188 protein-coding genes, 2 tRNA genes and 3 pseudogenes (1 of these 193 cut by a window edge) are annotated in these 222993 nt (G+C 56.8%); 92 read left to right on the top strand and 101 right to left on the bottom strand.

All coding sequences use genetic code 11. The features are described from left to right. Nucleotides 1-13: 13 nt before the first annotated feature. The 4 genes from JK199_RS02235 to JK199_RS02220 are packed head-to-tail and all read left to right on the top strand — an operon-like array spanning nucleotide 14 to nucleotide 3152. Nucleotides 14-388 carry a thiamine pyrophosphate-dependent enzyme gene (locus JK199_RS02235; RefSeq protein WP_244984814.1) on the top strand — a complete coding sequence of 125 codons (375 nt, stop codon included), beginning with the start codon at nucleotides 14-16 and terminating at the stop codon, nucleotides 386-388. A 27-nt stretch (nucleotides 389-415) separates the two neighbouring features. Beyond that, nucleotides 416-1159, top strand: a complete 744-nt coding sequence (locus tag JK199_RS02230; RefSeq protein ID WP_025828180.1) for a (Fe-S)-binding protein — start codon at nucleotides 416-418, stop codon at nucleotides 1157-1159. Then, entirely contained in the window at nucleotides 1156-2565 is a 1410-nt protein-coding gene (locus JK199_RS02225) for a lactate utilization protein B (protein WP_077930460.1), read from the top strand. Before JK199_RS02230 ends, JK199_RS02225 begins: the two co-directional genes overlap by 4 nt. Continuing rightward, nucleotides 2565-3152, top strand: coding sequence for a LutC/YkgG family protein (locus JK199_RS02220; RefSeq protein ID WP_086655909.1), 588 nt, complete (start codon nucleotides 2565-2567; stop codon nucleotides 3150-3152). The genes JK199_RS02225 and JK199_RS02220 overlap by 1 nt, the downstream gene beginning before the upstream one ends. A gap of 92 nt (nucleotides 3153-3244) precedes the next feature. On the opposite strand, the gene JK199_RS02215 is transcribed toward JK199_RS02220, so the two are convergent. From JK199_RS02215 to dxs, 10 genes are all read right to left on the bottom strand, one after another. Next, nucleotides 3245-4315, bottom strand: a complete 1071-nt coding sequence (locus tag JK199_RS02215) for a hypothetical protein (protein ID WP_077930458.1) — start codon at nucleotides 4313-4315, stop codon at nucleotides 3245-3247. Nucleotides 4316-4411: 96 nt separating this feature from the next. Further along, nucleotides 4412-5674 carry a UDP-N-acetylglucosamine 1-carboxyvinyltransferase gene (gene murA, locus JK199_RS02210; RefSeq protein WP_086655908.1) on the bottom strand — a complete coding sequence of 421 codons (1263 nt, stop codon included), beginning with the start codon at nucleotides 5672-5674 and terminating at the stop codon, nucleotides 4412-4414. 9 nt (nucleotides 5675-5683) lie between these two features. Then, nucleotides 5684-6238, bottom strand: a complete 555-nt coding sequence (dcd, locus tag JK199_RS02205; RefSeq protein WP_025828186.1) for a dCTP deaminase — start codon at nucleotides 6236-6238, stop codon at nucleotides 5684-5686. Beyond that, the gene (locus tag JK199_RS02200; protein ID WP_244984813.1) at nucleotides 6229-6507 is read right to left on the bottom strand and encodes a hypothetical protein; all 279 of its coding nucleotides are present in this window, start codon (nucleotides 6505-6507) and stop codon (nucleotides 6229-6231) included. The genes dcd and JK199_RS02200 overlap by 10 nt, the downstream gene beginning before the upstream one ends. A 163-nt stretch (nucleotides 6508-6670) precedes the next feature. Then, nucleotides 6671-8395, bottom strand: a complete 1725-nt coding sequence (locus JK199_RS02195) for a carbohydrate porin (RefSeq protein ID WP_212373529.1) — start codon at nucleotides 8393-8395, stop codon at nucleotides 6671-6673. Between the two features lie 465 nt (nucleotides 8396-8860). Beyond that, nucleotides 8861-9712: a hopanoid biosynthesis-associated protein HpnK gene (hpnK, locus tag JK199_RS02190; RefSeq protein ID WP_212373520.1), complete on the bottom strand. Its 852-nt coding sequence runs from the start codon at nucleotides 9710-9712 to the stop codon at nucleotides 8861-8863. 57 nt (nucleotides 9713-9769) lie between these two features. Further along, complete coding sequence (gene hpnJ, locus JK199_RS02185) at nucleotides 9770-11194, bottom strand: hopanoid biosynthesis associated radical SAM protein HpnJ (protein WP_025828193.1); 1425 nt, start codon at nucleotides 11192-11194, stop codon at nucleotides 9770-9772. 91 nt (nucleotides 11195-11285) lie between these two features. Beyond that, complete coding sequence (gene hpnI, locus JK199_RS02180) at nucleotides 11286-12455, bottom strand: bacteriohopanetetrol glucosamine biosynthesis glycosyltransferase HpnI (protein ID WP_086655904.1); 1170 nt, start codon at nucleotides 12453-12455, stop codon at nucleotides 11286-11288. 73 nt (nucleotides 12456-12528) lie between these two features. Further along, nucleotides 12529-13182 carry an ABC transporter substrate-binding protein gene (locus JK199_RS02175; RefSeq protein ID WP_212373610.1) on the bottom strand — a complete coding sequence of 218 codons (654 nt, stop codon included), beginning with the start codon at nucleotides 13180-13182 and terminating at the stop codon, nucleotides 12529-12531. Between the two features lie 2 nt (nucleotides 13183-13184). Continuing rightward, nucleotides 13185-15212, bottom strand: a complete 2028-nt coding sequence (gene dxs, locus JK199_RS02170; RefSeq protein WP_212373512.1) for a 1-deoxy-D-xylulose-5-phosphate synthase — start codon at nucleotides 15210-15212, stop codon at nucleotides 13185-13187. Nucleotides 15213-15622: 410 nt separating this feature from the next. Here dxs and hpnH point away from each other — a divergent pair, with 410 nt between their 5' ends. After that, the gene (gene hpnH / locus JK199_RS02165) at nucleotides 15623-16840 is read left to right on the top strand and encodes an adenosyl-hopene transferase HpnH (protein ID WP_077930451.1); all 1218 of its coding nucleotides are present in this window, start codon (nucleotides 15623-15625) and stop codon (nucleotides 16838-16840) included. 266 nt (nucleotides 16841-17106) lie between these two features. Beyond that, the gene (locus JK199_RS02160; protein ID WP_025829153.1) at nucleotides 17107-18405 is read left to right on the top strand and encodes a hemolysin family protein; all 1299 of its coding nucleotides are present in this window, start codon (nucleotides 17107-17109) and stop codon (nucleotides 18403-18405) included. 97 nt (nucleotides 18406-18502) lie between these two features. On the opposite strand, the gene JK199_RS02155 is transcribed toward JK199_RS02160, so the two are convergent. Both JK199_RS02155 and JK199_RS02150 read right to left on the bottom strand, forming a co-directional pair. Continuing rightward, nucleotides 18503-19549, bottom strand: coding sequence for an alpha-E domain-containing protein (locus JK199_RS02155; RefSeq protein WP_370684620.1), 1047 nt, complete (start codon nucleotides 19547-19549; stop codon nucleotides 18503-18505). Continuing rightward, a complete protein-coding gene (locus JK199_RS02150) occupies nucleotides 19531-21003 on the bottom strand; it encodes a circularly permuted type 2 ATP-grasp protein (RefSeq protein WP_212373510.1) in 1473 nt (490 codons plus the stop codon). Before JK199_RS02150 ends, JK199_RS02155 begins: the two co-directional genes overlap by 19 nt. 295 nt (nucleotides 21004-21298) lie before the next feature. Here JK199_RS02150 and JK199_RS02145 point away from each other — a divergent pair, with 295 nt between their 5' ends. Further along, a complete protein-coding gene (locus JK199_RS02145; protein WP_212373508.1) occupies nucleotides 21299-22288 on the top strand; it encodes a transglutaminase family protein in 990 nt (329 codons plus the stop codon). Nucleotides 22289-22338: 50 nt separating this feature from the next. Then, entirely contained in the window at nucleotides 22339-23424 is a 1086-nt protein-coding gene (locus JK199_RS02140; protein WP_086656544.1) for a zinc-binding metallopeptidase family protein, read from the top strand. Nucleotides 23425-23442: 18 nt separating this feature from the next. Here the strand turns inward: JK199_RS02140 and JK199_RS02135 are convergent, their stop codons facing one another. Both JK199_RS02135 and JK199_RS02130 read right to left on the bottom strand, forming a co-directional pair. Beyond that, the gene (locus tag JK199_RS02135) at nucleotides 23443-25377 is read right to left on the bottom strand and encodes a lytic transglycosylase domain-containing protein (protein ID WP_077930447.1); all 1935 of its coding nucleotides are present in this window, start codon (nucleotides 25375-25377) and stop codon (nucleotides 23443-23445) included. A 210-nt stretch (nucleotides 25378-25587) separates the two neighbouring features. Beyond that, the gene (locus JK199_RS02130) at nucleotides 25588-26469 is read right to left on the bottom strand and encodes a uracil-DNA glycosylase (protein WP_244984811.1); all 882 of its coding nucleotides are present in this window, start codon (nucleotides 26467-26469) and stop codon (nucleotides 25588-25590) included. A gap of 158 nt (nucleotides 26470-26627) precedes the next feature. On the opposite strand from JK199_RS02130, the gene JK199_RS02125 reads away from it, so the two are divergent. From JK199_RS02125 to JK199_RS02115, 3 genes are all read left to right on the top strand, one after another. Continuing rightward, nucleotides 26628-28493 carry a tetratricopeptide repeat protein gene (locus JK199_RS02125; protein ID WP_212373506.1) on the top strand — a complete coding sequence of 622 codons (1866 nt, stop codon included), beginning with the start codon at nucleotides 26628-26630 and terminating at the stop codon, nucleotides 28491-28493. An 11-nt stretch (nucleotides 28494-28504) separates the two neighbouring features. After that, nucleotides 28505-29392, top strand: a complete 888-nt coding sequence (locus JK199_RS02120) for a 4-(cytidine 5'-diphospho)-2-C-methyl-D-erythritol kinase (RefSeq protein ID WP_212355673.1) — start codon at nucleotides 28505-28507, stop codon at nucleotides 29390-29392. Nucleotides 29393-29474: 82 nt separating this feature from the next. Further along, nucleotides 29475-29870: a hypothetical protein gene (locus JK199_RS02115; RefSeq protein ID WP_212373504.1), complete on the top strand. Its 396-nt coding sequence runs from the start codon at nucleotides 29475-29477 to the stop codon at nucleotides 29868-29870. 42 nt (nucleotides 29871-29912) lie between these two features. Here JK199_RS02115 and JK199_RS02110 read toward each other — a convergent pair whose 3' ends face one another. From JK199_RS02110 to JK199_RS02080, 7 genes are all read right to left on the bottom strand, one after another. Then, nucleotides 29913-30713, bottom strand: coding sequence for an META domain-containing protein (locus JK199_RS02110; protein WP_212373502.1), 801 nt, complete (start codon nucleotides 30711-30713; stop codon nucleotides 29913-29915). A gap of 72 nt (nucleotides 30714-30785) precedes the next feature. Continuing rightward, nucleotides 30786-31790, bottom strand: coding sequence for an SDR family oxidoreductase (locus tag JK199_RS02105; protein ID WP_077931684.1), 1005 nt, complete (start codon nucleotides 31788-31790; stop codon nucleotides 30786-30788). Between the two features lie 114 nt (nucleotides 31791-31904). Then, nucleotides 31905-32483, bottom strand: coding sequence for a YqaA family protein (locus tag JK199_RS02100; protein WP_025828100.1), 579 nt, complete (start codon nucleotides 32481-32483; stop codon nucleotides 31905-31907). A 98-nt stretch (nucleotides 32484-32581) separates the two neighbouring features. Continuing rightward, complete coding sequence (locus tag JK199_RS02095; protein ID WP_077930441.1) at nucleotides 32582-32791, bottom strand: hypothetical protein; 210 nt, start codon at nucleotides 32789-32791, stop codon at nucleotides 32582-32584. Beyond that, nucleotides 32772-34268 carry an MATE family efflux transporter gene (locus tag JK199_RS02090; protein WP_237388796.1) on the bottom strand — a complete coding sequence of 499 codons (1497 nt, stop codon included), beginning with the start codon at nucleotides 34266-34268 and terminating at the stop codon, nucleotides 32772-32774. Before JK199_RS02090 ends, JK199_RS02095 begins: the two co-directional genes overlap by 20 nt. A gap of 145 nt (nucleotides 34269-34413) precedes the next feature. Beyond that, entirely contained in the window at nucleotides 34414-35250 is an 837-nt protein-coding gene (locus JK199_RS02085; RefSeq protein ID WP_086656552.1) for an ABC transporter ATP-binding protein, read from the bottom strand. Between the two features lie 3 nt (nucleotides 35251-35253). Continuing rightward, a complete protein-coding gene (locus JK199_RS02080; RefSeq protein WP_212373500.1) occupies nucleotides 35254-36129 on the bottom strand; it encodes an ABC transporter permease in 876 nt (291 codons plus the stop codon). 207 nt (nucleotides 36130-36336) lie between these two features. Between JK199_RS02080 and JK199_RS02075 the strand changes: the two genes are divergently transcribed. Together JK199_RS02075 and JK199_RS02070 are read left to right on the top strand one after the other, a co-directional pair. After that, on the top strand, nucleotides 36337-37269 hold the full coding sequence (locus tag JK199_RS02075; protein WP_025828094.1) for a ribose-phosphate pyrophosphokinase: 933 nt from the start codon (nucleotides 36337-36339) through the stop codon (nucleotides 37267-37269). A gap of 5 nt (nucleotides 37270-37274) precedes the next feature. Beyond that, nucleotides 37275-37877, top strand: coding sequence for a histidine phosphatase family protein (locus tag JK199_RS02070; RefSeq protein ID WP_212373498.1), 603 nt, complete (start codon nucleotides 37275-37277; stop codon nucleotides 37875-37877). A 500-nt stretch (nucleotides 37878-38377) separates the two neighbouring features. On the opposite strand, the gene JK199_RS02065 is transcribed toward JK199_RS02070, so the two are convergent. The 10 genes from JK199_RS02065 to JK199_RS02025 form a co-directional block, all read right to left on the bottom strand. After that, a complete protein-coding gene (locus JK199_RS02065) occupies nucleotides 38378-41398 on the bottom strand; it encodes a glycosyltransferase (protein ID WP_212373496.1) in 3021 nt (1006 codons plus the stop codon). Between the two features lie 195 nt (nucleotides 41399-41593). After that, nucleotides 41594-43012, bottom strand: coding sequence for an FAD-binding oxidoreductase (locus JK199_RS02060; RefSeq protein ID WP_212373494.1), 1419 nt, complete (start codon nucleotides 43010-43012; stop codon nucleotides 41594-41596). Nucleotides 43013-43123: 111 nt separating this feature from the next. Continuing rightward, nucleotides 43124-43891, bottom strand: coding sequence for a lysophospholipid acyltransferase family protein (locus JK199_RS02055; protein ID WP_212373486.1), 768 nt, complete (start codon nucleotides 43889-43891; stop codon nucleotides 43124-43126). Nucleotides 43892-43959: 68 nt separating this feature from the next. After that, nucleotides 43960-45021, bottom strand: coding sequence for an ABC transporter ATP-binding protein (locus JK199_RS02050; protein WP_212373484.1), 1062 nt, complete (start codon nucleotides 45019-45021; stop codon nucleotides 43960-43962). Further along, on the bottom strand, nucleotides 45018-46169 hold the full coding sequence (locus JK199_RS02045) for an ABC transporter ATP-binding protein (RefSeq protein ID WP_212373599.1): 1152 nt from the start codon (nucleotides 46167-46169) through the stop codon (nucleotides 45018-45020). The genes JK199_RS02050 and JK199_RS02045 overlap by 4 nt, the downstream gene beginning before the upstream one ends. Continuing rightward, the gene (locus JK199_RS02040) at nucleotides 46159-47133 is read right to left on the bottom strand and encodes an ABC transporter permease (protein ID WP_212373477.1); all 975 of its coding nucleotides are present in this window, start codon (nucleotides 47131-47133) and stop codon (nucleotides 46159-46161) included. The genes JK199_RS02045 and JK199_RS02040 overlap by 11 nt, the downstream gene beginning before the upstream one ends. A gap of 13 nt (nucleotides 47134-47146) precedes the next feature. Next, entirely contained in the window at nucleotides 47147-48148 is a 1002-nt protein-coding gene (locus JK199_RS02035; RefSeq protein WP_212373475.1) for an ABC transporter permease, read from the bottom strand. Continuing rightward, nucleotides 48145-49302: an ABC transporter substrate-binding protein gene (locus JK199_RS02030; RefSeq protein ID WP_280528573.1), complete on the bottom strand. Its 1158-nt coding sequence runs from the start codon at nucleotides 49300-49302 to the stop codon at nucleotides 48145-48147. Before JK199_RS02030 ends, JK199_RS02035 begins: the two co-directional genes overlap by 4 nt. A 35-nt stretch (nucleotides 49303-49337) precedes the next feature. After that, complete coding sequence (locus JK199_RS16120; RefSeq protein ID WP_342356273.1) at nucleotides 49338-49859, bottom strand: ABC transporter substrate-binding protein; 522 nt, start codon at nucleotides 49857-49859, stop codon at nucleotides 49338-49340. 108 nt (nucleotides 49860-49967) lie between these two features. Then, the gene (locus tag JK199_RS02025; RefSeq protein ID WP_212373473.1) at nucleotides 49968-51080 is read right to left on the bottom strand and encodes a pyridoxal phosphate-dependent aminotransferase; all 1113 of its coding nucleotides are present in this window, start codon (nucleotides 51078-51080) and stop codon (nucleotides 49968-49970) included. Between the two features lie 206 nt (nucleotides 51081-51286). On the opposite strand from JK199_RS02025, the gene JK199_RS02020 reads away from it, so the two are divergent. Further along, a complete protein-coding gene (locus JK199_RS02020; protein ID WP_212373471.1) occupies nucleotides 51287-53905 on the top strand; it encodes a TonB-dependent receptor plug domain-containing protein in 2619 nt (872 codons plus the stop codon). 209 nt (nucleotides 53906-54114) lie between these two features. On the opposite strand, the gene JK199_RS02015 is transcribed toward JK199_RS02020, so the two are convergent. Together JK199_RS02015 and polA are read right to left on the bottom strand one after the other, a co-directional pair. Beyond that, nucleotides 54115-54729: an SCO family protein gene (locus JK199_RS02015; protein WP_212357096.1), complete on the bottom strand. Its 615-nt coding sequence runs from the start codon at nucleotides 54727-54729 to the stop codon at nucleotides 54115-54117. A 2-nt stretch (nucleotides 54730-54731) separates the two neighbouring features. After that, nucleotides 54732-57560 carry a DNA polymerase I gene (polA, locus tag JK199_RS02010; protein ID WP_212373469.1) on the bottom strand — a complete coding sequence of 943 codons (2829 nt, stop codon included), beginning with the start codon at nucleotides 57558-57560 and terminating at the stop codon, nucleotides 54732-54734. A 591-nt stretch (nucleotides 57561-58151) separates the two neighbouring features. Here polA and JK199_RS02005 point away from each other — a divergent pair. Next, nucleotides 58152-59222, top strand: coding sequence for a DUF3034 family protein (locus JK199_RS02005; RefSeq protein WP_308164915.1), 1071 nt, complete (start codon nucleotides 58152-58154; stop codon nucleotides 59220-59222). Between the two features lie 71 nt (nucleotides 59223-59293). Here the strand turns inward: JK199_RS02005 and JK199_RS02000 are convergent, their stop codons facing one another. Next, complete coding sequence (locus JK199_RS02000; RefSeq protein WP_212373467.1) at nucleotides 59294-61432, bottom strand: protein-disulfide reductase DsbD family protein; 2139 nt, start codon at nucleotides 61430-61432, stop codon at nucleotides 59294-59296. A gap of 253 nt (nucleotides 61433-61685) precedes the next feature. On the opposite strand from JK199_RS02000, the gene JK199_RS01995 reads away from it, so the two are divergent. Beyond that, complete coding sequence (locus tag JK199_RS01995) at nucleotides 61686-62786, top strand: glycosyltransferase family 61 protein (protein WP_212373465.1); 1101 nt, start codon at nucleotides 61686-61688, stop codon at nucleotides 62784-62786. Nucleotides 62787-62841: 55 nt separating this feature from the next. Here the strand turns inward: JK199_RS01995 and JK199_RS01990 are convergent, their stop codons facing one another. Continuing rightward, a complete protein-coding gene (locus JK199_RS01990) occupies nucleotides 62842-63393 on the bottom strand; it encodes a thioredoxin family protein (protein WP_212373463.1) in 552 nt (183 codons plus the stop codon). A gap of 175 nt (nucleotides 63394-63568) precedes the next feature. Further along, nucleotides 63569-63784 (bottom strand): zinc-finger domain-containing protein, encoded by a 216-nt coding sequence (locus JK199_RS01985; RefSeq protein WP_077930427.1) that lies wholly within the window; start codon nucleotides 63782-63784, stop codon nucleotides 63569-63571. Between the two features lie 275 nt (nucleotides 63785-64059). On the opposite strand from JK199_RS01985, the gene JK199_RS01980 reads away from it, so the two are divergent. Together JK199_RS01980 and JK199_RS01975 are read left to right on the top strand one after the other, a co-directional pair. Beyond that, the gene (locus JK199_RS01980; RefSeq protein WP_408742318.1) at nucleotides 64060-65076 is read left to right on the top strand and encodes an alpha/beta fold hydrolase; all 1017 of its coding nucleotides are present in this window, start codon (nucleotides 64060-64062) and stop codon (nucleotides 65074-65076) included. Nucleotides 65077-65258: 182 nt separating this feature from the next. Beyond that, entirely contained in the window at nucleotides 65259-66779 is a 1521-nt protein-coding gene (locus JK199_RS01975) for an adenosine deaminase family protein (RefSeq protein ID WP_212373458.1), read from the top strand. A gap of 161 nt (nucleotides 66780-66940) precedes the next feature. Here JK199_RS01975 and JK199_RS01970 read toward each other — a convergent pair whose 3' ends face one another. The 7 genes from JK199_RS01970 to JK199_RS01940 form a co-directional block, all read right to left on the bottom strand. Then, complete coding sequence (locus JK199_RS01970; RefSeq protein WP_212373456.1) at nucleotides 66941-67912, bottom strand: ABC transporter substrate-binding protein; 972 nt, start codon at nucleotides 67910-67912, stop codon at nucleotides 66941-66943. Then, nucleotides 67909-68490, bottom strand: a complete 582-nt coding sequence (locus JK199_RS01965) for an ANTAR domain-containing response regulator (RefSeq protein ID WP_025825361.1) — start codon at nucleotides 68488-68490, stop codon at nucleotides 67909-67911. The genes JK199_RS01970 and JK199_RS01965 overlap by 4 nt, the downstream gene beginning before the upstream one ends. A gap of 18 nt (nucleotides 68491-68508) precedes the next feature. Continuing rightward, a complete protein-coding gene (locus JK199_RS01960) occupies nucleotides 68509-72471 on the bottom strand; it encodes a bifunctional nitrate reductase/sulfite reductase flavoprotein subunit alpha (protein ID WP_212373454.1) in 3963 nt (1320 codons plus the stop codon). 5 nt (nucleotides 72472-72476) lie between these two features. Then, nucleotides 72477-75374 (bottom strand): nitrite reductase large subunit NirB, encoded by a 2898-nt coding sequence (gene nirB / locus JK199_RS01955; protein ID WP_212373452.1) that lies wholly within the window; start codon nucleotides 75372-75374, stop codon nucleotides 72477-72479. 17 nt (nucleotides 75375-75391) lie between these two features. Further along, nucleotides 75392-77059, bottom strand: coding sequence for an alginate export family protein (locus tag JK199_RS01950; protein ID WP_212373450.1), 1668 nt, complete (start codon nucleotides 77057-77059; stop codon nucleotides 75392-75394). Continuing rightward, on the bottom strand, nucleotides 77056-78240 hold the full coding sequence (locus JK199_RS01945; protein WP_077930421.1) for a nitrate/nitrite transporter: 1185 nt from the start codon (nucleotides 78238-78240) through the stop codon (nucleotides 77056-77058). The genes JK199_RS01950 and JK199_RS01945 overlap by 4 nt, the downstream gene beginning before the upstream one ends. Before the next feature lie 457 nt (nucleotides 78241-78697). Continuing rightward, a complete protein-coding gene (locus JK199_RS01940; protein WP_212373440.1) occupies nucleotides 78698-80110 on the bottom strand; it encodes a helix-turn-helix domain-containing protein in 1413 nt (470 codons plus the stop codon). 130 nt (nucleotides 80111-80240) lie between these two features. On the opposite strand from JK199_RS01940, the gene JK199_RS01935 reads away from it, so the two are divergent. From JK199_RS01935 to acs, 4 genes are read left to right on the top strand one after another with little or no spacing between them, the layout of a single operon-like run. Further along, entirely contained in the window at nucleotides 80241-81803 is a 1563-nt protein-coding gene (locus JK199_RS01935; RefSeq protein ID WP_212373437.1) for an MmgE/PrpD family protein, read from the top strand. Between the two features lie 42 nt (nucleotides 81804-81845). After that, a complete protein-coding gene (gene prpC / locus JK199_RS01930; protein WP_212373435.1) occupies nucleotides 81846-83012 on the top strand; it encodes a bifunctional 2-methylcitrate synthase/citrate synthase in 1167 nt (388 codons plus the stop codon). Further along, nucleotides 83009-83947: a methylisocitrate lyase gene (prpB, locus tag JK199_RS01925; protein ID WP_212373433.1), complete on the top strand. Its 939-nt coding sequence runs from the start codon at nucleotides 83009-83011 to the stop codon at nucleotides 83945-83947. The genes prpC and prpB overlap by 4 nt, the downstream gene beginning before the upstream one ends. Nucleotides 83948-83992: 45 nt before the next feature. Then, complete coding sequence (gene acs, locus JK199_RS01920) at nucleotides 83993-85972, top strand: acetate--CoA ligase (protein ID WP_212373432.1); 1980 nt, start codon at nucleotides 83993-83995, stop codon at nucleotides 85970-85972. A gap of 154 nt (nucleotides 85973-86126) precedes the next feature. Here the strand turns inward: acs and JK199_RS01915 are convergent, their stop codons facing one another. Beyond that, nucleotides 86127-86873, bottom strand: a complete 747-nt coding sequence (locus JK199_RS01915) for a class I SAM-dependent methyltransferase (RefSeq protein ID WP_212373430.1) — start codon at nucleotides 86871-86873, stop codon at nucleotides 86127-86129. Nucleotides 86874-86971: 98 nt separating this feature from the next. Here JK199_RS01915 and JK199_RS01910 point away from each other — a divergent pair, with 98 nt between their 5' ends. Continuing rightward, entirely contained in the window at nucleotides 86972-87760 is a 789-nt protein-coding gene (locus JK199_RS01910; protein ID WP_212373428.1) for a glycosyltransferase family 2 protein, read from the top strand. On the opposite strand, the gene JK199_RS01905 is transcribed toward JK199_RS01910, so the two are convergent. Further along, nucleotides 87666-88280, bottom strand: a complete 615-nt coding sequence (locus tag JK199_RS01905; RefSeq protein WP_212373426.1) for a COG4648 family protein — start codon at nucleotides 88278-88280, stop codon at nucleotides 87666-87668. The genes JK199_RS01910 and JK199_RS01905 overlap by 95 nt on opposite strands. A gap of 91 nt (nucleotides 88281-88371) precedes the next feature. Between JK199_RS01905 and JK199_RS01900 the strand changes: the two genes are divergently transcribed. Genes JK199_RS01900 through JK199_RS01855 form a run of 10 tightly spaced genes read left to right on the top strand, consistent with a single transcriptional unit; the run spans nucleotide 88372 to nucleotide 98520 of the window. After that, nucleotides 88372-88662, top strand: coding sequence for a phosphopantetheine-binding protein (locus JK199_RS01900; protein WP_077930414.1), 291 nt, complete (start codon nucleotides 88372-88374; stop codon nucleotides 88660-88662). A gap of 6 nt (nucleotides 88663-88668) precedes the next feature. Then, the gene (locus JK199_RS01895; RefSeq protein ID WP_212373424.1) at nucleotides 88669-90324 is read left to right on the top strand and encodes an AMP-binding protein; all 1656 of its coding nucleotides are present in this window, start codon (nucleotides 88669-88671) and stop codon (nucleotides 90322-90324) included. After that, on the top strand, nucleotides 90314-91216 hold the full coding sequence (locus tag JK199_RS01890; protein WP_212373422.1) for an LpxL/LpxP family acyltransferase: 903 nt from the start codon (nucleotides 90314-90316) through the stop codon (nucleotides 91214-91216). Before JK199_RS01895 ends, JK199_RS01890 begins: the two co-directional genes overlap by 11 nt. Beyond that, nucleotides 91213-91788, top strand: a complete 576-nt coding sequence (locus JK199_RS01885) for a LolA-related protein (RefSeq protein WP_212373421.1) — start codon at nucleotides 91213-91215, stop codon at nucleotides 91786-91788. The genes JK199_RS01890 and JK199_RS01885 overlap by 4 nt, the downstream gene beginning before the upstream one ends. Continuing rightward, nucleotides 91785-94106 (top strand): MMPL family transporter, encoded by a 2322-nt coding sequence (locus JK199_RS01880; RefSeq protein WP_244984809.1) that lies wholly within the window; start codon nucleotides 91785-91787, stop codon nucleotides 94104-94106. The genes JK199_RS01885 and JK199_RS01880 overlap by 4 nt, the downstream gene beginning before the upstream one ends. Further along, a complete protein-coding gene (locus JK199_RS01875; RefSeq protein WP_244984808.1) occupies nucleotides 94103-95308 on the top strand; it encodes a beta-ketoacyl-[acyl-carrier-protein] synthase family protein in 1206 nt (401 codons plus the stop codon). Before JK199_RS01880 ends, JK199_RS01875 begins: the two co-directional genes overlap by 4 nt. Continuing rightward, nucleotides 95308-96099 (top strand): beta-ketoacyl synthase chain length factor, encoded by a 792-nt coding sequence (locus JK199_RS01870; RefSeq protein WP_212373420.1) that lies wholly within the window; start codon nucleotides 95308-95310, stop codon nucleotides 96097-96099. Before JK199_RS01875 ends, JK199_RS01870 begins: the two co-directional genes overlap by 1 nt. Beyond that, on the top strand, nucleotides 96093-96548 hold the full coding sequence (locus tag JK199_RS01865) for a phosphotransferase (RefSeq protein ID WP_212373419.1): 456 nt from the start codon (nucleotides 96093-96095) through the stop codon (nucleotides 96546-96548). The genes JK199_RS01870 and JK199_RS01865 overlap by 7 nt, the downstream gene beginning before the upstream one ends. Next, the gene (gene fabG, locus JK199_RS01860; RefSeq protein WP_212373418.1) at nucleotides 96545-97264 is read left to right on the top strand and encodes a 3-oxoacyl-ACP reductase FabG; all 720 of its coding nucleotides are present in this window, start codon (nucleotides 96545-96547) and stop codon (nucleotides 97262-97264) included. The genes JK199_RS01865 and fabG overlap by 4 nt, the downstream gene beginning before the upstream one ends. Continuing rightward, the gene (locus tag JK199_RS01855; RefSeq protein ID WP_212373416.1) at nucleotides 97261-98520 is read left to right on the top strand and encodes a tryptophan 7-halogenase; all 1260 of its coding nucleotides are present in this window, start codon (nucleotides 97261-97263) and stop codon (nucleotides 98518-98520) included. Before fabG ends, JK199_RS01855 begins: the two co-directional genes overlap by 4 nt. Here the strand turns inward: JK199_RS01855 and JK199_RS01850 are convergent. From JK199_RS01850 to JK199_RS01840, 3 genes are all read right to left on the bottom strand, one after another. Further along, nucleotides 98423-99529, bottom strand: a complete 1107-nt coding sequence (locus JK199_RS01850) for a hypothetical protein (RefSeq protein ID WP_212373415.1) — start codon at nucleotides 99527-99529, stop codon at nucleotides 98423-98425. The two genes, JK199_RS01855 and JK199_RS01850, sit on opposite strands and share 98 nt — an antisense overlap. Before the next feature lie 370 nt (nucleotides 99530-99899). Then, nucleotides 99900-101495: a cisplatin damage response ATP-dependent DNA ligase gene (locus JK199_RS01845; RefSeq protein WP_212373413.1), complete on the bottom strand. Its 1596-nt coding sequence runs from the start codon at nucleotides 101493-101495 to the stop codon at nucleotides 99900-99902. Continuing rightward, the gene (locus tag JK199_RS01840) at nucleotides 101492-102535 is read right to left on the bottom strand and encodes a ligase-associated DNA damage response exonuclease (protein WP_212373412.1); all 1044 of its coding nucleotides are present in this window, start codon (nucleotides 102533-102535) and stop codon (nucleotides 101492-101494) included. The genes JK199_RS01845 and JK199_RS01840 overlap by 4 nt, the downstream gene beginning before the upstream one ends. 48 nt (nucleotides 102536-102583) lie before the next feature. On the opposite strand from JK199_RS01840, the gene JK199_RS01835 reads away from it, so the two are divergent. Together JK199_RS01835 and pdeM are read left to right on the top strand one after the other, a co-directional pair. Beyond that, nucleotides 102584-105001 carry a ligase-associated DNA damage response DEXH box helicase gene (locus JK199_RS01835; RefSeq protein WP_212373410.1) on the top strand — a complete coding sequence of 806 codons (2418 nt, stop codon included), beginning with the start codon at nucleotides 102584-102586 and terminating at the stop codon, nucleotides 104999-105001. After that, the gene (gene pdeM / locus JK199_RS01830; protein WP_212373408.1) at nucleotides 104998-105663 is read left to right on the top strand and encodes a ligase-associated DNA damage response endonuclease PdeM; all 666 of its coding nucleotides are present in this window, start codon (nucleotides 104998-105000) and stop codon (nucleotides 105661-105663) included. Before JK199_RS01835 ends, pdeM begins: the two co-directional genes overlap by 4 nt. 220 nt (nucleotides 105664-105883) lie before the next feature. On the opposite strand, the gene JK199_RS01825 is transcribed toward pdeM, so the two are convergent. From JK199_RS01825 to JK199_RS01810, 4 genes are all read right to left on the bottom strand, one after another. Continuing rightward, entirely contained in the window at nucleotides 105884-106696 is an 813-nt protein-coding gene (locus JK199_RS01825) for a hypothetical protein (RefSeq protein ID WP_212373402.1), read from the bottom strand. A 3-nt stretch (nucleotides 106697-106699) separates the two neighbouring features. Next, complete coding sequence (locus JK199_RS01820) at nucleotides 106700-109540, bottom strand: TonB-dependent receptor (protein ID WP_408742316.1); 2841 nt, start codon at nucleotides 109538-109540, stop codon at nucleotides 106700-106702. Between the two features lie 254 nt (nucleotides 109541-109794). Beyond that, on the bottom strand, nucleotides 109795-110745 hold the full coding sequence (locus tag JK199_RS01815; RefSeq protein WP_342356272.1) for a FecR family protein: 951 nt from the start codon (nucleotides 110743-110745) through the stop codon (nucleotides 109795-109797). Beyond that, nucleotides 110738-111229, bottom strand: coding sequence for an RNA polymerase sigma factor (locus JK199_RS01810; protein ID WP_212373397.1), 492 nt, complete (start codon nucleotides 111227-111229; stop codon nucleotides 110738-110740). Before JK199_RS01810 ends, JK199_RS01815 begins: the two co-directional genes overlap by 8 nt. 388 nt (nucleotides 111230-111617) lie before the next feature. Between JK199_RS01810 and JK199_RS01805 the strand changes: the two genes are divergently transcribed. Next, a protein-coding gene (locus JK199_RS01805) for an IS5 family transposase (RefSeq protein WP_212373395.1) occupies nucleotides 111618-112381 on the top strand; the annotation gives its coding sequence in 2 pieces (ribosomal slippage) (nucleotides 111618-111951 and nucleotides 111951-112381; 765 coding nt in all). A 137-nt stretch (nucleotides 112382-112518) separates the two neighbouring features. On the opposite strand, the gene nac is transcribed toward JK199_RS01805, so the two are convergent. After that, nucleotides 112519-113460 (bottom strand): nitrogen assimilation transcriptional regulator NAC, encoded by a 942-nt coding sequence (gene nac / locus JK199_RS01800; protein ID WP_212363331.1) that lies wholly within the window; start codon nucleotides 113458-113460, stop codon nucleotides 112519-112521. 370 nt (nucleotides 113461-113830) lie between these two features. On the opposite strand from nac, the gene JK199_RS01795 reads away from it, so the two are divergent. After that, nucleotides 113831-115033 carry a pyridoxal phosphate-dependent aminotransferase gene (locus JK199_RS01795; protein WP_212373594.1) on the top strand — a complete coding sequence of 401 codons (1203 nt, stop codon included), beginning with the start codon at nucleotides 113831-113833 and terminating at the stop codon, nucleotides 115031-115033. Between the two features lie 110 nt (nucleotides 115034-115143). On the opposite strand, the gene JK199_RS01790 is transcribed toward JK199_RS01795, so the two are convergent. The 4 genes from JK199_RS01790 to JK199_RS01775 are packed head-to-tail and all read right to left on the bottom strand — an operon-like array spanning nucleotide 115144 to nucleotide 118185. Next, nucleotides 115144-115614, bottom strand: a complete 471-nt coding sequence (locus JK199_RS01790) for an acetyl-CoA carboxylase biotin carboxyl carrier protein (RefSeq protein ID WP_212363329.1) — start codon at nucleotides 115612-115614, stop codon at nucleotides 115144-115146. Beyond that, entirely contained in the window at nucleotides 115614-116981 is a 1368-nt protein-coding gene (accC, locus tag JK199_RS01785) for an acetyl-CoA carboxylase biotin carboxylase subunit (RefSeq protein ID WP_212373393.1), read from the bottom strand. Before accC ends, JK199_RS01790 begins: the two co-directional genes overlap by 1 nt. Then, nucleotides 116978-117427, bottom strand: coding sequence for an acetyl-CoA carboxylase biotin carboxyl carrier protein (accB, locus tag JK199_RS01780; RefSeq protein WP_212373391.1), 450 nt, complete (start codon nucleotides 117425-117427; stop codon nucleotides 116978-116980). The genes accC and accB overlap by 4 nt, the downstream gene beginning before the upstream one ends. A 5-nt stretch (nucleotides 117428-117432) precedes the next feature. Then, nucleotides 117433-118185, bottom strand: a complete 753-nt coding sequence (locus JK199_RS01775) for an SDR family oxidoreductase (RefSeq protein WP_212373388.1) — start codon at nucleotides 118183-118185, stop codon at nucleotides 117433-117435. A gap of 298 nt (nucleotides 118186-118483) precedes the next feature. Between JK199_RS01775 and pxpB the strand changes: the two genes are divergently transcribed. The 13 genes and pseudogenes from pxpB to JK199_RS01710 form a co-directional block, all read left to right on the top strand. Next, nucleotides 118484-119185, top strand: coding sequence for a 5-oxoprolinase subunit PxpB (gene pxpB / locus JK199_RS01770; RefSeq protein ID WP_212373386.1), 702 nt, complete (start codon nucleotides 118484-118486; stop codon nucleotides 119183-119185). After that, nucleotides 119182-120189, top strand: coding sequence for a 5-oxoprolinase subunit C family protein (locus JK199_RS01765; RefSeq protein WP_212373378.1), 1008 nt, complete (start codon nucleotides 119182-119184; stop codon nucleotides 120187-120189). Before pxpB ends, JK199_RS01765 begins: the two co-directional genes overlap by 4 nt. Next, complete coding sequence (locus tag JK199_RS01760; RefSeq protein WP_212373370.1) at nucleotides 120186-120944, top strand: LamB/YcsF family protein; 759 nt, start codon at nucleotides 120186-120188, stop codon at nucleotides 120942-120944. Before JK199_RS01765 ends, JK199_RS01760 begins: the two co-directional genes overlap by 4 nt. A gap of 43 nt (nucleotides 120945-120987) precedes the next feature. Beyond that, nucleotides 120988-121902: a DMT family transporter gene (locus JK199_RS01755; protein ID WP_212373362.1), complete on the top strand. Its 915-nt coding sequence runs from the start codon at nucleotides 120988-120990 to the stop codon at nucleotides 121900-121902. A gap of 127 nt (nucleotides 121903-122029) precedes the next feature. Then, nucleotides 122030-123250 (top strand): MFS transporter, encoded by a 1221-nt coding sequence (locus tag JK199_RS01750; protein ID WP_212373360.1) that lies wholly within the window; start codon nucleotides 122030-122032, stop codon nucleotides 123248-123250. Between the two features lie 236 nt (nucleotides 123251-123486). Then, a complete protein-coding gene (locus tag JK199_RS01745) occupies nucleotides 123487-125970 on the top strand; it encodes a TonB-dependent receptor plug domain-containing protein (protein WP_212373358.1) in 2484 nt (827 codons plus the stop codon). A gap of 136 nt (nucleotides 125971-126106) precedes the next feature. Continuing rightward, the gene (locus JK199_RS01740; RefSeq protein WP_212373356.1) at nucleotides 126107-127603 is read left to right on the top strand and encodes an aspartate ammonia-lyase; all 1497 of its coding nucleotides are present in this window, start codon (nucleotides 126107-126109) and stop codon (nucleotides 127601-127603) included. 223 nt (nucleotides 127604-127826) lie between these two features. Beyond that, nucleotides 127827-128021: pseudogene (locus tag JK199_RS01735) on the top strand (IS5/IS1182 family transposase); the annotation flags it as partial. Nucleotides 128022-129610: 1589 nt separating this feature from the next. Next, nucleotides 129611-130692: pseudogene (locus JK199_RS01730) on the top strand (IS5 family transposase). A gap of 257 nt (nucleotides 130693-130949) precedes the next feature. Continuing rightward, nucleotides 130950-131996 (top strand): LacI family DNA-binding transcriptional regulator, encoded by a 1047-nt coding sequence (locus JK199_RS01725; RefSeq protein WP_212363289.1) that lies wholly within the window; start codon nucleotides 130950-130952, stop codon nucleotides 131994-131996. Between the two features lie 91 nt (nucleotides 131997-132087). Then, nucleotides 132088-132948 (top strand): shikimate dehydrogenase, encoded by an 861-nt coding sequence (gene aroE, locus JK199_RS01720; protein ID WP_212373354.1) that lies wholly within the window; start codon nucleotides 132088-132090, stop codon nucleotides 132946-132948. Nucleotides 132949-132991: 43 nt separating this feature from the next. Continuing rightward, nucleotides 132992-134461 carry a sugar porter family MFS transporter gene (locus JK199_RS01715; RefSeq protein WP_212363285.1) on the top strand — a complete coding sequence of 490 codons (1470 nt, stop codon included), beginning with the start codon at nucleotides 132992-132994 and terminating at the stop codon, nucleotides 134459-134461. 235 nt (nucleotides 134462-134696) lie between these two features. Beyond that, nucleotides 134697-135686: pseudogene (locus tag JK199_RS01710) on the top strand (DDE-type integrase/transposase/recombinase); the annotation flags it as partial. A gap of 387 nt (nucleotides 135687-136073) precedes the next feature. On the opposite strand, the gene JK199_RS01705 reads toward JK199_RS01710, so the two are convergent. Beyond that, on the bottom strand, nucleotides 136074-136967 hold the full coding sequence (locus tag JK199_RS01705; protein WP_212373353.1) for a LysR family transcriptional regulator: 894 nt from the start codon (nucleotides 136965-136967) through the stop codon (nucleotides 136074-136076). Nucleotides 136968-137082: 115 nt separating this feature from the next. On the opposite strand from JK199_RS01705, the gene JK199_RS01700 reads away from it, so the two are divergent. Continuing rightward, nucleotides 137083-137412, top strand: coding sequence for a YciI family protein (locus JK199_RS01700; RefSeq protein ID WP_212373351.1), 330 nt, complete (start codon nucleotides 137083-137085; stop codon nucleotides 137410-137412). Nucleotides 137413-137461: 49 nt separating this feature from the next. Continuing rightward, nucleotides 137462-138247 (top strand): MBL fold metallo-hydrolase, encoded by a 786-nt coding sequence (locus JK199_RS01695; RefSeq protein WP_244984806.1) that lies wholly within the window; start codon nucleotides 137462-137464, stop codon nucleotides 138245-138247. A gap of 284 nt (nucleotides 138248-138531) precedes the next feature. Here JK199_RS01695 and JK199_RS01690 read toward each other — a convergent pair whose 3' ends face one another. Continuing rightward, nucleotides 138532-139383, bottom strand: a complete 852-nt coding sequence (locus tag JK199_RS01690) for an SDR family NAD(P)-dependent oxidoreductase (RefSeq protein ID WP_212373349.1) — start codon at nucleotides 139381-139383, stop codon at nucleotides 138532-138534. A 121-nt stretch (nucleotides 139384-139504) separates the two neighbouring features. Between JK199_RS01690 and JK199_RS15725 the strand changes: the two genes are divergently transcribed. From JK199_RS15725 to JK199_RS01655, 8 genes are all read left to right on the top strand, one after another. Further along, nucleotides 139505-139768 (top strand): helix-turn-helix domain-containing protein, encoded by a 264-nt coding sequence (locus tag JK199_RS15725; protein ID WP_244984805.1) that lies wholly within the window; start codon nucleotides 139505-139507, stop codon nucleotides 139766-139768. Further along, the gene (locus JK199_RS01685) at nucleotides 139674-140453 is read left to right on the top strand and encodes a LysR family transcriptional regulator (protein ID WP_342356271.1); all 780 of its coding nucleotides are present in this window, start codon (nucleotides 139674-139676) and stop codon (nucleotides 140451-140453) included. Before JK199_RS15725 ends, JK199_RS01685 begins: the two co-directional genes overlap by 95 nt. Nucleotides 140454-140597: 144 nt before the next feature. Then, nucleotides 140598-141380 carry an SDR family NAD(P)-dependent oxidoreductase gene (locus tag JK199_RS01680; RefSeq protein ID WP_212373347.1) on the top strand — a complete coding sequence of 261 codons (783 nt, stop codon included), beginning with the start codon at nucleotides 140598-140600 and terminating at the stop codon, nucleotides 141378-141380. 92 nt (nucleotides 141381-141472) lie between these two features. Then, complete coding sequence (locus JK199_RS01675) at nucleotides 141473-141868, top strand: MBL fold metallo-hydrolase (protein WP_244984803.1); 396 nt, start codon at nucleotides 141473-141475, stop codon at nucleotides 141866-141868. 48 nt (nucleotides 141869-141916) lie between these two features. Beyond that, nucleotides 141917-142423, top strand: coding sequence for a C-terminal helicase domain-containing protein (locus tag JK199_RS01670; protein WP_212373341.1), 507 nt, complete (start codon nucleotides 141917-141919; stop codon nucleotides 142421-142423). A gap of 305 nt (nucleotides 142424-142728) precedes the next feature. Next, nucleotides 142729-142902, top strand: a complete 174-nt coding sequence (locus tag JK199_RS01665) for a hypothetical protein (RefSeq protein ID WP_244984802.1) — start codon at nucleotides 142729-142731, stop codon at nucleotides 142900-142902. Between the two features lie 105 nt (nucleotides 142903-143007). Continuing rightward, nucleotides 143008-143643, top strand: coding sequence for a hypothetical protein (locus JK199_RS01660; protein WP_212361462.1), 636 nt, complete (start codon nucleotides 143008-143010; stop codon nucleotides 143641-143643). Between the two features lie 340 nt (nucleotides 143644-143983). After that, nucleotides 143984-144325 carry a hypothetical protein gene (locus JK199_RS01655; protein WP_212373337.1) on the top strand — a complete coding sequence of 114 codons (342 nt, stop codon included), beginning with the start codon at nucleotides 143984-143986 and terminating at the stop codon, nucleotides 144323-144325. An 8-nt stretch (nucleotides 144326-144333) separates the two neighbouring features. Here the strand turns inward: JK199_RS01655 and JK199_RS15720 are convergent, their stop codons facing one another. The 3 genes from JK199_RS15720 to JK199_RS01645 form a co-directional block, all read right to left on the bottom strand. Continuing rightward, nucleotides 144334-144831: a tyrosine-type recombinase/integrase gene (locus JK199_RS15720; protein ID WP_244984801.1), complete on the bottom strand. Its 498-nt coding sequence runs from the start codon at nucleotides 144829-144831 to the stop codon at nucleotides 144334-144336. A 50-nt stretch (nucleotides 144832-144881) separates the two neighbouring features. After that, nucleotides 144882-145445: a hypothetical protein gene (locus JK199_RS15715; protein WP_244984800.1), complete on the bottom strand. Its 564-nt coding sequence runs from the start codon at nucleotides 145443-145445 to the stop codon at nucleotides 144882-144884. Between the two features lie 143 nt (nucleotides 145446-145588). Beyond that, nucleotides 145589-145664, bottom strand: a tRNA-Glu gene (locus JK199_RS01645). A 206-nt stretch (nucleotides 145665-145870) separates the two neighbouring features. On the opposite strand from JK199_RS01645, the gene JK199_RS01640 reads away from it, so the two are divergent. The 3 genes from JK199_RS01640 to JK199_RS01630 all read left to right on the top strand — a co-directional run bounded on the left by JK199_RS01640 (nucleotide 145871) and on the right by JK199_RS01630 (nucleotide 149818). After that, nucleotides 145871-148228, top strand: a complete 2358-nt coding sequence (locus tag JK199_RS01640; protein WP_244984799.1) for a TonB-dependent receptor — start codon at nucleotides 145871-145873, stop codon at nucleotides 148226-148228. Between the two features lie 429 nt (nucleotides 148229-148657). Next, nucleotides 148658-149020: a helix-turn-helix domain-containing protein gene (locus JK199_RS01635; RefSeq protein ID WP_025826060.1), complete on the top strand. Its 363-nt coding sequence runs from the start codon at nucleotides 148658-148660 to the stop codon at nucleotides 149018-149020. 150 nt (nucleotides 149021-149170) lie between these two features. After that, a complete protein-coding gene (locus tag JK199_RS01630; RefSeq protein WP_212373335.1) occupies nucleotides 149171-149818 on the top strand; it encodes a YceI family protein in 648 nt (215 codons plus the stop codon). Nucleotides 149819-149847: 29 nt separating this feature from the next. On the opposite strand, the gene JK199_RS01625 is transcribed toward JK199_RS01630, so the two are convergent. From JK199_RS01625 to JK199_RS01570, 12 genes are all read right to left on the bottom strand, one after another. Continuing rightward, nucleotides 149848-151023 carry a serine hydrolase domain-containing protein gene (locus tag JK199_RS01625; RefSeq protein WP_212373333.1) on the bottom strand — a complete coding sequence of 392 codons (1176 nt, stop codon included), beginning with the start codon at nucleotides 151021-151023 and terminating at the stop codon, nucleotides 149848-149850. Nucleotides 151024-151140: 117 nt separating this feature from the next. Continuing rightward, entirely contained in the window at nucleotides 151141-151839 is a 699-nt protein-coding gene (alkB, locus tag JK199_RS01620) for a DNA oxidative demethylase AlkB (protein ID WP_408742315.1), read from the bottom strand. 180 nt (nucleotides 151840-152019) lie between these two features. Next, nucleotides 152020-153495, bottom strand: coding sequence for a sodium:solute symporter family protein (locus JK199_RS01615; RefSeq protein WP_212373325.1), 1476 nt, complete (start codon nucleotides 153493-153495; stop codon nucleotides 152020-152022). Beyond that, nucleotides 153492-153671, bottom strand: coding sequence for a DUF3311 domain-containing protein (locus JK199_RS01610; RefSeq protein ID WP_025826067.1), 180 nt, complete (start codon nucleotides 153669-153671; stop codon nucleotides 153492-153494). Before JK199_RS01610 ends, JK199_RS01615 begins: the two co-directional genes overlap by 4 nt. A 239-nt stretch (nucleotides 153672-153910) precedes the next feature. Further along, a complete protein-coding gene (locus tag JK199_RS01605) occupies nucleotides 153911-154390 on the bottom strand; it encodes a hypothetical protein (protein WP_025826070.1) in 480 nt (159 codons plus the stop codon). 89 nt (nucleotides 154391-154479) lie between these two features. After that, nucleotides 154480-155619 (bottom strand): anhydro-N-acetylmuramic acid kinase, encoded by a 1140-nt coding sequence (locus tag JK199_RS01600; protein ID WP_212373588.1) that lies wholly within the window; start codon nucleotides 155617-155619, stop codon nucleotides 154480-154482. Between the two features lie 29 nt (nucleotides 155620-155648). Continuing rightward, nucleotides 155649-156005, bottom strand: a complete 357-nt coding sequence (locus JK199_RS01595; protein WP_212373323.1) for a hypothetical protein — start codon at nucleotides 156003-156005, stop codon at nucleotides 155649-155651. 39 nt (nucleotides 156006-156044) lie between these two features. Next, a complete protein-coding gene (locus tag JK199_RS01590) occupies nucleotides 156045-156779 on the bottom strand; it encodes a pyridoxine 5'-phosphate synthase (RefSeq protein ID WP_212373321.1) in 735 nt (244 codons plus the stop codon). Next, complete coding sequence (gene pdxA / locus JK199_RS01585; protein ID WP_212373586.1) at nucleotides 156776-157747, bottom strand: 4-hydroxythreonine-4-phosphate dehydrogenase PdxA; 972 nt, start codon at nucleotides 157745-157747, stop codon at nucleotides 156776-156778. Before pdxA ends, JK199_RS01590 begins: the two co-directional genes overlap by 4 nt. Nucleotides 157748-157773: 26 nt before the next feature. Then, nucleotides 157774-159171 carry a dipeptidase gene (locus tag JK199_RS01580; RefSeq protein ID WP_212373320.1) on the bottom strand — a complete coding sequence of 466 codons (1398 nt, stop codon included), beginning with the start codon at nucleotides 159169-159171 and terminating at the stop codon, nucleotides 157774-157776. Between the two features lie 93 nt (nucleotides 159172-159264). After that, entirely contained in the window at nucleotides 159265-159927 is a 663-nt protein-coding gene (locus JK199_RS01575; protein ID WP_086655788.1) for a glycosyl transferase, read from the bottom strand. A gap of 47 nt (nucleotides 159928-159974) precedes the next feature. Further along, nucleotides 159975-160478 carry a protein-export chaperone SecB gene (locus JK199_RS01570; protein WP_025826081.1) on the bottom strand — a complete coding sequence of 168 codons (504 nt, stop codon included), beginning with the start codon at nucleotides 160476-160478 and terminating at the stop codon, nucleotides 159975-159977. Between the two features lie 249 nt (nucleotides 160479-160727). Here JK199_RS01570 and JK199_RS01565 point away from each other — a divergent pair, with 249 nt between their 5' ends. The 6 genes from JK199_RS01565 to JK199_RS15705 all read left to right on the top strand — a co-directional run bounded on the left by JK199_RS01565 (nucleotide 160728) and on the right by JK199_RS15705 (nucleotide 164317). Continuing rightward, entirely contained in the window at nucleotides 160728-161075 is a 348-nt protein-coding gene (locus JK199_RS01565) for a lipopolysaccharide assembly protein LapA domain-containing protein (protein ID WP_212373318.1), read from the top strand. Between the two features lies 1 nt (nucleotide 161076). Next, on the top strand, nucleotides 161077-161781 hold the full coding sequence (pyrF, locus tag JK199_RS01560; RefSeq protein ID WP_212373316.1) for an orotidine-5'-phosphate decarboxylase: 705 nt from the start codon (nucleotides 161077-161079) through the stop codon (nucleotides 161779-161781). Between the two features lies 1 nt (nucleotide 161782). Continuing rightward, the gene (locus JK199_RS01555; protein WP_212373313.1) at nucleotides 161783-162448 is read left to right on the top strand and encodes a phosphoribosylanthranilate isomerase; all 666 of its coding nucleotides are present in this window, start codon (nucleotides 161783-161785) and stop codon (nucleotides 162446-162448) included. 65 nt (nucleotides 162449-162513) lie between these two features. After that, nucleotides 162514-162604, top strand: a tRNA-Ser gene (locus JK199_RS01550). Nucleotides 162605-162710: 106 nt separating this feature from the next. Next, nucleotides 162711-163499 (top strand): DUF6538 domain-containing protein, encoded by a 789-nt coding sequence (locus JK199_RS15710; RefSeq protein ID WP_244984798.1) that lies wholly within the window; start codon nucleotides 162711-162713, stop codon nucleotides 163497-163499. Continuing rightward, a complete protein-coding gene (locus JK199_RS15705; protein ID WP_342356270.1) occupies nucleotides 163382-164317 on the top strand; it encodes a tyrosine-type recombinase/integrase in 936 nt (311 codons plus the stop codon). The genes JK199_RS15710 and JK199_RS15705 overlap by 118 nt, the downstream gene beginning before the upstream one ends. Before the next feature lie 125 nt (nucleotides 164318-164442). On the opposite strand, the gene JK199_RS01540 is transcribed toward JK199_RS15705, so the two are convergent. Continuing rightward, the gene (locus JK199_RS01540) at nucleotides 164443-164772 is read right to left on the bottom strand and encodes a hypothetical protein (RefSeq protein ID WP_212373311.1); all 330 of its coding nucleotides are present in this window, start codon (nucleotides 164770-164772) and stop codon (nucleotides 164443-164445) included. 1196 nt (nucleotides 164773-165968) lie between these two features. Here JK199_RS01540 and JK199_RS01535 point away from each other — a divergent pair. From JK199_RS01535 to JK199_RS01525, 3 genes are all read left to right on the top strand, one after another. Beyond that, nucleotides 165969-166514: a recombinase family protein gene (locus JK199_RS01535; protein ID WP_212373309.1), complete on the top strand. Its 546-nt coding sequence runs from the start codon at nucleotides 165969-165971 to the stop codon at nucleotides 166512-166514. 506 nt (nucleotides 166515-167020) lie between these two features. Next, the gene (locus tag JK199_RS01530) at nucleotides 167021-167581 is read left to right on the top strand and encodes an RNA polymerase sigma factor (protein WP_077931180.1); all 561 of its coding nucleotides are present in this window, start codon (nucleotides 167021-167023) and stop codon (nucleotides 167579-167581) included. Continuing rightward, nucleotides 167559-168461 (top strand): DUF4880 domain-containing protein, encoded by a 903-nt coding sequence (locus JK199_RS01525; RefSeq protein WP_212373307.1) that lies wholly within the window; start codon nucleotides 167559-167561, stop codon nucleotides 168459-168461. The genes JK199_RS01530 and JK199_RS01525 overlap by 23 nt, the downstream gene beginning before the upstream one ends. 218 nt (nucleotides 168462-168679) lie before the next feature. Here JK199_RS01525 and JK199_RS15700 read toward each other — a convergent pair whose 3' ends face one another. After that, on the bottom strand, nucleotides 168680-168943 hold the full coding sequence (locus tag JK199_RS15700) for a hypothetical protein (protein WP_244984840.1): 264 nt from the start codon (nucleotides 168941-168943) through the stop codon (nucleotides 168680-168682). Between JK199_RS15700 and JK199_RS01520 the strand changes: the two genes are divergently transcribed. Both JK199_RS01520 and JK199_RS01515 read left to right on the top strand, forming a co-directional pair. Continuing rightward, complete coding sequence (locus JK199_RS01520; protein ID WP_244984828.1) at nucleotides 168857-171442, top strand: outer membrane beta-barrel protein; 2586 nt, start codon at nucleotides 168857-168859, stop codon at nucleotides 171440-171442. The two genes, JK199_RS15700 and JK199_RS01520, sit on opposite strands and share 87 nt — an antisense overlap. Before the next feature lie 159 nt (nucleotides 171443-171601). Continuing rightward, the gene (locus tag JK199_RS01515; protein ID WP_212373303.1) at nucleotides 171602-174100 is read left to right on the top strand and encodes a phosphocholine-specific phospholipase C; all 2499 of its coding nucleotides are present in this window, start codon (nucleotides 171602-171604) and stop codon (nucleotides 174098-174100) included. Nucleotides 174101-174244: 144 nt separating this feature from the next. On the opposite strand, the gene JK199_RS01510 is transcribed toward JK199_RS01515, so the two are convergent. After that, a complete protein-coding gene (locus JK199_RS01510) occupies nucleotides 174245-175144 on the bottom strand; it encodes a LysR family transcriptional regulator (protein WP_212373294.1) in 900 nt (299 codons plus the stop codon). A 163-nt stretch (nucleotides 175145-175307) separates the two neighbouring features. On the opposite strand from JK199_RS01510, the gene JK199_RS01505 reads away from it, so the two are divergent. From JK199_RS01505 to JK199_RS01495, 3 genes are all read left to right on the top strand, one after another. Further along, complete coding sequence (locus JK199_RS01505) at nucleotides 175308-176465, top strand: iron-containing alcohol dehydrogenase (protein ID WP_212373292.1); 1158 nt, start codon at nucleotides 175308-175310, stop codon at nucleotides 176463-176465. A 64-nt stretch (nucleotides 176466-176529) separates the two neighbouring features. Beyond that, nucleotides 176530-177891, top strand: coding sequence for an MFS transporter (locus JK199_RS01500; protein WP_202205697.1), 1362 nt, complete (start codon nucleotides 176530-176532; stop codon nucleotides 177889-177891). Nucleotides 177892-177919: 28 nt separating this feature from the next. Further along, entirely contained in the window at nucleotides 177920-179413 is a 1494-nt protein-coding gene (locus JK199_RS01495) for a CoA-acylating methylmalonate-semialdehyde dehydrogenase (protein WP_212373291.1), read from the top strand. Between the two features lie 74 nt (nucleotides 179414-179487). Here the strand turns inward: JK199_RS01495 and JK199_RS01490 are convergent, their stop codons facing one another. From JK199_RS01490 to JK199_RS01475, 4 genes are read right to left on the bottom strand one after another with little or no spacing between them, the layout of a single operon-like run. Then, entirely contained in the window at nucleotides 179488-180102 is a 615-nt protein-coding gene (locus tag JK199_RS01490) for an energy transducer TonB (protein ID WP_212373289.1), read from the bottom strand. A gap of 1 nt (nucleotide 180103) precedes the next feature. Further along, entirely contained in the window at nucleotides 180104-181474 is a 1371-nt protein-coding gene (locus JK199_RS01485; RefSeq protein ID WP_212373279.1) for an amidase, read from the bottom strand. A gap of 54 nt (nucleotides 181475-181528) precedes the next feature. Beyond that, nucleotides 181529-182311 carry an exodeoxyribonuclease III gene (locus JK199_RS01480; protein WP_212373277.1) on the bottom strand — a complete coding sequence of 261 codons (783 nt, stop codon included), beginning with the start codon at nucleotides 182309-182311 and terminating at the stop codon, nucleotides 181529-181531. Then, on the bottom strand, nucleotides 182308-182679 hold the full coding sequence (locus tag JK199_RS01475; RefSeq protein WP_077931188.1) for a HesB/IscA family protein: 372 nt from the start codon (nucleotides 182677-182679) through the stop codon (nucleotides 182308-182310). The genes JK199_RS01480 and JK199_RS01475 overlap by 4 nt, the downstream gene beginning before the upstream one ends. Before the next feature lie 159 nt (nucleotides 182680-182838). Between JK199_RS01475 and JK199_RS01470 the strand changes: the two genes are divergently transcribed. From JK199_RS01470 to serS, 8 genes are read left to right on the top strand one after another with little or no spacing between them, the layout of a single operon-like run. After that, entirely contained in the window at nucleotides 182839-184032 is a 1194-nt protein-coding gene (locus JK199_RS01470; protein WP_212373275.1) for a deoxyguanosinetriphosphate triphosphohydrolase, read from the top strand. A 39-nt stretch (nucleotides 184033-184071) separates the two neighbouring features. Continuing rightward, nucleotides 184072-185859, top strand: a complete 1788-nt coding sequence (gene argS / locus JK199_RS01465; protein ID WP_212373273.1) for an arginine--tRNA ligase — start codon at nucleotides 184072-184074, stop codon at nucleotides 185857-185859. Beyond that, nucleotides 185859-186929, top strand: a complete 1071-nt coding sequence (locus JK199_RS01460; protein WP_212373266.1) for an SPOR domain-containing protein — start codon at nucleotides 185859-185861, stop codon at nucleotides 186927-186929. The genes argS and JK199_RS01460 overlap by 1 nt, the downstream gene beginning before the upstream one ends. Before the next feature lie 11 nt (nucleotides 186930-186940). Then, complete coding sequence (locus JK199_RS01455) at nucleotides 186941-187843, top strand: segregation and condensation protein A (protein WP_212373264.1); 903 nt, start codon at nucleotides 186941-186943, stop codon at nucleotides 187841-187843. A gap of 45 nt (nucleotides 187844-187888) precedes the next feature. After that, nucleotides 187889-188806, top strand: coding sequence for an SMC-Scp complex subunit ScpB (gene scpB, locus JK199_RS01450; RefSeq protein WP_212373262.1), 918 nt, complete (start codon nucleotides 187889-187891; stop codon nucleotides 188804-188806). A 35-nt stretch (nucleotides 188807-188841) separates the two neighbouring features. Beyond that, nucleotides 188842-189549, top strand: coding sequence for a Sec-independent protein translocase protein TatB (tatB, locus tag JK199_RS01445; protein ID WP_212373256.1), 708 nt, complete (start codon nucleotides 188842-188844; stop codon nucleotides 189547-189549). Continuing rightward, on the top strand, nucleotides 189546-190373 hold the full coding sequence (gene tatC, locus JK199_RS01440) for a twin-arginine translocase subunit TatC (protein ID WP_212373254.1): 828 nt from the start codon (nucleotides 189546-189548) through the stop codon (nucleotides 190371-190373). The genes tatB and tatC overlap by 4 nt, the downstream gene beginning before the upstream one ends. A gap of 3 nt (nucleotides 190374-190376) precedes the next feature. Beyond that, on the top strand, nucleotides 190377-191645 hold the full coding sequence (serS, locus tag JK199_RS01435) for a serine--tRNA ligase (RefSeq protein WP_077931194.1): 1269 nt from the start codon (nucleotides 190377-190379) through the stop codon (nucleotides 191643-191645). Nucleotides 191646-191745: 100 nt separating this feature from the next. Here serS and JK199_RS01430 read toward each other — a convergent pair whose 3' ends face one another. From JK199_RS01430 to JK199_RS01410, 5 genes are read right to left on the bottom strand one after another with little or no spacing between them, the layout of a single operon-like run. Next, entirely contained in the window at nucleotides 191746-193350 is a 1605-nt protein-coding gene (locus JK199_RS01430) for a sensor histidine kinase (RefSeq protein WP_244984797.1), read from the bottom strand. Further along, nucleotides 193347-194015: a response regulator gene (locus JK199_RS01425; RefSeq protein WP_212373247.1), complete on the bottom strand. Its 669-nt coding sequence runs from the start codon at nucleotides 194013-194015 to the stop codon at nucleotides 193347-193349. The genes JK199_RS01430 and JK199_RS01425 overlap by 4 nt, the downstream gene beginning before the upstream one ends. Further along, nucleotides 193990-197091 (bottom strand): efflux RND transporter permease subunit, encoded by a 3102-nt coding sequence (locus JK199_RS01420; RefSeq protein ID WP_342356269.1) that lies wholly within the window; start codon nucleotides 197089-197091, stop codon nucleotides 193990-193992. The genes JK199_RS01425 and JK199_RS01420 overlap by 26 nt, the downstream gene beginning before the upstream one ends. A 4-nt stretch (nucleotides 197092-197095) precedes the next feature. Beyond that, the gene (locus tag JK199_RS01415) at nucleotides 197096-198301 is read right to left on the bottom strand and encodes an efflux RND transporter periplasmic adaptor subunit (protein ID WP_212373244.1); all 1206 of its coding nucleotides are present in this window, start codon (nucleotides 198299-198301) and stop codon (nucleotides 197096-197098) included. Nucleotides 198302-198351: 50 nt separating this feature from the next. Further along, nucleotides 198352-199800 (bottom strand): TolC family protein, encoded by a 1449-nt coding sequence (locus JK199_RS01410; RefSeq protein ID WP_212373242.1) that lies wholly within the window; start codon nucleotides 199798-199800, stop codon nucleotides 198352-198354. Between the two features lie 236 nt (nucleotides 199801-200036). Between JK199_RS01410 and JK199_RS01405 the strand changes: the two genes are divergently transcribed. Further along, nucleotides 200037-200369, top strand: coding sequence for a DMT family transporter (locus tag JK199_RS01405; protein WP_086654950.1), 333 nt, complete (start codon nucleotides 200037-200039; stop codon nucleotides 200367-200369). A gap of 77 nt (nucleotides 200370-200446) precedes the next feature. On the opposite strand, the gene JK199_RS01400 is transcribed toward JK199_RS01405, so the two are convergent. The 3 genes from JK199_RS01400 to JK199_RS01390 are packed head-to-tail and all read right to left on the bottom strand — an operon-like array spanning nucleotide 200447 to nucleotide 202235. Further along, on the bottom strand, nucleotides 200447-201232 hold the full coding sequence (locus JK199_RS01400; protein WP_212373238.1) for a GIN domain-containing protein: 786 nt from the start codon (nucleotides 201230-201232) through the stop codon (nucleotides 200447-200449). Nucleotides 201233-201258: 26 nt separating this feature from the next. Then, the gene (locus JK199_RS01395) at nucleotides 201259-201831 is read right to left on the bottom strand and encodes a DUF1700 domain-containing protein (RefSeq protein WP_212373230.1); all 573 of its coding nucleotides are present in this window, start codon (nucleotides 201829-201831) and stop codon (nucleotides 201259-201261) included. Further along, nucleotides 201828-202235 (bottom strand): PadR family transcriptional regulator, encoded by a 408-nt coding sequence (locus JK199_RS01390; protein WP_212373228.1) that lies wholly within the window; start codon nucleotides 202233-202235, stop codon nucleotides 201828-201830. The genes JK199_RS01395 and JK199_RS01390 overlap by 4 nt, the downstream gene beginning before the upstream one ends. Nucleotides 202236-202481: 246 nt before the next feature. Between JK199_RS01390 and JK199_RS01385 the strand changes: the two genes are divergently transcribed. Continuing rightward, the gene (locus JK199_RS01385; RefSeq protein WP_342356268.1) at nucleotides 202482-206525 is read left to right on the top strand and encodes an amino acid adenylation domain-containing protein; all 4044 of its coding nucleotides are present in this window, start codon (nucleotides 202482-202484) and stop codon (nucleotides 206523-206525) included. Here JK199_RS01385 and JK199_RS01380 read toward each other — a convergent pair. Both JK199_RS01380 and JK199_RS01375 read right to left on the bottom strand, forming a co-directional pair. Next, nucleotides 206494-207744: a glycosyltransferase gene (locus JK199_RS01380; RefSeq protein ID WP_212373226.1), complete on the bottom strand. Its 1251-nt coding sequence runs from the start codon at nucleotides 207742-207744 to the stop codon at nucleotides 206494-206496. The genes JK199_RS01385 and JK199_RS01380 overlap by 32 nt on opposite strands. A gap of 231 nt (nucleotides 207745-207975) precedes the next feature. Beyond that, nucleotides 207976-208617 carry a LysE/ArgO family amino acid transporter gene (locus tag JK199_RS01375; RefSeq protein WP_212373224.1) on the bottom strand — a complete coding sequence of 214 codons (642 nt, stop codon included), beginning with the start codon at nucleotides 208615-208617 and terminating at the stop codon, nucleotides 207976-207978. A 72-nt stretch (nucleotides 208618-208689) separates the two neighbouring features. On the opposite strand from JK199_RS01375, the gene JK199_RS01370 reads away from it, so the two are divergent. Next, the gene (locus tag JK199_RS01370; RefSeq protein ID WP_212373222.1) at nucleotides 208690-209595 is read left to right on the top strand and encodes a LysR family transcriptional regulator ArgP; all 906 of its coding nucleotides are present in this window, start codon (nucleotides 208690-208692) and stop codon (nucleotides 209593-209595) included. A 12-nt stretch (nucleotides 209596-209607) separates the two neighbouring features. Here the strand turns inward: JK199_RS01370 and JK199_RS01365 are convergent, their stop codons facing one another. The 5 genes from JK199_RS01365 to JK199_RS01345 form a co-directional block, all read right to left on the bottom strand. After that, nucleotides 209608-210573 (bottom strand): GlxA family transcriptional regulator, encoded by a 966-nt coding sequence (locus JK199_RS01365; protein WP_212373220.1) that lies wholly within the window; start codon nucleotides 210571-210573, stop codon nucleotides 209608-209610. Between the two features lie 21 nt (nucleotides 210574-210594). Next, nucleotides 210595-212106 (bottom strand): acetyl-CoA hydrolase/transferase family protein, encoded by a 1512-nt coding sequence (locus tag JK199_RS01360; RefSeq protein ID WP_212373218.1) that lies wholly within the window; start codon nucleotides 212104-212106, stop codon nucleotides 210595-210597. A gap of 248 nt (nucleotides 212107-212354) precedes the next feature. Then, complete coding sequence (locus tag JK199_RS01355; RefSeq protein WP_025827500.1) at nucleotides 212355-212543, bottom strand: helix-turn-helix transcriptional regulator; 189 nt, start codon at nucleotides 212541-212543, stop codon at nucleotides 212355-212357. Next, nucleotides 212540-212911 (bottom strand): hypothetical protein, encoded by a 372-nt coding sequence (locus JK199_RS01350; protein WP_212373216.1) that lies wholly within the window; start codon nucleotides 212909-212911, stop codon nucleotides 212540-212542. The genes JK199_RS01355 and JK199_RS01350 overlap by 4 nt, the downstream gene beginning before the upstream one ends. 286 nt (nucleotides 212912-213197) lie before the next feature. Continuing rightward, nucleotides 213198-214295 (bottom strand): branched-chain amino acid aminotransferase, encoded by a 1098-nt coding sequence (locus JK199_RS01345; protein WP_212373214.1) that lies wholly within the window; start codon nucleotides 214293-214295, stop codon nucleotides 213198-213200. Nucleotides 214296-214508: 213 nt separating this feature from the next. Here JK199_RS01345 and JK199_RS01340 point away from each other — a divergent pair, with 213 nt between their 5' ends. Further along, entirely contained in the window at nucleotides 214509-215972 is a 1464-nt protein-coding gene (locus JK199_RS01340; protein WP_212373212.1) for a protein adenylyltransferase SelO, read from the top strand. Nucleotides 215973-215991: 19 nt separating this feature from the next. On the opposite strand, the gene JK199_RS01335 is transcribed toward JK199_RS01340, so the two are convergent. The 5 genes from JK199_RS01335 to JK199_RS01315 all read right to left on the bottom strand — a co-directional run bounded on the left by JK199_RS01335 (nucleotide 215992) and on the right by JK199_RS01315 (nucleotide 220094). Continuing rightward, nucleotides 215992-216807, bottom strand: a complete 816-nt coding sequence (locus tag JK199_RS01335) for an ABC transporter ATP-binding protein (RefSeq protein ID WP_212373210.1) — start codon at nucleotides 216805-216807, stop codon at nucleotides 215992-215994. After that, a complete protein-coding gene (locus JK199_RS01330; RefSeq protein ID WP_212373208.1) occupies nucleotides 216804-217892 on the bottom strand; it encodes a FecCD family ABC transporter permease in 1089 nt (362 codons plus the stop codon). Before JK199_RS01330 ends, JK199_RS01335 begins: the two co-directional genes overlap by 4 nt. 163 nt (nucleotides 217893-218055) lie before the next feature. Then, a complete protein-coding gene (locus tag JK199_RS01325; protein WP_212373206.1) occupies nucleotides 218056-218592 on the bottom strand; it encodes a hypothetical protein in 537 nt (178 codons plus the stop codon). Between the two features lie 106 nt (nucleotides 218593-218698). Beyond that, a complete protein-coding gene (locus tag JK199_RS01320) occupies nucleotides 218699-219538 on the bottom strand; it encodes an aminoglycoside phosphotransferase family protein (RefSeq protein WP_212373204.1) in 840 nt (279 codons plus the stop codon). Nucleotides 219539-219683: 145 nt separating this feature from the next. Continuing rightward, nucleotides 219684-220094, bottom strand: coding sequence for a VOC family protein (locus tag JK199_RS01315; protein WP_244984796.1), 411 nt, complete (start codon nucleotides 220092-220094; stop codon nucleotides 219684-219686). A gap of 378 nt (nucleotides 220095-220472) precedes the next feature. Here JK199_RS01315 and JK199_RS01310 point away from each other — a divergent pair, with 378 nt between their 5' ends. The 3 genes from JK199_RS01310 to JK199_RS01300 all read left to right on the top strand — a co-directional run. Further along, nucleotides 220473-221477 (top strand): RluA family pseudouridine synthase, encoded by a 1005-nt coding sequence (locus tag JK199_RS01310; RefSeq protein ID WP_212373578.1) that lies wholly within the window; start codon nucleotides 220473-220475, stop codon nucleotides 221475-221477. Nucleotides 221478-221847: 370 nt separating this feature from the next. Beyond that, complete coding sequence (gene rpoH, locus JK199_RS01305) at nucleotides 221848-222735, top strand: RNA polymerase sigma factor RpoH (protein WP_077931217.1); 888 nt, start codon at nucleotides 221848-221850, stop codon at nucleotides 222733-222735. A gap of 24 nt (nucleotides 222736-222759) precedes the next feature. After that, nucleotides 222760-222993, top strand: partial view of a GNAT family N-acetyltransferase gene (locus JK199_RS01300; RefSeq protein ID WP_212373202.1) — the start only. 384 nt of this gene lie beyond the right edge of the window; 234 of the gene's 618 nt are visible here — the first part of the coding sequence; the start codon lies at nucleotides 222760-222762; its stop codon lies beyond the right edge, outside the window.

Here is a 222993-nt window from a genome sequence, read left to right as displayed (position 1 = left end):
AGCGGCGTGTTAAATGTACGGCCCAGATCCCGCACATCAGAGGACATCTGATAGACCGCACAGCCCGGGGGCAGCGCTCTATTCTCCGCAGGCCATCTGGACCGCCGCGCATGAAAAACTTCCTGTCACGTTCATCGTCATGAACAATCAGGAATATAACGTTCTCAAAAACTTTATGAGACAACAGAAAGATTACCTTTCCGCACGTGAGGGAACGTATCCTGCGATGGATATTGTTAATCCGAGTATTGATTATCAGGCCATGGCGAAATCCATGGGTGTGCCATCCTGCCGGGTGACACGCGCGTCTGATATCGCACCCGCCATTGAGGCTTCTCTGGCTTCCGATGGTCCCTCTCTTGTTGAGATCATGATCACAACAGGCTGAAAACCTGTTTTACCGCCGGAGGTTTGCATGAAAATAGGTCTTTTTATACCGTGTTATATTGATGCGTTTTACCCAAACGCAGGGATTGCCACACTGGAACTGCTGGAAAAGCTGGGTCAGGATGTGGACTACCCGCTGGACCAGACCTGCTGTGGCCAGCCTATGGCAAACTCCGGCTGCAATTCAGATGCCGCAGCGGCAGAAGCTCTTTTTGTGCGTAATTTTGCCAAATATGATGCCATCGTCATGCCGTCCGGCAGTTGCACGCATCATGTGCGGGACAATTTTGATGCCATCCCGCAGACGGAAGAGGTTCAGCATGTTCGGAAAAACACGTTTGAACTGGTCGAATTTCTGCACGATATCCTGAAGGTAGAGGACTTCCCGTGGGCGGAATTCCCGCACAAGGTCGGGCTGCATAATAGCTGCGGCACCCTGCGCTCCCTGCGGACCGCCAGCATGTCTGAGCTTGGCGAGCCGTTTTTCTCCAAACCGATGGACCTGCTCAACAAGGTAAAAGGCATCTCCTTCGCAACGCCCAAGCGCCCTGATGAATGTTGCGGGTTTGGCGGCACGTTCTCTGTGACGGAAGAGGCTGTTTCTGCCCGTATGGGGCTGGATAAGGTCAAGGATCACCATCAGGCTGGTGCAGAATATATCGTCTCCGCAGATACGTCCTGCATGATGCACCAGCAGGGCTGTGCGGAACGTGGCGGTGTGCCCATCCGCTTTATTCATATCGCTGAAATTCTGAATGGAGCGCGGTCATGAAGGTCAAACCCGTCAATCACGCCAAGGCGGCGGAAGAATTTCTGGAAGATGCCCCGCATCTGACCTTCCATGATGAACGCCTGTGGGACATGCGCCAGAAGCGTGACCAGCAGATGCACCTCCTGCCCGAATGGCAGGAACTGCGCAGCCGGGCGTCCGCGATTAAAGAGCATACGCTTGCCAATCTGCCCGAATATCTGGAGCAGTTTGAAGCCAATGCCAAAAAGAACGGCATCCATGTGCACTGGGCGGCGGATGGTGCGGAACATAACCGCATTGTTGGCGAGATTCTGGAAAAGCATGGCGCGAAATCGCTGATCAAAAGCAAGTCCATGGTCACGGAAGAATGTGACATGCGCCCTTATCTGGAACCGCGCGGCGTGACCGTGACGGAAACAGATCTGGGTGAGCGGATTCAGCAGCTTGATGGCCAGATGCCCAGCCATATTGTGGTGCCGGCTGTGCATAAGCTGGTGCCGGATGTGGCAAAGATTTTCGCCAAGAATTACAATACCGACCCCAACGATAACAGCCCGCAGTCTCTGGCGGAATCCCAGCGCATGGCGGCGCGTCCGGTGATCCTGACGGCGGATGCCGGGATGACGGGTGGCAACTTTCTTGTGGCGGAAACCGGCACCTTTGTGGTCTGCACCAATGAAGGCAATGCCGACCTGAGTGCGACTGTGCCAAACCTGCATATCGCCACACTGGGGATTGAACGCATTGTGCCCCGCATGGCGGATATGGGGGTGTTTATCCGCCTGCTGTCCCGCAGTGCGCTGGGGTCACCCATCACGCAGTACACCACGCATTTCCGTGGCCCGCAGAAGGGGGGGGAGATGCATATTGTGCTGGTGGATAATGGCCGTTCTGCCCGTCTGGGCATGGAAGAGTTCTGGACGTCTCTCAAATGTATCCGTTGCGGCGCGTGCATGAACACCTGCCCGGTTTACCGGCGGTCTGGCGGTCTGTCCTACGGGGCAGTCTATTCCGGCCCGATTGGCGCGATTATTGACCCGACCTTTAACGAGCGGAAATACAGCACGCTGCCGTTTGCCTCCACCATGAACGGAAGCTGCACAAACGTCTGCCCGGTCAAAATCAACATTCATGAACAGCTTTATAAATGGCGCCGTGTTCTGGCTGAACATCATGAACTGCCATTTGTAAAACGTGAAATTATGCACATGGCCGGAAAGCTGATGGGCCAGCCCACCCTGTACCGCACGGCCATTAACGGCACGGAAGTCGCGCTGAGCTCTCTGCCGCGCTTTGTGCTGTATAACTGGCTCAACCCGTGGGGCAAACACCGCGAACTGCCGCACCCGGTGAAGCAGACCTTCCATAGCTGGTATAAGAAAAACCGCCTTAAAGACAAAAAAGAGTCAAAAGGAGGGAAAGCCTGATGAGTTCCCGCGATAGCATTCTGGCAACACTCCGCGCGAACCGCCCGGACCCTGCCGCGCATGAACTGCCCCCCGTTGCTGTTCTGGGGGATATGGATGCCGGCAAGGCCCGCTTTGAAGATGCTCTGCAACTTCTGGGCGGTCAGATCCTGCTTCCGCAGGAAGGGGACACACTGGCAACGGCTATTGCACGCCGTTTTCCGGATGCCAAAATTATCTGTTCCGCTGTGCCGGATTTTGAAGGCACCATCCGTCTGGAAGATGTGGCCTCCCCGCAGCAGGCCGCGGCGACAGATGTTCTGGTGGTGCGCAGCCCGTTTGGTATTTCAGAAATGGGCTCTATCTTTCTGAGCGAAGCGCAACTGAACAGCCTGAATTCCGCAGCGCATCTGACGCAGCATATTGTGGTGATTTTGTCAGAGAAGAACCTGACAGCCAATATGCACACAGCCTATGTCGAACGGCCGGAATTCCACACCGCAAAATATGGTGTGCTGATGACTGGCCCGTCCGCGACCGCGGATATTCAGGGCGTGCTGATCCGGGGTGCGCAGGGTGTGCGCTCCCTGTCGGTCTGGTGGGAATAAGATCAGTCTGAACCTTCGAAAAAGCCGGATCGGGAGAAATCCTGATCCGGCTTTTTCTATGTCATTCTGACAGGGGTGATGCGTTTTCCTGTTTACCCATTGACAGGAATGGTCACGATAGTCCCAGGATTTTTCGTGGTTTTTGAAAGCTCAAGCAGAATTTGCAGCATGGTAAACGCAAGTTTGCTGTCAAAATCATTTTCAGAAATATAATAATAGCGCTTGTTGTAGCGAACGGAAGAGAATGTGTTTTCTGGCAACGTATTGCCAACATGCACAACGACAATGGGTTTTGTCTCACGCCCGATCAGCAGAATACGGGGCTGGGTGCGCCCGGACGTAATATCGTCCTGTGGCACGTCAATCTGATACGCAATCTGCCCCAGCGCCCCCAGCATGGTGCGGGTCAGAATACGGATTTGCCCCGGCCGGGGCTGGCCCGCGCCGTAGACGGCCTCAACCCGTTCATCATGCGGCTTCATCTGAAAAAAGCGGCGGGTTTCATAAACGGTTTCGGCAAGAACCGGATTGTCCGTGGAGGAAACTGTCAGAAAAACACGGTCAAAAGACGGGGTTTTACCGGGGACTTCCGCGCTATGCTCAAGCTGGATACCCAGCAGGCCCGCAACCTGCAACACACGCAGATCATGAATCAGTTCAAAAAACTCGGGTGACCCCCGCCCGACGCCGCTGCCAATGGCCCCGGCATTGTTAATGAGGTTAATGGACTGCACAGCCAGACGGAACAGCACATCAATGGGCAAACCGCCCATGGCCAGAGGCAGCAGGCTGCCAATGGGCATGGGGCGCAGGAAGCTTTGCGCGTAGGCATCACCCGTAACGGGCTGAAAGGTAAAAGTCGGACTTTCCTGAAACTGCACACCCGCGCCGCCGCTTGGCCGGATGGGGGTGTCCGTTCCCACACCAATGGAGAGGCTGCGCTGGAGCTGATATCCGGAAATTAACTGTGTGGTGTCCAGAAAGCCCGGCGTGTCCGCATAGCGCAGGCGGACAATGTTCAGCAGAGTCTGGCGTTTCCCGGCGGCAATGAGAGACAGGGAATAATCGCTCTGGTCCTGATCCAGCCGTTGTGACCCGAGATTGTAGCAGCCGGTTAAAAGCAGCAGGGCACCAAGCAGGAGTCTGGGAGCGGCTTTATACATAGAGCAGAGGTCCGGATGGAGGAATTCGGGTCTTTGTTCCGCAGGATGCGAGGCTGGCCCGGAGGGTAGCCTCCGGAGGATAGCCTCGCGCCGGATTTAACCTTTTACGCGCTCAATCTGGGCACCACAGGCCGCCAGCTTACGTTCCACGGCCTCATAGCCCCGGTCCAGATGATAGACGCGGCTGAGGATGGTCTCACCGTGGGCGGCAAGGCCCGCCAGAATGAGTGAGAAGGATGCACGAAGGTCCGTTGCCATCACAGGGGCACCAGACAGGCTGTGCACACCCCGGATAATGGCGGAAGAGCCGTGGACGTTAATGCGGGCCCCCATCCGGTTGAGTTCCGGCACATGCATGAACCGGTTTTCAAAAATCGTTTCCGTGATCATGGAAGCGCCTTCCGCGACGGAAAGCAGCGCCATGAACTGCGCCTGCATATCGGTGGGGAAGCCCGGATAGGGTTCCGTCATGATATCAATACCGCGCAGCGCACCGGTGCGGCGGACGCGCATGGCGTCCCCTTCCTGCGTGACTTCCACTCCGGCTTCTTCAAAAGCGCGGACCACAGCGCCCAGATGGTCCACATTCCCGCCGACAAGGCGCAGATCCCCGCCGGTGATGGCGGCTGCGCAGGCATAGGTGCCGCACTCAATCCGGTCCGGCATGATACGGTGTTCCGCGCCGTGCAGCGCCTCCACACCGTCAATAATGATATGGCCGGTGCCTGCGCCGGTAATGCGCGCGCCCATGGCGTTCAGGCAGTCGGCCAGATCCACCATTTCCGGCTCACGCGCCGCATTGACAATTTCCGTGCGGCCATGCGCCAGCGTGGCGGCCATCATCAGGTTTTCGGTCGCCCCGACGGAGGCAAACGGCAGTACAATCCGGTCACCCGTCAGGCCGTTCGGCGCACGGGCGTTGATGTAGCCGTTTTCCAGCGTGATTTTGGCCCCGAGCGTTTCCAGCCCTTTCAGGTGCAGGTCCACCGGACGGGTGCCGATGGCGCAGCCGCCGGGCAGGGAGACCCGTGCTTCCCGGCAACGGGCCAGCAGCGGCCCGAGCACAAGAATGGAGGCGCGCATTTTGGAAACGATATCGTACGGCGCTTCCGTGCTGGTAATTTCACCCCCAACGGACAGCTTTGTTTTATCATTGCCTACCGTTTCCACGCTGATGCCGTGCTGCCGCAGCAGCGCCTGCATGGTGGCAATATCGGCAATGTGCGGCACGTTGGTCAGCACCAGCCGTTCGGAGGTCAGCAGGCCGGCCACCAGCAGTTTCAGGCCAGCGTTCTTTGCGCCACCAATGGTAATATCGCCATACAGGGGGCGACCGCCCCGGATAATAAACCGATCCATGTGCGTGCCTTACATCCGCGGCGTGGCAACGCCACGCTGGCCCATATATTTTCCGGCGCGGTCTGCGTAGCTGGTCTCACACGGGGTTTCCCCTTTGAAGAACAGGAACTGGCAGATGCCCTCATTAGCATAAATGCGGGCAGGCAGTGGGGTGGTGTTGCTGATCTCGATGGTCACCTGACCTTCCCACTCCGGCTCCAGCGGGGTCACGTTCACAATAATACCGCAGCGCGCATAGGTGGATTTGCCAAGGCAGACTACCAGCACATCCCGCGGGATGCGGAAATATTCAATGGTGTGGGCCAGCACAAAGCTGTTGGGCGGAATAATGCATTCATCCGCCTTGCGGGACACAAAGCCATCCGGGCTGAAGTTCTTCGGGTCCACAATGGCGTTATTCACGTCCGTAAAAATACGGAAATCATCCGCAACACGGGCGTCATAGCCGTATGAGGACAGACCGTAGGAAATCACGCCTTCGCGCTTCTGGGATTCCACAAACGGTTCAATCATGCCGTGATCCTGCGCCATGCGGCGGATCCATGTATCGGGCATCACTGGCATGGCGGCGTCTCTCCATTATCCGGTTCGTGCTGAGCGGATGAGGTCTGTGGGGCCGTACGTTCATCCGGCCCGGAAGGTGAAGGAAAAGCGTCCGGCTGGCTGAGGGGTGCCCCGGCTTCCATGTCTTCCCGGCTGCGTGCCTGCTGCTTGCGTTTGCGCAGGTTGGCGCGCAGGGCGGCAGCCTGACGGGCCGCGCGCTCCGCACGCGCCGTCTCCGTTCTGGAAGACAGTCTTGTGCCGGGCGGGGAGGAAGGAGGCGTATCAGTCATGCCAGGATCGCAGAAATGAACGTTCGTCCTGCTGAGTAGCAGAGCGATGCTGCCATGCCTAGGGTCCTGCCGGGCCATTCCCGGCGTAAACCGGATTTCCCGCCGGATTGGCGGCAGGATGCAGACAGCGTTGCTGCATCCTGCCGCGAGGTTCCGGATGACCTCAGAGGTTAGCGATCAGCTTCAGGCCCGCCATAACCGCGTTCGGGATGCGGTGTGTCTCGCCGGGGTGGATCATGTACTGGAATTCCGGCTGGATCAGGATTCCGGGGAAGGCATCAATCCCGTAATAGGCTTCGATAATGTGCGAGTTGTTCTGGATCCCATGAATGCTTGACCCCAGAGGCAGACCGGCCTCCTGCGCCAGTTCCTGACTAAGCCGCCGCCGCTGGCTGACGTGATACCAGGAATACAGGACACCAAAGCGATCTGTTATCCGGCCGGGGATCATGCCGACCATGGAAAACCCGCCATAGGCCTGATCGGAAATATTGGCGACGTGGGGCGTGGTGTGCACGTAACCTGCCATCAGATAGCCACCGGCCATCATGTTTCGGCCACCCAGACGGTACATCATCTGGTCAGCCTCCACCCACATCATGTCCGCCGGGGCGGAGCGGGTGCCCGGAAGGTGATCCGCCAGCTTCTTGGGGTAGACGGAGCTGATCTTGTCGGCATAGCGCGTGGTGTCATGCGCGTAGCCAATTACGTAATGCCCGGGCAGGCGGTTGCGGGTTAAAAACGGCTGCCATGTGAATTCGATGGGCAGAGACAGCCCAGTCGTGTTTTCCGCACCCCATGACCAGCCGCTCGGGTTGTCCGTCAGCGCGCTGACGGAATAGGCTCCTACCTGCACGGCCGTATCACGCGTGGGGCGGAAGCGCAGGCGGCCACCCCATGTCGCTTTTGGGTACACGCTCATGGCCGGGTTTTGCTTGAGGCCTACAGGGGCCGAACAGGTGACCATGAAGGAGCAGAGCAGCGGAGACGTTGCGAAGACATGGGTGAGGGACATACGGCCGAAGATCAGGTCCAGCCGGTTCTGCCTCATTTTCTTCTCGGCATAGAAATCGACAAGATGCGCGGCTACGTTGCCGGACAGGCTGTAGACTTCCTGCAACGCAACATAATACTCGCCGACGCGCCCGTTCTGGATGGCCTTCCCGGCGCGTTCCATCACCAGTGTATGCACGGACCAGCCATTCAGCCCGGCCATTTTCTGAAGGTCGAAAATAGCCTGCAATGTGAGTTCATGCACATAGCTCATGCCTTTTTCCAGACCGCCGCTCATCAGTCCCATGGCTTCCCCTTTGTAAGAGAAGGAGAAGGTGAAGCCGCGTTTGCGCAGCCATTCCCGCATGGGGTCAATGGCTCTCAGCAGATGCCCGGCCCCCGCCGTCGGGACGTAGTACGGGTCATTCAGATCCGTATCACGCAGGGCATCAAGCCGGGGCGGGAGCAGGCCGGAGGGGCCTTCCGAGGGTAACAGCGCATCCAGCTCGATCTGATGAGGAGACTTTTTGTCTTCCGATGGCATCAGCGGCGTAAAGTCCATGGTCGCAAAGCCGGATGAGGGGAGTTCCGGCACACCGCTGGGCGGAATGGGCGTGTTGGGTGGCCGCCGGATGGCGGACGGTTCCGGCCCCATGGCTTCCGCATCCACAGGGCGGGTGGACATGGGGGGATTGGCCCGTGCCTTGCTGTTCGGGCTGATAATCGTGTCCGAAACAGGGGCGACAGGCGTTTGCGCCGTGATCGGTGCCGCGTGCGCGACACCGGCCACGCCGGTCTTCAGGGCCAGAACCCCCATCAGGGCTGAGGCAAAACAGAGATGGGCACGCAGCGATGCACGGCGCGCCGCAGGGCAGCGTTGTCTTGGTGAGATCATATCCGCGTTCTGTCTTTTTTGTTTTTATGAGGGATATGGCCCGGATGGCTGAGGCCATTCAGGCAGGAGCCGGGGGCGCCTTACAGAGCGTGTGTCACCACACGTCCGTCTGGCGCCACATAAACATAACGGCGTTAAACCGTAGTTTACGGCTGGCACGTGCTGCGGCTGGCCCGACTTGCGTGCGGGCAAACAGAGGAAGCAGTCCTTTAATCCGTTCTTCCCTGAGCGCAGATAAAGTGGCTGTCAGGCAGAACGAATGCGGGAAGAGGCATTCTGACATGATATGGAGACCGTTTCTTATTGTTATTTAACTGGTCAGTCAGAATTACAATCAGAAACGCAGGGGCCGGTCAACGAGATCTGGAAGGTATGACAAGATCTTGAGTTTAAATGGACGCTAAATTGCTAAAATTGTGATAAATATATCATATTATAACAAGTTGCTATAACAGGAACGCCGGTTCAGGCAGTCTGAATATCCTGCCAGCCGCAAGGCGTTGCGTGGGCATGCGCCAGCCCGGTGCGGAAACCGCTGGAACACAACGCCTCAAATTCGGCCTCATGCTCATAGGTTGGCATCAGTTTTTCCAGCAGCGCGTTTTTGCGAGTGGCGGGATGGAAATAGATTTCCGAAACACCTTCGGGCAGATGGGCGGCCAGAGCCGCAACCCGGTCCGGCGTCATATGCCCGCTCCATGCCAGACCAAAACACCAGTCATTGGTCGCCATACCCGCCGAGCGGGCCTGATGCCGTAAAAGGCGGGTCCAGCGGCGGAGGGCAGCGTCCCCCAGCGTATCGGTATAGGTGCCAGCCGCATAAAGCGGTTCCGGCGGTTCCAGCGGAACGCGCACGGCCCGCAGCCCGTAGCGGCGGCCGATATCAATCATCATGCGGCCCACAGTCGGGTGCAGATGCATATGTTTGTGGGCGTTGGCGTGGTCCAGCCGCAGGCCAGTGCGGGCAAACGCCTCAAACTGGGCGGTAATTTCCGCCGCCAGTTCCTTCCGGCCTTCCGGGCGAAAGAAATAATCCACCCCCAGCCCAAGCTGCGAGGAGGAAAACCAGCCATCCTGCCCTGTCACAAGCGGCAGACGCTGGTGCGGCAGAACAGACGCCCCTTCAATCACCACCAGATGCAGGCCGACCCCCAGTGTGGGCAGGCGTCTGGCGCGCTCAATGGCGTCTTCCGCCGCAGGACCTGCGACCATCAGGCTGGCGGTAGAAAGCAGGCCATCACGATGCGCGATTTCAATCGCCTCGTTAACTTCAACTGACAGGCCGAAATCATCAGCCGAAATAATGGCGCGCTTCATGGGCAGAAAAACTCTGCCCCCACGCGGCAGAGCCGGGCGGGGGCAAACTGTGTGAAATCAGGCAGCGTTACGGTCGCGCAGGAAGTGGAAGAATTCCACACCTTCACGCAGGCGGCGCTTCATCATCTGCGGAGACCGCACCATTTCGCTCACGATGGACGCGATCTTCGGCGCACGGAAATAGAATTTCTTGTAGAATTCTTCCACGCTGTTGAAGATTTCCGTGTGGGACAGGTGCGGATAGTGCAGCGGTGCCATCTGCACGCCGTTTTCGTCAATCAGCTCCGCATTGCTTTCATCCAGCCAGCCGTTTTCGGTCGCCTGCTTGTGCAGAGCCGTGCCGGGGTAAGGCGCTGCCAGAGAGACCTGGAGCGTATGCGGGTTGATTTCCTTGGCGAATTTGATGGTTTCCTGAATGGTTTCCTTCGTTTCGCCCGGCAGACCCAGAATAAAGGTGCCGTGGATCTTGATGCCAAGATCATGGCAGTTCTTGGTGAACTCACGCGCGACTTCAACGCGCATGCCTTTTTTGATGTTGTGCAGGATCTGCTGGTTGCCGCTTTCATATCCAACCAGCAGCAGACGCAGGCCGTTTTCACGCAGGACTTTCAGGGTTTCCAGCGGCACGTTGGCTTTTGCGTTGCAGGACCATGTGACACCCAGCTTGCCCAGTTCACGCGCAATGGCTTCTGCGCGCGGCAGATCATCCGTGAACGTGTCATCATCAAAGAAGAATTCTTTAACCTGCGGGAAATACTGCTTGGCGAGGCGGATTTCCGCCGCCACGTGCTGCGGGCTGCGGGTGCGGTAACGGTGGCCGCCCACGGTCTGCGGCCACAGGCAGAAGGTGCAGCGGGATTTACAGCCGCGGCCCGTATAGATGGAGATATACGGGTGCATCAGGTAACCGATGAAGTAATCTTCAATCTTCAGGTCACGCTTGTACACTTCGGTCACGAAGGGCAGGCTGTCCATGTCTTCAATCATGGCGCGGTCACGGTTGGTGATGATCTCACCCGCCTCATTCCGCCATGTAATGCCATCGACGTCTTTCCAGTCGCGGCCTTCAGCAATTTCCTTGATGGTGAAGTCGAATTCGTTGCGGGCCACGAAGTCAACCGGAGCGCCCTTCAGCAGGCTTTCTTCCGGCTGCACGGCCACTTTCGCGCCGACCATGCCGATCTTCAGCTTCGGGTTGGCGTCTTTGAGCATCTGGGCCACCTGCACATCCTTCGCGAAGGACGGGGTAGAGGTGTGAATGATCACCAGATCGCGGTTCTTCACATCTTCCAGAATCGGTTCCATGCCCATACGGGCCGGAGGCGCGTCAATCAGGCGGCTGCCTTCCACCATGGCGGCAGGCTGGGCCAGCCATGTCGGGTACCAGAACGATTTGATTTCACGCTTTGCCTGATAGCGTGAACCAGCTCCACCGTCGAAGCCATCAAAGGACGGAGGCTGGAGAAAGAGGGTTCTCATCATTGTTCTGTGTCCTGACAAGGCATGTGATCTGAAGTCATCAGAGGAATATGGGGAGGGATTTACTCTTGCGGAAGGGGCGAGACAACCCGTCTCAGCCTTCCGGTGATAATTGACTGCTCGGCGGGGGGCCTACGGGGTGGGGTGCCACATGCATGGTCTGGCCTCGCCAGTCCACGCGTGTCCCGCTTGCGCTGCCCACCATAATGGCGGCGGAAAGCCAGTCCCGCACCGGCAGAAGCAGAAGCGGCCAGACGGGGCGGGAGCCAACGGCGCGGTTGATCACCAGCCCCGTAACAACCCGGATAGCCCATACGGCAGCAAACAGCACCAGCGGCCAGAGCGCATGTGGCTGAAACAGAATGGCCAGTGTGGCCCAGAACAGCGGAAGCTGGATGGAGGAGGCACCATACCCGGCTGGCGCCAGTGTGCACACCGTCCGGCCCCAGCGGAGTTCGTGAGAGAGCAGCTCGGCAAAGCTGGCTTCACCAATCGTGGTCCAGGTCAGGCAGTCGGCAATTGTAATGTCTTTGCCTAGCTGGCGGACCAGTTGCCCGAGAAGGGCATCGTCCGCCACATGCGGCAGCAGGGCTTCCAGCCCGCCCACGGCCTCCAGCACATCCCGCCGGAGCGCCATGGTGGCCCCCAGACAGTCCTGCCGCCCCAGATAGCGGGAGAGCAGAACGCCGGGCAGAAAGTTATGGTTGATCTGGCAGGCCGCCAGCATCTGCACAATGCTGGAATGGGCTGGCAGGCCGGCATAAAGCGTGGTGACCAGCCCGGTATTGGGTTTGTGCAGGGCACTGACGATGTGCCGCATGTAATCCGGGCTGACATGAATATCGGAATCGGAAATGACGAGCAGATCATGCCGGGCATACGGCAGGATGTTCATCAGATTGCTGATCTTGCGGTTCAGGCCGTGCACGGCCGGGTTGACCACAAGCTGCATGTCCAGATGCGGATGGCGGGCCTGAAGGCGCTCCACAATGGCAATGGCGGGGTCATCACTGTCCCGCACGCCAAACAGAATCTGGAGTCCCGGATAATCCTGCGTGCAGAAGCTTTCCAGCGCTTCTTCCAGTAACGGTTCATCCCCGTACAGGGGTTTGAGCACGGTGACCGGGGGCAGGGGTGTGAGCGTGACGGGGCGGCTTTCTGTGCGCCGGAAGCGGGTGAGCAGGGCAGCTCCGGCAGCGGACTGAAGGCAGCCCGCTGCGGCCAGACCACTGCTGGCCAGCGCCAGAATGGAAAAAACGGACATTACAAACCAGCCGCCATGTGGCCCATGACCGGGTCGTTTGTCTGTCCGTTACGCATCACGCTCGTTATCCTGCTCAGTCGTTGGAGAAAGTTTTAACTTTGCGTTCCAAGACACTGATCAGGCCCGAAACACCGCCAGAGGCGAGTGTGGAGCTGAAGTCCGAACGCTGTGCGGCTGCCTGACTGATGCGGGAATCCCCCAGCAGCACATCCACAATTTTCCAGCCTGACGGCGTGCTGTGCATGATGTAGGCCAGCGGGGTGCCGGGCATGCTGTCATCGGCGCCGATATAGGTGTTCACGATTTTGTTACCACCAACCGGAGAGTTTTCAAGGCCCGGCTTCATGGTGAATCGGGCGTCTGTCCCCGGTTTGAAGCTGGAAACATACCGCGCAATGGTAAAGTCCCGGAAGGCCGTCAGCAGCTTTGCCTTGTCCGCCGGAGCCAGCGTCAGGTAGCGCGGGCCAACGGAGGCATGCAGCACGGCGTCCAGATCAAACGCCTGATCAACCCCGGCGCCAACAATCTGGCTGCGCTCTGCAAAGCTGCTGTGCAAATGCTGTGCTTTATCAAGGGCTGCATACAGGGCCTGCACAGGCGCGCTTTCGGCAGTGGCCGCAGCGGACTGCGCCTGTGCAACGGGAGCAAACGGGACAAGGCCCGCGGCGGGAAGCAGTGTCATGCCCAGACCGAGCACAAGCCCTGCGCGAAGAGAGATCGTTTTCATGCTCATGATTTTGTTCCCGTAGCACAGTTTGGCAAGTTCATTGAAAGCATGTCTCCGATGCCCAGCGCGCTGAGAGCGGTTTTGACGATGAAGGGTGCTGTGAGTCCGGCCTGCTCGTACTGAGCCTCCTGCGTGTTATGGTCGATGAAGATATCGGGCAGGGTCATGGGGCGGAAGCGCACATGGTCCAGCAGGCCGGTATTGGCCAGATGCTGGCCCACCTGCGCGCCAAAGCCGCCAATGGAGCCCTCTTCCAGCGTGATCAGCACCGCATGGTTGCGGGCCAGATTTTCCACCAGGGCCGTATCAATCGGCTTGGCAAAGCGGGCGTCCGCCACAGTCGGGGCCAGCCCCTGTGCGGCCAGCATGTCTGCTGCCTTCAAGGCTTCCGCCAGACGCGGGCCAAGCGAGAGGATGGCAATGCCGCCTTTCTCCGCCCCGGCCTGACGGCCCATCTCGCGGATAATCCGGCCCTTGCCGATTTCCAGAACCTGACCTTCCGCCGGAAGCTCCAGCCCCAGACCACTGCCACGCGGGTAGCGCAGGGCAATCGGGCCTTCATCAAACTCGGCGGCGGTAGCCGTCATGTGCAGCAGTTCGACCTCGTCAGACGGCGCCATGATGCTGATGCCGGGCAGGCAGCCCAGATAGGCGATATCAAAGGAGCCCGCATGCGTCGCGCCATCGGCGCCCACCAGACCAGCGCGGTCAATGGCGAAGCGGACCGGCAGCTTCTGCAGCACCACGTCATGCATCACCTGATCATAGGCGCGCTGGAGGAAGGAGGAGTAAATGGCGCAGAACGGCCGCAGCCCTTCCGTGGCCATGCCAGCAGCAAACGTCACGGCATGCTGTTCGGCAATGCCCACATCAAAAAAGCGGTCGGGGTAGTTTTTGGCAAAAGCATCCAGCCCCGTGCCGGAGGGCATGGCGGCGGTAATGGCCGTAATTTTGTCGTCCGTCGCGGCCCGGCGCACCAGTTCCCTGGCGAACACGGACGTATAGGACGGCGGCCCGGCGGGGCCTTTTTTCTGTTCGCCGGTGACGACGTTGAACTTGGCGACGGCGTGATACTTGTCTCCGGCTTTTTCCGCCGGGTTGTAGCCATGGCCCTTCTTGGTCATCACATGCAGCAGGATGGGGCCGTTATCCGTATCGCGCAGGTTGCGCAGGATCGCGACAAGCTGCGGCAGGTCATGCCCGTCCACGGGGCCGACATAGTAAAAGCCCAGCTCTTCAAACAGCGTGCCGCCGGTAATCATGCCACGGGCATATTCATCCGCCTTGCGGGCGGTGCGTTCCACCGGAGCCGGGAGCTTCTTGACGACTTTCCCGGCCAGTTCGCGCAGGCCCATGAACTTGCGGGAGGACATCAGGCGGGAGAGATAGTTGGACATCGCGCCCACAGGCGGGGCGATGGACATCTCGTTATCGTTGAGAATGACGATCAGACGTTCCGCACCGGGTCCAGCCACGGCGGCGTTGTTCATGGCCTCATACGCCATCCCGGCGGAAATGGAGCCATCGCCGATCACGGCGATCACGCTGCGTTCGTGGTAGGACGGATCTTCCTCCGCGCGGAGGCGGTGCGCCACGGCCATGCCCAGACCGGCGGAAATGGAGGTGGAGGAGTGCGCCGCGCCGAACGGGTCATACTCACTCTCGGACCGGCGGGTGAAGCCGGACAGCCCACCCGGCTGGCGCAGGGTGCGGATGCGGTCACGGCGGCCGGTGAGGATCTTGTGCGGGTAGGCCTGATGACCCACATCCCAGATCACCTTGTCCGCCGGGGTGTCGAACACCGCATGGAGGGCGACGGTCAGTTCCACAACGCCCAGAGAGGCGCCCAGATGGCCGCCGGTGGTGGACACGGCGTCAATGGTTTCGGCCCGCAGTTCATCCGCAACCTGTTTGAGCTGCTCAACCGAAAGGTTCCGCATGTCAGACGGGTAACTCACCCGGTCCAGCGCAGGAAAACGGCCAAGGGTGGGAATCCGTGGCGGTGCATTTTTGTCGTGAGAACTGTCCATGCGATCGTTTCCATCTTCTTGCTTTTAGGAAGCGCAATGCCGTCCTGAATAAGGCGGGGCGGGATTTCGTTGCCTTGAGTGTGTCTTAACGTCGCGCGAAATATTTTCACACATCGCGTATAGTAAGGCGTTTTGGTTTAATGTTTCCGGGCTGAACGCAAGCCTGTAATCAAAACTAACTCCATATTGTGTCTTTTTTGCAACAGGTTTTGAAAAAGGCTTGAGCTTGACAAACGAGCCAACCTATATGCAGGCGAACAGTTCCATACGTGATTATGCGCACAGCGTCTGCACTGGCTGTGACACGGTGTGCAGGGGCTGATTGCCCGGCATGGTCACGTTCTGACAGATTATGAAGTGTCTCACTCAGTTATGATGCAGGCGTCTCAGATGCGCCGGAGCGGGGGTTTATGGCCGTACCTATAATGCAGGCCGTCAGGGTCGGCAGTTATGTCGTCAAACAGCACATCACCGGGCGCAAGCGCTATCCGCTGGTTCTGATGCTTGAACCACTTTTCCGCTGCAATCTGGCCTGTGCCGGGTGTGGCAAGATTGATTATCCCGCAGCCATCCTCAACCAGCGCATGACCGTGCAGGAATGTCTGGATGCGGACGCGGAAGCAGGCGCTCCCGTTATTGCTGTGGCCGGGGGTGAGCCTCTGCTGCACAAGGAAATGCCCGAGATTATCCGTGGCCTGATTGCCCGGAAAAAATACGTCTATCTCTGCACGAACGCCCTTCTGCTTGAGAAGAAGATGGATGAGTATGAACCCTCTCCGTTCTTCTCATGGGACGTGCATCTGGATGGCGATAAATCCATGCACGATTCTTCCGTCTGTCAGGACGGCGTGTATGAACGCGCTGTTGCGGCCATCAAAAAGGCCAAGGCACGCGGGTTCCGTCTGTCCATCAACTGCACCCTGTTTGATGGTGCAGACCCCAAGCGCGTCGCCTCCTTCTTTGATGAAGTGATGGCCATGGGCGTTGACGGGATCATGACGGCCCCGGGTTACGCCTATGAGCGTGCGCCGGATCAGGAACACTTCCTGAACCGCCAGAAGACCAAGCAGCTCTTCCGTGACATCTTCCGTCTGGGCAAGGGCAAGAAATGGCGGTTTACGCAGTCTCCGCTGTTCCTGAACTTCCTTGCCGGGAATGAGCAGTATCACTGCACACCGTGGGGCAAGCCGCTGCGGAACGTCTTTGGCTGGCAGCGCCCGTGCTACCTGCTGGGTGAAGGCTATGCCAAGTCTTTCAACGAGCTGATGGAAGACACCAAGTGGGACGATTACGGCACCGGCAACTATGAAAAATGCGCCGACTGCATGGTGCATTCCGGGTACGAGTCCACGGCTGTGATGGATGCGGTGCGTCGCCCCTGGCACATTGCAAAAGTCGCTCTGTTCGGACCGGAGACGGAAAAGCCGATGGCGCCGGAAATCTCCCTCGCCAACCAGCGCCCTGCTCAGTACGTCTTCTCCAAGCAGGTGGAAGAGCAGATGGAAGAAATTGCCGCACGCAAGCCCGCCAAGGCGCCGCGCGTGAAGGTGATCCGCACCGAGGCCGCCAATGCGGACGCAGCGCCGGCCAAAGCGGCCGCTCCTGTGGAAGCCACAGCGGCAGACTGAGCCTTTCTCTCAGTTCGCGACTCCATAAAGGGAGCGGTCTCTGCACAGAGGCCGCTCTTTTTTTGTCTGGGATTCCGGGCTGTTAAGGGTGTTTTTCCCCTGATTTTCTGCTCTGGCTGGCATACGCTGCCCGCATAAGAGTGGGGTCAAAAAGCTGTTTTCCGCATAAGGATGCGCTCTGGCAGGCATGGCCAGCGCATACTGGTCTCCAGCGCCATCATCCCGTATCGTGCTGTTTCCGTCGTCACGCAGGGCCACCGCATTCCATGACTGTTTCCATTCTTATTATTTTTCTGCTGGTTATTCTGAACGCCGTTTTTGCCATGGGAGAACTGGCGCTGATTTCGGTCAGAATGCCGCGTCTGGCCATTTTGCGGGAGCAGGGCATGCGGGGTGCTGACCGTGCCATGCGTCTGGCGGAAGATCCGCAGATCTTTCTGCCCACGGTGCAGGTTGGCATGACGCTCGTCTCCATTCTGGAGGGGACATTCGGCGGTGTGCAGGTTGAAGCGCACCTGACCCCCATGCTGGAAAAAATTGATTTTCTCCGGCCCGTGGCGGCGCAGGTGTCCATGGTGCTGGTGGTCCTGGCCATTACAGCCCTGATGCTGGTGCTGGGTGAACTGGTGCCCAAACAGCTTGCGCTGCGTGAGCCGGAAAAAATGGCGGCCCGTCTGGCTCTGCCGCTGGAAATTCTGGCAAACGCCACCCGGCCGGTGGTGTGGGTGCTGCGTCAGTCTTCCAACATTGTGCTGAAGCTGATGGGCGCGGGTGATGCCGTCAGCCAGACGCTGACGGAAGAAGAGCTGAAAGCCTACATTGCCGAAGGTGCCCGCTCCGGGGTGCTGGAGCATGAAGAACGCACCATGATTGAGCGGCTGCTCCGTCTGGCGGACCGTCCGGTGCGTGCCATCATGACCCCGCGTAATGAACTTTACTGGATTGACCGCCACGCCGGGCGCGATGCGCTGATCAAGGCGCTCAAACAGACAACCTATGCACGGCTGGTTGTGTGTGAAGGGGGGGTCGATAACCCCGTCGGGGTCGTTCTGGCCAAGGACATGCTGGATCGTATGCTGGATGGCATGCCTGTCTCAATCGAGGCTGGCCTGCGGCAGATGGTCGTGGTGCCGGACAGCATTTCCGCACTGGATATGCTGGAGCGGATGCGCAGCATTTCTCTGGGGATGGCATTTGTTTTTGATGAATACGGCTCTTTTGAAGGCGTTGTAACGGCGTCTGACCTGTTTGACGCCATTGTGGGGGAAGGCCGCCACGAATCCTCTCAGGCGACGGACGCTCACCATGCGCCCACGCAGGAAGATGTTCTGCTGATGGATGGTACGGATTCCGCGGATGAAGTGAAGGACCGTCTCGGCCTGCGTGCCCTGCCGGATGAAGGCAGTTATCACACGCTGGGCGGCCTGATTCTGGCGCTGCTCCGCCGTGTGCCCGCTCTGGGGGATAAGGTGGTGTATTCCGGCTGGCTGTTTGAGGTGGTGGAAATGGAAGGTCGCCGTGTCTCGCGTGTGCGGGCCAGCCGTCAGGTTCTGGCGGAAAACTGAAAGCCTGAGAAAAAGCATACAAAAATGGCCTGAGCAGCATGTCTGTCAGGCCATTTTTTTATGTGGTCAGCTCTGCCGTTAGACAGCGCTGCTAGGGTTACTGCTGCGTCTGGATCTGCACGGTGCCTGCATGCGGGGTAACGGGCCAGAAAGCGTGAGCGGTCTCCTGCTGGGCTTTTGAAATCTGGGTTTGAATCCACTGCATATATTCGTGCAGCCCACGGATGATGATGTCGTCCACTGTCTGGTCTGCAAGGGTTACGCGCAATTCCGCCACCCGTTCCTGAATGGGGGCGCAGAGGCGGCGCAGGCTGCCATGTCCGGCGAGCGTGCTGAGCGTGCTGTCCACAAGGCGCAGGCTGGTTGTCAGAGAGCGTGGGAAGGCATCATTTTTCAGCAAAAAGCCAACAACATTGGCGGGTGTTGTCGTCACGGGCTGTAAGCGGCGGAAGGCATGATAGGCCGCTGCCGAGCGCAGGATGGAGGCCCACTGCGTAATATCAATGTCAGACCCCACCGGCTCATGCCCCGGCAGGAGGGTATGGTAGCGGATATCAATCAGGCGGGTAATCTGGTCACTACGTTCCAGATACTTGCCCAGCAGATAGAACAGCCACGCCTGATCCCGGTAGAGTGTGCCTTCAGTAATGCCAAAATGGCTCTGGCAGTCCTGCTTCAGGCGGTTGCACAGGCCGGACAGGCTGTTCATCCGGATATCGGATGGCTGAAGGTCCAGCACCCAGCGTGTAAAGACGTTAAGCTGCATCCACATTTCCGTTGAAATCAACGGGCGGACAGCACGCGCATTTTCCCGCACAGCATGCGCCATGGCTTTGATGGAGTTCGGGTTTTCCTTTTCCGTGACGTAAAAGGCGATAACATCCTCTTCCGTGACGCTCTGATGGCGGGTGTAAAAACAGTCCTCGTCAGAGTTGATTTGCAGGATGGTATCCCATCCCGGCTGGCCATCCGGCCCGCGTACAAAGCTTTCGGTTACTTCCAGAAGCCGGGCCAGATTTTCTATGCGTTCCATATAGCGCGCCAGCCACATCATGCATTCGCCATAGCGGGAAAGCAGATTGTTCAGCCCCGGTTGCATCTCAAAAAGGCCTGCGGAAAGTTCAGTCATGATGCCAGCACCCACGTATCCTTGGAGCCACCCCCCTGTGACGAATTAACGACGAGCGACCCTTTGCGCAGCGCCACGCGGGAGAGGCCTCCGGGCAGAACCCATGTGGAGCGGCCTGTCAGCGCAAAAGGCCGCAGGTCCACATGCCGTGCTTCCACGCCATTCGGGCAGAGGGTGGGGCAGACGGAAAGGTTAACAACCGGCTGGCTGATATAATTGCCGGGATTGTCTTTCAGCCTGTGGCGGAACTCCTCCAGTTCTTCCTGCGTGGCGTGCGGGCCGATCAGCAAGCCATAACCGCCGGATTCACCAACGGGCTTGATCACCAGCTTATCGATATTGGCCAGTGTGTAGGCCAGTCCGTCCGGCTCTGCGCAGATATGCGTTTCCACACTGTCCAGAATGGGGTCCTGATCCAGATAATAGCGGATAATGCGGGGCATATAGGCATAAACGGCTTTATCATCCGCAACGCCGGTGCCCAGCGCATTGGCAATGGTCACGTTGCCCCGGCGGTAAGCCTCCACCAGCCCCGGCACACCGAGCATGCTCTCCGGATTGAAAGCCAGAGGGTCCAGAAATTCATCATTCAGGCGGCGGTAAATAGCATGGACAGGCCGCAGGCCCGCCACCGTGCGCATGTAGACACGGTGGTTTTCCACTACCAGATCCTTGCCTTCCACCAGCGGCACACCCATCTCGCGCGCCAGAAAAACATGCTCAAAATAAGCAGAATTATAAATGCCCGGAGAAAGCAGCACGACCTGCGGGTTCAGCACACCCTCTGGTGAGACCTCGCACAGGCTCTGGTGCAGTTTCAGCCCGTATTCTTCCACCGAGCGAAGCGGCAGGCCCGCGGCCAGATCCGGCATGAGCCGTAGCATCATATGCCGGTTTTCTATGACGTAAGAGACACCGGACGGCGTGCGGGCATTATCTTCCAGAATTAGAAAACGCCCGTTCTGATCACGGATCAGGTCTGTGCCGTTAATATGCACATACACGCCGCCCGGCACATCCAGCCCGACCATCGCTTCACAGTAGTTCGGGTTTTTCAGAACAAGATCGGCGGGGATAATGCCATCCCGCAGGATGGCGCGCTCATGATAAATATCATGCAGGAACAGGTTGATGGCCCGCACACGCTGCTGGACCCCGCGCTCAATATGGTCCCATTCCGCAGCGGTGATCACGCGGGGGATAACATCAAACGGCAGCACACGGTCTATCGCCTCGCGGTCGGAATAGACGGTAAAGGTAATGCCCAGACGGTAAAGCTGGGCTTCCGCAGCGTTGGTGCGGTGGCGCAGGTCCGCCAGACTGAAATGTGCCAGACGGTTCTGCACCTCCCGTAAAGCGGGAGGAACAGTGTCCTTGCGGTTCATGAGTTCACAGAAGAAATCCGGAACATCATACGCAGCAAAAATACCGGCTGCCTGAGCGGGTGCATGGAGTGGCGCGTCATTCATACCCTGACTCCCGATATGAGGTCCGGCACTCCGGCTGGTCAGGAAACCTGCGCCTCTGCATGCCGTGTTCGTTACGGTTAATGATTTAACACGAGCAGGATTTGGGGGCTTTGCCAAGCCGCAAAACAGAAATTTGTTCTTTTATCGGAATATCATGCGCAGGGGGCTGGTCTGCGATGGATTAATGCTGATACCGTATGCGCGTTCAGACGCCATAAGCGGTTTTTTCCGGTTTTGTGGCAGGAGAGGAGCAGGGCGTTTCCAGCATGCGCAGGGTGTTCAGGGCCATACCAGCATGAGTTCACACGTGCTGCTGACTCATCAGACCCGCTACCGGTATGACCGGCCTGTTTTTCTTGGCCCGCAGACCATCCGGCTCCGGCCGTCCCGTTCCGCAAGAACGCCTGTCCGGGCTTACGCGCTGCGGGTTGACCCGGCGGAATGCCAGCAAAGCTGGCAGCAGGATGAGTTTGGTAATCAGGTTGCGGAAGTCGTCTTTGCTGAGCGTGTCACGCATTTTGATATCACAGTGCGGCTTGAGGCTGATCTGAGCCCCAGAAATGCATTTGATTTCACGCTCGCGCCCGAGGCCCGCTACTGGGCACCGCCTGTTGCGCTGGACGCTGTTTCTCCTGCCGGATACGCCCCCCTGCAACGCCAGCAGCAGGCTGCGCAGCAACAGCAGGCGGGAGCTGCCATGTTTGCTCCCCGGAGCGGGCTTTACTCGCCGGATGAGCAGGCCGCCCTTTCGGCCTATCGTGCAACGCCTGCCGCGGGACCATATCTGCACGCCTTTCTGGCTGACTGGGTTAAAAAAGCATCGTGCGATACGCTGGACATGCTGGTTGCGCTCAATCGTGCACTGGCAGGGCATATTGGCTATCAGGTGCGGCTGGAACCGGGGATCTGGAGCCCGGAAGAGACACTGGCGCGTGAGACAGGCTCCTGCCGCGATAGTGCCTGGCTGATGATTGCCATACTGCGGCATCTGGGTTTTGCCGCCCGGTTTGTCTCCGGCTATCTGCTGCAATCCACCAGAACTGCGGAGGGGGAAGAAACCCTGACGTGTGATCTGCACGCCTGGGCCGAGGCCTTTCTGCCCGGCGCCGGATGGGTGGGGTTTGATACAACCTCCGGTCTGCTGACAGCACAGGGCCATCTGCCGCTGGCCGCGACACCGGCCCCGGAACAGGCTGCTCCCGTGAGCGGATTGCTGGACCAGTGCAAGGCGACGTTTGATGTCTCCATGCAGACTGCCCGGCTGGTGATCCCCGAAAGCGTCTGACCTGCGGGTTTTTCTTGCGTTGGGGCACTGGACGCAAGAGAGTGACGGTTATGAGGCTTTTTACCTGTCAGTCCTGTGAACAGATTCTGTTTTTTGAAAATACAGTCTGTGAGCATTGCAAACATAAACTTGGCTATCTGCCGGGGCTTTCCGTGCTTTCTGCGCTGGAACCGGCGGGGGGCGATCTGTGGCGGCCATTAGAGCCGCGCATCCGGCAGGCGGAACTGGCCTATTGTGCCAACCATGCGCATGATGTGTGCAACTGGATGACCATGCCCAATGAATCCGGGCATCCCTCCTTTTGCTTTGCCTGCCGTTTTAACCGGACTATCCCTAATCTGGAAAAACCTGAAAACCTAGAACGCTGGCGCAAGCTGGAAGCCGCGAAACATCGTTTGTTCTACACGCTCTTGCGGCTGAACCTGCCGATCAAAACCCGGCAGGAAGACCCGCATGGCGGCCTGATGTTCGATTTTCTGGAAGACCCGGAAGATGGCTCAGCCCCGGTCATGACCGGCCATGATAACGGCATTATCACCATTGCCCTGCGTGAGGCGGATGATGCCAGCCGTGAGCAGATGCGGGTGGAAATGGGGGAGCATTACCGCACCCTTCTGGGGCACTTCCGGCATGAGGTCGGGCATTATTACTGGAATGTTCTGGTGCGTGATGCCGGGCGGCTTGATGCCTGCCGCGCGGTGTTCGGGGATGACCGCGCTGATTACCAGCAGGCCCTGCAAACCTATTATGACAACCCGCCTCCGGCTGGCTGGCAGACTCATCATGTCAGTGTCTATGCCACGTCTCACCCGTGGGAAGACTTTGCGGAAACCTGGGCGCATTATCTGCATATTGTCTCAACACTGGAGACAGCATGGGCCTATGGCGTTTCCATCAATCCGGCTCTGGCAGGGGCAACGCCGTCCTGGTCCCCGCGCCATGGGGACCCGTATACAGAGGCCTCTTTTGATGAAATCATGCAGGCCTGGCTCCCGCTGACCTATGCGGTCAACAGTCTGAACCGTTCCATGGGCCTGCCTGATTTTTACCCGTTTGTGCTGACGCAGGGTGTGGTGGATAAACTCTCTTTTATCCACACCCTTATTCGGGAAACGCAGGCTCTGCGGTCCTGCTGAAATCCCTCCCGGTCTGCCCTAGTGCAGAACGCGGGTATTGATGCTGTGCGCCAGAGCCTGTTCATCTGCAAAGTCCGGCCATTCGTTGCGGGCCAGTGTGGCGAGCGATGGGGTCGGTAACTTCAGTTTGGCAGCATAAATCCACAGATAGGACAGGGCCCGGTGGACGTAATCCCGCGTTTCCGTGTTGGGGATCAGCTCCATAAACAGCAGCGGATCATCTGAGGAAGACGCGGCTTTTTCCCACCGTGCCAGTGCTGTGGGGCCAGCATTATAGCTTGCCAGCAGGCGGATCATGTCCCCGCCGCGCAGCGGGGTATGGGGGTTATGGCGTGTCAGATCTGCCAGATACTGCACATAACGCTGCCCGATTTCCAGATTCAGGCTCGGGTCATGCAGGGCGTTGGTCTCGTTTTCAAACCGGTGGTTCAGGGTGTTGGGCGGGCTCGTGACAAAATCAGCCGTCAGGGGGCGGATCTGCATCAGGCCATGCGCCCCGGCTCCGGAGACAGCCTGCGGGTCAAAATTCGATTCCAGCCGCGTCAGCGCATAGACCAGCGCGGGGTCCATAATAAAGCCGTGGCGGGGCTTTAGCAGAGGGAGGGGCAGGTTTTTCTGTTCCGCGCCTTGTGTGGAGGCCCGGGTCTGAAGGGCGTCGGCCATTTCGGCTGACAGATCATGCAGGCCTGCGGCATCCGCAACAAGCTGGAAGGAGCGGGCAAGGGTGACGTCATGCAGGTCCGGCCATGCCCGGCGGATGGTGTTTTCCGCCCGTTCCTGCTCACCTACCTGAAGCAGGGCAAAGACGCGCCGCCCGATATCGGTCGCCCCCACGGCTTCAATATCAATTTCTGTCAGAACCTGTGCGGAGGGCGTGTTGCCTGAGGGTTCCAGCGGCGAGAAGCTGACCTTGCGCACGCGCTCATGCACACCCGTTGCAGGGTGCAGGATGCGGGCTGCCAGCAATCCGTAAAACGTGGTGGGGAAGGCTGCGGCATGCTGGAGCCAGGTATGGCGGGCATGGTCCTGCCCCTGTTTTTCATGCGCGCGGGCGGCCCAGAATGCACAGGCCGCGCGGATTTCCGGCGTGGCTGTGGCGGCATGGGACGCTTTTTCAAAGTAAGGTGCAGCCTGCTCATAATGCCCCTGCTGCCACAGGGCCAGTCCGGCGACGTAGCCTGCCAGAGCATTTTTAGTGCGGGAGCCTTCTACTGCCGCCTGACTGATTTCCAGCGCGACATCTGTCTCCCCGGCGTTCAGCATGGCCTGAGCGGTTTCTGCCTGAAGCTGGGCGGCGTAGGCAGGCGTCATGCCCGGTGTGGCGGTAATCAGATGCAGGGCGCTGTGGACGCCTTTCAGGCCCCAGCCCGTGCGTTCCCGCAGGGTGCGGTCCAGCAGGGGGTTGCGGGTAAAATCCTGCGTCAGCGGGTCAGCGGGGATGCTGGCGTGGTCTGGTGCCAGATGCGTGGAAACCGGCACCGGTGGCAGGGGCCCGCCGCGCTGCGGCAGGGCGGACAGACGCGCCCAGATGGCTGCTGCATCCGCGTAGGAGACATATTTTTTCAGCCAGGCCCGCAGTTCCGTGGCGCCCGGATGGTAGGCGGGGTTCAGATAGCGATCGGCCTCAATATCCCCCAGCAGCGTGGCATCTGTCAGCCGCGTTGTGCTGGTGATGGCCTCCGCAAAGGCGCCCTGCCGCTGGAGCCGGAAGATGGATTTGATCTGCGTGCTGATTTCCGGGGAGAGTGGCTTTGGAAGAGGAATGTCATCCCCTTCCGGAAACGCCTGTCGTGGCATGACCATCGCAAGCTCTTCGCTTTGCGTGTCCTGCCCCGTCCCGGGGAGCTTGGCATAGGCTTTCGTCGCTACGACGGAAGCACCGGCCAAAAGGGCGGCTCCGGCCATAAAGGCCTTTGCCGCGATTTGATGAGGGATCTGTCCTATCGCTCGCATGGCTGGCGGGGTCTATGAGGTTCTGCGCCAAAAAGCAAGTTTACTCTGTGTAAGCACTCAGCAGGTGTGCTTGAGAAAACGGGAAAACGCCGTTGTGAATAGCCAGCCAATAGCGTGGGAACTACTTGTGTTACATAAGGAAATCAGAGTCTGAATAGAGGCGGTTTTATTATTGAGCCGCCCCGCTGTTCCTCCTGCTCCGGAGTGGATTCAGGGGTTGCCCCGTAGCGTTTGTGCAACAAGCATCAGGTCCTGCCAGATTTCCTTGCGGGCCGTCGCACTGGCCCGCAACTGGAGGGGGTGCCGCATGACAAGCGTGGGGAGGGGGGAGGCCACACCGGAGAGGCTGGCAGGCCCCCAGCTCCGGCGTGGCATGGGGGTACTGGCATCCAGCAGCATCCGGGCCGGAAGCCGCCCGCACAGCAGCAGACGCTGCGGGGCAAACAGGGCAATGGCGCGTTCCAGAAAGGGGCGGCACAGCTTGAGTTCGGCCTCGGTCGGGGCGCGTCCACCCGGTGGCCGCCAGGGCAGCGCCGTGGCCAGCAACAGGGTCTGGCGGTCCAGCCCCAGTGGGGCCAGCATCTGGGCCAGCAGCTCACCGCACAGGCCGGAAAACACCGTACCTCTGCGGTCTTCATCCGCATCGGGCGCTTCCCCGATAATCATAAGCGGGGCCTGAAGCGGCCCGGTGGGGAACAGGGTGTGCATGGCTGTTGTGCGCAAGGCACATGCGGAGAAGCCGTCCATAGCCAGCCGGAGAGCCTCGGGCGTCATGGCCGCGGCTGCCAGAGACTGGGCCTGCGCGACCGTTTCCGCCAGCAAAGCAGGGCCGCTGGTCGCCCCGGATGCCGGGCGGCGGCCCGCGACTTTGGCCGGAGGGGCCGTCTGCCCGGAAACAGGCGGGGCAGCGGGGGCCGCACGGCTCTGAACCCCCGCCAGATGCCCATCTGGCATACGCCGCAGGGCCGGTTCTTCCCCCGGGAAGCGCATTTTTGCAGAGAGGGCGAGCCGCTGGTCCACCGGGGAGTCGCCCACCACGGTATCCACGCCCCATTCCCCATACAGGCGCAGAAGAGACAGAGCCGCGTCCATCAGATAAACTGCCAGAAAACTGAGGTGCCGGTTTGGCGGTTGGCCGCGGGCAGGGTAGAGAAGTATCCGCCGTTCATGTCATGTCTCCCCAGTCTTTGACGGAACGGGGCGTATCCAATGGCCTGTTAGGGCCTCTGCCGCTCCTGGATAGGGTCATTATGCTGTTTTGTCGCCTTCTGCCTACGGTTTTCCTGCTGCTCTCGGCTTCGGTTCTGACCCCCTGCGCTTCTGCCGCCGTGCCCAAAGGGGCCGAAACCAGCCAGACCCCCGTGCCGGAAAAAGCACCGGACCATCCGCTTCAGACAAAAAATGAGGCCGGGGAGAGCCTCGGTCACGTCGATTCGGGTGCCTTTCTGACGGCTGTGGTGGCGACCCATAAAGGGGATGATCTGGATGCAGCCCGTGCCTTTCGGGCCGCGGCCGCAGCGGACCCGACCAATAAAGATCTTCTGAAGCAGGCTTTTATCCGCAGCGTACTGGCCGGAGACCCGGAGGCCGTGCCTCTGGCGCGTCTGACAGCCCGGCAGCCGGAAGGGCAGAGCATCATTTCCTCCCTCGTGCTGGGGAACGATGCCGTGACCCGCGCCAACTGGGCTGAGGCCTCCCGTTTTTACCAGCAGGCCGGGGCGGACCCCATGGCGCATCTGATTCTGCCGCTGCTTCAGGCATGGTGCCAGCAGGGGCAGGGGCACGCGGATGAGGCCATTGCGTCTCTGACGCATATTCAGGGGTCCGTGCTGGTGCCGTTTTATACGCTGCACGCCGCCATGATCGCCCAGACGGCCGGGCAAGCCGCCAAAGCAGGGGAACTGTTTGCGCAGGCGGCCAAAATCATGCCGGGGTATGATCTGCTGCTCACACGCTCACAGGCGGCATGGCTGTGGTCTCAGGGCCAGCAGGATAAGGCGCGCTCCCTCATACGCGGTATGATACAGGCGGACCCGGTGCTGGCGCTTGCCGGAGCGCAGTTACAGGCCACCATCGGCCACGCCCCGGTGACCTCGGCGCAGGCCGGGATTGCCCGCGCTTATGTGCTGACGGCTTTCCTGCTGCGGCAGCAGGGCCGCCAGCAGGGGCAGGCTGACCGCCCCGGCCCGACGGACCATCAGTTTGATGAAGCCTCCCGCCTGATGCTGGGCTTTGCACTGGGGCTGGACCCGCATCTGGCGGAAGCCCGGCTGATGCTGTCAGAAATTCAGGATGCGGAAGGGCATCAGACCGCCGCGCGGGAAACGCTGCTGCGTATCCCGCAGACAGACCCGCTTTATCCCGTGGCTGCTTTTCGGCTCGCGCTGGTGGATGGCTCCACCGGGCATCTGGATGAAGCGCAGATTATCCTGACCCATCTGGTGCAGGATACAGGCGGGCAGGGCCTCGCCGTGCGGGCGCTTGGCAATACGCTCTCCGCCCGAAAGGACTGGAAAGGTGCGATTGCGGCCTACAATCAGGCCGTGACGCAGGCAACCGCCAGCAAGACGCTGGACTGGTCCCTCCTGTTCCTGCGGGCCGTGGCGTATCACGAATCCGGGGACTGGCCGCGCGCCAAGGCGGACCTGCAACAGGCGCTTAAGCTGGCGCCGGATGAACCGCTGCTGCTGAACTTCCTCGGCTATTCCATGGTTGAGCGGAAAGAGAATCTGACCGAGGCGGCGGCTCTGCTGCGCAGGGCGGCAGATCTGGACCCGAAGGACGCGGCCATCCGCGATAGTCTGGGCTGGGTGCAGGTTGAACTGGGTGATCTGGCAGGTGGCACGGCCCTGCTGGAACATGCGGCCGAGCAGACGCCGGAAGATCCGGAGGTCAATTACCATCTGGGTGAGGCTTACTGGCGCGCCGGACGCAGGACGGAGGCCGTGGACCAGTGGAATGTTGCCCTTGGCCTGCATCCGGAACCTGCGGATGAAGCCCTGATCCGGGCCGCTCTGGCCCGCGCTGTGGCTGCCGGAGTGATAAAAGCGACACCGCAGAGCGCCCCTCCGGCTGAGAGCGGCCCTGCACCCACCGGAGGAAAGCATACGCCGTGACATCAGCCACGATGGACCCCATGACCCAGACCCTGACCGAAGCCGCTCCGGCCAAAATCAACCTCTACCTGCACGTAACCGGCAAGCGGCCCGATGGGTATCATCTGCTGGACAGTCTGGTGGTGTTTGCCGGAGCCGGGGATACGCTGCGGTATGAGCCGGGGCCGGAAGCCCTGCATCTGGTGCTGGCCGGGCGTTTTGGCGCGGCCCTGAGTGATGCGGCGGGTCCGGATAATCTGGTGATGAAAGCCGCTACTGCACTGGAAGCCGCCTGCGGGCCGGAGGCCCGGATACAAGGCGGGCGTCTGGTGCTGGAAAAGGATTTGCCGGTGGCGTCCGGCATTGGGGGCGGTTCGGCAGATGCGGCGGCGGCGCTGCGTCTGCTTAACCGGGCATGGTCTGCACAGGTGGGTCACGCCACACTTTTGAACATTGCGGAAAAGCTGGGTGCCGATGTCCCGGTCTGTCTGGCCAGCCAGAGTGCGCGGATGGAAGGGATTGGCGAGGTTCTGAGTGCAGCGCCCGCTCTACCGGACTGCGGGATGGTTCTGGTCAATTGCGGGCAGGCTGTCTCCACGCCGGATGTGTTCCGCAAGCGGGATGGCGCGTTTCTGCCGCGTGCGGCTCTTCCCGCCCGCTGGCCGGATGCGGCAACAATGGTGGCGGATCTGGCGGAGCTGGATAATAGTCTGGAAGCCCCGGCCTGTGTGGTCTGCCCGCCGGTTCAAACCGTTGTGTCCGCCATTGCAGCGTTGCCGGAGTGCCTGCTGTCCCGCATGAGCGGGTCCGGGGCAACCTGCTTCGGGCTTTTCCCATCTGTGCGGAGTGCGCAGGCCGCTGCTGCCCGGCTTGCGCAGTCGGAACCCGGCTGGTGGGTCTGGGGTGGCGGGCTGGTCTGACCAGCCCCTGCCGTAGTCAGGAACGGTTGGCCACTCTGGTCAGATTTCTGATAAAGTGACGCAAAGACCTGAAGGGGGCCTTATGTCTTCTAAAATCGACCTGACTTTATCTGATGATCACACCACTGTTCAGATGACTCTTCCGGGGCAGGGAGAGGAACCGACTGTTGAGGTGCCGCTTTCACTGGATGAAGTGACCAGCCTGATTACAGTGCTTGGCCGGTTGCGTCAGACCATGATGACGAATCATGAAATTCCCCCAATTGAGGGGGCGACCTTTACCCCGGTCACGCGCACCCGCTGGGCCTTGCAGCCCGAAGCACGGACGGATGGTTCTCTGCTAGCGTTCCAGCATCCGGCTTACGGCCCGGTTGGGCTGGTGCTGGCCCCGCCGGATGCGGACCGCCTTAAAAAAGCGCTCCAGTTGCATGAGCAACTGCGGCTGGAACAGAAAGCCGCCCGGGGCAAACTGAACTAACAGACACTCCCGGCGTCAGGCGGTCAGAGCCTGATGCCGGTGCTATGGCTGTACGCCGGGGGCCGCATGATCCGCGTCAGCAGGCTGGCGGCGGAAAACAACAGTCGGCTTGTCCTGCGCATCGACCAGTGCGAGGACATCGCCTGTCGGGGCAAGATGCCAGCCACGGGTCGCTTCCATATTTTTCAGGAAAAGCTGTTCCGTCATCATCGCCTGAGGCAGGCACGCCATGCGGGTGGTCAGCATCGGGCCGAAAGTAATGCGTGTACCATCGACCGTTGCTTTGCTGCGGACCCGGTTGCAGCCGCTAAAACCGCTGAGGGTGCCATCCTCTGCAATAGTCAGCACGGGCGGGTTGCTGCCCGCTGCCACGGGCGCATCCCCCAGCCGTTCAGCCTTCCATGTTCCTGCGGGGCTTCTGGCGGTCTGTGCAGAGGCGCGGTTAAGCACCAGCAGCAGGCCAGTCTTTTTGCCAGCCGGAACTGGTGTGGGCATGCTGCTGGTAAACCATGGGCGGCCTTCCACAAAAATGGTGGCGTCCAGCGCGTAGCTCTGGCCCGGTTTGAGGAGGGCGCGGTCAAACTTCAGGGTGAAAGGGACCGGCACCTGTCGCGTTGTGCGCAGGGATGTTCTGGCCAGAACGGGGGCGTTTTCTCCCGTCTGAGAGGCATCCCGCAGGCGGATTTCCACCACCGCAGGCGGCAGCGCCATCCGTTCCCGATACGTCACGCTGCCCCGCAGGGTCGTGGTGGCAGCCTGAGCAGAGAGAGGCGAAAAGACAGCAGCGCTCACGACGCAGACAGCCGCTACCAGCAGGGAACGACGCAGAAAAGAAGGGGTCACGCCCATATGTCTCCTGTTTCAAAACCACAGGATGCTGAGGGTAAAGCTAACCTGTGGCGCCAGTAAGGCTGCTTAGCGGCGGCCGTTGCGGATATGGGTCAGCAGTCCCGTCAGTCCGGCGGCCAGTGCCGCGCCAAACAGGCCGGCCCTTACGCTGGAAGTCACAAAAAAGGAGAGGGGGCTGTCCACACGCCGGGCTTTTTCATCAAAAGCGCCGTGGGCGGCAAAGGCTCCCGGGGCGGAATGAAACAGGTCATCCGCAGCGGTTTTGTCGGCAGAGGTTTTTTCAAGCTGGGCCTTATAGCCATGCTCCGCCAGCCGGGCTTCCCGGCAGCCCGGCCCCAGAATACGCCAGATGGCGGATAACGTGGTGCTGGGGCCAATGGAGATGGAGCGGCTGGTGGTAAAGGCAGCCCGGCAGATTGCTTCTGCGGCCACTTCCGGTTCATAAACCGGGCCCACCGGTTTTAAGCGTTTGCCCGTCAGATTCCGGGTCCAGCCGTAGCGCGGGGTGTTGATGGCGGGCAGATCCACCATCACAACCCGAATCCGGTCCGCATCATGCAGCAGTTCCGGGCGCAGGCTTTCACAAAAACCGCGCAGGGCGGCGCGTGCCCCGTTTTCTGCCGCCTGTAAAGGCAGGCCGCGCAGGGACGGTGCGAGGTCCAGATTGATAATGGCGCCATGCCCGCGGCGGCGCATATGCTTCAGCGCGGCCAGCGTGCCGTTCACGCTGCCCAGATAGGTGACTTCCGTCGCGCGCTGAATATCTTTGGCAGAGAGCACCGCAACTTGCCCGACTACGGTCGCCCCGGCGCAGTTGGCCCAGACAGTAATGGGGCCAAGCTCAGCCTCAATCTGGATGGCGGCCTGTTCCACGGCATCGGCCTGAGAGACATCCACCGGAATGACCAGCGTGCGGATGGAATGTGCGGCCAGTTCCTGTGCGGCATCCTTCAGCCGGTCTTCATTCCGGCCCAGCAGGGCGATGTCAAAGCCTGCGCGGCCCAGCGCACGGGCGGCAGCCCGGCCAATGCCTGCTCCGGCACCGGTAATGACAGCGATCTGCGTTGGCATGCTCATCGTCTCCCTGCATTCAGTCTGTAGAGTATGGTCTTTATGCTGTCTTGCGCCGGAACCGTCTGCCGGGCAAGCCAGGGCACAGCGCGGCAGCCGTGCAGCAGTCTGGCGTCACAGATACCGCAGTGCCAGAACGCCGCCTACCAGCAGAACGGCAAACACCCCCATCACCAGCGGCAGGCGGCGCTCCAGAAAAGTCTCAATGGGTGCGCCAAATTTCCATAACAGACCGGCCACCAGAAAAAACCGTACGCCACGGGTCACAAGACTGGCCGCAACAAAAGGCAGCAGCGCGAAATGCGCCATGCCGCTGGCAATGGTGACGAATTTGTAAGGAATGGGGGTCAGTCCCTTAAACAGGATAATCCACACACCCCACTGGCGGAATTTTTCCTGCAAGGCTGCCAGCGTATGTTCCGCATGGTAAAAATGCACAATGGGCAGCGCCAGATGCTCAAGCAGAAAAGCACCGATAATCCATCCCAGAATCCCGCCTGTCACACTCCCGACTGTGCAGAGGGCGGCGTAAACCCATGCCTTATCCCGGCGGGAGAGCACCATAGGCACCAGCAGCGTTTCCGGCGGAAGCGGGAAAAAGCTGGCTTCCGCAAAAGCCAGCGCCACCAGCCACCAGGGGGCATTCGGGCTGGCTGCGTGCCGTAACACGCGGGCGTAAAGGCGATTAAGCATAAAAAAACAGGCCGGATGCTGAAATGACGTTCATCCGGCCTTGATGCCACGCTCGGGGCTCTCAGGCCAGAGGGTATCTCCGGCCCGTAGCAGGCAGGTTACATACGCTCGCGGCGCAGAACCTCTTCGGCCTTTGTGTGAATGGTCTCGTATTCTTCCTGCGTCAGGGTGCCGCGGTGCAGCATTTCACTGGCGCGGGCCAGCGCATCGCGCGCATGCGTTGCGTCAGGAATCGGGTAGCGGCGGCCGGGCAGGGCAAAAGCATCATCCGGCAGAGCGTTGCGTTCTTCAGTGGTCAGTTTTGACATCGTCTTCACTCCTCTCCGTTTCCTGAAAGGCGGGGCCTTCCAGTTCATCCAGTTCCGCCATGGCGGCTTCCGCGCTGATGGTCGGAACATCCGAAACAGGCACTTCTCCCGGCCCCGCCGTGCTGCCAGCCGGGCACGGGACGCTGAGTGTCCGTGTGACTCTGAACGCGGTGATCACGGCCAGAGATCCAAAAACAATCCCCCCCGCGGCATGCCCCAGTTGCACCCCGGCAGGCCCAAACCGGCTGCCAAACCAGACAAAGGGAATAGTCCCCAGCGTGGCGCGCCCCCAGTTGAAGGCAGTGGAATAAAGCGGGAAGCCCAGATTGTTAAAGGCCGCGTTCGCCACAAACAGCATGCCCACAAACAGGAAAGCCCCAATGGTCCAGGAACAGAACAGATGAATAAGCAGAGCTGCATCGCCCTGCGCGTGGAACCCGGCCACCACGTAATCCTGCAAGGCCGCCAGCACGACCCATGTTGACCCTACACTCAGCATGACCAGCTTGAGGGCTGCGGCCAGCGTCTCACGCACCCGGTCACATCGCCCGGCTCCCAGATTTTGCGCCATGATGGGGCCGACAGAGCCGGTCAGGGCAAAAACCAGTGAGAACAGCACTGGCACCATGCGCTCGATGGAGGCCTGTCCGCCAACGGCTTCCAGCCCGAAAGCCGCCATGGCACCGGTCACATATGCCCCGGCAACAGGTGTGGCGAGGTTGGTCAGAATGGCGGGCATGGCGACATCGGCCACGCGCTTCGCATCGGTCAGAATCCGGGCGGCCACCGGCCGGGCAATCATGTCATGCCGTAACGCCCCGCGCAGGCCAGCAGCCGCCACCACACAGCGGGAAAGCACGGTGCTGATGGCAGCCCCGGTCAGCCCTTCATGCAGGCCGAAAATCATCAGCGGGTCCAGCACTGCGGCGACAACGGCCCCCAGCAGCGTAATGTTCATGGAGCCTCTGGCATCGCCCACAGCGCGCATCAGGGAGGCCGCACCCATCCCGATGCAGATCAGCGGTAAAAACGGGCTGACAACGTGCAGATAGGTCGTGGCATGGTCCAGCGCAGGCCCGCGTGCTCCAAACAGATGCAGCACAGGATGCGCGGCCAGAGACGTTATAAGCCCCAGCAGCAGCGCGACGACGACGGTCACAACAAGAGAAGAAGAAGCAATATGGCGTGCTTCCTCGTGTCGTCCCGCCCCAATTTCACGCGCTGTGGCGGCACTCAGGCCAATGGTCATGCCGATGGAGACGGCAATCTGGAGGCCAAGCACGGCACCCGCAAACCCGATGGCGGCTGTCAGAGCCGGGTCATTCAGGTGCCCGATATAGACCATATTGAGCATGTCGACCGCAAAAACGGCCATCAGGCCGATGGCCCCCGTGCCTGCCATGACAACCACATGCCGCATGATACTGCCGGTTGTAAAACAGGCTTTTTGTCTGCGGGGCGGAGGTTGTCGGGTCATAAATGCTCCGTTCTGCGTGCGGGGGCCGTATCGTCTCAATCCGGCGCGATGCCGGGCAGTATGTCACGCCCGATACGCGGTGCGAATGGGGAAAGCTGAATGCCTGCCTGCCGGGAGCGCACGGCAGAGTGTGGGCGGGAGACCGTCAGGGGAGAATTACCGGTTCGGCAGCATCCGGCGCGGGCTGAATAAGGTCCGGCAGGGTGTCCGGGCTGGCTGCGTCTTTCTCCGGCTCTTCCAGCGGGCGGCCCAGATAGGCTTCCAGAACCTCACGGGTGGAGCCATCCATCCGGATCTGCCCGTTTTCCAGCCAGATCAGCCGGTTGCACCAGTCCGCCATAATATCGGCCATGTGGCTGGACAGCACCAGAATATCCGCCTTGGAGACCAGTGTTTCCAGCCGCTTGCGGGCGCGCTGGCGGAAGGAGGCATCCCCCGCCATAAACCATTCATCCATCAGCAGCACATCGGGCATGATTGCCGTTGCCAGACCAAAAGAGAGCCGGACGGTCATGCCGGAACTGTATGTCTGCACCGGCAGGTCCAGAAAAGAGCCAAGCCCGGCAAAGGCTTCCACATCGTCTTCCACCGCCCGGATGGCGGCCGGGGAAAGGCCGGCAAACATGCCGCGCAGGCGGATATTCTCGCGGCCTGTCAGCTCCATGTTCATCCCCAGCGAGGGGTCAAGCAGCGTGCCAATATGTCCGGTAACAGTCACGCTGCCGCCCACCGGTTCATAAATCCCGGCCAGCGCGCGTAACAGCGTGGTCTTCCCCGCGCCATTCCCACCGACCAGCCCCAGCCTGTCTCCGGGGTTGAGCGTAAAACTGACATCCCGGAGCGCCTGCACCACCACACGGTCCCGTTCATCATGCGTAAACCGGCCACTCAGCGAGTTGCGGAGGGTCTTTTTCAGGCTGCGGGCGTTGCCGTGATAAAGCGGGAAAGAAATTTCCAGATCGCGGACCGTAATTCCAACCATGCGTTACACCCAATAGGCCAGACGGGCCCGCATGCGGGCAAACAGCGCGAAGGTCAGCACGGTCAACCCGGCAGACCAGGCAAGGGCTGCCGGCCAGATGGCAGCCTTAACAATGTCACCCGTAAACGGGGTCCGCAGGATTTCCAGCAGCGGGAAAAACGGGTCCAGCAGCAGCCAGTCCTGGCCGGTTTTCATCAGTTCCGGCGCCCAGAGAATGGGAGTGACAAAAAACAGGATTTGCAGCGTACTGGCGACAATGGGTGGCACATCCCGGAAGCGGGCGCCCAGAATCCCAAGCAGGAGCGTGGCCATAAAGCTGTCAAAAATCCACAGCGCACAGGCCGCGGGTATGGTCCAGGACCATGTTGGAACAACACGGAACAGCAGAAAAACAACCAGCACCACCGGAATATTGTGCGCCAGAGTCAGTAAATTGCGCACCGTGGCGCGCAGCACATGCAGACTGTAAGGCATCCGGGCGGAATGGATCAGGCTGGCGGCGGATGTAAAGGTTGTGCAGCCATCCTGAAGCGTACTGCCCACAAACCCCCACAGAACGAGAGAGAGCGTCAGGAAGGGCAGATATTTATGCACATCCATATTCATCAGATAGGCATAAAGCACGCCCATCGCGGCAACCATGACGGCGGTTGAGGCCGTCAGCCAGAATGGGCCAAGGATGGAGCCGCGGTAGCGCAGCTTGATATCCAGCCAGCCCAGTGTGGTGCCCAGCCGGGCCAGCTTCATCCCGGCGCGGAAGTCTGCCCATGCATGCCGGATGTAGGACGCACCTTTTTCCGGCAGCAGAGTGAGCACCGGCGCAGGTGTGCTGGCGGAAGGGGAATGGCCGGTTACCGGGGTGGTCTGCATGCTGTCCATGATACTTTATGGCGATAGAGAACAGAGGCCCTGTGTGCAAGAGGCCGGGTGGGAAGGGGATGCTCAGAGCGTGCTTTTTTGCCACGCTGAGCATTTGTCTGACCTGTGTCGCATCTCTCATGGATGACAACAGGCGTTGTGGTTGCTAAACCCGGCCCCGCTGTCGCTACTCATCCTAACGTAGAAAAGCCGGGAAGCCTCCTTATTATGAAGATTGTCGCCTGTAACAGCAATCTGCCGCTGGCCAGAGCCGTTGCCGCGGAACTGTCTCTGCCGCTGTGTGATGTGACTGTCCGCCGCTTTGCGGATATGGAAGTCTTTGTCGAAATTCATGAAAATGTGCGTGGTGAGGATGTATTCGTCATCCAGAGCACCTGCACGCCGACAAATGACAACCTGATGGAACTGCTGGTGATGCTGGACGCGCTGCGGCGCGGGTCCGCCCGGCGAATCACGGCGGTCATCCCGTATTTTGGCTATGCGCGGCAGGACCGTAAGTCCGGTCCCCGCACGCCAATCAGCGCCAAGCTGGTTGCCAACCTGCTGGTAGAGGCCGGGGCCAACCGCGTGCTGACGCTGGACCTGCACGCCATGCAGATTCAGGGCTTCTTTGATATCCCGGTGGATAACCTCTACGCCGCTCCGCTGTTTACGCGTGATATCCGCACCCGCTACGGGGATCGGGATCTGATGATCGTCTCCCCGGATGTGGGCGGTGTGGTGCGTGCCCGTCAGCTTGCCCAGCGTCTGAATACCGATCTGGCAATCATCGACAAACGGCGTGAACGCGCCGGTGTGTCTGAAGTCATGAACGTGATCGGCGATGTCCGTGGCCGCCACTGTCTGCTGGTGGATGATATTGTTGATAGCGGTGGCTCCCTGTGCAATGCCGCGCAGGCAATTGCGGATAATGGTGCGGCGTCCGTCGGGGCTTACGTGACGCACGGCGTGCTGACCGGCAAGGCCGTGGAGCGTGTCGGCAACTCCCCGATTGAAATGCTGACCTTGACGGATAGCATCATGGCCACTGAAAGTGTTGAGGCAGCGCACAACATCCGGCAGGTGACCATTTCCAAGCTGCTGGCGCAGGCCATGCGGGCTGTCGCTGATGAAAGTTCCGTCTCCTCCCTGTTTGATTGAGATCCATGGCACAGCTTTCCCACCGCTCTTACTGGTATCTTCGCCACGGCCAGACCGACTGGAATCGGGACGGCCTGTCTCAGGGACGCACCAACGTGCCCCTGAATGCCACAGGCATTGCTCAGGCGGATGCGGCGGCAAAGCTGTTTCAGGACGCCATTCAGACACATGCGCCGATCACGCATATTGTCAGCTCCCCTCTGGACCGTGCTTTAAAAACAGCAACAATTGTCCAGCAGGGGCTGGTTGCGCAGGGGCATGCTCTTCTGCCGCTCACCACGGATACCGGGCTGGAAGAAGTCTGCTTTGGTGAGCAGGAAGGCCAGCCTATGGGAGACTGGTACGATAGCTGGATTGCCGGAGACTACACGCCGGACGGTGCGGAACCGTTTGCGGACCTGCGCGCGCGGGCTGTCGCGGCTGTTAACCGGGCGACGGACGCCGGGGGAACTCCTCTGATTGTTGCTCACGGGGCGTTGTTCCGCGCGCTGCGGGCCGCCATGAGCCTGCCTGCAAATGTCCGGCTGCCCAACGCAACACCTTTGTGGATTCAGCCGCCAGAAGACAAAGTCAGACCGGACTGGCATCTGACTGTCATGGAAGGATAAGACGCGACACTGAGTGTCGCAGCCTTTCTCACTCTGTTTTTCAGATGCGCTGATAGAATTCAGTGTAAAAGATGAGAGACGTTGAAAAGATCAGAGACGTTGCGCAAGGGTTCTTCATATAGAACTTCCCGCTCTGCATGGGCGCTCGTCTGCTCAAGACGAAAAAGGGCGCTGTTTGGGGAAATTTACAGCCAGCACGTTATGGGATAACCGCTGAGAACATACTTTCTCCAAATTGCTCAAAGACAAACATCATCACAGCATAAGAAAATAGACCCCACAAATAAAGAAGGGCAATAAACACTAATCCGGCCTTTTTTATTCGGGTATTACAATAGAAAAGAATTTCCCTAATTGTCAGGGTCAGGCCGAGAATTAGAAGCACGGGGATTGTAATGAAAGCCCCTGCTAAAGAAATAAGCAATATAATTTCTTCCAGAGGATTTATCATATTTTTCCACACCAAGAATCTGATGATTTTAAAGGGCAGCTTTATTTATTCAAAGTAACACCGGGGCTGACAGAGTAGCAAGTACTTCTCCATGTGTGGTAAAAGCTCCTGCATAGTCGTAGGGAGCCATAAGAACAGCAATAAGAGACGGCAACGGGGTGTGGAGCGGAATCACCAGACCGCCACCGGCCTGCTTTATTCTTTCTGCGGGTGCGCCAATATCATACACAATAGCGGCCCGGTTGCTCGTCCATATCTGGGTTAAGACATAGGACCATGTCTCAGGCCAGAGAGAGGGCAGAAAAAACCAGTCAATAGCATACTTGTCTGTCAGTGCCTGAATTTGAAAAGCTTTGTAGCGCCCGGTAACGGTCACCATGCCTGTTTCCAGAAGAGGCGCATCATCACAGCTATACCCGATCAGAACGAGATGAAGCGGGAGATGGTGCGTCTTAATAAAATTCGCTACTTCCAGAAGGATATCATAACCTTTTTCAATACTGATTGCGCCCAGTATCCCGATGATACGCTTTTCATGGTGCTGTTTTTGAGGGAAGAGAAGCGTTTCAGTATTAAGCACTGTTTCCCATGGCCTGATGTCTGGTCTGATAGCCGGAAACTGTCGGGTTACACGGTTTGCTGTATCTCGGGATGGACAGATAACGTGCTGTGCGTTGTCCAGAAGAGTGCCGCTCCAGTTTCGAAGTTTCTGGAGCGGGGCGGGATCTCCCGTTTTGCTGCCGAATGTCCGCACACACGTCAGGCAGGTCTGAAGGTCAGGTTCGCCACAATAATGGTTATGGCTGGCAACAAGGGTGATGCGTGGGCAAAACCATGAATAATCATGAATATAGACGTCATACGGTAAGCCTGACCGTATAAGACGATAAATATTTTCGATACCGCTCCCAATGTAACTGTGAATTTCAAATTGAATGCAGTTAAGATCTTTGTAGAGTGTTTTGAAAGCAAACATATTCCTTGGAATGGTCAGATTAGGATAGTCTTTGTCACGGAGCGATTTCAGTCGCCACAGAAGCCGACCAGATCTATGGGTATCCGGATACAGAACAAATGCAAAAATTCCCGCCTGCTCATAGAGGGAAACCCGATGCCAGACATGCTGCAAAATGCCGCCCTCCCGGTCATGCATGATCAGAATGACGGATTTTAAATTCGGAGTGTTGCGGCGTAACCGGGCGAGATCCAGTTGTTTTCTGTAAAAGGCAAGAGGATCATGGTTCTGCCATCGGATGATAAGCTGATCATAGCCGGGATGGTGCCCGTTCAGAATTGTCAGGTTACGCGCAATCAGATCGGATTTAACAGGGCTGAAAGACTGGCTTTCAGCATGCCCGACAAACGTTCCCAGACAGGCAACATGCCGCCAGCCTAATGCGGCGGCACGACGGCAAAAATCATTCTCTTCCCCATAACCCTGCGCAAAAAGGTCGTCCCGCAGCAGGCCGGTCTGATCCAGACAGGCGGATTTGATATACATACAAAATCCATGTGCTGTCGGAACATCCACTGTCTGGCCCTGCCAGATTTTTTCCATAACGGCACTGATCACCTGACAGGTTCTCGCATCAGGCACAGGATTGACTTCCGTCACCGAAGGATAGCTAAAAATTGTGGCGTTATTTGAAAGAGGTGTCGCTGTACCAATGTCAGTCTGCGCATAAGCAGCTTTTTGCAGTTGACCCAGCCAGTTGCGGCAGACCAGCGTATCGCTGTTTAGCAATACAACATCTTCATGCACCATTCGGTGCCGTATTCCTTTATTGACTGATTTTGGAAAACCAAGATTTTCCTCATTATGGACAATAAAAACATCCGGGTTTTTCTGAAACGTAGAAATATATTCGAAAATTTTAATATTAGGAGACGCATCATTGATTATGATGATCCGGGCATGAATCGGTTTGTGCTGCATGCAAAGGTCAATGCAGGTCTTTGTTGCCTCGAACCCGTCGTAAACAGGAATAACAATCAAAACAGGAACCAATTTTCTTATTTTATCTGTTCTTTTGTAAAATGCTCTTGAGTGGAATGTCTGAGGTGTCATGCATTTGGCAGGAAAACGCAGCGTGACATTCTCAGCATACGCCCGTGCAATATCCGCAAAGGGATTCAGAGAAAGAGGACTGCCATATAAAGGGGTCCCGTGTTCAGAGCAGACCCTAAATTGCGTTCCCTTATGCTCAAGTTTTTCTTGTTTTATAAAGAAGGTATGTCTGATGGTTTCTCCGGAGATATTTTCAGGAGAAAAGAATTTTAGTGTGCTGGTAAAAAGAATAACAGGTTTCTGGGTATGATCCTGAGGGAACATGATAAGTTTGACGCCTCGTTCCGGGTTGGACGGGTAACGGGCCCATCCAGACAATCCATCTGAATCAGAAGTGACAAACCCCTCAGTTTTCAGAAAATACGTTATTTCAAAGCATCCTCCTAGTATTGTCTCTTTTTGAATTTTCACCTCAATATTTTTAAAGAGTGTCCAGTTCTTTGGAAGTTGAACGGTCAGTTTCTGGGCGTCAAATAGAGTTTCAAAGGAATCGGCAGGATAGAGGGTGCCATCTATAACAAGATGAATGTTTTGTAGTAAAACAGGGCGTCGAAAAACAAAATGTAACTTCCCTGAACCTGAAAATGTGCACCATCCTGCTCTGTTCGTGACAAAACACATTGTCTGTGCCAGAGCATGAAAAGCGGGTAGATCAATTTCTGTATAATTGGCAAGCAGAGACTGAAATTCTTCTAAAGCGAGCGTGTAGTGAGAAAATCTGAGTCTGGTTGCGACCAGTAAAATACGGCAAAGCCTTGACCCCGACCGGGATCTGATCAGTTCAAACGGTTCAGACGCGGACGGAATGCCAAGAAGAAGGCGCGCCACCCCAATTCCTGTTGTAATCAGTCCATTATCGGGTTCAATTTTCTGCTGATATTCTAAATTCTCCAGATATGTTTCTAAGGGTGGAAATTCATTTTTTGTTGATTGCAGAGCATTATTTATAACCAGAAGAATCTTATTCAAAAATTTTCTGAAAATAACATTCTCTGTAATCATTTAAAATCTTTCTTGTGTTATTCTCATACTAAAAGAAATATGCAAGAAATTCATTTAAAAAGAAGTCCAGTGAAGTTCGGGTTTTTCCGAAGAAAGAAGGGAATGTTTCAACGTTGAGTTCTTGAGGCTAGCAAGAAACAGAAGCTTCTATAAGAGCCACTTCTGTTTCTGCTGCACTCAGAAGGTATGGGCGTTTTAACCTGTATAGGCCGGACCAGCAGGAAGAAGCTTCCCCGGATTGAGAATATGATGAGGGTCCAGGGTGTTTTTCAGGGCGCGCATTACGCTCAGGGCTCCTGCTCCATGTTCTGTTTCCAGAAAATCCAGCTTCCCCATCCCAACACCATGTTCTCCACTGCATGAGCCCTCCAGAGCCAGTGCACGGGCAACAATTTTCTTATCCAGTTCCCACGCCTGCGCGTGCCCTTCCGGAGTGTCTTCTGTAATAATCAGAGTATGAAAATTGCCATCTCCAACATGGCCAAGCAGAGGAGCACGCAGGCCAGAGGCTTTGATATCCTGATACACCCCGTCAATCAGGGTGCCGAGGCGGGAGATTGGTACAATGCAATCCGTTGAAATAACGCGTGCCTGTGGCGCCAGCGCTTTTGCGGCCCAGAACGCATCATGCCGCGCTTTCCAGAGGCGGGAGCGGTCTTCAGCACTTTCGGCCCACGCAAAGCCTAATCCATTATTGGCCTCTGCCAGTGCTTCCGTGGCATTCACCTGTTCCTGCACGGCGGCAGGGGCTCCGGCAAACTCAAAAAATAATGTAGTAAGCGCACGATACCCTTCCAGTTTGGAAAACTGAATAGAGGCCTGCATCTGCACAGGGTCCATTAGTTCCACACGGTTAACAGGAATCCCGCACTGAATAATTTCCATAACAGTCTGTACTGCGTCATGCAGGTTTTCAAACTGGCAAACGGCTGCGGATAATGTTTCAGGCCGCCCATGCAATCTGAGCTGGACTTCCGTGATAACCCCAAGCGTGCCTTCAGACCCGATAAACAGAGATGTCAGATCATACCCGGTGGAGGATTTCCGAACACGTCCTCCGGTACGGATAACCTCACCCGTTGCAAGAACAACAGTCAGACCAAGAACATTTTCCTTCATGGTGCCATAGCGGACTGCCGCAGTGCCAGAGGCGCGCGTGGCACACATGCCGCCCAGTGTCGCTTCCCCACCCGGATCAACCGGAAAAAACAGGCCCGTATCGCGGATCTGCGCGTTCAGACTCTGCCGGGTCAGTCCCGCCTGCACGCGGCAGTCCAGATCTTCCGCATTAACGGCAAGAATGTCCGTCATGCGGGAGAGATCAAGACTAATCGCGTGTTCGGGCGGAACGACGTGCCCTTCAATAGACGTCCCGGCACCAAAAGCGACAACCGGCACACGATGCGCGTGACAGGCGCTCAGAACAACAGAAACATCCTGCGTGCTTTCCGCAAAAATAACGGCTTCCGGAAGGCGCGCTGCTGTCATTGCCTCGCCGTGGCTATGTTCTTCCCGCACGGATGGGGCTGTGCTGATCTGGTCAGCCATGCTGGCCCGCAGCGTGGTCAGAACAGCATGCAGGCGGTCGGCGGCAGAGGCGGAGTTTTCAGGCATCACGAAATATCCAGAAAGAACCAGAGGCAGTCATAGTCTAATTTTATAAAACAAAATGGGTGTCCGGTAAAATTTTATGATTTTCGGACTAATTGCCTTAACGATTATCTCTTATGCATTTTGTGTGGGTGTTTTTGTGACACCCTGCTTCAACACCCTAGCCGTCGTTTCCACCAAGGCACGGCCACTGGCTTCGTCACGGGCTGGAGCGGGGAAGCGGGGTGCGAGGCGGAACTGGTAGCGCATGGGGAGCGGCGGGCGGCGCAGGAAAGGCCATCCCTGAGAAAGATAAGGGGAACTTGTTTCAATCAGAATGGGCTGCACGGCAGAGCGAGTGCGTTGGGCAATGGCCGCAAAGCCCGGCTGGAGTGGTCCGGTCTCTTCATCCGCTCTGGAGCGTGTTCCTTCGGGAAACAGAAGGACCTGACAGCCTTCTTTTAATCTGTCTGTCGCAGGGCCAATCAGTTTGAGTAAGCTGTCATGCCGGATATAGCCTGCGGTGCGGAGTGTGGTGCCCAGTGTCGGGCGCTCCCAGATGGAGGCTTTTGTCACGCAGACCATGCGCGGGAGAGCCGCGGCCAGAATCAGACTATCCAGACGGGAGGGATGGTTGGCGACCAGCACCAGTCCGGTTTCATCCCGCAGAGAGGTAAGGTCACGCAGGTCACAGTCCAGAATGCCCATCCTGTGGAGAAAGCGCACTGAAAAACCGGCCACGCAATGGAGCCAGTGGCGGGCCAGACGCCGTCGTTTCTCTCCCTCAGGGAAAAGGCCTCGCAGCAGACAGCTTCCTGCGTCCAGCGCCAGAAAAATGACGGCAATCCCCAGCAGGGCGGCGTAAAAACGCACACAGGCGCTTAAAGCGGAAAGGCGGAACATGCGGGCTCGGGCTTTATTCGTCAGAGGGATCGCCCTCAGGATAAGGGCTTTTCTGCATACTAACCCGCTTACCCTTCTGCCAGCGGAAAATAACAGGCGACAAAATGGCCCGGCCCGATTGCGCGCAGGGCAGGCTCTTCCATCCGGCAGCGCTCCTGCATAGCCGGGCAGCGTGTATGGAAGCGGCACCCTGAGGGCCGCGCCACGGGGCTTGGAATATCGCCCCCCAGCGGTGCGGCACGCGCAGCGCCGACCACAGGGCGCGGCACCGCAGCAGTCAGCGCGGCGGAATACGGATGCGCCGGGTGGTGCAGCACGGCATCTGTTTCGCCCAGTTCAACCACCGCCCCCAGATACATGACGGCCACGCGCGTGGAAATTTGCCGCACTACGGCCAGATCATGCGCAACAAATACATAAGTCAGCCCCAGCCGGGCCTGAAGATCGGCAAACAGATTGACAATCTGGGCCTGCACGGAAACATCCAGCGCCGAGACAGGTTCATCCGCCACAACCAGCCGGGGGGAGAGGGCCAGCGCACGGGCTATGTTGATCCGCTGCCGCTGCCCGCCGGAAAATTCGTGCGCGTAGCGGTCCAGTGCGCCTACCGGCAGGCTGACCAGTTCCATCAGCTCATGCAGGCGCGCCGTAATGGTTGCGCAGGAGCGTTTGCGTCCGCCGGGGCCGGGATGCACCCGGAGCGGTTCGGCCAGCAGATCCCCGATACGGCGGCGTGGGTTGAGGGAGGCGTAAGAATCCTGAAACACCATCTGCATTTGCTGCCGTAACGGGCGCAGGGCGCGCTCCTTCAGGGCCGTAATATCCTGCCCGTCAAACAGAATCTGGCCGGAGGACACATCTGTCAGGCGCAGCAGGCACCGCCCAAGGGTGGATTTGCCGCAGCCGGATTCTCCAACCAGTCCCAGCACTTCTCCGGGCATGACGGAGAGTGAGATACCATCAACAGCTTTCAGGGTTTGTCCGCGCGGCAGATGGTAGATCTTGCGGACGTCCCGTACCTCCAGCAGCGGTCTGGCACTTGCACTTGCACTGGCACTGGCACTGGCACTGGCACTGGCACGCGGCAACGTCGCAGCGGGTGAGGTGGCGGCATGCGGAAGGCGGGTCATGGCAGCCCCTCTCCGGTTGAGAAAGGTGCTGGAAGCGTCATTGTCCGGGCTGAGGGGGGAGCGGCGGGGTTTACAGAAAATGCGTTCCCCTCGCGCGGGGGGAGAGGTGTGCCCTCTGCCGGTAACACACAGGCGGCGAACTGCCCGGGCTGGTCGCTTGCCCCATGCATCTGATGGGGGCTGCCTGCTGTTCCTGTTGGCACCAGCGGCGGCGGGGTGTCTAGACAGGTGGCATGCACAAAAGCGCAGCGTGGCCCAAAGGCGCAGCCAGCAGGGCGTTCCAGCGGAGCCGGAGGCGCTCCGGCAATGGCGGGCAGGCGATGCGGGCGCGGGCCGTCCAGTGGTGGGATGGAGGCCAGCAGAGCTGCCGTATAAGGGTGGCCGGGGTGGGCAAACAGGGCTTCCGTCGGACCACTCTCCGCCACGCGGCCGGAATAAAGCACCAGCGTCTTGTCACAGGTTTCCGCCACTACGCCCATATCATGCGTAATCAGCAGCACGGAGGACCCATAGGTGCTGCGCAGGGAGCGGATCAGGTCCAGAATCTGCGCCTGCACCGTGACGTCCAGCGCGGTGGTGGGTTCATCCGCAATCAGAAGAGACGGATTGCAGGACAGCGCCATAGCAATCATGGCGCGCTGCCGCAGGCCGCCGGAAAGCTGGTGCGGGTAGCGGTCTGCCGTGCGGGCGGGGTCGGGCACGCCCATATCTGCCAGGAGTTCCACCGTGCGGGCGCGGGCCTGCCTGCGGGAGAGACGCTCATGCGCGCGGATCTGTTCATCAATCTGCCAGCCGATTGTATAAACCGGCGTAAACGCCGTCATCGGGTCCTGAAAGATCATCGCAATCTCGCGCCCGCGCAGGCGGCGGAGTGCCTTTTGCGGCAACCCTACCAGATCCTGCCCCCGGAACAGGGCAGAGCCGGTAATCTGCACGCCGGGGCTGTCAATCAGTCCCATCAGCGCCATGGCGGTGACAGATTTGCCAGAACCGGACTCTCCAACCAGCCCGAGAATATCCCGCTCACCCAGCGTAAAAGAGACGTTTTCCACAATCGGGATCATGCGCCCCCGGGAGGGAAAGCTGACGCACAGGTTGCGCACTTCCAGCAGGGGAGTGGGGATTGGAAGGGGTGCTTCAACGGGCATCACGCACCCTCGGGTCCAGAAACAGATAGAGGATATCCACCACCGCATTCGCCAGCACAACAAACACGGCGGAATACATCACTGTGGCCATAATCAGCGGCAGATCCAGATTGGTGAGCGCCTGATACGTCAGCCGCCCGACGCCGGGCAGGCCGAACACCACCTCTGTCAGCAAAGCGCCGCCGCCCACAAGCTGTGCGAAATCCAGCCCGAAGAGTGAGACAAAGGTAATCATGGAAGTGCGCAGCCCGTGCCGCAGCAGGACACGGGTGGGGGATAGTCCCTTGGCCCGCGCCGTGCGCATGAAGTCTTCGCCGGACAGGGCGACCAGATCGGCCCGCAGCACCCGGCTGTAAATGCCGATAAACATGACGGCCAGAACGAGCCATGGAATAACCAGCGCCTTGAACCAGCCCCACGGATGTTCCGTCAGGGGCACATAGCCCAGCCCCGGCACCCATGAGAACAGCCATGTGTCATGATACCGGCTTTGCGTGATCAGATTAGCCACCTGCCCAAGCCAGAAGACCGGCATGGAAATTCCAATCAGCCCGAGCATCATCAGCCCCCGGTCTGTCCAGGTGCCTTTCAGCGCGGCGGCGAGGGTGCCCATGGCGATGGACACCACGACCCAGATGATCGCCGCACCACAGACCAGAGAGACCGTAACCGGAGCCGCACGGGCAATTTCCGGCACCACCAGTTCGCCCCGGTCCACGTAGGAGGCGAGGTCCTGCGTGATGAACAGCTTTTTCATCATGGTGGCGTACTGCACGGGCAGCGGTCGGTCGAACCCGTATTCTTTCCGCACTTTTTCCATGGTCTGGGGGGAGGCATTGCGTCCGGCAATGCGGGCCGTAGGGTCTGCGCCCGGTGTTGCGAAAAAGACCAGAAAGACCAGTGCGGAAATGCCAAACAGGACGAAGACTGTCTGTCCAAGCCGACGGAGGAGCGCCTTTATCATGCGTCAGTCCTCCTCATGAGGACCGCCGCGCGGCATCCCGCACATCCAGCGCGTCCCGCAGGCCATCGCCCAGAATATTCAGGGCCAGCACCACCAGCACAATGGCAAGGCCGGGGGCGATAGCCACCATGGGGCGTGTGTAGATCAGCCCCTCGCCATCCTGAATAATCGTCCCCCATGACGCCGCCGGAGCCTGCACCCCGAGGGACAGGAAGGAGAGCGCACTCTCCGCCAGCAGGGAAAGCGCCATCAGCAGCGGCCCGAGGACAACAAGCGTTGTGCTCACATTTGGCAGAATATCAAACAGCACAATGCGCCAGCGTGGCACGCCAAGGCAGCGTGCCGCGGTGACAAACTCTGCCTGCCGCAACGCCAGAACCCGGCCCCGGATCGGCCGCGCTGCGTAAGGCACATACACCAGCGCAATAATCACAATGGGGATCAGCAGACTATCGGCTTCCACCACAAACGGCCCCAGCTTCAACCCCTGACTGACCGTGACGATGGAGAGTGAGATGGCGAACAGATAAACCGGCACAGCCCACATGATATCCATCAGGCGTGAAAGCACGGTATCCACCAGCCCGCCAAAAAAACCGGCGGCAATGCCCGCAACTGCGGCCAGAAGCAGGCACAGAACCGCTGCACAGGCAGAAATCAGCAGAGAATTGCGCCCCCCATACAGGAGCCGGGCCGCAACATCCCGCCCCTGACTATCCGCCCCTAGCAGATAGGCCGCATGGCCGGTCGGCCCAATGGGGCTCAGGCCAAGGTGCAGCGGGTTATCGTTCGGCTGCATGATATCCACCTCATGCCCGTCCAGCGTGATGCTGCCAGCCACATTGGAAGTGAATGGGTCTGTCCGGGCAATGTCCCGCGCATAAAGCGGGGCCAGCAGGCAGCTCAGGGTGATAAGCACCAGAACCGCGAGGGAGACCATAGCGGCCCGGTTGCGGACAAGGCCACGCAGCGCCTGTTGCCATGGGCCGGGAGGGGGTGACGCTTCAGATGTCATTGGACCTGAAGCTGCGAGAGCAGGATTTCATCATTAAGTGTTACGATGGCGTTACGCGTGCGTTTTGACAACAGGCGGACCCGTTTGATCTGCACCAGCGGCACAGCCGGAGCCTTCGCCATCAGGGCGCGGTCAACCTCCGCCCAGTCCTCTGCGCTTTCTTCCGGGCTCGTCAGGGCCGCGGTTGCCGCTCTGGTCATCAGGCCATCGATGTCCGGATTGCAGAAGGCCGACATATTGGGCGAATTATCAGAATGGGGGCGGAAGCTGGCGCACGCAAAAAGAGTTTGCAGAAAGCTGGAGGCGGAGGGGTAATCCGCATTCCATCCAGTCAGCGCAAGCTGCACATGGTTGTCACTGTTTTGCACGTAAGAAAACTGCACCGTCTGCGTCATGCTGCGCACCGTTGCATCATATCCCAGACTGGCCAGCGTGCTGCGGAGTTCCATGGCCATGGCGGCGTAACGCCCTTCCAGTGGGGCGACAATGGTCACTTTCTGCCCTGCGGTGCCGCTTTCCCGCACCAGCCTGCGGGCTTCTGCCAGATCAGGGGCCTGCCATTGGTGCAGCGGATGCGTGGGGGAGGCCCCTTTGGTATAAGCACAGGCGGGTTCATACCCCGGCGCGCCCTGTGGCAGAAGCTGGCAGAGCGGGGCCGCAACGGCCTCACCTCCATGATAAATCACCATGGCATGCCGGTTGAGGGCGTAATTCAGAGCCTGCCGGGCCTTGAGGGACTGAAATGGCGGGATCTGGACATTCAGAGCGGCATAGTAATAGAGCAGCAGGGTATAAATCTGCACCTGCTGTGCGTAGCGGCTGCCAACTTCCCCCAGTCGGTCCAGCGGTACATCTTCATACATCACGTCATACTGGCCGTTTTCAATGGCCGTTACTTCGCCTTCCGGGTCCAGCCCGAAAGTGACGTCAATACGGTCCGGATATCCGGCAGGCTGGGCATCATGCGCCCATTCCTGAAAATACGGGTTGCGGTCCAGCACCATGCCCGTCGCAGGGTCATAATGGGTCACGCGGTAGGGGCCGGTGCCCGGAGGGGCCGTGTTCCCGGTATCATGCGGTGGAGTGCTGGCAGGCAGGATGGCGGCATGGAACCATGCGAGACGTTCCGGAAACTCAGCGTCCGGTTCTGTCAGATGAAAGGTAAGGGTGCGGGTGGCGGTATCCGTTTCTATACCCCCGCCAGCGTGCAGTGTGCCGGGTCATGCAGGCAGGCATCCGCCCCGATAATATGACTATAGTACGGGCCAGCAGTGGGGCTGCCGACTTTGAACAACCGCCGGAAAGATGCAGCAGCATCCTCCACAGTCAGAGGCTGTCCATCTGAAAACCGCAGGTTGGGCCGAAGGATAAAGCGATAGGTCCGTCCGCCGTCTTCTGGCTGTGGAACGGTTTCTGCCAGATTGGCAATGACGTGCTGCGCTGCAGGGCCGGAAAATTTGGGGAAGGCGAGCAATCCATCATAAACTGGCGTTTCAAGCTGTTTGATCAGGGAAATGTAAGAGACCTGAGGGTCCAGTGTGCCGCCGGAATTCTGTGCGGCCAGCCGTAGGGTTCCGCCCGTATGAGCCTCAGAGGCTGTGGCAAAATGTGCTGCTGGACTGGTGGATTCAGCATGGGAATAGGAGAGGGGGCAGGCAGCAGCCAGCAGGCTGGCCAGCGTATATCCCACATAAAAAGAGCGTTTCTGCACTATGCCTCTCACCCCAAAAACCGGAGGAGACCTTAAAAGGCTGTGACCCACCACACAATGCAGAAACCGAAACGATTTGTAAAAGCCAGTTTACATCTGGCACATCCCTCAGGCTTTGGGCACGGCCTGCAACGCTGCGGGAAGCACGCGGCCAAACAGCTCCAGTTCCGCAGGGGTGGCCGTGCCGACCCGGATCCAGGTCTGATAGTCGGGTGAGTCAAACACGCGAATATCCACACCACGCTGCGCCAGAGCCGCTTTCATTTTTTCGGCCGGGCGCAGAGTATTGACATATACAAAAGTGCCATGACTTTTCAGGAAAGTCAGTTCATTTGTCTTGCAGATATCATAAATCATGGCACGGCATGACGTCAGATAACGGATAGCCCCGTTCAGGTACTCTTTATCCCCAAGGGATGCCAGCGCCGCAGCATAGCCTGCCTGATTACGGGATGTCGTCGTCAGGCTGTAAAGCTGTTTAACGCGGTCAGGCTGGGCCAGAATATAGCCAATTCTCAACCCGGCGAGACCATACACTTTGGAAAAGGTGCGTGCGACAATCACATCATGTCCGGAATGGACGAGTGATGAGACAGTCATTTGCTCCGCCATGGGCAGCAGCTCAAAATAGGCTTCATCCACAATCACCGGGCATGTTCTGGAAACATTCTCACAAAAGGAAAGAAGTTTTGCATGATCCAGCATATCGCCGGTCGGGTTGTTGGGGTTGCAAAGGTACACCATTGCTGTCTGCGGTGTTATGGCGCGTCGCAGCGCGTCGAGATCAATGGCATGCTGTGTCAGAGGCACGTAACGCACCTCTACACCCCGGCGCTGGGCGTAATTCAGATGCGTGGCGTAAGTCGGTTGGGGGGCCAGAATATGGCCCTTCCGCCCAATATCACTTGAAAGAAGAGAGAGCGCATCCAGAGAGCCATTTGATAAAGCAATTTTATCACGCTCAAGATTTTCCTGCTCTCCTATTTTATCGCGCAAAGTGTGGTCATTTTCCACATAATAAGGAGCGTCTGGCACGCAGGCGATAATAGCCCTGCGCGCCGCGGGCGAGGGCCCAAACGGATTTTCCGTCACATTCAGCCGCGCGTAGGATGCAGGCGCTTTTTCCTGTGCGGCCATGACAGGTTTGCTCCGGCCAGCCCACATCGCGGGGGCCAGTAGACTGCCAGCCTGTATCAGAAAGCGTCTGTTAAACTCAGGCATGGATATCCTCTAAATATAAATTATTATTCAGGTTTAATAGTGATGGTTAATTGATCTTTCTTAGAATGATTTTCCTTATTTGTGAAATTAAAATGAGTATATAAAAGTATAAATATTAAATGTCATAATAGTTTCACTTTTTATAGAGGACGCTGTTTGATAGCCAGCGCGTGATTTTTAATCCTTCTTTCATTCTGGATACACGCATGACACTCAGGAAAGCGTTTCTGGTTTCAACCGTTCTGACATTTGGCTTTGCTGTACAGAACCCGGTTGCCAGCGCCGCAACGGCGGAAAAGGAGCAGAAAGCGGTAAACGCAGGTCCGGTAAAAAAAGCAGCGGCAAAGAAAGCAAAAGCCGCAGCGCCTCATGCGTCAGAAAAACCGGCTGCTGCCAACGCAGGGGAAACCCTGATTGTTACCGGCACCCACGCCGTCAACCGCAAGGCCCGACAGAGTACATCGCCTGTCAGTGTGCTGTCTGCCGCCACGCTGCGGCGGTCCGGGCAGATGAATCTGGCCGATGCGCTCACGCGGACATATGCATCCATCAATGTCAGCGCCATGGGGAATGATGCAGGGTCCTTAACCTCGGCCATCCGTATGCGCGGGCTTAATCCTAATCAGGTTCTGGTTCTGGTGGATGGTAAACGCCGCCACACAACAGCAAATATTTATGCCGATGCCGGGCCAGCATTTGGTGCCACGCCGGTTGATCTGAACATGATCCCCGCAGCCTCTATTGATCATATTGAAGTGCTGGAAGACGGGGCTGCCGCGCTCTACGGGTCTGATGCCATTGCCGGGGTGGTGAATATCATTACCCGGAAAACAAACCACGGTCTGAATATGAGCGCCCAGACAGGCGCCAATGCGTATAACGGGGATGGCTGGCAATATCAGACCAGCGTGGATGGGGGTCTGTCGCTTGGTGGAGATGGCTATCTGCATCTCAGCGGGCAGGTTTATCATACCGACCACATGGTCCCCTATACAGAGGACCACCGTCTGATGGGGTCTGCTCCGGCAGGTGCGGGCACAGCCTTGTACAAAGGCCCAGTTTCTGTCCCGAAAAATTCAAATAAAGTCATGAGCACGCCGGAAGAAACGCGTGAAAATCTGAGTATTGCCTTTGGAAAAACCCTGACAGAGGGTGTGCAGGGATACGGGCTGATTACATATGCGCACCGGCATGCGGAATCGTATCAGAATTATCGCACTCCGAATACGTTGCCCGACCTTTACCCCTCCGGCTTTTCTCCCCTTGAGACAATTGAAGAAAATGACTACGCCGCCACACTTGGTCTGAAAGGCGATAATTTCTTCGGGTTCGCGTGGGATCTCAGCACGACATATGGCGCGGATGAAGATGCAATCGGGGATAAAAACAGCGCCAATGCGGGCATGCTGAGCAGCAAATGTATTCCGCGCAGCAGTAATCCCACCAGCACAAGCGCCTATGTTTCGACGGATGGATGCGGCTGGTCCCCCACCAGCACCCGTGCGGAAACTTATCGTATGGCGCAGTGGACAAATACGCTGGATTTCAGAAGAAATTTCAAAACCGGATTTTCCACGCCGACCACTATCGCCTTTGGGGCGGAACACCGGCTGGAAACATATCAGATCAAAGCCGGGACCCCACCTTCTTATGAGGCCGGGGGCATGGCGGGTTATGTGGGCCTGAGCCCGCAGAACGCCGGGAACTGGAGCCGTGATATCTGGGCCGGATATCTGGATGGTGATTTCCATCCTCTGAAAAACTGGGACGTCGATTTCGCCGGACGCTTTGAACATTATACAGACGTCGGGAATACGGAAAACGGCAAGGTCTCAACGCGGTATGATATCACACCGCGGATTTCAATCCGTGGGACCATCAGCAACGGCTTCCGTGCCCCGACACTTGCCGAGCAGCATTTCAGCTCCATTAACGTCGGCGCGACAACTGTTGCGGGTCTGCTGCCTGTCAGTTCCTCCGCCGCGCGTCTGCTGGGGGCTGCGCCCCTCAAGCCGGAACGCTCCACGAACGCCAGCGGTGGTCTGGTGGTTGAACCTCTGAAAGGCCTGCATGTTGAAGCTGATGTGTATCAGATCAACATTCGTGACCGCATTATTGCCGGTGGGTCCAATAACGGCCCCACGGCGATTGCAGCCTTGCAGCAGCTTGGGTTTGTGCTTCCCTCCGGTCTGGACCCTAATGCTGTCAGCACCTACTACTTTGCAAACGGCGCCAGCACCCGCACGCAGGGGTTTGATCTGAAGGCGGATTATCTGCTGAGAATGAACCGCTACGGTAATCTCAACCTCTCTGCTACGCTGGACCTCAACCGCACGCGTCTGAGCCACGTGGCTTCAGCCATGGTCAACGGCGTTCCTACCTCTCTGCTCACCGCGGCAACAGCCAGCTATATCACCACGGCCTACCCGCGCAGCAAGCTGATCCTGAATGCGTTCTGGACAGTCGGGAAATGGGACGTCAATCTGCGTCAGACGCGCTATGGTGAGACAACAACCATGCTGGGTTATCAGGACTGGACGCCGTCCAGCGCGATCTGTGACAATAACGGTAAGGCGCTGCGCTATTCAAACAGTTGCTTTGCCCAGTTCAAGAACACACCGCGTTGGCTGACAGATCTGGAAGTGGGGTATAGCGCCACGCCCCACTGGCATTTTGCCATCGGAGCAAACAATATTTTCAATGTGCGCCCCCGCCGCGTTAATCCGCTGAACAACAATTACGGCGGCCGGATGTATGACGCCAACTCTGCTCAGGTGCCTATTACCGGCGGCTATTACTATGGCCGGATTGACGCACATTTCTAAAGGGCTAGTTGTTTAAAATGACCGGAAAACCTGCCAGAACATATTATGGTCTGGCAGGTTTTTTATTGTCTGAAACCAGACGCTCTTTTCGATTTTTCCGCAGGTCTGAAGGCGTGCTTCAAAATGGATCAGGTGCGTTTTCAAGTCTGGTCAGGGCGTTGTTTCAGACATGTTCACCTCTCCGGTTCTCGAAAATACATAATGGTGGCTTAGTCTTTAGGGGCCATGATCTTTTTGAGCGCCTCAGTCATGGCGTCTGCGCTCAGAGTAGCGTCCACGGTTCCGGCATAGCGGGTCTCCGGGTCCATCACCACAAAGCGGGGTGACATCTGCATGGCATAAGTCCATTCCGGGTCAGGACGTTTTTCAACAGTTGTATGATATTCCTTTGCCAGATCCGCCAGCGGGCCGGGGGCGGCTGTGCCTGCCACAACACGCGGGCTGATGCTTTGGCCATACAGACGCAGGCGTTCTGCATCATCGCGGTCCGGGTCAAGGCTGACAAAAATAATCACGGCCTTCCGTTTGCCGGGGTCCACCTTGTCCAGTGCGGCGGACATGCTGGTCAGCGCCGGAGTGCAGGCATCTTCTGCGCAGTGGGTTGCGCCGAACAGCACCAGCATCCAGCGGCCCCGAAAGGTCTGGTCTGTCATGGTGCCTGTTGTGGAATCCATCAGGCGGAAAGACCCGCCCACTTCATTGCCATAGCTGTCCAGTGTGGGGCCATGATGCAGGGCAATGCGCGTGCCCACATAGCCCGTCACACTGGCCACAACCAGAATACCCGCCGCAATCAGTGCAAATCGTTTTTCGTTCGGTGTCATGCTTAATGTGCCTCTGCCCAGTTTGCGCCTGTTCCTGTTTCAACCACCAGCGGCACGGACAGGCTTGCCGCGGCTTCCATGACTGTGCGTACCAGTGCGGCCACGGCGTCAGCGTCCTTTGCATCGGCTTCAAACAGCAGTTCGTCATGCACCTGTAGCAGCATCCGGGCGGAAAGCCCGGCGTCGTTCAGGGCTGCAGGCAGCCTGACCATTGCGCGTTTGATAATGTCCGCAGCCCCACCCTGCAGGGGCGCGTTAATAGCCTGCCGTTCTGCATATTGCCGGCGCGCGGCACTTTTTTCATGAATGCCCGGCACATAGCACCGCCGCCCGAATGGGGTCAGCACATAGCCCGTGGAGCGCGCCTGTTCCCGCATGCGCTCCATATAGTCACGGATACCCGGATACCGGGCAAAATAGGCATCGATATAGGCCCGGGCTTCCCCCGCCGGAATGCCGAGCTGGCGGGCCAGACCAAAAGCGGAAATACCGTAAATAATCCCGAAATTGATGGCCTTGGCGCGGCGCCGGGTCAGGCTGTCCATGCCTTCCAGCGGAATATTGAAGACTTCCGAGGCCGTGCGGGCATGAATATCCTGCCCCAGTTCAAATGCTTCCCGCAGGGCTGGAATATTCGCCACATCCGCCAGCAGGCGCAGTTCAATCTGGGAATAGTCAGCAGAAATCAGCGTCTTGCCGGGAGGCGCAATAAAAGCCCGCCGGATGCGGCCGCCTTCTTCCGTACGGATGGGGATGTTCTGCAAATTCGGGTCATTGGAAGACAGGCGGCCCGTGGTGGTGATGGCCATCTGGAAGGAGGTATGCACCCGGTCATCCGTCGTGGCCTGTCGTAGCAGCGCATCCGTGTAGGTGCTTTTCAGTTTGGCCAGTTGCCGCCATGCCAGCACGCGGGCAGGGAGGTCATGCCCCTGATCAGCCAGATCCTGCAACACGGAGGAGTCCGTGCTCCATGCGCCTGCCTTGCCGCGTTTGCCGCCCTTCAAACCCATCTCATCAAACAGAATTTCACCAAGCTGGCGTGGGGAACCGACATTAAAGTCACGCCCTGCGGCCTCATGAATTTCTTTTTCCATGACGGCCATGCGGCTGGCAAAATCTTCAGACAGACGGCCCAGTTCGGCGCGATCAACCGCGATCCCGGCTTTTTCCATGCTGGCGAGCACGGGTGAGAGCGGCCGCTCAAGCTGTTCATACAGGGCCAGCGCCTGATTGGTGCGCAGGGTGGGGTGCAGCAGATACCACAGCCGTAGCGTGACATCGGCGTCTTCCGCAGCATAGGGCGTTGCGCGGGCCACCGGCACCTGCGTGAACGGAATCCGGTTGCGTCCGGTGCCTGTCACACTGTCATAGCTGATGGGGGTATGGCCCAGATGCAGGGTGGAGAGTTCATCCATCCCCTGTCCATGCTGCCCGGCGGACTGCGCGTAGGAGATCAGCATGGTGTCATCCACCGGGCTGATGGTCGTAAAGTCCAGCCCGGCATGGTCAAAGACCAGCAGGTCAAACTTGGCGTTCTGGAAAATTTTCAGAACAGTGGGGTCTGTGAGCAAAGGGCGCAGGAGGTCAAGTGCCGCGGTGGGCTGAAGCTGCTCTCCCGCCGGTTCTTCCAGCGTTCCCTCATGCCGCAGGGGGATATAGCAGGCCTTGCCCGGCGCAGTGGCCAGAGAAATACCCACCATGTTGGCGCTGAGCGGGTCAAGCCCGTCGGTTTCTGTATCCACAGCACACACACCGGCTTCCTGCGCGGCGGTGACCCATGTCTGAAGCTCTTCTGCGGTGCGCACCGTTTCATACGGGCCATAGGCCGTGGCAAGAGAGGCGGCGGCCTGTGCGGACTGACCGTTATCAGGCGCTGTTGCTTCTGCGCCTGTGGGGGCAGCCGCGCCGTTGACGGAGGCATGGGCCGTGGCGCGGGCGGTACGGTGCGCATGCGCGCCCGAAGGATGGCCCACACCCAGACGCGTGAGCACGGACCGGAAGCCCATACTTTCCAGCCAGTCGGCCACCATCAACTTGTCGAGCTCCCGCACGCCAAGGTCTTCCACAGGTACGGGCAGCGGCACATCCCGCGCCAGTTCCACCAGCTTGCGGGAGATGCGCGCGGCCTCGGCATGCTCAATCAGCATATCGCGCCGTTTGGATTTTTTCATATCCGGCGCGGCGGCCAGCACAGCTTCCAGCGTGCCGAATTCATTCACAAGTGCAGAGGCTGTTTTCGGGCCAATGCCGGGGACGCCGGGCACGTTGTCGGTCGGGTCTCCCATCAGGGCCTGTACGTCCACCACCTTATCCGGGGTGACGCCAAATTTGGCTTCCACTTCCGGCGTGCTGATGGCGGTCTGCTTCATGGGTTCCAGCATGCACACGCCAGGGCCAATCAGTTGCATCAGGTCCTTATCGGAGGAGACAATGGTGCAGGTTCCGCCCATCTCCCGCACGGAGGTGGCATAAGAGGCAATCAGATCATCCGCTTCCCACCCGGCCAGTTCAATGGCGGGCACATTGAAGGCCCGGGTCGCGTCACGGATCAGCGAAAACTGCGGGCGCAGGTCTTCCGGCGGTTCGGGCCGGTGGGCTTTATACTGCGGATAAATTTCCGTGCGGAATGTCTGCCGTCCGGCATCAAAAACAACGGCCAGATGCGTCCCCACATGTTCGCGCAGCAGGCGGGCCAGCATGTTTGTAAAGCCATACACCGCGTTGACCGGCACCCCGTCCGGACTGGTCATGGGCGGCAGGGCATGAAAGGCGCGGAAGATAAAGCCGCTTCCATCTACCAGTACCAGGTGGGGTGTGTCTGTGTTGGTCATGAAACTCTTGCAGGGCTTGGCCGGAAAAGGTGAGACGGATGAATGAGCCGGGGATATGCGCCCCGGCCCGGTCTGTCCAGCATACAAGGGTGCGGAAGGAGCCTGCAAGGCAGGCACCGTGTTGGGGCAGGTTTTTGCGCGAATTTCCATAAATGCCCGGCGGCCGATACTGAGCCGGATCAAATATACAGAGTGTGAATAACTTATAATCTGAAATTGGCACTAAAAGAGCGGTCGCAATCTGTTTATACATCTATATCCATATGGATATAGATGGAGGTAACAGTCTGTAAAGGCTGCATGAATTTCGGGGTGGCCGAACATCAGACCGTCAGCCTGTCCGTTTGATCACGGGATGATGAAGCAGGTTTTAACGCATCAGGAGATGCGTTTTTAAAAATCATCGCAAAAATTTGAAACTTTTAGAACGCATTTCGGACCAGTGTGGGCGGATGCAAGGCGCGGAGCTGCCAGAGCGGCAGCCTTCCGGCGCGATCACGGACATGAGGCGAGGATGAGGATATGATTTTTCAGGGCAGACAGGGGCGCATGGCTCTTCCGCCAGTTTCACAGAAGGGCAGGGCCGTCAGGGTGCGTCTGTTACAGGTCTGGAAGACCCTGTCCGGCCCGGCGCTGACGGGTGTTGCGCTGCTGATGTTCCCTCACCCTCTGCGCGCGCAAACCTCCGCTACGGTCGCACCGTCCTCCAGAGCGCCCGCTGGCGGCACGCCGCGCGTTACACTCGCGCCGGTTACGGCTCAGCCCGCCGCTGGCGCGACCACAGAGGCGCAGACGGCGGCGGAAAAGCCGGAAGCAGACCCCGGTACAGACCCGCAGACAGGGCTCACCTTTGATAAAATTTTTGACGGGCAGCGCACGCTTGGCACCAGTGGCCTGAGTTCTCTGGAAGGCTCCAGCGGCGGAGGGATTGCCAGTTGGGCGACCATCGGTGGTTACGGCAGCAAAAAAAGTATGGGGATGGCGTTTCACTACAGCTATGTGAGCCTGACCAACTATACGGACCAGAATGTCGGCGCAGTCATGGGATTTTATGACCGCGTGGAAATTTCATACTCCCATAACTTCTTCCGGACCGGCTCAACCGGACGCAAACTCGGCATCGGGCATGGCTATCAGTTTGATCTGGATACAGGCGGCATCAAGGTCCGGCTGTTCGGGCATGTGCTGGATAAAACCCTGCTGCCGCAGGTGGCGGTCGGGGCAATGTACAAGCATGATGGAGATTCACGGGTGATCCATGCCGTCGGGTCAAAACATGCCGATGGCGCGGACGTGTATATCGCTGCCACCAAACTGTTCCCCAAAATTGGCCTGCTGGTGGATACCACCATGCGTCTGACCAAAGGCAATCAGTGGGGTATCCTCGGGTTTGGGGGGGACAGGAACGATAATTACTATCCCCAGTTTGAAGGATCACTCGGTTATCTGCCGTCCTTCATCCCCGGACTGGTTGTGGGGGTAGAATACCGGACCAAGCCGCGCAACCAGAACTTTACGCCAGAAAGTAACTGGTTTGATGTTTACGCCAGCTATTTTGTCAACAAACACCTGAACATCACGGCGGCTTATGTCTCTCTGGGGACGATTGCCACCTACCGCAACCAGACCGGGGCTTACGTCTCCCTTCAGACAGGGTTTTAACCTCTGCCCCAATACCCCCGGCTGAACTGGATAGTCTGATCAGCCGGGGGACGGATAAAGCGGACTGCGATTTACTGAGTGATGGTGCTGGTCACCAGCCCCGGTGTCAGGATTTGCGGCAGCACGACTTCTGGCCCGTTAGCGGGAACATACAGGTAGAACGGCACGCCATCCCGCCCATGCGCCTTCAGAAATGCGCTTATAGCCGGGTCATGATTCGTCCAGTCACCGCGCAGTACGGTCACGCCACGGGCAGCCAGTGCAGCCTGTGTGCCGGGGATATCCAGCGCCACTTTTTCATTGACCAGACAGGTGATGCACCAGGCGGCTGTCATATCCACAAAGACCGGTTTGCCCGCAGCATGCAGCTCTTTGAGCCGCGCTTCAGAAAACGGTTCTGTGCCTTTGGGCAGGCCGGAGGTGAGGCTGCCTGAGGTGGCCGGGGCCGCGCTCTGGTGGCGCAGGGCAGGAACCAGAGCCAGTGCGCCCAGAAGCCCCAGCAGCGCCAGACCATGCAGTGCAGTGCTGGCGCGGGTATGGCCCTGCTGGATCAGTTTGACCTGCGCCACACCGTACATCCACGCCGCAAAGCCCAGCAGCACCAGCCCCGTGGCCAGCAGAAGCACAATGGAGGCCCCGCCTTCCAGCGCTGCAACCCACAGAAGCCACACGCAGGACCCAAGCAGCGGGAAGGCCAGAAACTGGCGGAGATACTGCATCCACGCGCCGGGTTTGGGCAGGCGGGCGGCCAGTCCCGGTACAGTGGTCAGCAGCAGGTAAGGGGCGGCCAGCCCCAGCCCCATGGCGGCAAAAACAATCAGCCCCATGGCAGGCGGCCCGGAGAGCGCCCCGGCAATCGCCACGCCCATAAACGGCGCGGTGCAGGGGGTAGCCACCACCACAGCCAGAATACCGGTCACAACATCATGCCAGTGGCCATGTGTGTGCGTGCTCAGAGAGCTGCCAGCGGTGACGGGCATAAACTCAAACACGCCCAGCAGATTGAGCGCCATGGCAAACAGCAGCCACGTGACCAGCGTGACAAACAGCGGGGACTGGAACTGAAAGCCCCAGTCCGCCGCCGCTCCAGCCACGCGCAGGCCCATCATAACGCCACCCAGCGCCAGAAACGTGACCATAACCCCCAGACTGTAACAGGCAGCACTTGTGACCTGCGTGCGGCGTTCCGCCTTGCCCAGCCGGGCGAGGGAGAGCGCCTTCATGGCTAGAATGGGGAAAACGCACGGCATCAGGTTGAGAATCAGGCCCCCCAGAAACGCGAAGGCCACCTGCTGTAAAAAGCCTGCCTGCGCCAGTTTCCCTGTAAAAGAGGAAGAGGTGGCCTCGCTTGCTCCCTGTGCGGCCGCAGCAACCGGGCTGGCCGAGAGGGCGAGGGCGCGTTCACTCCCCGCAGCGTCTTTCAGCACCAGCACGCCACTCAGGGGCTGGTTTGCGGCAAAGTCCGGCAGGCGTTTGAGGTGCAGGGTCAGGCCGCCATCCTGCGCCGCGAAGTTTTGAGCCGCAGCCTGATCAATCAGTCCCTGCTGGTCAGGCATAAACCACGCATCCTGCACCGAGCGGGCTGAAAGACCATGTCCTGTGACGCTGAGAACCCCGTCTGCCGCAACAGTTGCCGCATAAGGGGACGGCACCGGGGTGGCGTCTGCTGCTGCCGCAAACAGCGGGGCCTCGGCGGAGGGATGCGCCGGGCCCGGTTGCAGCGTGACGCTCAGATCCGCTTCCTCCGGCACACAGACATTTTCACACACCAGCCAGCTTGCGTGCGCCTTGAGGGTGGTTGGCCCACTGGGCTGCGCTGCGGCGGGCTGGAGCGCCAGCGCCATTGGCAGCACGACGTCCCCCGTATAGGCGTAAGACATCAGGGAGGCATCGGGGATGCGGTGCGGTGTTGGCCAGATAATGGTTGAGGCTTTTCCGGTCGCTCCGCCGTCCGCCGTTACGGTCACAGCGGGTGCTTCTCCGGCATCCCCGGGGTTGCGCCAGTATGTGTGCCAGCCCTGCTGAAGCTTCAGGCGGAGGGCTACATGCAGCGGGGCGCGTCCGTCCGTGGTGTCTGTATCCGTAATCAGGGTGGCAACGCTGTGCCCTGTGGTGGAAACCGGGGCGCTTTCCGCAGCACATGCCTGTTGCCATGCCCCGGTCAGTCCCGCGCCACCGACGGTTGCACAGACGGCAAACAGCAGAGCCATGCCCCACAGGCAGCGTGCCAGCCGGTGAGTCAGCGTCCGTGGAGACGTAGTGAGAGGTGAGGCAGAGCAAACAGGGGCAGGAGAGCAAAAACGAGGCATGAACGATCTCAGAGAAAAGAGCGACGGGAAAAAGCGGAGAGGTAACGCACCATAGCACGGTCCGTTGAGGGCGTAGAATGAAACCCCCGAATGCGATAGAGCGTGGAGAACAGGCGGCCACGCATCAGGTCAGGCTCAGATAAAGCAGGGAACGATGGGGTTTTTCAGCAGGCTTTTCAGGCGGACGGCACAGACGGGCAGCGTGCGGCTGAAGGACGTCGCCAGACGGGTAACGGTTCTGGAAACGGTTCCGGCGGCCCCGGCAGCGCTGGTTGCAGATGGTGTTTTGCCAACGGGAGCCACCTCCCTGTTCCGAGGGTGGGAGTCCGACCCGGCGACTTTGTGTTTGTATGATCTGCGGGATGTCGTGCTGGACCGTTCCCTGATGGTGTTCCTCAAGGACGGCAAACCTTTGCTGGAAACGGCCTATCTGCAAGATCCTGCCGCTGTTGCCGCGCTGCGTATTCGTCCGGCGGATGTTGTGCAGGTGCCGGACCAGCCCGGCCCCGTCGCGGCCTGTTTTGACCACTGGGACAGCAATTATTACCATTGGCTGTCCCATACAGTGCCAACCTTGCAGGCGTTGCGTGCCACCGGGCATGGTGCCGCCCGGCTTATTCTGCCCGCAGGCCTGCGTCCGTGGCAGGCCGAAACACTGGCTCTGTCGGGCTTTGACGCGCACAGAAGCGTTCTGACCGAGCACGGTAAGCAATATGCCTTCCGCCGGGTGCTGTATGCGGATTATGTGCGGGGCGGTGCGGATTTTTCTGTCTCCCCTTTATCACAGGCAGCGTATCGGTCTCTGGGAGCCGGGCAACCTGCCACCGGGCCTCGGGATCTGCGTATTTTCATAGAAAGAGGGAACGCCACGAACCGTAAAATCCCGAATGAAGCCGAGTTGACGGCGGCCTTGCAGGTCCGGGGTTTTGTGTGCGTCCGCCCTGAAACACTCCCGGTTGCTGAACAGATCCGCCTTTTCAACAGGGCCAGACTGGTGGTGGGGCAGCTTGGGGCAGGGATTTCCAACTGTGTGTGGTGCCAGCCCGGCACGGTCGTGTTTGAACTGGTGGCCGAACACCATCAGAACCCGTGTGACCTCCTGCTGGCAATGCAGGCCGGGCTACAGTACTGGGGTAAACTGATGCCAACAGGCCAGCAGGAAGATAATCACACGGCTCAGTCAGAACAGCCTCTTGATATTGCCGCTGTTCTGCAGGAACTGGAGCAGATCGAGGCATATCTTCCGCCAGTGTGACGTCTGTTTCCGCCTGACCTGCCGTCCAGTCTGACGACTGACCAGAAGCGTCTGGTCAGGAGCGCTTGGCCCACTCGGCCAGTTTGTCCACCACAGCCTGCCCGGACATGCGGCGGGCGTCGCCCAGCGCCAGAGTTTCATCCCCGTTCAGCACCTTGCCGTCAGGTGTCACGATCAGGGCAACCGGGATCGCCTTGATGGTGATGCCGAATTTTTTGGCAAGATCCATGTTCTGGTTGAAGTGATCAACATTGACGGACACAACCTCAAAGGTCTGTTCCACCCACGGGCTGACCGCCGGGTGCGTCAGCACACCTGCCAGCACGCGGCAGTCCGGGCACCAGTTGGCCCCGAAATCAATCAGCACCTTCCGGCCTGTCTTGCGGGCCTGCGCAAAAGCAGCGTCGACTGCGGCATGGGCACTTTCCGGCTCCGCGTAGGGGTGTGCAACGGCTGTAATCGGCGCAGAGCCAATCTGGGGCACGGGCAGCGCCGCGGCGGCGGGAGCCGTGCTGGTCTGTGCGGCGGCGGTCTGCGCTACGCCCGCCACGGAGACTGTCAGAGCCGTTGCCAGCAGCAGAGTGCGGAAAAGGGCGGTGAAACGCATACAGAAAGATCCTTGCTCAACGATAAAACGCTTTTCCGGCCGGAGGGCATGCAAGACACAGCGTGTCACGCAGCGGAACTGCTGAGAGGAATATGTAGGGAGCGCACGGAATAAATGTCAATTCAATACGTGCAAAAATAAAACCACAAAAAAATATGTAAATAAGGGGTGGGTCTTAATGCTGCCCTGCGTCGGACACACCCGGCTGCAACACAAAAAGACGGGAACAGTAAGGGCAAACCGTCTGGTGCCCGCCAATAGCCAGCCACACGCGCGGGTGGCCTAACGCACCCAGTCCGCCATCACACGCAACTTTGCGGCTATCAACCACAATGGTTTCAACATAACCCAGACGGGGGCGCGGAACCGGGTTGGTGGCTTGAAGGCGCATGGAGGCACATCCCTGTTGGTTTGCTCTGAGGTCGTTTCCCGCAGAATGCGGTGTGCAGACTCTTCGCCCCGGTCCTGACTGGCGCGGAACTGTGAGGAATGATAGCGGGTTGACATGAGCTTTTCCATGCATTCTCCCTTCCCATCCGCGTGAGCAGAATGCAGCACTTCTTGCGGAAACACGTTGTCTGGCCCGCGCTCCGGCGCTGTCTCAGGGGGGCGGCGCCGTTTCTCGCCCCCGGTGCTTTTGGCCTGCTCAGCGCATGCAGCACGGTAATGCCGCCCGTGCCCCGCCCACCGGCCCGTTTTGCACAGCTTGGGCAACTGGTGCCGCCGCAGACATTTTTTGCGCTCTCCGATGGGGCAAAACTGCCTGCCCGTGTCTGGCCTGCCGCCAGCAGACCACACGCCATCCTTCTGGCCCTGCACGGGTTTAATGATAGCCGGGATGCGTGGGAGTCGGTGGCGCCGTTTTTCACCGCGCACGCAATAACGGTCATTGCCCCGGATCAGCGGGGCTTCGGGCAGGCACCCCGGCGTGGCGGCTGGGCAGGCACCGCGCGGATGGTGGCGGATGTCAGGGAGGAAGCTGCGCAGCTTCAGCAGGCTTATCCGCAGATACCCCTTTATCTTGTGGGGGAGAGTATGGGCGGTGCCGTGCTGATGCAGCTCATGGCGCAGCCCGATGCGCCGGTTGTTGCCGGGACAATCCTGCTTGCGCCCGCGGTGTGGAATTTTGGCTGGGCGGAAGATTTACCCCTGCGGGTTCTGTCACAGATGTTTCCGGACGCTCTTGTAACAGGGCGGGAACTGCCTGTGCATGTTGTCGCGAGTGATAACAGGATGGCACTGGCGCGCCTGTATTATGACCCTCTGACCCTGCGTGCGACGCGCCTTAAAGCCCTTCAGGGGCTTGTTACGCTCATGAAGCAGGCTGCACAGGCAGCCCCACATCTGCGCGGACCTGTGCTGAGCATTTATGGGGATAAGGACCAGCTTGTGCCGTCGGGTGCCATGGTGCCTGTCTGGGAGGCTATGCCCGGAGCCACCCGGCGTGATCTGATCCCCGGTGGTCACCACCTGCTCCTGCGGGACAGGCAGGGCGGCCGCGTCATGCAGGATATTCTGAGCTGGATCACCACGCCGGAAACCTGGCTGCCTTCTGGCGGAGACAGCGCCGCCTCGGCCTGGCTGGCAACAGGCGTGGGGGAGGCTGGCGCAGAAAAGCAAAACGTTCCCTTGCCGGTTCTGCCAGCCACGCTGGACAGGCTTATGCTGGAACAGTCTCCATAAAATACTGAAATCCGGGAGGGCTGAAGGCGGCTCCGGAAGACGCAGGACCAGATAAAACCTACCGCCTGTGTGTGGTATGATTACGATAGCAGCATAGTGTGCCATTATGCTGTATGTACGACCTGTCAGCCTTTCAACGGGCCTCGTTCCAGACCAGCTCTTTTTACCATCAAGGGTGCTTCATGCTTTTTCACTCTTTGCTTCTGGCCTGCGCAGTTCTGCCTCTTTCTGTTTCCGTATGCTGTGCACAGACGGCGGATGAGCAGAAAACAGCACAGATTTTTACAGCGCTTCAGTCAGACCCTGCGCGGCTTGGCCTCTTCCTGCGGCAGTTTCCCAAAGGGGCAGACCTGCATAACCATATGGTCGGGGCTATTTATGCGGAAAGCTATCTGAAATGGGCCGCGCAGGACGGTGCGTGTCTTGCGCTGGATCGTGGCCAGATATTGCCTCACGGCTGTTCCGGGCATGAGAAGGGGGAGCTTCCAGCAGAGGCTCTGGCCGCTAATCCGGATGCGGAAAACAGCATGATTGATGCGCTGTCCATGCGTGACTTTGTGCCTACGGCCAGTGACCGCTCCGGGCATGACCATTTCTTCGCCACGTTCAACAAGTTTTTCGCCATCACCCAGAAACATGCGGGGGAAAGTCTGGCAGAAGTGCGGGACCGCGCAGCACTGGACCATGTGCAGTATGTGGAACTGATGATTTCCCCGGGGCTGGGTGGGATGATTGCGGCAGGCATGACGCACCCCCTCAAAGGGGAGGACTACGCACAGGCGCAACAGGCGCTTAAGCCTGTGCTGTCAAAGCTGGTTGCCGATGTGCGGCATGAAACGGATGAGATGGAGCAGCAGGCCCAGCACGTTCTGCAATGCGGCACGCCGCAGGCCCATCCCGGATGCGGCGTTAAGGTGCGGTATTTATACCAGACCGTACGCACCTTTCAGCCGTCCGTGGTCTTTGCACAGCTTTATGCCGGATATGATGTTGTGCGGACGGATGCCCGGTTTGTCGGCGTCAATATTGTCGCCCCGGAAGATAACGTTATCGCCATGCGGGATTATGACCAGCATATGCGGATGTTTCAGGCGCTCAACAGGCAGTATCCGGATGTAAAACTCAGCCTGCATGCGGGGGAGCTGACGCCCGGCCTCGTGCCGCCTGAAGGGCTTGAACACCATATTCGCTCAGCCGTGGAAGTCGCAGGGGCCCGCCGTATCGGGCACGGGATCGATATTGCGTGGGAGCAGGATGCAACCGGCCTTCTGGCAGAAATGGCGCAGAAGAAAGTCATGGTTGAAATCAACCTGACCAGCAATGATGTTATTCTGAATGTTAAAGGAAAGTCTCACCCCTTCGCGCTTTACAGACGCGCCGGTGTGCCGGTCGCTCTCTCCACGGATGATGAAGGCGTCTCACGCGGGGATCTGACACAGGAATATCTGCGTGCGGTCACAACATGGCCGCTGAGCTATCAGGAAATGAAAGATCTCTCACGCAATGGTCTGATCTATTCTTTCATTCCGGGGGAGAGCCTGTGGGCGGGTGGCCAGAGAGTGCAGGCCTGTCAGGACATGGCAAGCAAAACCTGTCAGGACTTTGTCGCGCAGAGTGAAAAAGCCCGGACCCAGCTTGAACTGGAACAGAATTTCACACGCTTTGAAAAAGCTGTTGTGCAGAATGGATTTCTGAACAACTAACGGCAGCAAGCACTCTTTGCTCTGATTATTCCGAGGATATTCAGGTTGAAGCGTTCATAAAGCTCTTTCTGCACCCGGAAAGGCTGCGGTTTTCCATCTGGCCGCAGCCTGATACGGAGTGCGCTTAAAATTGCGGCAAAACAGACAGGCCGAACACCGTATCAGTCGTTGTACCAGCCAAGCTGGCTTAAAGTGTCCAGTTGTGCGGGCGTGAGCCAGCCTTCGCGCTGCATATCCTCAATCATCCATCCGCAGGAAGAACGGGTGCTCCGGGGGTGTGTGTCAAAGAGCATGGCGTCTGGCGCATCAGGCGTTCCCGGCATGATACGCTTCACAGCCTCATAAGGCAGATCCAGCCCCTCGGCATTTAACGGGGCGCTGAGGAGTCTGGTAATTTCGGCTGCATGCGCAGGCTGGTTACAGAGCGCGGCAGCTTCCCGGACTGCGGCATACAGGCGGGCCGCGCCATCCGGATTTTCGCTGGTCCACTGGTCCCGTAAGGTCAGTATTTTTTCAAGATGCCCCGGCATAACCTGTGCTGACCCGGCGACGACAAAGGCCAGATTTTTCAGGCAGGCATCCGCCCCCCACGGCGGTCCTGCACAAAACCCGTCAATTTCACCGGCTGCAAGCGCCTGAATCATGCTGCTGGGTGGCATAATGACAATTTCTGTCTCTGTATCCCGGCAAATGGCATGAGCCTGAAGGAACCGTGTCAGAATCAGATAATGTGTTGAATAGAGATGCACCACACCCAGACGGGGCTTGCGGGCGAGCGACTGCGCCCAGTTTGTAAAAGCCGTGTGCTTGTCACGCCCGGACTGCCACTGTGCCTGCGCTTCGGCCTGTCCGCGCAGAACAATCATATTCCCACCCCGGCTGACAGGCAGGCCGGGGCGCAGCGCAACCGGGCGTCCACGCTGGCCAAGCGCTGTCATGATCGCCAGAGGCGGAAACATCACTGCGCCATCAAGACCATTCCAGACAAGCCCATCTGCAATATTGGCCCAGGACGGCACAATAACAGGTTCAACATCCAGTCCATGCCTGTCAAAAAAACCCATGCTGCGGGCTACCAGAACCGGGGCGCTGTCTGCCAGTCGCAGGAGTCCGATACGGCAGGAGATAGTCATGGTGAAGGAGTCCTGTTCTGGTGAGCAAGATAATCTCTGGCAACATCAATAATTTTTCGGGCCTGCTGCATGGCCTGTTTGCGGAACCACCGATAGGCGTCTTCCTCCTTGCAGCGCTCCTGCTTCATAAACAGGATCTTGGCGCGGTCTATTGTCTCACGCTCGGAAAGCGTTTTTCTGGCCGCAAGCAGTTCCGCATTTGTCTCCCGAAAACGGCGGTACAAGGCAATGGCGGAGCGTAAGAGCGGTTTGACGTCTTTGACCGGGGTATCCAGCACGTTGTAGGAGCAGACACCTGCGGCAAAGGCATCTTCCATCAGGCTTTCATCATCTTCATCAACAAACAGCGCAACCGGGCGTTCCTGCCCGGAGGCGGAAAGAGCCCGCACACTATCCAGAGCATCACGGTCTGCCCGGCTGATATCCACCAGCACAATATCGGGCATATGGTGGCGCACGGCATCAATCAGGCTTGTGGCGTCGTCCAGCAGAATAACATCCAGTGTTGCTTCCGCCTCCAGCAGGCGCGCCAGCGCCCCGGCGCGGTGTGAGTTTTCATCTGCCAGAAGAACTTTCATGCACAGTGTCGTCCTGCTTTAGTACACATCCCGCAGATAGCGGCCATTGCGGGCAAAGTCTGACAAATAGGCGTCTGCGTTTTCAGCACTCATGTCTCCGTGTCGTGCGATAATCCTTTTCAGGGCGCTGTCAACATCGCGTGCCATCCGCGCGGCATCTCCACAGATATACAGGCACGCCCCCCGGTTAAGCCAGTCCCATAGCAGCGCGCCATGCTCTTCCATGCGGTCCTGCACGTAAATACGCTCTGGCTGATCACGGGAGAACGCCGTATCCAGCCGCGTCAGACAGCCCTGCGCCATGAAGGCTTCCAGTTCCTCACGGTAGTAAAAGCCGGTGCTTTCATGCCGCTCTCCAAAAAACAGCCAGTTCTCGCCTGTGGCCTGCCGGGCGGTGCGTTCCTGTAAAAAAGCCCGGAAGGGGGCAATGCCGGTGCCGGGTCCAACCATGATAACGGGTGTGCTGTCATCCGCAGGCACATGGAAATGCGCCGTGGGCTGTACAAAAACCGGCACCTCTTCCCCCTCCGCGAGCCCGGTCAGCCATGTGGAGGAAACACCGGGGTAGGGCGTACGATTCACACCCACTGTCAGATGAATATGGTCCGGGTCTGTCAGCGGAGATGAGGAAATGGAGTAAAGGCGCGGCTGCATCTGCCGGAACAGGGCAGGCACTGTCTGCGGGTCGGTCATGCCGGAAAGCGTGGTGATCAGATCCGGCAGATACCCGCCTTCCGGGCGGCCAAGACGCTCCAGAAGAGCAGGGGCAGGGCGGGAGAGATCAAACCAGCGCCGCAGAGCATCCCCAAGCGGTGTCGGTCCCTGACGCCGCAGGGTCAGCATGGTCTGCTCGGGTAGCTGAAGCGCATTCAGCACCTGCTGGACAGTAGCCTCATTATTACAGGGCCAGACCCCCAGCGCATCGCCTGTTTTATAGGTCAGGTTTGTCCCGGAAATATCCAGAGCAATATGGAAAGTTTCCTTTTCCGTGTCCTCTCCGGTCAGGCAGGTTGCACGGCTCAGGCGGGCCAGTGCCGGTGTGGTGCGGGTAATACCTGTGGTCAGGGCCGGGGCAGGCTGTGCGGGAGCAGGCCGTGCAGGAGCAGGCGGGGGCGAGGCTGACGCTGACGGTCCGAGTGCTGCAAGCAGATGGCCTTTCCACGCCTCGACGGCGTCTTCATAATCCGGTTCACAATCCACGCGGGGGAGGAGAGGGGAGGCTCCAAGGTTAGCCAGTTTTTCATCCAGAGCACGGCCAAATCCGCAGAAGCTGGCATAGGAGGAGTCTCCAAGCGCCAGCACGGCGTAGCGCAAGTCTGCCAGAGGTGTTTTATGCTGCCGCAGCGCATCCCAGAACGGTGCGGCCGTGTCCGGGGCATCCCCGTCTCCAAACGTGGAGACCAGAAAAAGGCCTGTGCCTGAGAGCGCGGACGGATCACACTCCGTCAGTTCTGCCAGACGCACAGACAGGCCGTTGTCTTGCAGCCATGCGGCAATCTCTGCGGCCAGAGCTTCTGTTCGCCCGGTCTGGGAGGCCCACCAGACGGTCAGAGCGGGCGCGCTGGCTGATGGTGATGCCAATGCTGACGCTGTGGCCGGATATGCGGCCTCCACAGTCCTTGTGCGGGAATAAAGTCCGGCCAGCAGACCATTCAGATGGGTGGCCTGTTGCGCGGAGAGCGGTGCTGTCGCCGGGATAACCGGCAAAGTGCCCTCTGGCGGATTGAGGCGGAGACCATCCAGAAACCCGCTGATCCAGACACGGCTTTCTTCTGAAAATGTGATCGTGTTCTGCTCAGCAAGGCCGAGATGGCGGGCGAGGCGGTCTGGAGGCATGGTCCTCTCCTGTGCAGAAGGTGGTGCGGTCTGAACGCGGGTGAGGGAGACGGCGCAATGTTTGATGCCGGGTTGCAGGGAAACCGGGTCAATCGCATCGGACGTCACAGCATTAATGCAGAGTTCTTTGCCAAACCGGTCATTCCAGTGGAATGGCGCGAAACAGGTCCCCGGAGAAACACGGCTGGAAACAAGAGCGGGGAGTGTCGCTGTACCCCGGCGCGACCGGATTTCTACGGCGTCCTGCTCACTTAGTCCGAGCTTTTCTGCGTCTTCCGGCGCAATTTCTAAAAACGGACCAGTATTCAGCTTGTTAAGCTGTGCTACCCGGCCTGTTTTGGTCAGGGTATGCCATTGATGTTGCAGGCGGCCTGTGTTGAGTAGGAAGGGAAAGGCGTCATCCGGTTCTTCCTCCCGCGGCATCCATGGGCGTGCAAAAAACACAGCTTTGCCCGATGGGGTCGCAAAGACGGGATAGGCGTCCGGGTCCGGCCGATAGCGGATGGGGTGGCGCGTCGCCTCATCTCCTGCCGCAGCAGGCCATTGCACAGGCCCGCTCAGGAGGCGTTCATGGCTTACGCCGGAAATATCATATCCTGTCACAGGATTTGCAAATCGGCTTGCTTCCGAAAAAACTTCAGCCGCAGAGGCAAAGGAGAACCCGTCCTCAAACCCCATGGCGCAGGCCACGCGGGCAATAATCTGCCAGTCCGGCAGGGCCTCGCCGGGTGGGCGGACGGCCTGCCGGGCGAGCGTCATTGTCCTGTCGGAATTCACCTGGACTCCGTCACCCTCTGCCCAGAGTGCGCCGGGCAGAAGGATATCGGCATACTGGCCTGTTTCCGTATCTGCGTAAGCATCCTGCACAATAACCAGTTCTGCTTTTTCAAGAGCAGAGAGAACAGTGCCGCGCCGGGGGACGGTTGCCACCGGGTTAGTGCAGATAATCCAGCAGGCTTTAATTTCCCCGGCGGCCATGGCGCCAAACATGGCAATCGCTCCTTGACTGCCCTCAGCCCGGATGGTGCCGGGCGGCAGACCCCACTGGGTTTCACAAAAAGCTCTGTCTTTTTCAGAAAGGGCTGTGCGCTGGCCCGGCAGACCTGGGCCCATATAGCCCATTTCCCGCCCCCCCATGGCGTTTGGCTGGCCAGTGAGGGAGAAAGGGCCAGAACCCGGCCTGCACAGGCTACCCGTTGCCAGATGCAGGTTGCACAAGGCATTGGTGTGCCATGCACCGGAAACGCTCTGGTTCAGTCCCATGGTCCAGAGGGACATCCACGCCCCGGCTTCGGCAATCCAGTGTGCTGCGGTGCGGATATCTGTTTCCGCAAGCCCTGTTATGTCCGCAACACGGTGTGGTGTGTACTCTGCCAGAAAAGCGGGCAGGGCGTCCCAGCCTGTGGTGCAGGCGTTGATAAAGGTCCTATCAAGCGCATCGGCTTCCATAAGCAGAAATAGCAGACCGTTGAGTAAAGCGAGATCTGTGCCCGGCCTTATTTGTAAAAACAGGTCCGCTTTCTCGGCTGTGGCGGTGCGCCGGGGGTCCACAACAATCAGCTTTGCCCCGGCACGTTTCCGGTCCATCAGGCGCAGAAACAGGATGGGGTGACAATCCGCCATATTCGCCCCGATGACGAAGAACAGATCGCTACAGTCAAAATCTTCGTACGAGCCGGGAGGAGCGTCTGCCCCCAGAGATAATTTATAGCCAGTGCCCGCGGCCGCCATGCACAGCCGGGAATTGGATTCAATATGTGGCGTGCGCAGATACCCTTTGACCAGTTTGTTGGCGAGGTACTGGGCCTCCATGGACATCTGTCCGGAAACATAGAGTGCAATGGCATCGGGGCCATCTGTGTCCAGAATAGTCTGAAGGCGTCTTGCAGTTTCCTGAATGGCAATATCCATTGGCGCAGGGTCTGGCGTGCTGGCGCGGTCTTTCCGCAGCAGCGCGGTCTCTAAGCGCGCGGGGGAGGTTATGGGTTTGTCGCAGGAACTCCCCTTTGTGCACAGCCGTCCTTTATTGGCCGGATGCTCAGTATCGCCGCGCACCCGGACAATTTTCTGGTCTTCCACCTCCATCACAATGCCACATCCCACACCGCAGTAGGGGCAGACAGAACGGATGTCCTGACACGTCATAAGCTTTACGCCATGAGGGTTTCCAGAGGGCGGGTTGTTGTGCGGGCACGGATTTCCACTCGTCCCTGATGCAGCCGCGCCTCCCATGCCTGAACAGAGCGGGAGGCATCCTCCAGACAGGTCCCGGTCTCAAGATTGAAATGTTGCTTGTAGAGCGGAGAGGCCACAACAGGCTGCCCCTTCAGGTCTCCTATCATTCCGCGCCCTAGCACATTGGCGTGTGAGAACGGGTCATGGTTATCAATGGCAAAAACCCGACCCTCTCCGCCTGCATCCGGAAGGTAGAACAGAGCGATCTGTGTAGTTCCAAGCAGGGCCACAACACCAGAGCGTGCAACAAGATCCCGCTGCGCGCACAAATCCGTCCAGTCTGCCGGGCCTGCTGCAACAGCCTGCTCAGGCTGGTTCTCCGCAGGTTTAACCTGATCCCGTTCCGGAACGGTGCGGATATTTGGGTCGGGGCGGCTGTCATTCACAAATGTGCGGAAGCGCTTCAGCTTTTCTTCATCCGTCAGCGCGTCTTTCCATTCGCAGTGGTAGGTCTCCACCACATGCTGCATCTGCTGTTCCAGCTCAGCACAGATACCAAGGCTATCATTGATGATAACATCTTTCAGATAATCCAGCCCACCCTCCAGCGTTTCACGCCAGACAGAAGTTCTCTGAAGTTTATCCGCAGTGCGGATATAAAACATCAGGAAGCGGTCAATATATTTGACCAGAGTTTCAGAATCGAGGTCTGTTGCAAAAAGCTCCGCATGGCGGGGCCGCATGCCGCCATTCCCGCAGACATACAGGTTCCAGCCATTTTCAGTAGCAATAACGCCCACATCCTTGCTCTGGGCCTCTGCACATTCCCGCGTGCACCCGGAGACAGCAAATTTGAGCTTATGGGGCGACCGCAGGCCCTTATAGCGGTTTTCCAGATCAAGCGCCTTGCCAACACTATCCTGCACCCCATAGCGGCACCATGTGCTGCCTACACAGGATTTTACAGTGCGGGTGGATTTTCCATACGCATGACCGGTCTCAAACCCGGCATCCAGCAATTCACGCCAGATCTCAGGTAACTGGTGGAGTTGCGCGCCAAACAAATCCACGCGCTGCCCACCAGTAATTTTGGTATAGAGGTTATATTTCTTGGCAACCTGCCCCAGCACAATCAGCTTGTCGGGGGTGATTTCCCCTCCGGCAATACGCGGCACAACGGAATAGGTCCCGTTTTTCTGCATATTGCCCATAAAGGTGTCGTTTGTATCTTGCAGAGGGATATAGAGCGGGTCCGTAATGGGTTTGTTCCATGCGGAAGCAAGGATCGAGCCGACCGCAGGTTTACAGATTTCGCAGCCCAGCCCCCCATTGCCATACTGCTCCATCAGGTCTTCAAAACTCCGGAGATTATGGACACGGACAAGAGAATACAATTCCTGCCGGGTGTAGGAGAAATGTTCGCACAGGCTTTTATCAACCGTAATGCCACGGGCGGTTAGCTCTGCTTCAAAAACACTTTTTAGCAGGCCGCTGCACCCCCCGCAGCCGGTACTGGCTTTGGTGTCGGCTTTCAGAGTTGCCAGATCCGTACAGCCCTGTTCAATAGCCGTGCTGATCGCGCCTTTGGTCACATTGTGGCAGGAACAGATGGTTGCTGTATCAGGCAGGGCATCCGCGCCCAGAAGTTCAGCCCCTTCACCGCGCGGCAGGATCAGAACGGCCGGGTCTGCCGGGGGGGCAATACCATTCTGCACATACTGAAAAATTGTGTCGTAGTAAGAGTTATCCCCAACAAGCACAGCACCGGTTACGCGCGTGCCATCGGCGGAGAGAACCAGCCTGCGGTAAGAGCCTTCGGCTTCCCCAATAAAGCGATAGCTGGTGGAGCCGGGTTCCTGCCCGTGCGCATCCCCGATGGAGCCGACATCGACCCCCTGAAGTTTAAGCTTTGTGGACATATCCGCGCCGGTAAAAGCGGCATCTGCCTCTCCCGCCAGCAGGGCGGCCACCGTGCGGGCCATGGTATAGCCGGGGGCGACAAGACCAAAAATCTGCCCTTCCCACAACGCACATTCCCCAATGGCAAAAATATCCGGGTCTGATGTGCGGCACTGATTATCCACAACAATGCCGCCACGCGGCCCGATCTCCAGCCCGCAGCCACGGCCCGGCATATCCTGAGGCTGAATCCCGGCCGAAAAGACAACCATATCTGTTTCCAGCGTGGTGCCATCAGCAAAAACCAGTTTGTGCCGGTGCGCCGTGCCCGCAACAATTTCTTTTGTAACGTGCAGAACACGCACATCAATGCCGAGGGCTTCAATCCGATGTTTGAGGGCGCGGCCGCCCTCTTCATCAAGCTGGGCTGGCATCAGGTGGCTGCCAAGCTGAATAACGCTGACATCCAGACCCAGAACTTTCAGGGCGTTGGCGGCTTCCAGCCCCAGAAGCCCACCCCCAATTACGGTACCATGCCGCGCACCTTCTGCCGCCGCGCGGATCAGGTCCAGATCTTCCAGCGTCCGGTAGACCAGACCGGCGGTGCCGGTATTGCCCGGTACAGGCGGCACAAATGGGCGGGAGCCGGTTGCAAGAATCAGTGTGCTGTAAGGCAGGTATCCATCTTCGGCGGTAATGGTTTTCTGTGCCCGGTCAATGTCCGTCACCCGGCTGTTCAGGTGGAGTGTGATGCCGTGGCTTGTGTGGAAGTCGTCCTGATGCAGCCGCAGGGCCAGCGCATCCTGTCCGCTCATATAATCCGTCAGATGCACGCGGTCATACGCATGGTGGCGTTCTTCGCCAAAAACATGGATCTGATGCGTTTCGTGCAGGCCATGCATAATGAGCTGCTCTGCGCAGTAATGGCCAACCATGCCGTTGCCGACAATGATGATGTTGTCTTTGATGGTCATTGGTTTGCCCTCTGCTTTTAAAATTTGAATTCGAGCGTTTGCATGTAGAGCGCGCCCTCTTTGGCGCCGACAGTCCGCATCCCGCGTGAGAGCAGAATACCTTCAATATCGTGCGTCCAGGCCCAGTGCGGCGCAAAGTTCCAGGAAAGCTGGGTGTAGGGCATGACGCCGGTAAACCCGCCATGCAGGTTGGCACGCCAGTTATAAATTTTACTGTTGCCGCCATAAACAGCGTCCTGCGTGCTGGCCCGCCAGAAGAACGGCACATGCAGCTTCAGGTGCAGGGTCGGGTGCATGGTAAAATTGGCAATCGGCCCCACACCAATCAGGTTTTGTGACGTCAGGGAAAGAGAGAGATCGTTATAATAAGGCAGCGGGACAAAAGGCGTTGCAAACGTGCCGACTGCGCCGCCCTGACTACGGTCAGACCCACCGGAGAACAGGTCAGCCTGCACGCCAAAGCCCGGCTTGCCCGCCCAGTCCGCGCGCGTGTACGTTATGCTGCCATTTACCGCATAAGCGCGCACGGAGCGTGTGCTCTGGCTTGTTTTGGCCGGACGAAACTCCCCACCCTGAAAAATACCTGTCAGATTTGTAGAGAACGGGCCGACATTCCCCCACAGGCGCAGCCCGACATTATCCCGGCGGGAAGAGCCTTTCTGCACACTTCCCTGTGTTGCGGCAGGGATGGAAGCCGCAGCGCCGCCATACAGGTATCCAAGGAAAAACAGATCCGCAAACATCTGGCTTTTCTGGCCCATGAATTGGAAAGCGGGGAGTGCTGTGGACGTATAGGCACCATAAAGGCGCGCATTATAATTTGTGCCGTCTGCAAAAACCTTTTGCGGCAGCTTGTTTGTTTGCATGAAGTCGAACAGGTCGATCCTGAAGCGGTTCCACACGGCATATCCGCGGAAGCCGTCCCATGTCTGCTGCACGTTTGTCAGGTCACGCGGGGACTGTAGGGAAACGGGTGCATCCAGAAAAATCTGTCTGCCGCCGATAACACCCATCTGCGCCCCAAGAAGGTGGCCTTTAACTTCCAGAATCCCTTGCTGGAGGTCCAGACTTTCGCGCTGGGCACCCGTCTGGTAGCCGTATGTGTTGGAACCACCTGCCACGCCATACAGGAATTCCGCATAAGCCCGCACATGCTCTCCCAGATGCAGGTCCGCGCCATACTGGTTGCGGAGCAGAACACGGCTGGCATTTGTTTTGCCTGCCTGACCGAGCAGGGGCTGATTTTCAAAAATATACCGTAGCCGTTCTTCCCCGCTGAAGCTCATCCAGATACTGCCGCTATCATTAAGGCGGACGTATTTCAGGCGGTTGAACCAGTCGTTTTTCCGAATGTTCTGTGGGGTCCGGGCCAGAGGACTCCAGTCTTCCGTCCAGCGGGCCTGACCGTAGCCATTCACAACCCCAAACCCGGAAGCAGCACCGTTTCCGGCGTTAAAGATCTTCCAGTCGGGGTGATAGACCGCCCCTTTTAGAACGGCCTTCTTGTCTGGCAGAGGCAGCACCGGAACTGCGACAACGGGCGTCAGAGGCGTCACTGCGGCAGGAAGAGGCGTTTTCTGGGTTGCGGATTTTTGCTCTGCCGCCCATGCGGTGCCGCTCAGCGCGACACTCAGGACAAGGCTTCCACTTTTCCAACTCTGGAAACAGCGTAAAATACGTTTCATTGCGCACGCTCCGTCCAGCGGGCGTGGCAGCCCGTGACGCACCCGCACGCGATGAAACAGACAAGTGCAAAAATGAAAAAGCCGGGGCCGTAGGAACCCGTCGTCTGACGTGCGGCGCCAAGGGAGGAGGCGAGATAAAAGCCGCCCACTCCGCCAGCCATACCAACAAGACCCGTCAGAATACCGACCTGCTGCGGGAACCGGATCGGTACAAGCTGAAAGACCGCGCCGTTCCCCAGCCCCAACGTCACCATGCCCAGAAAGAAAGCGCCAAACGCCAGAAAGACAGAAGGAAGCCCCGTTGAGATCAGCAGGAAAATAAGCCCTGCTACCCCATAAATCAGCATCAGCGCCTTTGTGCCGCCAATACGGTCCGCAAGAGCCCCGCCAACCGGACGGATAAAAGAACCGGCAAAAACCACAAAGGCGGTGCACGCCCCTGCGGTGGCCGGGGCCAGATGGTACTGATCATTGAAGTAGATGGTCAGAAAGGCGGCCAGACCGACAAATCCGCCGAACGTGACGCTATAGAAGAACATCAAAGCCCAGCAGCCGCCCGATTTCAGGATCGGCCCCCATGAAGACAGGGACGGCATGGACGGACGGCTCGCCGGTTCCCGAGCCAGACACAAAAAGGCAATCAGCACTGCAATCAGCGGCAGCGTTGCCAGCCCCAGAACATTCAGCCAGCCCACCATGGCAGCCAGACCGGGCGCGAACAGGGATGCCAGAGCCGTGCCGGAATTCCCGGCCCCTGCAATACCCAGAGCCGTGCCCTGATAACGGGGCGGATACCAGACGGACGCAAGGGGCAGCGCAACAGCAAAGGAGGCCCCCGCAATGCCCAGAACCAGAGCGACCCAGAACATGCTGAGATAGCTGTGTGGCGCCAGAAGCCATGTCAGCCACAGTCCAAGAATAACACTCACCTGCGCCGCAATGGCGACGCGGCGCGGGCCAAACACATCCACCAGTGCTCCGGCAATCACCCGCAGGCCAGCACCAGCCAGAACAGGGGTTGCCACCAGCAGCCCCTTCTGTCCGGCGTTCAGATGCAGGTCATGCGCAATGGAAATCCCAAGGGGGCCGAGGAGCACCCAGACCATGAACGAGACATCAAAATAGAGAAATGCGGCAAGCAGAGTCGGTGCGTGACCGGCTTTAAGGAACCCTTTGTCCACAGAACGTCTTCCAGATGGTCCGCATTTTCTGCACGGAAAACCATCGCTCTCTGAGCCAGCGAACCGCCATTGATCCGCCCTGTGTGCCGCGTCTGCCTTAACAAGAAGGCGCCTGTTCTTTCCGCCGCCGTTGACGGAAAGAAGAATGTTCTGAAACAGTAAGGCCGGAATAATCCGATGTCAAAATGATTTTCAAGAATAAATGGATTTTTAGCCTCACTATTTACAGCGGACTATAGACGATCAGGCTTTCTCGCTTCTCGCTTCTCGCTTCTCGCTTCTCGCTTCTCGCTTCTCGCTTCTCGCTTCTCGCTTCTCGCTTCTCGCTCTGCGCGAATGGCGCACTTGTTTGTTTTGGCGGAACGCACGCTGTCTGCGGGGAACGTATTGTCAGCACAGAGGGGGGACGACGCTTTCATAACGGGGTTCGCTCCACCACGCGCAATTATGACAAATGCTATTCTGGATAAGCGCGATACGGCACAACACCACGGGCATCGCTGCCGGTATCAAGCAAACGGCCTGACAGTGGGAGAGATCGGTGGCTGCAATTATCCCGGCTACAGGCCCGGCACCCCGGACCAATGGGAATAACCAGACTATGGTCGCTCAGATCCAATCCGTCCGCATATACTGTTTGCGTGGCATCCTGAATATGACACCCAAGGACAATGGCGCTCTGCCGGGGCCTGTCTGTGTAATTACGCCCCTCGTGGGAGACGGTTCTGGCGATATTCAGGTAAATTGTATTATCCGTCGTTTCTGAAAGTTGTACCTGCACCTGTCCGGGCGTGGCGAAAGCACGAAAAATATTCCACAACGGGCACGGTCCGCCAAAGCGCGCTTGTGAAAAACGATTGGCAGAAAAGCTTTTTAAAATATTTCCTGCGATATCAAGTTTGAGGAAATAAAAAGGAATACCTTCCATGCCGGGGCGTTGCAGGGTACTCAGGCGATGGCTGACCTGCTCAAAACTGACGCCAAAGTGCCTGCGGATACGTTCTACATCATACCGCATGGTCTTTGCAGTTTTTAGAAAGTTCTCGTAAGGAAGCAGAAGCGCACCAGCAAAATAATTGCCCAGATAAACCCGCGCGAGCTGGAAGGAGTTTTTATTTTTCGGTGCCGAGCGTTTTAAAATTCTGGTTATCAGTTTGTCATAGTTTAATTGCCCGATAATCTGCGCAAGATAAAAGATACGACTTTCCTGCGTCTGGTTATAAGGCAGCATGATTGTGCTGCGCTGTCTGTTGATACGCCAGACCAGACCTTCCTGCTCCATTTCCATGTCCTGCACGATTTGTAAGCCATGCTGTTCCTGCAGAAAAGCGGCGAGAACGGGTTCAAGGTTGTCTTTATTTTCAGGAAGATTTTGATAAAAATTTTCGGCAGCGCAATCAAGTTCGTGAAAATAGTTTTGCTTTTCCTGCACCCAGTTTCCAACCTCTTCATAAGGTTCGAGCGGTGCCGTATCCGGTAAGGAGGACGCTGCCCGCTGTTGCTCAAACATATAGGCTCGATAGAGCGTTAAAAAAGCGTCGCAGAGTGCTGGTGTCTGTCTGGCTGCTTCAGCCATGTGCGTCATAGTCAGAGAAGCGTCTTTAAAAACAGGATCTCCCATTGTTTCGCGCAGGGCCTGAAGCCTGTGAGCTTCGCGTGTGTCATTAAACCATACGGGTGTAAGGTTATAGTGCTCACAAATAAGATGAAGCAGGCGGTCAGGCAGGGGGCGATGGTTACGCTCCAGCTGGTTGAGGTAGCTGAGCGATATGCCAAGTAGTGAGGCAAGCGTCTGCTGGGTCAGATTGTCGCGCTTGCGCAGTTCACGCAAACGCTGGCCAGCAAAAAGTTTTGTGCGGGTTACCGGCATGACGAAACTTCGCAAACTTCGCAAGTTCCGCAAATTCCTTCGCTTCTTTCCACTCTTATCTCTCTCCTGATTTTTGTTTTTGTTTGTCAGATTGCGTGTGTGTTCAGAGGCAAGATCAGGAATTTAAAACATGCAGTACCATGATGTTCGAGTGCACCCGGAAACTGAACGTCTGCCCCGTTCCGGGCAGCTCGCATGGAAGATAGCACAGGTCGCGGCTGACCCTGTTCCTGTTGACATTGAAGTTACGGAAATGGTTGTCAACCGGTTGATTGATAACGCTTCCGTGGCTGTTGCCTCCCTTAACCGTCATTCTGTTGTGAGCGCACGGGCCGAGGCTCTGGCGCACCAGCGCCCCAACGGGGCGACGCTGTTTGGCATGGGGCCGGATATCCGGGTGCATGCCGAATGGGCTGCCTGGGCAAACGGCACGGCGGTGCGTGAGCTTGACTATCATGACACATTTCTGGCTGCTGAATACTCGCATCCGGGCGATAACCTGCCCGGTATTCTGGCGGTGGCCCAGCAGTGCCACCGCAGCGGCGCAGACTTTATCCGTGGCGCGGCCACGGGGTATGAAATTCAGATAGATCTGGCGCGCGCCATCTGCCTGCACAAGCACAAGATTGATCATGTTGCCCATCTCGGGCCATCCGTTGCCGCGGGTATCGGCACCCTGCTGCGTCTGCCGCCAGCAGTCATTTATCAGGCTATCGGGCAGGCCCTGCATGTGACGACGGCCACCCGGCAAAGCCGTAAGGGCGAGATTTCCTCATGGAAAGCCTATGCCCCGGCCCATGCTGGCAAAATGGCGGTTGAAGCTGTTGACCGTGCCATGATGGGGGAAACGGCTCCTGCTCCGATTTATGAAGGAGAAGATGGGGTTATCGCGTGGATGCTGGATGGGAAAAACGCGCAGTATCATGTGCCGCTTCCGGCACAGGGTGAAGCCAAGCGCGCCATTCTGTCGTCTTTCACCAAAGAGCATTCCGCGGAATATCAGAGTCAGGCGCTGATCGACCTCGCCTTTAAAATGGGGCGGAAAATTTCTGACTGGGATGCGGTAGAGGATATCCTCATTGAGACCAGCCACCATACGCATTACGTTATTGGCACGGGCGCGAATGATCCGCAAAAGTTTGACCCGCATGCCTCGCGTGAAACACTGGATCATTCGATCATGTATATCGTTGCCGTCGCCTTGCAGGATGGGGCCTGGCACCATGAACGTTCTTACGCCCCCGAGCGGGCGCGGCGTGAGGATACTGTTCGGCTCTGGCGTAAAATTCATACGGTAGAAAAGCCTGAATGGACTGAACGCTATCACGATGCCAACCCCGACCGTAAGGCCTTTGGCGGCCGGATTATCATCCGTATGAAAGATGGCTCCGTTCTGGAAGACGAACTGGCTGTTGCCAATGCCCATACGCTCGGCGCAACGCCCTGGCAGCGCACGGATTATATCCGGAAATTCCGCACACTGTCTGAAGGCATTGTTCCTCAGGAAGAAGTCAGGCGGTTTCTGGATGTTGTTCAGAAGTTGCCTCAGTTGCAGGCGGGAGAATTGCACCTGCTGGAACTTCAGTTACCGGCAGCCTCACTCCAGCAGAGCAGAGCTGAAGGCATCTTCAATTTTGGTCAGTCCAGAACCGAGGCAGACGTCACCCGACCCTCTGCCGTTCTGGCGTCCTAGAGCGTCACCTTATCCATATGCCTTGCAGACAGGATAAAAATCATGACAACACATCTGCACAGAAAGCCCAAAAAATCAGTTGCCCTGTCCGGCACGGTTGCGGGCAATACGGCTCTCAGCACTGTAGGCCACAGCGGGAATGATCTTCATTATCGTGGATACGATATTAAAGATCTTGCCAAGAATTGTATGTTTGAGGAAGTGGCGCATCTGCTGATTTATGGCTATCTGCCAAATTCGCATGAACTGGCGTCCTACCAGCAGCATTTGATGCGGCTGCGCGAGATTCCGGCACTTGTCAAAAATGGTCTGGAATGTCTGCCTGCCGCCTCTCATCCGATGGATGTGATGCGTACCGCAGTGTCTTTGCTGGGGTGTGCCCTGCCGGAGCGGAGCGATTGCCCGGTGGCAGGCACGCGCGAGATTGCGGACAGGCTGGTCGCCTCCCTCGGGTCCATGCTGCTCTACTGGTATCACTTTTCCACGCATGGCCGCAGAATAGAGACCTTTACGCAGGATGAGACTGTTGGCGGGCATTTCCTGCATCTGTTGCATGGAGAAAAGGTGCCGGATGCGTGGGTGCAGGCGATGCATACCTCCCTTATTCTCTATGCCGAGCATGAATTTAATGCCTCCACCTTTACGGCGCGTGTGGTCGCAGGGACAGGGTCGGACGTTTATTCTGCGGTCGGCGCTGCCATAGGTGCGCTGCGCGGTCCGAAACATGGCGGTGCGAATGAGGTGGCGCTGGATATCCAGCAGCGGTACCATACAGCGGACGATGCTGAGGCTGACATCTGCCGCCGTCTGGAAAACCGCGAAGTCATTATTGGCTTTGGGCACCCTGTTTATACAGTTGCTGACCCGCGCAACGAAATTATTAAAGACACAGCGCACGCTCTGGCACGCCGTAATGGCACCATGCGGCTTTATAACGTAGCCGAGCGCATTGAGCGCGTTATGGAGGAAAAGAAAAACATGTTCCCCAATCTGGATTGGTTCAGCGCGGTTTCTTATCAGGCTATGGGTGTTCCAACATCCATGTTCACACCTCTGTTTGTCATCTCCCGTGTGACAGGATGGTGCGCGCATATCATTGAACAGCGGGAAGATGGCAAGATTATTCGCCCTTCTGCCAATTACACCGGGCCAGACAACCGTCCTTTTGTCTCGATCCGTGAACGCGATGGACTGGAGAATGCAGCATGACATACCTTTCAGGAAATGATGCACCGGCATCGCCCGCAGGAACGCGCTTTCGTACCCTGCTGGATGGAAAAGACATTATGCGCATTCCGGGGGCACATAACGGGCAGGCCGCCTTGCAGGCGAAAGACGCAGGGTTTGAAGCCCTCTATCTGTCTGGTGCGGCAATGTCGGCCAGTATGGGGTTGCCAGATCTTGGTATCATCACGATAGAAGATGTCTGCTTCTTTATTCGTCAGATTACGCGTGCATCTGGTCTGCCGCTTCTGGTGGATGGGGATACCGGCTATGGTGAAACCCTGAATGTCATGAACATGGTACGCGCATTTGAGGATGCCGGTGCCGCCGCCGTACATATTGAAGACCAGATTCTGCCTAAAAAATGCGGCCATCTGAACGATAAGAAGCTGGCGACACCTTATGAGATGGCTCAGAAAGTCGCCGCGGCCGTCAAGGCACGGCGCAAAATGGTGATTGTCGCCAGAACAGACGCCGCAGGGTCTGAAGGGCTGGAGGGGGCTGTGGCCCGGGCCAGACTCTACAGAGAAGCCGGGGCAGACGCTATTTTTCCGGAAGCACTGACGTCTGAAGAGATGTTCCGTGAATTTGCGCGGCGTCTGCCTGATGTGCCTCTGCTGGCGAATATGACCGAGTTCGGTCGTTCTCCGTTTTTCACGGCTGAGCAGTTTCAGGCCATGGGCTATCGCATGGTGATATGGCCAGTCAGTTCCTTACGTGTTGCGAATAAAGCGCAGGCTGATCTGTACCGTACACTGGCGCAAAAAGGCAGTACGCAGGAGTTGCTGCCAAAAATGCAAACGCGTGAAGAGCTCTACAAAACAATTCGGTATTATGATTACGAGGCACTGGACCAGAGTATTGTTGCGACAGTGCTGCCCAGCGTCATTCCCGAAAAACAGAGCTGTCACGCTGCCTGATCTTCCGTCTGCCGGACAAAATAAAACAACAACAGAGCGAAAGCCATGTCCACTTTGTCCCTTATCCCCACGCACTCTCACCCGCATTACACCGCAAGCATGAGCCCGGCAGAGTTGCAGGCCATGCGCGCGCATGCGCAGCAAAACCCGGAAGGCTTCTGGCTGGAGCAGGCCCGGCGTATCCACTGGCACCGTAAGCCAACACAGGGGTTCCGGGGGTCATTTGAGGGAGATGTCTCCATCAAATGGTATGATGATGGCCATCTGAATGCCTCTGTCTGCTGTATTGACCGCCATCTTACCGCACGGGGTGATCAGGTCGCCCTGATCAGCCACAGGGAAGGGCGCCCCGGTGCAGAGCAGATAACCTATGCCATGCTGCATGAGCGCGTCTGTCGCCTTGCCAATGCGCTGACGGATCTCGGGGTGGAAAAAGGGGAACGTGTCGCTATCTCCCTGCCCATGATTTCCGAGGCTGTCGTGGCCATGCTGGCGTGTGCCCGGATCGGGGCCGTGCATGTTGTGCTGTTTGGTGGATTTTCAGCCGAAGGCATTGCGGAACGCCTGATGGATAGCGGGGCCGTGCTGGTTATGACCGCCAGTGAGGCCAGACGTGGCAACAAAACCATCCCGTTCAAACAGACGATGGATGATGCCTTACTGAAATGTGGCCAGAACTGCACCGTAAAATCCGTGCTGGTTGTCAGAACGTCTGACGCTGCCGTTCCCATGCTCCCCGGCCGTGACTATGATTATCATGATTTTGTAGACGGGTTTGAACCTGATTTCGTCCCCGTTGTCATGTCTGCGGAAGCACCGTTGTTCATGCTCTACACATCCGGCAGCACAGGAAAGCCGAAGGCTGTTGTGCATGCAACCGGGGGATATATGGTGTGGGCTGCCTACACAATGGGCATGGTTTACGCGCAAAAACCTGGCGATGTTTTGTGGTGCACGGCGGATGTGGCGTGGATCACCGGGCATACCTCTGTTGTGTATGGGCCGCTGGCGAATGGTGGCACCACTATGATTTCGGATAGTCTGCCAAATGCGCCGCATGCCGGACGGTGGTTGGATCTGATTGATGACTATAAAGTCACCATGTTGTTTACATCCCCGACGGCTGTCAGAGCCATGATGGCCGATGGTGATGCGGTTGTGCAGGCGCACAGTCTGGAAACGCTCCGGTTGCTTGGCGTTGCCGGGGAACCCATCAGTTCCGATGTGTGGATGTGGTACCATGATGTGATTGGTCGTGGAAAATGCCCGGTGGCGGATACATGGTGGCAGACTGAAACGGCTGGTGTTGTGCTGGGGCCGGTGCCGGGTGCCCAGCCCTTAAAACCCGGCTCAGCCAGCACGCCCCTGCCGGGACTGGATCTGGCTCTGGCTGATCCGCAAGGCCGTATTCAGGAAAACTCTGCGGAAGGAAGCCTGTGTATTGCAAGGTCATGGCCCGGACAGGCCAGAACAATCTGGCGCGACCATGAACGTTTTTGCAAAACGTATTTTTCTATGGTGCCCGGATTCTATTTTACCGGCGACGGCGCCCGGCGGGATGATGATGGTTATTACTGGATTACGGGCAGAATGGATGATGTGATCAATGTTGCTGGTCACAGGCTTGGCACGGCAGAAGTGGAAGATGTTCTGGCGACGGACCATCGTTTGTTAGAAAGTGCCGCTGTTGGCGTGCCGCATCCTGTTAAAGGGCAGGCGCTGGTGGTTTTTGCAATCGCCCGTAAAAATGTCACAGCGCAGCCAACAGAGGCAGGGATTAAACGCATGGTGGCCGACGCTCTGGGCCGCTATGCAATGCCGGAAACTGTTTATCTGGTCCCTGATTTGCCGCGCACGCGTTCTGGTAAAATAGTGCGTCGTCTTCTGCGTAAAATCGCAAGTGGTGAAATCGAAAACTTTGGTGATCTGTCCACTTTGACAGATCAGGAAATCGTTCAGACAATTTGCAACTTCGTGCAGGAAAAACACGGTATGGGCTCTACTCCCTTGATCTTACAGGCATGAAGAGCATGCCTTCTGTCTGATCAGGACAAACCCGTCAGGATCAGACTCCTTGCGCTGATGTAAGAGAGGGGGCCTGCGGCGACGCGACGTTTCGGTATGACGTTCTCAACACAGTCGTCATACCGAAGTACGATGCGCCGCCTGATCTGCCTGCTCAGTCACGGCCCTTCGTTGCCATATAGGCATGAAAAACACCGAAAGATGTGTGTTTGCGCACGTTTGCAAACCCGGCCTGTTTCAGGTTCTGGAGGATCTGCTCTGGGGGAATACACTGTTCAATCGTGTCCCAGTAATAGGCCATCAGGGTCCGGCTTTCGCGGGATGCGGTAACGCCTGAGAGAAACGGCACGACCTTTCCCAGATAAAAGCGCAGAAAGGCTTGCACTGCGGGAGAACGTGCCCGCCCTATTTCAAGAATAAGCAGGTTGCCGCCGGGTTTAAGAACCTGCAGATACCCCCTGAATGTCGCATTTAGATCCCGCACATGACGCAAAGCATATCCCATGCTGAGCATATCCATGCTGTTCTCAGCAAAAGGCAGAGCCTGCGCATCCGCCTGCACGACCTGAATGGGCAACTTGCGGCGGCACTCCGCTAACATCCCCGGACTCATATCCAGCCCGACAATGTTTGCCGGGGCGGTGAGTGTTGCGGCTTCCTGCGCGACCAGCCCTGTGCCGGTTGCAACATCAAGGAGCCTGTGCCCCTGACGCAGGCCCGCTGTGCGCAGCATCCATCTGCGGTACCATTTGCCAGACCCAAGAGAAAAGATGCTGTTAATGCGGTCATAATAACTGGCGGTGCGATCAAAAATGGACCGAATAAAAACCGCGCGTTCGCTGCCATTTTCGTAGTAAGCCGGGAGCACAGGGTGTGGGGGGCAGGGGTTTTGATCAGGCATGAAAAAGATCGCTTCTCAAAGGCGGGGTGATCGGGTCATATCGTAATTATGGGAGGCGGAACAGCCTTGTTCCTGTGGTGCTGGAGTTCTCTTCTGTTATGCCGGACGCGTTTCGCTGTGTTGTCCTGATCCCGTCTTATAATTCAGGCAAGTTGCTACGGCGCACGGTGTCTGAGGTTCTGGCCGTGTGGCCGGATGTTGTTGTGGTGAGTGATGGCAGTCAGGATGGCAGCCAGCACGCGCTTGATGATCTGCTGTTACAGCATGCAGGCCTGCATCTTGTCCGCCTGCAACGTAATGGCGGGAAAGGGCGGGCGGTTTTATACGGCGCACAATGGGCGGAACAGGCGGGCTTTACACATATTCTCACGATGGATGCCGATGGCCAGCATCCGGCACAGGACCTGCCGGACTTTACGGCGGCAGGACGCCAGAACCCACAGGCCATGATTCTCGGGAAACCGGTGTTCGGTCCCGAGGCTCCGGCTGTACGGGTTTGGGGGCGAAAACTGTCTAATGGTCTGGTATGGCTGGAAACTGGCGGTGCGGTGCAGGACTGCCTGTTCGGGTTCAGGATTTATCCTCTTAAGCCCTTCCTGCAGGCCATGCGGATGTCCCATTTTATGCGTGGCTTTGATTTTGACCCGGAAATTGCGGTAAGGCTGGTGTGGATGGGGGTGCCTGCCTGCAACAAGGCAACGCCTGTGCGTTATCTTGAAAAATCTGAAGGCGGGATTTCCCATTTTCATTATGGAAGAGATAATGCCCGCCTGATCTTTATGCATGTCAGGCTCATCCTGACGTTTGTCTGGAAGAGGCTTTGCGGAAAGCGGAAACTGTTTCCCGCAGAGAAACATGCTCAAAATTGCGGATCACACGGCGTCTGACGTACGCTTCAACCAGCATAACGCCCGCAGCGCACGCAAACGTTCCTCCTGATAACGGCCAGCGCCATGATCCGTCTGGGCCTGCCAGCTCCAGAACCGCGGGGGCCAGCAATGCTCCGGCAAAAAAGACCGCCCAGAAGAGGGTCAAAAACCGCGTGTAGCGCGCCACATCTGCGCGTAAGGGCCCGTGCACCTGCTGCGCCACGCGGGAAATCAGGGGTGTGTGTGCAGGGAGCAGGGAACAGGCAAATGTGCCCAGCAATGCCCCCAGCGGGACCACATAGAGGAGAAGGGTATCGGTAGTGCGCGCCTGCTGGGGACAATAAACCCCGAAAAGGCAGAAAAGAAGGGTGCAGCACGCTACAGTCAGAATATGCCTGCTCAGCAGGGCAAGCGCTGTGCCTTGTAGTAAAATAATAAGAGGAACATTCAGGCTGTTTATAGCGGAAAAATGAGCGATATGCCCTAAAACAAGCGAGAGAAAAAACACCGCAATGCCTAGAATCTTTTTTGCGGGCATGGCTCTGCTTCTGTTATAGCGTGGCTTTTCTTCATGCATTGTTTATGTTAGCTGACTCATTCAATCTGCATTTTAGTGATGAGATTATGCTGTGAATACGACGAGTTCTCCCGCATCGCAAACCCCCTTTGAACATGAAGTGGCTGAACGGCTGGTCGAGGCATTGCAGCTCGAAGTCACAGCGTCCGAAATTGAGCCGGAAGCCCCCCTGTTTGGGGAAGGTCTGGGCCTTGATTCCATTGATGCGCTTGAAATCTCTCTGCTGGTCGGGCGTGATTATGGCGTCACCCTGCGGTCTGATAACCCGGACAACAAGCAGATTTTCAGCTCTTTGCGGGCGCTGTGCCAGTATTTGCAGGCTAACCGTTCCTCTGCCGGATAAATCCTGTTGAGCAAGGGCGTGGGAAACCGGAACTGGCCAGACTTGTCCCTGCTCTATGCGCCGGAACGCGAGGTGTTTGTCACCTCGGCAGGGCCAGTCACCGGACACGCTTTCTTGCGGGCAGCGCATCGTCTGGCGGAAAATCTGCCAGATCAGCCCGTGGTTCCGGTCTGCGCGGATGTGTTTCTTTTCTCTCTGCTGTTTGCGGCGACCCTGATGAAGGGCCAGTATGTGCTGCTCTCAAGTGACCGGTCATCAGCCCGGCTGGCTGAACTGGCGCAGCAGCACAACGCCGTTTGTATTACTCTGGCCGGAGACCCTGAAGCCTCTCAGTTGCCCGCTGGCGGCAAAGTTTTACAGAATGATGTCTCTCTTTCTGATGATCCGCCTCTGAGCGGACACAGTGATTTTAATCCGGTTATAGACGCCGGGCGTCTGGTTGCCGTCGTGTTTACGTCTGGCAGCACAGGGCAGCCTGTCGGGCATAAAAAATATTGGGGAGGGCTGGTGACCAGAAGCGTCACGGCCCGTGTCCTGCTTGACCCGGAAACCGGGCCAGCGTCTCTGGTTGGCACGGTGCCGCCGTATCATATGTATGGTTTTGAGACACTGGTGCTACAGGCGCTGAATACCCGTGTCAAAACCATCGCGGGGGCAGATCATTACCCGGCAGACTGGGTTGCCCGGCTGGAGAAAGCCTCGGCTCCGCGTATTCTGGTCACAACCCCTCTGCAATTGCGGGGGCTGGTAAAGTCGGGCCTGACGGTTCCCGCCGTGCGGCGTGTCGTATCGGCGTCGGCACCCCTGCCTGAAAAGCTGGCAGAAGAAGCCGAGCGTTTTCTAAAGACTGAAGTGACCGAAATCTATGGGTCAACCGAGACAGGCTCGGTCGCCATCCGGCGCACCCTGAGCGGCCCGTACTGGAGCTGGTACCGGGATATCGGGTTACAGACTCTGGCTGACGGGAGGGTGGAACTCTCGGCTCCCGGTGCGTTGAACCATGTTCTGGCGGACTTTATAGAAACGGGTGAGGCAGGAACATTCAAGTTGCTCGGGCGTGTCACGGATCTGCTGAAACTGGGTGGCAAGCGTGGCTCTCTGGCTGCGCTGAATGCTGTGCTCAATAGTCTGCCGGGGGTTGAAGACGGGGCGTTTCTGCCGCCGGATATGTCCGGGGCAGACCCACAGGCACGCATGCAGGCGTTTGTTGTCGCCCCCACAGTGCCAGCGGAGACCCTGTTACAGGCGCTACGGCCTTTGATAGACCCGGTTTTTTTGCCCCGGTGTCTTGTTCCGGTCGCCGCATTGCCGCGCAACGCGGTGGGGAAACTGACCTTGCAGGCTTTGCGTGAGCTGGCAGCCGCGCAAAACGCGGAAGAGGAAATTGGCACTTTTACCGTGCCGCGTGATCATCCCTGTCTGGCAGGTCATTTTCCGGGGCAGCCGGTTGTGCCCGGTGTTCTGCTGCTGGAGGCAGCTTGTGCCCTGCTGAATGAGCCGGGCTTTGAGTGTGACATGGTCAAGTTTCTGCACCTTGTTCTGCCAGAACAGCCGGTGGTGTTTTCCATGCGGCAGGCGGGAGAGTCCCTGCGCCTGACGGGCCGTTGTCTGGGGAATGTCGTGCTGCGTGCGGTGTTCAGGGCACGTCCCGTTGAAGGCTGAGACCGATCATCGGTGGGTGGTGCCGGAACGCGGGAACCGTGCGGCCATGGCGCTGGCAATCTGGCTGGCAAAGCGCCTCGGCTGGCGGCGTCTGCGGGTTTTGCTCTGGCCGATAACCTTCTATTTTTTCCTCTGCCACGCCAGGGCACGCCGGGCATCCCGCATTTATCTGTCCCGTATTTTGCGGGAGAGGGCGGGTAACCGGCAGGTGGTGCGGCACTTTCACAGCTTCGCTCAGGCCGTGCTGGACAGACTATTTTTTCTGATGGCTCCCCAGACCATGCCCGCCGTCCGCTGCATCGGCCGGGAGGTCTTTCTGCGGGCGATGGAGCGCGGGCAGGGGTGCCTGTTGCTGGGCGCCCATATCGGGTCTTTCGAGGCACTGCGTTCTCTGGGGCGTGAACATGCCGTTACTCTGAAAATGGTGATGTACCGTTCCAACCTTGGCGGGGCCACGCAGGTTCTGGAAGCACTGGACCCGTCTTATCAGAATACCATCATCCCCATAGGCCAGCCTGACACCATGCTGCGGGTGGCGGAAAGTCTGCAACAGGGGCACGTCATTGGTATGCTCGGAGACCGCTCCCCGGCAACGGGGCGCACGGTTACAGTCCCTTTTCTGGGGAAGGCCATTACTTTGCCCGAAGGCCCGTACCGGCTGGCTCTGGCAACGGGAGCCCCTATCCTTCTGGTGTGTGCCACCCGAGGTGCGGACGGGGCGTACGCGGTACGGTTTGAACCGTTTGACGTGCCTTACCCTGCCAGCAGGAAAGACCGTCCGCAGTTTATTCAGGACGCAGCAGAACGCTATGCGGACTGGATGCAGACGGAGTGTCTGAAAGCCCCGTTTTGCTGGTTTAATTTTTACGACTACTGGAAAGATCTGTCATGAAGCGTCTTGCATTCCTCCTGCTTTGTGGCGGATTTTTTGTAGCTGCGCCGTCTGCCCGGTGTGAAGATGTCCCGGCTGATCTTGCAGCGCAAATTGTCACGCATCTGGGCAGTGTTCCTGAACGTACCGAGCATTTTCATGAAACACGGGAGCTTGGCGCGCTGACGCATCCGCTGCTATCCTCCGGGGTGCTGATTTTCCGGCATCCTGATTTTCTGGAAAAAGAAACCCTCTTGCCACAGCCCGAAACACTGGCAATTGAGGGGGATACCGTCTCAGTGCAGCGCGGCGGCCATGTGCGGCACATCCTTCTGGCGCAAAATCCAGCGCTGGCGCTTCTGGCCACAACACTCCGGGCACCGCTGGCGGGGAACATGGCGGCCCTGAGGCAGGCCTATACCGTATCGGCGCAAGGGGATATGGGGGCGTGGACGCTGACCATGACGCCTCTGTCTGAACAGGCCCACAAAATGGTGCGGCAGGTGGTGCTGGCTGGCCGTAATAATGCCGTAGAAAGCCTTAAAATCCTTCAGGCAAACGGTGACAGACAAACCCTGATGATAGACCATTGACCCACCCGGCAAGACCTCGTTTTCTGGCAGCCGCCCTGGCGTTTTCCGCTATTCTGGCCGCCATTGTGTTGTGGGCCATACCGCTCAGGCTGGATATGGCCAGCTTTCTGCCAAAAGGGCATAATGACGGCACCCGCTTCCTTCTGCGTGAAGTGCAGGAAGGGGTTGCCGGCACGATAGTGATGCTGGGGATTGAAGGCGCAGCTGAGCCAGAACTGGCGCGTCTCAGCCTTGGTATGCAGAAGACTCTTTCAGGTCATCCGCAGTTTGTCTCTGTCATGAATGGCGTGTTTTCCGCCCGGCAGACGCAGGGCCTGCAGGATACTCTGATGGCGCATCGTTACCAGCTTGCGCCGGATGCCTCCGCGCGTGACTTTAGCGCAGCAGCACTGGGGCAGGCGTTTGAGGGTGTGCTTGATGGCCTGAATTCCAGTGCAGGCTCCGTGTTTTCAGATATGCTTCTGCGTGATCCAACAAAGGCTTTTCTGAACACAGTGCAGACTTTGGAGCCAGACGTGCAGGTGCGTATGGCGCATGGCGTGTGGTTTGCGTCAGACAGGCCCCGTGCCTTGTTGCTGTTACGCACTACGGCGCCGGGAATGGATCTGCTCAGGCAGAAAGCGGTGCAGCAGACGTTGCAGACCACGTTCGCGGCCCTGCATCCGGGCACGGCCCGTTTGCTGATGAGTGGCCCGTCGGTTTTTGCCGTCAGAAGTGCTACCGGCATGCGGACGGATATGGACCTTATGGCGTTCTGCTCGGTCCTGCTGGTCGCCGGGGTGCTGTACTGGCGGTTCCGCTCGTTCTGGGTGCTCGCGGCTATCGGGGTGCCGTTTTTTCTGTCTCTCAGCGTTGCCATGATCGTTGTGCGGCTGGTGTTTGGGTATGTGCATGGCATTGCTCTGGGCTTTGGCATGACCATGCTGGGTGTCGCGCTTGATTACCCCGTGCTGCTGATTGGCCACCGTGACAGGGGAGAAGGGCCAGAAGCGACATTGCAGCGGATAGGCCATAGCCTGCGCCTGAGTGTGACCACCGCCGTTCTGGGGCTGACGGGCATGGTGTTCTGCGGGTTGCCCGGTCTGGCGCAGTTGGGCACATTTGCGGCTACAGGGCTGGTGGTGGCCGCGTGTGTGACGCTGTCTCTGATGCCACGTCTTGTCGTGGCGGCAGATCTTGCTCCTTCGGTCAGCGGTCCGTCACCTCAGCTGGCGCAGGCAGAAAAACTGCGCCGCTATCGGGTTCTCTGTGCCGTGCCGCTCCTCATAAGTGGCGTGTTGCTCTGGCAGCATCCTTTGGTGCTGGATACCCGGCTGGCGGCCCTCAGCCCCATACCCGAACAGGCACGCAGAGTAGATGATGCATTACGGCATGAACTGGGTGTGCCAGATGCATCGTTAATGCTGGCGGTGTCCGGCGTAAATCCACAGGCCGTTCTGGAGCGTGAGGAAGCCCTGTCAGGCGTGTGGGCGCATTTGCAGCAGCAGGGCGCACTGTCCGGTGTGCAGGACGCGGCACGCCTGCTGCCCTCCATGCAGACGCAGCGCCTGCGGGCTGAAGCGCTCCCTGCGCCAGCGGTTTTACAGAGCGCGATAGAAGAGGCCCGTCACAATCTGCCTTTCAGGCCGGATGCATTCTCCGCTTTTATGCAGGATGTTGCTGCCGCGCGTAAGCTTGCTCCTCTGTCCGTGCAGGATATGGCAGGCACTCCGCTGGAAGCCGCCTTGTCCCCTTTGCTGTTTGAGCGTCAGGGCCAGTGGTTCGGTCTGGTATTCCCGGAGCGTGTGCATGACCGTGCCGCTATAGAGCGCGTCATGGCAAACCAGCCAGACGTGCTGGTGGTGGATATGAAGCGGGAAATAGACGGCTTATCCGCCCACTACACAGCCCGCACGCTACGCTGGATGATAGCGGGATGCGGTTTGGCTCTGGCTGTTCTGGTCTATGGGTTACGGTCAGTCAGCAGGCTGGTGCGTGTTACGGCAAGTGTGGGAGCCGCGTTGGTCAGCCTGCTGGGGGTCCTTGCCATAATGGGGAACCCGCTGACGCTGATCCATCTGATCTCGCTGCAATTTGTGCTGGGGGTCAGCCTTGATTACGCACTCTTTTTCGCGCGGCCCCAACTGGACGACGCCGAACGGGCCCGCACCATGCGCACGTTGCTGACGTGCAATGCCATGACGGTGCTGACATTTGGCCTGCTGGCGACCTGCAATACTCCCCTGTTGCAGGAAATTGGCAAGACGGTGGCTCTTGGCGTCCTCTTTGCCATGGCCTATGGCTTTCTGCTGGCGGGGCAACGCCCCAGAACGGGATGAGCAGCACTTTCATGAACCCTCTTGTGCTAACGGCAGGCACGGTTGTCAGTGCCATCGGCAATGGACTGTCTGAACAGGGCGCTGCTCTGAAGGCGCGCCGCTCCGGTCTGAGCCCCTGTGATTTTTTCGGGATCACGACAGGCTATGTTGGCCGTGTTCCGGGTGTGGAGGACCATGTTCTCACGCGCGGGTCCGGCGAGTTTGTCTGCCGCAATAACGCTCTGGCAGACATGGCCTGCCAGCAGGATGGTTTTGACCACGCAGTGCAGGAAGCCGTAGCGTTTTACGGGGCGGACCGCATTGCCGTTGTGGTGGGCACATCAACCTCCGGTATTCTGTCTGCCGAAAATGCGTATCAGGAGGTTGATCCGCAGACAGGCTTCCCGCCGCCGACATTTCATCAGGCTGGCACACAGGACCTGTTTTCCCTGCCACGTTTCTTGGCCGAACGTCTGGGTACCAAAGGGCCATTGCTGACGGTTTCCAACGCCTGCGCATCGTCATCGCGGGCTTTTGTTGATGCACGGCACTGGCTGGAAGCGGGGGTATGTGATGCCGTCATTGTCGGAGGGGCAGATAGTCTGTGCCGCATGACGCTGCGGGGGTTTGCGTCTCTCGGACTGGTGTCTGACGGCCCGACCCGTCCATGCGATGCCGCGCGCGCAGGCATTTCCATCGGGGAGGGAGCGGGTTTTGTTCTGCTTGAGCGTGAAGGCGCGAGGCCCGAGGTGCCCGTTCTGGCGCGGCTGACGGGTTATGGCGTCAGTAGTGACGGATACCATATGTCCTCCCCGGACCCTGCGGCGCGCGGGGCGGTTATCGCCATGCAGGATGCGCTGAAGCTGGCACACCTTGCCCCCGGGCAAATTGATTACATTAATCTGCACGGCACGGGTACGCTGGTGAATGATGCTATGGAAGATCAGGCCGTCAGTGCTGTTTTTGGTAAAAACGTGCCCTGTTCTTCTACAAAAGGGTGGACCGGCCACACACTTGGCGCATCCGGTATTATTGAAGCCATGATCAGTATTGGTCTGATGCAATCAGGATTGATCCCGGGATGCCTGAACGTGACGCAGCTTGACCCGGTGTTTCAGAGCGCGGTGCTGACGGATAATCAAAATCGGCCCGTCCGGCGTGTTATGAGCAACGCTTTTGGTTTTGGCGGCACCAATTGCAGCCTGATATTTGAGGCCGCCTGATGCGTGTTGTTGTTCAGGGCGTATCTGTCTGGGGGCCGGGTCTTTCCGGGTGGTCGCAGGCGGAACGGGTGCTGCGGGGCGAAGAGCCATGGCAGGATGGACCCGTCACGCCGCCGCCAGCCCAGTGCCTTCCGGCAAACGAGCGCCGCAGAAGTGGCGCTCTGACACGTCTGGCGCTGGCTCTGGCAGAGGAAGCCTGCCAGCAGGCGGGCCTTCAGCCGTCTGCTCTGCGCGGCGTTTTTGCGTGTTCCAATAGTGATGGCGCTGTTGTTGATTCCATTCTGTCCGCCATCACGGCGGAAGGCGGAGAGGTCTCCCCCACGCAGTTCCATAATTCAGTGCATAATGCTCCGGCCGGATACTGGACAATCGGGCATCATACACATGTGCCAGTGGTCGCTCTGGGCTGTTATGACTGGTCTTTTACGCAGGGGCTCCTCAAGGCCGTTGCCGAGTGTGTGGTGGAAAAAACGCCTACGGTGCTGGTGGTTTATGATTTGCCTATTCCGGGCCCGATCGGAAAAGTCCGTATCACGGAAAATCCTTTTGGATGTGCGTTTGTGCTGCACCCAGACATAAACCAGCAGGGCATCTGTCACCTTGATATCCGCTATGATGCCGCCTCTGCACAGTCTGATCACGTAGCGCATCCTGATCTGGTAAAACTGATGCACACCAACCCGGCGGCTATGGCGTTACCCTTGCTGGAAAAAATCGCCACTGGAGAAGAAGGCTGCGTAAAAATGGCCTGTTTGCCCGGCACACTCTCAGCCACAGTCAAACCATGCTGAGCAGAGAAGACATCTTAAAACATATTCCGCATCAGGGAAAAAGCTGTCTGCTGGATACATGCGAGACATGGACTGATGATACACTGACAGCCTACACCTCAGCCCATCTGCGTGACGATAATCCTTTACGCTATCAGGGCAGGCTGGGGATTATTGTCGGCGCGGAAATGGCCATGCAGGCAGCAGCGTTACATGGTGCATTGACGGGGGATCAGACTGCAAAAACCCGCGGTTATCTGGCGTCTCTGCGGGATCTGGTGCCTGCGAGTGACCGTCTTGACCGGGCTGAATACGGTCTTCTCAGGATTGTTGTCCAGCGGGAACAGCATGATCTTGCTGGTATGGTCTATGGTTTTTCTATCACAAGCCAGCATGGGGCTGCATTGCTGAAGGGGCGGGGTATGGTGATGTTCCGGGCCAGAATGCCAGTGAACGAGACACCGGCATGAAACGCGCACTCGTGACCGGCGGAACAAGCCCTCTGGGGCAGGCGATCTGCCAGCAACTTGTGGCTGATGGCCTGCATGTTATTGTGCACACCCATAATAATCCAGCCAGAGCCAGCGCTATGGTGGCAGACTTTACCGCACAGGGCGGCCGTGCAGAAGTCTGGCAGTGTGACCTGAGCTGTTCGGAAAAAACCCGTCAAGGGCTTGATCCTGTTCTGGCGGACGGCGTGCCGCAGATCATTGTGCATAATGCCGGCACACATGAGGATGCAACTCTGGCAGGCATGAGTGACACCCAGTGGCATGACGTTATAGGCGTCTCACTGAATGGGTTTTTCAATGTTGTTCAGCCGCTGCTTCTCCCGCTTACGCGCACGCGCTGGGGCCGTATCATTGCGCTCTCTTCCGTTTCCGCGCGTATCGGGAACAAGGGGCAGGTTAATTATGCCGCTGCCAAAGCAGGCCTTGAAGGTGCAGTAAGGTCTTTAGCGCGGGAGGTGGGAAGTCGCGGTATTACGGTCAATGCCGTAGCTCCCGGCATTATCGACTCTCCCGCCACAGCCGCCGTCATGACGGCCCGAGATATTGCAGAGCTTGTGCCAGCACGCCGTTCAGGAAAACCACAGGAAGTGGCAGATCTGATAGCATTTCTGGCGTCCGATAAAGCTGCCTATATTTCCGGGCAGACAATTGGCATCAACGGAGGTATGGCATGACGCAGGTTCCGGCTCAGTGTGATGTTCTGGTGATCGGCGGCGGCCCCGCCGGGAGCACGGCCGCTACCTTGCTGGCCCGCAAAGGGCTTGCGGTTGTCATGCTGGAAAAAGAACGTCACCCGCGCTTTCATATCGGGGAGTCTCTGCTGCCCTGCAATCTCCCACTTTTGAAAACCCTTGGTGTTCTTGATCAGGTTGAGAAAATTGGTGTTTTCAAACCCGGTGCTGAATTTGTGTCAGACCGGGGGGAGGGCCGGGTCGCATTTCCGTTCCGTCTGGCTATCAGCCCCAAAGCGCGTCATGCCTATCAGGTCCGGCGTTCAGAGTTTGATGAAATCCTGTTCCGGAATGCGGCCGCTGCCGGGGTCAGAACTTATGAAAATATGCTTGTTAAAGAAGCTGAATTTTCAAAAAATGGCCCAGAGAACATTACTGTGCAGGATGAAAACGGCCACCTGCAGGCTATAAAGCCGCGCTTTGTGCTGGATGCGTCAGGACGGGACGGGTTTCTGGCAAAGCGGTATCACACGCGGATCGCAGATAAAAATAACTCCACCGCTGCCATTTATGCCCATTTTCGTAATGTTCAGCGGCGCGAACCCGGAATGGAAGGCTATATCTCCATTCATCTGGTGCCCGATGGATGGTTCTGGATGATCCCCCTGCGTGATAACATCATGAGCGTGGGGTTTGTCGGGGATAAAAATGCCTTCCAGTCTCACACCGGACCCAAAGCCGATCTGTTCTGGAAAAAGGTAGCCGAAAGCCCCAGTGTTGCGGAACGTCTGGCCCCGGCGGAACAGATTGGTGACTTAAGTACCACGGGTAATTACTCCTATTGTGCTGACCGCAACTGGGGGAATGGCTACTACATGATAGGCGATGCCTTCGCCTTTCTTGATCCTGTGTTTTCTTCCGGTGTTCTGCTGGCAATGAAAAGCGCTTTCCGCGGCGCCCGTGTTGCGCAGGCATGGTTGCACAGTCCTGAACAGGGCAGACGTGTGGCGCAGCGTGAGGAACGCCAGACCCGGGCCGAAATGCGGCGGGTATCCTGGCTTATTTACGGGATTAATGATCCCGCCCTGCGTGAACTGTTTTTGAACCCCAAGAACCTTTTTCGGATGCGCGATAGTATTATTTCCCTGCTTGCAGGGGATTTTATGGGCCGTTTACGGGTTCAGGCCCCACTGGCGCTCTTCCGGGCAGCGCTGGCATTGACCCGGTGGAGAGAGAAGCGTTCTCAGTCAGCATCGTAAGGCCACGCTGAACCAGATTTTGCTGATTTTCAAGCCATACGTAATAGGCGTTATAAAAAGCCGAAAATCCGGAAGGCTCTTTTTTCAACCACCAGCTTAAAGGTCTGCGTTCAGCCGCTATTTTTGCATAGAGCATCTGATACCAGAGCAGGTTCGCTTTCAGGTCATGATAGCGGGGCTGGTTAAGGTATCTGTCAAACGCTTTATGATAATGCCCGAGCAGGGGATCATCATAAAAAATAAGAGAGAGCTGCGTGTTGTAAATCTCGTTAGGTGTTTTGACCGGGTTTGAATCCAGAATGACGCCGGGTGTATCGGGCAGCCAGCCCTTTTCCAGAAGGCTTTTGCGTGTCAGCCTGTCATGATACAGCGCATGCAGGTCGCCAATAGCATGGCGTTGTGTCTGATCAAGAAGATTAACGATTTCGTTTTTGGGGACAGGAAACGTCAAAGCCGCTTTCAGAATAAACTGATGGACTGGCAATTCATGCCAGAAATCTGCGGCAGCAAGGGCATTGTGGGTCAGGTGATTACAGTTGTCCTGCAAGACGTTTGTTTCAAAAGTCTTTGGGCCATTCTGGTAGAGTGCGTTGCGACCATTCAGGAATGTAATGACCTGTTTTAATTGTTCCTGACTTATCGGGAGTCGTGCACAATATCTGGCTCGCCCAAAACTGACAGCATAATCAGTCCCGATTGAAATTTCATATTTCCATTGTTCATCAGAGACATCCGCCGGTTTACCCTCTGCTGTCCAGTCCTGAAAGCGAATGGCGGTGTAGAGGTTTCTCTTTTGCGCTTCCTGTTTTGTTGCAGTGTAAGCCGTTTGAGTCAGGGCTTCGTCAGGCTTCAGAAGGCCGTTATAAAAAAAATCCCGGTGGGGAATACCGACCCAGTTTGCATTCCTGAAGTGGGAGTTCATGCTGATACCTGTTTCTCCATCCGTGCAGGACTTCAAAACGGGGTAAGGGGATGCGGGGTCAAGGCAGGCACCATGAAGAAAGAGCACGGCGTGCCCTCCGGGGCCACCAGCGATATTCGCCCCATAACCCGGCTTTTTTGAGATCTGCGAGACAGCACAAAGTTCAACCCATTGCGGGAAGAGACTATTATAGACGTCTTCTTTCTGAAGGGGACCAGGTTTACGGAAATCAGATGGCGTGCAAGCCGTAAGAAGCAGGGCACCCAAAGCCGGGATAAAAAACCGTTTCAACGTGCCACACACCGCTCTGACAATCATGGAGGTCCGGGAGGATAACACTGTTCGCCTGCTGTGGGAAACTGGGCGTCGTTGGTACGGCGGACGACAACTGGCCATGACAGATGCAGGCATTCAGGACTGTCTACAATACGCGTTCCGGCAAGATTGATTTTTCATCTCATAGAAATGCCGTGATGAACACTTCCAGCGTGTCTGCATCCTCCACAGGTTTATCACGGCGAATACGGGAAACGCGCGGAAAGCGCAGGGCGACACCGCTTTTATGCCGTTTGGAATATTGTGCAGCATCAAACGCTATTTCCAGAACAAGACCATGTGCAACCTCGCGGACGGGGCCAAACCGTTTGGTGGTGTGATCGCGCACCCATTTATCCAGAAATTTCAGCTCTTCATCCGTAAAGCCGGAATACGCCTTTCCGATCGGGACCAGTTCGCGCCTGTCTTCTACGGTGCGCCATAAGCCAAACGTATAGTCGGAGTAGAAGCTGCTGCGTTTTCCATGCCCGCGCTGAGCATACATCACCACAGCATCGACCGTGAGTGGCTCACGCTTCCACTTCCACCAGAGGCCGCGGGGCCGCCCCGGAACGTAGGGACTGTCTGCTTTTTTCAGCATCAGCCCTTCAATTCCTTCGCTCCGTGCGGCATCACGGAGTTTGGCAAGCTCTCCGAAGTGTGTGAATGGAATGAGTTCAGACAGGATCATCCGGGGCGGGTTCAGGCGTGCGTGCCAGCTTTCCAGTCGCTGCCGTCGTGTATCGAAGGGGAGACTGCGGAGGTCTTCTCCATCCTCGAACAGGATGTCGTATAAACGAATCCCGGCTGGCATATCCCGCAGCATGGATGCGGTCGGGGCTTTGCGGTTAAGGCGCTGCTGGAGGTCGGCAAAAGGGGCAACCGTCGTGCCATGCACAATCAGAAGCTCTCCGTCCAGAACCACGTTACTGCCGAGATCCTGCATGATTCCTAAGATATCGGGAAAGGCTTTCCCAATATCTTCCGCTGTGCGGGTATAAACACGCTCACCCTGAGCCGTGGAGACCAGCTGAACCCGGATACCATCCCATTTCCATTCCGCCCGCCAGTCGGCGGGGTTGAGTGCGGTCAGGTCAATATTTTCCAGTGGCTGCGCCAGCATCGGGGGGCGAAAAACCGGAGCGTCTTTTGCATCAGGCTTTGGCGCTTTTCCTTCTATCCACGCAAACAACGCGCCATACGGAGGCTCAAGTCCATGCCAGACCTCCTCAATATCATCCGGGGAGAGGGAGGCGATATCGGCGAGAGCCGTTTTGGCGAGCCGTGCCGAGGCACCCACACGGAGTGACCCGGTGATAAGTTTGAGAAGCGCATAGCGGGACGACGCATCGCAGGCATCCAGCCAGCCTCTTATCGCGTCCGGGACCTCCGCTTTCGGAAGGCGTTCCAGCGTATGCACTACCTCGAACAGGCTGGGGGCTGGCACGTCACCAGACTGCCCGGCTTCCGGACGCCAGATCAGAGCAACTGTTTCAGCAAGATCTCCAACGTAATCGTAAGAGAGAGCGAAAAGCTCAGGGTCAATACGTTCCATCGCCAGCGCCCGCAGCATGGCAGGCTTAGCCGCAGCAAAGGAAAGGCTGCCCGCCATTGCGGCCAGTGCGTATCCCCGGTCCGGGTCGGGGGCTATGGTGAAATAGTCTTTCAGCAGCGCCAGCTTCATGGTGCGGGATGGGGTGAAGGCCAGACGTTCCAGAAGTGTTGCAAATTCAATCATGCGGGGCCTCCCTCTGGTACGTCTTCATCCTCGTCTTCGTAACCGATGAGCCGCAGGGCGCGACCGTGAATCTGCATTTTACCCAGAGCGTAAATCAGGGCGTCTTCCCGCCCATGTGTGACCCATATTTCCTTTGCGCCCGTGGCCCGACAGGTCTCAAGCAAAGCATCCCAGTCGGCATGGTCACTGATGACAAGAGGGAGTTCAACCCCCCGCGCTTTCGCCCTCTGGCGCACATGCATCCAGCCTGACGCCAGACAGACCACAGGGTCCGGCAGGCGGCGGGCCCAGCGGTCCGCAATGGCGGAAGGAGGCGCCAGAACAATGCCGCCGCGCATCTCTGCTTTTTGTGCGACAGTGGCGGATCGTAACTCTCCGAGGGGAATACCCAGACTTTCATACAATCTGCACATGGGGAGAAGGGCACCATGCAACCAGAGAGGCTCATGATACCCGGCGTTCCGGAGAAGGGCGATCAGCCGCTGGCATTTCCCAAGGGCGTAACAGCCCACCACATGGGTACGTTCGGGAAAGAGACGCACGTCATGCAGCAGTTTACCAATTTCATGAGCTGGGTCGGGTAACCGGAAAACAGGCAGGCCAAATGTCGCTTCCGTCACAAAAAGATCGCAGGGTACAACCTCAAACGGCACACATGTCGGGTCCGGGGCGCGTTTATAGTCGCCGCTGACCACCGCCCGCTGCCCGCGATACTCCATGACAACCTGCGCGCTCCCCAGAACATGCCCGGCTGGCGCGAGCCAGAGTTGTACGTCCCCTACAGAAATAACCTGCCCATAGTGCAGAGGCTGCCGGGTGTGACCGGCCCGGCCTTCCCCCATCCGCAAATGCATAATGGCCAGTGTCTCAGGGGTGGCTGTCACATGCGCATGGTGGGGTCTGGCATGATCGGAATGGCCGTGGGTGATAATGGCGTGCGCCACAGGCTGGAGGGGGTCGATATAAAATGCGCCGGGTGCACAAAAAAGCCCTTCTGGTTTTAGTTCAAGCCAGTCCACCCGGTTATCTCCATCCGTCATTCAGGAACAGGGAAAGAACCCCTCAGGCGTGCGTGCGTTCCTCAGAACATGAGCGAACATCTGCCGCAACGTTTCAAGGACTGGTTTTCCAGACAAGGGTGGTCGCCCCGCCCACACCAGCTTGCCATGCTTGAGGCAGCGCATCAGGGAAAGTCCACGCTGCTTATCGCCCCAACAGGGGGCGGAAAGACACTGGCAGGCTTTTTACCAAGCCTCATAGATCTGGCAGATGGCACATATTCCGGATTGCACACCCTGTATGTCAGTCCGTTGAAAGCACTTTCAACCAATATTGCCGAAAGCCTGTCACGTCCCATCACGGATATGCATCTGCCTGTTCGGGCTGAGGTGCGGAGCGGGGATACGTCTGGAGCGCGCCGGAAAAGACAACAGAAAAACCCGCCGCATATCTTGCTGACAACACCGGAAAGTCTGGCGCTTCTTCTCTCCTACCCCGATGCGGCAAAGTATTTTTCCACTCTGCGTGTTCTGATTATTGATGAAGTCCACGCATTAGCGGGTACCAAGCGGGGAGATCAGCTGGCTCTGTGTGCAAGGCGCCTGCACCTGTTTTCGCCAGAGCTGCGCGTTAACGGCTTATCAGCGACTGTGGCGCATCCTTCTGCCATGGCCGCATGGGTTTCCCCTACAGGGAAAGCGTCCGGTGTTCATCTGATCAAAGCGGAAGCCGGGGTGCGCCCGGAGGTGCATGTTCTTTTACCAGATAAGCACGGGTATCTCCCCTGGGCGGGCCGCATGGGACTAGGTAGTGCAACTGCTATTCTGACGGAGATTGCCCGCGCCCATCTTACCATCGTTTTTGTCAACAGCCGGGCGCAGGCGGAACTGCTGTTTCAGGCCTTGTGGAAAGAGAATGGAGATAACCTGCCGATCGGTCTGCATCATGGCAGTCTTGACGCGGCCCATCGTACCAAGGTGGAAGAGGCTATGGCGCAGGGCACGCTGAGGGCCGTCGTCGCTACGTCTTCTCTGGATCTTGGGCTGGACTGGGGGGCTGTAGACCAGATTATTCAGGTGGGCGCGCCTAAACAGATTTCCCGTCTGACACAGAGGATTGGCCGGGCCAATCACCGGATGGATGAGCCCTCGCGCGCATTGCTGGCGCCCGCTAACCGGTTTGAGGTGCTGGAATGTGAGGCCGCCCGAAAAGCTGTGCTCCGGCATGAACTCGACGGAGAACCACCACGCGCCGGTGCTCTGGATGTTCTGGCCCAGCATGTCATGATTACCGCGTGTGCAGGCCCGTTTTCTCCAGATGCTCTGTATGAAGAAAGCAGGCTCTGTGCTCCGTACAGCCAGATCACCCGCAGGGATTTCGACAAAGTGATCCGGTTTGTAGAGGATGGCGGGTATGCCTTGCAGGCTTATGAGCGCCATCAGCGGCTGGTTCGGGATTCAACGGGGCAACTCTGTGTACGCACTGAGCGGATTATCCGGCAATTCCGCATGAATATCGGAACGATTGTTGATACGCCCATGTTGCGCGTTAAATCCCGGCGCGGAAAAACCTTTGGAGAAATCGACGAATATTTTGCATCCTTGCTCGTGCCCGGGGATACGTTTTTTCTGGGTGGCGAATTACTGGAGTTTCTGGGCCTGCACGAAACCACGGTGCAGGCTGCGCGTGGCCGGGGGAAAGACCCGCGGGTGCCTGTTTACGGAGGGAACCAGCTTTCCATTTCGCCCGGTCTGGCAAGGCATGTCCGTGAGATCCTGCATGAGCCTTCAGCATGGGGCGTGTTGCCTAGGCCGGTTCAGGACTGGCTGGCTCTACAGGCCCAGCGCTCACGTTTGCCAGCACCGGATAATTTTCTGGTTGAGACATTTCCGCATACAGGCTTGCATTATATCGTGGCATATCCTTTTGAAGGACGAAATGCCCACCAGACTCTGGGCCTTTTACTGACGAAGATGCTTGAAGAGTCCGGAAAAGGCCCGTTGGGCTTTGTCGCAAATGACTACATGATTGCCTGCTGGTGTGTTCAGCCGACGGGCTCTATGGCCGAATTGTTCAGTCAGGATCTTATGCAAGGGAATCTGACTGACTGGCTTGCTGAAAGTGCGATGCTGCGCCGGACCTTCCGGGACGTTGCCATTATTGCCGGTTTGATCGAGCGGAATTATCCGGGACGGGAAAAAAACCGACGCCAGATGACGGTCAGCAGTGACCTGCTTTATGACGTCCTTCGGAAATATGACCCGGACCATATTCTTTTGCAGGCCACATGGCGGCAGGCGCAGGAAGGTCTGACTGACCTCAAGCGCCTGTCAGATATGCTGGCCCGTATTCAGGGGCGGATTGAGCATGTGAGCCTCTCCCATGTGTCACCCCTTGCGGTCCCGGTTTTGCTGGAACAGGGTAAAGAAAAAATACGGGGTGGCGAGGGGGAGAATTATCTTCTGACAGAAGCGGATAAACTTTATGCATTAGCAGAAAAGGCATGAACTTTCGGGAAATCACACTAGCAGATCAGCAACTGTGGCTTCTGCCCGGTGGTGCCGTTTTCCTGCCGGAGACAGCAACGCTTGTGGTGGCGGACCTGCATCTTGGAAAAGGAACGTCAGCCCGGTCACGCGGCTTACTTCTGCCCCCGGGGGATACCGTTGCAACCCTCGAAAAACTTTCAAAATTACTGGATGTGTATGCACCACAGCGTCTGATAGCGCTTGGAGACAGCTTTCATGATGGTCAGGCGGGAGACCGCATGCTGGATGCAGAAAAAACGCGGCTTGAAGCCATAACGCGGGCCACACCCACAATCTGGGTCGCGGGCAACCACGATGTACTTCCGGTTTCTGGTCTGACTGGCACATGGGTTGAAGAGTTGCGGTTGGGCAATCTGATTCTCAGGCATATTCCCTCGCCGCATGTTTCTGGCGGCAAAGGAGAACTGGCGGGCCATCTGCATCCCAAAATCAGGATGCGCATCAAAGGACACACAATAACCCGACCGTGTTTCATAACAGCAACCGACCGCCTTATTTTACCAGCCTTCGGGGCTTACACGGGCGGTTTAAGCATTTCCGATCCGGCTTTCGTCAAATTGTTCTCTCAAGGTTCTGCTGTTTATGTCTGGGGTACTGAACAAATTCATCGTGTAGCTTAGAGCCTATGAAGATTTTTTCTGGCGACTTTACAAACTGGACGAATTAAGCCTTCCAGCAAGGATCAATCCGATATCAGTTCTGGAGATGAGATATTTAGCATTCCGTATCGACGGCCTAAGACGATACGGAACACCGTCATCATGATCTATCGAAGGGGTTCAAGTGCATTTGGGATAAGACAAAACGAAAAGGTCGGTTTTCCGGAAAAGAATAGCACGGTTATGGCAGACGACTTTCTACAACGTCTCTTGTTTTGCGCTGAATGCTCCAGATCACTCCGGGATGCTGATAATCCCAGTCAAAAGCCTGACCATTTGTTGCCATAGGAATAGTCCGGATATACTGAAGCCGCCCCCCGGCTTCAGGAAGAGTCAGCACATACATTTCTGGGCGGCTATGTCCTGTCACATACAGAAAACCATCCTGATTCCAGCGGCCTCCTGAGACACTGAAAGGCTGTATGCGGTCCAGAACGGCTTCGGGGAACAGCCATGCGCCGCGCTCATCAAACTGCTCTGACATTCTGACCAGAACCGTCGCTGTGTGAGTCCTTCCGCCGTCCTGACCTTCTCCATCATAGTTGGCAAAACAGGCCCACCAGGAGTTGTCGTGCCAGTCTATCCAGGTCAGAGAGCCACGCCCCGGACCAAAACTGTGCGATTTTATATGCGTCATTGTTCTCGGATCAAAAAACTCGACTGAACTAATCATGGGCACATGTGGAAAATTTGACATAGCACAAACCAGTTGCCCGGCATGGCTCTGACAACTGTTGATATGCACATAAAGAGCCGGATCACCCTGCCAGACGGCGACGCGCTGCCCGGTTATACGGTCATATTTGCCAATGGTGCTGTTATTGATGGCGTAAATAAAATGGGCATCGGTTGCCACACCCTGATCAGCCTCCTCAGCGTGCAAGGTTTTTATAATCTGCGGTTGCTGGCCAAATGCCGGATGAATCAGCTTCGTACAAAGACATAAAAGAGCTGAGAAAGACACGGCTGTTTTGAAGAGTTTAAGAGTTTCCATGATTTAAAAATCCGGCTGGAAGCGTAGTCCAATCCATACAGACCGCCCTACGGGGTGACTGTTCTGGATGAGGTTAAAATGGCGTCCCATACGTGTCTGATAGCCTGAGGCTGTGAGGTTCTGGACCTGACCTGTTACTGTCGCCCATTTAAGGAAACGATAACCAACCTGAAGGTCAATCTGGTCCCGTTCCTGCATCCAGATATCCTGCCAGCTTGCCGTGCCGGAGGCTGAATACAGAGATTTTCCAACGCGGTTATATGCCAAGCGGGCTTCAAACTTGGGGGTGCTGTAAAACAGGGATGCGTTATACATATGGCCCGGCTGATTCTGGAGGCCATTGATGCGGCGCTGAGACCCGTCATCCATTTCCAGTTCATAAAAGCCCTGCAAAAATGTCGCGTTGAAAGAAATTCCAAGATTTTTGAGCGGTCCGGGAAGGAAGGTCATTTTTTCCTTCAGAAACTGGAATTCAACTCCGCGTAATCCGGCTCCGGATGCATTCAGGGGTTCAGACACTACAGTAGGATACAGAGTGCCATTCATACTCGTTACGCCATAAGATGTGCGGTCATAAATTTCGTTATGAATATCTTTGTAAAAAAGACCGACAGACAGAAGCGTATCTGTGGTTGGATACCATTCATAATCAAGATCATAGTTGTAGGCGTTCCGGGGCTTGAGATTGGGGTTGCCCTGAGAAATATTAACAGTAGCACCGTCAAACGTTGTGGACGTTGCAGCCCCGTACTGCCCGTAGTCCGGTCGGCCGGCACTTTCCGTGAAGGCCGCGCGAACCTTCATGGCCGGCGTCAGATTTAGGATGCCGATAACAGATGGCAAATAATAATCATATCCTGAATTTCGGGTTTGATAGATCCAGTCTGTTGAAGAGTTTTCTGTAACCCCGTTGAAATTTCCTATCCCTACGCGCGTATGATCCCATCGGAACCCTCCCTGCAGAGTAACGTAGCGGTTCTGCCAGCCCGTCTGGAAGTAGGTCGCTGTAATAGATTCCTGCAAATGATAGTAGGCGGGTTTGGTTGTTGAGGTTGTATCAGTTGATTTGAAGAGGCTCTTATTATTTTTCAGTTTTGCAAAAGCTTTGTCCGGATCAATCAGGTAAAATGTCTCGCCCGGAGCGGACTGGATGGAAATGGTTTTATTCATAAGAACGTCCGACATATTGCCAATCAGACTGGCCGCTTCTGTCCCGGTTGGAATCCACTGGTTATATGTTTCGCTATTCCGTACATGCGTAAGCGTCTGGTTCGCTCCAAGCCCAACCCAGAAGCCGTGGCCGAGCCGCCATTTCCAGTCGGCCCTTAAAAAACGAACAGTATTATCGACATTAAAATTATAATCGCGCCAGTAACGGGGTTGATAATTTTCTGTATCGTTTGCTGCTGCCGGGTCATTAAACGCAATGGTCGGGGCGCCGTTGCGCACATTATAGCTATAACCGTAAGGCGATTGATACTGTGCCTTATTGGTGGTTTCGTTCATGCCAGTATTATATTTGTACATAAACCGCCCCTGATGATCACGGGCAATTGAATCTGATGCAAGCAGATCAAGCTGCATGGCGTCTGTAATATCATAATGCAGTTTTCCGTTAAAAAACCACGTATGCCGGACATCCGGCTGCACGGTAGTGCCAAATTGGTACTGTCCTGTGGTAAAATGGCCTGTCTGACCATTGGTGCCCTGCTGCCAGATACCGGAAGGCATGGCCAGAGCCTCATAACGCACTTCCTGATCTTCTTCATGGTAGTAGCCAGTAAAGAATGAAAGGTGGAGGCGGTCTGTCACTTTATATTGTAGCTTGCCTGACAATCCATAACGCCGGTAAGTGTCATCAAAAGCATAGTCCTGCACTCGTACGGGCACGGCTGATCCGGTTGAGGCGTCAATATTGGTGGTCTGATTGCTGGCAGATGTGCCGGAGGTAGGGTAATAAACCCATCCGTCGCCCGTTGTGTCACCCGGAAGGATGGCATGCTGCGCTGTATGAATTTCCTGATAATCCCCGGAAAGAACAAATCCAAACCGCTTGTCTTTCCCGAACACACGCGAGATTGTGCCACTGGCGCGCCAGTTTTTATTTTCTTTTGAGGCGACACTGCCTGCCAGACTGTTCCACCCTCCCAGAACCTGAACGTCGTTTGAATTTCCTAGTTTAAAAGCATTTTTTGTCACCAGATTAAGCTGTCCGCCCAGCCCCTGAGGGTCATTATAGGCATCTAGTGTTTTGAGAACCTGTAATTCCCCGAGCATGGAAGAAGGGACCATATCCAGCTTGGCGCCACGGTAACTATTATCCGCACTCGCCAGTTGTGCGCCATCAATAGTGACCAGATTATAAGCTGCATCAAGGCCGCGAATTGTCACATTCTGCATGCTGTTATCAGCATGGTTATCATCTGTGCTTGGCATGACTGAGACGCCGACAATACGGCGTGCCGCTTCAACAACTGTTGTATCAGGAATGGTGCGGATCTGCTCGGCACTGAGCGTATCCATAATTTGAACAGTGTGTCGCTTGGTTGTTGTATCTGAAACTTTATTACCACTGACGGTAATTTCTTCTGATTTTCGGAAAGCCTTTTTCTTCGCTGCGGGGCTATTCGCAGTTTTGGCAGTTGCTGTAGGAACACCAAGTCCTGATACAGGAGGGCTTATAACAAGCGCTCCGCTTTCGTCCCGCCTCACAGTCAGATGGGTGCCGCGGAGCATATGCCTGACGGCCTCTTCAACAGGGAGGTTTCCCGCAGCAGGCTGTGTTTTCAGGCCAGTAACATCCTGACGCCGAAAAAGTATGTTAACGCCGGATTTTTCAGCCATATTTGTGAGTGCGTCAGAGAGCAAAACACTCGACGCAGAGGTAACGGTTTTTCCGTCGGTTCTGGCTGCATTTGCATTATCATTCAGGGAGGCATTTAAAAGTGCAATAAACGCGGAAACCCAATAAAATCGTCTGGAGATCGAAACGAACGGCGACGGCATCTTACAACATTCCCTGGAATTTAAACTGTCTCCTCCTCTGACGGTTTTTGGGACAGATACCGCATGTCAAAATTCTATTTTTTATAAAACCGTCATGAAAATGAAATATTCAGTATGGGGCCGGTTTCTATTTTTACGGGAAGGAGAAGAGCTAAAGAATGGCAGAACGCGATGTTATTGCCCAGCGTATATTCTCCTGAAATTTGGAGACTACTCAGTCTTTTGTCGCGCAGAACAATTTGTCTGCCGTCATACTGGTTCATTTGTCGAACGACATCGTCCAGGTGGTCATCGTTAAAAACAATACGGTTACGGAGCCAGGCTGTAACGGAATGAGGATGTGGGCGATCCTGTTTTATCCCGCTATCCTTTTGCAACACAACACGGTCTCCTGCTGTGAGTGTATAAAGCTGGTTATTCTTATAGGATGTAAAAGAAAAAATACCTTGCGCGACAAAAATCGAGACCTGCGTTTCAGTTCTTTTCAGATTCATTTGCCCCTGCATTCGTCCAACCTGATAGTCTGATGGCAGGCACTGGAGGTCTGTCCCTGAGGGGCAGGTTAAAAATCCCTGCCCTGATGAAAAAACAGAGCGTGTTTTTCCCTGTTCATGTGTTTTGACAAGCGCGGAAAGGCAATCAAGCAACAGTTCAGCGTTGTGATCCAACGTAACCCGTCTGCGTTCCCCGACGTTTGTTGCAATCGTCTGTGCGCTGGCGAGCGGACTGCTGACACCTGCTGCCAGAACAGACGCCATCCCCATTTGCAGAAAACGCCGGCGCTGGGAGAGTTTTCTCGCATAATGCTGGCGTGTTTCCGGGCCGGAGTGACTTAAACTGCCGACAGTGTCCCATATGTTTGTCACCTGCTCAAACGCAGTTTGATGCGCCTCGCTTGTCTGCAGCCATTCTTGGAATGCACTCTCTTTTTCTGGTGTCAGCGGAGCAGCATGAAGGTGCGTCACCCAGAAAATTGCTTCCTCCCGATATCGTTCAGCGGCTGAAGGCGGGAGGGTGGTTGTTCTATTATAGATGTTAGTCACTGCTTAATATTTTCAACGCTTTAGCAATATGCTTTTCAACCGCACTGACGCTTATGTTCATACATTTTGCAATTTCTTTGTGGGTCAGGCCGTCTATCCTGCTCATTTCAAGGATCGTTCTGTTGTATTTTGAAAGTTGTTTATATTTTGAACACAACACTTCTATCTGTTGTCTGATCTCCAGAATTTCGTCCTGAAGAGGGGTAGGGTCCTGAAGAGACAGCCATACCTCATCGTCCGAACCAAGTTCTCTGTATTGTTTTACACGCTGCGCATCTCGCATCATGTTCAGAACCATACTACGCAGATATGCATCAGGCTGTTTTATAATGCGGTCTGGCCGCTCTAGTAATTTCGTCATGGCCTCATGTAAAAGATCTTCGGCTTCAAGAGATGTATAGTTCGGTTGTCTTGAAACTAGAGCTTTTATTTTTGAACGTATACTGTTCCATGTCTGCTGATTTTGTAGATAATCCCACGACATGGCTAGTCAACACAACCTAGATTTGGAAAACGCTTTTGTGTATCTTATGACTACGTTCAAAAATAATTAAACTTTTATGTCATGGGTATTCAATTCTATCCAAAACACCCCATCAGGCAGGCAGTTATTTTTTATAGTTTAGAGCACTTATCATATTTTGGATCGTGGACGATCTTTTTCCAAAGAGGAGTTCCAGTATCACTCACCGAGATCGTCGCGGACTATAGGTGTGAGGCTGGTAGTAGCAGACTGGAATAGGGTTATAGAAACGACTTATACTTGAGGGTTGATTCTCTATGGAGAGCATGGTGCTAGGCTCAGGACCTATTAATTTATTGAACTGAGCGAACGGTTATGATTCACAGGCTTACCGATGGAGGGTGGACCTGTGAGTGATGTGTTTATGCTGTCTGAGAGCCAGATGAAGCGGATTGAGCCGTTTTTTCCTCTGGCGCACGGCGTGCCACGCGTGGATGATCGGCGTGTTCTGAGCGGGATCGTTTATGTCATCCGTAACGGTCTTCAGTGGAAAGACGCTCCGAAAGCGTATGGTCCGCACAAGATTTTGTATAATCGCTTTATCCGGTGGAGCCGCCTCGGTGTTTTTGACAGTATCTTTGTTGCCCTGACAGAACAGGCTGGCCGCTCGAAGCGTCTGATGATTGATGCAACACACCTCAAGGCACACCGGACATCGGCGTCCCTGCTCAAAAAGGGGCTTTTCCCCGCCATATCGGACGGACAAAAGGCGGCCTGAACTCAAAACTTCATGCCGTGTGCGATGATCAGGGCCGACCTGTCCGCCTTCATCTGACTGCTGGACAGGTCAGTGATTTCAAAGGTGCTGATGTTTTGCTGGCGGACCTGCCGGATGAGACAGAGGAAGTCATCGGTGATCGGGGATACGACAGCAATAAGATCAGACAGTCTCTCGCAGACCGGAACATCACCGCCTGTATTCCACCAAAGAAAAATAGGAAATCAAAGCCACCTTACAATTGGCATCTGTATAAAAAGCGCCATCTAATCGAAAACATGTTCGCAAAGCTTAAAGACTGGCGACGGGTGGCAACACGATACGACCGCTGCGCTCATACCTTCATGTCCGCAATCCACATCGCAGCAAGCTTCATCTTCTATCTCAAAGAATGAGTCCTGAGCCTAATTATCACAGGAGGAATGGCATTATAAATACATAGCCAAAAATAAGCGGTTTTTCGAACATGCTATTTGTGTAACAAAATAGGTTCTGAGCCGAAAAAGTATTGGAATTGGTTTTTGAGCTGATGTTATGTTTTCGTGATTTTAGTACCAGGCCAGTTTTGTGACGTAACCATGTTTTTTGCCAGATCAATGAGAATTTCGCGTACGGCTAGACCAGCTTCCGTCTCTGGAATGCTTTCCGGTACACAGAGGGACACATCCTCCTGAATCACGGGGCTACATAGTTCATACACACGGGATTTGCCTGGAACGATAATCTTGCTGGCGACAGACCAGGGTAGGATTGTACAGCCAATGCCTGCGGCAACAGCATCCTGAAGCGTCAGCAGTGCTTCAACTTCAGCAACAATATTCGGCGTAATCTGTTTGCGTGCAAAAGCCATGTTAATTCGCTTGCGGACAAAGTTGTAGCCTGGGGGAAGGAGTAAGGGAGCTTCCGTCAAATCAGAGAGCCTGACCGGAGAAGAGAGGCTCTCTGTAAAAGAAGAGCTTTCCGGGGCAACCAGAAAGAAATCTTCTTTCATGAGAGGAGTGAAATGTACCCCTTTAATAGGTCCAGCCCCATGAATGACCGCCATATCCAATCGGCCTGTCATGACCATTTCACTATAAATATCGTCAAAACTTTCAGTCAGGTGGAGCGTGATGCCCGGCAATTTCTCACGCACTTCCTTGAGGAGTGCCAGAGACAGCGTGGAACCCGAAGAGTAAGGCGAAAGCCCAACCGAAACCTTGCCTACCAATGGTCCTGCACCGTTACTGATCTCAGTCATGGCGCGGTCAAGCTGTTTGATAATGGTTTGTGAGTGGCGATACAATTCCAGACCAGCGGTCGTTGGGGTGACACCCATTTTGCTGCGGATCAGCAGTTTCTGCTTGAACGCGGTTTCTAGCGATGCCAACTGCTGGCTGAGAGCTGGCTGTGCAATATTCAGAATATCGGCAGCACGAGAAATACTTCCAATATCAATAATTTTTACGAACGCTTGCAACCGACGAATATCCATTTTGCCCTCTCCATGCGCCGTACTTTATTGGATTTTAATGTAATTTTTGTAAATGGTCAATAAATTCGAAAAATTTCCTATTAAATATATATTTGTATATACATCAAGTTTAATCGGTTTTATTTCTTAGATATGAATATTAATCTCAAAATATAAACCAATATTTTTTATAATATTGCTTTATTCGATTTTGGATGACTAAATTGCGAAGATATACGTGTTATTTCTTGTCATAGAATTCTTGTATGGGGGTAGATGCTTTTCAATGCTATCTCCTGCACGGTCATTAGGCATAAATTCATTTCATATTGATAATTTTCTGTCTTCTAGGGTGCGCATGCATCAAAGAAGTTCTCGGAGTGAATGTGTGATGCCTGGTTTAGCGGATCGACTTAACGGAATTTCCATATCAGCCTCTGCTGCAATGACGGATAAAGCCTCGGCGTTGAAGGCCGCAGGTATTAAGGTTATCAGTCTTTCCTCGGGTGAGCCGGATTTTCCGACACCTCCGCATGTGGTGGAAGCTGCTGTGGCGGCAGCACGGGCGGGTGATACAAAATATCCGCCTCAGGCTGGTAAACCGGCGCTCAAAAAGGCAGTCCGTAATAAATTTCTGCGTGAAAATAATCTGGATTATGCGCTGGATGAAATCCTGATTGCCAATGGCGGAAAGCAGATCATTTTTGATGCCATCATGGCGACCTGCAATACGGGCGATGAGGTTGTACTGCTCACCCCATACTGGATCAGCTACGCGGATCAGGCGCGTTTGGCCGGGGCCAGCGTTGTTCAGGTTCCTTGCAAAGCAGAAAACGGCTTCAGGCTTGCGGCGGATGATCTGGAAGCGGCCATTACAGAGCGAACAAAATGGGTCATCCTGAATTTCCCGAACAATCCATCAGGCACATGTTGTCCGCGCGAGGATATGGAAGCAATTGCGGCTGTCCTGCTTAAATATCCCAACGTCTGGGTCATGACAGACGATATTTATGAACATCTGGTCTATGACGGGTTTGAGTTTTGTACGATTGCTCAGGTGGAGCCCCGTCTGAAAGAACGTGTTCTTACAGTTAATGGTGTCTCTAAAGCTTACGCCATGACAGGCTGGCGCGTTGGGTATTGTGGTGGTTCCAAAAAGCTGATCGCCGCCATGAACAACATGCAGGGACAGTCAACCAGCGGCATCAACACTCTGGCGCAGGCGGCTGCCGTTGCCGCCTTGGAGGGCCCACAGGATTTCCTGAAAGATCGCGCGCGGGAATATCAAACCCGTCGGGACCTGTTGGTCGGTCTGCTGAACGCCATTCCGGGAATTCAGTGCCATAAGCCTCAAGGCGCGTTTTATGTTTATGCGAATATAAGTGCATGCATGTATAAGGTTTCTGCTACTGGAAAAACCATTGCAACAGATACAGATTTTGTCATGGGCCTTTTGGAGGAGCAGCAGGTGGCAACGGTGCAGGGTATAGCGTACGGTATGAGTCCGTTTTTTCGCGTTTCCTATGCGACCGATGTCGAGACGCTCCGCGAAGGATGTGACCGGATTGCAAAGTTTGTCGCAGGTTTGAAATAAGCAAAAAAGATATCCGGCACATCCAAAGGGACGTGCCGGATAGAGAAAACCCCGCTTTGAAAAGAGGTAGGGTTTCTTTTAACTGATTTTCAGACAGAAGTTTTTTGTTATCAAAGAGGATGAAGGGTCAGAATGGTTTGTCCATAGCTGATCAGATCGCCTTCCTCAGCCATGAAATGTACCACGGTTCCATTTTGTGGCGCTGTAATAGGGACAGTCAGTTCTCCGATTTGCAGCATGGAGACCACCTCTCCCGCACAGACAGAACTGCCTGGCGGTGCAAATTCTTCCTTTGTAAGTAGATTTTTTCGTAACAAATTCCCAAAATATGGGGCTGTAACAGAAATGTCTGTAGAGGTAGAGACAGCAGCCTCAGGCGGCCCGTGTGTGGTTACCGTATGGCTTATCGCGTCGGGAGTAGGGGCATCGCTCTCTCTCACAGTGATGCGAAGGCGTGCACCCAGCACATTGGACAGTTCAAGGCTGCTGAGACCAGCTTCGCTCAGCCATTGGCTGATCTGGATCACTTCTTCTGAATTCGGAAGGTTGTCAAAAGCTGGAATTGATAATGGCGTGTTCATCAGGAGTGTTCCCTTTTTTCCAGCCAGTGTTCCAGATGGTGGATATCAACTCCACCTTTCTCAAAAGCAGGGTCGCACAAAAGCGCCTGATGGAGCGGAATATTGGTTGAGATTGTCTCAACCTGCATTTCAGCAAGAGCAATTTTGAGCCGTTGGATGGCTTCGCTCCGTGTGGCGCCTCGTGCAATGACTTTGGCAATGAGCGAGTCATAATATGGCTGCACAACGCTTCCGGCCACAATATGCGTATCCAGGCGAATACCAGCCCCCCCGGGAACATCCCAACGGCTTACACGGCCTGGAGACGGTGCGAATGAGAAAGGATCTTCTGCATTGATCCTGCATTCAATGGCATGGCCCATGGTATGAATGGCGCTTTGCTCGATGTCCAGATGTTTGCCTTGAGCAATCTCAATCTGTGCACACACAATATCAACGCCGGTTGTTTCTTCCGTAATAGGGTGCTCAACCTGCAAGCGCGTGTTCATTTCAATAAAAGCGAAAATACCGTCCTCATATAGGAATTCAAACGTGCCCGCCCCGCGATAGCCAATATTGCGGCAGGCTTGCGCACAACTGACCCCGATTTCTGCAATCAGTTCGTGCGGAATGCCGGGTGGTGGCGCTTCTTCCAGCACTTTCTGGTGACGACGCTGTAAAGAGCAGTCACGTGCACCCAGCCAGAGAGCCTTGCCATGTGTGTCGCATAGCACCTGTATTTCAATATGTCTGGGCTTTTGCATAAAGCGTTCCAGATACAGTGTGGAATTTCCGAAGGCCTGTTGTGCTTCCTTGCGGGTCAGGGCGACAGCCTTGATCAGTTCATCGGCTGACCACACAACCCGCATCCCGCGCCCCCCCCCACCGCCAGAGGCTTTGACAATAACCGGGAAGCCAACCGCATTGGCCAGATCCAGAATAGCCTGCTCGTTCTCTGGCAAGGGGCCATCTGAACCGGGAACACAGGGTACGCCGGACGCCTGCATGGTCTTCTTGGCGGTAATCTTGTCGCCCATCAGGCGGATGGATTCAGGTGTCGGGCCAATAAAGATTATGCCAGCTTTTTCAATAGCTTCTGCAAAATCGGCATTTTCCGACAAAAAGCCATACCCGGGATGAATTGCCGTTGCCCCCGTGACCTTGGCGGCCAGAATAATAGCATCGGCATCCAGATAGCTGCGGGCTGCAGGTGCCGGTCCAATGCATAGAGCAACATCGGCTTCCAGAACGTGGCGGCTCTGGGCATCGGCTTCAGAATAGACGGCAACTGTTTCCAGCCCAAGCTGGCGGCAGGCGCGTTGAATGCGCAGGGCGATCTCACCCCGGTTGGCAATCAGGACACGGCCAAAAGAGTGGGGCGCGCTCATGACAGACGCATCAGAGGCTGATCGGCCTCGACCTCACTGTCGTCAGTCACCAGAATGGCCTCAACACGGCCAGAAACTTCGGTTTTGATCGGGGTGAAAACTTTCATGGCTTCTATCAGACCTATCTGCTGTCCGACGCTCACAGTGTCTCCCACTGCTACAAAAGGCGGTGCATCCGGGGAGGGAGACAGATGGAGGGTGCCATACATGGGGGCGGTAACCACACGCTCTGCATGAGTGGGGGCCGCAGGAGCTGGAGCGGATGTAGCCGGTCCGGCAGAGGGTTCTGCCGATGCCAAAGGACGGGCGGGAGCAGGGGCAGCGTATGCGGCCCCCTGCTCAGAGCGCGTGATTTTAAGAGTCTGGCCGCCTTCCGAAATCTCAAGCTCATGGAGAGGAGCACGGCCAAACAGGTCTATCAGCGCTTTGAGAGCTTGAGTGTCCATGGCTGTCAGGATTTAGTCGTTTTCTTTGCAAAGTTCAGACCACCGATAACCTGCATGGTGGGCAGAACTTCCATGAAGCTGACATTCATGCGCTGCGGCGCAGAAATGGAAAAGGCAATGGAATTTGCAAGATCTTCCGGAAGAAGAGAGTCGTATTCATCAAAGAAGCGGCGCTGAGCTTCTTCCATGTTGCCAATCAGACGGCCAAAGACTTCCGTCTGCACGCGGGCCGGAGAGACTTCCGTCACGCGGATATTCTTGCCGAACAGGTCACACCGCAGCTGCTGAGAGAGAGAATGCACGCCAGCCTTGGTTGCGTGATACACCGTATTGCCGCCCGCAAACGCATAATGGCCGGCAATGGAGGTGATGTTAACGATATGGCCGCGGTCACGCGCAATCATACCCGGCAGAGCCAGACGGGTCAGTTGCAGGACGGCACGCAGGTTGATGTCCACCAGCCCGTCAATATCTTCTTCCGTCGTGTTGGTGATGTTGCCCGTGCGGGACTGACCGGCATTGTTAATGAGAATATCAATCTCATGCTCTTTGAAGATTGCGCCCATGGCGTCCAGATCGGCCACGCTGGCAGCGTGCACAATGCAGCCGGTTTGTGCGGCCAGCTTGTCCAGGCGTTCCTTGTCACGGGCAACGGCATGCACTTCCAGCCCCAGTTCCCGCAGGCGACGGACGGTCGCGGCACCAATGCCAGAGGAGGCGCCGGTGACAAGTGCTGTGCTGTAAGGCTGTGTCGTCATGATATGAAATATCCTGATATCTATGAACCGGAACTGCCCTGCGGCGCAGGCCAGACTTCAATAAGTCATTTCACTTTAGAGACGGAATATTCCATTGACCAAGATCAGTTCAGTCTTGCGTCATAAGATTATCCAATGTCTCCGCGTGGTATCGTCGTCATAAGATTATTGTATATCATCACAGGCAGATAATGTTGGCGGGGTTTCGCTGTCTGACCGTATCGTTACGGACGCAATATAGAACACCGCACAGGATGTTATTTGGTGGCTGCCATCTTACAGTATTGTTCCTCCGCGCATGACTGAAACCATGAGCGCGCTGAAGACAGATCAGTCTGGTGGTTCAGTGAATAAACCCACCATCAGCATGATTGGTACGCGGGCCATGCTGTTTGAATCGCCTGGTGCGTTTACGCTGGCCTGCCAGCGGCGGATCTGGGCATTGATGGATGCCTGTTCCGAGCGCCCGGATATTGCGGAAGTCATGCCAGGTGTGACCAACCTGATGCTGATTTTCTCCGTCCCGCCCGAAAATACAGAGACAGTAGCGCACTGGTTGCGTAAGGCATGGGAAACTCTGCCGGAGAAGCACATCAAAGGCCGACTGTTTGAAGTAGCTGTGCGCTATGGCGGCGAGCTCGGGTCCGACCTGCCGCGCGTTGCTAAACATTGCGGCCTGTTGCCTCAGGAAGTTATCACGCTGCATCAGGCCCCTCTTTATACAGTGTGTGCGCTTGGGAGCGTGCCGGGGTTTGGCTATCTGCACGGTCTTGACCCGCGGCTGGAAACGCCGCGAAAATCTGTTCCCTCCTTAAAAATGCTGGCTGGTACAGTCACGATTGGTGGGCCGCAAGCCGGGGTTTCTGCACTGACCGGCCCGAATGGCTGGAACTCCATTGGTTTTAGCGACCTTGTGATGTTTGACCCGGACCGCGAGCGGCCAGCGTTGTTTGAGGTGGGTGACCAGATTCGCTTTTATGCCGAAAGTATCGAAGTGTGATTACAGTTCTTGAAACTGGCGTTCTGAATGGCGTGCAGGATGCGGGCCGCTTTGGATATCGGCATCTGGGGGTAAGCACATCTGGCGTGATGGACCCTCTGGCGCTGCGTTGCGGGAATAGTTTACTGGGGAATGCGCCGGATGCTGCCTGTATTGAAGTGCAGACCTTTCCTTTCAAGGTTCGGTTCGACAGGGCTGTCAGCTTTGTCGTGACGGGCGGGGAGGGCATGATCACACTTGGGGAACGGGTAATCCAGTCATGGTCTGTTGCCACGGCGCAGGCTGGTGATGCTTTGACGCTTGACCGCCCTTCTGTCGGGGCGCGGATGTATGTGTGTGTGTGTGGCGGGATTGACGTGCCGGTTGTGCTAGGCTCCCGCAGCACGCAGTTGCGTGGGGGCTTTGGCGGATATCTCGGGCGACCGTTGCAGGTAGACGATCAGCTTCCTGGTGTAGGTGGTTGTGTGCCGCATGGCTTCGGGGCTGTCCCTCCCTTGTGCGCATTGCCCGCAGCCAAGGCAAAAGAAAAAGAGAAGACCGTGACTTTGCGGGCAATTCCCGCAACAGACTATTTTCTGTTCACGGAAGAAGCGCGCGCTCATTTCTGGTCCGCCTCCTGGCAGATTACAGCGCAAAGCGACCGGCTGGGCTACCGTCTGAAAGGGGGAGCTTTGAAGCTGACGCACTCTGTTGAGTTGCGTTCATACGGTGTTATTCCGGGTATTATTCAGGTTCCCCCCGCTGGTGAGCCGATTGTGCAGATGGCAGATGCCAACACGGCGGGCGGCTATCCGCGCATTGCTACGGTGATCGAAGCGGATTTATGGCGTCTGGCACAGGCGCGTATTGGCAGCTTTGTGCAACTACAGTGCTGTGACCATGCAGAGGGTTTGCAAGCTATGCGGAATGAAGATGCCTATTTGCAGGCCCTTCAGGATAATGCGGCACTTTACAGAAAATCTTTTATGCGCAGGGAGGCCGGTCAGGCCGATAAAAAATCATGAAGATTGATTTGAATGCCGATATTGGCGAGGGCTTTGGCCGCTGGACAATTGCGGATGATGCCGCGCTGATGCGTGTAATTTCATCGGCCAATATTGCCTGTGGCTTTCATGCGGGTGACCATCTGATTATGGACCGCGTTGTGCGGGCGGCCAAAGAGCATGGTGTGAGCATTGGTGCGCATCCCGGTCTGCCTGACCGGATGGGTTTTGGCCGCCGGACCATGGTTGTCAGCGCCGAAGAAATGGAAGCGATGCTGGCCTACCAGATTGGCGCGCTTAAAGGGATTGCCGCGCGTTATGGTGTGCGGGTGGGCCATGTCAGCTATCATGCGGCGTTTGGTACAATGGCCAATGCGGATCAGGATCTGGCTGACCGTCTTGCCCGCGTGATTGCGCAGATTGATCCTGATCTGGTGATGCTGGCCATGGAAGGGCAGCCGATTGATCTGGCGGCCAGAAAAGCCGGTTTGCGGGTTCGATCTCTTTTTCTGGCGGATCGCGCCTATCAGGCGAATGGAGCGCTGGTACCGCGTGGGCTGGAAGGAGCGGTGATTCACGATCTGGATAAAGTCAGGTGGCGCGTAAAGCAGTTTCTTGAAACTGGAAGCGTGACCACTATTGATGGAAAGTCTCTGCTCATTCACTCCCGTTCTATCCTTGTGCATAGCGACACACCAGGGTCCGATAAGCTCGCACAGGCTATCGCCACGCAGATTAAAGCGATCGGTGGTGAAATTGCTGCGGCTGAAGGATAAAAGATTTTGAGAAGAACGCGGCAGAAACAGACCGAGAGTGACCATGCAACATAATCTTGCGCGTGGTGCGTATCTGCTGGCTCTGGCGACACTTTTTACGGCTATTCTCAACGCCTTGCAGAAAATTACCGGTTCGACACTCTCCGTTGTTGAAATCGTTTTTTTCAGAAACCTGTTTTCTCTGCCATTTGTCGTGGTGATAGCGCTGCGCGGTGGCCTTGTTCTGAAGACTAACCATTTTGGCGGTCATGTCATCCGTTCCGTTGTCGGGTTGGTCAGCATGATCATGACGGTTGTTGCTGTGACACATCTTCCGTTGGCGGAGCAGCAGGTTTTATCATACACGCAGCCTTTCTTCCTTATTCTTCTGTCGATCCCATTCATGCATGAGCGCCCGTCTGTACAACGTTGGGTCGCGGTGGCTATTGGGTTTGCGGGGGTTGTTGTGGTGGCAACCGGCAAGGGGCTTCTGGGCGGCAGTCATGGCGCAGTGCCGACATGGGCGTATGCGGTTGCTCTGGCGCAAGGCGCTGTGGGGGCCCTGACAACCATGCAGATCCGCCAGCTTTCCGCGACAGAAAAAAGCACAACTATTGCCATGTGGCAGGCTATTTTTATGACAGCGGCGACAACAGCGGCCTTACCTTTTGTCTGGCATATGCCAACGCAGGCTGACCTGCTCTGCCTTGTTGCCGTTGGCGCATTTGCCGGTATCGCACAGGTTTTGCAGACGGAAGCATTTGCCTCCGCGCAGGTTTCCGCCATTGGACCGTTTGCCTATTGCGGTTTGGTGTGGGCAGCGCTGATCGGCTGGCTGGGTTTTGGAGAAGTTCCCGGTGTGGCCATGTTTGTCGGTGGGTTATTGATTATCGGCTCTGGTCTGTGGATGTTGCGACATGAAAGACCAGTAAAGCAAAAAGCTATTTTAGAATCAGAATCTTCCTCCGGAGCATCTTAAAAAAATCCGTAAAAAAGCACCGAAGGTATGGTGTAATCGTAATGTTCCGTTATCGTAAAAAAATACGGGTGGGCTGTGTAAGGCTAGGGTGCCTTTCAAGGCAGAAGGTTTGAAGGGTGATCAAGCGATGAACAAGAACGCAGACTCATCACGATACGTGTTTTTTGGCATGATTTTTCTGATGTATGTCATCAGTTATGGGGATCGTGCGGCACTTTCCATTTCTTTGCCGGATCTCGGCCGTGAATTTTCGCTTTCATCTGTTCAGATGGGATGGGTCTCCTCCAGTTTTCTCTGGTCTTATTTTGTGCTGAATCTGCCGTCGACCATTCTGCTGGATAGTGTTGGTGCGCGCCTTGTGGGGAGTCTGGCAGTTTCCGTCTGGTCCTGCGCAATGATTCTGGGCGGCATGACCCGTAATGTGACGCAGTTTATTTTAACACGCATGCTGCTTGGCGTGGGAGAAGCGCCAACATTTGGTGTGGGTGCAACCATTGTTCGTAACTGGGCCAAACCGCAGGAGCGTGGCACCGTCATGACGGTCCTGCTGACGGGCATGCAGATTGGGCTTGCCGGCGGCACAATTGCCGGAGCTTACCTGATTGCAAAAGTGGGCTGGCGTTTTGAATTTATGGCGCTGGGTGTTGTCGGGTTGCTCTGGGCACTCGCATGGTGGCTGCTTTACAGAAACCCGGAAAAATCAGACACGCAGGCGCGTGTTCGCCCTATTCGCGTTTCAGAAGTGCTGTCTCTGTTCCGCTCTTCCACATTTTGCGGCATTCTTGTTGTGCAGTGCACGCAGAATTTTCTGAACTTTCTGCTAATGTCCTGGGTACCCTTTTATCTGATTCATGAACTACATCTGAATGTTCTGGGTTCCGGAAGCGGCACAGCAGGATGCTATGTGTTGGGGGCTGTCGGCGCGGTGTTTCTGGGGCGGGTAGCGGAGCATTTTGTTTTCCGCAGGAATACCGACCCCAGCCATCGGCGGTTTATTGTAGCGTTTTGTATTATCGGGAGCGCGATGATTGGCTTTCTTCCTTTCTTTCATGAAGAGATGCCAATTCTGGCTGTGTTGTCTCTCTCTCTTTGTTGCCTGATTGCTGCGAACGGGGCGAACACCGCCATGCTGGCCGATATGTTACAGGACGGCCAGAAAATCGGATCAGTAACCGGTGTCACACTAACATTCAGTAACGCTCTTGGTCTGACGGCTCCGATTCTGACGGGTTACATCGTCGCTTGGACCGGGAATTTTAATATAGCCTGGTATCTGTGCGCTGTTGCTCTGATTGTTGCTGGCCTGATTTCCTTGATGACCGTACGCAAGCCGATTGTTATGGAATAATTTTTCAAGATAATTTTCATTGAGTTTTTCTGGATATGAACTCCTTGCAGGGCCATGTGTCGTTGTGCGAGGGATTTTTTTTATATCGAAAAGATGGGTTTATATTTCTAAACCCACCAGAAAATTACTTCTGAAAGCAACATATCAATATTCAATATGACGCCAAAACATAACGGAAACGTATCATAAGAAAACCAGATAAGTTTCTTAATCCGACCGGATGTCAGGGTGATGCGATGGCCAGAATATCGAAATTTGAATTGTCACTCGTCGCGAGTGTGGCGTTCGGTGCTCTTGTTCCGGCAGGAAGTGGTTTTGCAGCAAGTGCCGCATCTCCACCAGAAAGGCCTCAGAAAGTTTTTGTAAAAAAGATAAAAGCGGCCAAAGGGGCTTCTGTAAAAGCTGCCCCTGCACGTAAGCGCTCAAAACCTGCGCCATTGCAGGGTGGTGAAGAATCTATCGAAGTGGGCGGTCATTCTGGCAGTTCCGTCTTTTCTCCCACAACACCTAAGCACAGCACCACGCAGGTAACTGTCGTGACGGGCGCGGAACTTTTGAAAACCGGCCAGACAAACGTTTTGTCTGCTCTGGCACAGGCAAATCCTGCTATTACAACGGCAGCTCTTCCTGGTGGTGGTGCAAGCTCCTTTGTGCAGACCATGCAGCTGCGTGGCCAGTCCCCGGATGATACGCTCATTCTGGTTAACGGTCATCGCCGTCATATTGGTGCGAATTTTAACTCAAACTCTGGCACCAACTGGGGGAGTGAACCGGCTGACATCTCTCTGATACCGGTTTCCGCCATTGATCATATTGAAGTTGTGACAGAAGGTGCGTCTGCTCTGTATGGGCAGGATGCCATTGCGGGTGCCGTGAATATTGTGCTCAAGCACGATACGCATGGTGGGAGCATCAATTTTAAAAATAGTGGCTATTATGCAGGGGATGGTCAGGCTCTGGATGGCTCTGCTAATTACGGCATGGCTCTGGGGCGTAATGGCGGCTATCTTGACCTTGCAGCACAGGTTTCCCATCAGCTTCCCACTACGCGTGGTGGCGATTTTTATGGGAAAATTTTTGATGATTCCAGAAATGAAACAGCCAATCGTAATGTGCAGCGTGGCTTAGGTATTCCCAAATCGACGCTGGAAACCATTAGCGAAAACATGTCTGTGCCGATGGCGCGCGGCTTTAATTTCTATAGCACGTCCACCTTCTCTCATCGTCGTGCAAACGTGCCGGAAACCTACCGCGCTAACACCAGCTCGGATGAGTGGATCAATCCCGATCTGTATCCTGATGGTAACCAGCCCTATATTGCTATGGATCAGCTTGATTTTGAGACGGATAACGGTATCAAGGCGCGCAAGTTCGGTTTTGCGTGGGATGCTTATGTGACCTACGCGCGTGATAAGCAGAATTACAGCACCACGAATTCCGAAAACGTCTCTATTCCCGGCAGTACGCAAACCTCCTTCTATGATGGCGCCTCTATTGCCACACAGCTGACGGCAGGTCTGCGTGGGTCCCGTTCATTCCGTCCGGACTGGGCGCCACGGCCGATCAATCTGCGGTTTGGTGGTGAATATCGCCACGACACCTTCCAGATGGTTGAAGGTGAGGCGTCTTCCTGGAGCGGTATGGGGGCAACTGACCATCCGGGGAACGTTCCGATGGCGGCGACTTACCAGAACCGTGATGTTTATGAAGGTAACGTCAATCTTGATTTCTATGTCACTAAGAAATGGGAATGGACGCTAGGTGGCCGTGTAGGCAGCTATAATAATATTGCTACAGTTGAAACCGGCTCTGTTGGAACCCGCTACAACTTCAACAAACGATGGGCTATTCGCGCGAATATCAATACTGGCTATCGTCCCCCTACACTTGGTGCGCTGTCCTATTTCTATTCAGCACCGTATCCCGGTTATACGGTTGACCAGATTCCGGCCAGCAGCGCCATTGCCAAATATCTTGGCGCAGGGAATATGAAAGGTGAATATTCTCGCAGCTATTCTATTGGTTTTGATGCGAACCCGGTTGATGATTTCCACGTAACGGGGAACCTGTATTATATTGCCATTAACGGCAGAATGGGCAGCACCAAGACCTATTCGGTCAACCAGAATGATTCTGAGCTTCTGGCACTTCTAAAAAGCGCAAATCTCGAAAGTGCAACATCACTTTCCTATTATGCCAACCTATATAACACGCAGACATTTGGTGGTGACTTCAGCGCAGATTACACCCTGCATACGGCAAAGCTTGGTCAGTTCCGGTTTGCGATGGGGATTAACTTCTCGGATAACGAAATCCGGTCTGCAAAATCTGATCTGGTGAATGAATACACCAAGATGATGGTTCTGCATTCGGCTCCGAAAAACCGTGAACAGATCAGTATGAACTGGACGCGTGGGAAGTGGTCTGCTTCCGTGCAGGAACTGCGTTATGGGTCCATTGTCTATATGGCTGCTCCCACCGGGGCTGGGGCTGTGCCGTTCCAGCAGAATCCGGGGTTCATCACCAATCTGGAAGTTGATTATAAAATTCTTCCGTGCTGGACTGTGGGTGTGGGCGCTAACAACGTTGGGAACAAGCACCCGACACGTGTGCCGCACTCCATTGCCAACACGCAGCAGGGTTTGGCTAAATATGCGTCCTACTCTCCTTATGGGTTTAGCGGTGGCATGTATTACGTCAAAACCTCTCTGGATTTTTAACGCTGGATAAGTGTGCGTCATGGCACACGCTTTAAATTTAAGGGTATGAGCGCGCTGCCGCAGATCGGTTGACCAGAATATGGTGACAGGTCTGCGGCAGTTTTTTGGAAAAAACGCAGACGGGAAAGTGGTCCTGATGTCTTATAAAAACGGTGTAGATCCGAAGAGTGACAAGATACAGCGGACTGAATGGGATAGTCTGGGTGCCTATGTCCTGCCCCGTCATGCAAGGTGGGGTGTGCATACTGCGCGTGCGGTCGACAATTTTCCGACAACAGGAACGGCGATAGGAAAATTTCCCGATCTCATTAAAGCCCTTGTTCTGGTCAAGCAGGCAGCGGCTTTGGCGAATCACCAGCTGGGCTATCTATCGCCGGAAAAGGCTGTGATGATTGAAAAGGCCTGTCAGGAAATTAGTCAGAACCTTCCAGTATATCTGTCAGATTTTAAGGTCGATGTTCTGCAAGGTGGAGCTGGAACCTCAACCAATATGAACGCTAATGAAGTGGTGGCGAATGTCGGGCTTCTGGCATCAGGGCTTCAGGCCGGGCAGTATGATAATTTGCATCCGAATGATGATGTGAACATGTCTCAGTCCACCAATGACGTGTATCCAACAGCTGTTAAAATTTCCGTCTGTTTTGCCTTGCGCTCTTTCGTGCCGTCTTTGAAAAATCTGGTGAATGCGTTTGAGGAAAAAGCTGAAGAATTTAAGACTGTCTTGAAAATAGGTCGCACACAGTTGCAGGATGCTGTTCCGATGACTCTCGGGCAGGAGTTTAAAGCTTATGCCGGCACCCTGCGGAAAGAAATTGCCGCTGTTGAAAGTATGGTACCGCAGCTTTCTGAAATCAATCTGGGTGGGACTGCGATCGGCACCGGGATTAACTGTGACCCACGTTATGGAGCACTGGTAACGGCCCATTTGTCTGAGCTGTGTGGTTTCCCACTGAAGCAGGCTGAGAACCTGATTGAAGCGACCTCGGATGTTGGGGCGTTTGTGACCTGCTCAAGTGTCTTGAAGCGACTGTCTATCAAGATCTCCAAAATTGCGAATGACCTGCGTCTTCTGTCCAGCGGGCCACGAGCTGGGCTGGCGGAAATTGTTCTGCCTGCTGCACAGGCTGGCTCATCCATCATGCCGGGCAAGATCAATCCGGTTATTCCGGAAATGGTCAATCAGGTGGCCTTTATGGTGATCGGGCATGATGCAACCGTCTCATTCTGTGCGGAAGGCGGTCAGCTCCAACTGAATGCGTTTGAACCCGCCATGGGTTACTGTATTTTGGATTCCATTCAGACGATGAACAACTCCTTCCGAGTTCTGGCCGAAAAATGCGTGCGTGGTATTCGTGCGAACAAAGAGCGGTGTCTGGAGCAGGTGCAGAACAGCATCGGCATTATTACCGCCTTTGTGCCGGTGCTTGGGTATGAGTTGTGTGCGTCCATCGCCAAACAGGCTTTGGCCGAAAACCGGCTGGTGGCCGATGTGCTGAAGGAGCGTGTGCCGATGTCAGCCGAACTGCTTGCGGACCTTCTGAAGCCGGAAGCAATGATAGTCCCATTGCGCAAACAGACAAGTAATCTGGTCACTGATCAGCCATATGCGGCTTCGAGCAGTCCGTTATGTTGATGTATGCCTTGAAATGATAATCTTCTCAAAAAAAAGCGATATTATTTGTAAGTGGACTGTCTTCAAGAGTGCTGCGTGCTTTGGCGTGGGATAGGTTTCTGTAGTGCCTGAAACAAGCTTGTCCTCAAGAGCCATATACGATGGTAGTTTTGTGAAGTGGAGGGGGTAGCCCCCCGTTTATCTGGCTCTGTTTGTGATTTCATCATTTATCTTACGATGAGGGATGTATAAAGAAGCAGTCCGGTTTTTTGATGTTGAAAAGAGCCTTGCCGGTGGAGTGGGGTCGGTAACCAACTTGAAGCATTTTCCCGGGTTGTGGATTTTTGAGGTGTTCCGTCCGGAGCTGAACAAGGCACTGGCCTATTCAGACGGAAGCAAAGGCGGTCGTCCTCCGTTTGATCCAGTGCTGGTGTTCCAGTAGGGCACCTTTGTCCGGACGCGGGATGTGCTGGCGGGCAGTGGGCGGCCGGGAGGTGGAGGGGGCTAGGACATAAGCGCGTCCTGTGAGGGCAAGAGCTGCTATGGCAACGAGAATAAAGCGCTTAAGTTAAGTCCTTTTCCTTAAAGGTCTATGTTATCACAGGAGAGGGTCCTCGGTATTATCGAGGCGAAACAGCGCCATTGCTCTTTCTCCTGCAGTAAAAAGATCGGGAAATTTCAGAATCCCTGCTTCAATTGACCAATCAGATGCACGCCCCAAGAGCTTGAGCTTAAGCAGTCCTGTTTAGGTTTTCCCTGTACTGACCAGTCGGGACATGGCCTTTCGTGCACCATATCGCTGAAATATGACGGGTTATCGGCATGCCGCACGGATATCTGAATGCTCTCGGCAACCCATTTACTCAGATCCGCTTTGCTCAAAATAACCTCCCGTTAAACTCCGAAGAGGATAGCTTTACCTGGTGTCGGGGGAAACTTCTTATGGGACCTCGTGGCTGCCGGTAATACGGTTGTCCAAATTGAGTAAGGGAGCGCCTCCTTCTTCTTGCCACATAGAATGCTTTATGGACGGAGGGGGCGGCGGAAGCGCCGGCCAAACCTGAGCATACCTTTGGTCGAGACTTCAGGGAGGTACCGCTTTCCATTGTTCTTTTAGCCTCATGCAGTCCGCCTCCATCCTGCGCATAACATCAGGCGGCAATGGTGCTGTCATCATTGCATGATACTCATGACACGCTACCGTTTCATCTGCAGATGCATGCGGGCGCGCAGAGCATTCTGTTAGAAAAATCACAGAAGAGAGCGAAACTGCGATCAACTGAAAAGCGTTCATTACCAATGAACTCTCCTTATCCCACCACCAGACCATAGTCCCGCAAAACACCGACCAACTCGGGGGATAAGAACACTTTCCCGTCAGGAGGAGTTTTTGAAAGGCCAGTAAGAATAATGTCCTGAATTTGAAGGAGCACAATGTACGAAGAAATCATTTCTGACATCTTACTCTTCACGATACTTGTGTTATAGTGCGAATTTATAATATGGTCTGTGTATTCTTCTATTTTTATTTTTATGAGAAACTGCGTTCTCTGGACGTTTCTAAGAAGTTCGCGGACCTTCTGTCGTTTATTGGAAACGTCAATTTGCATACCGTCTCACACGCTGCTGTTTTATTTATGAAGTATCGTTACAGGCTTCGTGCGGCATGGGATATCATTCGCTGTTTCGAATACCAAATATATAAGATTTTAGTATAAATTATTTTTCATATATTCCTTTTGGGAATAATAAAAAACTATCCTTCAGCTGTCCGCCAGTCACGTTGCGTCCTCTCACATAGGAATTGCTATGATGCGCAACGTTCACCAGCTTTAAATGCGCGATGCTGTCCTTTCAAGGATACCTCATCGATATGGACACTGCCACTTTTAGCTCCGTTTCCGCGCCGACACTGTCCAAATTGGACACCGCTACAAAGCGCCGGGCGGAGGTGGATGGTTCGAAAAACCCGCTGGTTTTGAGGCGTTCTTTGTGGTTCCATTTCCTCTGCGTTGATTGGAAGGGTAGATAACGAAGCAGCCCGGTTTCTTTGATGTTGAAGAGCGGCTTGCTCGACTGAGTGGGCTTGGCGATCAACTCGAAGCGTTTTCCCGGACTGTGGATTTTGAGGTGTTCCGCCCTGATCTGGACAAGGCTCTGGCGTATTCCGAGGAAAGCAAAGGCGGACGACCGCTTTTTGATCCGGTGCTGATCTTCAAGAACCTGGTGATCCAGACGCTGAACCATTTATCTGATGAGCGGACGGAGTATCTGATCAACGACCGTCTGTCCTTCATGCGCTTCCTGGGACTGGGCCTGTCGGATCGGGTGCCGGATGCCAAAACGGTCTGGCTGTTTCGCGAGCGTCTAACACAGGCGGGTGCGATTGAAAGTCTGTTCAATCGCTTTGACGCCGCTTTGAGGAACGCCGGTTATCTGGCGATGTCAGGCCAGATCCTGGACGCAACACTGGTGGCTGTTCCAAAGCAGCGCAATACGAACGCTGAGAAAACCGATCTTCGGGAGGGACGGATTCCACAGGACTGGCAGGACAAGCCGGCAAAGCTGGCGCATAAGGACCGTCAAGCGCGCTGGACGTTGAAATTCACGAAAGCAAAACGGCAGGATGACGGAACGATCCCCGCAACGGACCTCGCCATTCCGTTCTTTGGCTACAAGTCGAACAGCTCCATCGACCGGCAGTTCCGGTTCATCCGCAAATGGAAAACGACGAACGCCGGCGCCAGTGATGGCGCGCGATTGAAAAGGGGCTGTTGGATAAAACCAATACGGCCTCAAACGTCTGGGCTGACACGGCGTATCGCTTAAAAGCCAATGAAGACTTCATGGAAAAGCACGGCTTTGTCTCAAAGGTTCACAGGAAGAAGCCGCATCTCAAGCCTGTGCCACGGCATATCCAGAAATCGAATGCTGGAAAGTCCGTGATCCGATCCCGCGTCGAGCATGTCTTTGCCGACCAGAAATCACAGACCGGGCTGTCCGTCCGAACTGGCGGTATCGCGCGAGCCACCAAGAGGATCGGGCTGGCCAATATCGTCTATAATATGCGCCGCTTCCTCTTCCTGGAACGGATCAGCGCGAGCGCATAGCTATCCAGCGAGTGATCTTCCCGGATCTGCTCAAAACGCAGAGCGAAAATCAGTTCCAGGAACCGTCAATCAAATCGCCAAAAGTTCAAAATCACCAACAAGGCAAATCAATTAACGGCTCTTCGATCACTCCAAATTATGTTATGACAAGACAAGAAAATCGTTTCTCGCGAACCTAAACTGAAACACGTAAAGTACAGCTTGGCAGCTGTTACTTACCCATAGTAGATAACTGTGACCGCCTTCGATCAGTCGTTATGGCAACTTCACATGAACCAAGGAAGACTAGAATCATTCGCTCCGTTACGTCGATAGATGTTGCAAAGTTGGCCGGTGTGTCCCAGTCGGCTGTCTCCCGTGCTTTTTCTTCAAATGCTAGTATTTCCAGCAAGACGAGAGAAAAAGTGCTGGCTGCTGCTGCCACGCTCGGATATCGCCCTAACCGGATACCAAGTATCATGCTTTCCGGACGATCTCATATGATTGGTGTTGTTATCGGCGGGCTAGATAATCCGTTTTATGCTTCCGCACTTGAACGGCTGGCGACTGCCCTGCGCCAGGCAGGACTGCAGGTGCTGCTGGTTCAGGTTGACGACGCGCTGACTTTGGATACAGCGCTTGATCAATTAGCCAGCTACAGAATTGATGCAGTGGTAACCTCATTGGCCGTGGGTTCGCAATCTGTCGTTCAGGCACTCTCCGAACTTCATACTCCCGTGATCTGTTTTAACTCATCTTTTGTGGGGCCGTGTATATCCACAGTCGTATCCAACAACTACGGGGCAGGTCAGATCGCTGCACAAATCTTTATCAAACATGGCGCAACACATCCTGTATGGCTGGCAGGCCCCGCAAAAAATGCTGCCTCCCGCGCACGAGGAGAAGGATTTTGCGATACCCTGAGAGATAAATCTGACTGTTTTGGAAAACTGGTCCGGCTTCGCGGCGATGATACCTATCAGAGCGGCTATAATGCTATTCGCCGCCTCTTGCAGCGAGGCTTACGTCCCGATGGTATTTTTTCCAGTAACGATATGATGGCCTGCGGTGTGCTGGATGCCCTCCGTGAGTGCGCAGATCTGCGTTGCCCTGATGATGTGATCGTTTTGGGGTACGACAACATCCCCCAGGCAGCATGGCATGGCTATGATCTGACCTCTTTTGACCAACGGACGGATCAGATGGTGATGGTCGCTATGGATATGCTGAATGAGGCGCTTCAGACGGTCGATCATCCGTATTCCCAAACGCGCACCATTAACGCGCAGTTGATCGAACGCGGCAGCACGCGCACAGGCAAATAAGGGATTAGGGGTTGCGCTCCCAGGCAAAAATGGTCTTCATTGCATAGCTATGCATACAAGCTCTATAGCCACTAAAAAGGAATGCAACACGATGCACCGCACTTTCCGTAGCATTCTCACCGGTTCTTTCTCGACGCCATGCGCAGACAACCCTACCGTCGCGATGATCGAAGCCGGGTTTCAGCACGCAGGACTGGACGCGCGTTATATCAACTGTGACGTGAAACCTGCGCACCTCGGCGAGGCAGTACGCGGCGCTCTGGCCATGGAATGGGCTGGCTTTAATTGCTCCTTGCCGCACAAAGTTGCTGTTATCGAGTATCTTGATGACATGGCCGAAGCTGCACGGATTATCGGTGCCGTCAACTGCGTCAGCATTCGTAATGGCAAACTGATAGGCGACAACACCGATGGTAAGGGCTTTCTTGCCTCGCTCAGGACCGTCATCGATCCTGCAGACAAGAAGGTTTTTCTTCTTGGTGCCGGAGGAGCCGCGCGGGCAATTGCCGTTGAGCTTGGTCTGGCAGGCGCAGCCCATATAACCGTGGTCAATATGAAAAAGGCGCACGCGGACACCATTGCTGATCTCGTGCGTGATAACACCAAATGCAATGCGACTGCACACCTATGGGAAGGCGAAGCGCGCATACCGGCTGATACGGATATCGTGATCAATGCGACCTCGGTTGGCTTTGGTAACGCAGACGCCATGGCGGCAGTAGATGTCGAGACTTTTAAAAAAGGCCAGGTAGTCGCGGATGTTATCCCCAACCCGCCGATGACGCGCTTCCTACGTGAAGCAAAAAAACGGGGCTGCACGCCGCTTGATGGACTTGGAATGCTCGTCAATCAGGGCGTGATCGGGGTGGAACTCTGGCTGGGCAAGACGCTTGATGCGACCGTTATGCAGCGTACGTTGAGCGACATATTCAACACATCTGACGCGGAATGATGTCCGGGCACTGCACCTGATCAAAGAAAATGGAGGCGCCGTTATGACCGCCGCGCCGGGCACCCACAACACATCCACGTCCTTAATGCACAAGCGTGCCATATCTGCCTTTCATGCTCAGGCCCATGACGAGGATCAACGAGAATCTGCGCGTCGGTATGTCTCCATCGCTGCTGCTGTCGCTGCGGTTGGTGGGCTTCTTTTTGGCTATGATACCGGCATCATAGCGTCCGCATTGATTTTTGTGACGCAGACGTTCTCTCTTTCCACAATGGGGCAGGAATGGGTTGCTGCTTCATTAAACATCGGTGCAATTTTCGGCGCAGTGTTCAGCAGTCCGATTTCTGACCGCTGGGGCAGGCGTCCTGCCATTATGGCTGCAGCGGTGGTCTTCATCGCTGCATCAATCGGATGTGGACTGGCCCCCAATGTGGTCGTGCTGATCTGCGCCCGGCTTGGTCTAGGCATTGCTATTGGGGCTACTACGCAGATCGTGCCAGTCTATGTGGCGGAATTGGCCCCTGCATCGCGTCGGGGCGGGCTGGTATCGCTGTTCCAGCTTGTATTCTCCTTAGGACTGCTTCTGGCGTTCTTTGTCGGTTACGAACTTGCAGGCAGTGCTGAATCATGGCGGGCCATGTTCATGCTTGGAGCCCTGCCGGCATTGCTCCTTGCCTTTGGCATGCTTTTCTTACCCGAAAGTCCGCGCTGGTTGTTGCATAACGCGCAGGAGCAACATGCCGTCTCCGTTCTTTATCGGCTCCGTGGCCATAAGGACGTGGTACGCAATGAGCTTGATGAAGCACTTGTTGTCAGAACAGCAGAGCACAACGAAGGCGATTGGAAAATCCTGAAGCAGAAATGGGTAAGGCCAGCACTTATTGCCGCTTTAGGAATAGCCGCCTTTTCCCAACTGTCAGGCCCTAACGTGATTGTCTATTATGCTCCTATCATTCTGTCACAGGCAGGCTTGGGACATTCCGCAGCATTACTGACGTCTGTTTCTGTTGGCGTGGCCTCCACTATCACAACAGCCCTGGGGATAGTCCTTATTGATAGAGTGGGAAGACGCCGCATGATGCTAGTCATGCTTCCGCTGGCTGCACTCTCCCTCTTTGTGTTCGGTGCCATTTTCGTTAGTTCCGCACCACTCTCCGGTGCACGTCTGGCTCTGATGGTAATTTCTTTGTTGGGATATATTTTCTTTAATTTTGGCTCTCTGTCCGTTGCGGTGTGGCTTGTTGCGTCTGAAGTGTTCCCTCTCATTATACGCAGCAAAGCAATGGGGTTAGCAAGTGCCACAGTCTGGTTCTCCGATACCGTCGTATCCCTAATTACACTTTCTCTGGTTAAAGCATTAGGTACGACAGGAACCTTCTGGCTATTCGGGGGTGTTAACGTCGTGGCATTCCTGTTCATCTGGAAATATGTTCCTGAAACAGCTGGCACGACATTGGAATATATTGAAGAGTCTTTAAGGCATGGAAATTTCTATAAAATACACAAAAAATAGATGTTTCTCTTTGCTTTTAATAGCCAAGGTATTTCGTAAAACCTCCTTTTTTTCCCGCAGAAGATATTCATACTACCCTTGAGTACAATCCTGCAAAAGAGTCACTGGATCTATCTACCTGGAGAGATCGAAGAACCCTTAGCTGTCAGGTTGTCAGACGTCATTGGGATGATGTCGCGTGGGCAATACCGTGTTACGCTCCATGGTTTTCTTCCGTCTGCAGAGAGAGCGAATGATGCTTCAGATCCATCCACAGGCACGCACGACACCAGCCGTCCGGGCTGACATAGCGCGTTCGTCAGAACCGACATCAGTACTCGCCAGACGCTACGGGATCAGTGATGAAACTGTCCGCAAGTGGCGCAGGCGTGGTTCAGACGCCTGCTAGGACCGCGGCAGCCGTCCCTGGAAACTGGCTTGGAAAGCCTCGGAGGAAGAGCGCGCCATTGTCTGTCAGCTTCGGCGTTCGACCGGTTTTGGTCTGGATGATCTGACCTTTGTCGTGCGGCATTTCCTGCCGCATCTCAACCGGGACACTATTTGGGGTATTCTGAAAGATGCTGGACTTAACAGGTTACCTCCTGCGCAAAAAGCCGGAACTGTGCGTGGACAGGGAAAGTTCCGGGACTACGATCCAGGTTATGTCCATATCGATGTGAAACATCTGCCTAAATTGCAGACAGCAGATGGAGAACGGCGGAAACGTTTTCTCTATGTTGCCATTGATAGATGCTCACGCTCGGTCCATCTGGCCGTCTATGACGCGGAGAATGCCTATAATTCCGTCGATTTCCTCAAAGCTGTCAAAACCGCCTTTCCTTTCCGGATCACCCATATTCTGACCGATCGTGGCTCCTGCTTTACGGCGGATGCCTTCGAAAAAGCCTGTCATGACATGGGAATCGGCCGACGTCGGACCAAAGCTTACTCTCGTCAGACCAATGGAATGGTCGAACGCTTCAATTGCCGTGTCGCGGCAGAGGTGTTGCCGGTCTGTGTCTCAAGCCATAAGGATCTGGAAATTCTGCTCAGAGGCTTCTGTTTAGCTTGCAATCATCGCCCGCAGTGTGTTCTGGGCGGCATAACTCCCGCCCAATGCATCATGTCGTGGCTTGAAAAGCATCCCGCGTCTCGCAATCCTGATTACGTCAAACCAGCCAATCGTGACATCATGAAGCCGGTCGACGAAATCCTCGATTATCCCAATGACGTCTCACAACCTGACGACGGCAGAGACAGCCATAGGTGGCTCGGTCCGTCGGATAAACGAGCACGGGTGGAAAGTCGGCCATATCTAGCCGGCAGCTAACGACCCGTCGCAGCCCGACCTGCTTTGCCGCAACATGGGCCTGAACCATGCCAGCCAGAGAGTTACAATCACAGATGCCGTGTGAATGCAAACGCCATCAATTCACCGAATATCCGCTTTGGGGTGTATCGAATGGGAGGCTGTATATCCGAGATGTAGGCGAACCCGCCTTTCTGCTTGACTCTCGCTGAGCAGGCCAACCGCTTCCGCCCTCATATCGGTCGTAAGAGAATTGTTCGGCCATCTGGAAAGCGGACAATCGCCAATAGTTCTCGTTATCTGCTGAGAACGCCGTAAAGAGGCTTAAGGCTGGAAAGCCTGTTGAAGTTCGGTTACAAAGACCCGCAGTTTTGGTGTCATGACCGGACCTGCGTTATAGAGCAGGTGCATGGGCCTGTCCGGAACTGCCCACCTCGGCATAAGCCGGACAAGCCGTTTGCTTTTAATATCTGGGAGCAGGGCCTGCTTATATCCCAGCAAAATGCCATCGCCAGCAAGTGCTGCAGAATGCAGAACACTTGAATCATTACTGATTATTCGCCCGGAGACGGTGACAGGCCGGGTAACGCTCCCTTGAGAAAAGTACCAGGTCGTTACAGGACCGCCGGAATTTTCATACACGAGACACTCGTGGCGCATCAGATCATCGGGCTGCCCTGGAAAACCGTGTTTTTCCAGATAGGTGCGAGCCGCGCAGATGACCCGACGATAGGCCGTCAAAGGACGACTGACCGCTGTAAGGTCCGTCTCCAGTTCACCAATTCGGATCACAGCCTCATGACCATCCATTGTGGGATGAACCAGTTGGTCTGTCAGGGACAAATGGACTTGAATTTCTGGATATCTTTTCTGAAAGTTGTGAACAAATGGCAGCAATACTGTTCGGCCGAAGGTGACGGGTACACTGACAGATAATGTGCCACGCGGTGTGCCAAGCGTATTGGCTGCCAGACTGTCCGCTCGTTCAACTGCTTTCAGGACAAGGCGACACTGCTCGCAATAGAGCCGGCCTGCTTCGGTCAGGCTTTGTCGGCGGGTGGTCCGATGTAACAGACGTGCACCAAGGTGACGTTCCAGAGCCTCTATATGCTTGGCTACCATCTGCGGCGACAAAGTCAGATGCTGGGAGGCCGCTGCAAAGGACCCCAATTCCACGACCTTGATAAAAATCTTCATGCTGGTTAACCGGTCAAGCATTCATCATCCTCAGTTGTGACTGATGTCTCGTATCGACAATTTATCCAGCGAAAAAGAGGAATATGCTGAAGGCTTCGAGTGATTGGCAAGTCCAGTTCTGGTGGAGACTTTCGAAATGCCTGTTTATCTTGTTCGCATGGATCACCCTGATGGCGAGGGCTGGGGACAGCATGTCGCAGCACACGTGTTGTATCTCAGGCGCCTTATTCAGGAAGGCAGACTGCTGGCCTCTGGTCCGTTGAAAGGCACCCCATTGCGCTCCGGCTTTCTGATTATGAAAGGTGCCAATCGGCAGGAGATTGACGCGATGATTGCCGCTGATCCCTTTGCATCAGAAGGTTTGATTTGCGATCTGCGCATTGAAGAATGGGATCCTCTTTTCGGTTGCCTTTCAGATTATGCGACAGGGACTCTCCCGCAACAATTGAAGTCTATTTTCCCTTGATGGCGACAGTTCTGTATTTTTTTAAGAAATAAAAACGAGAGGGAGCATTATGCTTCTGAACTATCTTCAGTGGTATACTGTGGGGGATGCCCGTATTCTAAAAATACAGGATCTGATGCTGGCTGCACTCTCTCCAGAACAGTTGCTTCCAGATTGGGACGAAGCAACGGCTCTTCAGATTTATCCCCGACTGCCTGAAACGCTGGATAGTTCAGAAACGAAAGTCCTTTTGAGCGTTCATAGCTGGCTTATTGAGGATCGCGGTCGAAAAATTCTCATTGATACGGGAGCTGGAAATAACAAAGCCCGTCCTGCTGCCCTGTATTTCGATCACTTGCAGACCGTGTGGCTTGAAAATCTGATGCGCGCTGGTGTCTGTCCAGAAGACATCGATTTTGTTCTTCTTACCCATCTCCATGTCGATCATGTGGGTTGGAATACACGCCTGCAAAATGGGATCTGGGTACCGACCTTCCCGAATGCCCGATATGTCTTTTCCAGAACCGAATATGATTTTTTCAGCAATCCGGCCCATGATAGCGTCCGTAATAAAACCAGTTTCATGACACGCGCAGATAGCGTTGATCCTATTGTCGGGGCGGGTCTTGCAGATCAGATTGACGTGGACGGATCGGATGTTCTCGAAGGAATTTCCTTTCATCCAACACCGGGGCATACACCACATCACGCATCTGTTGTGCTGAGGTCAGGCGTCGAGCACGCCATCTTCACGGGCGATGTTATGATCATCCTATTCAGGTGTGTGTTCCGGAGTGGAGTGCTGTCTTTGATGCAGACCCTCAGACAGCCATCATATCACGCAAATGGGCTTTGAATTACATTGTCGAACACGATGCGACAGTATTCACATCACATTTCCCAATGACATCTGCTGGCAGAGTCATGACAGGTGACCAAAATATGAGTTGGTCCCTCCTTTAGAACCACCACTATATCGGCGTTTTACGTCATACATTTTTCTTGCCCCGAAATGTCTCGTCCACTCAGCGATATATGATGCGACTGCCAGATCCTGCCTTCATTGTTGAGATGATCGTCAGGAAAGCCAAGCAGACGGCGACCAGAGTTCGCGATGCCTGGAACTGATCATCCGAAAGCTCACGCTTCCCTCATCCATTGCGTAAATTTTTGCGTCCAAGCCGGGTTCCAGCGTGAGAGTGCGGGACGGTTGTGAATCATGTCGTCGGCCGACCACTGGATGCGGCGCATATCCATTTCGGATGTGACTTCGTTGTCCGGACACAAGATGTAGAAGTCCTCACTGAATAGCCGCTGCAGAAAATAATCTACCACCTGTTCCGTTGTCCATGCTGCCTCCGGTTTACGGTCATGAGGCCCGTCCTTGCCGTGGAAATTCATGGGAGTCCATGTATAACCTGGCACCAGAAGATGGGCCGACACTGTTCCTCCTGTGGAGACCAGAAGTTCATGGGCCAACTGCTCGGTGAGCACCTTCACTGCCGCCTTGGCGACAGAATAGGAGGCGTGACCAGGCGGTGTAGTGATCCCTTCCTTGGAGCCAAGATTCACCACGGCCGATGGACGATTCGCGGCGATCATATGTGGCACGAATAAATGTTGTGCACTGAGGACGGCGCGAAAATTGACGTTGAGAGTCCGGTCCCATTCATCGGGTGAATCCCAAGGACCGGCTTTGCTCAGCACACCAACATTATTAACCAGTAATCCGACATCCCCAAAGCGGGTCAGCGTTTGATCACGCAGGCGCAGAAGCACTGTGTCATCGGTCACGTCACCCATGACAGTCAGTACTTCAACGGGAAGCGTGGACACCAGCGCCTCCAGCGCGTCACCGTCCTGATCAAGAAGTGCCAAGCGCATCCCCAGGGCCGCAAATTCCCGGGCAAGAGCAGCACCAATGCCTTTTGCTGCACCGGTGATGACTGCAACACGATCCTTTGCGACAATTTTCCGCATTCTTTCTGACATTCACGTTGCTCCTTCTGTCTGGGTGGCCAGGAAAGACGATAGATCCAAGGATCCTAGCGCAACCTCATAAGGCCTGTAATTGAGTCAAATGGCACATGGTGTATGTTTATACTCAACGGATATGAACGAACGAGCGAAACGCATCATGCATCTTTCACGTGGAGATCTGGGAGATCTCAACCTGTTCTGCGCCATCGCCAAAACAGGCGGCTTTCGCAAAACTGCAGCAGAACTGGATTTTTCTCCATCGGCCTTGAGCCACGCTATCCGCGGACTGGAAAAGCGTCTGGGTGTCCGTCTGTCTCTTCAACCGGACCAATCGCAGCGTCACGCTAACACCAGCTGGACGGGAATTGCTCTCGCATGTCACGTCCGGGCTCTCTGAAATCACCAATGGGCTCGAAGCCCTCAATCGTTTTCGGGACCGACCCGCTGGACAGTTACGTCTGAACGTACCAACTGACGCCGCTCGGCTCGTTCTGGCCCCGGTCATGGCGCGTTATGCCGCCCTTTATCCCGACGTCCGTCTGGAAGTCGCGGTGGAGGATGCCGTGGTGGACATCATCGAACAGGGCTTTGACGCAGGTGTTCGCTATGGTGGCACAATACCAGAAGACATGATCGCGGTCCCGCTCTGTCCCGATCTGCGATGGGTGACAGTCGCATCGCCTGCCTATCTTGCATCAGCTCCCCCTCTTCGATGCCCGGCCGACCTACATCAGCATCGCTGTATAGGGATCCGGATGGGAAGCGGAAAAATCTACCACTGGGAGCTGGAGCGCGGCGAAGAGAAAGTCTTTTTGGACACGGACTGGTCAGTGATCGTCAACGAAACCGTTCTATCTATCGAGATCGCCGAACGCGATGGGGGGATCAGTTACAACCTTGAACGCCGGGCGGCAGTGCAGATCGCAAACGGGTCACTCGTCAAGGTCCTGCCCGAATGGGCCTCCATGGGCCCGCCACTCTTTATTTATTATCCCAGCCGGCGACAGCTTCCTGAAGCATTACGGGCTCTTATTCGCCTGATACAGGGGCAAAAACCTGATCAGAACGTAACAGGTGAATAAAAATGATCACTTCGTTGATTTCAGCTCTCCGCCTGCGGCATAGATTTTCACTCATTTCGTGCTTAACTCCACAAACAAGTGGCGACAGGCATAACCAGCAGTGTGTCGTCCCGTTTTATGAAACTTGGGGAAGAGTGAGGACAGATGAGCAAACTTGCCATGATCAGCGGATCGTCTTCGGGTATTGGTTTCGAGATTGCACGTATCCTCGGCGGCATGGGTTATGACCTCGCCATTTCAGGGGCCAGTGATAAAATCCACGACGCCAAAACAGAACTCGAAAAGATCGGTGTAGCAGTCTATGCATTTCAGGCGGATGCAGCGACCTATGACGGCGTCGAAGGGTTCTGGCAGTTTACGAAAGATCTTAGACGAAACGTCGATATTGCCGTTCTCAATGTTGGCATCGGTCTGGGCGGGGCCTTTGTTGATAACAAGCTCGAAGATGATTTCCGGGTTATTGCCATCAATATCTCCGGGACGGTGCATCTGGCTAAGCGCGCAGTGCAGCACATGGTGCCCAACAAGGCCGGCCGGATCATGATTGTGTCCTCCCTCTCGGCAACCACACCGACACCTTACGAAACTGTCTATGGTCCTTCTAAAGCGTTCGGTTTTATGTTTTCAGAATCCCTGCGAGAAGAACTTCGCGATACGGGCGTCAGTGTCACAGCCCTGCTCCCGGGTGCCACAAACACGCGTTTTCACAAGAATGCCGGCATGGCCACCAGCAAGATCGATCATGGGCCCAAAAATGACTTGCATGTCGTGGCGCAGCAGGGTGTCGACGCTCTCATGCAAAGCGAAGATATGGTCGTTGGCGGCGATGCCGCAACAAAGCAGCAGGCTATCGACAACCGCACCACACCTGAAACGGTCAAAGCGGCTCGGCATGCCATTCTTTGCAAACTGAACGGCGTCGCGTGATCAGATAAATTACGGCTGAGATTGCGCCGGATGGTATCGGGCAGACACCCATCGTCTGTCCGATACCAGATGAGCAAGCCAGGGATAAGCTCATGTCATCAGAACGAACGTTTCCGGCACCTGAAATCAGCCGTTACCGTGTCGGAGAGTTCGCCGTAACGGTTCTGAGTGACGGCTCTCTGGACGCCTCGCTCGATCTTCTTGATGGGATTGATCAAGATGAGGCGTTGTCGCTTCTGGGCGCGGCAGACACTTCACCTTCATCGCACATGGACATCAATGCATTTGTTATTGAGGCCGGTGCGCGGACCATTCTTATCGGTGGTGGTGCCGGAAACCTCAACGGATGGGGCGGCCGACTGATATTCCCTGAAAGACAATGTTCGGTTCCGGGAGCATCCGACATCAATGATTTCTATAATCCGCAGAGGCTGCACTCCGCAATTCAATGGAAAAGCCCTCTGGATTATGATCGCAACGCTGCTTAACAGATAACCTATGGTCCGGAACTAAACCGGGGCACGTCCAACTCGGGCTTGACTCGAACTGCTTGTGGCTATGGCGAGACGCCCGATCGTGAGCGCGCGGAAGCGGAACGAGTGTTCCAGAAAGGGGAAGTCGAGATCTTTCTGGGTTCGATCAATGCAGCCGGTGAGGCTCTGACCCTACATCGTGCTGATACCTGTGTGTTTGTCGAACTGGACTGGGTGCCGGCGGCGATGCATCAGGCCGAGGATCGCGGGCATAGGGCCGGCCAGACGGCGAAAGGCTATCACATCATCAGTCTTCTGGCGCATATGCCGGACAGGCAGAATCTGGATGAGTATGTTGCCAAAGTTCTCATTGAGAAACTCGCCAATATCAACACAATTCTCGACGAAAAGGCTGGTATTGCCGGCAGGCGTATCGAGGGGACGGATGCCAGTGTACGAAGCCGTGTGATCGCCGCGCTGATGTCGGAAGCCCAGCGGACAGAAGTTGCAAAGAACGCTCAGGTCGCAGCCACGCGAAAGCGGGCACTTCCGCGCCAGAGAAAACAGTAACGCTTTTCAGGTCGATACGATCAGTTCGAATCTATAATGGCTTAAGCGGGTATTTTTCAGAAACGAGTCTTGCGAGCTCTTGCAGAGTTAACGGTGTAGTATTTCTTGGTCTGTTTTTATTGTGTGATCTGATCCTGATTTTTCCGGAGCTTTGAGGTCTCACACCCCAATTTCCCCAAAGGATTTTGTTCTTTTCCGATCTGGTATCGGTTTTTGCGTGTGGGTTCCTCGTCCCGCAATATTTGTAAACGAGAAAATCAATGTCAAACCATACAACAATTTCCTCCGCCGTAGAGGCGGATCTTATGCAACTGGTTGCTTTGCACGGGTTGCTCGACTTTGCGCTGAGTCAGTCGCTCGAAGGCAACACGGATGACCGCATTCTTGAAGGCGTCGTCATTCTGACGAGGATGATCGGACGCAAGGTCCGGCGCTTGGCCGACAAACTGCTGGATGGCGAGAGCCCTCGCTGCGACTGACGCTCTCCATCGTCGCCCACACCCACACCCACACCCACACCCGTTTCTTTCATCTACAGGCGCGCTCATGTCGCGCCTGTTTTCATTCCTTCAGGAAAATAAATAATGTCTCGTTTCTCAGACGATGCCACGCCGTCCCGTTTTCACCCCACCGAAGCTGATCTGATCACCTATCGGGACCTTGCCCGTGCTCTCGGTGCCCCACCGAGTGAGGCCATCTGCCGGTATCTCGGGCCCGCCGGCCAGCATCTGGTCTTCATCGGTGAGTCCGGTCAGCGGGACTGGGCCCGCGTCGATACCCAGGCAAGGGCTCGCTGGCCTGATCTGCCGCCGACAGGGAAGATCGCATCTAATGGCAAGACCCTGGAATCCCTTCCCGAACGTGTCGTTTACCAGATCCTTGAGTCTTTGAAGCACGGGGATATGGAAATCGATCTCCATCAGCCGATTATGGCTGACCTCGGGGCGGAGAAGGCGGACCTGACACTGCGCAGGCGAAGTGCTGCCTGCTTTATCGAGGTCATTGGTTCTTGTGGACCCAACCGCATTACCCGGAACGACCACGAGTTGCGGGGATTGGAGCGCTTCGAGCGGCGTGAAGCCTTCTATCGCCGTGTTGGCATCACCCCAGTCTGCATCTTTCTCGACCTTCTGGCGCGTCCGGAAGACCTGAAGGCACTCTGCCAGTCTCTGGTGGACCGGATCGCTGACGACGGGCGTGACAGAGAGATGTCGCTCTAAGGACAAGGACCGATGTCTGAGGCGTGGGGTGACCGGAAGCGGAACTCCCGCGCCAGGAATGGTAGCGCACGACATCCGTTTTGGTATCCGGAGTGGAGCCAAACGGTGTCAGAAATTGCGAAAAAACCGTCTTGCTGTTTCAGGAAGGTCTCATACCCTGATTGTGACAGGGAAATTGGCACATGATTCGAGGCTCAGGCCCCGAGCATCGAGGGAAGTCAGCTTCCCTTCATGGAGGTTGTGACGATGTTCAGGATAAAGGGAGATGATGGGGATCTGATAGCGCTACTTTGCCGGATCCTATGTTCGATCGGGCTCTCAAAACAGGACGGGATGTACTATGTCGTCGAATAAAAGAACAGTTCTGAAAAGAGAGTTTCGTGGCCTGCTGCGTTACTCTGCTGCAGCGGCGTACATTGGTCTTGCAGAAGGAACGCTACGAAATCAGCATGAAGAGCTGGGAATTCAGTCGGTGAAAATTGGTCGGGTGCGGTGTTTTCCGGTGAAGGCGCTTGATGATTTTATTGAAAGGAAGCTCCTAGAGACCGAGAGAAAGCAGCTCCGGAAAAAGCGGCGGGGTCGCGGAGAGAGTCTGGTCTTCAGTCCGGATTTCAGTTTCTGGATTGTGATAGCAGCACTACTTCTTATGGCTCTGATCAGGCTGTCATTTCTGACAGCCTGACGGAAACGCTAGTCCTTGTCGACAAAGTTGCGTTTCTCATACGCAATGGCTTTGGCGGCAAGATCTTCTGTGTGGGGTTGATAGTATCTGTCCAGGGACTTGATATCCTTGTGACCCGTCACGCGGCGAAGTTCGAGCGGGTTCGTGTAAATCTTTGCGAGGCGGCTCGTCGCCTCATGTCGAAGGTCATGGAAGGTGAGATCCCGAAGGCCAGCTTTCTTCGTCATGCGTCCGAACCGGACCAAAAAAGCATCTTTGCTACCAATATCAAAGACGAGATCTCCGGGCCGGGCGGATTTGCGTTGTGCCTGAAGGGCCCGCAGCAGGCGGGCCGCACCGGGTGTCAGCGGACGGATTTCCGGACCATGTTCGATGGTGCGATGCATGGTTTTCATTTTTCCCAAGGATAAGGCATGACGATCAAAGTCAATGTCACGCCAACGGAGTGTCAGGGCTTCCTCGCGTCGGGTGCCATTGTTCAATGGCGAATTGGACGAATATGGCATCGTCCGGCCAAGGGGACAGTGCCATGGCTTCCAGAAGGCGGTCGTATTCATCACCAATGAGACGACGGTTGCGCTTCTTGTCTGCGCCAGCGGGTCGCTTGACCGCCGTTGCGGCAGCCGGGTTTTTTTGAGAAAGGCAGGACCCACTCCGCGATCGCATGCTGGCAGATCGCAGCGAGCAGGTTGAGGCGTTTGACCACCGTCGCAGCGCTGTATTTCTCAGCCAGCTGATCCCGGAAAACACGAACTGCCATCGGGGTCAGATCGACCAGCGCAAGCTGTGCAATCTCGTCCTGAAGAATGGACGGGATGTGACCTTTGCGATCATTCTCCCGGGTCTGCATCTCTTCGCGCACATAACGTTCGACCAGATCGCGGACAGTCTGACGTTCCAGCGGTCGCGTGTCCTCAAACTGTCCGAGTTCCAGTTTGGCGGACGTCGCGTCCAGCCAGCGGCGGGCGAGTTTGGCCGAGGTGAAGGTCTGATGGATCCGCTCTCCGCCTGTAATGCGCTTGCGGGCTCGATACTGGCCTTTGCCGGGATATTCAACTCCGGCGGGGAGCGGACGGCCTGTTGCCGGATCAATTTTAGCAGAAGTGACTCGATCTTTCATGGTGAGCCTCACTTGGGCCCAGCATAGCATTTTCATGGACCCATTGGGACCATGTGCTTATCGTCTTTTTTGGCGATGGGCCCGAGGTGGGCCAAAAAGCAGTCAATCATTCCGCGACCAAAACTCTAAGTCATTGGAAAGATTGGTGTCCCGTACGGGATTCGAACCCGTGTTGCCGCCGTGAGAGGGCAGTGTCCTAGGCCTCTAGACGAACGGGACATAGAGGGATGGGCGGATTACTACGAGAAAATTGTGCCGGACACAAGCGGAGAAGTAGCGGGAGAGCCAGGTGTGCTTTGCCGGTAACAGTGGAAGTTGGAAGGTAAAGGATTGGACATAGCTGGTAGAAATTACGTTGATACGTTATATCATAACGTATAAGACCCTGATCAGATCGTTTCCAAAACCTTAAGGGTCACTCTCTGATGCTGGTATCTCGTCTTTCTTTTTTGCTGGCATGCTCAACTGTCTGCACAACAGCCGGATTTCTGTTCTGTATAGAAAATGCACAGGCTCAAACTGCGTCCACGGGCACAGTTCAGGCCGCGCAGACAGTTCAGCCGACAAGTAAGAAAAAAACTGCTGGCGAGAAAGAAGCGGTACAAAAATCTACATCTACGCGCACGGCGCACGCTCTGGATACCGGTCGCGGCAGACCTGTGGGGCAGGAGACCGTTTCCATTCAGCCCGGTCTGGCCAGCACGCCGGAACGGGTGACGGTTACCGCGCATCTGGACAGGGCAAGATCAGAGCTTCAACCGGATACAGGGGCTACGGTTTATCGTTTCGACCGACAGGCACTGGAGACCATTCCGGGTGGGGATAATGCCCCGCTTAATCAGGTTCTGTTACAGGCTCCCGGTGTGGCGCAGGATAGTTACGGCCAGATCCATGTGCGTGGAGACCATAATGAAGTGCAGTTCCGGCTGGATGGCGTGCAGCTTCCGGAAGGTCTGAACGTGTTCGGACAGGCGCTGATGACGCGTTTTGCTGACAGCATGTCTCTGACAACGGGCGCACTCCCGAGTGAATTCGGATTTTTGCAGGCAGCCGTTGTTGATATCACGACCAAAAATGGCACGACGAATTCTGGCGGCATCGCGTCTGTTTACGGCGGTGCGCGGGATTATTTCCTGCCATCACTCCAGTATGGCGGCCATAAGGGTAAATGGGATTACTTCGCGACGGCCGACTTTGTGCATGATCGCGTGGGTATTGAAAATACAACCAGATCCTTTAACGCCGTTCATGATCTGAGTAACCAGTATCACTTCCTCGGGCATCTGCGATACACAGCCGATGAAAATACCCGTATCAGCTTTATTGCGGGTGTTTCCAATGCTGAATACCAGCTGCCGAATAACCCCGGCCAGCAGACCCAGTTTTCTGAGCCGTCTTACGCCGGGAGTGATCTGGCGCAGAAGCTGAACGGTAGCGTGGACAGCGCAAGCCTGAACGAACGCCAGAAGCAGATCACAGATTTTGCTATTCTGGCATTACAGAAAGAAATTGGCGCGTTCAGCCTGCAAAGTTCTGTGTTTACCCGCTACAGCAGCCTGCGTTATTCGCCGGATGAACTGGGGGATCTGGTTTATAACGGTATTGCCCAGCGCGCAGCACGCTCTGTTTTCTCCACGGGGACGCAGCATGATGTGACATGGCATGCAGCAAAAGATCATACAGTACGCTTTGGTTTTCAGGTTTTTGTTGAACGCACGATTTCCAAGACGGATTCGACCGTGTTTGGCGCGAATGGTGTGGATGAGGACGGCAACCCGACGTTTGATCCTACTCCGATCAAGGTTTACGACGGGAGTGGCAAGACAGGCACGGTATATGGCCTGTATGCGCAGGATGAATGGACGCCTTTGCGGAACCTTACGGTCAATTACGGCCTGCGTTTTGACGGTGTGAGTGAATATACCAGTGAAAAACAGGTGAGCCCGCGCCTGAATGTCGTATGGAAGCCCTGGAAAGGGGCGACACTGCATGCAGGCTATTCCCGCTATTTTACGCCGCCTCCGTTTGAGGTGGTAAGCAGCTCCGCGCTGTATAAATTTGCAAATACAAGCTCTGCCTCAGAAGTTATGCAGAACTCAACGGTTAAGGCTGAGCGCGATCACTATTTTGACGCGGGTATTCAGCAGCAGATCCTGCCGGGCTGGCGTGTGTCCTTTGATGCTTATTACAAGCTGGCGAATAATCTGATTGATGAAGGCCAGTTTGGTGCGCCGATCGTGCTCAGTGGCTTTAACTATCGCAAAGGGCAGGTGAACGGTTACGAGGTCAGCACCTCATACGACAAAGGTCCGCTGTCTCTTTACGGGAACTTCTCGTGGTCCCGCGCTATTGGTAAGGATATTACCAGTGCGCAGTTCAACTTTGGGCAGGATGATCTGGACTATATCCGGCACCGCTGGATTCATCTGGATCATGACCAGCGCTGGACGGCATCGGCCGGTGCAGCTTACAGCTTCTTCCACAGAAGCTGGCATCCGCTGCGCGTTTCCGCCACGATGGTTTATGGCAGTGGTCTGCGTGCAGATGGTGATGTGCCGAACGGAGCGGTTGTGCCGCAATATGCAACGTTCAACTTTGCGGCTGTGCAGACCTTCAAAAATCTGTTTGGCCATTCCTTCCTTGGCAACACGCAGATCAGGCTGGATGTTACCAACCTGTTTGACCGCACCTATCTGTTGCGTGACGGTAGCGGGATTGGGGTTGGCGCACCGCAATACGGCCTGCGCCGCACGATCCTGACCGGCATTACGCAAAGCTTCTAAAACTGCAAACGTCAGAAAATACTTTACTATGATGGGTAAAATATTTTCTGACTTTCAGGGATTTTGCCCCGAAGGAGTTTTCTTAAAGCCTTTATAATTTGAGAAGACTCTTGAAAACGCACAATCCTCCATGACTCGTCATAAACGGGTGATGGAGGATTTTGTCTTGAGAGGCTGTTGCAAAAATCTGTCAGCCTGACCACACCTTGAAGAGATGTTGGGTGTGCGGGCTCTACGCGCCTCTGCCATGTTACGTGGCTGGAATGCAGTCTTAAATTGTAAACAGGCTTAGGGCACGCTAAAAGCCGCATCTGTATACGAAAGCCGGTATCGGATGTTAGGGAGAGCGTGGAAATGGTAAAACCGAGGCAGAACATACCCGGTCTATCTGATCAGCCTGAAAACCATGCAAGTCACACAGAGGACCAGATGATTGTCTCTCCCGGTGCTGATCTGGGTCAAAGGATGAAAATTCTGCGTAAGGCAGCCGGGTTGACCCAGCAGCAGGTTGCGGATGCTCTGGGCGTATCACGCCCGGCCATCGCGTTTTGGGAAACCGGGCGGGAAGGCAGTGCGAGAAAGCATATCCCGAAACTTGCGGCGCTGTTTGGCGTCGAGCCAGACATTTTCCTGACAGGCTATGTGCAGGAAGATATTGCTCTGACAGTGTCTCCGGACGAGTATGATATTCTTCGCCTGTACCGCATGCTTGACCCATCCCGTAAGGTTTCTGCCCAGAAATGGATGGAAAGACAGGTCAGAATGTTGCGCAAAAGCGAAGAGGACTTCTGAAGTCTCTCTCGGGTTACCGGGGTTTGATAACAGAATATTCAGAAAGTGAGCGTGCGTTACAGGGGTAGGGTCCGGGTCTGCGCGGGAACTCTCACCTGTCTCAATCACTTAAAGATCAGTTAAAGGAGTGATTGGGACAGGGAGAGCACAATGAAGCGTGCCGCCTTTTTTCTGCTGGCTGGGTTGGTGTCCGTGTCAAGGCTGAGCGCCGTTGAGGCTGCGCATGCGTCAGACATGACACCTGTTATGGCGGAAGCCCCGGTGGTGGAAAAGGGCGTGTATCATGTTGATGGCCTGCGTACGCAGGTTGTGTTTTCCGTGACCTGCCTGAGTTTCAGCCACTATCACGGCATGTTTTCCGGAGTGTCTGGCTCCCTTTTGCTGGATTCCGCTCACCCTGAACTGTCCCATGTGGCGTTACGGTTGCCCGTGCAGTCTTTGATGACAACAGCCGGGTCCGTGACTGAAGCTCTTTGGGGAGAGGACTGGCTGGATGCCCGGAAATACCCCGATGCCGAATTTGTTTCGACGCAGATTGTCTCGGAAGGGCCATCACAGGCCAGCGTCTCCGGGCGTCTGACATTGCATGGTGTGACACGGCCTGTGACGCTGCATGTTCATTTTGTCGGGGCCGGGACAAATCCGCTGGATCAGACCTATACGGTCGGCTTTGAAGCGCGGGGTACCATCCAGCGGAGCGCGTTTGGTATGAGAAGCGCGATGACAGCCGTGGGCGATGATGTCAGACTTACTCTGACAGGTGTTTTTGAAAAAGGTCGCGCAGGACAGGACGAATAAATAAATGTTCTGACTTGCCGCCGGTATGCCTATCCGGCTTGCAGGGCAAGTGCTGCTGCGGTTGCGATGTCTTTGCGCAAGGCGATGACGTTTCCTTTCCCGTCCGGGTGAACCCGGTTTGTCAGAATCAGAACAAATGTTTCCTTCTCCGGCACCAGCCACAGCGATGTGCCGGTAAAGCCGGTATGGCCGAAGGAACTGGCCGGGAAGTGCTCTCCGCGCGGGGAGGAATAATGTGTTGCAATATCCCATCCCAGCCCGCGCAGATCAGACTTTCCGGCAGGTTGCTGGGGGGTAGACATCAGCACAAGTGTTTCCGGGCGCAAGGGAAACGCTGAGGGCAGGCCAGCCCGGCGCGCCAGCAGGGCATGGGCGTAAGTCAGCATATCATCCGCGCAGGAGAACAGCCCGGCATGGCCTGCTACACCATCCATCCGGCGGGTTGTCGGGTCATGCACCACGCCACGGAGCATCTGGTTTTGTTCGTCATACTGGGTTGGGGCAATGCTGTCATGCAGGGCGTTGTCTGGCAGGAAAAAGGTGCGGGAAAGCCCGAGGGGCTGGAGAATATTCCGGGTCGCGTAAATATCCAGCGGAAGGCCTGAAAGTTTTTCAACAATCAGCCCGAGGGTTATGAAATTGATATCGCTATAGACAAACTGCTCCCCGGGCGGGTGCGCCGGGCGGGCATCCATCACACGCTGAACGGCAGCTTCCTTGCCGTGCCATGGTGTAGACAGATCAAGATCCGGGACCAGCCCGGAATAATGCGTGAGCAGCAGGCGCACAGTAATGGCCTGCTTCCCGTTGGTGGCAAAGGCCGGAAGATACGTGCTGACTGGCGCATCCAGTCTGACAAGGCCGCGTTCATAAAGCTGCATGATGGCAGGCGCTGTAATCAGCACCTTGGTCAGAGATGCCATGTCGAACAGTGTTGCCCACGTCATCGGTTCCTGCTGCGGCACCAGAGCACGATGGCCAAATACGCCTTTCCATACCGTATTGCCTGCCTGACCGATGGCCGCGACGGCTCCGGGCGTTTTGCCCTCCTGCACGGCCTTCTGGAAAATCTGATCCAGCACGGCAAAGCGGTTCTCCGGTGTGCTTTGGGCTTTTGCCGCATGTGCGCCGAGCAGGCCGAGACCTGCGGCCAGTGCGCCGTTTTGCAGAACCATACGGCGGGAGAAGCGGGAGGAAGACGGCATGGGTAAAAGTCCGGAATCAGGAGGCTGGCGGAAAGTGATGGAAGTGTAAGAGGAAACCTCTTGTTGCGCCAGCGTGATGGAACCTGCGGGCTGTTATCGGAAAAAACAGAAAACGCCTTACCGCCCGGCCGGGGCGACGAAACGGAATGTCAGATTAAAACGGGTCGGGCCGGTCAGCGGATGCGTGCCTTGTTCCAGCGGTTTGACGCCGTGATAATGCAGCCGGGCTTTTCCGCCCCAGACCAGAACATCCCCATGTTCCAGCAGGATGGAGTGCGGGCGCGTGGTCCGCTGGAGACCGCCCCACAGAAACAGGATGGGAAGCCCCAGTGAGACAGAGACAATCGGCTGTGTAATATCGCCTTCATCCTTATCCTGATGCGCCGTCATACGGGTTCCGGCTTCATACCGGTTGATCAGGCAGGCATTGGGCTGAAATCCTTCAAAACCCGCTGCGGCGGCACTCCGGCTGGCGAGGTGAAAAAGAAGGTCTGGCATGGGCGGCCAGAGCGCCTGTGTTGTGGGGTCCGTGTGTGTATACCGATACCCTGCCTGATCCGTGACCCATCCCCATGCGCCACAACTGGTCATGGCGACGGACATTTGCCGCCCGCCGGGTGTCACCATGTGGCGGAGGGGTGCTGCGTGGAGGATCGGGGCGAGGGCGCGCCATAGCGCTTCTGCATCCTCAAGCGCGAAGCCCCGCAGCAGGGTGGCACCGGGGCTGAGGGTGACCCGCTTTGGCCGAGTGTCTGCCAGTCCGAGGTCCATCTGTCCGGAACCCGTTGAAAACAGAGGCGGCGTGCGGTCCGGCATGACGGTCCTTCTGGCAGGGTGAGAGGGCTGAGTGAGAAGGCAGGGTGCCCAGGCAGACGCGGCTGAGCAATGAAAATTATCAGCGCAGAAATGCAAAACCCCGCCGCGACGGGCATGTCGCGGCGGGGTCGGATGATGGGTGCTGTTGCTGAGGGTTAATCAGCACGCAGCTTTGGGGTTTTATGCGCGGTCAGCCTGACCAGCCTCTGTGAGAGCCGGGAGTTCGGCGGCGGGTTTGACGAGAGTCACCAGTCCGACCACAATCAGATTCACAATAAGAGACAGCAGCCCGGTTGAGACCATGCCGGAGAGCGGGCCAAGTGTGACCATGTGGATGGGCTTCAGCCCGTCCATCCAGCACAGTCCGAGGCCGAAAATCCCGCCTACAGCCCAGCCAGCCAGCATGGCCGCGGCTGAAAAGCGGATGCGCAGCAGACCAAGGACAAGTGCTGGGAAGGTCTGCAGAATGATCACCCCGCCCAGAAGCTGGAAATCAATCGCGAATTTTGCATTCAGGAACAGCACGCAGAACAGAGCACCGACTTTGACCGCCAGAGCCGTAATGCGGCTGGTACGGACGGGGTTCTTCTGCGGAGGCAGCAGGTTGCTGGTCACAAGGTTTGCTGCCCCGATGGCCATGACGGCGGCCGGAACCAGAGCGCCCACGGCAATGGCGGCAAAGCAGAAGCCGCTGAACCATGCCGGGAAAATCTGCTGGAACAGCAGAGGCACAACCATGGTGGCGTTATCTGTCTTGATGCCTGCGGTGTGCGCCATCAGCCCCAGCATGGCAATCAGCCCCAGCACAACAGTATAGATGGGCAGGAACACGGCGTTCTGGCGGATGGTATCCGCCGATTTTGCTGCCAGAATACCGGTGAGCGTGTGCGGATACAGGAACGCTGCCAGCGCCGAAGAAAGCGCCAGCGTGGCATACGGCAAGCCCTGGCCCGCATGCAGGACCGGCTGCGTTGTGTCAGCCCCGGCAAACAGCGCGGAATATCCCCCCATATGCAGGGGAATGACCGTAACAGCCACCAGCACGGCGATGTAGATCATGATGTCTTTAATAAAGGCCGTCAGCGCCGGAGCATGCAGCCCGCCCAGCCATGTGTAGGCCGCCAGTGAGACAAAGGCGATAACCAGCGGGATATCTCCCGGCAGGCCAAGCGCCTGAATGACCGTGCGGATCCCGACAAGCTGGAGCGCAATATACGGCATGACGGCGATCAGCCCGGTAAGGGCGACCACAATTTCCAGCCCGCGGCTGTTAAAGCGGGCGCGGACAAGATCTGCCGCGGTGGAATGGCCACCGGCATGCGCCAGCTTCCACAGGCGCGGCATCACAAGGAAAATAAACGGATAGACGATGATGGTGTAAGGGAGCGCAAAGAAGCCGTAGCCACCTGCCGCATAGACCAGTGCTGGCACAGCGATGACGGTGTAGGCGGTATAGAAATCGCCCCCGACCAGAAACCATGTGACCCACGCGCCAAACTGGCGACCGCCGAGCGACCACTCCTCGTCAGAGGAGACAGTGGCACTTTTCCCGCCGCGAAACAGCCCGCGCAGCCACTGAATGGAACTGCCGATGATGATGGTTGCCGCAAAGAAGAGGATAAAGACGCCGAGCGCCCACGGGTTAATGCCGTTCATGCGTCATGCCCCTTTTTCCAGACAATCCAGATAAGGACGGAGGTTACCGGCACCCAGGCAAGCTGGTACCAGTAGAAAAAGGGGAAGCCGAACAGTACGGGCGTATAGCGGTCGTACAGGGGCGTCCAGAGCAACCCCAGAAAGGGCAGCAGGAGCAGCAGATTCAGGATTTTCATGTTAAGACGACCGGAGTTTGTTATTTTTTATTTTGGACCGGATCAGTCATGCATGTGGCTGCACGGGTGTCAATCGCCTGACGGGGAGTTGAAGGCGATTGCTGTCTGAATTGTGTTTTTCCTGCTGGATAGCAGCATTTTTGCCAGACTTGTCATAACACGAAGCCGTGTCTGGCGCATTTGTGATGGGACCTTTCAGGCGCGTGGCCTGAAGGGTCCTGCAAACACAGGTAAGAAAATCAGTTGGTTTTTCTGTGTTGTAACACAGTATTGAGGTGGTCACTGTACTGGCGATAGCTGCCTTCGGGCACGCAGCCCATTTCTTCCAGATCTTCCAGATCCGCGCCATGGTTGATCCATGTGTTGACTTCCCGGAAGTCCAGTGCGGCGGGGATGGTATGCGCTTCATACACCAGCGGGTTTTCCTCCCCCTGTGTGGCACCAAACGGCATGAAGGTTTCCGCCGCCGGAACCTTGGTGCCATGCAGGCTGATTTCCCCGCAGACAATCTGTTTGTCGCCAGAGGTATGGGTGCTGATTTTTCTGAAATGCGGTTTGTCTTCCGCAAAGCGCTTGCTCAGCATGGCCAGAGTGGATTTTACAAACGGGCTTGCATTCTTGTCGCTGCCATCAACCACCGTCTGCGCCTGTGCCGCGCTGAAAGAGGGGAGCAGACACAGGCTTTGCAGGCCGAGGCAAAGAATAAGGGCACGTTTCATGATCAGGTCCTTCTTGCATGCGGGGCGCATGGTGCCTTGCCAGAACCGGAAGATCAATCGCTCCGCTGGTTCTGGCAAAAGAGAGTGTCTTATAATCTGCGGCCTGCGGGGCTGATGCCGCCACAGGTCAGCCGTCCACCGGGCATGGGGTAAGGGACGCCGGTGGTGGCAGGCAGAGAGAGCGGCAGACCGCGCAGGCTCCGTACGGCCAGAAACCCGAAACATTCAGCCTCCAGCGCATCCCCGTCCCAGCCCAGAGCCTCCACCGGCTGCACTGTGCCGAGGACATGGTCCGCCAGCATGCGCATCAGCGTTGGGTTGCGGCGCCCCCCTCCGCAGACAAACCAGTGGAGCGGTTCTTCCGGCAGGGGGGTACGGGCAATAGCCGCAGCCGTAAAGGCGGTGAGAGTTGCCGCGCCGTCCTCAACGCTCAGGCAGGAGACCAGTTCCAGCGCCTGATGGAAGCTCAGCCGGTCGAGTGATTTCGGAGGTGGTTTGCGGAAGAACGCATGGGCCATGAGGGTAGACAGGAGCGCGGTATCGACTGTGCCCTTTGCTGCGCAGGCTCCGTCAAAATCACAGGGCTGACCAGTGTGGCGGAACATCCAGTCATCCAGCAGAGCATTGCCCGGCCCGGTGTCACACGCCAGAACGTCGCCCGTGCGCGTCATGAGAGTCAGGTTGGCAACACCCCCGATATTCAGCACAGCGGCGGGTGTGCTGTGCCCATGCAGCAGGGCCGCATGGTAGAGGGGGGCCAGCGGCGCGCCTTCTCCGCCTGCCAGCACATCGGCAGTCCGGAAATCATGCACGACGGGCAGATCTGTTGCGGCGGAAAGGCGGCTGGCATTGCCAATCTGCCACGTGCGGCCCGGCGCATGCAGAATGGTCTGTCCGTGCAGGCCAATGACATCAATCTGCCGCTCTCCAGCCTGCGCGCGGACGGCCTGCACGGCCTGTGTATGCACGTCCGTCAAAGCCTGTTCCGCCTCCAGCAGATCGGCATCATCCGGGGAAAGGGTGGCCGCCCGGTCCAGAATGGCGCGGATTCTGGCCCGGAGAGACGCATCATACGGCACTGTCAGAGACGGACCGTGGTCAAACACTCTGATCCCGTCCGTTGTGATCAGGGCGGCATCCACTCCGTCCAGCGAGGTGCCGCTCATCAGGCCAATGGCCGTCAGCGGAGCGTGAGGGAGGGCATCCTGTGCAGTAGCGTCTGTGGTCATGGGAGCGTGTTCTGGCGACTGAGGCTGGGTCACGGTGCGGCTCCTGCCGGATGGACCGCGCCTTCCACGCCGGGAAGCAGATGATCCGTCCCAACCTGCCAGAGCAGAATACGGTCCTGTCCGTTATCAGCAATGTGCAGAGCCATCAGCCCGTCCTGCACGCGGGCCATGCTGATCAGGCGTGTTCCTGCAGGCAGAACCGGCGGGTCTGCGGCATTCTGTAACGGAACCACCCGAGCCGCGATCGCTGTGCCCGACGGAGGGGTATGGTTCCCCATACGGTGGATGATAACGCCTACCAGCGCGACCGTGCCCACCACAATCAGAAGTCCCATCCCGATGACGGCCGCCATCAGTCCTTTAGGTGTGCCGGGCGTTTGTTCCATGTCTGTCCTGTTCTGGTGCGGTCTGCGCGCGGGTGGGGTTTAGCGGGCGGAAGCGGCGTGGATATGGCGCTTCATGGTCTGGATCACGGTGGGCAGGCCGTCAAAAATCGCCTGCCCGATCAGGAAGTGCCCGATATTCAGTTCCATGATCTCGGGGAGGGCCGCAATCGGGCCGACATTCTCATAAGTCAGGCCATGCCCGGCATGTACTTCCAGCCCTTTTGCGGCGGCGTGTGTTGCCGCAGCGCGCAGGCGGTCCAGTTCTTCCGCGCGGCCTTCCGCATAGGCTCCGGTGTGCAGTTCCACCACCTGCGCGCCCGCAGCAACGGCGGCGTCAATCTGGGCTGGGTCAGGGTCAATAAACAGGGAAACACGAATACCTTTTTCCACCAGTGCCTGCACACGGGGTTTTAAGGAGGCCAGTTGCCCGGCAACGTCCAGCCCGCCTTCCGTTGTCAGCTCTTCCCGGCGTTCCGGCACAATGCAGCATGCATGGGGCAGGAGTGTGCTGGCGAGAGCGACCATCTCATCCGTCGCAGCCATTTCCATATTAAGCGGGGCTTTGACGTCCGCGCGCAGGCGCTGGAGGTCGGTATCGCGGATGTGGCGGCGGTCTTCCCGCAAATGGGCTGTAATGCCGTCCGCTCCGGACTGTACGGCCAGCAGCGCTGCGGCAACCGGGTCCGGATGTGTGCCGCCACGGGCGTTTCTGACGGTCGCAACGTGGTCAATATTCACGCCAAGCCGAATGAGGGGGCGGGGAGTGCGTGTCATGAGGCCTTCCTTCGGTTTTCGGTCAGTTGTGCGGCCAGTCTGAGGGCTGCCAGCAGGCTGCCGGGGTCTGCCTTGCCGGTTCCGGCAATATCAAACGCTGTGCCGTGGTCGGGAGAGGTGCGGATAATGGGCAGGCCCAGCGTGATATTCACGCCCTCTGCCATGTCCAGCGTCTTGAGCGGGATCAGGCCCTGATCATGATACATGCAGAGCGCCACATCATACCGAGCCCGCGCATCCGGCGTGAACATGGTGTCAGGGGGCAGGGGGCCGAAAATGGTCATGCCTTCCGCCTGCAGGGTGCGGATGGCTGGAATAATGCAGTCTAGTTCTTCCCGCCCCATCAGGCCGCCTTCCCCCGCATGGGGGTTCAGGCCCGCTACCGCCACGCGCGGGCTGGTCAGCCCAAAATCACGTTTCAGCCCCTGTACGGTTGTGCGGGCTGTGCGGATGATCAGCTCCGGGGTGAGTTGCTCAATGGCTGTACGCAGCGCGACATGCACCGTGACCGGCACAACCCGGAGGGACGGGCCAGCCAGCATCATCACATCCTGACCGGGCACCCCGCAGAGTTCCGCCAGATATCCTGTGTGGCCGGGGTGCGTAAAACCGGCCTGTTTCACCACGTCCTTGCTGATCGGGTTGGTTACGACCGCAGAGCCTTCCCTGGCCTGCACAAGGCGCACCGCCTGCGTAATGCTGTCAATTACGCTGCCTGCGTTCCGGCTGTCCGGTGTGCCGGGGGTGGCGGGCACTGCCAGAGAGAGTGGCAGCACCGGAATCGCATCCCGAAAGAGGCTTCCGGCTTCCCGCAGGTCGCTCACGATGCGCACGGGGGCCACTGTCTCCAGAAGCGCCGGGTCGCCCAGAAACACAAAGGCCGGCCCGTTTTCCCGCAGGGCCTGCCAGGCCTTCACGGTAATTTCGGGGCCTATGCCAGCCGGGTCACCCTGTGTCAGCACCAGCATGTTGGTCATATCCTCACAGGGTGATCTCAGGGAGCAGTCCGGGCCGCCAGCGCATACAGCACCCGGATCCATGAACGCATGCCTTTATGGAAGCAGGAGAGATCATACTTCTCGTTAGGAGAATGTACGCGGTCATCCTCCAGCCCGAAGCCGATCAGCAGGGAGTCCATTCCCAGAGCTTCCTGCACTTCCGTCACAACGGGGATGGAGCCGCCACACCCGATAACAGCCGCCGGATGCTGCCATTCTTCTTCCAGCGCTTTCAGTGCCGGGGGGAGGAAAGGCATGTCCGCCGGGACAATGCTGGCTCTGGAGCCGCCATGCGCTGTAAATTCTGCCGTGCAGTCTGCGGGCAGGCGGGTTTCCACATGGGCGCGGAAGGCTGCGCGAATGGCGTCCGGGTCCTGCTTGCCAACCAGACGGAAGGAGACTTTCGCCATGGCTTTTGAGGGCAGAACAGTCTTGAAGCCCTTCTCCTCATACCCGCCGCTAATGCCGTTAATCTCGCAGCTGGGGCGGGACCATGTCTGCTCAAGGGCGGTGTAGCCAATCTCGCCTGCAGGCAGGCTCAGGCCAACAGGGGCAAGACCATCTTCATCACTTGGTCCAATTTTCCGCCACAGGGCACGGGTTTCTTCCGGGATAACCGGCACGCCCTCATAAAACCCCTGCAACGTCACCCGGCCTGTCGCGCCATCCCGCAGGTCAGAAAGGATATCGCACAGAAGCTGGATCGGGTTGCGGGCGGCATTGCCGTACATGCCTGAGTGGAGGTCACGATTCGCGCAGGTAATAGTCACTTCCTCGCCCACCATGCCGCGCAGCATGGTGGTGATGGCAGGCATGCCCCGGGCCAGCATCCCGGTATCGCAGATCAGCGCCACATCGGCTTTCAGCTCATCCCGGTTGGCTTTCAGGAAGGGCAGCAGGTTTACGCCGCCAGATTCTTCCTCGCCTTCAATCAGCATCGTGACACTCAGCGGCAGTGCGCCATCCGCAGCGCGCAGGGCGCGGCAGGCTTCCACAAAGGTCATGACCTGCCCTTTGTCATCCGCCGCACCGCGCGCGGTAATTTCCATCTCACCCGTGGGGCCTTTCACCAGCACAGGCTCAAACGGGGCCGAGGTCCATAAATTCAGCGGGTCCACCGGCTGTACGTCATAATGACCATAGAACAGCACATGCGGTGCGCCTTCCGGCCCTTTGGCGTGGGCTACAACCATCGGGTGGCCGGGTGTTTCCCGTGTGCTGGCGTCAAAACCAATCTCACGCAGTTCCATAACCAGCCATTCCGCGGCCTTGCGGCAGTCGGGTGCGTGGTCGGGTTGGGTGGAAATGCTGGGGATACGCAGAAGGTCAAAAAGACGCTTCAGGCTGTCATCCAGCCCCTTATCTGCCAGATCAAGAGCAGCCTGTTCGGTCATTTTGTCATCCTCTGCGTCGTTTGGCGTCAAACATGGCAGGCGCTGCGGCCTGTAGTGCTCATGCAATCACACGATTTGGAAGCAGAGGAAAGGTCAGAAACCGTCGGGGGTGAAATCGGCCAGAAATTGATACAGCAGGTTAGGCGTATATCCGTATTCGACTGCCTGCACGGCCTGCGGGTGCGTCACGCGATACCATGCCGGGTCAAAATGGCGGGAAAGCTGCACGCTATCCGGCATGCTTTTGCTGGCGTGGAGCAGATGGATAAAAGGAGAAAGGGCGGCAAGCTCCGGGTTTTCTGGCCGGTTGCGGAGATACATGTCCGGGTTGAAAAACAGATGCCCCGACCGATGCTCCTTGTCCCCTGAGCGCAAAAAATGGTCATAGCCGTTGGCAAACCCGTTTTTCTCAAGGTTTGCCAGACTCATATCCGCTGCACTGGCGGTATAATACCGTTCCGAAAACAGATAATGCGGGGACTGCGTCTTAAATCCCTTCTGGCAGTAATGCTCAAAGCCGGAGCGGTACTGGCCGTCCACAATCTCTGCCAGTGCTTCCGAGCAGTTCCGCCGGTACCATTCTTCATCAAAATAGCGGTTGGGCGAGTGGCCGGAAAAAGCACCCTGATCCTCATACCAGGCCTGAAGCTGCGCATCGGGAAGCGCGCGGACGTCTCCCAGAACAGTTTTATATTCCTCCCGGTACCAGTCCGGATCAAAGGCTTTCCAGAGAGGAGGTAACTGGAATGACGTCATGGCATCAGGCTTTCTTCAGGTGGGAGAAGAGGCGGCACTGGTGTTGATCAGCCCTGCGCGCGGCGGCTCCGCCAGAGTTCTCCAAAGTCGATCTGCTGGACAACAATTGGCAGGAAGCCCGCCTCACGGCTCAGCGTTGTCAGCAGGTTGCGTGCACCGGGGAACAGCATGCGGGGCGCTTCAACCAGCAGGAGCGGCTCAAAAGTTTCCGCAGTTGAGTGGTTGAGCGTAAAAATCCCTGCATAAACCAGCGTCGTTTCAAACAAACGCACCGGTTCCTCCCCATTCGGGCCGGGGGCCGTCTGGCCCTGACACTGCATGACCAGTTCAACTTCAAAATTGGGCATGTTTTCGCCAATCTGATTGGCGCGAACGTCGACCATAATGGCAATCTGGGGCCGTTCCTGAGCCCGCGCAAACACTGCGGGCGCACCGGCGACCTGAAATGTGACGGATTTGACGTACTGGATTCCCATCAGAACGCCGGGTCTGCCTGCGGCACTTGCTGCGCCGCCAATTGAATCTGTCGTAAAATTAGTCTGATCGGCCATGGTGTCCGGAGGCTCCTGTCGGCAAATTTTCAATGTCTGCGCGTTAAATAAGAAATGCGGCAAAGTTAGGCGAGCAGTAACAGATTAGTCCCGCCTGTGCGAGGGGGCAGTTTGTTAAGAGAGTAGTGTGAACGGTCTTCAGCGCTCAGAGTTTAACAGAAATCCTGCGGGGAGTGGGGCCGCCTGCTTTTGCGTCTTTCTTCAATCTGTTTTCTTGCTCTCCTTACCCCGGAAGGCTACGAGGTATCCATGATCAGACTCACTGTTGTTATCCCCTTTCTGCTGGCTCTTGTCATTTTCAGCGCCAGTAATCAGGACCCGCTGGATATGTGGCTGCTCACCTATAGCTGGAAATGTTCAGCGGGTGTGCTGGCGCTGAGTGTCGCGGCAGTTGCCTTTATTATGGGCGCGTTCTGCCTCTGGGCTGCTGAGCTGGTGCAGCGCCGCCGTGCGCGCAGGGCAGAACAGCGGATTAAGGAGCTGGAAGCACAACTCGCGCAGGTTCAGGCGGCCTCCGCCATAGTGCAGCAGCCTGTTGTTCCGGCACCGTCTGTGACTGTTCATTCTTCTTCTCCCGTGCAGGACGATCGTATCTGACATGACGCGCAAGACAGGCCTGATTGCGGCACTCGACACACAAAATGCAGCGACGGCGCAGGCATGGGCACAGGCTGTGGCCCCCTCAGCAGGCGCGGTGAAGCTGGGCCTCGAATTTGCGTATGCCGCAGGGTTTCAGGCCGTTGCGGACGTTGCGGGGGCAACGCCGCTGTTTCTGGACCTCAAGCTGCACGATATTCCCAACACGGTGGCAGCAGCCATTCAGTCTCTCTCCAGCCTGCGGCCTAAAATGCTGACCCTGCATGCGTCTGGCGGTCTGGCGATGATGGAAGCGGCCCGCAAAGCCTGTGATCAGGCTTTCCCGGCGGATGCACGCCCTGCGCTGCTGGCCGTGACCGTGCTGACCAGTCTGGATGACCACGCTCTGGCGGAAACCGGGGTGATGGATGGCGCGCGTGCGCAGGTGCTGCGCCTTGGCAAGCTGGCTATGCAGGCTGGTATCGACGGACTGGTGTGCTCCGCGCATGAACTTGCTCCCCTGCGGGATACGCTGGGGGATGCGCCTCTTCTGGTTACACCGGGGATTCGCCCTGCCGGCAGTCAGGCCGGGGACCAGAAACGGATCATGACGCCGCGGCAGGCCTGTCAGGCCGGGGCCGACTGGATTGTGGTGGGGCGGCCCATCACCCAGGCTGCAGATCCGGCAGCCGCGGCCGCAGCCATTGCGGCAGAACTGGCCGCTTAACATGACTCAGCAGCCCGTCCCCGCCGCCCATACAGGCGTAAAAATCTGCGGGCTGACAGAGGGTGCTGGGTTTGATGCCTGCGTGGAGCATGGTGCGGACTGGGTCGGGTTTGTTTTTTTTGACCGCTCACCCCGGTGCGTTACCCCGGCGCAGGCCCGGAGTCTGTCGGGCCGTCATGCGGGTGGGCCGGCTCGTGTGGGGCTTTTTGTACATCCTGATGATGAGACGCTGGCGCGTGTGCTGGATGGCGTCTCTCTCGATGTTTTACAGATTTACGCCTCGTTTGAACGGGCGTCGGAAGTCTCTTCACGGTTTGGGGTGCCTGTCTGGCTGTCTCAGCCTGTCTCAGCCCCGGCTGATTTACCTTCAGTCTGTCCTGCGGGGGTAGAACGCCTTCTGATAGAACCAAAGCCACCAGCCAGTGCAACGCGCCCCGGCGGGAATGCACAGCAACTGGACTGGAGCCTGATGCAGGGCTGGAAACCGTCTTTTCCGTGGATGCTGGCAGGGGGGCTGAACCCGGAGAATGTCGGGCAGGCTGTGACGATAACCGGGGCTCTGGCTGTGGACGTTTCCTCCGGTGTGGAAAGTGCTCCCGGCCTCAAAAGCCCGGAGGCGATTGCCCGCTTCATCCGGAATGCCCGATCCGTCACTTTTTCTGCCTGAAGCAGAAAAAGGGTCGTTTTCCCTCTTGCCTGATCCGTCAAACTTGCTATTACCACACCCGCGCCGGAGAGATGGCCGAGTGGCTTAAGGCGCACGCTTGGAAAGCGTGTGTACGTTAATAGCGTACCCAGGGTTCGAATCCCTGTCTCTCCGCCATGATGCGATTTTCCCTGAAAAAACAAGCACTTACGCCAATCTGTCACGACATGATTGTATTGTGCAGTTACATGCTCAGCGTTACATATCGACAGGTATGGACGACATGAACAACATATTCCGGCGGGCAGGTGCTCAGACATGGAGTGTCCGGTTTCATATCCCACGGGACCGGCGCTCTGACGTAGGCAAGGCATACGGAACAAAGGGCGGCCACAAGGCCGATGTGGTGAGAAGTCTGAGGACCACAGACCGTAGAGAAGCGATGGGCAGGCGTCCAAAGGCTCTGGAGGCTATCCGTGCAGAGATTGACGCAAAACTTCAGGCAATCGGTCTTGCACCCCTTGATGGTGGCTGGGAGCCTGACTGGGCTTTTACATGGGATGATGAAGAGAAAGCTGTAGCAGAAGGGCTTGAGGCTCGGAGGGAGCTTTTCATGGCCCCAGACCGGGAAGATGAGGCTGAAGAGTTTCCCGTAGTAGACTCTGACGGACGCATTCGCACTACGACAATGCGCACAAGCCCCCGTGATAGGAAGGAAAGTCAGCTACGTGACCTCATAGCGGAACAGTTGGGTGACCTCAGGGACGCAGGCAAACCTGTGGGGCCACATTATGACCGTTTCGTCGCTGTTGCCTTTGGTGAAGAGACGCCTCTTGGCCACTTGCTGGATCGCTGGGAACAGGAGAGAGACAGGAGCGTCAGCAAGGCTTCACGGGCGATGGATAAGGCTGCCCTCAACCATTTTGCTAGTTATCTTGCAGAGCATGACAGCCAGTGGCAGGGCAGTTCGATAACAGACCCGAGAAGCATCTCAGAGCCAAAGGGCTGGAGCGTCTGGAGCCAAGGGTTCTGGGTGGCTTTACGGAGTGGCTGCTGGACAGTGCAGGTCTGACTGCCAAGACCGTGGGGAGCCGTGTCAGCCCTCTGAAGATGTTCTGGGACTGGTGCATTCGCAAGCACATTATCTTTGGTCCGAACCCGTGGGATGGTGCCACCCGTGGTCTGAAGCAGCAGGCTGCACGTCAGGGCAACGGCAAACCAAAGCGGCGTGAGTTCTCAGAAGATGAACTGCTGGCCCTCTTGCAGGCTGATCCGGATGCAGGGAAACGATGGGCATGGGGGCAGGTTATCCGTGACCTGATGCCCTTGGCTCTCCTGACAGGAGCCAGAGAGAACGAACTGTGCAGCCTGACAGTGGACAAGGTTGTGCAGCTTCCGGGGTCTGAGCTGCTGGGCATTGCTGTGCTTGAAGAGGACGCAAAGACAGCCAGTTCCATCAGGCGTGTGCCTCTGCACCCTCTGGTCAGACCCATCATTGAAAGAAGGCTGGCTGCTGCCATAGCCACAGGTGAGCCAGACGCTCCCTTGTTTCCTGAGTGCAAGCCCGGAGGACCAGCCGAGAAGCGTGGTTACTATTTCTCAAAACGCTTCACAGAGTTCAGGCGGGATGTGCTGGGGGCTGGGTCTGATGGTCTGGTGACATTCCATAGCTTCAGGAAATGCTTTGGCACGTTCATGCGGAGGGCTGCTGTGGCTGGTGTGTCTGAGTGCCAGTTATCGGTCGCTCAGAAGCTGATGGGCCACAAGCCCCAGACCATCACAGAGACAGCCTACATGGAGGCAGATATGCCTTGGAAGGTCTATGAAGCGGCCATTCTGGGCATGGTGGACAAGGGAATGCCGGGTTCTCTTGTGGCAAAGCTGGGATAGAGGCAGGCAGGCGCTGGGCCTTTAGCAAAAAAGCCCACACATGGCTTTCCTGCTCCCCTCCGGGTTCTCTGGCCGGGGGAATGGTGGAAAGTGTCTGTGTGGGCTTTCTGTAGGCTATCAGGGCTTTATTGGTTAGTCTGACGCTCAAGACATGACTGCATCTTGGTCTGACGTGCAGCCACAGCCTTTTGCCAGTCAATCGTGAAGGTCTCTTCAATGGCTGGCACAAGCACTTCCAGATTGTCCCGCGTGAGGTTGAAGGCGTTGCGGTCCTTGAAGCGGATGCGCCTCCCTCCGTGCGTTTCCCCGACAAGGAAGCGGGCAACGGTGACAAGATCACTTGGGTTGGTGCTGTGCTTCCATGCTTTGGCTTTTCTCCCACCAATCTGGATTTTCACCTGACCAGAGCCATTATCGATAACATGTAGTCGTGTGCCATTGTCTGTGAAAATCATCAGGTCAGGAAGGTCCGTTTTGCTGACCCGGAGGTGCCTGCCTGTGCCGTGGCGTCCTGTCAGGGCAATTAGTGCGGTTCCATTGTCCATGTGGGTGATTGGACTGGCTTTCCGGGGCGTCCGAGGGCATTGGGGCTTTCCGGCATCTGAGCGTTTCTTGCGGGTGTTCTGGGGTGCGTTCATCTGAGGTGTCTCCTTCATTGTGAGGATGAGTAGAGACACAGGGCGCTCCTATAGGAGTCCTTAAAGGATAGTCCTTATTGTTATCCCTTATAAAAGAAGGTTAGGAGTCTTTAGGGAGCCTTTAAGGAACTCTATAGGAGGCCCCATCTATCTATTCATCTATCTGTATGCTGCATTTTTGCATGACATGAGTTTCAGGGCTTCCAAGTGCTTGTTTTCTCTCGCCTTTGCTCAAGAGAAAGAGACGCAGGGAAGTATTGTCTTGATTGTCTTCCTTCAAATGGTCTGGAAGGGACGCAGGACAGCCAAGAGGAAACCAACCTCACAGGAGAGAGTCACAGAGTCCCGTAGAAGCCGGTCTGCCTCTTGTCTGGCACCTTGTAGCAGGGGAGCGCTTGAGGCCTCTCTACGGGCAAATGCGAGGCTATTGGAGAGGGGGAGGTGCCAAAAGGCTCTCCGGGAGTTTTCGTCTAATTTTCACAGTGCGAGAACTGCTGACAAGGCTCGAACAACAGCAACAGCGATTGGGTTTAGCCTCTGTCTCGAAGTCGAAAAATGGCTGAAGACTGGGATTGGTGGCCCGTTTGGAGTCCCTGTTGAGCCCTAGCTCTGGCCTCACTCGCCTTGGTGCATTCCTTGCGATAGGGTGTTCCGGTGCCTTTCAAACATGAACTAGATGTAACCTGAAGCTGAGTGCCTTTAGATAACAAAGAACCGACATGCAGTCAGAATGCCTCTCTATGCCCTGAGAGAGTCATAGAAGCCCGTAGAGGTCTGTCTGTCCTGTTTCAGCTAACTGACAGCCATGAACGCTGAGAGCCTTCTGTGCGGGCCTCTGTGAGGCTTCTGGGAGGCATCTGTCACTGTGCTTGTGGAGCATTGGGGTATACCCTTGGGTGATGGAACATTGCTGGGAGATTTTACGGAACATTTGGGTTGACTTTCGAGTTGTGTTCCATGAAGACGGGAATGTCTAAAAGCCTAATGTTCCATTTCAGCAGGACACCCAAGCAATGCGTTACGGATATGCCCGCGTCTCAACGATAGACCAGAACACGGATGCCCAAGTGCAGGCCCTGAAAGCTGCTGGGTGTGATGAAGTCAGAGCAGAGCAAAAGACCGGCACCAAGATGGAAGGGCGGGATGAACTGGCAACCCTCCTTCAATTCATGCGCGAGGGGGATATGCTGGTCGTGACGCGGATAGACCGACTTGCCCGTTCGGTTGCTGATCTTCAGAAAATTGTTGGCATGCTAAAGAGCAAAGGCGTTGCGCTACAATGCACCGAACAGCCCGTAGACACGTCAACAGCGGCAGGAAAAGCCTTTCTGGATATGCTGGGAGTGTTCGCTGAGTTTGAAACCAACCTACGGAAAGAACGCCAGCTTGAAGGAATAGCGCTTGCAAAAGCGAAAGGTGTCTACAAAGGCCGCAAGCCAAAGGTTGACCGTGAAGAGGTGAAGAAACTGAAGGCGGAGGGGCTGGGTGCAACAGCTATTGCTCGTCAGCTTGGCATCACACGCCAGCACGTTAACAGATGTCTCCGCGCTGTGTCTTGAGCGCATGGCCTCGTGTAAAGACCGTAGACAGGTGCGAACTGTCAGCGGTAGGGAGTGAATGAAGCGGCTCTAACAACAGGCTGTGGTGTGTAACTTCGCCATACAATGCTGTAGTGACATGTTTTTTTTGCGGTTTTCTGCGGTAAATTGCTCATAAAAAGAGAGTCCCTGTCTCTCCGCCAGATTTTAATTTCCCATAAAATTTGTTAAAGCAGTCTGTAGGTAGCCACCGTTAGCGGGGCTTGTGTCGCTACAGGTGCAACATTCCATACCCGTGATGTAGCTATAAACGCGCGGCGTAAAAAACTGCGCGCATCCAAATGCTCTTGAAGCTTTCGGGCGGATGGTAACGGAGAACTGCCCGAGGTGGTGCATGCTTCTCTTACCAGACAGTAAAAGCCGGAATGGGTGGCCTCTTTGGGGTCACCAGGGTCTGTCATATTTCTTTAACAAACAAAAAAATAGTGAGCTGTTAAATAGCCGCCGTGTTGAAGGCGGAGCAGGACATGCTGGCGGATCAGGAGCGGAGCTATTGGCTCGCGAAGCATATCGTTCCACATGAGCATCTGGTAAGGGCATGGCTCGCCCGTTTTCCTGATATTGAAGCCGACGATATTATTCAGGAAGGATATGTTGTTATCTCTGAGGCCGATATTAGCAGAGTTTTTAATCCTATTGGCTACTTCCATACAATTTGCCGTAATCTTGTTTTAAAACATTACAGGAAGGCCCAGATTGTCAGCGTTACAGCCATTGCGGATATTTTAAATGATACGCTGGCTGATCAGACGCCATCAATCGAAGAAACGCTTGATGCAAGAGCAGAATTACAGTTTCTGGACCAGATTATTCAGAATCTTCCCGAGACATGCCGGAAAGTGTTTATTTGCAGGAAAATAAACGGAAGCCCGCAGAAACAGTGTGCCCGGGAACTGGGGCTCTCTGAAAATAGCGTGGAAAAACAGTTGGCGCGGGCTTTAGCACTCATTGCCAAATCCTACGGGCAACGAGATATGCCTCAACGTAAGACGACAGGACCGACACGTGGCAACAGAAGATTCTCCTGATTATGTTGCCGCGCAATGGATGGCCCGGATTGATCGCAGTGCGCTGACGCAGGAAGAACAGGATGCCTTAAACCGGTGGGTCAGTGCCGATATCCGGCATAAAGGCGCGTTTTTACGAGCTCAGGCTGTATGGCAGGCGACAAATAAGGCCAGAGCTTTACACGCGCCGTATCCGGCACGGGTGGCCCATGTGCCGCGTCCTTCCTCGCGTCGTGCGTTTTTGGGTTCAGCGGTCGCGGCATCTGTTGGTCTGTTTGTGATCGCAAGCAAAACGGGCGAGGCACGCACACAATATACGACCCTCAAGAACATTCTGCATTGCCGTCAAACGCCGGAAAAGCAGCTTATTCTGGACTGCTATAGCCATGTGGATGACTATTCCGAGTTAACAAGGATAGTCTACGGGCGCTGTCTGGTGGGAGGATCTCAGCGGACTGTCAAAACGAGCAGGCTGCGATTTGTTATAAACGGCAGCCTGCTGATGTACAAAGACGCAAATTACGAAATCGGTCTTGTGATGAACGGGCACGCCTCCTTAAAGGGGCAGCATCCGTCCGAATATAAAACCTTATCGGCTGGAGAGCAGATTACGCGCACTGCGGCGGGGCAACTTCATTTCAGTTATCTGGATGCGGAGGCGCTTGCCCGTCTGAGCGCATGGACAAAAGGTCAGGTCTCTCTGGATACGCAAACAATCTCTGAGGCCTCTGATATTTTTAACCGCTACAACCAGAAGCAGCTTGTACCGTCTTTTCGGCTGGCGGATTACCGGCTTTCAGGCATGTTTGATCTGAACAGGCCGGATGTGTTTGCCCTTGCGGTCAAAACGGTTCTGGGCGGAAAAATACATGAAGATGGGCAGCATATTTATCTGGAATAAAAACATTGTCTTATAACTGTAATAAGAAAAAGTGGCGGGAAAATTGAGCTGAAGACTCATGGAAGGCAGATGCATCTATCACACAAGGTTGCAAAATGTCTTTTCTAGGCCGTTCGTGCTTTTGTCTCTCTCTCATTTCATCTTCTGCTTTTATTTCCAGCGTTTCGGCCGCCGCGGATCATAAGCTGTCTTTTTCAATTCCTGCCCAAAAGCTGACGTCAGCCCTTATGGTGTTTAGTCAGCAGTCGGGCCTGCATGTTGCGTTTGATGGAAAGGTCGGAGATTCCCTCCAGTCTGTGCCCCTGCACGGAAAAATGGATGCCTTTAAAGCGCTCCATAAACTGCTTGGTCAGACGGGATTCATCATTGATGCATCCAACCCCAACTTTATTACGTTGTGCACGGAAAAAGATCATAAGCTGAAAACTGCAAACAGCCATGACACAAATCTGACTGTTCAGGGGCATCGAAACCAGCTTCACACCAAGCGCAGCTTTGCCGGGGTGGTGGACAGCACGTCTTATGATGATACGTCCAGCCTTGGCGGTGGCGCATCCTCTGTGGCTGATCTGCTGGTTCTTCTGCCCGGTGTGGCCGGTATTCAGGATGGTGATCAGCCGCGCTATATCAGTGTGCGCGGTATTTCGCCGGATCTGAATCAGACAACGCTTGATGGCATTACTCTGGCGACAATTGGCGATAATGGCGGGGGAACACGGCGCGTCAATTTACAGAATATTCCGGGTGAGCTGACCGGAGAAGACAATATTTATAAAACCTTTACAGCAGAGCAGGATGGTGGGGCTATTGGCGCCGTTATCGATATGATGCCAAGAAGCGCTTTTGATTATAAGGGTTTTTATAAATATCTGGATGCGTATGGCGTTTATTCCACATATCGTGGGGCGGTGGGTGCTAATAAAGTTCCGGGCCTTTCTCCGCATCTGGCGCAGGGTGCAAAAGCCGTGATCGCTGATCGTTTTGGGGAGAATAAAGAATTCGGAATTATTGCGTCTTTCCGCTATCAGAAACGTATCCGAAATTCCTATAAAAAATGGCAGGATAGTAATTATTATTACGACGTTAAAGGGAAGCCTGTTGGCGGTGAAAGCAATAACGTTCCGGACCGCTCACAAGGCTGGAACGGGCTGACAGCCCCGGCAGATATTGAAGACGGCAATTATTCAAACGCAATTACCAATCTGGGTGGCTCGGCCCGTGCAGAGTGGAAGCCCGTTAATTCAGGTTTTACGGCGTCCCTTATGGGATACAGCTATGAAAGATGGGAAAATTCCTTAATGGATCATACCTATCTTTTGATGGATAATCCGCAGGTCTGGAATCAGACCGCCACCAGTGGGCGTGAATTGCTGTATCGTTCTGCAAGCTATGTAAGGCAGGATCGCTGGCAGACAAACAGCAACGGTGTGCTGGGTAATCTGGGCTGGCATGACGCAGTTTCCGCTCTCAAACTGCGGGTCGGTTATACGTGGGAAGAATATGAAAATTACCAGCCACGCCTGACGGCATATGCCTACCCTAAAAAGCAGGGTCTGGCTCCGATCTATGGTGATTATCTCTATAAAGATAATTTCGCGACACTCTCGAACGTGAGTGATCTGAAGAGCATGATGGGAATGAAGTATAATTTAAGCCAGATTCAGCAATATGATGATGATGCGCGGGAAGGGGTTACTAACGTCCGCCTTGATTATACACGTAATCTGAATTCTGATTCTCACGGCTTTGGATTTGCGACAGGGTTTGAATGGCGCACTCTGAATGTCACTGATCAGATGAATTACCGCGACTACGTGGCCGGTGGCGATGCAACCCCCTATATGTTTACGCCCAGTTTCAGGCCTCCCGGCACGTTTTATACTCTACCATGGATCAATATGACGAATTTTCCATGGGACAAGCAAAAGCTCGACGTTGCCACAAGTAATAATGACACGCTGAGTTCATTTTACCGATATAAAGAACAGTTGCTCGATGGATATCTGTCCCTGCATTACAAGTGGCAGCATTCGCAACTCATTGCTGGCGTGAGAGCTGATGGTGTCAGTTTCTCGGCTTACACGCCTCAAATTGAATCGGGCACTGCATCTGGTAAAATTAGTAAAAATAATGGGGGTTATCTGAATCCTCTTCCATCCGTGACATTTATGCATGAATTCCCAAAGAATTTTATCCTGCATGCGGCATGGAGTGAAAGTGTTGGTCGCCCGCGGCCTAATGATATTGCTCAGGCGCAGAAAATTAACTGTAGCGATGATGCAAAAAACGGAGCCGAGTGTACTTTGTCCCGGGGGAACCCGAACTTGCGGCCGCGTCGTGCAAACAACTTTGATGTGTCTCTTGATAAGTATTTTGATCATGGACGCGGGGTCTTTAGCGTCGCGTATTTTGATAAGATGATTAAGGATGATATTTATACGTTAAGTGACTACCAAATTCTTGATGGCGTGAAGACACAGGTGACAGAACCGCTGAATGCCAATAAATCCTCTCTTATGGGTGTTGAAGTCTCCGTTATTGACCGGAAGATAAAAGGGCCATGGAACTGGAGTTTTGATGTATCCGCCAACGGGACATGGATGCGCGGACGGATGAATTATACCGCATCCGAAGGGACGTATAAACTGCATCAACTGCCTGATCAGCCAAACTATATTTTTAACAGTGCTGTAACGTGGCATATACCGCAGGTGCGCGGTGCGATCCGTGCAACCTTCTCCTATACGCCCAAATATCTGACTGACCCTGCTGCCAACCCCTGGCAGAACTCAGGCTATGGTGAACTCGCCAGCCTTGATCTGGGAGCATGGCACGATATTACTGACAATATCCGTTTCAAGTATGAAGTGTATAACCTTGTCGGGGCACACAGAATGTATCGGATGGGCGACAGGCTCCAGCAGATTAGCGAAAAAGATTATTACGGAAGAAGCATCTATTTTGAGGTTGTCGTGAACTAGCAGGGCAGACCAGCCGTATCAGGCACAGATGTCAGAGAGAGGGACGTGTTTTTCCCTCTGCTTTGTCATGAGCCTCAAAGCGCGGCGTGCAGTCTTTGCAGCATTCTGTGCGCCCTTTCTCTACAATGCTTCCTATAAACTGAATAAGACCCACAGCCCATGACAACACGCAGAGATTTTCTGAAATACGCACTCTTTACTGGGGCCGCTGCTGGTTCTGGTGCGATCTTGCCAGACTCTGTTCGGCGGGCTTTTGCCATCGCTCCAGAGGTTGGCTCCACATGGAAAGATGCCGAGCATGTTGTTATTTTAATGCAGGAAAACAGATCATTTGATCATGTTTTTGGAACATTGCAGGGCGTACGCGGGTTTAATGACCCAAGGGCACTCCGTCAGCCTAACGGTAATCCGGTGTTTATGCAGTCCGGCCAGTCTGGCGAGACTTATCTGCCGTGGAGACTGAATATTCGCGATACACGGGTAACGTGGATGGGGTCTATCCCGCATTCCCGTGACAGTCAGGTGGATGCATGGAATGGTGGCGCGCATGACAGATGGATTGATGCCAAAAAATCGCATCACAAAGGATATGATCGTTATCCTTTGACGATGGGTTATTATACCCGCGAAGATTTGCCCTTTTATTATGCGCTTGCCGATGCCTTTACCGTCTGTGATCAGAATTATTGTGGGGCCATGACGAGCACGACACCTAACCGCCTATTATTTATGACCGGAACCGTGAGGGACCGGCAGGACCAGTCCTCTGGTGTTTACATGCGCAATGGCGAGATTCTTGAAGGTGGCATGACGTGGGGCACATTTCCGGAACGGCTTGAACAGGCAGGTGTTTCCTGGAAATATTATCAGAATGAACTGACCCAGACCGGGGGTATGAGCGAGGCAGAGCGTGGCTGGCTCAGTAATTTCGGGACAAATGTTCTGGAATGTTTTGACCAGTATGTGGTCTCTGCCAATCCGGGCTTTCAGGAATGGCTTGACGCCCGCATCAGCGATTGCCGCAACCATCTTGACCGGTTGAATAGCCGGGAAATGCTCGTCTCGGAAACACTTGCGGAAAAACGGGTTGAGGCACAGACGCTGCTTGATGTTTTGACGCGGCGTAAGGCGCAGTCCGCTGAAAAAAGAGAGAAACTTACGGATGAAGAACGTGCGCTGTTTGAAAAAGCCTTTGTAACCAATAAGGCTGACAAAAATTATCGGACACTGGAGCAACTGCATTTTCAGGATGGTGAAAAATCTATCAGTATGAAGGCTCCTAAAGGGGATATTCTGCATCAGTTCCGTCAGGATGTGAAAGACAGCACGCTCCCTGTTGTTTCATGGTTATCCGCGCCGGAGCATTTTTCTGACCATCCAACGTCTCCTTGGTACGGAGCATGGTATGTTTCGGAAGTGATGGATATTCTGACGGAAAATCCTGAAGTCTGGAAAAAAACGATTTTCATTATAACATATGATGAAAATGATGGGTATTTTGACCACGGTTGTTCTTATACAGCACCCGATCCTGCCCGCCCGGAAACAGGCCGGTCTTCAGCGAAAATTGGCCCGGACGGACTGGAATATACAACGGTAGAGGATGAAATTGCACGCGGTGTGCCAAAGCATCTGGCACGGAGCGGGCCGATTGGTCTTGGCTTTCGGGTACCGATGATTATTGCGTCTCCCTGGAGCCGTGGTGGATGGGTAAATTCACAGTTGTTTGAGCATACATCCACACTGCGTTTTCTCGAAGTTTTTGTGCAGGAGAAGTTCGGAAAAAATGTAACAGAGACTAATATTTCCCCCTGGAGGCGCGCTATTAGCGGTGATCTGACATCCTGTTTCCGTACATTTGATGGGGTGGCGCCTTCTTTGCCCTATCTGAATCGTGATGATCATCTGCATATGATTGAAGACGCGAAAGATCGCCCCATGCCGAGCGGTTTTCATGCGCTGAGTGCAGATGAAAGTGTAATGCTACGGGATAATCCCGACAGGCTTCGTCAGGCACTCTGGCAGGAGCCGGGGCATCGGCCTGCCTGCGCGCTGCCTTATGAACCGTATTGCGATGGAGGTGTCAGCCCAGATGGACGCCATATCATGCTGCGTCTGAAGGCCGGTGCGGATTTATACGGCCAGCGCGCTGCCGGTCTGCCCTTTAATATCTATCGCCATACCAACCCGGAAATGAGTGCCATGCAGGCGGGGACTTATGCTCTGGCAGCTGGCGACACTCTGGATGCCTCCTTTGAGATGGCATCTTTCGCGCACGGCCAGTATGATGTAGACGTGCATGCCCCCAATGGTTTTTATCGTCGCTACAAGGGGCGGCAGGATGGGGTGAAGATAGACGTCGCATGCCGTTATCTTGTCGGGAAGAAGCAGGACCTTGTTTTATCTCTGCGCAATTATGGGACGGAAACGATTGATCTGGTCTGCGCTTTGAAAGGCGAGGAAATAACCAGAACCATCCGGCTTTCTCCGGGGAAAACGCGGGTAGTTCCGTTTGATCTGGCGAAAGAGGCCATGTGGTATGACATTACGCTCTCAGCCCGGAACGAAGAAGATTTTCTGTATCATCTTGCGGGTCGCGTTGAAACGACACGTGCGGGGAAAACAGACAGGGCTATGGGATCAGGGCAGAAGCTCTAAGCGTTAAGGGACGCCTTTTAGGGGAAGGTAAGGTCGCTAATTTTTGTGGTTTATCAGGAAAAGTATTGCGTAGTGCTAGAATGTTGCGGCACGGCATGATAGCGCTCTATGCTATCCGCGAGGCAGCACAGGAAGTTGTTGGCCTTATAACGCAAACTGTTTCTGGTTTTCCTGAACGGCCTGCCGGATGAAATTGCACAATTGATGGATGCGTAAAGTTTTTTGTTCTTCTTCACGGGTAATCAGCCAGTAATGTCGTTTCAGTCTTACCTGTTCCGGCAGAACCGGGACCAGCTCCGGTCGTGTGGCGGCGACAAAGGTCGGGAGCACTGCCATGCACAGGCCTGAGCAGGCTGCTTCCATCTGGGCCTGTACGCTTGAATTCTGAATGCGTACCATTTTGCGGGAGACCCCAAGACTTTCCAGATAATCCAGTTCCCGCATAAAAATCATTTCATCCACATACCCGGAAAACAGGTGGGATGAAAAATCATCTGGTTTTTTGATCGGTTTTTCCCGGTCAAGATAAGCCTGCGTGGCATATACGCATAAATAATAAGGTGTCAGTTTTTCACAGACAAACCGATCATCCTCAGAAGGGGTGACGGTAATGGCAATGTCGGCCTGCCTGCGGGAGAGGGCGACAATCTGCTGAATTGTCAGAATTTCAATGGTCAGCGCAGGGTTGTCTACCAGCAGAGGGCCAATACGGGCAGCCAGAAAAAAGTTTGCAAACCCTTCCAGCGCGTTGATGCGGATGGTTCCCGTCAGCCCGTGCAGAGGGCTGCTGGCCTGTGCAACCTGTGTTGCTTCCCGGTCCATAGCCTCTGCCGTGCTTAACAGGTCTTCCCCATAGCGCGTCAGTGCATAACCGCGCAGGTGCCGTTCAAAGAGTGTTTTACCGACGGATGTTTCCAGAGAAACAATGTGTCGGCCCACAGTTGCGTGATCAACCCCCAGTAAACGCCCTGCTTCCGAAAGGGAGCCGGAACGCGCCACAGCCAGAAAAAACTGCAGATTTCTCCAGTCCAGACTGCGTTTCATGCGGGTAAGAAAGCTCCATTTGCTTGTTGCTGTGCAGATTTGCACATCGAGTGAGCGAAATCTCCTGATTTTCTTGTGAGGGTTTTGCGCGTTCAGTCGGCGCACAAGAACAACAGCCGGGAAGGAAGGGCGCAAGCCGTAACCTTCTTCTGGAGATAAGGCCATGACAGCACTTTATCTGCCCTCTCTGGTCCGTATTGGTGGTGGGGCTCTGAACGAGCTTCCCGCCGCCCTGAAACAGGCAGGGCTTTCCGCACCGTTTATCATTACAGACGCCTTTATGGAGCAGTCAGGCTTGCTGGACAGAGTGAAGGGGCTTCTGGAAGAAGCTGGCTTCCGCTCGGGCGCTTTCCCTAATGCTGTGCCAGATCCTACGGTCGCCTCCGTAGAGGCCGCACTGGCAGCCCTCAAACAGGGGGATTATGATTCCGTAATTGGTCTGGGCGGCGGCAGCCCGATTGATACCGCCAAAATGGTGGCTGTTCTGGCCAGACACGGTGGCACGCCATCCCGCCTGAAGGTGCCGCATGTGCAGGATGAAGTCGGGTTACCGATTATCGCCATCCCCACCACGGCCGGGACGGGCTCAGAAGCCACGCGCGTTACGGTGATTACGGATGAAAAAACCGACGAGAAAATGCTCTGTGCCGGATACGCCTATCTGCCGCATATTGCGATTGTTGATTATGAACTCACCCTGACCATGCCCCGCCGCCTGACGGCGGATACCGGTCTGGATGCTCTGACGCACGCTCTGGAAGCCTACGTGTCCAGACTGGCCTCTCCCTTTACAGACGCACTGGCGCTGGCCGCCATGAAGCGCATATGGCACGCGCTGCCGGTTGCATGCGCGGAACCCTCCAGCCGGGAAGCGCGTGCGCAGGTCATGCAGGGGGCGTTTGAAGCCGGAATGGCGTTCTCTAACGCGTCTGTCGCCCTCGTGCATGGCATGAGCCGGCCCATCGGGGCGCATTTCCATGTGGCGCACGGACTGTCAAACGCCATGCTGCTGCCGGAAATTACAGCGTGGTCCGTTGCTGGGGCTGAAGCGCGGTATGCAACCTGCGCCCGCGTGATGGGCATTGTCCCTGACAATACGGATGATGCTTCGGCCTGTAAGGCTCTTGTGGCGGCTCTGCGGGAACGCAATCGTGCGCTGGATGTGCCAACCCCGCGCTCCTACGGGCTAGAGGAAAGCCGCTGGAATGATCTGCTGCCTCTTATGGCAGAGCAGGCTCTGGCCTCCGGCTCCCCCGCGAACAATCCGCGCGTGCCCGCGCATGCAGAGATTGTGGAGCTGTATCAGAAAGTCTGGGCCTGAGGCCGGGCATAGGCAGATGGGCCATCTATAAAAATAACAAAACGCCTGTCAGGAGAATGGAACAATGACAACCCACCCGGAAGGAGCACGCTCCATGCGTTCTCTGGTGCTGGCGTCAAGCGTTGGCACCGTTATTGAATGGTATGATTTTTTTCTCTACGGCAGTCTGGCCATTTTCTTTGCCCGTCTGTTTTATCCCCCCGGTGACGGCGTGGCGGCGACCCTTATCAGTGTAGCGACTTTTGCGACCGGGTTTGCCGTGCGCCCTCTGGGCAGCCTGCTGTTTGGTTATATGGGGGATAGTGTCGGGCGGAAAAAAACCTTTCTGACTACTCTGCTTATCATGGGCTGCTCCACGGCCGCCATTGGCCTTTTGCCGACCTTTGCCACAGCGGGATACGCTGCGCCCGTTCTGCTTGTTGTGCTGCGGATTGTGCAGGGGCTTGCGCTGGGTGGGGAGTATGGCGGGGCGGCGACCTATGTGGCGGAACATTCCCCGCCGCAGGAGCGCGGAAAATGGGCAAGCTATATTCAGGCCATGGCGTCAGCCGGGTTTGTGCTCTCTCTGGGGATTGTGCTGACCCTGCGTCTGTCACTGGGAGAAGAGGCGTTCGGGGTGTGGGGCTGGCGGGTACCGTTTCTGGTCTCGTTCGTTCTGGTTCTTGTTTCCGTCCGTATTCGTCTCCGGCTTTCTGAATCGCCTGTTTTTATCGATATGCATAAACAGGGTCAGCTTTCCAAATCACCAGTGCGGGACACGTTCCGCATCCCCGGCAACGCGCGGCGTATTCTCCTGTTCCTGTTTGGTGTGGCCTGCGCGCAGGCGGTCACGTTTTATACCGCACAGTTTTATGCCCTGTATTACATTCAGACTTTTATGAAAGTGCCTTTTCTGCCAGCCACACTTTCCGTCGCGATCGGGGCGTTTCTGGGGGTGCCCTTCTTTGTGCTGTTTGGCGCTTTGTCTGACAGAATTGGGCGTAAACGCCTCTCTCTGGCCGGTATGGCTGCGGCGGTTGTGTTTTATATCCCCATTTTCTCTATCATCCGCCACGCAATTACGCCTGAAAACACCAGCTATCCGACGATTTCCGCCTGTGTGTTCGTGCTGGTTGTGATTGCGGCGGCTGTTTATGGCCCCTACGGCGCGTTTATTGTGGAAAGCTTTCCCGCCAATGTGCGGTACACCTCAATTTCTGTTCCTTACCATATCGGGAACGGGATTTTTGGAGGCTTTCTGCCGCTGGTGAGCCTCTGGCTGGTGACGGAAACCGGAAATCCTTATGCCGGGCTGCTTTACCCCATGGGGCTGTGCCTGATCGGCTTTTTTATCACCCTGTTCTGGGTGCCTGAAACACTGACGGTGCGCAAAGGCGAGCGCACACAGATAGTCTCCCTCTCACATGAAGCCATGAGCGAAGGCTGAGCCTCGGTCACACAAAAGGATAAAACCAATGCAGACAGTGCATCACATCATCGGCGGAAAATCTGTGCCGGGAACGGGCACCCGTACTGGCGACGTCTTTAACCCTGCGACCGGCGAGGTCACTAAAAAAGTTGTTCTGGGCACACAGGATGATCTGAACACGGCAGTTGCGGCAGCCAAAGCAGCCTTTCCCGCGTGGGCGGAAACGCCCCCTCTGGCGCGTGCGCGTGTGCTGTTCCGTGCGCGGGATCTTATCGAACAGCGGATGGATGATCTTGCCGCTGTGATTACATCGGAGCACGGAAAAATCCTGTCTGATGCGAAGGGAGAAGTCACCCGCGGTCTGGAAGTTGTGGAATTTGCGACTGGCGTGCCGGAGCTTTTGAAGGGCGAATATACAGAGCAGGTCGGGCGCGGGATTGATGCCTGGACCATGCGCCAGCCTGTCGGGATTGCTGCGGGGATCACACCCTTTAACTTTCCGGTGATGGTGCCGTTATGGATGGCGCCTATGGCTCTGGCAACGGGCAACTGCTTTATTCTGAAGCCTTCCGAGCGTGATCCGTCTGCATCCGTCCTGCTGGCGGAAATTCTGAAAGAAGCTGGTCTGCCAGATGGTGTTTTTCAGGTTGTGCATGGAGATAAGGATATGGTGAACGCCATTCTGGAACATCCGGATATTGCGGCGGTCAGCTTTGTGGGGTCCACGCCGATTGCCCAGCATGTTTACGCGACAGGGACAGCGCACGGAAAACGTGTGCAGGCGCTGGGCGGCGCGAAAAACCATGCGCTTGTCATGCCGGACTGTGATCTGGATAAAACGGTCGATGCGCTGATCGGTGCGGCCTACGGCTCAGCGGGGGAGCGTTGTATGGCTATTTCCGTCGCCGTAGCAGTTGGGCCGGTTGCGGATAAACTGGTTGCCGAGCTGGAGAAAAAGGTAAAGGCCATCACCATTGGAAACGGCACGCATGACGCCAGTGAGATGGGCCCGCTTGTTACGGCACAGCATCTGGCCCGCGTGACCGGACTGGTGGAGTCCGGCGTCAGTCAGGGGGCAACACTGGTCGTGGACGGGCGCACGATAAAAGTGCAGGACCATGAAGGCGGATTTTTTATCGGGGGCTCACTTTTTGATCACGTGACGCAGGAGATGGACATTTACCGCGAAGAAATTTTCGGGCCAGTTCTGTGCGTTATGCGTGCGCCGGATTTTGATGCGGCTCTCAAGCTGATTAATGATAGCCCGTTTGGAAACGGGACTGCCATTTTCACGCGGGATGGAGACGCCGCCAGAACATTTGCACATTCTGTAAAAGCCGGAATGGTTGGGGTGAACGTGCCTATTCCTGTGCCGATGGCGTTCCACTCTTTCGGGGGCTGGAAAGACTCCCTGTTTGGAGACCACCACATGCACGGGCCGGAAGGGGTGCGTTTCTTCACCCGCATGAAAGCCGTGACGCAGCGCTGGCCAGCAGGAATTCGCTCTGGTGCGGAATTTGTCATGCCAACACATGGCTGAACCAGTGTGTCAGGCCGGGTGGAGTGTCCGGCCTGACACAGCGCATTGCCTGCCATCTTGCAGGTGAAACTGAATTAGTTATCGGTGCCGTATTTTACCGTGATCAGATGGTCGTGCTCCTTGACAGGCACACCGTTGCGGATCGGGGGGCGGTATTTTGTGTTGCGGCAATAATCGAGCGAAATATCGTCGAGTTCCGGCTTTTCACTGTGAATAATGCGGCAGTTCAGGTTGCGTCCGTCCTTGCCGATCTCCGCCTTCATAATGACGGTAGCTTCTGCATTTTTCTTTGCCGCGCGCTCGGGAGCAGCCGGGGCATTTTCAGAAATTTCGTTCGGTTCTGCCGCTTGCGCCGCCAAGGCTGGCAGAGGGATCTGTGCCGCAGAGGACACCAGAAGAAGTGCCAGTGCGGCCGGAATGGTTTTCTTCAAATCTGCCTCCCTTGAAACTGAGAGGAGGACCCTCTGATCCTCCGGTATGGGGCCATCTGCCTGAGGGGGCGTCGGCCATCTGAAACAGGGAATATCAATATTTCCACCTGTCAGGCTGCTTTTTTCTCGGTCGCGAGGCAGCCGGGGCGTGTGCAGTGGCGGTGGAGGAAGTCGCGTTTGCCATCCCACGAACGCTGGAGCGTCCATCCAGACCACCGATGCCCCAGTAAACGGCAGACGAGGCGTGATCTGAACCATCTCATTGTCTGATAGTCTCCAGTGCCTGTTCCATCCATGTCGCGACAGCAAACAGCCGCTCATCCCCCCTATGCTGCCCCATCGCCATAAGGCCGACAGGGGCCTCCCCGTGTTTGTGGCAGGGGAGGCTGATGGCGCAGCGGTCCAGAAAATTGGTGAGGGTCGGGTTGCGCAGCAGCAGGAGGTTGGTGGCGGCGTAAATCTCCTCCTCGTGCAGAGCGTCAATGCGGGGGGCGATAATGGGCACTGTTGGCATCAGGATGGCGTCATACCCGTCCAGTCTTTCGGCAGCGCGGGCGATCAGGGCATCGCGGCGTAGTCTGAGCGTGATGTAGTCGACTGCCGTCTGTTCCCTGCCGCGTAAAATACGCTTCAGAACAAACGGATCATAAAGGTCGGCGTGGTGTTCAATCAGTTTAGTATGCCATGTCAGGGATTCCGGGGCGGGAAAGCCGCCGAGCCTGTTGATATCCGGTAGAGTCTCCAGTTCCGGGAACGCAATGTCGGTCAGTGTTGCGCCCGCCTGTTCAAGCCGGTGCAAGGCTTGCTCATAGGTCCGGGCCACGGTCTCATCCATGTCTTTGGTGACGTATGTGCGCAAGACAGCCAGACGGGGTGCGCTGCTCGTGGCGGGCTCAGCGGCGTCTGTCAGCGTTACGGTCTGCCCGGACAGAGCGCGGTCGGCCATCCGGCAGCAGGAGACCGTACGGCCCAGACTTCCAATGGAATCCAGCGTGAAGGACAGTGGAACAGTGCCTGCGGTGGAAATACGGGAGGCCGTTGGTTTGTAACCCGTCAGACCGGTGAGGGCAGCAGGGATACGGCAGGACCCCCCGGTGTCACTCCCGATCCCGATTGCGGCCATACCATCCGTGACGGAAATGGCGGCCCCGGAAGACGAGCCACCGGGAATACGCCGACTGGCTCTGTCCCACGGGTTGGCGGGTGTGCCGGTATGCGGGTTAATGCCGACGCCCGAGAACGCGAACTCCGTCATGTTCGTGCGGCCAATGGAAATCAGCCCCGCTTTGCGCAGGTTGGCAATGGCCGGGGCATCCTGCGTGGCGGCAGGGGCGTTTTCCAATACGCGGGAGCCTGCTCTGGTGACAGACCCGGCTTCATCAAACAGGTCTTTAATGGACACAGGCAGGCCAGAAAGCGCGGGCACGGGTCGACCCTGCCTGCGTTGCTGATCACTCTCATCCGCCGCAGCACGGGCTGCCTCTGCGTGCACGGCGACAAAGGTGCGGGCACCTTCTCCGTGCGTGTCCGTAATGCGGTCGAGTGCCTGCTCTATCAGGTCCCGGCTGCGGAGCGTGCCTTCTGCAACAGCCTGCGCCATGGAAAGAAGGGGCTGGGGGGCTGCACTCATGGCAAACTCCGTCTTGCGTCCCGCGGAGTGCGGGTGATTTTACTTGGGGCCGGGTCAGGCTGCGGGAGCCGGGTCTTTCAGCGTCACAATCAGCGGGACATGGTCGGACGGGCGTTCCATCGCGCGCTCGTCCTTATCCGGGTGCGCATCAAGCAGCCGTTCTGCAATGCGGGGGGAGAGAAGGGCGTGGTCAATCCGCAGGCCACTGTCGCGCTGCCAGGCTCCGGCTTGATAATCCCAGAATGTATAGGCTGTGCCGGTAGGCTGGACGGCGCGCAGGGCGTCCGTCAGCCCAAGCCAGACCAGCCTGCGCCATGCGGCCCGGCTTTCCGGCCGCACAAGGGCATCATCTGGCCCCAGCGCGCCGGGAGCACAGTCTTCCGGCGTCGGGCAGACATTATAGTCTCCGGCGAGCACAAAATCCGTATCGGCATGCAGAAAGCTCTGGGCGCGACGGGCAAGGGCTTCAAAAAAAGCCAGCTTGGTTGCGTAGCCGTCCTCGCCGCCGGAGTTGCCGTTGGGCAGGTAGAGATTGCCGAGCGTCACTCCCTGTGTGCGCACTTCCACATAGCGGGCCGCGGGGTTTTCAAAACCGGGCAGATGGTCACTGGTGGTTTCAAACGCGCCCCGCACCAGTGTGGCAACCCCGTTATAGGATTTCTGGCCAACCACGGCGCACTCATATCCGGCCTCCCGAAAGATTTCGGCAGGAAACTGCGCGGTCTCGCATTTGATTTCCTGCATCATCAGCACATCAGGCGCAGTGCGCTTGAGCCAGTCCAGAATCAGGTCCTGACGCTGGCGAACGGAATTGACGTTCCAGCTTGCGATTTTCATGCGACGGAAAAGCTCGTGCCACACCCGCAGGAGGACGCCGCGTTCGGGTTGTTCACCGTAAAATGCGCGCCCATCAGTTTATCCGCAAAATCCAGTTCCGCCCCGGCCAGCAGGTCAAGGCTTACCGGGTCCACAATCACGAGCGCCTCGCCCTTGTCCAGCCTGATATCATCCGGGGCAATATCGTCCTGCCCGATCAGTCTGAACTGATACTGAAAGCCGTTGCAGCCACCAGCTTCCACGGCCACGCGCAGGGCAGCGGGGGGTGCTTTCCCTTCTGTGGAGGCAGAGGCGGTGCGTGTGGCGATAACGCGGGCAATGCGCGCGGCTGCGGCATCGGAGACGGAAAAGGGCAGGGGCTGGGTCATGGTTTCTAGATAGCGTGCGCACGCCCCGGTTTGAAGGGGCAGGGTGGAGGAACATGGTCAATTTTCATGCAATGCCCTAGTGTATAGGGCGCGATGTGCGTCCTCACAGGGGCGCAGGGCACAACCGCTCACATCAGAGCAGGCAGGACCAGAAGGCTTATGGGATTACAGGCTGCGTCACAGACATTTCTTGCCCCCTATGCCGTGCAGATGGCGCCGGGCCGGGGCCGCCGCCTGCATGCGGAGGAGGAATCGCTCACGCGTTCTCCCTGGCAGCGGGACCGGGACCGCGTGGTACATTCCTCCGGCTTCCGCCGCCTGCAATATAAAACGCAGGTCTTCATCAACCATGAAGGTGATTTTTTCCGCACCCGGCTGACCCATTCTCTGGAGGTTGCTCAGGTGGCGCGGTCCATGGCGCGGTATCTGCTGCTGGATGAGGACCTGACGGAGGCAGTCGCGCTGGCGCATGATCTGGGCCACACCCCGTTTGGCCATGCCGGGGAGGATGCCCTTGCCGCCCAGATGCAGCCCTGGGGCGGGTTTGATCACAACACGCAGGCCTTGCGGCAGGTCACTTTGCTGGAGCGCCGTTATCTGGCGTTTGATGGCCTGAATCTGACATGGGAGACGCTGGAAGGGCTGGCCAAACATAACGGCCCGGTGCGCAACCCGTCCGAGCGCCTGCGCGAGATTGATGCGCTGTGGTCGCTGAATCTGGGGACCTATGCCTCGGCCGAGGCGCAGGTGGCTGCGCTGGCGGATGATATTGCCTATCACGGGCATGATCTGGATGATGGCGTGAAGTCTGGTCTGCTCTCGCTGGATGATCTGGTGGATGTGCCGCTGGTGGGGGATGCCCTGCGGGAAGCGCGCAGGCTTGCGGCTGATCTGCCGGAGGGTACGCCGCATAAAAGGCAGCGCATCCGGCATGAAATGGTCCGGCGCGTGATCCATGCGCTGACGACGGACGTGCTGGTCTGCACCCGGAAGCGGCTGGCTGCTCTCGCGCCGCAGAGTGTGGAGGATATCCGCGCGGCGCCGGAACCCGTGGTGGCTTTCAGCCCGGCCATGGCGGACGCCAACAAGGAGATCAGAAAGTTCCTGTTTGCAAAGCTTTACCGGCACTGGCGCGTCAACCGCATGACCTACAAGGCAAAGCGTGTGACGTCCGAGCTCTTCACAATTCTGGTGGAGTCGCCCAGATTGCTGCCCGATGGCTGGCGTGAGCCTGCACTGGCGGGGGATGACGCCGGATTACGGCGGACTGTGGCCGATTATGTTGCCTCCATGACGGATCGCTACGCGATGGAAGAACATCGCCGGTTGACTGATCTGTCCATAGCAGGCTGAAAACGCGGTTCTGCCGCTTTCTTTGGGATCTTGAGTGTAATGTCAGACTGTTTGTTCCAGCGTTATCGTCACCACGTTCTGGCCGCCGTTCGGGCGATGTTGCCTGATGTGTCGGAAGAAACGCTGGCCCGTGTGGAAGTCACCCCGACGCGTGACCCCGCACATGGGGATATGGCAACCAATGCGGCTCTGCTGCTGGCCAAAGCGGCCCGCCGGAAGCCTGCCGACATTGCAACGGATCTGGTGGCTGCGCTGGAAAAGGTTGAAGGCGTTGCCCGCGTGGCGGCTGCCGGGCCAGGCTTTGTGAACATGACCCTGACCCCGGATGTGCTGCGCGCCACGCTGCCAGCCGTGCTGAACGCCGGGGAAGCCTATGGCGAGTCGCAGTCCGGCGCGGGTGTTCGGGTAAATGTGGAATATGTCTCCGCCAACCCGACCGGCCCGATGCATGTCGGCCATTGCCGCGGGGCCGTTGTGGGGGATGCGCTGGCAAACCTGATGGCCAAGGCCGGGTTTGACGTCACAAAGGAATTCTACATCAATGATGCCGGGGCGCAGGTTAAGGCGCTGGCATGGGCTGTGTACTGGCGTTACCTGCAGGCGCTCGGGACGACGGTGACGGAAGAGGCGTTTGACGCCCTGACCCCCACCGGCCTGCAATATCGCGGTGAGTATCTGATCCCGGTCGGGGAAGCGCTGATGGCCCAGTATGGGGACAATCTGGCGGAACCCGGCGCAAACCCGGCCCCGGAACTGACATGGCTGGACACCGTGCGGGACTTTGCCGTGGCGCAGATGCTGCTGGCGATTAAAGATGATCTGGCGGCCCTTGGAGTGCATCAGAACGTCTTTACGTCTGAAGCGCGGGTTCTGCGGGATGGTGTGACGGATGCGGCCATCGCCACGCTGGAAAAACAGGGTCTGCTGTATGAGGGCGTGCTGGAGCCGCCCAAAGGCAAGCTGCCGGATGACTGGGAAGAGCGTGAGCAGCTCCTGTTCCGCTCCACCCAGTTTGGGGATGATGTGGACCGCCCGATGCGTAAGTCGGACGGCACCAATACCTATTTCGCCAATGATATTGGCTACCATGCGGACAAGGTGGCCCGTGGTGCGCAGATGATGGTGGACGTCTGGGGTGCGGACCATGGTGGGTACGTCAAACGCATGAAGGCCGCCGTGCGCGCCGTGACGAACGATACCGTGCCGCTGGAAGTCGTGCTCTGCCAGATTGTGCATATTCTGCGGGATGGCCAGCCGGTCAAAATGTCTAAACGCGCCGGCACATTTGTCACGCTGCGGGACCTGATTGATGAAGTGGGCAAGGATGCCGTGCGCTTCACCATGCTGACCCGCAAAAGCGATGCGCAGATGGAGTTCGATCTGGATCTGGTGGTGGCGCAGAAGCGCGATAACCCGGTCTTTTACGTGCAGTATGCGCATGCGCGCTGCCGCTCCGTGCTGCGGGCTGCGCAGGAAGAAGGCACATATGGCGCGGTCACGCCGGAGGCTCTTGCCGCCGTGCCGCTGGATTGCCTGAATTCTGATGCAGAAATGGCGCTGGTCCGCCGGATGGCGGAATGGCCGCGTCTGGTTGAATCCGCAGCCCTTGCGCGGGAACCGCACCGCGTGGCCTTCTATCTGGCGGATCTGGCGGGTGATTTCCACGCGCTATGGAACCGTGGGCGGGATGATGCGTCTTTGCGCTTCCTCCAGCCTGATGCGCCGGACGCCACCCGGGCGCGGCTGGCGCTGGTTGCAGCAACCGCAACCGTTATCCGGTCCGGACTGGCTGTCATGGGCGTCGAGCCTGTGGAGGAGATGCGTTAATGAGTGAAAACGACAAAGGGACTTTTGACGAGCGGATCAACCGTGCGCGGGAACGCATGAGCACGGATTATGATGCCTCTCCGCCACGCCGTCCGGCCGCACCCGCAGGGAGCGCGGGCGGGAGCGTGATTTCCCAGTTTCTGAGCAGCGATACCGGGACCCGCAGACTGGTTTACGGGGCTGCTGGTCTCGGCGGCCTGCTGGTGCTTGGCATTGGCGGCTGGGCGCTGATGGGCCACCATCAGAGCGGCATCCCGGTTCTGGGGCCGCCGCCGGTTTCCATGAAGACCAAACCGGTTGATCCGGGTGGGATGCAGGTTGATGGCCTGAGCACGCCGGACGCGGATGACGGGCAGGCGCACCCGGTGCCAGCACCGGAAAAGCCTAATCCGGGGGCGCTGGCCGCGCAGTATGGCCAGCAGGCCGCCAAAACGGATGCAACTGACGGCGCTGCGGCGGGCAGTCCTGCTTCTGCGGATCAGGCGAAAGCGCCTGCCTCAGCGCCAGAGGGCACGGCTCCGGCCGGGGATGCTTCCGCATCGGCTGCTCCGGCCGCCCCCGGGGCTGCGGCACAGGCGGATGCGCCTCAGCAGCCTGAAAGCCTGCCGGACTCCAGTGCTGGTGTTGCGGATGACTCTGCGGCGGGCGATACGGCAGCCAGTGTCCCGGCTCCCACCGCGCCGGTGCCTGCCAAAATCCCGCCAAAGGCCGTCGCGAAAAAGACGGCTCCGGCAGAGGATGCCGATGCTGCACGGAAACCGGAAGAAAGTCGCCCGGCCGCAAGTGCGGCCCCTGCGGCTGCGCCGGTATCGCCTGCTGCCACAGGGGGCAAATTCCGTGTTCAGTTAGCTGCCCTTCAGAGTGAAGCGCAGGCGCAGCAGGAGTGGAGCCGCCTTAAAACGCACTATTCAACCCTGTTTGCGGACCGTACTCCGGTGATTGAGAAGGTGCAGCGCGATAATGCAATCTTCTACCGTCTGCGGGTTGGTGGTTTTGCGTCCGTGGCGGAAACGCGGAGCTTCTGTAGTGCCGTGCGGGAACGCGGGCTGGGCTGCACTCAGGTCCATTAAGGGCAGACAGAATGGATGCCCCGCAGCCGCCGGACAGCGCGCCAGAGCTAGAAACATTGGAGCCTCTGCCTGATCAGGCAGGGGCTTTGAATGGGTCTGCCCCGGTTACGGCGGAGGGCGGGGTGCCGCGTGTGCCCTTGCTGTCACTGGACGGGTTTGAAGGTCCGCTTGATCTGCTGCTTGATCTGGCGCGGGCACAGAAGGTTGACCTCTCCCGTATTTCCATCCTGCAACTGGTGGAACAATATCTGGCGGTTGTAGAGTCTGTCCGCAAAGTGCGGCTGGAACTGGCTGCGGACTGGCTGGTGATGGCGGCCTGGCTGGCCTGGCTGAAATCCCGCCTGCTTCTGCCCGCGGAAGATGATCTGGCGGCGGAAGGGGAAGATGCTGCCGAACTGTTGCAGGAACGGCTGATTGAACTGGCCTGCATGACGGAACTGGCCCGCTGGCTGGAAACGCGGCCGCGTCTGGGCCGGGATGTTTTTGCCCGTGGCGAGGGCGAAACCCTGATTGAAATTGACCGCTCCGGTCTGGCGCTTGATATGCCGCAACTGATGCGCGCCTATATGGCGGCGATGCGGCGCATAGCCCGGAAGCGGATTTACGCCCCGCGCACTATCCGGTTCTGGACCGTGCAGGATGCGCTCTCCCGCCTGACCCGCCTGCTGGGGAAAACGCCGCCGGGCTGGAACAGTCTGGATGCGTTTCTGCCCGAGCAGTTGCCGGAAGAAGGGGTGGGGGAGGAAGCCATGCGCCAGCGCCGGGCAGCCGTTGCCGGCACCCTGATTGCCGGGCTGGAACTGGCAAAAAGTGGGCGGCTGGAGTTCCGGCAGGATGAAACATTCGGCAAAATTCTTCTGCGCCCGCAGGAGGTGCAGGACGATGTGCCGGAGGATGAGACGCATGATGCCTGAACAGCGGCCCGGTTATGACGCGCGGAACACAGGCAGGGAGACCCGATGAGCGAAGAACCAGCGCAGATTCCGCACGCCATCCAGTCCGGGAAGGATGAAGACGGGATTGTGGCCGCTTTGTCTGGCACTGTGCCGGATGATGCCGGAGGGGCCGTTGCTGTTCCGGAGGATGCTGTGCGTCTGGCGGAGGCTCTGATTTTTGCAGGCACCGAGCCTGTCAGTCTGCGGCGTCTGGCGGAGTTGCTGGAACTGCGTCAGCTTGTGCCGGACGGAGTGGAGGATCTGGGCGCGTTTGTCGCCTCTGTGATGGCGGCACTTGTCGCGCAGTATGAGGGGCGTGGCGTGCAGCCGGTTGAGGTGGCGGGAGGCTGGCAGTTTCGCACCGCGCCAGATCTGGCCCCGGCCCTGACGCGCGTGCTGGAAAAGCCGCGTCGCCTGCCGCGCGCCGTTATGGAAACGCTGGCCATTATTGCCTATCACCAGCCTTGTACACGTGTGGAAATTGAAGAAATTCGCGGTGTCAGCCTTGGCCAGACGGTGCTGGATACGCTGATTGAGGCATCGCTGGTTGCCCCGCGCGGGCGCAAGGAAGTGCCGGGCCGCCCGGTGTTATGGGGCACAACGCCCGATTTCCTGCGGCATTTTGGCCTGCGGGCGCTGTCAGATCTGCCCCGGCGTGAAGAATTGCTGGTAGACGTGCCGGATACCCTGACTTCCGCCAGTAAATCCGCACCGGCTGTGGCACAGGATCAGGAGGGCGACGCATCTGATGAGGGCAACGTGCAGGACGAGGCAGAAGGCGTTCAGGGCGAAGCATATATGGATGTCACGCCTGCGGAACAGGCAGTGACCATTGCTGAGGCAGCTCCGGAAGCGGATGTAGAGCCCGCGCCTGAGGAGGGAACTCCCGGACAACAGGCAGATGCCCCCGCTGCAACGGTTTCCGAGCCGGAGCGGTCGTGATAGATCTGCGTCCATGCTGAAGGGTAGTCCTGCGGATGTTTGATTTTGCCTGGTCGGAAATTGCGCTGATAGGGGCGGTGGCGCTGGTCGTCATTGGTCCGAAGGACCTGCCTGTGGCCATCCGGGGTCTGGCGGGCTTTGTCAAAAAAGCGCGCAAAATGGCCAGCGAGTTCCAGTCCCACGTCGATGAAATGGTGCGTGAGGCGGACCTGACGGAAGTGCGGGACCATGTGCGCGACCTGCGCAACCTGAACGTGCGTGGCCGTATCATGAAAGCCATTGATGGTGATGGCACACTGGCACGGTCTTTTGAGGAACCATCAGGCATCCGCCCCGCAGGCCCGCGTGCGCTGGATACGCCGCCGCGCCCCGCAGGCCTGTCCGGGGGGGCAGGGGGTTCAACCGCCATGCTGGAAGAACGGAGCGTCGGCCTGCCCAGTCTGCCGCCTACAGCGGTGAGCAGCCACGCGCTGGATGACCTGAATCCGCTGGTGGAAGATGAAGTGGTGGACGCCCCGGCGGAACTGCCGCCGCACCATGTGCGCCGCATTATCAAGGAACGTGAGCGGCTTTTCCCGCCCGCCATCCTGCCCCCTGTCCGGCTGATGCACGGACAGCGCCGGGTGGCTCCGGGGCCAGCGGTGCCGGGCCAGCAGGCAGGAAGCCTGCCCGCCGGAAGCCCGCCCGCAGGCGATTATCCCGGAGAGGCTGATGCGGGTATGGGAGCCGGACGCGGGCTATGAAGGAGAACGAACCCCTGCAGCAGGATCCGATTCACGATCAGCCGATGCCGCTGATTGACCATCTGCTTGAACTGCGCCGCCGGCTTTTATGGTCTGGTGCGGCCTTTCTGGTGTGTTTTGCGCTCTGTTACCATTTTGCGGGTGATATTTACCTCTTTCTGGCGCGGCCGCTGGGCGAGATCATGCGGCAGCAGGGAGAGCAGCCGCATCTGATTTACACCGCTCTTTATGAGGCCTTTTTCACCTATATCCGCGTGGCATTTTTTGGGGCGGCCTTCATGTCCTTCCCCATTATCGCCATTCAGGCATGGATTTTTATTGCTCCCGGTTTGTATCGGTCAGAAAAGCGGGCGTTTGCCCCGTTTCTGATTGCAACGCCCATCCTGTTTCTGCTTGGCGCGGCGCTGGCTTATTACTTCATTTTCCCCATTGCATGGCGGTTCTTCCTGTCTTTCCAGACGCCGGGCAGTTCTGGCGGGGTGCAGATTGAGCTGCAGGCCAAAGTGTCTGAATATCTCTCACTCGTCATGAAGCTGATCATGGCGTTTGGTGTTGCGTTTGAGCTGCCTGTGGTGCTCACCCTGCTGGCACGGGTAGGGATTGTAACCGCGGATATGCTCAGGCGCTTCCGCCGGTATGCCATTGTGGGGGCGTTTGTGATTGCCGCCATTCTGATGCCGCCGGATGTGATTACTCAGGTCGGGCTGGCGGTGCCGCTCGTCCTTCTTTACGAAATTTCCATTCTGGCAGCCCGGCTTGTTGAACCAAAAACAAAGCCGGACCCGCTGTCTGAAGAGACCACTCCAGAGCAAGAGGCTTCCTGACCCATGCATGATATCCGCGCGCTGCGCGCAGACCCTGCCGCTTTTGATGCCGATCTCGCCCGCCGCGGGATTGCCCCTGTCGCGCAGAAGCTTGTCTCATGGGATGAAGAACGGCGTCTGGCCCTGACGGCCCTGCAGGAAAAGCAGGCCCGCCGGAAAGCGCTGGCGCGGGAAATTGGCGCGCTGAAACGCACTGGCGAGGATAGCAGCGCGCTGGAAGCTGAAGCCATTACCCTGCGTTCTGACATGGAACATCTGGAACTGCGGGTGGCGGATCTGGAAGGTCAGAGCAATGAGGTTCTGGCCAGCCTGCCCAACCGGCTTGACCCCTCCGTGCCGGAAGGCCCGGATGAAACAGCCAACGTGATCCAGCATGTCTGGGGCACGCCGCCGGACTTCAGCTTTACGGCCCGCCAGCATTTTGAACTGGGGGAAGCCCTTGGGCTGATGGATTTCGGCACGGCCTCCAAACTCTCCGGTGCTCGCTTTGTGGTGCTGCGTGGGGCGCTGGCCCGTCTGGCGCGTGCGCTGGGGCAGTTCATGCTGGACCAGCACACGGATGAAAACGGCTATGAGGAAACTCAGGTGCCCGTGCTGGTGAATGATGCCGCCATGTACGGCACGGACAAGCTGCCAAAATTTGCGGATCAGTCTTTCCGCACGGAAGATGGTCGCTGGCTGATCCCCACGGCGGAAGTGCCGCTGACGGCCTCTGTTGCCGGGGACATTCTGGACGCCGCCACCCTGCCGCGCCGGATGACGGCACTCAGCCAGTGCTTCCGGAGTGAGGCCGGTTCTGCCGGGCGGGACGTGCGCGGGATGCTGCGTCAGCATCAGTTTGAAAAAGTGGAAATGGTTTCCGTCACTACGCCGGAAGAGAGTGAAGCCGAACATGAGCGCATGACGCGCTGTGCGGAAAGTATTCTGGAAAAGCTGGGTGTGGCCTATCGCCGGGTGCTGCTCTGTGCAGGGGATACCGGGTTTGGCGCAGCCAAGACGTTTGACCTTGAGGCATGGCTGCCGGGGCAGGCCGCATGGCGTGAAATTTCGTCCTGCTCCAACACGCGGGACTTTCAGGCCCGCCGCATGAATGCCCGTTTCCGCCCGCAGGGTGGTGGGGCACCGGTGTTTGTGCATACGCTGAATGGCTCTGGTCTGGCTGTCGGACGCACGCTGATTGCCGTGATGGAAAACGGCCAGAATGAAGATGGCTCCATTACGGTGCCGGAGGTTCTGCGGCCTTATATGGGTGGCCTCGCAAAAATCGGCTAACCCGCCCGGTTGAACCTTAGGTTTTCTGAATTTTCTGACGCCGTGCTTTGTGAGGCCTGTTTAGCCTTTGCGGAGCACGGCGTTCTGTTGTCTGACTCTTTCAGAGGCGGCCAGCGGCTTTCTGAAACGTCAGTTGCACCATAAATCCGGTATTCTGCCCCGGGATGGGGGAGAACAGATCCATACGGATTGCCATTTGTCGGGCGATGGTGCGCGCAATGGCCAGCCCCAGACCGCTGCCCTCCGTGCTGGCATTGCCGCGCACAAATGGGTCTGTCAGCCGGTTGAGCAGATCCGGGGCGAGCGGCGCGCAGAGATTCTGGATTGTCACGCAGGCACCGTGTTCAAACACCGCAGCCTGACCGGAGGGGACAGGGCCTTCTGCATGGCAGCAGGGCGGGAGGGCCGCTGTGGCCGTAACATGCACCTGTACGGCAGAGCCTTGCGGACTATAACGGAGGGCATTCTCCAGAAGATTACGCAGTAAAATCCCCGCGGCATCCAGATCGCCCAGTACATCCAGCGTGTTCAGAGCGCCCGTTTCAATCACAATACGCGGGGAGGCATGGTCTGGCCGGTCCAGTTCGTCCGCCACAACATGCAGGACAGGCAGCAGGTCAAACAGATCGCGCCGTAAGGCCGTGCCAGCCACCGCGCGGGAGAGTTGCAGGAGCTTTTCCACTGTCCGGCTCAGTCGGTGGATCTGGCTGATCAGCGTATCCAGCCGCTGGGTGGTATCTGCTGTGTTTGCTGGGCCGGGCGTGTTGTCGGGGGTGGCGTTTGTATGTTCTGCCGCTGCGGATGCAGGGGATGTGTCTTGTGCCGCAGCGCGCAGCATCTGGGCTTGCGCCAGCAAAGCGGCAATCGGGTTGCGGAGTTCATGCGCGGCATTGGCGGCAAAGGCGCGTTCCGCAGAAAGGGCTTTTTGCAAACGCTCCAGAAGGGAGTTCACCGCGACCTGAATGGCGGACAGTTCAACCGGTAATGCCAGTTCTGGCACAGGGGTAAGGTTGCCGCTGCCACGTTCACGAATTTCATCCTGCAACCGCACAAGAGGGCGCAGCCCACGCCGTACAATCCAGATCACCAGCAGCCAGATACAGGGCACAGAACCGATAATGGGCACCACGGCAATCAGAATGGCGCGGTGCGTGGCCTGTGTGCGGTGCAGGCGTGGCTCCCCCACCAGAATAAACCGGTCGGTCTGCGCAGCCGGGGTCACATACACCCGGAACTGTGGGAGCATGTAAAACCCGCCCGATAGCGGAACGCCAAACCGCTGTGCAGGCGCATTGGAGGACCGCAGCAGAACATGTCCCGCCGTATCGGTAATCTGGTAAGCCAGAGACGTTGGTTTAATATCGGACAGATGCGCAACATCCTGCCCCGGTGCCTGCTGTTTGAGGGCCAGCACTGCAAATTGTAGCCGCTCCCCCACTTCCTGCAGGGAGTCATCCAGCCGTTCGGTAATTTCATATTTTGTAAAACCGGCTGTCATGAGCGTGACAATGGCAAGGCAGCCCACCACCACGCCTGTCACACCCCGGATCAGCCGTGTTGCCAGCCGCCATGGGCGCGCAGGTTTGCCCGCAGAGGCAGGCAGGGTGTGCGGGTCCGGGGCTTCTGATGTGCTCATAGAAGAGCGTAACTCTCCGGCCATGGGTGTGGGATGGTGCGCAGGGGTGGGTGGAGGTGCGGATGTCATGCGCTGGCGGGTTGTTCAAGGCAGTAGCCACGGCCGCGCACCGTGCGGATAATGTCTGCGCCGAGTTTTTTACGCACGCGGCTGACAAAAACTTCTATGGTGTTACTGCCAATTTCTTCTTCAAGATTATAAAGCGCATCTTCTATCCGCTCACGTGAGCAGATGGCGCCTGGCCTGCGCGCCAGCAGTTCCACCAGTGCCCATTCCCGCGCGGTCAGATCAATGGCCTGTCCGTCCCGCGTCAGGCGGGAGCGTTCAAGATCAATCTCGATATCGCCGACTTTCAGGCGATTATCCACCAGTGGCCGATAGCGGCGGCCGACGGCGGTAATGCGGGCAACCAGTTCATCCAGATCATAGGGTTTTGCCAGATAATCATCCGCCCCTTCAGAAAGTCCGGCAATACGGTCACTCACCTGATCTTCCGCCGTGGTAATCAGCACAGCCAGCGGGGAGGATGTCTGGCGGATTTCCCGTAGTAAAGTTCGCCCGCTGCCGTCTGGTAGCCCAAGGTCCAGCAGCAGTACATCATACTGTACGGCTACCAGAGCGGCGCGTGCATCTTCCAGCGTGGTAAACCAGTCTACCGTGTGGCCTGCCTGCCGCACCCGTTCCTGCACGGCTGCGCCCAGATGGGGCTCATCTTCCACAATCAGGATGCGCATAGGGGCTGGTATCCTCTTCCGGGCGGCTTTTGTCCTTCATAAAACGCGCATAGAGCAGAGGCAAAACAAACAAGGTCAGCAGGGTGGAGGTCACCAGCCCGCCAATCACCACACTGGCCAGAGGGCGTTCCACTTCCGCCCCGGCAGAGGCGGAAAAGGCCATGGGAAAAAAGCCTAGACTGGCGACAAGCGCTGTGGCCATCACCGGGCGGAAGCGTTCTCTGGCGGCTGTAAATCCGGCGCGGGCCGCGCCAGCGCCCCGGCGGCGGATCTGCTCCGCCGTGCTGACAAGCACCACGCCATTCAGCACCGCCACGCCAAACAGCGCAATAAACCCGATCCCTGCGGAAATGCTGAAAGGTAGTCCGCGCAGCACGAGCGCAAAAATGCCGCCAGAGGCCGCCAGTGGCAGATTGCAGAACACCAGAAGCGCCAGCCTGACGGTGCCAAGGGCCGCAACCAGCAGCAGGAAAATAAGGGTCAGGGCAATGGGCACGACAAGAGCCAGCCTTTTTGAGGCAGACTGAAGGTTTTTAAACTGCCCGTCCCAGCGCAGGGTATAGCCGTGCGGAAGCGGGACGGTGCGCTGCACGGTCTTTTGTGCGTCTGCCACAAAAGATGCCAGATCCCGCCCGCGCACATTGGCCTGTATGACAACACGCCGCCGGATATCATCGCGGCTGATACGCGGTGGCCCGTCCTGCTGGCGAATATCCGCAACCTGAGAGAGCAGCACCGTCCCGCGCCCGTCTGCCTGCGGAACCCGCAGCGTCGCGAGTGCGCTCAGGGAGCCAGTCCATGCCGGGTCTAGCTGGGCCTGCGTAGCGATAAGAGCGTTTTCCGCCGTCACGGGGCGACCGATATGCCCGCCGATAGCTTCCACCATATCCAGAATATCCTGCACACGGACATTCAGGCGGCCAGCATTTTCCCGGTTGACGTCGATATGCACAAACGGCACTGCGCCTTCATCTTCCGCCATGACATCCGCCGCACCGCGCACAGTGTTAAGCGCTTTGACAACCTGTTCCCCAAGGCGGGTGAGGGTTGGCAGATCATCCCCGAAAATGGAGATGGCAATGGGAGTGCGCACGCCGGAGAGCAGATCATCCATGCGCATCTGTACGGGCTGGCTCCAGGAATACAGAGCATCGGGCAGGTTTTTTTGTAAAGAAGCATTCAGCGCCGTAACCAGTTCGGCCTGTGAGCGTCCGGTCATGGGCTGTCTGAGCAGAATGAAGCTGTCAGTTTCATTCTGGCCCATAGGGTCCGTCGGGATGGCGGCGGTGCCGGTATTGCTGACAACAGTTTCCACCTCCGGAAAACTTTTAATCAGTTTTTCCTGCTGCTGCACGGTATGCAGCACGGTGCTCAGGGAGGCAGAGGGCAGGCGCATGGCGTGTAGCGCCAGAGCACCTTCCTCCAGTTGCGGCACAAATTCGCTGCCCAGTGTCATGGCCAGCCCGGCGGCCAGCAGGCAGATGGCCAGACTGCTGCCAATCAGGAGCTTCGGCCTACGGGCACAGAGGGAGAAGAGGGGCTGATAGTGCCTGCGCAGCCATGCCATCAGCCGCGTTTCATGCGGAACATGGGCTGTCCGCAGAACGGACACGCACAGGACTGGAATCCACACCACGCAGTACAGCAGGGAGGCCGCCAGCGCCATAATGACGGTCTGCGCCATGGGGCGGAACATCCGGCCTTCAATACCCTCCAGTGTCAGCACTGGCAGATAGACCATGATGATAACAAGAATGGCGAAACTGACTGGCCGCATCACCTGCTCTGCGGAAGAGCGGACCAGTGCGCCAAACGGCGCATCAGGTTCCCGCAGGCGGCGGCTGAGGACGTGCTCGACCACCACCAGTGAGCTATCCACAATCATGCCGAAATCAATCGCGCCCAGACTGAGCAGATTGGCAGAAATGCCAAATACCCGCATGCCCGTCATGGCGCAGACCAGTGCAAACGGGATAACGGACGCAATAAGCAGGGAGGCCCGCAGATTGCCAATCACCGCCAGCAGAACTGCGACGACAAGTGCCGCGCCGATCAGCAGATTTTCACGCACCGTGGCAATGGTGCGGCTGGTCAGCATTGCACGGTTATAAAAAGGGTCGAGTGTGACGCCCTTTGGCAGGGACTGCGTGATAGCGGGCAGGGCGGCCCGGATGCCTGCCAGCGTGGCATCGGAACTGGCACCTTTTTCCATCATCACCACGCCGGTCACAATTTCTCCGCCACCATCACGGGTGACGGCACCCAGACGGGTGCGTGGCCCGGTGCTGATGCGGCCCAGATCCCGCAGGCGGATGGCTGTGCCTCCCGGCCCGGTTTTGGCGGTAATGGCCCCAAAATCGTGCAGGGACCGTAAAAGGCCGCGCCCGGCCACCACCTGCTGTTCGGCATGGTGCTCAATCCAGCCGCCACCGGCTGCGGCGTTACTGGCATCAATAGCGCGGTACACATCCCCTACGGACAGGCCATAGGCCAGCAGGCGAGTGGGGTCGAGCGTGATCTTCCAGGTTTCTTCAGCGCCGCCGCCAATATTGACCTCCGCCACACCCGGCACAAGTTTGAGCTGCGGGGCGACCGTCCAGTTCATCAGGCGGTTAAGCTCCATGAGCGATACGCCGGGCCCTTTAAGCTGAAACTGGAAAATCTCGCCCATGCCGGTTGTCAGGGGCCCCATGTTCAGAGTGACGCCGGGAATGCTCAGCATGGCACGCGCCTGCGCCATGCGTTCGGTCACGCGGGTGCGGTCCAGATTGATATCGGACGTGTCCTGAAACTGGATATAAACCACCGAAACCCCGGAGCGGGAGACGGAGCGCAGGTCTTTTACACCCGGAATACCTGCCATGCTGCTTTCCACTGGAAAAGTAATCAGCTTTTCTACTTCTTCCGTCGCCAGACCGGGGGCAACGGCAGAAACAAGCACCTGCTGGGGGGAAATATCCGGCACGGCCTCCACCGGCAGACCGGACAGAACAAGACAGCCGCCCGCCATGAGCAGGACCAGAGAGGCCAGAAGCAGAAAGCGGGCCTGATTGAGTTTTTCAAAAATGCTGCGCACAGGTTCAGTCCGCATCCATACCGGGCAGGATCACCATGGCTTTGAGAGCCAGACTGCCATCGCTCACAACCTGATCCCCCTGTTTCAGCCCCGACAGAACAAGAGTTGTGTCATTGTCTTCCATCCCGGTGCGGACAGGTGTGGGCTGAAAATGCTCCGGGGCTGTCTGCACAAAAACGACTGTCTGGCCGCCAATGTTCTGAATTGCCTGTGCCGGTACAAGCAGGCCTGTTCCTGTCTGCGTTGTTTGCAGAAGGCTGTTCAGCATCATGCCGGGGCGTAAATGTCCTGCCGGGTTGGCAACGCGGCTCAGCACACGCACCAGCCCGGTTGCCGGGTCTGCGGCAGTCTCAATGGTCGCAATGGTGGACTGCAGGGCCGGAGAAGACGGGGCATTACCCGCGGGTGGGAGGAATGTCTCCTGCCTGCCGCCGGGCACCAGCATCTGCGCATCCTGTGGCGGCACATCGGACACAACCCAGACATGGGCCGTGTCACTCACTGTCAGCAGGGGCTGAGGGGGCACGACATCAGCCGCGACCGCCGTTTCAACCTGCGTGATCGTGCCGTCTACCGGGGAAATGATGGTCGAGGTTTCATCCTCTCCATGTTGTTCCGTGGGAGAGGTGTATTCTTCCTGTAAGCGGTGGGCCAGCACACCCAGTTCAGCCTCATGGGTTGCAACCGCGTTTTGTGTTTCTTTCAGCACGGCCAGCCGTCTGCGCATTTCTCCAACAGAGACCGTCGTGCCTGCCAGCGCACGGGCGCGGTCATACGCGGCCGAGGCATTGGCCTGATCCGCTCTGGCGGCGGCAAGGGCGGCGCGTGTCTGCGCATCCTGCAGGCGGGCCAGATGGAGTGTGTGGTTCTGATAAGTCAAGAGCGGTTGACCGGTTTTTACATTCTGCCCCGGAAGCACCAGCACAGACAGCACTTTCCCGTCCCCTGCTGTATGGAGGGTGACGGTGCGCGTTGTATCCGGCAGAACGCGGGCCATGGCAGGCACACTATGCGCCAGTGTGCCCCGTGTGACCGGGACCACGCGCAGCCCCTCATTCCGGACTGCTTCGGCGGACAGGGTCAGGGGAGTGAGGGTGGCCTCTTCAGCCTGCGCACTGATAGGCAGGGCCGGAACACTCAGAAAAGCGACAGCAAGAGACGTGATGATCAGGGCTGCGGGTTTTTCAAAAATAACTCTGGCTTTTTGCATGGAGGCTCTGCAGGACAAGGCATGAAAAGAAGAGGGCTGAGTCTGTCTGCTCATGGCATCGGCCCGCCGCTGCTGCGGGAAGCGGACACCATTTCAGGGATACGCAGTGCTTCCCCCGGTTGCCGGGTGTGGGGCATGTCCGGCTCATGCAGGGTTTCGTTCTCTGCCGAGGCAGGACCGGTTAACGGTCCGGGCTGGGTGGGGCGTGGTGTGGGTGTTTGTTCCAGTCCCGGCACCGCGCCTGCCGCAATCAGGGCGCGGAGAATGGCGCTATGCCAGAGGATTTCCGCGCGGTCTCTCACCAGATCAGCCATATAGGCGGCCTGCCGTGCCCGGAGGGCATCATCCAGAGAATTTTCCTGCAATTTCCATGACCGTTCCAGCAAATCGGCCCGGCGGTCCAGTTGCTGTGCGGCGGTCTGAGCACTTTGCCGGGCCGCAGAGGCAGCGGCCAGACGCGCACGAATTTGCGCCAGTTCCTGCCGCACCATCCGGCGGGCCAGTGTTTCCTGCGTTTCCGCCGCCGCCAGCCGGTTGCGCGCTTCCGCCAGCAGGGGGGCATTATGCACGGCACTGGGCAGAGGCATGGTGAAGTTGACACCAACGCGGTTATCCCACGGGCTGCCATATTGTTTTTCATGAATGGCGCCCACACCAATCTCCGGGTTGGGCATAAAGGAGCGTCGTGCCAGCAGCAGATCCGCACGGGCTGCGGCACTCTCTTTCTGCGCCGCCCGCACTCGCGGGTCATTGTCTTCCACCGTATGCGCAACCAGTTTTTCTTCTGCACTTCCGGGTACAGAAAATGCCAGAAGGTCAGGCACAACCGGCGTGCCGAGCAAGGCAACCAGTCCGGCGTCTGCGGTCTGCGCTTCCTCCTGCGCCATGGCGGCATCCGTCCGGGCGGTAGCAAGGGCGGCTTCCGCCATTTGCTGGTCTGCCTGCGTTGTTTCCCCCACACGGGTTGCGCGCGCCACCGTGGTGTTCAGCCGGGCTGCGGCAGATGCAAGGGCCTGAGTGGTTGCAACACGCCTGCGGGCCAGCAGAGCCGCCGCAGAGGCATCCAGCAGGCGAACCGCCAGTGCCATATGCTCGGCACTGCTGCGTTCGGCAGCGGCTTCTGCATCGGCACGGGCCATTTTCCGGGTGGCATTGCCTTGCCCCGGTAGCCAGAGCGGCACACTCACGCCCCCTTCATACGTGGTGTAGCCGAGGTTGGAGCCTACGGCATGGTCATCAAAATACGAACCGGAGAGGGATGGCCCTCCCGCAAACCAGCTTCCGGCGGCTCTGGCGCGGGCCTCTGCCGAGCGGCGATTGGTGCCCAGTTCAGCCCGGCGCGGGTCCTGTGCCCAGGCGAGTGCGAGGGCATCGGGAAAGGAGAGGCGCTCACGCGGGGATGCGGTCTCACTGAAGGCGGCGGATGCGGTCTGAGCATAGACCGGGCGCAGAGTGCCGAGAGCTATCAGCAGAGTAAGGCAGCAGCGAGAGGCCTTCATCAGATATCCTACACCCCGGTCTGAACATGATGCGGCCCTCAACAGGCCCGGCACGGGCAGGCAGAGGACGCAGAAACGTATGAGAAGCCTGCATACAGCCCGAACCTGACAGGAAGCTGAACATAGAGTGCCTGCCTTTTCTCAGGCTTATGGTCTTGTCTGTCTCCCTTGTGGTCTGGCAGGGTCAGTCATGCGCGCGCTGCGCTGTATTCTGTCGTTGTCTGGTGAGGTCACACGTGCCCGGTAAACCGTATCTTTTTCTGGCGGTGGCCATTCTGGCTGAAGTGCTGGCAACGTCCTGCCTGACGGCATCGCATGGTTTTGAAAAGCGCCTGCCCGGTCTCATGAGTCTGGTCGGCTACGGGGTTGCGTTTTACTGTCTCTCGCTGCCCATCAAAACCATTCCTGTGGGTGTGGTCTACGCCATCTGGTCGGGCGTGGGGATTGTGCTGGTATCCCTGATCGGGGCGCTGGTTTTTAAACAGTCTCTGGACCTGCCCGCCCTTGCCGGAATTGCGCTGATCATGGCCGGGGTGCTGGTCATCAACCTGCTTTCAAAGTCCGTCTGAGGCGGGTCAGACAAAGAAACAGGCTGACACATCGTGCCAGCCTGTCTTGCCGTTATGATCCTTGCTGGTGGATTAGATCAGAAAGACAAATCCTTCCCGTCGTCCTCATCATCGTCCTTCTCCGTCTGAGGAATCTTTGTCGTGGGGGCTGGCTTTGCCGTATCATGCGGGAGAGAGACAGAGCCGATCCCGTCAATCTGCTGTGTCAAAGACTGCGGCGTGCTGGTCAGTTTGACCGAGCCTGCTCCGTCAATAGAGATTTTGACACGCCCTGTCGGTCCGGCTTTGACAGACCCTGCTCCATTCATAGACACATCAAGGTCAGACAATGTGAGGTCAGACAGAGTGACCGAGGCCGCACCGTCAATGTTCAGTTTGAGGCTGTCCGTGTGGCCATGGGCTTTTACACTGGCGGCCCCATTAATGGTGAGGTCAAGATGCGGCTGCTGGTAGTCCTGTAAATCAAGAGACCCAAAGCCATTCAGAACAATAGTGTTCAGGGCCGGAGCCGTTATCGTGATGGTCAGGGAACTGTTGTGCCACGCGCTATGCGGGCTTTTTGCAAGGTCCAGCGTGTTGTCCTGAAGCGTGACACGGTCCACCAGTCTTTCTGACCCGCTGACAATAATGCCCGGCTTGTCTCCCTGTTTATAAATAATACGGGCCGGGAGATTGAGGGTCAGGTGGTTGCTGCCCTGCCAGTCAATCGTGCGGGTTTTCTCAGGAGTGGAGGATACGCTTACATCCGTAAACGTAATGTCTTTGTTCCACAGAACGACCGGCCCGCGAGAGGCTGCGGTGCCAAAGCACAGGGCGGAGAGGGCTGCGCCCCCCAGTGCGATCATTGTAAGGCCACGGATCATGAGAGAAATTCCTTATAACAGACACATCAGGAGGGGTTGGCGCGGGCCAGCAGGCGGAAATGGGCACGGCCATACCGCACAAGCAGATTGATGGAGCCGATGGTAAACAGTGCGCACAGCGCCATCAGAGACGCGCCGCCACTGGCCATACCGAGGGTGATCAGCACGCCCTGAAACCAGTCTCCCTCAAAGCCGGGGATCATGTTGATCAGAGCAAGCGGGAGCAGGAGGCTGCCGGCCAGACAGACACAGATTCCCACGACAAAAAACGCAAGATCAACCGAGGCGATAGTCAGAAGCACAGGCCACACGACAAGAAGATCCAGCGCCACGAGCCCCAGAATCCCTATAATCGCGCCCAGCGCATTGCTCAGATTACGTTCGTCCTCCCACCGGCGGATGCCGGTTTCCGCCCGGACTTCCCGCGCCAGCCGGGCCGGGTCCCCCAGTGCGGCCGCAATGTCGGACTCAGAGCGGCCTGCTGCGCGGCCTTCATCAAAATGCGCGGTATATTCGGCGAGAATATCCTCAACAACAGAACGGGGCAGGCCTTTCAATCCTGCGCGTAGCTGGTTAAGGAACATCTGTCTGCTGTTCATGCCTGTGTGTTCCTTACGGTTTTCTGCACCGTCAGAGTGGTGGCGGGGGAGTGGGAGGTTTCGGGAGTCGTGGCGTGGGCTGTGTCATCAGCCCCCAGAATGGCGTGCACGGCTTTTGTAAATGCGGTCCATGCCGTGCGCTGGCTGTTCAGGCTCTGGCGACCATTTTCTGTCAGTGTGTAGTATTTGCGGGGCGGTCCTGAGGGGGATTCCACAAAATAGGTTGAAACAAGGCCATCTTTCTGCATCCGCCGCATGAGCGGATAAATGGTGCCTTCCCCCATTTCAATGGCGTCAGACAGGCGGCTGGCAATATCATAACCGTATGAGTCCGCCCTGGAGAGAAGGGCAAGAACACAGAGTTCCAGCACGCCTTTCTTGAACTGAACGAGGTTGGGTTCCACGGCTTTTCCTATTCTGCAAGCGTCTGTTCCGTGCGGTGTGCCGGGAGCAGGCGACTCGCTGCTAGCTGTCGATAGCTATTCAATACAGAATGGAACTGGTTATTGCAAGGTAGTGGTTGATCGAAAATTCATTCGTACCCTATCTTAAAAATTAGTATCGTTCTGTTAACGCAAAGCAAAGGGTTCTGACTGTAACCTCTGCCCGCAACTTTCTGCACATCCGGTCTGATTGTGTGAGGCAAAAACGTGTCTGGAATTCCGCTACCATTAACCACCGCCCAGCGTGGCGTCTGGATGGGCTGTCTTTTGCGGCGGCAGGAGGGGACGTTTAATGTTGCCGAGGCAATAGAAATCCACGGGCCGGTCAATCCCGCCCTGTTCCGGCAGGCACTGGTGCAGGTGGCGCAGGAGGCCGAGACAACGCGGGTCAGTATCCGCATGGGGGCCCGTAGCCCCGAGCAGGTTGTGCTTCCTGACCTGCGCTGCCCCTTACCCTTTGTGGATTTTGCAGACCAGCCAGACCCCCACGGCAGCGCGCAGGAGTGGATGATGCAGCGCGTCATGGCTCCGGTTGATCTGGAAAAAGATCCGCTCTGGTATTCAGCTCTTCTTAAACTTTCAGCAGAGCGGTTTGTCTGGTTTCATTGCTGTCATCATATTGCAATGGACGGGTTTTCTGGCGGGCTGGTTGTGGCGCGCGTGGCGGAACTCTATTCCGCACTGGTGGAAGGCCGCGCGCCCGCGCTCTCGCTCTCGCCGTTTCTTCCCCTCTCTCAGCTTGTGGCACAGGAGGCAGCCTATCGGGACAGCCCACGGCGGGAGGCCGATCTGGGTTACTGGCAGCAGACGTTACAGGACCCGCCTCCGGCAGCAACACTGTCCTCATCATTGCAAAGTGCAGAACAGGTTTCCGCGCAAGGCAGAAAACTGGGGTTCATCACCCGCAACTGGACCATTCCTTCTGCTATGGCAGCGCAGATGGAGCAGGTGGGTAAGCAGGCTGGTGCCACGCTGCCCCAGATGCTGACAGCGCTGCTTACCCTCTATTTGTTTCGTATTACCGGGCAAGAGGATCTTACCATCGGGATGCCCGTTACGGGGCGGACGGACCGGGAAATGCGGCGCGTGCCCGGCATGGCGGCTAACGCCGTGGTGTTGCGTTTTGGCCTTGGTTTGGAACAGGATTTTCCCAGTCTGGTTACACAGGTCCGCCGGGCTATGCGCGGTGCGCTCCGGCATCAGGGCTTTCGGTATGAAGATCTCCGGCGCATTCTTGGGTTTCACGATACTCAGGCGCATCTGTCACGGCTGGGTATCAATATTGAACCCTTTGATTACCATTTCTCCTTTGGCGGCCACCCGGCACGGAACCGGAACCTGAGCAATGGCGCGATGGAAGACCTGACGATTTTTGTGTTCGACCGGCAGGATGGTCAGGGTCTCTCCCTCGCATTTTATGCCAACCCGGATTTGTATGGAGAGGCGGATCTGGAGCGGCATCTGGCGCGCCTCGTGCGCATGATAGAGGCGGTGCTGAAAGACCCGGAGCAGGAGCTTGGGGCGTATCCTGTGTTGCTGGACTCTGAATATACGTCCTTGCTGGTGGATGAAGCCGATACCGTCCGGCGCTGGGGCAGGCAGGATTGCATGCGTGATCTCGCCCGCTATGCCGCAAGCACGCCACATGCGCCTGCTGTTGTAGATGCTCTGGGGACTGTCTCCTTTATAGAGCTTTCTCTCGCGGTGCAGCATCTGGCTGACAGGTTGCGGGAACTGGGGCTCGGGGCTGGCGATGTTCTTGCGCTGATGGTCCCGCGGGACCGGCGGCAGATCATTGGTATGCTGGCTGTTGCCTCGGTGGGGGCGGCATGGCTTTCGCTGGATATCAAAGGCCCACGGGAGCGCAATGCGACCATTATTGCAAACGCCAGCCCTGCACTGTTTCTGACAGAAGACGTTCTGCCAACAGGTTTGCCGGACGGTGCGGCCTCACTGGGGCTGACGCCTGAGGGGTTGCCCGCGAGCCAGCACGGTCAGCCAAAAGAGGCGAGGGCGGCTATTGTGCCGCACGGAACGGCGTATGTGATTTACACATCCGGCAGTACCGGAGCCCCTAAGGGCGTTATTATTTCCTGGCATAGCCTGACCAATCTGCTGTGTGGCATGCAGGAGGTTTTGTCTTTTGGCGCAGAGGAGTGCTGGCTTTCCGTAACGTCCGTCACTTTTGATATTTCCATTCTGGAACTGCTGTTGCCGCTTAAAGCAGGCGCCAGACTGCTGATTGCGCGGCGGGAAACAGTCATGGACCCCGCGTTAATGGCCGCAGTCCTTCAGCGTTATCATGTCACCATCATGCAGGCGACACCGACCTTATGGCAGATGCTGGTGGGGGCCGGGCAGGATGCCAGTCTGCGCAAGGTGCGTGTTCTGTCAGGGGGTGAACCGCTATCCAACGCGCTTGCGGGGCAACTGCTAGCCAGCGCGCGGGCGGTGTATAACGTGTATGGGCCGACGGAAACCACCATCTGGTCCAGCTTCCATGAGGTCACGGAACAGGATTGCCGGGAAGGCGCGTTAATCCCCGCAGGCAGGCCGCTGGCCAATACACAGTTTTACTGTCTCAATGCAGCAGGAGGCCTGATGGCGCCCGGTATGCCGGGGCAGCTTGCCATTGGGGGCGATGGCGTGGCATCGGGTTATTTACGCCAGTCTGATTTAACAAAACGTGTTTTTAAAGCAGATCCGTTTACCACACGTACCGGTGCCCGGCTGTATCTGACGGGGGACCGTGCTGTCCGGCAGCCCGATGGCACCCTCACGGTGCTGGGGCGCACGGACGGGCAGATTAAAATCCGCGGTGTGCGGGCAGAGCCTGCGGAAATTGAAGCCGCACTCCTGCAACTGCCCGGTATTGCACAGGCGGCCATCCGTGTGTGGGAGCGGTCTCACGGGCCGGTTCTGACGGCTTATCTTGTTGCCGCAGAGCAGGAAAAAGGAGCGTGGGAAAATGGCGTTGCGGACAACGTCATGACGAATGTGCGGGATTTTTTGCAAAGTCTGCTGCCTGCGCAGATGGTGCCGTCCTGCTTTGTCATGGTTGAAAATCTGCCGCTGACGGCCTCCGGCAAGCTGGACCGTAAAGCATTGCCAGCACCGGTGGCTGATGAATGTCCTGCTGTGGGTGGCCATCCGGAAACAGCCGAAGAACACCTTCTGACGGAAATATGGTCTGAGGCTCTTGGGGTTAAAACCATCGGTCTGAACGATAATTTTTTTGATCTTGGAGGCGATAGTCTGAGTGCTGTGCATGTTGTGACAGCCCTTGCCGAGCGGGGGTATGAGGTGCCGGTTTCAGCACTTTTCGGTGCGCCAACCATTGCACGGCTGGCACCGCTGCTGCATCAGGTCCAGCCAGAGGAGACGATCCTGCTGGAAACGCTTCTGCCTCTGCGTCTGGCGGCCAGCGCGGAGGGGGCAGGGCGGCCAATCTTCTGCATCCATCCCATTCTGGGGGTTTCCCTCAGTTTTGCGACGTTAGTCCCGTTTTTCCCGGAAAACAGGCCGGTTTATGCTTTGCAGGATGCAGGGTTGATGCTGGGTGAGTATGCGCCCCGAACCATGCAGGATCTGGCTGCGATTTATCTTGAACAGATCCGCGCCGTGCAGCCAGAGGGGCCCTATACGCTTGTCGGGTGGTCAATGGGCGGGCTGGTGGCGTATGCCCTGACCTCCCTCCTGCATGCGGAAGGGGAGGAGAGAGTCAGCCTTGTCATGCTGGATTCCTATCCCCTTCTTTCGGAAGGGAACCCCTCTTCTGCCCACATGACGGACGAAGACCTGATAGCGCAGGCTATTCCTATGCTCGGGATGGATTTTCCTGAAAACCAGCCTGATACGCTGGAAAACCTGGCAGACAGGGTGGTGGAAGATATGCTCCAGAGTGGCCTGACAATTCCGGCGGAGTTTGGGGACGTCGAGGTGCTCTGCGCACAATTCCGTTCTGTCGTGCGGCAAAATCTTCAGCTCATGCGGGCATGGATCCCGGAGCGGCTGAACGCGGACATGCTCTTTTTCCGGGCCACGCAGCGCGGTGCCGGGTTAGTCAGGGATGATCCTGCTATCTGGCAGTCCTATCTGGGCGGGAAACTGAGCGTGCAGGACCTGAACAGTACACATGCCTCCATGCTGGACAGTGACCATGCTCATGACGTGACCCAGTCTATCATGGTTTTTGAAAACAGGCCGATTATGAAGGCAACTAAATCAACCCCCAGTCCTTCATCTGACTAATGGCGCGCACCACGCCATTTTCCGCACGGACCTTCTGGCCGAGCGTCCGGGCGGCGTCCGTCATGGTCGGGTGAGTGGCCTGTTGCATGGCCTCTGCAAGCTGCTGTCCGGTGAGAGTCCGCATGTCCTGCGTCCGGGTTGCGACGCCAATACGCCCTAACTGCCAGCCCCAGAAAAACTGATCCCCCACGAAAGGCACAGGGACGGTTGGAATACCGGCCCGGACTGCGGCGGCAGACGTGCCAGCGCCACAGTGATGCACAGCCAGACGGACCTGCCGGAATAACCATTCATGCGGGATCGTGTCGATCACATGCAGGTCTGGCGTATTGTCCAGAAAACGCCGTAGGTTGGACCACCCGCTACTGACAAGCACGCGCAGACCACTGATCCGCGCAGCATCCCGCACGAGGTCAGCAAGGCGCTCGGCTTCGGCGCTTAACATACTCCCAAAGCCAATATAGACGGGTTTTTCTCCCGCTTTTAAAAATGCAGCAAGGTCAGAGGGGGGCTGATACTCTGCTGCCGGGGGGGTAACAAAGTAGCCCGGCATGGCAATCCGTGCAGGCCATTCCGGCTGACGCGGCACAACATGCTGACTGAACCCGTAGAGAATACGACCGCCTGTTGCGTGGGGATTATGCCATGGTCCACGCAGACCATAGGGAGAAAGCCCGAGAGACTGACGCACGGAATTGGCAATGGAGCGCGTCAGCACCCATGCGGTCTGCCTTAATGCTGCGTGGAGCAGGAGGTTTGCCGCGCCGGGCAACGGATGCGGGCGGAACCAGACCGGCGGCAAAGCCCGGCTGGCATCCAGTGGCTGGAGTTGTGTTTGCACAAAGGGCACACCCGCACGTTCTGCCAGACTGGCCGCAAGAAGGGTGACATTGCCAGACCCGATAAACAAACGAGCATTCCGGGCGGCGGCCAGACCCTGTTCCGGCCAGAACTGCGCCATACGTCGTGTTTCTTCCACCACTACGCGGGCCGCCGCAGCACCGCTCCGCCCGTCCAGTGCCTGTGGATGCGCGCGCATCATGCCCGCAAAATCTGCTGTTAAGGGGGCAAACTCCAGTCCGGCCTGCCTGATGGCTGGCGCGAAGTCCGGATCCGCCGCGAGACGCACCGCATGCCCCTCTGCTGTCAGCCCTGCACCCAGAGCAATATGAGGTCGGATATCTCCTTCCGTCCCCACGGTCATGATCACAATGGTCATCCGCACTCCGCTTACTGCTCAGTTATCTTACCTGTCGCGGCAGAATATCTGAAGGGCGTTTAGGATTTGTTTAAGACGACCAAAGAGTGAACACACGGAGTGTGACTGTGCTGAAAATGCGTGAGAGTTGGAGGCTGCTCTCTGGGTATTTATGGCATCGTCTGGCATAAATTACAGACCGTTACGTCTTATAAAAACAAGTGGTAACTTTGCAGAGGGAACCTTTTATTTTCAGGATATATGTAAAATACTCTGCCAGAACAGAAGCGCAGCCAGCAGGAGCATGATGCACCCGATCAGCAGATCCAGTATCTGCCATGCCCGGGGTCTGGCAAAAACGGGCTGGAGCAGGCGGGCACCATATCCCAGTGCGGCAAACCACAGAAAACTGGCAGAGGCTGCTCCGGCTGCAAAAAAGGGCCGGAGTGGGACAGGCTGTGTGGTGGAGGCTGTTCCCATCAATAAGACGGTATCCAGATACACATGCGGGTTTAACCAGGTAAAGGCTGCAACGGCTGCAAGCGCTTTCCCTAAGGGTGCGGATGGCGCCTGTGAGATGGTCATACTGTCCTGACGTCTGGCCTGTTGGAGGGCCCGTTGCAGCGATTTTACGCCATACCATGCCAGAAACAGGGTTCCGGCCAGAGCAAAGCCTGTGGAAAGGCCGGGAACAGCCTTCAGGAAAGTGCCCATTCCACTTACGCCTGCCGTAATCAGAAGAGCGTCGGAGAGTCCGCAAAACAGGACTATGGGTCCGACATATTCTTTCTTCACGCCCTGCCGCAGAACAAACAGATTTTGTGCGCCGATGGCCACAATCAGAGACGCAGACAGGGCAAAGCCCGCACAGAAGGGCAGAAGGTAGGAAATCATGGTGGCGTCATACCGAAGTCAGATCAGCAAAGAAAACTTGTTTTTCTAAGGGGAATAAAGAAAAACTTAATCATGCTGGATTATGCCGCTCTTACTGTTGTCAGTGCCGTTGTGCGGGAAGGCTCGTTTGAAGGGGCCGCGCGGGGTCTGGGCCTGACTGCCTCAGCCGTGTCCCAGCGTGTGCGAAGCTATGAGGAGCGCCTTGGTTCCTTACTGATCATCAGGGGCAGCCCCTGTCAGCCGACGGAACTGGGGCGCGCATTGTGCGCGCATGTTGATAAGGTGCGTCTGCTGGAAGCAGATCTTCCGCATAGATCCGATGGAACAGGAGCGGAAAGCCCACAGCCGGTCATTTTGAAAATTGCCGTGAATGCGGATAGTCTTGCCACGTGGTTTCCAGATGCAATGGCGTCTTTCACCCAGAAGACAGGTGTTTTTCTGCAACTGTCTGTGGAAGACGAAAGCCAGACAGCAGACCGACTGCGTTCAGGGGAGGTTATGGCCGCCATTACAGCCGAGACTGACCCGGTTATCGGTTGCAAAGTGCTCAGGCTTGGTCAAATGCGGTATGTGGCCTGCGCCAGCCCGGATTTTGTGGAACGGTTTTTTTCAGGCGGCTACACGCCACAGTCTTTTCAGGCAGCACCCTGTATCTGCTTTGACAGGCATGATGGCTTGCAAAGCCGCTGGCTTCAGAGAACGCAGGGGGCGTCTTTGCCGCCATCTGTCCATTACATCCCGTCTACTCAGGGGTTTCTTGATTTTATACTGGCAGGGGCAGGGTGGGGATTACAGCCGCTCTCTCTTGCGCAGACCTTCATAACGCAGGGGCGATTACTGCCTCTGGGGCCTGATCCTTTTATGGATGTTGACTTGTACTGGGTGTTTCCGAGGCTCAAAAGTAACATCATCAGAGACCTGACGCAGCATGTGGTGCGCTATTGTGAGGCAATGATTTATCTGGAACGCACGGCATGAGGCCCTTTTGCATTAAAGGCTTGGCCCAAAGCGTTTTCGATATTCAACAGGTGTAATGCCAAGATGGCGCTGGAAAGCACGGCGCAAGGTTCTGACAGCCCCAAATCCGGCCTCCGCAGCAATAATTTTGAGGGGGCTTCGGCCGCTTTCCAGAAGGCGGCGTGCGATTGCCAGCCGGGTCTGTTCGACCCATTGTGCGGGTGACAGACCTGTTTCCTGAGCAAAAAGCCGGGTTAATTGTCGGCGTTCCAGTTGCATCATCTCTGCCATGGTATCCACACTGTACTGGGCCGAAGGATGGTCCATAATCTGCCTTTGCAGGGATTGCAGAGCGGACCGTCCGGCGGGAGAGAGTTCTTTTTGCCGGCTATATTGCCTCTGGCCGCCGGGCCGTTTGTAAAAGAGAATAAGCTGCCGAGCGACATCCCGTGCAATCTTTTCCCCAAGATCTTCCCTGACCAGAGCAAGCGCCAGATCCAGCCCGGAAGAAACCCCGGCAGCAGTGCGCACCGGGCCATCTTCTTCCACAATGGAATCTGCATTGACCGTGATGGCGGGAAAGCGTTGCCGGACGGGCTCAACATCAGCCCAGTGTGTTGTAATGGTTCTGTTGTTCAGGAGCCCCGTGGCGGCCAGCGCAAACACGCCGCCACAAATTGACCCAAAGCGTCGTGCCTGTGGCGCAGTATCACAAAGCCATTGAATAAAATCTGGCGCGGGCAGGCTGTGTGCTGCATCCGGAGCGCCCGCAACCAGAAGTGTGTCGATGGAGAGGGTGTTGAGGTCTTTCAGGCAGTAGTCAGCCTGCACAACAAACCCGCATGAACTCCGGATGGATTTCTGGGGTGCAGCGATAACGCAACGATAAACCGGCTGACCGTGCAGGGTGTTGGCCTCGGCAAAAACATCTGCCGGGCCAGCAATATCCATTAACTGCACATTGTGATTGATAACAAAAACAACCAGAAGTTCCGTCATGCACACTCCTTGCAGGGGCGGTCAGCCCGCCATACGTCCTGTTTCTATATAACGCTGATGCCATGCAAGAGCGGAAGGAAGATGGTGCGGAATATGCTGCCCGAAGGAGTGTTTACGGGCCTCTTCAAAATAATCTTTCAGCAGTGGGCGAAAATCAGGGTGGGCGCAGTTTTTAATAATTTCCCGCGCTCGTTCTGCCGGTGCCAGCCCACGCAGATCTGCCAGCCCCTGTTCCGAGACGATAATCTGAACGTCCTGTAAAATATGATCAGTATGCGGAACCATAGGAACAAAAGCTGAAATTTTACCGCCTTTTGCACTGGAAGGGGAGACGAAGATGGACAGGAAGGCATTCCGCGCAAAGTCTCCTGATCCCCCAATACCATTCTGGATACGTGAGCCCATGACGCAGGTTGAATTTACATTCCCGTAGATATCCGCCTCAATCATGCCGTTCATGGCAATAATGCCCAGACGGCGTATCAGCTCGGGGCTGTTACTGATTTCCTGTTGCCTGAGGATGATTTTCTCACGGAAGAACGCTGCTTTTTCATTGATCCTCTGGGCGGCTTCCGGGCTGAGGGAGAAAGAAGATGCAGAGGCGACGGTCATGCGCCCGCTTTCAAGCATGGACAGCATGCCATCCTGAATGACTTCGCTAAAGCCGGTAAGATTCTCAAACTGACTGGCGTTGAGGCCTTCCAGAACAGCATTGGCAATATTGCCTACACCACTTTGCAGCGGGAGCAGAGAAGGGGGGAGGCGGCCCTGTCTGACTTCATGATGCAGAAAATCAAGAACATGGCCTGCAATTTTTCGGGCATTTTCATCCGGTTCTGCAAAAGGCGCATTGCGATCTGGCTCATCGGTGATGACAACAGCGGCAAGCCGGTCAAGATCAATAGGGAGTGTGCCGCTGCCAATACGGTCCCCCGGATGGCTAAGGGGGATGGAGTGTGTGTTGGGGGGCATACGGACATGCGGCCAGATATCATGAATACCGGCCAGTTCAGGGTTCTGCCATGTGTTGATTTCTACAATGATCTTATCGGCCAGCTGTGCCCATGTCGGGCTGTTACCAACGGAAGAGCTGAGAATAAGATGCCCTTCGGGTGTTACGCCGAGGGCTTCGATAATGGCAACATTCAGTTTTCCATACTGACCCTGCCGTGCCTTCTGCGCCACCTGCCCCAGATGGGTGTCGAGATAAAGGGTGCTGCCCTCATTGATGCGCCCGCGTAGCGTGCTGTCCCCATTGTAAGGCGACCGAAAGGCGATCCCGTTTGCCTGCGCCAGAGCGCCGTCCAGTTGCGGGCCGGTTGACGCTCCGGTTAACAGACGTATGGAAAACTCCTTTCCTGCAGCATGAGCAGCCGTAATGCGTCTGGACAGGGCCTCCGGTACCGCTTTGGGGTAGCCTGCGCCTGTAAAACCGCTGGTCGCTACAACGTCGTTATGGTGGATCAGGGTTGCAGCATTTTCCGCACTGGTGAGACGTGCGGAAAACGCTTCATTACGGATACGGTCTTTCATGGTGTTTTCTCATTGCAAGCTGCTGGTGCGCTGCATGATGGGAAAGTCACCGGGGCAATTGCAACGGGAATGATGGACCGAAAAAGAGGTATCTTGCGCCATATTGGGACATGCAAGCCCACATCTGAGTGTCGCTCTGCACCATTCCGTGTGATGCCGTCAGAAAAGGCCAGAACCAAGACAGGGTGCGCCGCCGGTATTTAATTTTAGCAAGCGGCGCACGTTAAAAAAAAGAGTGCCCACAGATTTCAGGAGTAAAATATTTCTTCTATGGGCAGGTTGAAGAATTTGGAAATTTTAAAAGCTAACGGCAGGCTGGGGTCATATCGCTCAGCTTCAATCGAATTGATTGTCTGACGACTGACACCAATGCGCTCCCCTAAGTCCTGCTGCGACAAATTATGCTTTAAACGCAGTTCGCGTATCTGGTTTTTCATTGGTAGCGCTGCTTAGATACAAAATATCCGATAGACCAGAGTATCGCCATAACAGGCCACACGCAGAACATGGAAAGTCTTGCAAATCCTGCGGTTTCTAAAAAGCCGTAGGAAAACGTGATAATGGCAGTTCCTGAAAAGGAAAACATTAAGCTTTCCGCCTGTATTCTTCTTTCAAGTTCATCAATGCGGCGGAAATATCGCATGATAATCAGCAGAAAGCAGGCGCCCGGTATCATAGGGAGCAAAGCAATAACAGGCTGCCATGCCGGACTGATGGCCAGATTGGCTCGTAGCCATGCTGCGGCCATGCAGGCGCACACATACAGAGTAATACATAAAGCCAGTTCTATCAGGTAGCGCTTCATGGCCTCTCTCAATTCTCGTGTGGATGTAAAGTCTGCTTTACATATACTGGATTGGAGAACGGAATGTAAAGCGTGCTTTACACGATTCGGCGAATTGCCGCACTTCGGCGGCATAAAGGAATAGCGTTAGCGGCGTTGCAGAAGTTTTTTGATGCCCGATGCCCGATGCCCGATGCCCGATGCCCGATGCCCGAATGATCTTAAAATATGAGCAGACACAAAAAATCCCGCCCGGACAAACATGCCGGGCGGGATTATGAAAAGGGTAGTCAGAAGTTAGGGAAAATCAGGAAACCCGTTTTACCCAACCGTGAGCATCATCTACGCGGCCATACTGGATATCGCAAAGAGCTTTGCGCAGGGCGGTGGTGACTTCCCCAGTTTTGCCGCCGTTAATGATGCAGGTACCTTCCGCACTTTTCAGGGTGCCGATGGGGGTGACAACCGCTGCGGTGCCACAGGCAAAAACTTCTTTCAGGTGGCCAGATTTTGCGTCGGCATAGAGCTGGTCAATGGCGTAGGGTTCTTCACGCACCGTCAGGCCTTTGTCCCGCGCCAGTGTCAGCAGGGAATCCCGCGTAATGCCGCGCAGAATGGTGCCTTCCAGCGGGGGGGTGAGGATGGTGCCGTCATCAAACACCATCACAATGTTCATGCCGCCCATTTCCTCAATCCATTTGCGTTCAATGGCGTCAAGGAAGAGTACCTGGTGGCAGCCGTGTTCCTTGGCTTCCATCTGGGCCGTCAGGCTTGCGGCGTAGTTGCCACCGCATTTGGCTTCACCCGTGCCACCGCGGGAGGCGCGCACTGTGCGTTCTTCCACCCACACGCTCACCGGGCCGGCGTCTTTGGAGAAATATTCTCCGGCGGCGCAGGCGATGACCAGAAATTTGAATTCAGCAGCAGGTTTCACACCCAGAGCGGCTTCCGTCGCGATCATGAACGGGCGGATATACAGCGTGCCGACGTCTGCCGCCGGAATCCAGTCTTTGTCGATGGTGACAAGCTGGGTCACGGCATCCAGAAACAGGTCTTCCGGAAGCTGCGCCATGGCCATACGTTCCGCGGAGTGGCGGAAGCGGCGGGCATTGGCATCCGGGCGGAACAGCAGGGCCTCACCATTGGGGGCGCGGTAGGCCTTCATGCCTTCAAAAATTTCCTGCGCGTAGTGCAGCACAGACGCGGCGGGGTCCAGCGTCAGCGGCTGGCGCGGCAGGATCTGCGGTGTGTGCCAGCCCTTGCCTTCCGTATAGGTTACAACAGCCATATGCTCGGAAAAGACGCGGCCAAAACCGGGGCTGGCAAGCAGCTCCGCGCGCTCAGCAGCGGGAACCCGGTCGGCTTTTGGCGTAATCTGGAAAGCGGTTCTGGTAGGGGTGCTCATAAGGTCTGGCGTCTCCGCGGCCTGCTGTGCAGTCTGTCTTTGCCTGCATTGACAGCGTTTGTTGCAAGGGTGGGGTTAAATAACATGATCATAAGTGTGTTGCCAGAGCGGGGCAGGTGTCCCCATATCTGCGTTCTCCAGATGGTCTGGCGGTTTTCTGCCTGTGAGACCCGGATCATTCCTGACTGGCTGTGATAACAGAAGGGCCTTTGCATGACCTCCTTTTCCCTCCGCCAGACGTACGGCCAGTTGCCGGAGCCGTTCCATGCCTCCGTGGCTCTTACGCCGGTCGCAGCCCCCCGGCTTGTCAAACTGAATGTGCCGCTGGCGCAGTCTCTGGGGCTGGATGCTGGCTGGCTTGCCGGACCGGAGGGTGTGGCCATGCTCTCCGGCTCTGCCATGCCAGAGGGCGTGCACCCGCTTGCACTGGCCTATGCCGGGCATCAGTTCGGCCAGTTTGTGCCGCGGCTGGGCGATGGACGGGCGTTGTTGCTGGGGGATGTGACGGATAGCAGCGGTCAGGTGAGGGAAATCCAGCTTAAAGGCTCAGGCCGCACGGCCTATTCCCGCCGGGGGGACGGGCGGGCTGCTCTGGGGCCGGTGCTGCGGGAATATGTGGTGAGCGAGGCCATGGCCGCTCTGGGTGTGCCGACAACCCGTGCGCTGGCGGCGGTTGTCACCGGTGAGCAGGTGATGCGGGAAACACCTTTGCCGGGTGCGGTGATTGCCCGCGTGGCGTCCAGCCACATCCGGGTTGGCACATTCCAGTTTTTTGCGGCCCGGCAGGATCGAGCCGGGCTGCGCACACTGGCCGATTACGCCATTGCCCGCCATTACCCTGACGCAGCGCATGCGTCGGCCCCGTATCTGGCGCTGCTGGAACGGGTGATTGCTGCGCAGGCGGATCTGGTCGCGCAGTGGATGCTCAAGGGCTTTATTCATGGCGTGATGAATACCGATAACATGGCTGTTTCTGGCGAGACGATTGATTACGGTCCCTGCGCCTTTATGGAACAGTATGACCCGACAACCGTGTTCAGTTTTATTGATGAACGGGGCCGCTACGCCTACGGCAACCAGCCGAGTATGGCGTTGTGGAACCTCACGCGGCTGGCGGAAGCGCTTTTGCCGCTGCTCGCTGAGGATGAAGAGCAGGCTGTTCCTGTGGCCCAACAGGCTCTGGCGACGTTTGAGCCGCGCTTTCAGGCAACCTATCTGGCAGGCCTGCGCGCAAAGCTGGGGCTGAAAACGGACCGGCCGGACGATACCGCTCTGTTCCGCAGCCTGCTGGAAACCATGCAGGAGGCGCAGGCGGATTTCACCCAGACATTCCGTGCTCTGAGTTCTGAGGGCGCGGTGAGCGGAGAGGGCGTGCCTGAACTTCTGTCAGCCTTCGGCCCATGGCTGGCACGCTGGCGGCAGCGTCTGGCGGAGGAGGAGGCGCAACCGGCCTCAGACCGTGCTGCGGCGATGCAGTGTGTGAATCCGGCGTATATCCCCCGCAATCATCTTGTGGAAGCCATGATTAAGGCTGCAGTGGAAGACGAGGATTTCTCCCGGTTTGAAGCACTGCTTGCCGTGTGCACCCACCCCTATGAGCACCAGCCGGGGATGGAGGCGTATGCCCGCCCGGCACAGGCTGCTGAACGGGTGCGTTATACGTTTTGCGGCACCTGATATGGGCAGGTGACTCTGCTCAGACAATCCCGTCTACACTGACGAACTTCCGGCCATCCGCGCCTGCTTCCACACGCGCCTGCACGCGATAAACATCGCGCAGCAGGTCCGGCGTCAGGACAGTGGCAGGCGGCCCGGAGGCGATAATTTGCCCCTGGTGCAGGATCGTCACCGCGTCCGTCATATTGAGTGCAATATTCAGGTCATGCAGCACCAGCACCGTGACAAGCTGGTGGGCGGCTGTTTCCCTGCGGAGAATATCCATCACCGCAAACTGGTGGTGCAGGTCCAGCGCGCTGAGCGGTTCATCCAGCAGGAGGGCTTCCGGCTTTCGGCTGAGCGCCTGCGCCAGCCCTACCAGTTGTCGTTGCCCTCCTGAAAGTTCATCCATGCTCTGCATGGCGAGATGCGGGATGCCAAAAAGCGAGAGACTGTCCAGCGCGGCCTGAACGGCATCAGCGTCCTGCACGCCGGAGGATGGGGAAAATCGTGCGTGGCCTGAGGTCTGGCGCGCTGCAATCAGGGCTTCCAGCACGGGCAGATGCACAGACGCTGGCAGCGCCTGAGGCAGATAGAGGCAGCGGGCAGTGCGGTCTGTCAGCGTCATGCGGGACAGGTCTGCCCCGTTCAGCGTGACGCTGGCGGAGGAAGGAATCAGCCCGGCGACGGCGCGCATCAGGGTCGATTTGCCGCTGCCATTTGGTCCAAGCAGCGCACAGACCCTGCCGGGTGGGAACGGGCCAGCCGTCACATTCTCCAGCACGGTGTGCTTCCCATACCGTACCGTGAGGTGCGTTGCGGTAAGGCCCGTTACAGAGGGTGCAGAGCCCTTCATGACAAATCACGCTGGCGCAGCACAATGCTGAGGAAAAACGGAATGCCGACGAGGGCCGTGACAATCCCTGTAGGAATAATGACGCCCGGAATCAGCACACGCGCCGTAACGGAGGACAGTGAGAGAATGAGGGCCCCCGCCAGCATACTGCCCGGCAGGTAAAACCGATGGTCTTCCCCCAGTAGTCTGCGGGCAATATGCGGGGCCACCAGCCCGACAAACCCGATAATCCCGACAAAGGAGACGGCAAGAGCTGACAGCAGACTGACCCGCAGCAAGGACCAGCGGCGCACCCGCGCCACATGGACGCCCAGACTGGCGGCGCGTTCCTCCCCCATGCGCAGAGTGGTCAGGCTCCATGCTGCCCGGAAAGAAAACGGCACGACCAGAGCCCCGAGCGCTGCGAGTAACCCGAGCTTGGGCCATGAGGTGCGCGTCAGGCTGCCCATGGTCCAGAAAACCAGCTCCTGCAAAGCGTCCTCACTGGCCATAAACTGCATGAGGGATACGAGCGCCTGAAACGTAAAAACCAGCGCAATGCCAAATAAAACGACCGTGCTGGTGCGGGCCTGACGCAGGTGGCCTACCAGATCAAGCAGAAAGACAGAGCCAACGGCGCAGATAAATGCGTTGCCGGCAATCAGCCAGCTATCCGGCAGGCCGGGAAGATGTAGCCCCAGCACAAGTGCAAGAGACGCGCCGAACGCTGCGGCCGCCGAGACACCAAGCGTAAACGGGCTGGCCAGCGGGTTGGCCAGAATGGTCTGCATTTCTGCCCCGGAAAGCCCAAGAGCCGCCCCGACACAGACCGCCATCAGCGCATAAGGCAGGCGGATCTGCCAGACAATAATCCGCTGACTATCCGACACTGTGGACGGGTGAAGCAGCGTGTGGAGGAGTTGTGCGGGAGAAAGCCCGGCCGGACCCAGAGAAAAATCCAGCAGGACCGAGACCAGAATAGCCCCGCCCAGAAGAGCCAGAAGTGTCAGCCGCCGTGCCAGCAAAGCCTGATAGGCCGCTCTGATCTGTGCAGGAGAGACCGTGGCGGGAGGGGGTAGCTGGCCGGGAGGGCTGGGAACGGTCATGACTTCAAAAGTGCGTCCGGCAACGGCCTTGTATCAGGCCGGGGCTACATGAAGGAGATCAGGCGTGTGCTTCTTTCTAGCACCCGTTTGGGGATGATCAAACTTTCAGCAAGGTCTGGTGGGGCTTGCGGGGTAAGGGCGAAAGATCCACCTGCCCATCCGCTTAGGCGGAAGGGCGTGCGACGGGCGGGTTTTCCCGCTTGAAGTGTAGGTCTCTGCGGATTGCGAGGGCTGAGGCGATCCAGAGCCCGCACGCGGAAGCAAAACCAGAAAGCATACCGCCGGAAGGTGCGGGTATAACAAGCCCGATCAGCCCGAAGACAATCAGTGCGCCGCCTAAAACATAAAATGCTGAGAACGGCGCGGCATAGGCAATGGGCAGAAAATGCAGCCCGACGATAAGCGCCATGACAGGTAGAAGAAGCTCGGGATGGTGCAGGTTTATAAGGATGTTGGCAGCAAGAAAAAGCCCGATGCCCTCACCAATGCTGCTCCATCTTATGGCCCTGCTACCGCGCTCTGAGGGGACAATTCCCTCACCGGGCTGGCGGATGGCATAAGCCGCAAAAAGGCCGATGAGTCCGAAAATGAGAAAGGGCGTGGCAAGCATCAGGCCGTGTTTGCCAAACTGCCAGTGCAGGGTCATGGAAGCGAAGAGCGCTCCAAAAAATCCCATAATGAGCGCACCGAAAGACCCCATCCCTGAACCTCGTATCGTTTTGGTAATAATATGTCCGGCTTTTGCCGAATGTCGAGGCCCGCGAGATGGTGGAAAGATCAAGATGTTCGGGGAGCGGAGGTGCTTTTTAACGGAGGGCTTCACCGGCCAGATGTACGACAGTCCGCTGCGTATTGGGAGCAAGCCCGGCTTCCATAAACCAGACTGCCGACAGGCCGCTCCATGCCTGTATCCAGTGCAGGAGCCTGACGGGTGCAAGCCCTGTGTAGGAACTGACCAGCCTGACGCGATTTTCAAATCTGTGTGGCACCGTGGCGTATGGACGCTTCGGGTCTGCAAGGTCCGGGTTCAGGAATAAGGCTGCAAAATCGGCTGTGCGTTCGCCCAGAAGGCCTTTTGGGTCGATTGCAAGCCAGCCTCGTGCGCCAAAGTCAAGAATATTGCCGTGATGGAGGTCTCCGTGCAGAGCAATCTGCTCCTGTGGGGTACTGAGCAGATTTTGCGCTTGAAGAGCACAGTTTTTAAGCCAGTCTGGTCTGTCGCACGATGGAGTGAGCAACGCGGAAAACCAGCTTTCAAGAGGGCGCAGACCTTTCCAGTGTGAGCGTGACAGTGCGTGCAAATTTTTCGCTGTGTTGGAGAGGTGTCGCGTCGCATCATCGTCCGATCCCGCGTAAACGATGTCTGCGAGTGTGCGGCCATTTACTGCTCTTTCAAGAAGCAGCGCAGAGTGATCATGCTCCATCACTGCGGCCGCACCGTGTCCATCCCACAGTGTCATGATGTGATTGCCCCGCAGTTCATCCGGGTCAGATGTTACTTTCAACATGGCCGGCAAACCTTTGCAGGTCACTGGGAGCAGACAGGATGTTGCAGTGTCAATCGGTGTGCCATCGCCCGTCAGATGCCAGCGCGCCATATAGGTGATGGCTGTCGAATGAAGGTTGGATTGCCGGGTGTCTGCCATGCCCCCAGTCTATCAGGCCTGTTGCATGGCGGCTATCGGCGGTGGCTTCACTAGGTCCGGAGACCGGGCAACGCGTTGCCCTCCTGCCTGCGTAGTGGAGCACAGGCAGGAGGCGTTTCCTCTGGTCAGGGGAAAGAGAGAAGAGTCAGGACAAAGCACCCTGATAACGTTCCTGAGGTTTGACGAGCGTCTCCGTCGCCACCTCAATAAAATAGCCGCCTTTTGCTTTCAGATAGAAAGCCCAGGCACCGTGGAAATTGCGCGGGGGCTGAAGCTCCCATCCCTCCGCACACAGACGGGCATAAAGGTCATCCACCACGTCACGGGATGGCTGGATGAAGCCGATATGCAGAGTGTCGAAGTCCTCAGGATAGACGAAGCCACCCAGCCGCTTCTCAAAATGATTTAAGATCAGCACGAGCCCGGCGTCATCCTGCATGATCACCATTTTATCGCCCCGGACGACCAGAGTTTGCAGCCCGAAATATCGTTCAAAGAGTGCCTGATCAGCGAGGACATCATGGCTGTAAAGATTAATATGATTCAGTTTCATCATCGTGCCTTTCCGTTGTGCGTGCAACGGACACAGATCGACCGTGGAGACAGGCATCCAGCCAGCCACAACCGACCACACGCGGGAGAAAACCCTCTCACGGTGTCCGGCCATGGTCAGGAACGGAAGTCTCCCGTTCAGGCGTGACTGTCTCAGAGAGACCGCAGGTTATCACCATACCTGCATCGCTGTCTTTTTAGGCAAACGCAGCTTGGCGCGCGGCGGGGATACGGGTCAAGCTCCATTTTGCCGTAACAGGCCGGGACCGCAGGCGCTGTTCTTGACGAGGCGCGGGATAAAAGGTTTTTACTCGCGCGGTCCCTCTGTGTTTTCAGGAAGTGTGGAATTTTGACGCAAACCGGCACGCCTACGCCCGATTCAATGCCTGCCGGGACGGATGCAGGGTCCTCTATGGTGTTTATCGCAACGGAGGAACAGGCCGGAGACCGGGTTGACCGCTTTGTTGCTGCACAGTCCGGCACGTTGTCCCGCTCACGCGTCAAGGCGCTGATTGAAGAGGGGCATCTGACCGGCAACGGGAAGCCCATTACAGAGCCAGCAGAGACCGTGCGGGCCGGAGTGACTTATGGGCTGACCATCCCGGCCGCCGCACCCGCCGTGCCGGAAGGGGAGCGCGTGGCGTTTGATGTGCTCTATGAAGACGCGGACCTGATTGTGCTCAACAAACCCGCCGGTCTTGTCGTGCATCCTGCGCCGGGGAATGAGACGGGTACGTTGGTAAACGGGCTGATCGCCCATTGCGGGGAAAGTCTGAAAGGCATTGGCGGGGAACGCCGCCCCGGCATCGTGCACCGGCTGGATAAAGATACGTCTGGACTGATGGTTGCCGCCAAAACCGAGCAGGCGCATCTGGCCCTGTCGGCCGATTTTGCAGCCCGGCGGATAGACCGGGCCTATCTCGCCTTTTGCTGGGGCTGCCCGCAGCCTGCGGAAGGGGAGTATGAAGGGGATATCGGGCGGGATAAGCGTGACCGTAAACGCATGACCATTGTGACCCACGGCGGGAAATGGGCGCTGACCCGCTATCGCACGTTGCAGGCGTTTGAGATGGGGGCTGCGCTGGTGCAATGCCGTCTGGCAACAGGCCGGACCCACCAGATCCGCGTCCATTTTTCTGCCAATAACCATCCGCTTATTGGAGACCCGGTTTATCTGCGGCGTATTCCGGCCGCGGCCAAAGGGCTTCCGCCTACCGCACGGGCTGCCGCGCTGGATTTCCCCCGTCAGGCGCTCCATGCGGCGCGTCTGGGGTTTACGCACCCCCGCACCGGGGAGCAGATGGCGTTTGAGGCTCCCATGCCTGAAGACATGCTGGCGCTGGGGGAGAGTCTGGGTCTGACACCGGGGAAAGTGATGATCATCTGACTGTTACGGAACCCTGTGCGGAAGGCTGCGTTCTATGAGGCGTGTCAGCTCTTTCTGTCCGGTTCCGAGTCTGTTCGTCCACATGGGAGTTCAATCCCTGTTATACAGAGGATGAACGGCGGTTTTCCCGGATTTTCTTGACAGAACGGTCTTTCCGGCGCACCGTCATCATCCCTTCTGAAATGCCCGCAGGGCTGCCGGAACGGATGTTTCTTCCCTCGTGCTGCCCATTCGGGGGGCGATGGAGGAAGACATAAATCCTTATCTGCTTATTAGCCGGAAACTCGCCTAATTCTGCGCAACGCACATCAGATTTTAACGGAACCTGAAGTGTTGCAGGGAGCTTTCCAGTTAAGAGGAGTGCTCAGTCATGGTCTCATCTGTCATCAATGTTGGTCCTGAAAACAATCTTTCAAGGTATTTTCAGGATATCCGCAAATACCCCATTCTCACCCCGGAAGAAGAACTCCGTCTTTCCCATTTGTGGAAGGATGAGGGCGATGTAAAGGCCGCGCACAAACTGGTGACGTCTCACCTGCGGCTGGTCGCAAAAATCGCCATGGGTTACCGGGGGTATGGCCTTCCGGTGAATGAACTCATCAGCGAGGGCAATATCGGCATGATGCAGGCCGTCCGCCGGTTTGACCCGGACAAGGGCTTCCGTCTGGCGACATACGCCATGTGGTGGATCCGTGCGGCTATTCAGGAATACATCCTGCATAGCTGGTCTCTGGTAAAAATGGGCACCACGGCTGCCCAGAAAAAACTGTTCTTCAATCTCCGCCGCCTGAAAGGGCAGATGCAGGCGATTGATGACGGGGATCTTCAGCCGGAGCAGGTGAACAAAATTGCCACCACGCTTGGTGTGTCCGAGCAGGATGTGGTGAACATGAACCGCCGCATGGCCGCACCTGACCACAGCCTGAACGCGCCGATGCGGGCTGATCAGGATAATGAATGGCAGGATCGTCTGGTGGATGATCAGGTCAATCAGGAAGAAACCTACGCGGAAAACGAGGAACTGTCTGGCCGTAAAGCCCTGCTTGCCAACGCCATGAACACGCTGAATGAGCGGGAGCGGCATATCTTTACGGAACGCCGCCTGACGGACGAGCCGTCTACGCTGGAAGATCTGGCTCTTCAGTATGGTATCTCGCGTGAGCGGGTGCGCCAGATTGAAGTCCGGGCTTTTGAAAAAGTTCAGGCCGCGATGAAGAAAGACGTTGAAGCCCGCCGAGGTGCGGCAAAGGAGGGCTGAGGCCCTCCTGAAAGACTCCTGTTTATGACGACGAAACGTGCCTTCCCTGAAGCGCCGGTCACTTTGACCGGTCAGCATGTTCAGCTTGTGCCATTGTCCCTGTCGCATCTTGAAGCTCTGCAACGCGCTGTGCAGGATGGCGAGCCGTGGAAGGTCTGGTGCACTTCCGTGCCCCGGCCTGAAGCCATGCAGGCTGATATTGAGCGGCGGCTTGACCTGCAAAAACGCGGCACCATGCTCCCCTATGCCGTCGTCAGC

Source organism: Acetobacter persici (assembly GCF_018256955.1).
Taxonomy (GTDB): domain Bacteria; phylum Pseudomonadota; class Alphaproteobacteria; order Acetobacterales; family Acetobacteraceae; genus Acetobacter; species Acetobacter persici.
This window is presented reverse-complemented; position numbering and strand designations above follow the sequence as displayed.

Excerpts from the sequence above, each read along its gene's own strand:
- JK199_RS02235 (WP_244984814.1), top strand. The coding sequence starts at position 14 with ATGTACGGCCCAGATCCCGCACATCAGAGGACATCTGATAGACCGCAC.
- JK199_RS02230 (WP_025828180.1), top strand. The coding sequence starts at position 416 with ATGAAAATAGGTCTTTTTATACCGTGTTATATTGATGCGTTTTACCCA.
- JK199_RS02225 (WP_077930460.1), top strand. The coding sequence starts at position 1,156 with ATGAAGGTCAAACCCGTCAATCACGCCAAGGCGGCGGAAGAATTTCTG.
- JK199_RS02220 (WP_086655909.1), top strand. The coding sequence starts at position 2,565 with ATGAGTTCCCGCGATAGCATTCTGGCAACACTCCGCGCGAACCGCCCG.
- JK199_RS02215 (WP_077930458.1), bottom strand. The coding sequence starts at position 4,315 with ATGTATAAAGCCGCTCCCAGACTCCTGCTTGGTGCCCTGCTGCTTTTA.
- murA (WP_086655908.1), bottom strand. The coding sequence starts at position 5,674 with ATGGATCGGTTTATTATCCGGGGCGGTCGCCCCCTGTATGGCGATATT.
- dcd (WP_025828186.1), bottom strand. The coding sequence starts at position 6,238 with ATGCCAGTGATGCCCGATACATGGATCCGCCGCATGGCGCAGGATCAC.
- JK199_RS02200 (WP_244984813.1), bottom strand. The coding sequence starts at position 6,507 with ATGACTGATACGCCTCCTTCCTCCCCGCCCGGCACAAGACTGTCTTCC.
- JK199_RS02195 (WP_212373529.1), bottom strand. The coding sequence starts at position 8,395 with ATGATCTCACCAAGACAACGCTGCCCTGCGGCGCGCCGTGCATCGCTG.
- hpnK (WP_212373520.1), bottom strand. The coding sequence starts at position 9,712 with ATGAAGCGCGCCATTATTTCGGCTGATGATTTCGGCCTGTCAGTTGAA.
- hpnJ (WP_025828193.1), bottom strand. The coding sequence starts at position 11,194 with ATGATGAGAACCCTCTTTCTCCAGCCTCCGTCCTTTGATGGCTTCGAC.
- hpnI (WP_086655904.1), bottom strand. The coding sequence starts at position 12,455 with ATGTCCGTTTTTTCCATTCTGGCGCTGGCCAGCAGTGGTCTGGCCGCA.
- JK199_RS02175 (WP_212373610.1), bottom strand. The coding sequence starts at position 13,182 with ATGAAAACGATCTCTCTTCGCGCAGGGCTTGTGCTCGGTCTGGGCATG.
- dxs (WP_212373512.1), bottom strand. The coding sequence starts at position 15,212 with ATGGACAGTTCTCACGACAAAAATGCACCGCCACGGATTCCCACCCTT.
- hpnH (WP_077930451.1), top strand. The coding sequence starts at position 15,623 with ATGGCCGTACCTATAATGCAGGCCGTCAGGGTCGGCAGTTATGTCGTC.
- JK199_RS02160 (WP_025829153.1), top strand. The coding sequence starts at position 17,107 with ATGACTGTTTCCATTCTTATTATTTTTCTGCTGGTTATTCTGAACGCC.
- JK199_RS02150 (WP_212373510.1), bottom strand. The coding sequence starts at position 21,003 with ATGAATGACGCGCCACTCCATGCACCCGCTCAGGCAGCCGGTATTTTT.
- JK199_RS02145 (WP_212373508.1), top strand. The coding sequence starts at position 21,299 with ATGAGTTCACACGTGCTGCTGACTCATCAGACCCGCTACCGGTATGAC.
- JK199_RS02140 (WP_086656544.1), top strand. The coding sequence starts at position 22,339 with ATGAGGCTTTTTACCTGTCAGTCCTGTGAACAGATTCTGTTTTTTGAA.
- JK199_RS02135 (WP_077930447.1), bottom strand. The coding sequence starts at position 25,377 with ATGCGAGCGATAGGACAGATCCCTCATCAAATCGCGGCAAAGGCCTTT.
- JK199_RS02130 (WP_244984811.1), bottom strand. The coding sequence starts at position 26,469 with ATGGACGCGGCTCTGTCTCTTCTGCGCCTGTATGGGGAATGGGGCGTG.
- JK199_RS02125 (WP_212373506.1), top strand. The coding sequence starts at position 26,628 with ATGCTGTTTTGTCGCCTTCTGCCTACGGTTTTCCTGCTGCTCTCGGCT.
- JK199_RS02120 (WP_212355673.1), top strand. The coding sequence starts at position 28,505 with ATGGACCCCATGACCCAGACCCTGACCGAAGCCGCTCCGGCCAAAATC.
- JK199_RS02115 (WP_212373504.1), top strand. The coding sequence starts at position 29,475 with ATGTCTTCTAAAATCGACCTGACTTTATCTGATGATCACACCACTGTT.
- JK199_RS02105 (WP_077931684.1), bottom strand. The coding sequence starts at position 31,790 with ATGCCAACGCAGATCGCTGTCATTACCGGTGCCGGAGCAGGCATTGGC.
- JK199_RS02100 (WP_025828100.1), bottom strand. The coding sequence starts at position 32,483 with ATGCTTAATCGCCTTTACGCCCGCGTGTTACGGCACGCAGCCAGCCCG.
- JK199_RS02095 (WP_077930441.1), bottom strand. The coding sequence starts at position 32,791 with ATGTCAAAACTGACCACTGAAGAACGCAACGCTCTGCCGGATGATGCT.
- JK199_RS02090 (WP_237388796.1), bottom strand. The coding sequence starts at position 34,268 with ATGACCCGACAACCTCCGCCCCGCAGACAAAAAGCCTGTTTTACAACC.
- JK199_RS02085 (WP_086656552.1), bottom strand. The coding sequence starts at position 35,250 with ATGGTTGGAATTACGGTCCGCGATCTGGAAATTTCTTTCCCGCTTTAT.
- JK199_RS02080 (WP_212373500.1), bottom strand. The coding sequence starts at position 36,129 with ATGGACAGCATGCAGACCACCCCGGTAACCGGCCATTCCCCTTCCGCC.
- JK199_RS02075 (WP_025828094.1), top strand. The coding sequence starts at position 36,337 with ATGAAGATTGTCGCCTGTAACAGCAATCTGCCGCTGGCCAGAGCCGTT.
- JK199_RS02070 (WP_212373498.1), top strand. The coding sequence starts at position 37,275 with ATGGCACAGCTTTCCCACCGCTCTTACTGGTATCTTCGCCACGGCCAG.
- JK199_RS02065 (WP_212373496.1), bottom strand. The coding sequence starts at position 41,398 with ATGATTACAGAGAATGTTATTTTCAGAAAATTTTTGAATAAGATTCTT.
- JK199_RS02060 (WP_212373494.1), bottom strand. The coding sequence starts at position 43,012 with ATGCCTGAAAACTCCGCCTCTGCCGCCGACCGCCTGCATGCTGTTCTG.
- JK199_RS02055 (WP_212373486.1), bottom strand. The coding sequence starts at position 43,891 with ATGTTCCGCCTTTCCGCTTTAAGCGCCTGTGTGCGTTTTTACGCCGCC.
- JK199_RS02050 (WP_212373484.1), bottom strand. The coding sequence starts at position 45,021 with ATGACCCGCCTTCCGCATGCCGCCACCTCACCCGCTGCGACGTTGCCG.
- JK199_RS02045 (WP_212373599.1), bottom strand. The coding sequence starts at position 46,169 with ATGCCCGTTGAAGCACCCCTTCCAATCCCCACTCCCCTGCTGGAAGTG.
- JK199_RS02040 (WP_212373477.1), bottom strand. The coding sequence starts at position 47,133 with ATGATAAAGGCGCTCCTCCGTCGGCTTGGACAGACAGTCTTCGTCCTG.
- JK199_RS02035 (WP_212373475.1), bottom strand. The coding sequence starts at position 48,148 with ATGACATCTGAAGCGTCACCCCCTCCCGGCCCATGGCAACAGGCGCTG.
- JK199_RS02025 (WP_212373473.1), bottom strand. The coding sequence starts at position 51,080 with ATGCCTGAGTTTAACAGACGCTTTCTGATACAGGCTGGCAGTCTACTG.
- JK199_RS02020 (WP_212373471.1), top strand. The coding sequence starts at position 51,287 with ATGACACTCAGGAAAGCGTTTCTGGTTTCAACCGTTCTGACATTTGGC.
- JK199_RS02015 (WP_212357096.1), bottom strand. The coding sequence starts at position 54,729 with ATGACACCGAACGAAAAACGATTTGCACTGATTGCGGCGGGTATTCTG.
- polA (WP_212373469.1), bottom strand. The coding sequence starts at position 57,560 with ATGACCAACACAGACACACCCCACCTGGTACTGGTAGATGGAAGCGGC.
- JK199_RS02000 (WP_212373467.1), bottom strand. The coding sequence starts at position 61,432 with ATGGCTCTGCTGTTTGCCGTCTGTGCAACCGTCGGTGGCGCGGGACTG.
- JK199_RS01995 (WP_212373465.1), top strand. The coding sequence starts at position 61,686 with ATGGGGTTTTTCAGCAGGCTTTTCAGGCGGACGGCACAGACGGGCAGC.
- JK199_RS01990 (WP_212373463.1), bottom strand. The coding sequence starts at position 63,393 with ATGCGTTTCACCGCCCTTTTCCGCACTCTGCTGCTGGCAACGGCTCTG.
- JK199_RS01985 (WP_077930427.1), bottom strand. The coding sequence starts at position 63,784 with ATGCGCCTTCAAGCCACCAACCCGGTTCCGCGCCCCCGTCTGGGTTAT.
- JK199_RS01980 (WP_408742318.1), top strand. The coding sequence starts at position 64,060 with ATGCCGCCCGTGCCCCGCCCACCGGCCCGTTTTGCACAGCTTGGGCAA.
- JK199_RS01975 (WP_212373458.1), top strand. The coding sequence starts at position 65,259 with ATGCTTTTTCACTCTTTGCTTCTGGCCTGCGCAGTTCTGCCTCTTTCT.
- JK199_RS01970 (WP_212373456.1), bottom strand. The coding sequence starts at position 67,912 with ATGACTATCTCCTGCCGTATCGGACTCCTGCGACTGGCAGACAGCGCC.
- JK199_RS01965 (WP_025825361.1), bottom strand. The coding sequence starts at position 68,490 with ATGAAAGTTCTTCTGGCAGATGAAAACTCACACCGCGCCGGGGCGCTG.
- JK199_RS01960 (WP_212373454.1), bottom strand. The coding sequence starts at position 72,471 with ATGACGTGTCAGGACATCCGTTCTGTCTGCCCCTACTGCGGTGTGGGA.
- nirB (WP_212373452.1), bottom strand. The coding sequence starts at position 75,374 with ATGACCATCAAAGACAACATCATCATTGTCGGCAACGGCATGGTTGGC.
- JK199_RS01950 (WP_212373450.1), bottom strand. The coding sequence starts at position 77,059 with ATGAAACGTATTTTACGCTGTTTCCAGAGTTGGAAAAGTGGAAGCCTT.
- JK199_RS01940 (WP_212373440.1), bottom strand. The coding sequence starts at position 80,110 with ATGCCGGTAACCCGCACAAAACTTTTTGCTGGCCAGCGTTTGCGTGAA.
- JK199_RS01935 (WP_212373437.1), top strand. The coding sequence starts at position 80,241 with ATGCAGTACCATGATGTTCGAGTGCACCCGGAAACTGAACGTCTGCCC.
- prpC (WP_212373435.1), top strand. The coding sequence starts at position 81,846 with ATGACAACACATCTGCACAGAAAGCCCAAAAAATCAGTTGCCCTGTCC.
- prpB (WP_212373433.1), top strand. The coding sequence starts at position 83,009 with ATGACATACCTTTCAGGAAATGATGCACCGGCATCGCCCGCAGGAACG.
- acs (WP_212373432.1), top strand. The coding sequence starts at position 83,993 with ATGTCCACTTTGTCCCTTATCCCCACGCACTCTCACCCGCATTACACC.
- JK199_RS01915 (WP_212373430.1), bottom strand. The coding sequence starts at position 86,873 with ATGCCTGATCAAAACCCCTGCCCCCCACACCCTGTGCTCCCGGCTTAC.
- JK199_RS01910 (WP_212373428.1), top strand. The coding sequence starts at position 86,972 with ATGCCGGACGCGTTTCGCTGTGTTGTCCTGATCCCGTCTTATAATTCA.
- JK199_RS01905 (WP_212373426.1), bottom strand. The coding sequence starts at position 88,280 with ATGCCCGCAAAAAAGATTCTAGGCATTGCGGTGTTTTTTCTCTCGCTT.
- JK199_RS01885 (WP_212373421.1), top strand. The coding sequence starts at position 91,213 with ATGAAGCGTCTTGCATTCCTCCTGCTTTGTGGCGGATTTTTTGTAGCT.
- JK199_RS01875 (WP_244984808.1), top strand. The coding sequence starts at position 94,103 with ATGAGCAGCACTTTCATGAACCCTCTTGTGCTAACGGCAGGCACGGTT.
- JK199_RS01870 (WP_212373420.1), top strand. The coding sequence starts at position 95,308 with ATGCGTGTTGTTGTTCAGGGCGTATCTGTCTGGGGGCCGGGTCTTTCC.
- JK199_RS01865 (WP_212373419.1), top strand. The coding sequence starts at position 96,093 with ATGCTGAGCAGAGAAGACATCTTAAAACATATTCCGCATCAGGGAAAA.
- fabG (WP_212373418.1), top strand. The coding sequence starts at position 96,545 with ATGAAACGCGCACTCGTGACCGGCGGAACAAGCCCTCTGGGGCAGGCG.
- JK199_RS01855 (WP_212373416.1), top strand. The coding sequence starts at position 97,261 with ATGACGCAGGTTCCGGCTCAGTGTGATGTTCTGGTGATCGGCGGCGGC.
- JK199_RS01845 (WP_212373413.1), bottom strand. The coding sequence starts at position 101,495 with ATGATTGAATTTGCAACACTTCTGGAACGTCTGGCCTTCACCCCATCC.
- JK199_RS01840 (WP_212373412.1), bottom strand. The coding sequence starts at position 102,535 with ATGACGGATGGAGATAACCGGGTGGACTGGCTTGAACTAAAACCAGAA.
- JK199_RS01835 (WP_212373410.1), top strand. The coding sequence starts at position 102,584 with ATGAGCGAACATCTGCCGCAACGTTTCAAGGACTGGTTTTCCAGACAA.
- pdeM (WP_212373408.1), top strand. The coding sequence starts at position 104,998 with ATGAACTTTCGGGAAATCACACTAGCAGATCAGCAACTGTGGCTTCTG.
- JK199_RS01825 (WP_212373402.1), bottom strand. The coding sequence starts at position 106,696 with ATGGAAACTCTTAAACTCTTCAAAACAGCCGTGTCTTTCTCAGCTCTT.
- JK199_RS01820 (WP_408742316.1), bottom strand. The coding sequence starts at position 109,540 with ATGGCTGAAAAATCCGGCGTTAACATACTTTTTCGGCGTCAGGATGTT.
- JK199_RS01810 (WP_212373397.1), bottom strand. The coding sequence starts at position 111,229 with ATGTCGTGGGATTATCTACAAAATCAGCAGACATGGAACAGTATACGT.
- nac (WP_212363331.1), bottom strand. The coding sequence starts at position 113,460 with ATGGATATTCGTCGGTTGCAAGCGTTCGTAAAAATTATTGATATTGGA.
- JK199_RS01795 (WP_212373594.1), top strand. The coding sequence starts at position 113,831 with ATGCCTGGTTTAGCGGATCGACTTAACGGAATTTCCATATCAGCCTCT.
- JK199_RS01790 (WP_212363329.1), bottom strand. The coding sequence starts at position 115,614 with ATGAACACGCCATTATCAATTCCAGCTTTTGACAACCTTCCGAATTCA.
- accC (WP_212373393.1), bottom strand. The coding sequence starts at position 116,981 with ATGAGCGCGCCCCACTCTTTTGGCCGTGTCCTGATTGCCAACCGGGGT.
- accB (WP_212373391.1), bottom strand. The coding sequence starts at position 117,427 with ATGGACACTCAAGCTCTCAAAGCGCTGATAGACCTGTTTGGCCGTGCT.
- JK199_RS01775 (WP_212373388.1), bottom strand. The coding sequence starts at position 118,185 with ATGACGACACAGCCTTACAGCACAGCACTTGTCACCGGCGCCTCCTCT.
- pxpB (WP_212373386.1), top strand. The coding sequence starts at position 118,484 with ATGACTGAAACCATGAGCGCGCTGAAGACAGATCAGTCTGGTGGTTCA.
- JK199_RS01760 (WP_212373370.1), top strand. The coding sequence starts at position 120,186 with ATGAAGATTGATTTGAATGCCGATATTGGCGAGGGCTTTGGCCGCTGG.
- JK199_RS01755 (WP_212373362.1), top strand. The coding sequence starts at position 120,988 with ATGCAACATAATCTTGCGCGTGGTGCGTATCTGCTGGCTCTGGCGACA.
- JK199_RS01750 (WP_212373360.1), top strand. The coding sequence starts at position 122,030 with ATGAACAAGAACGCAGACTCATCACGATACGTGTTTTTTGGCATGATT.
- JK199_RS01745 (WP_212373358.1), top strand. The coding sequence starts at position 123,487 with ATGGCCAGAATATCGAAATTTGAATTGTCACTCGTCGCGAGTGTGGCG.
- JK199_RS01740 (WP_212373356.1), top strand. The coding sequence starts at position 126,107 with ATGTCTTATAAAAACGGTGTAGATCCGAAGAGTGACAAGATACAGCGG.
- JK199_RS01725 (WP_212363289.1), top strand. The coding sequence starts at position 130,950 with ATGGCAACTTCACATGAACCAAGGAAGACTAGAATCATTCGCTCCGTT.
- aroE (WP_212373354.1), top strand. The coding sequence starts at position 132,088 with ATGCACCGCACTTTCCGTAGCATTCTCACCGGTTCTTTCTCGACGCCA.
- JK199_RS01715 (WP_212363285.1), top strand. The coding sequence starts at position 132,992 with ATGACCGCCGCGCCGGGCACCCACAACACATCCACGTCCTTAATGCAC.
- JK199_RS01705 (WP_212373353.1), bottom strand. The coding sequence starts at position 136,967 with ATGCTTGACCGGTTAACCAGCATGAAGATTTTTATCAAGGTCGTGGAA.
- JK199_RS01700 (WP_212373351.1), top strand. The coding sequence starts at position 137,083 with ATGCCTGTTTATCTTGTTCGCATGGATCACCCTGATGGCGAGGGCTGG.
- JK199_RS01695 (WP_244984806.1), top strand. The coding sequence starts at position 137,462 with ATGCTTCTGAACTATCTTCAGTGGTATACTGTGGGGGATGCCCGTATT.
- JK199_RS01690 (WP_212373349.1), bottom strand. The coding sequence starts at position 139,383 with ATGTCAGAAAGAATGCGGAAAATTGTCGCAAAGGATCGTGTTGCAGTC.
- JK199_RS15725 (WP_244984805.1), top strand. The coding sequence starts at position 139,505 with ATGAACGAACGAGCGAAACGCATCATGCATCTTTCACGTGGAGATCTG.
- JK199_RS01680 (WP_212373347.1), top strand. The coding sequence starts at position 140,598 with ATGAGCAAACTTGCCATGATCAGCGGATCGTCTTCGGGTATTGGTTTC.
- JK199_RS01675 (WP_244984803.1), top strand. The coding sequence starts at position 141,473 with ATGTCATCAGAACGAACGTTTCCGGCACCTGAAATCAGCCGTTACCGT.
- JK199_RS01665 (WP_244984802.1), top strand. The coding sequence starts at position 142,729 with ATGCAACTGGTTGCTTTGCACGGGTTGCTCGACTTTGCGCTGAGTCAG.
- JK199_RS01660 (WP_212361462.1), top strand. The coding sequence starts at position 143,008 with ATGTCTCGTTTCTCAGACGATGCCACGCCGTCCCGTTTTCACCCCACC.
- JK199_RS01655 (WP_212373337.1), top strand. The coding sequence starts at position 143,984 with ATGTCGTCGAATAAAAGAACAGTTCTGAAAAGAGAGTTTCGTGGCCTG.
- JK199_RS15720 (WP_244984801.1), bottom strand. The coding sequence starts at position 144,831 with ATGCCATATTCGTCCAATTCGCCATTGAACAATGGCACCCGACGCGAG.
- JK199_RS15715 (WP_244984800.1), bottom strand. The coding sequence starts at position 145,445 with ATGAAAGATCGAGTCACTTCTGCTAAAATTGATCCGGCAACAGGCCGT.
- JK199_RS01640 (WP_244984799.1), top strand. The coding sequence starts at position 145,871 with ATGCTGGTATCTCGTCTTTCTTTTTTGCTGGCATGCTCAACTGTCTGC.
- JK199_RS01635 (WP_025826060.1), top strand. The coding sequence starts at position 148,658 with ATGATTGTCTCTCCCGGTGCTGATCTGGGTCAAAGGATGAAAATTCTG.
- JK199_RS01630 (WP_212373335.1), top strand. The coding sequence starts at position 149,171 with ATGAAGCGTGCCGCCTTTTTTCTGCTGGCTGGGTTGGTGTCCGTGTCA.
- JK199_RS01625 (WP_212373333.1), bottom strand. The coding sequence starts at position 151,023 with ATGCCGTCTTCCTCCCGCTTCTCCCGCCGTATGGTTCTGCAAAACGGC.
- alkB (WP_408742315.1), bottom strand. The coding sequence starts at position 151,839 with ATGCCGGACCGCACGCCGCCTCTGTTTTCAACGGGTTCCGGACAGATG.
- JK199_RS01615 (WP_212373325.1), bottom strand. The coding sequence starts at position 153,495 with ATGAACGGCATTAACCCGTGGGCGCTCGGCGTCTTTATCCTCTTCTTT.
- JK199_RS01610 (WP_025826067.1), bottom strand. The coding sequence starts at position 153,671 with ATGAAAATCCTGAATCTGCTGCTCCTGCTGCCCTTTCTGGGGTTGCTC.
- JK199_RS01605 (WP_025826070.1), bottom strand. The coding sequence starts at position 154,390 with ATGAAACGTGCCCTTATTCTTTGCCTCGGCCTGCAAAGCCTGTGTCTG.
- JK199_RS01600 (WP_212373588.1), bottom strand. The coding sequence starts at position 155,619 with ATGACCACAGACGCTACTGCACAGGATGCCCTCCCTCACGCTCCGCTG.
- JK199_RS01595 (WP_212373323.1), bottom strand. The coding sequence starts at position 156,005 with ATGGAACAAACGCCCGGCACACCTAAAGGACTGATGGCGGCCGTCATC.
- JK199_RS01590 (WP_212373321.1), bottom strand. The coding sequence starts at position 156,779 with ATGACACGCACTCCCCGCCCCCTCATTCGGCTTGGCGTGAATATTGAC.
- pdxA (WP_212373586.1), bottom strand. The coding sequence starts at position 157,747 with ATGCTGGTGCTGACACAGGGTGACCCGGCTGGCATAGGCCCCGAAATT.
- JK199_RS01580 (WP_212373320.1), bottom strand. The coding sequence starts at position 159,171 with ATGACCGAACAGGCTGCTCTTGATCTGGCAGATAAGGGGCTGGATGAC.
- JK199_RS01575 (WP_086655788.1), bottom strand. The coding sequence starts at position 159,927 with ATGACGTCATTCCAGTTACCTCCTCTCTGGAAAGCCTTTGATCCGGAC.
- JK199_RS01570 (WP_025826081.1), bottom strand. The coding sequence starts at position 160,478 with ATGGCCGATCAGACTAATTTTACGACAGATTCAATTGGCGGCGCAGCA.
- JK199_RS01565 (WP_212373318.1), top strand. The coding sequence starts at position 160,728 with ATGATCAGACTCACTGTTGTTATCCCCTTTCTGCTGGCTCTTGTCATT.
- pyrF (WP_212373316.1), top strand. The coding sequence starts at position 161,077 with ATGACGCGCAAGACAGGCCTGATTGCGGCACTCGACACACAAAATGCA.
- JK199_RS01555 (WP_212373313.1), top strand. The coding sequence starts at position 161,783 with ATGACTCAGCAGCCCGTCCCCGCCGCCCATACAGGCGTAAAAATCTGC.
- JK199_RS15710 (WP_244984798.1), top strand. The coding sequence starts at position 162,711 with ATGAACAACATATTCCGGCGGGCAGGTGCTCAGACATGGAGTGTCCGG.
- JK199_RS01540 (WP_212373311.1), bottom strand. The coding sequence starts at position 164,772 with ATGATTTTCACAGACAATGGCACACGACTACATGTTATCGATAATGGC.
- JK199_RS01535 (WP_212373309.1), top strand. The coding sequence starts at position 165,969 with ATGCGTTACGGATATGCCCGCGTCTCAACGATAGACCAGAACACGGAT.
- JK199_RS01530 (WP_077931180.1), top strand. The coding sequence starts at position 167,021 with ATGCTGGCGGATCAGGAGCGGAGCTATTGGCTCGCGAAGCATATCGTT.
- JK199_RS01515 (WP_212373303.1), top strand. The coding sequence starts at position 171,602 with ATGACAACACGCAGAGATTTTCTGAAATACGCACTCTTTACTGGGGCC.
- JK199_RS01510 (WP_212373294.1), bottom strand. The coding sequence starts at position 175,144 with ATGAAACGCAGTCTGGACTGGAGAAATCTGCAGTTTTTTCTGGCTGTG.
- JK199_RS01505 (WP_212373292.1), top strand. The coding sequence starts at position 175,308 with ATGACAGCACTTTATCTGCCCTCTCTGGTCCGTATTGGTGGTGGGGCT.
- JK199_RS01500 (WP_202205697.1), top strand. The coding sequence starts at position 176,530 with ATGACAACCCACCCGGAAGGAGCACGCTCCATGCGTTCTCTGGTGCTG.
- JK199_RS01495 (WP_212373291.1), top strand. The coding sequence starts at position 177,920 with ATGCAGACAGTGCATCACATCATCGGCGGAAAATCTGTGCCGGGAACG.
- JK199_RS01490 (WP_212373289.1), bottom strand. The coding sequence starts at position 180,102 with ATGGTTCAGATCACGCCTCGTCTGCCGTTTACTGGGGCATCGGTGGTC.
- JK199_RS01485 (WP_212373279.1), bottom strand. The coding sequence starts at position 181,474 with ATGAGTGCAGCCCCCCAGCCCCTTCTTTCCATGGCGCAGGCTGTTGCA.
- JK199_RS01480 (WP_212373277.1), bottom strand. The coding sequence starts at position 182,311 with ATGAAAATCGCAAGCTGGAACGTCAATTCCGTTCGCCAGCGTCAGGAC.
- JK199_RS01475 (WP_077931188.1), bottom strand. The coding sequence starts at position 182,679 with ATGACCCAGCCCCTGCCCTTTTCCGTCTCCGATGCCGCAGCCGCGCGC.
- JK199_RS01470 (WP_212373275.1), top strand. The coding sequence starts at position 182,839 with ATGGGATTACAGGCTGCGTCACAGACATTTCTTGCCCCCTATGCCGTG.
- argS (WP_212373273.1), top strand. The coding sequence starts at position 184,072 with ATGTCAGACTGTTTGTTCCAGCGTTATCGTCACCACGTTCTGGCCGCC.
- JK199_RS01460 (WP_212373266.1), top strand. The coding sequence starts at position 185,859 with ATGAGTGAAAACGACAAAGGGACTTTTGACGAGCGGATCAACCGTGCG.
- JK199_RS01455 (WP_212373264.1), top strand. The coding sequence starts at position 186,941 with ATGGATGCCCCGCAGCCGCCGGACAGCGCGCCAGAGCTAGAAACATTG.
- scpB (WP_212373262.1), top strand. The coding sequence starts at position 187,889 with ATGAGCGAAGAACCAGCGCAGATTCCGCACGCCATCCAGTCCGGGAAG.
- tatB (WP_212373256.1), top strand. The coding sequence starts at position 188,842 with ATGTTTGATTTTGCCTGGTCGGAAATTGCGCTGATAGGGGCGGTGGCG.
- tatC (WP_212373254.1), top strand. The coding sequence starts at position 189,546 with ATGAAGGAGAACGAACCCCTGCAGCAGGATCCGATTCACGATCAGCCG.
- serS (WP_077931194.1), top strand. The coding sequence starts at position 190,377 with ATGCATGATATCCGCGCGCTGCGCGCAGACCCTGCCGCTTTTGATGCC.
- JK199_RS01430 (WP_244984797.1), bottom strand. The coding sequence starts at position 193,350 with ATGACATCCGCACCTCCACCCACCCCTGCGCACCATCCCACACCCATG.
- JK199_RS01425 (WP_212373247.1), bottom strand. The coding sequence starts at position 194,015 with ATGCGCATCCTGATTGTGGAAGATGAGCCCCATCTGGGCGCAGCCGTG.
- JK199_RS01415 (WP_212373244.1), bottom strand. The coding sequence starts at position 198,301 with ATGCAAAAAGCCAGAGTTATTTTTGAAAAACCCGCAGCCCTGATCATC.
- JK199_RS01410 (WP_212373242.1), bottom strand. The coding sequence starts at position 199,800 with ATGAAGGCCTCTCGCTGCTGCCTTACTCTGCTGATAGCTCTCGGCACT.
- JK199_RS01400 (WP_212373238.1), bottom strand. The coding sequence starts at position 201,232 with ATGATCCGTGGCCTTACAATGATCGCACTGGGGGGCGCAGCCCTCTCC.
- JK199_RS01395 (WP_212373230.1), bottom strand. The coding sequence starts at position 201,831 with ATGAACAGCAGACAGATGTTCCTTAACCAGCTACGCGCAGGATTGAAA.
- JK199_RS01380 (WP_212373226.1), bottom strand. The coding sequence starts at position 207,744 with ATGACCATTGTGATCATGACCGTGGGGACGGAAGGAGATATCCGACCT.
- JK199_RS01375 (WP_212373224.1), bottom strand. The coding sequence starts at position 208,617 with ATGATTTCCTACCTTCTGCCCTTCTGTGCGGGCTTTGCCCTGTCTGCG.
- JK199_RS01370 (WP_212373222.1), top strand. The coding sequence starts at position 208,690 with ATGCTGGATTATGCCGCTCTTACTGTTGTCAGTGCCGTTGTGCGGGAA.
- JK199_RS01365 (WP_212373220.1), bottom strand. The coding sequence starts at position 210,573 with ATGACGGAACTTCTGGTTGTTTTTGTTATCAATCACAATGTGCAGTTA.
- JK199_RS01360 (WP_212373218.1), bottom strand. The coding sequence starts at position 212,106 with ATGAAAGACCGTATCCGTAATGAAGCGTTTTCCGCACGTCTCACCAGT.
- JK199_RS01355 (WP_025827500.1), bottom strand. The coding sequence starts at position 212,543 with ATGAAAAACCAGATACGCGAACTGCGTTTAAAGCATAATTTGTCGCAG.
- JK199_RS01350 (WP_212373216.1), bottom strand. The coding sequence starts at position 212,911 with ATGAAGCGCTACCTGATAGAACTGGCTTTATGTATTACTCTGTATGTG.
- JK199_RS01345 (WP_212373214.1), bottom strand. The coding sequence starts at position 214,295 with ATGAGCACCCCTACCAGAACCGCTTTCCAGATTACGCCAAAAGCCGAC.
- JK199_RS01340 (WP_212373212.1), top strand. The coding sequence starts at position 214,509 with ATGACCTCCTTTTCCCTCCGCCAGACGTACGGCCAGTTGCCGGAGCCG.
- JK199_RS01335 (WP_212373210.1), bottom strand. The coding sequence starts at position 216,807 with ATGAAGGGCTCTGCACCCTCTGTAACGGGCCTTACCGCAACGCACCTC.
- JK199_RS01330 (WP_212373208.1), bottom strand. The coding sequence starts at position 217,892 with ATGACCGTTCCCAGCCCTCCCGGCCAGCTACCCCCTCCCGCCACGGTC.
- JK199_RS01325 (WP_212373206.1), bottom strand. The coding sequence starts at position 218,592 with ATGGGGTCTTTCGGTGCGCTCATTATGGGATTTTTTGGAGCGCTCTTC.
- JK199_RS01320 (WP_212373204.1), bottom strand. The coding sequence starts at position 219,538 with ATGGCAGACACCCGGCAATCCAACCTTCATTCGACAGCCATCACCTAT.
- JK199_RS01315 (WP_244984796.1), bottom strand. The coding sequence starts at position 220,094 with ATGATGAAACTGAATCATATTAATCTTTACAGCCATGATGTCCTCGCT.
- JK199_RS01310 (WP_212373578.1), top strand. The coding sequence starts at position 220,473 with ATGCCTGCCGGGACGGATGCAGGGTCCTCTATGGTGTTTATCGCAACG.
- rpoH (WP_077931217.1), top strand. The coding sequence starts at position 221,848 with ATGGTCTCATCTGTCATCAATGTTGGTCCTGAAAACAATCTTTCAAGG.